This window comes from Paraburkholderia sp. HD33-4 (assembly GCF_021390635.1).
GTDB lineage: Bacteria > Pseudomonadota > Gammaproteobacteria > Burkholderiales > Burkholderiaceae > Paraburkholderia.
This window is the reverse complement of record NZ_JAJEJS010000002.1, coordinates 2225345-2456030: the sequence shown is the minus strand read 5'-3', so window position 1 is coordinate 2456030 and position 230686 is coordinate 2225345. Positions and strand designations below refer to the sequence as shown.

Here is a 230686-nt window from a genome sequence, read left to right as displayed (position 1 = left end):
CGTATTCCTGTGCACGCGCGCGGCGTTCGGCCTGATGAAGACGCAGAACCCGCGCGGTGGCCGCATCATCAACAACGGCTCGATCTCCGCGCATGCGCCGCGTCCGAACAGCGCCGCGTACACGGCGACCAAGCATGCGATTACCGGGCTCACGAAAGCGGTGTCGCTCGACGGCCGCAAATACGACATCGTCTGCGGACAGATCGACATCGGCAACGCCGGGACCGAGATGGCCGCACGCATGGCACGCGGCGTGCCGCAAGCGAACGGCGAGATCGCGGTCGAGCCGCTGATGGACGTGCAACACGTCGCCGACGCGGTGCTGCATATGGCGAGCCTGCCGCTGTCGGCGAACGTGCAGTTCATGACGATCATGGCCAGCAAGATGCCGTTCGTCGGGCGCGGTTGAGCGGCATGCCGCATCCGTGCGGCGAGGGGCGGGAGCAGGGCGCGCGCGTTCAACTTATACTGGGCGCTCCGCCGTCCTTCAACGCAAAAGCCCCGCGCCGTGCCCCGAGCCACACCGAGCGACGACCCGCCGCCGCAGCCGCCCGTGCGGCCCGATCTCGACGACTGCTGTCATAGCGGCTGCACGCAGTGTGTGTTCGATCTCTACGACGAAGCGCTCGAGCGCTACGAGATCGCGCTGGCTGCGTGGCAGACGCGGCAGACGCGGCAGGTGCTGAAAGCGCGGCCAGCCGCCTCGCAGGGCGCGAAGTCGAAGCCGCCAGCCGACGCGCGTCGCTCGACACCCTCGCGCGGCAAACCGGGCCCTCGCCGCTGATTCGCGCACGAATTCGCGCATGATCGTCCACCGTCCCCGTTATGACCGACCTTCAGCTCACACCGACCGAATCCCTCACCGACCCGCACACGCTAGACGATCTGCATCGTTTCGTGCAGCGTCACCCGCGCCTGTTCGTGCTGACCGGCGCGGGCATCAGCACCGACTCCGGCATCCCCGGCTATCGCGACGACAACGGCGCATGGAAGCGCTCGCCGCCGATCACGCTGCAGGAGTTTCTCGGCACGCTCGCGATGCGTCAGCGCTACTGGGCGCGCAGCATGGTCGGCTGGCCGCTCGTCGCGCGCGCGCAGCCGAATGCCGCGCATGTCGCGCTCGCGCGGCTCGAAGCGGCCGGCCACGTGCCGACGCTGGTTACGCAGAACGTCGACGGGTTGCATCAGCGCGCGGGCAGCCGCGACGTGATCGAGCTGCATGGTGGCATCGACGGCGTCGCTTGTCTCGACTGCGGCACGCAGCATTCGCGCGCGGCGATCCAGCGCACGCTCGAAGCCGACAACCCCGCGCTGCTCGACGTCACGGCCGAAGCCGCCGCCGATGGCGACGCGCATCTCGAGTGGCACGATCTCGGCGGCTTTCGCGTGCCGGCATGCTCGAACTGCGGCGGGATGCTGAAGCCGTCGGTGGTGTTCTTCGGCGAGAACGTGCCGAAGGCGCGGGTCGAAGCGGCCACGCATGCGCTCGATGCGGCCGACGCGGTGCTGGTGGCCGGCTCGTCGCTGATGGTCTATTCCGGCTACCGCTTCTGCGTGTGGGCGCAGCGCCAGGGCAAGCGGATCGCTGCGATCAACCTCGGCCGCACGCGCGCTGATCCGCTGCTGTCGCTGAAGGTGGCCGCGCCGTGCGGCGATACCTTGAGTGCGCTCGCCGGTCTGCTGGCTGGCGAGCGAGAATGAATACGTCAAGCGAATCATCACCAACGGTTGAGGAAACCTCCATGCTGACGACGATCGAACAGCTCGAAGCTCTGTACGCACGGCCAGGCGAGCGCGCGCTGCGCAAGGAGATCCAGTATGTCAACGACGACTACCGCGCGTTCATCGCCGCCGCGCCGTTCGCGGTGCTCGCGACGAGCGGCCCGGACGGTCTCGACTGCTCGCCGCGCGGCGACGCAGCGGGCTTCGTGCGCGTCGTCGACGAACGCACGCTCGCGCTGCCGGACCGCCCCGGCAACAATCGGCTCGACAGCCTGCGCAACGTCATCGTCGATCCGCGCATCGCGCTGCTGTTCGTGATCCCGGGTGTCGGCGAGACGTTGCGCGTGAACGGCCGCGGCCGCGTCTCGAATGACGCTGCGCTGCTGGACAGTTTCTGCGTCGACGGTAAACTGCCGCGCACCGTGCTGCTGATCGACGTCGACGCCGTGTACTTTCATTGCTCGAAGGCGCTCGTGCGCTCGCAGCTGTGGGACCCGGCGCGTCACGTCGAGCGCTCGCAACTGCCGAGCGCGGGCGAGATTCTGCAACGCATCATCGCCACGAACGATGGCGAGCAATTCGATGCCGCCGCCTATGATCGCGAGTTGCCCGAGCGCGTGCGCGCCACGCTGTACTAACGTAATACGCAAATGCAAGACGCAAGGCCGACCATGACCGACACCCGGCAACATTCACCCTCCGTCGAACGCAATCGCGAACCGATTCTCGCCGTGCTGCGCGATGCGCTGCCGGCGCGTGGCCGCGTGCTCGAAATCGCGAGCGGCACCGGTGAGCACGCGATCTGCTTCGCCGGCGCGCTGCCCGGTCTCGACTGGCAGCCGAGCGATGCCGACGAGGAAGCGCGCGCGTCGATTGCCGCGTGGACCGCGCACGCGGGGCTCGCGAACGTGCGCGCGCCGCTCGCGCTCGACGTGCATCAACCGGATTGGGGCGTCGACGCGCTCGACGCGCTCGTCTGTATCAACATGATCCACATCTCGCCGTGGAGCGCGGCGCAGGCGTTGTTCGACGGCGCCGGGCGGCGGCTCGTAGAGGGCGGCGTGCTCTATCTATATGGTCCTTACAGACGCGGCGGCGCGCATACGGCGCCGAGCAACGAAGCGTTCGATCAATGGTTGAAGAGTCGCGATCCCCAATGGGGCGTACGCGATATGGAAGCGGTCGTCGCGCTCGGCGACGCGGCGGGGCTTACGTGCGAGCGAGTGGTCGCGATGCCCGCGAACAACTTCAGTCTGGTGTTCGTGAAGCGGTCCGCGTAGCGGGTACATCGACGGGCCGCGCATTCGACCATGCCTTCCGCCAAACCTCAGTCCGATCCCAAACCGAGCCCGCCGCGCAAACCTCGACGCGCGCACAATACCCGTCGTTACGCGCAAACAGGAGCACGGCACGAGCATCTGGCGTGCTTGCGCGCCACCAAGCGGCAAGCGCGCATTTCTTTTATCCTTTCACCCTCGACGCCGCGCCGCCGTTTCGATGGCGCGGCGCCACGACATTTATTGGACTCTGGAGAATTCAAATGAGCAAACAGGCAATCGGCGTGGTGGGGCTGGCGGTCATGGGCCGCAATCTGGCGCTCAACATCGAGAGCCGCGGTCACGCGGTGTCGGTCTACAACCGTAGCCGCACGAAAACCGACGAACTCATCGCCGAATTTCCGGACCGCAAACTGGTGCCGGCATTCACGCTGGAAGAGTTCGTCGACTCGCTCGAAAAGCCGCGCCGCATTCTGATGATGGTCAAGGCCGGCGAGCCGACCGACGCGACCATTGCCTCGCTCAAGCCGCTGCTCGAAAAAGGCGACATCCTGATCGACGGCGGCAACACGCCTTTCACCGACACGATCCGCCGCAACCAGGAACTCGCGAAAGCGGGTCTGCACTTCATCGGCACCGGCGTGTCGGGCGGCGAGGAAGGCGCGCTGAAAGGGCCGTCTATCATGCCGGGCGGCCCGCGCGACGCGTACGACCTGGTCGCACCGATCCTCACCGAGATCGCCGCGAAGGCGCCGGACGGCGAACCGTGCGTCGCGTACATGGGACCGGACGGCGCGGGCCACTTCGTGAAGATGGTGCACAACGGCATCGAGTACGGCGACATGCAGCTGATCGCCGAAAGCTACGCGGTGTTGAAGCAGGTCGTCGGCTTGTCGAACGAGGAACTCGGCAAGGTCTACACCGAGTGGAACAAGGGCGAACTCGACAGCTATCTGATCGAAATCACCTCGAAGATCTTCGGCAAGAAGGACGACGAGACCGGCAAGGATCTCGTCGACGTGATTCTCGACCGTGCCGCGCAGAAGGGCACCGGCAAGTGGACCAGCCAGAACGCGCTCGACCTCGGCGCACCGCTGCCGCTGATCACCGAGGCGGTATTCGCGCGCGTGCTGTCGTCGCTGAAGACGCAGCGCGTCGCTGCGAGCAAGGTGCTCGAAGGTCCGCAGGCCAAGCCGCTCGAAGGCGCGAAGGAGGCGTTCATCGAATCGGTGCGCCGCGCGTTGTACTTCAGCAAGGTGATCTCGTACGCGCAGGGCTTCGCGCAGTTGCGCGCGGCGTCGGAAGAGTACAAGTGGGATCTCGACTACGGCACGATCGCGAAGATTTTCCGCGCGGGCTGCATCATCCGCGCACGCTTCCTGCAGAAGATCACCGACGCCTACTCGAAGGACAAGGCGCTCGCGAACCTGCTGCTCGACCCGTACTTCCGCGACATCGCGAAGAACTACCAGGCGGCGCTGCGCGAAGTCGTGGTGGCAGCGGTCAACGCGGGTGTGCCAGTGCCGGCGTTCGCGTCGGCGATCGCATATTTCGACGCCTATCGCTCGGAGCGTCTGCCCGCGAACCTCGTGCAGGCGCAACGCGACTTCTTCGGCGCGCATACGTTCGAACGTATCGACAAGCCGGGGAGCTTCCACGCGCATTGGGGCTGAGCGGTTGATTAAAAATCGGCCCGGCGCGCCATGGTGGTAGGGCGCGCCGGGCCGTTTCCGTTTGGATCAGTAATAAATCATCGAATTGTTACTGAATATAACGCGGGATAAGGTCGAGCTTAAAGGATGCTTAGCAATTGTTGCGAACGTAGCAATAGAGTTTCGCTAGTTTAAGGGTTTACCCTAGATCGTGACGCCTCTAAACTTGTTTTCAATCGCTGAGGGAACAGCAGCAAACCCCGAAGCGCACCACACAACAAGTCATTTGGAGGTTAATCATGAAGACCCTGATTTCCGCAGTTGCCATCGCCGCCGCCCTCGTCGTTCCGGTCGCTTCGTTCGCTCAAGCGAGCCAGCCGGTGACCCGCGCTCAGGTTCGCGCTGAACTGGTGCAACTCGAAAAGGCCGGTTACAACCCGAACACCAACGACTCGGACTACCCGGCCAGCATCCAGGCGGCGCAAGCACGCGTCGATGCGCAACGCGGCACGGCCGTCGCGGCCAACACCGCGGACACCAGCGGCTACGGCGCTCCGGCTGCCGGCACGACGCAAGCTGGTCACGCAGTCCTCCCGGCGAAGGCCGACCGTAACTCGGTGTACTTCGGCAACTAATTGCCGCTACGGATTACGCTGAAGTTCGATGTAGAAGGTTGCCGTAGAAGTGCGCAGGCGTAGTTGATAGTTCGTAGCAGGTAGTTGCAGTCAGCAGTGGACGCCGCATCGCGGAATTGCGCGGAACGCGGCGGGCAACAAAAAACGCCATCCAGTTCGATCGGATGGCGTTTTGTCGTGTGCGTCCCGCGGTGCGGCGGGATCGGTCAATGCAGCGTCCGCTGCCGCCGGCCGATATCGTCGAACAGCGCGCGGCTCGGCTCCAGCGCGAGCAACCACGATTCATCGTAGCCGCTCAGATTGTCGAGCGCCTCGCGCAGCCGCTCGATCGCCACCGCGGGCAGCTCGACGCTCGCCTCGACCCCGCTCGACAGCCTCGCGATGCTCGCCAGTTGCACCAGCGCATCGGCGGCCTCGGCGACATCGGCGGCGAAGATCAGATGCGTGTTCAGCAATTCGACGAGGCCCGTTGACGACGCCACATCGTCCACGTTGAGTTGCACGGCCAGAAAGGTGGCTTTGTTCATCCTCGATTCCTCCCAGAATCCCGACGTTGTCGTGAGCTGCTTCGCGCGGCTTGACTGAGTATAGGCGATGACCGATTGCCCGCAATGATTGGACGAATCCGCCCCGGCGGCATGTTCGAGCGGTCGCGCGGGCCATGCAACCTATAATAGGGCCAGCCGCGCAAGCGCCGTCGCCGTGGACAGACGACGCTGCCCGCGGGGTTTGCGCGCTTGCCAATCGCTCATCGACCATGAAGATCATCCGCAGCAGAAGCTTTACCGCGCCGCGTGCCTGGGGCGCGCTCGAGATCGCGAACATGAACGGCATCACCACGCGTCTGCACTGGACCGACCAGCCGTACAAGTGGCACGTCAACGATGGCGAGGAGGTGTTCGCCGTGCTCGACGGGCGCGTCGAGATGCGCTATCGCGAAGACGGCGAGGAACGTTCGACGGTGCTCGAAACCGGCGACGTGTTCTACGCGTCGGTCGGCACCGAGCACGTCGCGCATCCGCTCGGCGCGGCACGCGTGCTCGTCGTCGAAACGCAGGGCAGCGTCTGAAGAACACGGCAGTTTGACCGCGCGCGCCAGCACGGCACGCGCGTGGCGGTCGCGCATAATATTCGGACGGCGGCAGACGGCCGCGACCCTACGCAAACTTGACGGCACGGCAATTGCTACGGCGTCGATTGAATCGGATTGATTGAATCGGATTGAGACACACGTCGAGGAAAATCAGATGACACAACAATGGCAACCGACGGGGATGCGCCTCTTGATGGCGGCCGCGCTCGGCGTGATGATCGCCGGCTGCACGACGATGCCGTGGGAAAGCACGCCGTTCTACAGCAACGCGCCGTCGAGCACGACCAGCCTCGCGACGGTCCCCGTGCCCGCCGGCTACTATCGCGTGAATCCGGGCGATACGCTGTCCGGCATCGCTTCGGCGTATGGACGCAAACCGCAGGAACTTGCCGCATGGAACGGTTTGCCGATCAATGCGGCGGTCGCGCCCGGCCAGGTGCTGCGCGTGTCGCCGCCAATGACTTCGGGCAACGTGGTCACCCCGCCGGTTGCGGTGGGGCCGGGCGGGCCGAACCCTCCCGGCGCGACGGCGAACCTGCCGCCGGGCGCCGTGCCCGGCGCGCCGGCCGCCTCCGCCGGGCCGCAGCAGGGCGTGCTGCAATGGCCGTTGCGCGGGCCGATCCTGCGCGCGTTTGCGCCGGGTAAATCGAACGGCATCGTGATCGGCGGGCAACCCGGCGATCCGGTCAAGGCCGCGGCGACCGGCCGCGTGGTCTACGCGGGCACCGGCATCGAAGCCTACGGCCCGCTCATCATCATCAAGCACAACGACTCGCTGATCACCGCTTACGGCCAGAACAGCCAGCTGCTCGTCAAGGAAGGCGACGCGGTCGCGCAAGGGCAGACGATCGGCGAGGTCGGTGTGGATAGCCGAGGCGTCGCGTCGATCCAGTTCGAAGTGCGTCAGAACGGCCAGCCGGTCGATCCGCTTCAGTGGCTGCCGAAGCCCGGCGGCTGAGCGTCTGGTTGCGTCGGTTGACTGAAGGCCGGTCGGCTCGTCGCGGCCGGACCGGCGTCTCTCTCGGGGATGCGCCGATTTTCAGCGCCGTCTGAATTGAATACACTGTATGGCTCGTTTGCCGGCGCGTGCGCGGTCCTCCCGGAATGCACGCGCGACCGGCTGCCGTAGGCTGTCATTCATGGACGCACAGGGACACACAATGATCGATTTGCGCAGCGATACCGTTACCCGTCCGACTCCGCCGATGCTCGCGGCGATGTCGGCGGCCGAAGTCGGCGACGACGTCTGGGGCGACGACCCCACCGTACTGCGTCTGCAGGCCACGCTGGCCGAGCGCACCGGCAAGGAAGCGGGGCTGTTCTTCCCGAGCGGCACGCAAAGCAACCTCGCCGCGTTGATGGCGCACTGCGCACGCGGCGACGAATACATCGTCGGCCAGCTCGCGCACACCTACAAGTACGAGGGCGGCGGCGCGGCCGTGCTCGGCAGCATCCAGCCCCAGCCGCTCGAAAACGCCGCCGACGGTTCGATCCCGCTGGAGAAGATCGCCGCCGCGATCAAGCCGATCGACAACCACTTCGCGCGCACGCGGCTGCTTGCTCTGGAAAACACGATCGGCGGCAAGGTGCTGCCCGCGCAGTACGTCGTCGAAGCGACGCAGCTCGCGCGTGAGCGCGGCCTCGCAACCCACCTCGACGGCGCGCGCGTGTTCAACGCGGCGGTCGCTTCGGGCAAGCCGGTCGCTGCGCTCGCCGAGCCGTTCGATTCGGTGTCGATCTGCTTTTCGAAGGGACTCGGTGCGCCGGTCGGCTCGGTGCTGGTCGGCAGCCGCGCGCTGATCGACGGCGCGCATCGCTGGCGCAAGGTGCTCGGCGGCGGCATGCGCCAGGCTGGCGTGCTCGCCGCGGCGTGCCTGTATGCGCTCGATCACAACGTCGAGCGTCTCGCCGACGATCACGCGAACGCCGCGCATCTGGCGGCGGGACTGGAGACGATCGAGCAGGTGAAGGTGCAGTCGGTCGCGACGAACATGGTGTTCGCGCAGTTTCCGCAGCAGCACTGCGCGCCGCTCGAGGCGTGGCTCAAGGAGCGCGGCATCCTCACGCAGATGCTGTATGCGTCGCGCTTCGTCACGCACAAGGACGTGTCGCGCGACGATATCGACACGTTCATTGCCGCGGTGAAGGGGTATTTCGCGGCGCGTTGAGGGCGCCGCATTGGTCGTAAGCGAGACGGCTCGGGTGATTGCCGTCTCGACTTCCCGCATTGGCTTCTGCCCGCGCGCGCTCGCTCGAGCCGCGCCCCTTTCAGACTCGATCCCCGCCTCACGCGCCGTCCGGCGCACCTCTCACTTGAGCGCCGCCTTCGCCTGCACGCCCGCACGATGCGACGGCGCGAGCAGCCGCAAGCCGCTCGCGAGGCTTGCCGCGCCGGCGAAGAAGCCGCCGAGGCCGAGCGCGAGCGTCGGTCCGTGCTGGCGGCCGGCGATGCCGAAGCACAACGCGACCAGTGCCGCGCCGGTCGCCTGGCCGAGCAGCCGGGCGGTCGCGACGATGCCGCTGGCACCCCCACTGCGTTCCGGCGGCGCGCTCGCCATCAGTGCCTTCAGATTCGGCGACTGGAAAAAGCCGAAGCCCGCGCCGCAGATCGCCATGCGAATGCCGATGTCGAGCACGTGCGGATGGGCGGGCAGCATCGCCAGCGAGGCCATCCCCGCCGACAGCACCGCGAGACCGATCGCGCCGAGCAGGCCCGGCGGATAGCGGTCCGACAGGCCGCCCGCGAGTGGCGCGGCGAGCGCGACCACGACGGGCCACGGCGTCATCAGGAAGCCGGTTTCGACCTGGCTGCGCAGCAGCACGTCCTCGAAATAGAACGGCAGCGACACGAACGCGAGGCCTTGAGCAGCGAACGAGCAGACGGCCGTCACCGCCGACAGCGCGAACACCGGCCGCTTGAACAGATCGACGGGCAGCATCGGCGCGGGGTGGCCCGCCTCGCGGCGAATCAGCAGCAGCCCGAACACGACGGCGATCGCCGCGGCGCTGAGCACGATCTGCATCGATGCGCGCTGCGCCGCCTCGCCGAGCGCGAAGATCAGCGCGGCGAACGTGACCACGTTAAGCAGGGCCGCCACCAGATCGAGCTGATGCCGGCCCTGCGCGGTATGCGGCAGTGCGGGCATCGCGAAGCTCAACGCGAGCAAGCCGAGCGGCACGTTGACCGCGAACAGCCACGGCCACGTCGCGACCGACAGAATCAGCGACGCCACCGTCGGCCCGACCGCGAACGACACGCCGACGATCAGCGCATTGGTGCCGAGCCCGCGACCGAGCCGATGCGGCGGGTACAGATAGCGGATCAGCGCGGTGTTGACGCTCATGATCGCGCTGGCGCCGAGGCCCTGCACGATGCGCGCGGCGGCGAGCAGCGGCAGAGTCGGCGCCAGCGCGCAGCCGAGCGAGCTCAGCGTGAACAGCGCGATGCCACTGATATAGATGCGCCGATGCCCGACGATATCGCCGAGCGCGGCGAGCGGCAGCAGCGTCGCGACCATCGCCAGCTGATACGCGTTGATGATCCAGACCGACGCGGCCGGCGCCGCGTGCAGGTCGCCGGCGATCGCGGGCAGCGCGGTGTTGGCGATCGCGGTATCGAGCGTGGCGAGCGCGACGGCGAGCATGATCGCGGCCATCGCGCGGCGGTTGGCGGCCGACATCGGGCCGTCGGCGGGAAGGGTCGGCGCGCGGACGTCGACTGCGGGGCTGAGCTTATCGGACAAGGCGTGGCTCGTCGGGTTGGGCATGCCGGTGTCGGCCGCTTCCGGAAGAAGCGGGCGAGCGGGCGGCGGTTTCGTTGTGAGTGAGGCGCGCTGCCGGTCCACGGCGGCTGAACGTGGTGGCTTGTGCGGCGCAACGTTGCGATTGTTGCAGAGACGGCAAGATCGTGCAGGGAGGCGGGCAGGCGGGCAGGGTCCGGGCGGCGGCCCGAAGGCGAGGCGCTTGAACTTCGTGTAACGCAACTAACTGTCAAGCCCGCCCGGCGCCTCCGATTCAGCTCACGCCCGCGTCGAATCCATTGCGCATACGCTAAAACCGTCCAGCAGAACGCGCCGCCCGATTCGACCACAGGATGAAACAATCCGCGGCTTCATCCGCTCGTCACGCAGCGAAAAAATAATCGATGGGCGGCAAGCGAATACCCCGGGCGTATGCCTGCGCCAACCGGCTTTCGTCGATCGCGTCACGCCCGCCGATGCACACGCCGAGTGCCGCAACCACGCGGCTTTGCACCGTATCCGGGCGCGCGCAACTGCGCCATCGCGCGGCACCGGGCGAGCTCGCCGGGCACGCCCTATGCGTCACCTTCCGCTCGCGCGCCAGTGTGCGCGATCCTTAAAATGTCCTACTCTGTTTTTTTAAACCGTTCCGACAGGCACGCGCCTCCCGTCCGTCTCCCGTGCGGTTCGCGTCTGCCATGTCGAACTTCCCGGAGGCTTCGATGACGACCGTCGATCTGGAATTCGACCAGCTCCACAGTACCGTCGACGCGCTACGGCGCTCAATCTCGAATCGCATGATGTACGGCGTCGGCAAGGACGCCATCACCGCTCATCCACACGACTGGCTGCATGCGGCCGCGCTGGCCGTGCGCGACCGGCTCGTCGCGCGCTGGATGAAGACCACGCGCCTGCAATACGAGCAGGACGTGAAGCGGGTCTACTACCTGTCGATGGAGTTTCTGATCGGCAGAACCTTTACGAACGCGCTGCTCGCGCTCGGTATTCACGATCAGATGAAGGAGGCGCTCGCGAGCCTCGGCGTCGACATGGACGCGCTGATCGATATCGAACCCGACGCTGCGCTCGGCAACGGCGGTCTCGGCCGGCTCGCCGCGTGCTTTCTCGACTCGATGGCGACGCTCGGCATTCCGGGCTTCGGCTACGGCATCCGTTACCAGTACGGCATGTTCCGTCAGGAAATCGTCAACGGCGAGCAGGTCGAGGCGCCCGACTACTGGCTGCGCGCCGGCAATCCATGGGAATTTCCGCGGCCCGAGATCAAGTACATGGTGCATTTCGGCGGCCGCACCGTGCAGCGCGGCGACAAGACCGACTGGATCGACACCGAGCACGTCAACGCGACCGCGTACGACACCGTGATCCCCGGCTACGCAACCGACGCGACCAACACGCTGCGGCTATGGTCCGCGCGCGCGACCGAGGAACTCGACCTCGGCGCGTTCAATCGCGGCGACTACCGCAACGCGGTCGACACCAAGAACATGTCGGAGAACGTGTCGCGGCTGCTCTATCCGGACGACTCGACGCCGGCCGGCCGCGAGTTGCGGCTGCGCCAGGAGTACTTCTTCGTATCGGCGACGATGCAGGATCTGATCCGCCGCTATCAGCGCACGCACAGCACGTTCGGACGCTTCGCGGAGAAGGTCGCGGTGCATCTGAACGACACGCACCCGGTGCTCGCGATTCCCGAGCTGATGCGCCTGCTGGTCGACGTGCATAACCTGCCGTGGGACAAGGCGTGGAAACACGTGACGCAGATCTTCTCGTACACGAATCACACGCTGATGCCCGAGGCGCTCGAAACCTGGGATGTCGAAATGCTGGCGCGCCTGTTGCCGCGCCATCTCGAGATCATCTTCGAAATCAACGCGCAGTTTCTGAAGCACGTCAGCGAGCACTCCGGCCACGACGCCGAGATGATCCGCCGCATTTCGCTCGTCGACGAATACGGGCAGCGGCGCGTGCGCATGGCGTATCTGGCGATCGTCGCGAGTCACAAGGTGAACGGTGTGTCGAAGCTGCACTCGCAACTGATGACGCGCGACATCTTCTCCGACTTCGCGCGCATCTATCCGGACCGCTTCACCAACGTGACCAACGGCATCACGCCGCGCCGTTGGCTCGCGCAGGCGAGTCCGTCGATGTCGTCGCTGATCGATGCGCGCATCGGCAAGCATTGGCGCAGCAATCTGTTCGAGCTGGAGCAGCTGCGCAATCTGCGCAAGGACGACGAGTTCGTCGAAGCGTTCCGCGAGGCCAAACGACAGAGCAAGCTGCGGCTCGTGCACCGGCTCGCGCATCACACGAAGCTGCACTTCGATCCGGACGCGCTGTTCGATCTGCAGGTCAAGCGCATTCACGAATACAAGCGCCAGTTGTTGAACGTGTTGCACGTGATCGTGCGCTACAACGAGATTCGCGCCAATCCCGAGCGCGACTGGGTGCCGCGCGTCGTGCTGTTCGCGGGCAAGGCCGCGTCCGCGTACCGGATGGCCAAGACGATCATCAAGCTGATCGGCGACGTCAGCGAGAAAGTCAATCACGATCCGCTGATCGGCGATCGCCTGAAGGTGGTGTTCGTGCCGAACTACGGCGTCAGCGTCGCCGAGCTGATCATTCCGGCGGCCGATCTGTCGGAGCAGATCTCGATGGCCGGCACCGAGGCGTCGGGCACCGGCAACATGAAGCTCGCGCTCAACGGCGCATTGACGATCGGCACGATGGACGGCGCGAACATCGAGATCTGCGACGCGGTGGGGCGCGAGAACATCTTCATCTTCGGCCACACCGCCGACGAGGTCGACGACCTGCGCGCAAGCGGCTATCGGCCGCGGCATATTTACGAGGAGAACGAAACATTGCGCACCGCGCTCGATCAGATTCGCACGGGCTTCTTCTCGCCGGACGATCCGCTGCGCTTTTCGGATATCTTTCACACGCTGGTCGACTGGGGCGATCACTACATGGTGCTCGCCGATTTCGACGCGTTCGCGAAAGCGCAGAAAGAAGTGGATGCGCGTTTCGTCGACCGGCACGCGTGGGCCGAAAGCGCGATCGAGAACGTCGCGGGGATGGGGCAGTTCTCGTCGGATCGCACCATCGGCGAGTATGCGCGCAATATCTGGCGCGTGAGTCCGCTCAGTCTCGACTGAGCGCGAGATGACGCCGATGTAGTTGTTTCGTTTGGCGAAGTAACGGGAAAGCCGTGCGGGGCTGGTGCCGGCCAGTCGCGCATGGCTTCGTCATGTTTTGCGCGTCTGACGGCCTCACGCCTTCGGCGCAGCAGGCGCCGCCTTCGCCCGATGCACGGCCTCGCCGACGCGCTCGACGAACTCGCGATCCGTGCTCATCAGCGCCTCGCGCTCGCCGTCGGCCGTCTTGACCATCAGCCGATGGGTGATGTCCTGAGTTACCCAGGTGAGCCAGCCGACCACGATCAGCATCGCCCCGCATACGAGTCCCAATGCCGAATGCAGCACGCCGCCGACGATCGCGCCGATCAGCCCGGCCACCGAGATCACGAGCGGCACGGCCTTGTTCTTCTGCACGGTGACGACCTGCACGTCGACGATGTCGCGCAGCGGGAAGACCTGACCCGCGGACGAGAGGGCGTTGCGCGTGACGGACACGCCGCGATCGTTGAAAGGAGTTTCCATCGTTTCCATGCGAGGGTGGTGAAGCGCGCAGCGTAGCAGACTTCCTTTGCTTGCCTAAAGTTATGGATTTTTTCAACCGCTGGAAGGCCCGTGCCACAAGGGTTACCGGCGGGGTTAACGGCGCTAGTCAGGGTTGTGGACGAGACGTCGAACGCACAATCAGGCGGGTTATCGGCCATGCGGACGTTGGGGATGCGGTCACCGTCCGCGCCGTAGTAGCTTCGAATGTCAGCTGCCGATGCGAGTGAATGAGTACTCGCGACCCTGATCTGCTTTTCGACCCAGCGCAGGCGCAGCAGCAGCTCTCAAGAGCGGGACGGCCACACGCCAAAGGCGGGCGGCGCCGGTCATCCGGAGCGGCGCGGCCGGGACGCACGAGGCACCCGTCGGCACGTTCCGCATCTTCCCCCGGCCACACTGTTGCTGGATACTCACGCAACCAGCGCTAGTACTTGATGTCCCGTTTTTGCTGGCGACCTTCCTGCTTCGTGTGGCGCTTGTCTTGCCGGCACTGGGCGTTGCTCTTCTGGTTCGCAGCCCGGCAATCGACCTTGGTCGCGCGTGCTTGATGTTTGGCAGCTTGGTTTACGTTCCGGCCTTGTTGCCGCTGTTGCGACTGGGTGGTGGCCAAGGCAGCGCCCGATAGGGCCAAGAGTCCGGCTGCGGCCAGCATTGCGCCCGTCCGCCTCCAAAATCCGCTTCTTGATTCGACCATTTTCACGCTCCTTCGTGCTTGGGTGAGCTGGCGGTTAGTTGTTGCTGCGCTCCCCCTGCAAAGGGCCAACTTGTGGGCCGAGGAGGATGCAGAGGCGAGACCGATCAGTGCCGCAGCAATGGTGACAATCCATGTCGACGCTGTCGGACTCGTTCTGTGACTGGAAGGCAATTGGCTGAGAGTATTAAATCACGACCAGTCATAAGCGCCGCAATGAGGTGCAGCACTTGCCTTCTCGCATTCAGTTCAGGTGGTCGTCCGCATAATATCTGGTCCCCTTGGCTGTGAATTCAATCGTGCGACCTTTGACGGTGAGCTGATAGCGCCAGTCGGAGTTCGGCTGTTCGGCGCCCATATGACCACCTGACGGTTGGTTTGGTCGGACTACTTGTAGTAACCGACACCGCATCCCAGGCCGGCGACCGCGGTAACGAAGCTCGCCTTCGGCACCCACGTCTTGTCAGCGCCGGCCTTGGGAGACATGTAGCTGACCATATTGACCTGGCCCTCTTTTGCCGCGTCATAGAGCCTTGGGCCATACACGTCGCCCGTAGGGTCCTTAAATGCCCTCACATCCTTGCCGAGCAACCCCTTAACGTTGGGATTGCCGACCGCGACGAGGAGTCCGTCGCTGAGATTGAAGCAGAACGGATAGAGTTCGCCAACAAGGAAGCCGTTTTCGCCCTTGTTGATCTGGTCGAGCGTCGTGGCCTTATCGGTTTTGATGGCCGCAACTGTCTTTTCAAGCATGACCTTAGCGTCCGCCGCAGTACTTTGCGCGAATGCCGTAGTCGAGAACAAGACAGCCATGGCGCCTAGCGCGCGAATCGCTTTACAAAACATGGACCTTCCTCCCTGCTCTTCGATCAATTTGCAATTGTCATGCACCGTGTGCAGGCATCACAGCATCGTATCCATAGATATGTAATAAAGGACGTGGTCACATATACGTGTCAGTAGATGCGGCTGCATGGTGGCTCGTGCGTGTCACGGTATGACGCCGCAGCTTCGGATTGGGAAACAGATCGGCGACGGTGCCGAACGCCGTGCCGATCAGAATGCCGCCGCCCATCGACCTGCAAACCGCGCGAGATGACCAGCAACAGCATGCTGGTGGCGAACCCACACCATCGAGGAGGTGAATAAACAGCGGCAGTTGCTCGCTGGGCAGAGGTGTGTCGAATGCGTGCCTTATGGCGGTCCAAAGTGCACTTACTTGCGCGCGGCCTGATGCGCGCCCAATGCCGCGCCGAGTTCCTCGTCCGTCGCCGCGGGGAAAATGCTCATCGTCAGTAAATCGTCCCATTGGAGCGCCAGCGCCGACAGTCCGCGCGTATCTTCCGCCTCGACGACCGCAAAGCCATGCAACCCACCGATCGCATGCCAGCGCCCCAGCATTTTGACACCCTCAGGCGGTTGGCCGCCGGTTTTCATGAAACGCTCGATGGCGGAATTTTCTGCAGTCGGCAAGCCATTCCATTGCACGATGAATTTCATTGCGAGTCTCCAATATGAATTGACGGTGCCGGCCCGTGGTGCGCCGTCATCGCCGTTCGCGTTGTGCGACGCGCTTGCATGCCTCGCGCCGCCAACCCTTCTACGCCAGGATGCTGTCTGAATAGCGCGTGCTATTGGCGAACGGCAAAAAACCACTTGCCGTCCTAACCATCATAGGTGATCGCATGGTCGCTCACGTCGCCGCGTTCGGACGTTCACCAGGTCAATCGCACGATCGCCTGTGTAGCGATGACGAGCCGCCCGACATAAACACCGATCGCGTTCGACGACAAGCAAAACACATAGAGGTTCTGAGCTGATGGACCCATACGGGGATGTCCGCAACGGCATCACTTTTCGCGAATGGACGGGAACGACAGTTGATTGGCTTCAGCCGAGGTTGCCCGCGTTGAGCGAGCAGGCACGGGCGCTTTTGAACAACTTGGAGACACTTGCAGAAACTCGCCGACCGGCCGCAACGGGTCGTGAGTGTGAGTTCGCCGATCGAGGAAGCTCTCGTTCGGCTGCTCGGTGCCTCGACCGTCAGCAATCCGCCGTCTTATCGCTGACCTAGAACTCAGCCCGGCCCAATGTCGCGCGGCAGTGGCGCGACGCCATGCTCCGTTTGCATTGCGTCAAGGAAAATCATACTTTGCCTGGACGAATTGGCTAAGATGTCGCAGGTCGCGCGCGCTCCGGATGATTACAGGCCTTACCGCACCATGATGCGCCGCCGCGTCGCGCCGGGAAAACAGAGAACGTCGTCACGCTCCCGCTCGGAGGCCATCCATGACTATCGGCGTGTATGCCACGCTGGTCGCTACGTCGCTCGTGCTGCTGCTCGGCGAAAAGCTCGTGCAATGGATCGGCGTGCTGCGGACCTATTCGATTCCGGCGCCGGTGGCAGGCGGGCTCATCGTCGCGATCTGCGTGCTGATCGTGCGCGTCACCACACACGTGCAGGTCAGGTTCGATTCGACGGTGCAGGCGCCGCTGATGCTCGCGTTCTTCTCGACGATCGGTCTGAATGCGCATCTATCGAGTTTGAAAGCGGGTGGCCCGGCGTTGATCCGCTTTCTCGCGCTCGTCAGCGGGCTGCTGATCCTGCAGAACGTGCTGGGCCTTCTGCTCGCATTCGCGCTCGGCGTCGATCCGCTGCTCGGCATTCTCGGCGGCTCGGTCACGTTGTCGGGCGGACACGGCACCGGTGCCGCGTGGAGCCAGGTCTTCACCGAACGTCACGGGCTGGAATCGGCGACCGAGATCGCGATCGGCTGCGCGACGTTCGGGCTCGTGATAGGCGGCGTGCTCGGCGGTCCGATCGCACGGTTGCTGATGCGGCGCATCAGCGCCGACGAACTGCTGAGCGTCGGGCAGCGCGACGAAGAAACGCTGGTCTTCGAGGAGCCGAAGGCGGAGCAGGCCACCACTCCCGCCGCGATCATCACGACACTGGCGCTGATCTCGATCTGTCTTGCCGGCGGCGAAGTGTTCGCCGACTGGATCGCGGGCACCGCGTTCGAATTGCCGACTTTCGTCTGCACGCTGTTCATCGGCGTGATCCTGAACAACGTGCTCGCGCTCGTGCGTGTGCGGATCGACCAGCACGCGGTCGCACTCGTCGGCAACGTCGCGCTCGCGCTATTTCTCGCGATGGCGCTGATGCGCCTCGATCTATGGGAGCTTGCCGCGCTAGCGGTGCCGATCATCTCGATCCTCGCCGCGCAGACGCTGCTGATGGCGCTCTACGTGGTATTCATCACGTTCCCGGTGATGGGCCGCAACTACGACGCGGTCGTGTTGTCCGCGGCACAATGCGGACTCGGCATGGGCGCGACGCCCACCGCGATCGCGAACATGCAGGCGATCACGAACCGCTTCGGCCATTCCCATATCGCGTTCCTGATCGTGCCGCTGACGGGCGCGTTTTTCATGGACATCGTCAACGCGATCGTCATCAAACTGTTTCTCGCGCTGCCGTTTTTCCATTGAGCCGCGGCGGCATTCGCAGACCAACCCAGGCAAGCACATACCATGAGCGATCAACGCAGCAACAAGCCGGTCGGTTTCGCCAAAGGCCTGACCAACTACGGCGACCGCGAATTCAGCGTGTATCTGCGCCGCACCTTCGCGAGCTCGATGGGCTATAGCCGCGAGATGCTGGACCGGCCGATCGTCGGCATCGCGCATTCGGCGAGCGGCTTCAACAATTGCCACCGACATTTCCCCGAGATGATCGACGCGGTCAAGCGCGGGGTGCTGGCGGCCGGCGGCCTGCCGATCGAGTTTCCGACCATCTCGCTCGGCGAGACGTTCCTGACGCCGACGAGTCTGAAGTTCCGCAACCTGATGTCGATGGACGTCGAGGAAATGACGCGCGCGCAGCCGATGGATTCGGTCGTGCTGCTCGGCGGCTGCGACAAGACGGTGCCCGCGCAGCTGATGGGCGCGGCATCCGCGAATCTGCCCGCGGTGCAACTGGTCGCGGGGCCGATGTCGACGAGCCGGCATCGCGGCGAGCGGCTCGGCGCCTGCACCGATTGCCGGCGCTTCTGGGCCAAATTCCGCGCGACCGAAATCGACGCGCAGGAAATCGGCATCGTCGAACGACGACTCGCGTCGACCGCGGGCACCTGCGCGGTGATGGGCACCGCGAGCACGATGGCGATCATCGCCGAAACGCTCGGCATGATGCCCGCGAATAGCGCCGCGTGTCCCGCGGTCGATGCGGACCGCCTGCGCATCGCGGAAGAAACGGGACGCGTCGCCTTCGATCTGATCGCGAAGCCGATCCTGCCGAGCGAGATCATCACCGCGCAGTCGGTCGAGAACGCGCTGCGCGTGCTGCTCGCGATCGGCGGCTCGACGAACGCGATGATCCATCTGACCGCGATCGCGGGCCGTGTCGGCGTGAAGGTCGATCTGCAGCGGCTGAACGAACTGAGCGACAGCACGCCGGTGCTCGTCAACCTGAAGCCGACCGGCGATCACTACATGGAAGACCTGTACGCGGCGGGTGGCGTGCCGGCGATCCTGCGCGAGATCAAGCATCTGCTGCATCTCGATTGCCGCACGGTGACCGGCGAGACGCTCGGCGACCGGCTGCACGACGTGAGCTGGGTCGATCACACGGTGGTGCGGCCGTACGCGCAGCCGGTGCGCGAGAACGGCGGACTGGTCGCGCTGTTCGGCAACCTCGCGCCGCGCGGCGCGATCCTGAAGCGCTCGGCGGCCGATCCGAAGCTGTTCGAGAAGGAAGGGCGCGCGGTCGTGTTCGAATCGCTCGAAGACCTGGCGAACCGCGTCGACAGCGATGAACTCGACGTCAGCGCCGACGATTTCCTGGTGCTGCAAAACGCGGGTCCCACCAGCGACTCGGCGATGCCCGAAGCCGGTTATCTGCCGATTCCGGCCAAGCTCGCGCGCGCCGGCGTGAAGGACATGGTGCGGATGTCGGACGCGCGCATGAGCGGTACCGCGTACGGCACGATCGTGTTGCACATCACGCCCGATTCGGCGTCGGGCGGCCCGCTCGGGCTCGTGCGCAACGGCGATCGGATTCGCCTGAGCGTCGCGAATCGCTCGCTGGAATTGCTCGTGCCGGATGAAGAGCTGGATCGACGCCGCGCCGCGTTGCCGCCGCAAACGCGGGTGCCGGCGAAGCGCGGTTATGCGAAGCTGTACGAACAGGAAATTCTGCAAGCCGATGAGGGTTGCGATTTCCGGTTTCTCAAGTGAACGAGCGGCAATCAGCGAACCGGATCGACACAGTCATGAGCGATCAACCACACATCGCACCCGACAGTACCGCCGCGCGCGTCGCGTTATGGCGTGCGCTGCACGTGCAGGCCGACCCGCCGCCGCACGTGCTCGAAGACGAAGTCGGCTTGCAGTTGCTGGCACCCGCCGAAGACTGGCGCAGCCGCGGCGACATGGACCCGCGCTTCACGCGGCCGTTTCGCGCGTCGATCGTCGCGCGCGCACGCTTTATCGAGGATCTGGTCGTCGAGCAGGCGGGACGCGGGGTGGATCAATACGTGATCCTGGGCGCCGGTCTCGACAGCTTCGCGCAACGCCGGACCGACATCGCGTCGCGGCTCACCGTGTTCGAGGTCGATCCGCCGGGGCCGCAAACGTGGAAGCGTCAGCGGCTCGGCGAACTGGGTTTCGGCGTGCCGGACTGGCTGCGTTTCGTGCCGGTCGACTTCGAAGCGGGCGATAGCTGGCGGCAGCGTCTCGTCGCCGAAGGTTTCGACGAAAGCAGGCCGGCCGTCGTCGTGTCGACCGGCGTCAGCATGTATCTGACGAAGGAGGCGAACGCGGCGACGCTGCGCGAAGTGGCTGGGCTCGCGCGTGGCTCGACGTTCGCGATGACGTTCCTGTTGCCGCTGCAGATGGCGGATCCGGAGGTGCGCCCGGGGCTCGAAATGGCGGAGAAGGGCGCGCGTGCGAGCGGGACACCGTTCATCAGCTTCTTCATGCCGTGGCAGATGATCGAAATGGCGCGTGAAGCCGGATTCGACGAGGCGCGGCACGTGTCCGCGGCCGATCTGACGCAGCGCTACTTCGCGGGGCGCACGGATGGGCTGCATCCGCCGGGCAATGCGGAGGAATTGCTGGTGGCGAACACTTAGGGGCCGCCGCGGTGTGATTTGCGCCGACGACGCCAACCGAAGTTGCCAACCCGGCATGCGAGTCGTGAATCCGCGATCGCTTCCCTCACGCGGATATAATCGCGCTCGACCATGGCCTCCGAAGTCTACTCATGAAAAAGATCGCCGCCTTCGCACTCGTTGCCTGCGCACTCGCCGCCTGCTCGTCCCCGGAAAAGGAGACGCAGCGCGCCCAGCAGGACATCCTTCATAGCGAGCCGAACCTTCTCGCCGCGCAACGCAGCGCGGTGATCGATTGCTCGCCGGCGAATTGCGATGCCGCGTGGGCGGCGACGAAGCGCTATATCGAGCAGCACTCCGAGACTCACGTGATCCGCGCGGACGCGCTCGCGATCGAGACGGACGTGCCCGACGATTCGGGCAAAGCCGCTTTCTCAGCGACCCGCGCGAACAAGAGCACGGGCGGCGCGACGCTGTCGCTGTTCGCGCAGTGCCGCGGCATGTATGGGCCCGACAGCGCGAAGGGCGACGACTATGACGAGTGCGCCGAGAAAATCCTGAAGACTCAGAACGGCTACGTGCCGTATCTGCGCTCGCACGCATCGGCGCAATAGGCGGCAAGGCTACCTGAACCGGAGGGCACAGGCGGCACTCCCTCGGCGATCCGCCAAACCCTCGCCACGATGCGGCGGGAGACGCTATGCTGATGCGTCTTCGCCTCGCGGATCACTTTCATGCACGCTCCTGGCGCAACCGTACCGATCTCGCTCGTCAACGGGTTCCTTGGCAGCGTCAGGACGCGGCCGGATGTCGTCGACCGGCATCTGTCGGGCGCCAACATCCCGCGCGCGCTTCTGGACCACCCTGGAGCGCGCGTCACCGAGGAACAGTTCTCCACGCTGTACCGCTCGCTCGCGATCGAACTCGACGATGAGATGCCGGGCATTTTCTCGCGCCCGCTGCGCAGCGGCGCGCTCAAGTTTCTGTGCCTGAGCCTGCTGGATGCGCCGAATCTCGAAACCGCGATGCACCGCTTCGGCCAGTTCTTTCATCTGGTGTTTGACGACTTCCGCTTCGAGTCGCGCCGCAGCGAGCTCGTCGCGACTCTGGCGGTGCATCCGGGCAGCACTGGCGCGCAACCCGGCGTGCTGGGCCAGGAACTGATGCTGAAGCTCGCGCATGGGATCGCGTCCTGGTTGATCGGTCAGCGGATTGCGTTGTTGCAGGTGCAGTTCGCCTTTGCGCGTCCCCCTCACGCGCTCGAGTATCTCTATCTGTTTCCGGGACCGGCTAAGTTCGACTGCAGTCAGACCTCGATGCAGTTCAGCAGCAGCTATTTCGACCTGCCCATACGCCAGCGCAAGGCGAACCTGCGCAGGTTTCTCGCTCGCGCCCCTGAAGACTGGATCTTCGTTTCGTTCAACGAGCAGCTGTTCAGTCATCGCGTGCGGGAACATCTCGCCTCCCGGCTGCCCGATGTCCCGTCCATCGAAGAAGCGGCTGAAGGCCTGCACTGTTCGGTCAGAACGCTGTGCCGTCACCTGGCCGCCGAGGGCACGGCGTTTCAGGTGCTCAAGGACGAATTGCGCCGCGACATCGCGATCCAGCGCCTGACGCGCACCCACGAGCCCATCGCCATCATCGCGGGCGACGTCGGCTTCGGCGACCCCACCGCATTCCACAGAGCGTTCCGTCACTGGACCGGCAGCACCCCGGCGGCTTATCGCCGGGGTGGCTGATCTCGTCATATCAAAGCGTCGGCAACCTTCGCCGACGCAGTTCCCACGGGGCGCTTACTTCCTCCGACGTGGCCAGAGATGTCAATAGATCGTCCGGTTTGGACAACCGGGCAGGGCCTGTCCGACGCTACGATTCAGCCATACGTTACCCCGGCCGCATCGGTGCCAGACGGGTGACTTTCCCTACGGACTATCTGATCGGAAGAATGGTAATGAGCTACGTCGCGCCTCTCAAGGACATGTTGTTTGCAATCACGGAACTGGCCGGAATCGACCAACTGTCGGGCTTGCCCGGCTGTGAGGACGCGACCGCCGACACCGCTCGCGCGGTGCTCGAAGAGGCCGCGCGGCTGCACGAAGGCGTGCTCGCGCCGCTGAACTTCGAAGGTGACCGCAGCCCGAGCACGTGGAAGGATGGCGTGGTCACCGCAACGCCCGGTTTCAAGGACGCGTTTCGTCAATTCGCCGAAGGCGGCTGGCAGGGTTTGCAACATCCGTCTGAATACGGCGGCCAGGATTTGCCCAAGCTGCTGTCGACGCCCAGCATCGAAATGCTCAACGCCGCCAATCTGTCGCTGGGGCTGTGCCCGCTGCTGACCGACGGCGCGATCGAAGCGCTGCTGACGGCGGGTAGCGAAGAACTGAAGCAACGCTACGTACCGAAGATGATCTCCGGCGAGTGGACCGGCACGATGAATCTGACCGAGCCGCAAGCCGGCTCCGACCTGTCGCTCGTGCGCACCCGCGCCGAGCCGCAGGGCGACGGCTCGTACCGGATCTTCGGCACGAAGATTTTCATCACCTGGGGCGAGCACGACATGACGGACAACATCGTCCATCTGGTGCTCGCACGCACGCCGAACGCGCCCGAAGGCGTGAAAGGCATTTCGCTGTTCGTCGTGCCGAAGTTCCTCGTCAACGAAGACGGCTCGCTCGGCGAGCGCAACGACGTGCACTGCGTATCGATCGAACACAAGCTCGGCATCAAGGCGAGCCCGACCGCGGTGCTGCAGTTCGGCGATCACGGCGGCGCGATCGGGCAGCTCGTCGGCGAGGAGAACCGCGGCCTGGAGTACATGTTCATCATGATGAACGCCGCGCGCTTCGCGGTCGGGGTGCAGGGCGTGGCGATCTCGGATCGCGCGTACCAGCAGGCCGTCGCGTATGCGAAGGAGCGCGTGCAGAGCCGTCCCGTGGATGGCTCCGCGAAGCAGTCGGTCGCGATCATTCAGCATCCCGACGTGCGGCGCATGCTGTCGACGATGCGCGCGCTGACCGAAGGCGCACGCGCGCTGGCCTACGTGTCGGCGTCGCATTGCGACCTCGCGCATCACCATCCGGACGACATGACGCGTGCGACGCATCAGGCGATCTATGAATACCTGGTGCCGATCGTGAAGGGCTGGAGCACGGAGATGTCGCTGGAGGTGACGAGCCTCGGCGTGCAGGTGCATGGCGGCATGGGCTTCATCGAGGAAACCGGCGCCGCGCAGTACTACCGCGACGCGCGCATTCTGCCGATCTACGAAGGCACGACGGCGATCCAGGCCAACGACCTCGTCGGCCGCAAGACCATGCGTGACAACGGCGAAGTGGCCGTGATGCTGCTCGCGCAGATCGACGTGACGCTGGCCGCGCTGCAAGCGCACGACTCATATGGTTCGAGCGCGGCCTTTCAGGCGATGCACCGGCATCTGTCCGCCGGCCGCGACGCATTGCACAGCGCGGTGCGCTACGTGGTCGAGAACGTCAAGAGCGATCCGAACGCGGTGTTCGCCGGCAGTGTCTCGTACCTGATGCTCGCGGGCATCGTGCTGTCGGGTTGGCAAGTTGCCCGCTCGCTCCGGGTCGCGGCCGACAAGCGCGACGAAGATCCGGCCTTCCATGACGCGAAGATCGCGACCGCGCATACCTACGCGACGCAGGTGCTGCCGCGTGCAATCGCGCTCGAAGCGGCGATTCGCGGCGCTCGCAATGGCGAAGGCGCACTGGCGCTGCGCGAAGACCAGTTCTGATCGATCAACGGATGTGATGTGTCATTCAAAGCGGTAGGGCGTGGCCCTATCGGTGTGGGAAGGAGAGTGTCGTGAGAGTTCTTGTAGCAGTGAAGCGAGTGGTCGACTACAACGTGAAGGTCCGTGCGAAGTCGGACGGTACGGGCGTCGACATCGCGAACGTGAAAATGTCGATGAACCCGTTCGACGAGATCGCGGTTGAAGAAGCCGTTCGTCTGAAGGAAGCGGGCGTCGTGACCGAAGTGGTTGCCGTATCGGCCGGTGTGACGCAGGCGCAGGAAACGCTGCGCACCGCGCTCGCGATCGGCGCGGACCGCGCGATCCTGATCGAATCGAACGAAGACCTGCAGCCGCTGGCGGTTGCGAAGCTGCTCAAGGCACTCGTCGACAAGGAACAGCCGCAACTGGTGATCCTCGGCAAGCAGGCCATCGACGACGACTCCAACCAGACCGGCCAGATGCTCGCGGCGCTCGCGAATCTGCCGCAGGCGACGTTCGCCTCGAAGGTCGTGGTGGCCGACGGCAAGGCGACGGTGTCGCGTGAAGTGGACGGCGGCGCCGAAACGCTGTCGCTGACGCTGCCGGCCGTGGTTACGACCGACCTGCGCCTGAACGAGCCGCGCTACGTGACGCTGCCGAACATCATGAAGGCGAAGAAGAAACCGCTGGAAACGATCAAACCCGAAGATCTCGGCGTCGATGTCACGCCGCGTCTGAAGACGCTGAAAGTCGCCGAGCCGGCGAAGCGCTCCGCCGGTGTGAAGGTGCCGGACGTGAAGACGCTGGTCGAGAAGCTGAAGACCGAAGCCAAGGTGCTGTGAGGAGACCCAAGAAATGACGAACCTGATAATTGCAGAACACGACAATGCGTCGATCAAGGCCGCGACGCTGAACACGATCGCAGCGGCACAGAAGATCGGTGGTGATATTCACGTACTGGTCGCGGGTCACAACGCGCAGGGCGCGGCCGATGCCGCCGCGAAGATCGCTGGCGTCAGCAAGGTGCTGCTGGCCGACGCGCCGCAGCTCGAAGCGGGCCTCGCCGAAAACGTCGAAGCGACGGTGCTGACGCTTGTGCAAGATGCGGCGAAGAACTACACGCATATCCTCGCGCCGGCCACCGCCTACGGCAAGAACGTCGCGCCGCGTATCGCCGCGAAGCTCGACGTCGCGCAGATCAGCGACATCACCGCAGTGGCTAGCGCCGACACGTTCGAGCGTCCGATCTACGCGGGCAACGCGATCGCGACAGTTCAATCTCAAGATCCGATCAAGGTCATCACCGTGCGCTCGACGGGCTTCGACGCAGTTGCGGCCGAAGGCGGCAGCGCAGCGGTCGAGAAGATCGAAGCGGCAGCCGACGCAGGCTTCTCGCAGTTCGTGAGCCGCGAAGTGACGAAGCTCGATCGTCCGGAACTGACGAGCGCGAAGATCATCGTGTCGGGCGGCCGGGGTCTAGGCAACGGCGAGAACTACACGAAGGTTCTGGAGCCGCTCGCCGACAAGCTCGGCGCGGCGCTCGGCGCATCGCGCGCGGCGGTCGACGCGGGCTTCGTGCCGAACGACTATCAGGTCGGCCAGACCGGCAAGATCGTCGCGCCGCAACTGTACGTCGCGGTCGGTATCTCGGGGGCGATCCAGCACCTCGCCGGCATGAAGGACTCGAAAGTCATCATCGCGATCAACAAGGACGAAGAAGCGCCGATCTTCGGCGTGGCCGACTACGGCCTGGTCGGTGACCTGTTCACCGTCGTGCCGGAACTCGAGCAGGCGCTCGGCTGACCGCATCCAGCGGTTAGCGTCGGTCACCACGCGTAGTACGCGTCAGCAGAGGGCAAATGCCCGCCCAGCCAGCGGAATAATCATGAATGAGCTTAACGGATACGATTTCGAAGACCTGCGACCGGGCATGAGTGCCCAGTTCGCCAAGACCATCACAGAGGCGGACATTCTGCTGTTCGCGGGCGCGTCGGGAGACATCAACGCGGTTCACATCAACGAGGAGTTTGCACAAACGACCCCGTTCAAGGGGCGCATCGCTCACGGGATGCTGACCGCAAGCATCATCTCCGCGGCGATCGCGGGGCGGCTGCCTGGCCCGGGCACGATCTACCTCGGCCAGAACCTGCGCTTCAAGGCGCCGGTTCGACCCGGCGATACCGTGCAGGCCGAAGTGACCGTCAAGGAACTGATTCACGACAAGCGCCGCGTGGTGCTGTCCACCGTTTGCACGGTCGGCGGCAAGGTGGTGATCGAAGGCGACGCGACGGTGATGCCGACATCGTGCCGCGACCGTGCGGTCGCGGACGAGGCTTGCGCCGTCAGTCCCGCATGATAGCGAGCGCCGCCATGAGAATGCCATTCAGCATGCCACACGAGTTTTCCACGGGCTGGGTCAAGGCCGGCTTCGATTTCTGGCGTTTTTCGCCATTCAAGGATGAATTCGATTCGACGGTGTCCGACGTTGAAGTCTCGGACGTCGATTTCCGCGGACCATTCGCGCAAGGCTCGGTCACACACACGAGCACCCACTACCTGCAACAGCAGACGCAACTGTGGAGCGAAGCCGTCAGCGGATTATTCGGCGGGCGCACGCAGTTGAAGGCGGTCGCCGAACCCGAGCAGGGCGACCGGCGCTTTCACGCCGAAGACTGGTCCAGCAACGTCTGGTACAGCCTTCTGAAACAGAGCTATCTGATCAATGCCCGGGCGCTCGCGGAGTTCGTCGAGGCGAGCGCGCTCGACGAAAAGGGCAAGCACAAGCTGCGCTTTTTCATGCGCCAGTTCATCGACCTCGCCAGCCCCGCGAATTTCCTCGCGACCAATCCCGAGGTCCTTCGGGCGGCGATGGAGTCGGGCGGATCGAGCCTGCTCGCGGGCGCGACGCAGCTGCTCGACGATCTGGGCAGCGGCTCAATTTCGATCACCGATGAAAGCGCGTTCGAAGTGGGCCGCAGCGTCGCCACGTCCAGTGGCGCGGTGGTCTTTGAAAACGATCTGTTTCAGCTGATCCAGTACGAACCGCTGACGCCGAAGGTCGCCGCGCGGCCGCTCGTGATCGTTCCTCCGTGCATCAACAAGTTCTACATTCTGGATCTGCAGCCGGAGAATTCGTTCGTGCGCTTCGCGTGCGAGCAGGGGCTGACGGTGTTCGTCGTGTCCTGGCGCAACCCGCAGCAGGACATGGCGCAGACCACATGGGACGCCTACCTCGAGGACGGCGTGATGCAGGCGATCAGCGTCGCGCGTGCCATTAGCCGGGCCGACCAGGTCAATGCATTGGGCTGGTGCGTGGGCGGCACGATGCTTTCGTCGGCGCTCGCCGTCATGCGTGCGAACGGCGACGACTCCGTGGCGAGCCTGACGCTGTTGACGGCGCTGCTCGATTTCACCGACCCGGGCGATCTGGGCGTGTTCATCGACGAACAGGGTGTGGCGATGCGCGAGCATACGATCGGCCGCGGGGGGCTCTATCCCGGGCGCGAGCTCGGCTTCGTATTCCAGTCGCTGCGTGCCAACGACCTGATCTGGCCGTACGTCGTGAACAACTACCTGAAAGGCAAAACCCCGGCCGCGTTCGATCTGCTCTACTGGAACGCGGACACGACCAACCTGCCCGGCCCGATGTACAGCTTCTATCTGCGCAACATGTACCTCGAAAACAGCCTGTGCGTGCCGAACAAACTGACGTTCTGCGACACGCCGGTGGATCTCGGCAACATCGATGTCCCGAGCTATCTGATGGCGGCCGAGGAAGACCACATCGTGCCGTGGCGCTCCGCGTATCAGTCGACGCAATTACTGGGCGGTCAAACCGAGTTCGTGCTGGGGGCGAGCGGCCATATCGCGGGTGTGATCAATCCGGCGTCGAAGAACAAGCGCAGCTACCGGACCAATGCTACCTGCGATGCGAACGCCGACGAGTGGCTCGCAACGTCGGTCCAGCAGCGCGGCAGCTGGTGGAATCACTGGATCGAATGGGTCAAGCAGCATTCCGGCGAGCAGGTCGCGGCGCGCACGAAGCTCGGCAATAGAAAGTACAAGGCAATCGAGAGCGCACCGGGCCGGTATGTGAAGCTTCGCGCCGAATAAGCGGATGGGGATAGCGGTGCGTTGGCAACGGAGAGTGATGTTCAGTGCATCACCCTCCGTTTTTTTTCGTCTTTGCTTGCACCGTGCCATCACTTCGCATGGCTCGCGCGCCAGTCGCGCGGCGTCATGTGGAAGCGCGACACGAACCAGTTCGTGAACGATCCCTGTTGCGCGTAGCCGAGAAGTGCTGATACCCGCCCGATCGGGTAGGTGCGATTGCTCATGTAGCGCACGGCGAGTTCGCCGCGGACTTCCTCGACCTGATCCGAAAAGCTGGTGCCGGCCGAACTCAACTGCCGTTGCATGGTGCGCACGCTCAGATGCAAATAACGTGCAACCAGTTCGGCGTTCGCCTGCTCGAGCGGCAGCAGCAGGTAGATCGCCTTGCGCACTTCCAGCGCCGCCGATTCCGCGGCGCTCGCGTTCAGCGGAGAGGCGAGGCTCTCCGCATAGCGCACGAGTTCAGGATCGGCCAGCGGATTCGGGTAGTCGAGATCGGCGCTCGCGCAAACGAACCCATTGAAGTCGCTGCCGAATTGCAGCGGACAGCCGAAGAAGCGCCGATGAAACGTCAGGTCCGCGGGTGCGGGGTGCGTGAAATGGAGTTCGCGCGGTTTCCAGAACTTGCCGAGAAGAGCACTGGAGTGTCGCGCGAGCACAGCGAGCGCCAGTTCGATTGCCTGTCTTGTCGGCGTACCCGGCTCGACGACGAGCTCTTCCCGAATCGTGACCGTTTTGTCCGCGTCCTCGACGTATACCGCCAGCGCTTCATTAAGCAGATGGCGGTATTCGGCCGCGGCCAGCAGTACTTCGCGCAGCGTGCGTTTGTGCGCGAGCAGGACATTGACCACGCCGCTGCCGAAGGTCTGCCGCGTCTCCGCCATTTGGAGCGCGAGCGTGGGGCACGACGCCTTTTCGGCCGTCATTTCCAGCAGCCGGCAGCAGGCGGTGGCCGACACGCGATCGTCCGGATTCGCGAGCGCGCCGGCATCAATGCCGGCCTGTTTCGCGAGCTCGACCGGGTTCAGTCCAAGCCGTCGCGTCACTTCGAAATAGCCGCTCATGGCTACCGACGTCACCATCGTTTCCATCGTAGTTTCTCCGGACGATTCAAACGCTGAGCATTGTTTTTAGTCATTAAACGCTTGCTTCGCGCAATTATTGGTGTTAACGCGCAGTGGCGCGAATCGCTAAAAGGATGGCGTCCAATCATAAAAGTGTAGCGCGTGCTTGCCGTATCGTGTGTACATGTCGTTCGATGTGTTCCAGCAGAGTTTCATGCGATCTCGCGATAGCGGAACACAGTCACTTCACAACTGGATGGAGGCAATCAAATGCAATTTCTCGACGATTCGCTGCACCCTGAGAATCAGGACAAGGTAGTCATCACCACCGCACCGTACGGCCCGGAATGGATGCCCGAGGATTTCCCGGAAGACATCGCCGTGACGATGGAAGAGCAGATCCAGAAGGCCGTCGATTGCTACAACGCCGGCGCCACGGTGCTGCACCTGCACGTGCGTGAACTGGACGGCAAGGGCTCGAAGCGCCTGTCGAAGTTCAACGAACTGATCGCCGGCGTGCGTGCGGCAGTGCCCGACATGATCATTCAGGTCGGTGGCTCGATTTCGTTCGCACCGGAAGACGACGGTCAGGCCGCGAAGTGGCTGTCCGACGATACGCGCCATATGCTGGCCGATCTCGAACCGAAGCCTGATCAGGTGACGGTCGCGATCAACACCACGCAGATGAACATCATGGAGCTGCTCTATCCGGAATACCTGGAAGGCACCTCGCTGGCCAACCCCGCGTTCATGGCCGCCTATAGCGAAATGACGGTTCCGGCCGGTCCCGCCTGGGTCGAGGAGCACCTTCGCCGCCTGCAGGCATCGGGCATCCAGCCGCACTTCCAGCTGACCGGCATTCACGCGCTCGAAACGCTTGAGCGCCTCGTGCGCAAGGGCGTGTACAAGGGTCCGCTGAACCTGACGTGGATCGGCATCGGTGGCGGCTTCGACGGTCCGAACCCGTTCAACTTCTTCAACTTCGTGCATCGCGCGCCGGATGGCTGCACGCTGACCGCCGAGTCGCTGCTGAAGAACGTGCTGCCGTTCAACATGATGGCGATGTCGATGGGCCTGCATCCGCGCTGCGGCATCGAGGACACGATCATCGATCAGCACGGTAAGCGCTTCACGTCGGTGCAACAGATCGAACAGTGCGTGCGCGTCGCGCGCGAACTGGGCCGCGAAATTGCCACTGGCAAAGAAGCACGCGAGATCTATCGTATTGGTGTGCAGTACGAGACGGTCGAAGAGACGCTGGTCGCGAACGGCATGGCGCCGAACCGCCAGGCCGGCGTCAGGAACCTGCCGCTGCGCGCGGCGTGATCGCCAGAAGCCCTGGCCGACGCGTTGGCCGAGGCCGGGCTTCATGAGTAACGCTCCCGGTGCATAGCGGGAGCAGATAGCTGAATCCATAACAGGTCGCCGGCCCGAGCGGGCAAGGCGGCCGCCAGGGAGTCAGTCTGGAAGGAGACAAAACATGCTCGTTCAGCATGCAGCGCCCACGGCGGGCGAAGTTTCGGCAGCAAAGACGGATGTGCGCGCTTATGCGTGGGTGGTGTTTGCGTTGACGGTGGGATTGCTGCTTTCCGACTATATGTCGCGGCAGGTGTTGAATGCGGTGTTTCCGCCGCTCAAGGCCGCGTGGCATCTGTCGGACGCGCAGCTGGGTTCGCTCAGCAGCGTGGTCGCGCTGATGGTCGGTGTGCTGACGTTTCCGCTGTCGGTGCTGGCCGACCGCTGGGGCCGCGTGAAAAGCATCGTGCTGATGGCGGCGATGTGGAGTCTCGCGACGGTGGGCTGCGCGATCTCGGCGAACTATGGGCAGTTGCTGCTGGCGCGTGCCTTCGTCGGGATCGGCGAAGCGGCGTATGGCAGTGTCGGTATCGCAGTGGTTCTGAGCATCTTTCCGGTGCGGCTGCGCTCCACGCTGACCGGAACGTTCATGGCGGGCGGCGCGTTCGGCTCGGTGCTGGGCATGGCGCTCGGCGGTGCGGTGGCGGCTCACCTCGGCTGGCGTTCGGCATTCGGCGCAATGGCGGCGATGGGGATCGTGCTGGTCGTGATCTACCGCCTCGTCGTCAGCGAAAAGCGTCTGGCGCCGCTGCAGCCGGCGAGCGTGACGAAGCAGGCGCAATCGCGCGGCATGCGCATGAGTCTGCGCGAGCTGATGAAGGGTCTGTTTTCGACGAAGTCCGTGGTGTGCGCCTATGTGGGCAGCGGTCTGCATCTGATGGTTCCCGCCGCTGTGTGGGCGTGGATGCCGAGCTTCCTGAATCGCTACTACGGCATGCCGACCGGCAAGGCTGCGCTGTGCGCGGCGGTGTTCGTGCTGGTGACCGGGTTGGGCATGGTGGTGTGCGGAAACCTCGCCGACCGGCTCAGCAAGAACGTGCGGGAACGCAAGTGGAGCGCCGCGATTGCTTTCTGCCTCGCCAGTTTCGTTCTGCTCGGGATTGGCTTTCACATGCCGGCAGGGCCGTGGCAGCTGGTCGTGATCGGCGTCGGCATGTTCTTCTGCGCCGGTGCGAGCGGCCCGTCGGGTGCGATGGTGGCGAACCTCACGCCGCCGACGATTCATGCCTCGGCGTTTGCGACCCTGACGCTCGCGAACAACCTGCTGGGCCTCGCGCCGGCGGCTGTTCTGACGGGGATCATCGCCGATCGGATCGGTCTGTCGGGCGCGTTGCAACTGGTGCCGTTCGCACCGCTCGTCGCGGCCGCCGCATTCATGATCGGCAAGCGGAACTACTCGGGCGATCTGGATCGGCTGAACACGTTGCGCGAGCAGGCCGCACGCTGATATCGGATGGTGCCGCGCGGACGGCGCGGAGAACGGAACCTGTAACTGCGCCGCGGGCGCAATGAATTCTGCAAAGTGCAGAGCAAAGAATTGGAGAGTCAACATGGCAAAGGCAGTTCGCTTTCATGAAACCGGTGGTCCCGAGGTCCTGCGCTACGAGGACGTCGAAGTAGGCAACCCCGGTCCCGGTCAGGTTCGCCTGCGCCATCAGGCAGTCGGCCTCAATTTCGCCGATACCTACTTCCGCAGCGGCCTGTATCCGGTCCCGCTGCCCGCGGGGATGGGCGTGGAGGCCGCGGGCGTGGTCGAGGCGGTCGGCCCGGACGTGACCAATGTTGCGGTGGGCGATCGTGTGACCTACACGGGCTTCATCAACACGCTCGGCGCGTACAGCACCGAGCGCCTGATTCCGGCCGCGCCGCTGATCCGGCTGCCCGATGCGATCGACTGCGAAACGGCTGCCGGCATGACCATGCGCGGCCTGACCTCCGCGTATCTGATGCGCCGCATTCACGACTTCAAGGCGGGCGACACGATCCTTCTGCATGCCGCCGCCGGCGGTGTCGGCCTGATCGTTTCGCAATGGGCGAAGCTGCTGGGTCTGACCGTGATCGGCACGGTTTCGAGCGAGGCCAAGGGCGAGGTGGCCCGCGCGCACGGTTGCGACCACATCATCAACTACAGCCACGAAGACGTCGCGAAGCGCGTACGCGAACTGACCGATGGCGTCGGCGTGAACGTGGTGTTCGACAGCGTCGGTAAGGACACCTTCGAGGCCTCGCTCGATTCGCTGAAGCGCCGCGGTCTGCTGGTTTGCGTCGGCACGGCCTCCGGCCCGATTCCGCCGTTCAATCCGCAGCTGCTGGCAATGAAGGGTTCGCTCTACCTGACCCGTCCGGCTCTGGCTGACTACATCGCCGATCCGGCCGAGAAGAACGAGCTTGCCGGCGAAATCTTCGGGCACATCGCCTCGGGACGTATCAGGATCGAATTGAATCAGCGCTACGCGCTCGAGGATGCGGCGCAAGCCCATCGCGATCTGGAATCGCGCAAGACGACCGGTTCGTCGGTCTTCGTTATCTGAGGAGCCAGCCATGCAAATCGAACAACTGACGTACTCGATCGGCGCGGAACTGACCGGCGTGAATCTCGCCCACGCCATTCATGACGACGGCCTGTTCGCGGAGATCCGCTCGGCGCTCTTGAAGCACCGGGTGCTGTTCCTGCGCGATCAGGACATCTCGCGCGCCGAACACGTGGCGTTCGCGCGCCGCTTCGGCGAACTGGAAGACCATCCGGTCGCGGGCAGCGATCCGGAAAATCCGGGCCTCGTGCGTATCTACAAGACCCCGGATCAGCCCAACGATCGCTACGAAAACGCGTGGCACGCCGACGCCACGTGGCGCGAAGCGCCGCAGTTCGGTGCCGTGCTGCGGTGTGTGGAATGTCCGCCCGTCGGCGGCGACACGATGTGGGCGAACATGGTCCTCGCCTACGAGAATCTGCCGGCGTACGTGAAGGCCCAGATTGCGGACCTGCGCGCGCGCCACAGCATCGAGGCGAGCTTCGGTGCGGCGATGCCGATCGAAAAGCGTCTCGCGCTGAAGGCGCAGTTTCCGGACGCGGAGCACCCGGTCGTACGTACTCATCCGGAAACGGAAGAGAAGGTGTTGTTCGTGAGCGCTTTCACGAGCCACTTCACGAACTTTCATACCCCGGAGCGGGTGCGTTTCGGCCAGGATGCGAATCCGGGCGCGGGCGATCTGCTGCGCTATCTGATCAGCCAGGCGTACATCCCCGAGTACCAGGTGCGCTGGCGCTGGAAGAAGAACAGCATCGCGATCTGGGACAACCGCAGCACGCAGCACTACGCGGTGATGGACTACCCGCCGTGCCATCGCAAGATGGAACGCGCCGGGATCATCGGCGACAAGCCGTACTGAACCAGTAAGAAGCGTCCCATGAATTACGAATTGAAACCGACCATTCTGATGGTCCCGGGTCTGCGCGACCATGTCGCCGAGCATTGGCAGACCCTGTTGCAGCAACGGCTGCCGAAAGCGCTATCAGTGCCGCCGCTCGAGCACGACAAGCTGAGTTGCGCGGCACGGGTTGCGGCGCTCGATGAGGCACTCTCGAGGATCGACGGCCCGGTCATTCTGGTCGCGCATAGCGCGGGCGTCATGATCACCGTGCAGTGGGCGGCGCAGCACAAGCGCGAGATTCACGCCGCGCTGCTCGCGGCGCCCGCGGACCTCGAAACGCCGCTGCCGGCAGGCTATCCGCAGTTCGATACGCTGAAGGAAAACGGCTGGCTGCCGATTCCGCGCAAGCCGCTGCCGTTTCCGAGCATCGTCGGCGCGAGCCGCAACGATCCGCTCGCGCGCTTCGAGCGAGTGCAGGAAATGGCGCAGGACTGGGGCAGCCGCCTCGTCGACCTTGGCGAAGTTGGGCACCTCAACCCCGCTTCGGGCTTTGGCGAATGGCCGATGGCGGAGACGTTGATTCGCCGCCTGGTACTGATGTGACGCGGCCCGCGCTGGATCAGAAGGAGTCTGGGATGTCGCGTCAGATCGTGGTGGGTGTCGCCGGCGAACTCGCGCCGGGCCAGCGCAAGCTGGCCTTCATCGATGGCCGCAGCATCGTGCTGTTCAACATCGAAGGCACGCTTCACGCCATCGACAACAGCTGTCCGCACAACGGCGCCGCGCTTTCGGGCGGCCAGCTGGAAGGCTGCATGTTGCGCTGCCCGGCGCACGGTCTGCGGTTCGATGTGCGCACTGGCTGCATGGCGGGAACGGGCGGATTGAATGTGACGACCTTCCCGGTCGAAATAGTGGATTCAAAGGTAGTGGTGAGTCTCGACGAGCCGAACGCGACGCCCTCGCAGGCGCGAGTGGGCAGCGCGGCGACGTAAGGACACGTAGGGCCGGCGCGAGACGCCACGACCAATCAGGAGACGGAAAGATGCAAGGCTTGATGATGCAGCAGTCGCTGCTGGTTTCTGCGCTGCTCACGCACGCGGAGCGCCATCACGGCGAACAGGAAATCGTGTCGCGACGTGTGGAAGGAGACATCCATCGCTATTCGTATCGGCACCTCGCGCAGCGCGCGCGCCGCATGGCCAATGCGTTGGGCACGCTGGGCGTGAAGCCGGGCGAGCGTGTCGGCACGCTCGCGTGGAACGGCTACCGCCACATGGAGCTGTATTTCGCGGTGTCGGGCTCCGGGGCCGTGCTGCATACGCTGAATCCGCGGCTGCACGTGGACCAGCTCGCGTACATCATCGAGCATGCGGAAGACCGTGTCGTGTTCTTCGACCTGACGTTTCTGCCGCTGATCGAGAGCGTCGCGCCGCGGGTGAAGAGCCCGAAGGTATTCGTGGCGATGACCGATCGCGCGCACATGCCGCAAGCGAACGACTTTGGCGGCATGTTGATGTGCTACGAGGACCTGCTCGAGCTGCACGACGACGTTTTCGAATGGCCGCAACTCGACGAAAACAGCGCGTCGTCGCTGTGCTACACGTCGGGCACCACCGGCAATCCGAAGGGCGTGCTGTACAGCCATCGTTCGACCGTGCTGCACACCTACGCGGCGGCGCTGCCCGATTCGCTGAACTGTTCCGCGCGTGACGTGATCCTGCCGGTCGTGCCGATGTTCCATGTGAACGCATGGGGACTGCCTTACGTCGCCTGCATGGTCGGCGCGAAGCTGGTGTTTCCCGGCCCGGCGCTCGACGGCAAGTCGCTCTTCGAACTGATCGAAACGGAACACGTGACGCTGTCGGCCGGCGTGCCGACTGTCTGGCAGGGATTGCTCACGCATGTCGACGCACTGGGGGCGACCTTCTCGTCGATGCGGCGCACGGTGATCGGCGGCGCGCCGTGTCCGACCGCGATGACCGAGGCGTTCCAGAAGCGTCATCGGGTCGAGGTACTGCACGCGTGGGGCATGACCGAATTGAGCCCGATCGGCACGGTCTGCAGCTTCAAGCCGCATCAGCAGTCGCTGCCGATGGAGGATCAGTACAAGGTGCAGGCGAAGCAGGGACGCTCGCTGTTCGGCATCGACATGCGGATCGTCGGCTCCCAGGGTAACGAATTGCCGTGGGACGGCGAGAGCGCTGGCGATCTGCAGGTGCGCGGTCACTGGGTCACGCAGCAGTACTTCGGCGCCGATGTCGAGTCGCCGCTGTGCGACGGCTGGTTTCCGACCGGCGACATCGCGACGATCGACCGGCACGGCTTCATGCAGATCACCGATCGCAGCAAGGACGTGATCAAGTCCGGCGGCGAATGGATCAGCTCGGCGGCGATCGAAAACGTCGCGTATCTGCATCCGGAAGTTTCGACGGCCGTGTGTATCGCCGCACGGCATCCGAAGTGGGACGAACGGCCGCTGCTGCTGGTCGTGAAAAAGCCGGGCAGCGCGCTGGACAGCGACGAACTGCTGTCGTTCTTCGACGGACGGGTCGCGCGCTGGTGGACTCCCGATGCCGTGGTGTTCGTCGACACGGTTCCTATCGGCGCAACGGGCAAGGTGCTGAAGAACCAGTTACGCGATCAGTTCGGGAGCTACTACCTGCCCTGACGCACCGCTTTCGCAGCAACGCAGTTCGATTCGATTTACGCAACAAGGCGCCCGGGTAAGCCGGGCGTTCATAAAATCACCAACCATCTTGAAGCGACCGCAGCATGGGCTTTTGCGCCACCGCCGGTACGCGAAGGAGACACAATGAAATTGAAGTCAAGCAGCGCTATCGTGTTGGCAATCTTCGCCACGTTCGCCACGGCGGCTCATGCGCAATCGTCAGTGACGCTCTATGGGGTGCTCGATTCCGGTTTGCTGTATCAAAGCACCAATGCGGCAAATTTCTCGGGTACTGCGAAGAATCTGGGCAGCGTCTGGCAGCTCAAGGATGGCGGTATCTACTCCAGCATCTGGGGCATGAAGGGGACCGAGGACATCGGCGGCGGCTACAAGATCAACTTCAAGCTGCAAGGCTCGTTCACGTCGAACAACGGCAAGACGGGCCTGTCCGACACGCCGGGCGTGACCGCGGTCTTCAACCAGTTCGCGACCATCGGTGGATCGGGTCCGTTCGGTTCGATCGACGCGGGCCGGCAGATCATCCCGATGATCTATGCGATGTCGGACACCGATGTGCGCGGCGCGCAGTACTTCGGCAGTATCCTTACCGCGTGGCTGGGTCTGAATCAGGCGGCGGGCTGGCCGGGCACCAGCACTAACGCGCCGATCGGCGCGCTCTATGACAGCAATGCGATCGTCTATAACTCGCCGAAATTCTATGGCGCGTCACTGGCGCTCGAGTACGCGCCGGGTGGCGTGCCCGGGCAGTTCCAGGGCGGTTCGCGCGAGTCGGCCGTGCTCAAGTACTCGAACTACGGTCTGAACCTGGCTGGGGTCTACTACAGCGGCCACGACACCAATCCGTACCCGGGCAACTATCCGACGGCTCCGGCCGCCCCTGCAACGGGCCGCAACAACAACAACCTCTACTATGTCGGCGCGATGTACACGATCAGCGGATTCTCGATATCCGCCTCGTTCAGCTCGTCGAATGCGCAGAGCCTGCTGAACAAATCGACCTACAACTTCGAAATGATCTCGGGCGGCCTCGGCTACCAGTTCAATCCGTCCTTCAAGATCACGTCGGGCTATTACTATCTGAAGGATCGCAACAATTCGGCGAATCACTCGAGTGAAGTGGCCGTGGGCGCGGAATACAGCATCTCCAGGGCGACCAAGGCCTACGCGCAAGTCGGCTATGTCGACAACAAGGGGACCATGAATCAGACGATCATCTATGGCGCGCCTGTTGCGCCGGGCATGTCGACCACGGCAGCAATGGTCGGCATCCGTCACGCCTTCTGATTGCCTCACACATATCAAAACGGAGTATTCGATGAAAAACATTCAGGCACGCGCGTTGGTCATTGCCACTTTGATTCTTGCGGCGTCCGCCAGCGCATGGGCGCAGTCGGGCCAGACGGCCGGTGCAGCGTCGGGCGCGCCGGGCGCAACCGGGATGGAAGCTAGCACAGCCGCACCGGCCAACACGCGCAAGGCCAATCGCGCGTTGCGCCGGCAGGTGTATGCCGCGCTCGGCAAGCACAAGGAGATCGACGCCGGCAATATCGGCATTACCGCGAAAGGCGGCGCGGTGACGCTGAATGGCACGGTCAAGGAGGCTTCGCAGGTCGATCAGGTTGCGGAGATCGCGAAGAGTGTTCCCGGGGTGATCTCGGTGACCAACAAGCTGACCGTGGAGAAGCCGTTCGGCGGGATGTAAAAAGAGCTCACGCATCGGGGGATCAAGCGCGAGGAGCCCACTATAACAACGCACTACCTGTCGAACAGCGCCGTGTAACGGCGCTGCATCTCTTCAGGCGAGAGCGCTTCGATCTGCGCGCCGAGCTGCCATTCGTGGCCGAACGGATCGCGCACGGTCGCCGAGCGCTCGCCATAAAAATGATCGGTAAGCGGGTGGACCACGGTCGCACCCGCTTTGACCGCTTGCGCGAACAACTGGTCGACGTCGTCGCAGTCAATATTGAAGGGAGCGCCAGTTTAATCAATGAATTCAAATTGTTTTCGTGTCTTCGGCGCTGGATTTAATGTGCATTTCTGGAGTCCGGTGGAGCAATAAAATCAACAACGTGCAGGTGCGTTTTAGATCGGGGAAACGTGCTGTTGTGTTCCATACTCGACCGGGGATGAACCGTTTCAACTTTTGTCGCCGGACCGGAACGTAACGTGTTTCCCACCCGTGTGAGGACGAGCCGGTTGATTCCGGTATTGTCATCAACAGACTGCCGGATCGCCAGATCAGGATTTTGTCGCAATAACGAATACCACGTGAGGACGTTTGGATATGGTTTGGACTACTTACGCAGCCAACGAGTAAAACTGCTCGGCGGGAGTTTGCGCGATGCCACCGTCTTTCATCTGGCCTTTGATGATCATGTGCATCACCTCGATGCCACCCAGAATAATGCGTGCACAACGAAAACTCTTGAAGCCCAGCATCGGGCGGGTGCGACGCTTGATGGCGCGGTGGTCCTGCTCCACGACGTTGTTGAGGTACTTCTTCTGGCGGATCCTGATCGGCGCCTCACGTTCAGCGTTGAGCGCCTGTAGCGCCGCCAGATTTGATCCGCTTTTATCAATCGTCACCGTCTCCGGCTCGCCGTTCTGGGCAATCGCCTTTTCAAAGAAGCGCCGGGCCGCAGCCTTGTCACGATGGGCTGGCAGCAGGAAATCGATCGTGTTGCCTGTCTTGTCCACGGCGCGATACAGATATTTCCATTCGCCCCTGACCCGAATGTACGTTTCGTCCATACGCCAGCTCCTGCCGACTGCCCGCTTGCAGCGTCGGAACGCTTTCTCAAGCACCGGTAGCAGTTTGAGCGCGCAGCGATGCACGGTCGAATGGTCAACCGAAATTCCCCGCTCGGCCATCATCTGCTCGAGGTGGCGCAGACTCAGCGGATACGCAACGTACCAGCGCACGCACAGCAGGATTACATCAAGCGGATAGTGAAGACGCTTAAGCACCTTCGCCACAGCCGGATTCAGGTTCTGCTCCATCGATCAGATCGTTTGTTCTCGGGACTTCACCATAGCAGCTCCCTTATTGCGACAAAGCCCGGTCACGCCCTGCTCGCGGTTAGTTTCCTTTCAAGGCCTTCATCCGTTCTTCCGGTTGTGCCCGATTCAAGCCGCGGGCGTTGTCTTTTTTCGCCTTGCTATTTTGTTGTCGGACTTACCTTTTGCGTCTGGGCAACACGCATGCCGCGCTGAAAGTTTTTCCGGTGGCGACTCAAGCAAATCAACCATTCGGAAACGCAATCTTGTGAATCTCCTCCGGCGGATCGCCGATCGGCTGTTCGCCTTGCGGCAATGTGATGTTCTGGTACGTTGCGACGCCGGTGGCCGGCTGAAACGGCGTCGTGCCAATTAACACCGGCTGGCCTTTCGGGTTCACGACCTCGACAAAAAGAGATGTAGGTGCTTGATCCGCATTCTCGCTTGTCGTGGCGTCCTGCTTGCCGCCCGTTTGGGTCGTGGCCAGCGAACCCGCATAGCTGAGCAGGAAGTAACCCGTGCTGTCGGTATAGCTGAAGCCGTACGCGCTCTGGTAGGCGTTCTGTTGGTCTACGAGAAACACACAGTATCCCGAAAGCGGCTGCAACGCCGCGCTGAAAACACGGCCGTGCAGTGCCCAGCCGCCCGCAGCGACTTGTGGCGCTGGCGTCGTGATCTGCTGGTTGACGACGGCAATCCGCGCAATCGTGGTCTTCGCGGCGTCCACCGTCGTTTGCGCTGCGGCAGCCTGCGGCGAGCCGGCGCCGTACTGTTTCGTTGCGCTGGCTGCGGTCCTGGTCAATTGCGAAAGACGCGCCTGATGCACGAGGCCCAGCGTGGCGACGCGCTGCGCCACGGTGGTATCGGTCGCACCTAGCGCCGATGTCAGCGCGGCTGCCAGCTCGGTGCCCGCTATTGCGTTGGTAGCCGCCGCATCGGCTTTCGAGGTATTCGCCATGACGTGTTTTCCTCTGGTGTAGCGTGCCGGCTAGGCGCCTGCAGGGGTCAGTGTTTCGCCGCCCTGCCGCGCGCAGTCGAGCGGCACTATCACCACGTTGTTGGTGGACCTTAAATAGGCCGGGCTCGACGCATTGGCAAACAGGCAAAAAGTCGAAAGATTCTGGCAAGTGATGTTCACACCGCCCAGCGTGATTCCCGACGCGAACACAGATCCGATCGCCTCCTGGAACCGGTTGCCGCTCGCCTGGAGTGTGGCGCCGATCGCCAGCACGTCGACAGCGACGGACAGAGCCGTACCGTCCACCCAGCATTGATTGCCTTCGAAGTTGACGTGATCGAGGCTCGCGACCATGACGGAGGCGAAACCTTTTTGACCGCTCACGCGCGTCTCCAACTGGCAGATGTTGTTGGCGAACAGCACTGTCCCGTTCGAAGAAGTGGTGAAGGCCTTGTTACCGGTGCCCGGATCGGACGTCTTCCCCGCCGTATAGGCACCGGAAAAGCTGCCAAGCAGATTGACGAAGTCGATGAGTGTGCCGAGGTTCAGGATCTCGACCGTGGTCACGGCTGCGGAGCGCTCCAGCGTGACCGTGCCCCCCGAACTGAAGTGATTGTTCACGAACGAAAACGGACCGAACCCCAAGGCCGCGAGCGCGGTGGCGAGCGGCACGCGCACGACGTTATGCTCGACGCGCAGAGCGGGAAGCCCGGGTTCATAGACGGGCGTTGCCAGCACCGCACCCCCCTGCACGTTTCCAGCTGCGCCATGCGTGTCCGACGAAGTGGACTGCCACCACAGTTGCGAGGCGGTATTCGGAGCGGCGAACGCAGGGGGCGTGACCAGCAGTGCAATGATGCCGCCGCGCAGGATACTCGCACTCTCTTGTGTGCTGGCAGTGGAGAGCGACCAGTCGCGCGTCTCCAGCACCCGGTTTCGGCTAACGACGGCCGCCTGCGCGTTGAGAAGAAAAATACCGCACACTTCGGCGCCGGGCGTCTCGCCGAAGTCCGTCACGACGTTGTCACTCACGTCGAGATTCTGTACGTCGGGCACGCAGATGGCGCCGTAGCCGAAGGTCACGCGCGCGAACCTGCTGACCTCGATCGGACTCAGCAGCGTGCGGGAAATGAGGTTGGCGCTGATGGTGAGATTCTGGATGCTGATGACTTCAGCGGTTTCGGAAAGGTCGAAGAAGCCCACCGGGCCGATCCCGCAGAGGCCCATGTTGCGGATGGCATTGCGAGCGATCAGGATGTCGGCGAGCAGGCCGCCCGCTACCAGCGCCTGCTCGTTCGAGCCGGAACCGATTTTGCCCGGCAGGATCAGCGTGTGCGTTGTGCTGCACTTGTCGGGCACCGTAACGAACACGCTGGGCAGGTTGCCCGAGTCGTCTCCGTTAGCGTCGAGAATCGCAAAACTGCCGAGTGTGATGCCGTTGCCGCTGCCGCCGTCGATTTCGTTCTCGACCACAAGGACATCCTGCGACGGACCTCCTATTTGAATACCCCCGGGCGCCAGGGGCAGTTTCGACCCGATCGCGATTTCGGCGCTTTCCGGAGCTTGCGAGCCCTGCGTCTGCGTTGCGGGAGCAGCAAGATCGGTCACGACGCTCGCCGGAAGTTGTTCCTTCGCACCGGCCGAAATCGTCAGGCCGACCCAGTTATGCTCGATACGGATCTGCCCGCCGCTGACGCAGATCGCCGGGTATTGGCTCAGTACGTTCTCCATGGCGATGCGATTGCCGGCGATCCTCAGTAACTTCACGTCCACGCCGGCGATGGCAGGACAGGTCGACGCCACGATGACGATGTCTTCGATGGCGATGTCGGCGTTGCTGGAACTCGGGTCCCGGTCGCTCGATTTCTGGATGGCTTCGATTTGCACGTTCGGCGGAGGGGGCGTCTGAGCCGCTGCATGGTCCAGCAAGATGCCGACTTCTCCCGTGGCCGCTTCGACGACGAACGAACGCAACTGGACATGGTGCGACCCGACGACCGTAATGACCGCGGGCAGGCCGCTCGCGGCTGTCGGTGTCGATGCCGGTTGTGGAGCCGCCGGCGGCGATTGATCGAACGAGGGGGAGGCGAGCCGGGTTCGCCAGCCGCAGCCGCGGACGATCACGTCAGTGTTCTCGATCACGACGTGCTCGAAATAGCGGCCCGGAAGGATGCAGACTTCGCCGCCGTTCGCGTGCAGTGACGCGATCGCCGTGTTGATCGACGTGTATTTTCCGATGCTCTCGTTCCCGTCGCCGACGGTGCAGTTGCAGCAGCCGCAGTCGATTTCATTCGAAGGATTCCACGGTGTGCGGCAGTCGGGGGCGCTGTTGGGCAGCGACACCACCGAGAGCTTGGTGTAATGGTGATGGATGCCGCGTGGCCGCGCGGCGGCGAGTTTTTCGACCGACCCGTCGGCCGTGCGGGCAGCGAAGGTCCAGAAGTCGGCGACGTTGAAGCCGCCGGAGGCGGAACTCAGGCCGAAGGTGACGACGATACCGTTCTCGAGAATCAGCGTGGTGCCCCCTTCGGGTACAGGAATCGCTCCCGTGCCGGATGCGCCGAGGTCGCACCAGACGGTCACTCCGTCCTCCTGATAGACGGTGCCCGACTGGTCCCACCGGCGGATCCGGGTGTGGCTCTTCGTGACGGGCGTACCCTTGCCGAAGGCGCTCTTCGCGGAGAGCGTGGAGGTGAGCGTGATCGTCTTGCCAGCGATGTCGATGCTGTCGATCTGATACAGCTCACCTGGCTCACTGCCCAGCTCGAGGGCTTCATCGATGATCTCGATCCAGTTGCCGGGTGTGAACCCGAGCACCTGATCGCGGCCGAGACTCAACACCGTGAGTTGCGCCGCCGGAGCGCCGAGCGTGTTGGTGGCGGCGGCGATGAGCGTGACGCCGGTTTCGACGGAAGCATTCTCGCGGGACCATTTGAAGGTCGCGCCAGTCGACCCGCTGATCGTGCCTGTTGCGTTGGGTGCGCCGCCTTGATGGATCTCGACGCGGTAGAACTGGTTCTCGACTCCGGTGTAGCCGGTACTCGTCGTGAGGCAGCATGGACCGGCCGACGGATTGGGCACGACATCCGTGCTGAGCAAGCCCGCGGAACCCGGCGGATAAGGAATGTCCGAGTCGGGCGTGGCACAGCTCCAGTTCTTGCCGGTCGCGTCCATGAGCCGCACTTGCCAAACCGTTTGCAGACGTCCGCTAGTGTCCACGCCGATCGCCTTGTCGATCAGGTGCGGGTCCTGGAGCCAGGTGACCGGCCGCGTCCAGACGTCGAGGTAGGCGAGGAACGTAGTGCTCTTCGATAGCACGTCTGTCGGCGCATTCGGATAGTAGGGCTGCGCGGCATAGTCGATCGCATTCACGCTCGCGGACGGCGGCGGCTGCGGTGTGCCGGACATCTCGGCGAGGGCGGGGTCCCATTGCGCGGTCGCATGTGCTCCGTGATTCTCGGCGAGAAGCCCGTCGACATACATGCGCCCGAGACCGATGGAGATCGACGGCGTGCCGCCCGTCGACGTGACCGCAATCTGGAACGCGTAGGGCGTGGTCGCCGGGTAGACGGCGTGGCCCATGAGGTCGAGCGTGCCGGCCTGAATGCGGCGCGAGATCTCGGCGAGCCATTCGTTCCAGTCCGCATCCGTCTGCACCCGGCCCTGCTCCATCACGACCCCGGCGAAGTCCCTCCAGGGGTTGAAGGTGAACCGGCTATTGTCGAAGCTCACGGTAGGCTCCTGTCGTTCACGTCAAGTCTGGTAGATGAGCCCGGACTCCAGTCCGACCGGGAGGTATTCCTGCAATCTGATCCGGAGGTCACCCTCACGCTGTGGCGCGAGCAGAAAGTGAAAAGCGCCCATTTCGCCGCCGTCGGACGCGCCGCGGCGAATCGTGTCGTCGGTCGAGACCAGCAGCTTCATATAAGCGGGGTGGCCGTAACGCAGCGAGAAGAACAAGGGCTGCGGCGCGGCGAGCGCTGCTTCCACACACTTGAAGCGACGCGGGGTAATCGCGTGTACCGGTAAGAAGCTGAAGCGCACGCAACCCTCCTGCTTGCGATCGGCGATGAGTCCCGAGGCCCACGTGTCGCCCGCCGCAAGCGCCGCAAAAATAATGCTGTTGGAGACCAGCGTAAGCAGAACCGCATGCACCTTGCCGAACACCGTGCAGCCTTCGAGCGTCAAAGCGCCGCCACCCGCCTCGCCATCGGGCGCGGCATAGGCGACTCGTGTCTTGTCCGTGGCGTCGATCACGCTGTCGCAAAGGCTCACTGTGACGAGCGGTGCGGCGCGGATCGCGCCGACGATCGAGCGCTCCGCATTGATCACAACGCCGGCTGCCTCCCCGATCAACGCCGGCGCATTGCCGGAGACCGGTTCGCCGTCTGGCCCGACCGACCAGCCGGGCACGAGCGTGCAATCGAGCAGGCTCAGCGTGCCGAGAAGATTCGCGGTGCCGTCGGGGCGCAATGCCGGGACATGCACGAGCGCCGTCGGCGACGGACTGCCGGGCGACATGGCACTGCTCGCGGCCAGCATCAAACCGTCGAGGATGAGGGTGCTCGCCGCGTCGCCGCTAACGACGAACTCGCCGTCTAACAGCAGCGTGGGAGCGGACCCGTCCGCCGCGCGCAGTTCCAGCGTCGTGCCGGCGGGCAGATCGACGGTGAGCGGGCCCCCGGCTGGCTGTGCGCCACTGCCCGCGAACTCGATGGCGACCTGGCCGTTCTCGCCAAGTTCTTTCACTGCAAAGTTGAGCGCTGCCTGCAGGTTCAGGTAGCGCTTGGGGCTCGCGGTATCGGGGTAGGGGAAAATCCACGCGGGATCGGTGACCGTGAAGTCGGCGCTGCGCGCGTATTCCCCGCCGCCCATGTCGGCGTTAAAGCCACGATAGTAAGAGACGGTGAGTTGCGGCGGCTGCGGGTCGCCGGGAAGGCTCGGCAGCACGATTCGGCCGAGCTCGGGATCGATGAGCGCGGCGTACTGCGTGTCTGACGCGGACGGTAAGTTCGCCCAGCTTCCGCTGGTATCGGAGAGGTCGGCGACACGGATCTGGTAAGGGTTGAGAAGCTGGCCGTTTTTCACGAGCGCGAGGCTCTTGCCCGCGCCATAGTAAGCCGCGCCTACTCCCTTCTGGAGATCCTCGCAAAGGACCCGGCGAAGCAAACGGTCCGGGACATTGACGGGCCCCGCGGCGTCGGCGATCTGCTCGCCCTGCGATACCGCCCGATGGAAGAGCGGAGCGTCCATGCCGAGTGGATTGAAGCGGAAGCACGGCGGCGCGCCCGGCGTCATGGACAGGACGGCTGTCGCGGGGGCGTCCGTCACGCTGTAAGCGCCAAGCGACCAGAGGAAGATACCGATGTTCTGGATGTTGTAACGGCCGCGCCGCGAGGCGATCAGGTGTACGTCGACCTTATGCGCGGTCCGGTCGAAGCCGGTGTCGAGGTAGAGACTGCTTTGCCAGTGGCGCAGGTCGGGCGCATAGAAGTTCTCGCGCCGGATGTGCTTCATGTACTGCGTGTCGGCGAGCACGCGGAATAACTCCACTGCATGCGCGCCCCAGCCGGTCACATCGCGTGCGAGCTGCTCCATCACGAGCACTGTCCCCTTGCGGCGGCGCAGCGAGATGGTTTCGGCCACCTCGGAGCGTGGATTGTCGACCGCGGGCGCGACGCCCTTCACCGACTGGTAGCCGATCAGATCGCCGATATAAGGAATGACCCATACCGCGCAGGTCTCGATGAACTGGTCGTCATAAAGCTGGTCGAGGTCTTCGGCCATAGCCGCGATCTGTTCCGCGATGACCATCAGGAACGATTGCAGCGGACCACGCGAAGCCTTCGCCGTGAGTTCGTCGAACAGCGCTTGCTGATCGGCGGTGAGCGGCGCTGTCAGCGCCTGCAACGCGTTCAGTTCGGCGAGCTCGGTGGCGCTCAGCAGCGTTTCGCTGCCGGCGATCTGGGCGTCGCGCAGGCGGTAGACGGCAGGCAGCAACTGAAAGAGGTCGGGATTCATATCATCACCCCTAGCACGAGCTGCTTCGGGTCAGGGTCGAGAACGAGAATCTCGGCGGGCGTCGGCAATGTGCCCGGGCCCGCTACCGGAACGTAAGGGCAAATGCGCGTGCCGGAACCGGAGCACGGACGTGGCAACGGTGTCGTCAGCGCGCCTTTCATCCATGCGTTGTAGGCGGAGACGGAGTAGCCGGCGCTGCCGAGATCGCCGGCCGAACTGGTGGCGACCACCGCAACCTTGGTCACGTTGACCGCGACCACGCCGGGCACGTTCTGAATCAGCGCGGCGATCTCGTCTCCCGAAACGCCCTCGCCGAAACTGCGCGCTGCGAAGCTGTAGGTCTGCGTCAAGGTCTCGCGCACCGACGCCTGCACGGCGCCTGCGTCATGAGCGGGGTCGTAGGCGATGTCCGCGGACAGTCGGAAGGTGGTCTCGTAGAACGTCTGCGCGAAGATGGCGACGTTCGGATTGCCATAGCTCCTGAGCGACAGGACGAGATTCGCGAGCGTCGGATTGCCGGGCGGCAGCGCCGCCCCGTCCGCGCCGGCCACCGTGATGAAGACGCCCCGGTACGGTCCGCCCGCAATCCAGCTCGCGGACGCCTTGGCGATGCCCGCGAAGGTGGCGGCGTAGTTCTGGTAGTCGGTGATGGACACCACGCGGCCTAGCGTGAGCACCGAAAGCGGCGCGTTGCTGCGAATCCCGTCGACCGTCTGCGGGTCCTGGCCGCCGGTAGCGGGCATCGGATTGCTGACCCCGCCGACGCCGAGTGGCCGGTCGACCAGCGTCGTAATCGTGCCCGCTCCCACGTTGCCGGCAGACCCCAGACCCACGCGGTACGTCGCGAGGATATTGTTTTGTCCGGTGGGCAAGGTGGCACCTTCGGTCCCGTCGCCGAATTCGATCATCGCTGTGCCGCCCGCGAGGTTCAGCGTGCTGTACACCTGCGCTGCAGGAGGCTCGCCGTAAAGGCTCGGCACTCCGGTCCACGCGACGCCGCTCGCGGAGACGGTCAGCGTGCTCGCGCTGCCGTCCGGTGTCGGCGCCTGCACGTAGGTGAGGGGCGACTGCTTGAGCGTGAAGGTCTGGTTCGGCGTTGCAGCCGAGCCGCTGCCGAGCGCCTCGGCGACTGAGCGGCCCGCCGTGGCCGGACCCACGTTTGCGTTCACGCTCGTCGCCGTGCGGTCATAGCAGTTGAGCAAGGGTGTCTTCAAGGCGATGCGAGTGTGCGCGTAGGGCTGCGCAATCACGGAGACGCTGGCGACAAGGCCGACCTCCTGGACGACTGGGTCGCCTGTGCTTGCGGGCACCAGTGTGAAGTCGGTGAGCGCAGCGGTGACGGTGCCGCTCCTGCCGTTCGTGTCGGCAACGTACAGGTCGAGTGTGCCGCTCGCCTGGCTCCAGTCGGCGACCGTGCCGTCCGGCTGCAGAAAGTCCGGAGGCTGCAACAGCGTGATGATGTCCGCCTGCCCCAGCGAGACCTTCCCGGTCGCATCGTCCGGTACGAATTGGAGCCCTGTAACGCCCGCATTGACCGAGAGCTTCTGGCTCTTGCCGACGATCGCAACTGCGGCGACACCCGCGAGATCGGAGCGCACACCTTCCAGATCGACACTGTTGCCATAGAGCGGGTGGTCGAGCGGCCGCTCGGCCGCGGCGAGCGCCTCGCTTTGCGTGAGCACGGAGGTCTGGCGGGTCGCGGCATAGTAGTCGGAAAGCGCCTGATTCGTGTCCGTCGCGACGCGGGTGATCTTTGCGCTTGCGCCATAGTCGGAACGCGTAATCGACGTGACCGAGTCGAGGTGGTAGAGCATCACGGCCCCGGCCGGCGACCTCGATGTGTTGCCGTCCGGACGAACGAGCACCAGCCAGCCGCCGGGCGTCAGCTTGCCGTAGACAGCGTCGAGATCGACGAGGCTTTCGCTGGCGAGCGAGTTTCCGCTCCCGACGTCCTGACCGAAATTCCAGTCGAGCGGCGGCCCGACATTCAGGAGCTTGGCGAGATAGAGCGCCCATATCGACGAGTTCGCCAGCATCAGCGGATTGACTGCGTTGTAGCCATAGAGGGCGGCGCGCTGGCGCAGCGCATAAAACACCGGATTCTGCTGGGCAGGACCGCTGCCCGCACTCCCGAGTTGCTCGGACCATGTGACGAGCGTGCGCTGTCTGATGGTGTCCGGCTGCACCGAGCTCACTAGCCTTACATCCCAATGTTCGCTAGTGAAGGGCGGGTTGGCGCGCTCGTCACCGACGATCAGGATCGCATCTCCCGGCTGCAGTTGTGTCGAGACGCCCGCGAGGTAGGCGCTCGTCTCGCGGGCCTTCGGGATCCATGGCACCCCCGTCTGTACGGGCAACGCGTTCCAGTCGGCTTTGGCGATGATGTCGTTCGATGTTTCGAATGACTGCGGCGACTGGCCCTGCGCCGGAACACTCTGCACCTGCGTGCCGGCGGGAATCGTGATTGCTGCGGTCGCCGGATCGGTGGGCAGGCCGGTGGCGGCCTTGATCGTGAAGGCGAGGTAGGTTGCGGCGGACACCCCCGGCGACGGCTGGTAGCCGATGAGTCTCGCAAGCTGCGTGAGCGAATCGAGTTGCGTGGCCGTGCGCAGATAGCTTTCGTTCGCGAGCCGCTCCTGATAAAAGGTCAGGATGTCTAACATGACGGCGGCGGCGTCGATCAGGGCGATGCTGAAGTCGTCGGTGTCGCGCGTCTTCAGATAGGCGAGCGCGGGATAGTCGGAACTCGACAGACGCGCGAGCATGGACTCTCTGAACGTTGCCCAGGTGCCGGTCCGATAGGCGACTGACGATAACCCCGGGCGATTGGTCTCGCCTTGCGGCGTCTGTACGCTGATGCCGGCGCAACAGTCGCAGGTGCAGTCAGGTAGTCCGGTGCAGTTCATGCGCGCCTCACTTTCCGCCCTGCATGACGAGCGTGAGACGCCCGTGATCGGGAAGACTAGGGTCGTTCTCCATGCGGGCAACCTGGAACGGCCCGAGAGGAATCTCCCCTTGCCGCAGATACACGGACGTCTTCACGCCCTGCGGCTGGAACACGGTGGCGCTCACGCTCTGCACGCCCGCCACCGTGCGGGCCGCGGCATAGATCGGGCTCAGGTAGACCGTCTGACCCAGCACGAAGCGGCCGGGCGCAAAGAGCGGCGGTGCGCCGCAAGTCCGGGTGCCGCTCCCGAGGACCTGCAGCAGCGCCTTTTCGACGTCGCGCCGAAAGTAATCGGGCTCGACGCAGACCGTGAGTTCAATGTCGAGCGACACGTAGCCGGGTCCCTCGATCTGCAGATCCTGGCCTGCCAGCCGGTAGCGGTCGACGTAACGCATGAGGCTGCGGCGCAAAGGCGGGCGCAAGGTGCCCGCGCATGTCGGTTCGGCGGTGATGAAGACGGTGTACCAGCTGCCGGTCCAGCGCAGCGCCGCCGCGGCGTCTTCGATCTGCGGGCAGGTCTCGGTTACCGTGGCGTAGTCGGCCATCGTGATGGCCCGTTCCTGCGTCATGAAGGCCTGTGGCGCGCGGCGGCGAATCTGGTCGTTGGTCTCGGGGTCGATGCCACCGCTGGCAGGCAGCGGATTGGTGCAATGCAGGATGCGCGGGTCGGCGGCGCAATTGACGAGGCTGTCAGCACCGACGTTGCCGGCCGTTCCGTTGCCGATGCGGTAGACGGCTGTGAACGAGCTTGCGCTGATTGGGCGCATGCCGTTGGTGTCGTCGCCGAAGCGCAAGCAGGCCGTGCCGTCAGTGTCCACTTCGACGACAAAGCAGGTATCCGCCGGACCGTTCGCGAGGAGGTCCGGCTCGGCAGTCCACGACGACTGCACGCCGTTCAGGGCGCTGGTGAGGGTGATCGCCGGCACGCTCTCGTTGGCGTCGTACTGCATCAGGGCGCTCGCTGCGAGACCCGGATTGGGTTCCTGCTCGAAGCTGCGGACCGCAATCAGATCGGACGCCGCATCGAAGGTCGCCGCGACGTTGTCGAGCGAAACCCCATCGAACTGTTCCACGACGACCGGCACCTGCACGCCCACGCCACCCGAGGTCGGCTGAAAGACGAGGAGCAGATTGAAGGTGTCCGGCTGCGAGATATCGTCTTCGGCCAGCACGCCGAAAAGCGCTGGCCACGAGAGCGGATTGACGGGCTGGATGCTGAGAAAGGGCACACCGCCCGAATCCTTCAGGTCGATCGGCCCGCCTGGCGAAAGCTGTGTCAGCTTGAGCGGCAGCGGGGAAGGCGTAGCAGCAGGCGGGGTGTAGCCAGACGGGACTGTGATGAAGCGCGACAGCGAGTCGATCTGCGTGACGGCGTAGTTCGGCGTGGCCGGCGTGAGTGTCAGATTGGCGAATCGTTCGAGTACCACGGGGCCCGTCACTCCGTGGGCACCCCCAGACGGAGCGAAGACCACGCTCAGATCGAAATTGGCGGGATCTGTCGCGTTGCTCTGAGTCTGGATGCCAAAGTACTGCGGCCACGAGAGTGGGGCTTCGGCTTCGACCATCAGACAGATGAAGCCGTTGGCATCGACGAGACTGACAAAGCCGTTCGGCAGCAGGGGAATGGGAATCGGTGTTACCGGGCTGCCGGCGAGCGGCAAGGGCACCGCCCGGGTGACTGGACTGTCGGGGAGCTGCGGGCGGTAGCGCACGGGAAACGGCACGGGCGCAGCCGGATTGCAGCGGGCCGTGGCTGAGGGCGGATAAAACAGAGTAGGCTCGGGCACGCTCGGCAGCGCTACGCCCGGCATCGAGAGGCCCTGATCGGCCAGCACGACATTGCCGAGCACCGCGCTGACTCCGCTGAGCTGCTGTTCGCGGCCACTCGCGTCGAGAAAGACCGACGAGACGCAGACGGGAAACGGCAGTGCGTCTTCGGACGACCACCGGATCTCGGTGACCGGCGTCGGCCGTTGCAGCGACGAGGTGATCGGCGCCCCGCTGCCCAGTTCGAAGAGCGGATCGACGAGCGGCTGGCCCAGGGCGTTCTGGGTGGCGACCGACGTGAGCCGCACGGCGCAGCGGTGGCGAATGTCGGCGTCGGCTGCGGCGCCGGTTTGCGGTCCCATCAACTCCTGGAACACGAGCACGTCGCCGACCTGAAGGTTCGGATAACTGCCGAGGAGCGTGGCAGCCGTCGAGCTCTTCGGCAGACAGCAGTTGCTTTCACCCCAAGTATAAAACTGCATCTGGTTGTGCTCAGGGTAGAGGTTCGCGTCCTGCATCGGCTGGAACACGACGACACCCGCATCGAGCGCGGCCCGTTCATTGCCCGCGCCGGGCGCAAGCGATGACGGCATGCCCGGCGCGTACGTATAGAAGCGCGTCACCGCGTGATCGAGAAACACGGCAACGGCGACCGTCAGACAGATCCATGCGCGCGCGTTGCACCCATCGTGTACGCGGTAGTCGACGAGCAGTGCATGCCGGCGCAGCGAGATCCGACTTCGCGCGGTCAGCAGATAGGCCTCGGTCGTGACCGCATCTTGCCGGTAGCTCAACTGGTCGCCGACATAGGCGAGAAGTTCGGCGAGGACCACTCCGATGTCCGCCTCGGTCGCCGCCTGCCAGCCGGGCAGGAGTTGATTGAGGCGATCCAGCAGGATGGTGCGGAACGAGCCGTAATCCTTCGCGAGATAGTTGATCGGGGGCGGCGCCGGCAGCTCGGGCGGGCACGGCGCAGCGAGGGGTTTGCAATCGAAATCGGGACCGCACTCCACCTTGAATGAGAACGTGACGGCGGCGAGCTGCGGATCGAATCCGTCGAGTACCTCGGTCACCGGGAAGGCGTTTTCCGATGCGAGCGCCGCGTCGTTCACGAGCCGCAGGGTGTACGGCGAAAAGTCGCCGGCCGCACTTGTCCGAATCACGAGGATATTCGCAGGACTGGCAAGCGACGCGAAATAGTCGGCCTCCGCGTTCGTGGCGTTTGCCGGAGCAGGCACGGCCGGCGCGATCCAGGCCGCGGTGATGCCGGTCACGCTCTCGCCGCCCTCGATCAGCACGTTCGACGGCGTGAGGCCGAAGGGCGCCTTCTTCAGGCAATGTACGAGCAAGGTCTGTTGTCTCGGACTCCCGCCAAGGGCCAGCGCCTCGTGATCGATCACTTCCAGATAGTCGATCCCGTTGAGCGTGGGATTTCCGAGGACGGCAGCCTTGCGTCGTTCGTCGCAGCACGCGTAGATCATCCGTTACCTCCGTACACGAAGGTCTGCACCTGCGTGACGCCGGTAGAAAGCGGTGCATAGGTGACCGTGATGGTGAGCAGGGACTCCTCTGCCGAAGCAACGACCGACATCACCTTGATGTAGCCGGAGAGCCACTTTTGCAATGCGCCCTGTACGGCGAACTGGGTGGCGGCCGCCATTTCGATGCTGTTGGGCGCGAACGGGAGCTGCAGGAGGCCACTGCCGAAGTCGGGCAGGTTGACGCGCTCTCCCGGCGAGGTGAACAGCACCTGCTCGACCAGTTGACGCAGATAGTCGTCGCGCGGGTCCTGGGTGCGGCCCCGGCCATCGAACCGGAAAGGGAAGTTGACGTTCATGGCTCGCGTTCCGCCGTCATGTCGCCAGCACCAGGGTCTGCGCGGACACGGGAAGGAGCGGCGTACCCGTCGGCGTGCAGATCGATGTGCCGCTCATGATGGCGACCGGCTGGCCATTCGCGAACACCTGGGTGGCACCCACGATCCACTGCGCGGTGACGCACGGCCCGTTGCCCGTGGGCGGCACAAAGGCGCAGCCGGCCACGCTGTAGGGCGCGGCGATGGTCGCAACCGGCATTCCCGAGACGAACACCGAGGGGCTCAGCGCCGTAGGCATGGCCTGGCCTCCGTGCGCGCAGGTGATGACAGCGCCCATGTGAAGAATCGGTCCCGGCATGGCGACACCTCCGCGTTGGCTTTGGCCTCGAAGACAAACGTCGGGCTAGCTGCCCACCACCGTCAACGCGCTGACGTTGACAGCGACCGTGGGGCCGACGAGCGTAATGCTCGCGCCCTGCCCGTTGCTGATGTAGATGCCTGTTGCATTGACGACGATCATCGCGCCGCTCGCGTCCTTCAGAACGATGCCGCCGCTTGCCGGCGTCGTCGGACCGTCGCTCAGGATCACTGAGTTTTGTCCGGTCGTCTGCAGCACGATGTTCTGGCCGGGTGGGATGGCGGGCGGCGCCATCGCGAACACGGGTACGTCCGCGACGAGACCCCAGAAGCCGCCGGTCCAGATCGGATAATCCGGATTGCCCTGCTCGAACTCGATCCAGACCTGGGAGCCGATGGGCGGCACGAAGAAGCACCCGGCCTGGGAGCCTGCCGCAGGCACGCATGGCATGCACCAGCTCGACGGCGTTTCGCCGAGGACATCGGGCACTTGCGCCGTGACGCGGCCGATTTGCAGGGGATCGATATTCACCAGCACCGTGCCGCGATATTTGCCGTAGTAGCGTGCGGGCGCCGGGGAGGAACCTGAGGGTACCGAGCTCATGGATTCACCGTCTGGACTGTGGATACGAGGCCGTTGCGAGTCAGCGTGAAGTTCTGCTTGTACTCGCCGCGCTTGATGTGATGGGTGACGCTCTTGACGTAGTAGAGGCCATCGAAGGCCGGACCCGAACCGCGCACCCCGACGAGCTTGCGTGCGCTCAACACGCCGCCGTAGCGGGTGACGTCGAGGCTTCCTTCGCAGGTCACGGCCTCCGCGTTCCTGGCGGCCGCGGCGAGTCCCAGCATGATGGCCTGCGGCAACGGCAGCTTGGATGCATCTTCGCGAAAGGGTTTGAGGTCCGGCGGAATCAGGTTCGTGTACATCGGCGGAATCGCGCCGAGCGGCGGATTCAGCGGCGTGACAGGCGGCAGCGGGATCGGAATGCTCACGCCCGTTTCCTGGATATACGCATACATGAGCGGCAGCTTGTTCTTCTCCTGGTCGAACGTGAAGTGCAGGTTCTCGACGTTGGTATACGCGTCCATGTCGGCGCTGAGTGCGGGCTGCACCTCACCCACCTTGATCTGCGGACCCCAGTAGGCCGTGCTGGTGCCGACTGCCGGCCCCGGCTCGATATAGAACACATAGCCGACCTCTTCGGCCATCGAGCGCAGGTACTGCAGGTCGGTGCCTTGCTGGCCGGGAATCGCGTCGATCGGCAGCGAGATGTCGACCAGCACGCTCGGAATGATCAGCGGCAGCACACCGAAGAACGCATATTTGGCGAGCAGCAGCGCCACGCGGGCCTCGCGCGGACAGGCGGGGAACGGAAAGCCGCTCAGGTTGGACTGGTCCATGAGCGCCGTGAGGTCGCGCCCGGTGATCGTCAGCGTCGAGTTGGAGCCCTTGTCGCCGGGTGAAATCTGATTATTTGTCACCACACCGTCGATCAGCACGTTCGCCACGCCATTGACCGTCACCACGAGAATGCAGCGCATGAAGAGCAGCGGCGTGCCGCCTGTCAGCAGGAACAGGATCTGCAGGGGCGACTGCTTGTCGATGCTGAACACGAGTTGAAAGCCGCTCGGCCCGACGTCGTCCACCTTGACCTCGACCGACGCTAGCGAATCCAGCACGACGCGGGGCACCGTCGTCGGAACGACGGGCCCGATCATCAAGGAGAGCTGGACGCTCTTAAGCACCGAGGCCTCCCGGCACACCCTGTGGTGTCGTGATGGCGAGCACGCGACCGGGGCTCGCGACGAGCTCGTGCGGCGCGATGGCGCCGTTGGCGTCGCAGATCAGCCAGAACATCAACGGATCGCCGAGATACCTGGCGGCGATCAGATCGAGCCGGTCGTTCTGGTGCACCGTGTACTGGTTGATCGTCGCGAAGTTGGGCGCGCCGGGCTGCGGCACGATACGTCGCGCGAGATACGCGATCACCTTGCCATCGGGCGCGGTGTATTGCTGCACGCCGAATCCGTAGTAGCGGCTGTCAGCCGGGAAGGTGACCGGCGGCACCACGCCCAGTTGCACCATCGCAAAAAGGGGATAGCTCATGGCAGGCCTCCGAGTCCCAAAACCGTTAAAGCCGGCGACGCGGCCTGTGAGGCGAGCGACTCCTTGTTCGTCAGATAAGACATGAAGAGCCGTCCGCCCGGGTGCTCGAAGCCGAGATCGTCCACGTTCAGCACGCGCATGCCGAGGCTCACCTTGGCGCGAATCGGATTGAGCGCCGCGTCGAACGCTTCTTCGGTCACGGAGAACTCCGTGAGCCGCACCGGCACCACGCGGCTGCGGCTCCAGACGAACAGGGTCAAGGGTTGCTCCAGTGGGATGATCTCGAGCGTGCCCGCGTTGGCCATGCTGTCGTCGGCGAGCAGGGTTTCGACGCTCGGGTTGATCAGCATTTCGAGTTGTGCGAGTTGCGGATGCAGGCCGTATTGGACCGTCAGCGGAAACTGCGTGGGAAATTCGAGCAGATCGGTCGCATCGAGTTCGGCATCGAGCTTGATGGTCTCCACGACGGGCCCGCGCAAGCGCAGCGCATCGACCCGAATGCCGTCCGGCGAGCCTGGCGTCGACTGGATCTGCAGCGTGCGCGACAGCGAATCGGGGTTGTACTGCAAGGCGATCACGCTCTGGACCACGGAGGTGTCCGGGTCCAGGGTGACGATGCCGCCCTTCACGAGGCGCGGGGAGAGGGGGGAGGTGACAGCCATGGCGGGTATCCTTTTTTTGTTGATCCGCTCACGGATCGAGGTCGTGCGGGATCACCACGTGTTCCTGCGCGGGCGCAATCGTGGGCTGAGTCGCGGGCGGCGTTGCGGGCTTGCTCCATTGCTTGCCGTCGTGAACGAGCTCGTAGGCGTCACATTCGAGGCTCGTGCAAAGCTTCTGCTCGGCCTCGTACGCCTCGAGCTCTTTCGTCTCGGTCTCGCCGAGCCCGGACGCCTTCTTGTCCTTCAGTTCCTTGAAGCGGGCCGGCTCAACGGCATGCGTGCCGTATACAGCGTGAACGCGATAGAAGACCACCTTGCCCGCTTCGACCACCTCCTTGACCTTCGCCTCAATCTTCGCGTGGTGGTTCGCGTTGGCCTTCTTGTTGATCGGCGTCAGGTTGAAGCGTCTGCCTGGCCCGCCCAGGTTCTCGTTGAGCAGGTGGCCTTGGACGTAATTCCTACGCTTGACCAGAGGGCCGAGGCTTTTCCAAATGGGCGCGCTATCGCGCGGCGGCGTTCCCTTCGGGTGCTGCTTGCTGAGAATCGAGGCGGTTGCCTCTTTGCCGCCGCCGTCGGGCGTGAGATTCTCGTCGTACTTGATGACGGACGCAGGATCTATGTGCCTCTGCGAGAAACCAAGCTTGACGATCAGATCGGCAAGCTGGTTGAACTGGTCCTGCTTGACCTTGACGTTCTTCGTTTTCTCTTCTGGCGTGCTCGACCGGCTCAACGGCATTTCGAGATCCTTCGCGAGCTTCTGCGCTGTCTTCAGCAACGCCCCGTTCGTGCCGGGCGGTTGGGCCTTCAGGAACTCCGACCACGGTTTGCCCGGCGTACTGGCGATCATGATTCTGGGCGCATCTTCGGTGCCTTCCATGTAAATGGAGTGCTCCTCGTCGCCGACCAGCACATCCTTCCTTTGCTGCCACCACGCGAGTACCTTGCCGGCGGCCGCCTTGCCTTTCTCATAGAAGCCCTTGCCCTTGGCGACGACATACTCGACGATCTTGTCGAGGGCTTTGTCCACTCTGGTGCGCACCGAATCGATGATGGCGCGCACCTGCTTGCCGATGTCGCCGAGGCCGAACTGCTCGGCAAGGAACCCGATGATGGCGGTCATGCCGGAAGCCATCGCTTTTTCGACGAAACCCGCGGCATCGCTGAGCCGCCCGGCTGCAATATTGGAGAGGGACTTGACGATCGCATCCACGATGGCCTGCAACTGCTTCGCCTTTTCAATGAAGAAACTGATGGTTTTGTAGATGGCCTGGATAGCCTGGATGATCGCGCCGGCGGGATTGAAGAGCGCTGCGAGCTTGACGATCGCGATCGTGACGATCTTGCTGATGGCCCAGCTCTTGACCCCATCGAGCACAGTGTCGATGAGCTGGTCGGCTTTCTCGATGATCATTTTCCAGGCGGCCGCGAGACTCCTGGCCTGAGCCAGCTTCATCAGGAAGTCGAAAGTGCCCTCGAGAAAGTGCACCGCGTCCTCGCCGAGAACCGCAACCATCTTCAAGCGGAATTTGTCGTAGGTGAGATCCAGGATCTGCAGAATCAGCCCGATGATGTCGCCCAGCCCGAAGCTCTTGGGCAGCTTGATCCCCGCCTTGGCGACCGAGCCGAACAGGAGTTCCACCACGCTATGTTTGAGGTGATCGGCGATGTGCTCCTTGAAGCCGTCGAAACCTTGCTTGAGGGCCTCGATCAGGTTCTTAAGAAATCCTATCGGATCCTTGACGATGGTCCGGAATGCATCCCTTGCATTGCGCAGGGTTTCCAGTATTCCGGTGCCGTTGACCGCGGCAAGCGCAGCTTCCATGGCGAACTCGAGGACCTTGTCCGCGGCCTCGGAGGCGAAGGTTTTGACCTTGTCGAAGGCGGGCCTGAACATGTCGACGATACGCATGGCGGCAGCGCCCGGGCTTGCAAAGTCGCGCAGGTTGAGGGAGTGGAAAGCCGTCTCGATCAATCCCTTGAAGTAGTCCCAGTTCAGGCCGAGTTCGTCGAGCCTGTCCGTGACCCACTTGTAGGCCTTCTCCAGCGCGCCTGATTCCTCGATGCGTTTGAACGTGTCATCACCGCCTGGAACCAGGTTGAAGAGGGCGCCAAGCAGATTACCGGCGGTTCGCTCAACCGGCTTTTCAGTCAACGGATCCTTGCCGAGGATGACGGTGAACAGCCTGAATCCCGGAATCTTACGGATGAATCCCTTGATCTTGTCGATGGGATTCGAGAACCAGCTGTCGGACCCGGAATCGGCGTTTTCCTCGTCGGCATCGCGCTGAATCTGGCGCGGCGGGGGCGACGCGTGCAACGGGCGGCGCACGGGCTCATGGCTTTGCTGCACGACGTGCGCCAGTTCGTGCGCGAGGAGCCGGCGACCCTCGGTCGTTCCCGGCGCGTAACGTCCCGCCGCGAATACGACGTCGCTGCCGACCGTGTAGGCCTTCGCGCTCAAAGAGCGCGCTGACGCCGCGGCGCGTGCATCGGTGTGCAGCCGCACCCGCCCGAAATCAAAACCGATACGGCGTTCCATGAAGCGACGGGTGTCAGCGTCGAGCGGCCGGCCGGGACAGCGGAGCACGTCGTCGATGGCGGCTGGGTCGACGAGGATTTCGCCCGACGTCTCGGCCTTCCGCTGAAGCGGAAACTCTTCTCGCTTCTTTGCTGCCGGATCGGCCGGCGTTGCGCCGGATGGTACAGGCTTCAGTTCCAGCTTCTTGTCGAGCAGGGTGGGCGGCTTGACCTTCAGTGGCGATTCCGGCGCCGGCATGCGCAAGCCCGGTAGAACGGGGGCCGTGCGAGCGGCAGACTCAGCGGGACGCTTGCCGCCCAACCCCGCAATGGCGCCGAGCCGATGCAGGCTCCATGCGTCGAACATTGCCTGGTCGGCTGGCTGCGCGCCATGCGCAGCGGGGCCACCATGTAGCCCCGCGCGAAACTTTTCCTGATCGACGGCGATCCGGGCTGTCTCGGCCCGGTTCTTTTCGGAGTCGGTCTGATTCTTGTGCTTCACCGGCGCCTTGCCATGGAAGCTCAGCGTGAGGGTCGCAGAAGAGGGGTGATCGACCGGCCCCGCATACGTGATCTTCAGCGACAGTCCCGGATACAACTTGTCGAGCGGGACGCTCGGTATCTGCACGGGAAGCGGCTTGTGCGCGGCGGCAAGGGCGGCGACAGCGCCGAGCGCCGCTGTACCGGTCACGACGAATCCCGCGGGAATGCCGACGAAGTCGGCTGCGCCCTTCACGGCAGGGTCGCCTTCGATCATCTGCATGACACGCCGGGCCGCCGACGTTGCTAGAAACGCCTCGGCGAGCTTGCCGAGCATGTCGGCGGTCGACGGCGGCGATGCGGCAGGTTGGCCGGTTCCGCGGTCCGCAGGCGCTGCCTGCCGATGGATCGTGCCGAAGCCTGAGCTTGCAAGCGACCAGGCAGGGAGCCGGCCACCGCCCGCCACCGTGTCCGCCACGCGGTCCGCCTCGGCTTCTAGCGGATCCCCCGGCTTGCTGACGCGCAGACCGCCAGAACTCGCACTGGCTCTGGCAGGGCGCGCAGTGTCCGTATCGAGGGCGAACGTGGCGGAGTTCAAGATCGCACTCCCTTGCCGATCCCCCGCGCGATCCGAATGCCCAGCCTGCGCGCGCCGGCTACACCGGATTCCATCGTGATGGGACCGAGCCGCATCACCGGTGTGTGCCGCGTGGTCGCCGCAGTGATGCCAGTGGCCGGATCGGCAAGAACACGCGTGAGTTCACTGCGTATCGCGTTGATCAATGCGAGCCGTTCAGCGGCATTCATGCCGTGCAGCGTCATACGGTCGATCGTCACGGTGACGCGGCTCATACCCACCCCTTGGTTTCGAGTTCCGAGAGCGGCCGGTCAATCTTCGCGGCTTCCATCCGCGTGGCGCGCAGCACATGCGTCATCTCGACCGGCTCGCCGGTTTGCGCGGCCAGGAACGCTGCGTTCAACGCGATATTGCGGATATTGCCGCCCGCCATATTCAGCTTGGCGAGGCGAGTGGGCTGCAGATCTCTGGTTGGCGTGGCGGCGGGAAAAACCCGTGACCAGATCGCCTCTCTCTGGAGGGCATCGGGAAACGGGAAATCGATCATGAAGCGCAGACGCCGGGAAAACGCCTTGTCGAGAGAAGACCTGAAATTGGTGGTGAGGATGGCCAGTCCCTGGAAGCTCTCCATCCGCTGAAGCAGGTAGCCCACCTCGATGTTGGCATAGCGGTCGTGACTGTCCTTCACTTCGGAGCGTTTGCCGAACAGGGCGTCGGCTTCGTCAAAGAGAAGAATCACGCCGCCGGTCTCGGCGGCGTCGAACACGCGCTTCAGATTTTTTTCGGTCTCGCCGATGTACTTGCTCACGACCGACGAGAGATCGATCCGGTAGAGGTCGAGTCCCAGTTCGCTGGCGAGCACCTCTGCGGCAAGCGTCTTGCCGGTTCCGCTCGGACCCGAGAACAGCGCGCTCAGGCCAAGCCCGCGGCGGCCCTTGGCCGAGAACCCCCAGGTTTCATACACCTTCATCCTGTGGCGCGACTGCGCGGCCAGTTGGCGCAGCGTCTCTTTCTGCATCTCGGGCAGCACGAGATCGTCCCAGCCTACCTGGGGCGGGATGCGCTCGGCAAGATCCTCCAGACCCGGCCGGGAAACGGATCGGCAGGCATTCCAGAGCTTCGCGCCGAAGCGCTCGCCATTGGTGCCGTCGTCCTGCGCCCTCGCCGACGTGCTTATCGAGACGATGAACTCTGCGCTCAGCCGGAACTGCTCTGCAAGCTGGTCGAGAACGCCATCCACCTGGCCGGCGGCCGGGCCCAGCGCGACCTCCCAGATTTGCCGCTGGCTTGCCGGGTCAGGCTTGTTCACTTCGTAGCGTTCCACCGGACCGCTCAGGTGCACCGGCTCGCGGCTCGCGATGATCAGTGTGCTGGGCAACCGTTCGGCCAGTTGCCGCGCGGCCGTCCCGGGTATATCGCCATGCCATTGCAGCAGCAGGAAGGCGGGCAGCAGGATCGACTCGCGCATCCAGAGGTGAATGAACTGGTCCATGTCGGCACCCGCGGCCGGCGTATCTTCCAGCCGCAGTATGTACAGTTCGCGACCGGCCCGGCTGGCGAGAAGAGCGGCTATGCCCTCCTGGCCCGCCGCATCGTCTCCGCAAAGATGCAGTACCTGCGACGATGACGGTTCGTCGAACGGAGCACGGATCGCCTCGGTGGCGAGCAACCGGTGTTCGTCTGCTATGTGCTCAGGAAGAGGTTTGCGATGCAGGACGCGTTCAAGGCGTTCGTCGAGCAGGTTCACACCGGCGAGATAGTGCAGGACGCGCTCTTCGATATGCAGAGGCGCGCTCATCACGCCATGCCGGGACTCCATCTCGATCAGACGGAAGCGGCGCAACGGCCGCGAGGGGGCGAGCGCGCTCCAGTGCGGCTCCCTGAGCACGGCCATGGCAAGCGCGAACGTCACCGCGTGACGCTCGGGACGCCCGGTAGCCTCCGCGCACCATGCGGCAAGCGCCGAATCCATCTCGACGCCTGCGCACAGTAGCAGGATCTCGCGTTCGAACGGGCTCAAGTCGAAACGCTGGGCGAGCAAGTCAATGGCCGCGGGCGCCGTCATCGGCTCGTGGTCGGGCGTCTCGTCGTCCTGAGCCGCTGCGCTTTCCAGCCGTCGGCGCAGGGCGTCGAATTCCCGCACCAGGTAGGCCTGGTTTTGCTCTGCCCACTCGGCGCAGGAAGGCGTGCTCATATCGTCACCATCGGTCCGGAGAACATGGGTGGATGTGCGCTGTTCACCTGCACCGCGCTGGCCACACCGTCCACCACCAGCCGTCCGAGCAGAGGCGCGGCGGAAGGCAGGCTCGCTGGAAACTGGAAGTCGAGGCTTCCCGTGCTGACGGAAAAGGGCTCGGCCGGGGCGCTGACACTGAAGGGAGGATTCGCCGTGCCCGCGAGCGTGATGAGCGCGAGCGAGATACTTTGCCCCGGTATCGCGTTGGGACTGAATGTCACGGTGACGCGGAAACCCGCGGTATTGGCTTGCGTGGTTGCAGTCTGCGAGGGCAAGGTCGGCGCCAGCGCAAAGGGCAACGTATTGGTGGACTGCGTCACCAATCCCGCTGCGTCGGTGATCTGCGCGCTCAACTCATACACGCCGGCCGGCTGGGTCACGCCCGCGTCGGGTACGAACGAGATCGTCGTGTTGGTTACGCTCGCAGGGGACACCGGCACCGTGTATTGAATCCCATAGCGCGGATTGCTGAGCAGTACCTGGGTAGTTCCGCCAAGGAACTCGCCGGTGATGGTGACGAGATCATTCGACGCCGCAGCGGCCTGTCCGCCAGGCGGATTGATCTGCAGGATCAGAGCGGGCTGGACAGGCACAGCGCGAACCTTTCGATGCAGCACCGGCAACGAAGGGCTCGTCTGCTGTCGCGGTTCCATCAGCACGACCGACGCCTGGAACGGGTACGTCAGCCGGTAATCGGCCTTGAGCGCGGTCCACAACCACGCCATCTCCTCGCGCCCCAAGGTTGCAGGCGTGATCTTGATCATTTCAACCTGGTCGGCGAGCCCGGACGTACTGAGAAAGGGTGTGAGCGGGTTACCCGGATACGGCTCCGGCGGGCTGGACAGTTTTTTCAGCGCGTAGGTGATGTCGGCCCGCAGGAGTACCGGGTTTTCGTGCAGCATCATCAACGCATATCCCAGCAGGGCTTCGGACTTCCAGAAATCGGAGCCGTAGACCGTCAGCAGGTAGTGAAGATCCAGCGCGAGAGGCGGACTCGAAAGACGTGTTTTGCCGTCAGCGCTCATCGACGGCAGATCGACATTGCGCCAGGCGGCGTTGTGCGTCACCTGATGCAAAAACAGATTCACCTGGTTCTCAGCTTCGGCTTCTCCCGTTATCTTCGCTTGCACCTGATCGGGCGCAAGGCAGGACACGGTGACGGGATTCGTGAACGGAGAGTCCGGCCCTGAGTACACGTTGCCGAGGTAATACTGCAGCACAGCCGTTACTCCGGAGAGGGCGAGTCCGTTGCTCATCTGTTCCCTCCGTCGCGGCGCTTGAGGTACTCGTCCAGACTCATCGTGCGGCGCACGGGGGTGGCAGCCGGACGCGGCGCCATCGGCGGCGCGGCCATCACTTCGATACGTCCGATATGGATCTGGATGTCGCCGGTATCAGGCGTGGAAGGCCGCCGCAGCGCGGAGGGGCCGTCTCTCGCCGGCAGCTTCGCGGTCGGCGCCGCCGTCCTGCCCGCGGACTCCGCCATCATCGGCGCGGGGAACGGATCGAGCGCGGATGGGCGGGCCGATTGACGCACGTCTTCTGCGACCAGAGGTACGATGCGCGGCGGATCGGGTGCGCGAGTCTCGGAGAGGGCAGTGCGCGATCCACGCGCTTGCGATGGCGCGGGCTCCAGTGTTGGGGAGTGTTCGACGCTTGCATCGGCACGGGTGTCCGCGGGAACGCCTCGCGCAGTGCGTAAGTCCGGTTCGCCACGCGCGAATAGCGAATCGAAGGTCTCGTGCTCGATGAGCGGCGCGTAAGCTCCACGCTCCTGAAAGCGAAGCCGGATATCTTCGTCACGGCGCGCCGGAGCGGCAGAAGGATAGCCGGGCCGATCGGTAGTCGTTGCGACCGCTGCGAAGTCGTGCTCGTGCGCGGCAGCAGCGAGCGGTTCAAGGTGCGCACCGGCCGCAGCTTGCTCACTCTGTTTCGATCCGGAAAACAGTGATCCGACCAGCGGGTGCAGCGCGGGGGCGGGTCGCGTGACGCTGGCGGCGAGGCGCAGCAGATACCCTTTCATGCGTGCACCATCTGCAGGTAGAGCGCCCGCCGTACGGCGCTCAGGGAAAGAATCTCCGACTCGCTCCACCCGTAGGCCGAGGCGAGGGCGTGAACGTCCAGCAGCAGGCGTTTCGCCTGTGCTTCTATCTCGGCCCAGAGAAACTCGGCAAGATCGAGATTTTCCTGGAACGACTCCGCGCACGCCGGGCAAGTGAAGTCGAGCGTGATTTCGGCGAGTGGATCGGCAAGCGCCATCTGTTCGCCAACCTCATCAACATCCTCGCGCGTCCACGTGGGCGCATCCGACTGGCCAGCTTCGGCGCCAACCGAACCGTCCGCCCGGCATTGTTCGAGCAGACGGAGTGCGGCCTCGTGCGCATCGTGTTGCGACGCGAGCCGCGCGAGGTCGCGGCTCGTCGGCAAGCGAAACGCGCAGCCCTTCACGACGATCAGTTGGTCCTCTTCTGGGGCGCTGCCGTCCGCGACCGATCGCCCGTCGAATTCAAACTCGAGCTTTTCACCGCATTGCGTGCATGAGGTCCAGCCCCGCAGCGCCGCTCCGAAGCACGCACAGCGCAATTGGGCGAGCGCGCGATTGCGTCGGCCGAGAGGCCAGTCGGCTACGCTCTCATCCCACGTGTCAGGAAAGGCGGCCTGAATCGCGAGCAGGCCCTTGTCGATCGGGTGCAGGGTTCGGCCGCTCTCCCAGAGCGCGAGGAGATCGGTCTGGCTCAGGGTGTGCATCTCGCTTCTCAGGTGGAGACGGAACTCAAGGTCGGTTCCTGCGGCTCGGTGACGCCCGTATCGCGCTCCCACCCCTCGTTCTCGAGCTTTAGGTGCTCGATCGCGACAGCGTTGGCATTCGCGTCGAGGTCGGGAAGTGCCTGGTACTCGGAGACCCAGCAGCGATAGATCTTGTAGGCGATCACCAGTTGGCCGGCTTCGTTATAGAACTCCAGGTAGATGTCCTTGCGGAAGTTGGCCAGCGATACCTCGGAGCCGAGCCCCGCATTGAAATTCCAGACGAGGCCCGCCCAGTCATGAAAGTTCTTGTCCTGCGTCAGGCCTCGCTCGAGCGTGATCGCCTCGTACTTTTGCCGCCCGGGTGACTTGTGGGCGGTCGACGGGTCGCCGCCGGAGCGATGCTCGACCACCTCGGTGGAGCGTTTGAGACTGCTCACCTTGCTGATGCCCGCGACATATACGCCGTCCCATTTGAGGCGGAATATGAAGTTCTTGTACGGATCCAGCCTCTGCGGATTGGCGGGAAAGATTGCCATCGCTCACCTCGTTCTCAGGAGCCTTCGTCGACGATCTGCTGAATCTGGATTACGACGAACTCGGCCGGATACAGCGGGGCAAAGCCGACGAGGATGTTCACGACCCCCAGGGCCACGCTTGCCGGCGGATTGTTCTCGCCGTCGCACTTGACGAAGTACGCCTGCTGCGGCGTCGTTCCGGCAAATGCACCTTGCAGGAAGAGCCCCTGCATGAAGGTGCCGACATTGAGGCGCACCTGTCCCCAGAGCGTGTCGTCGTTGGGCTCGAAGACCACCCATTGCGTACCGTCGAACAGGCTGGATTCGAGGAACAGGGCCAGCCGCCGGATCGGGACGTACTTCCACTCCGAGCCTGCCTGGTCATTGCCTGCGAGTGTGCGCGCGCCCCACACCACGTCTCCGTAAACCTTGAAGTGGCGCAGGCAGTTGATCGCCTGTGGGTTGAGGTTGCCGTTCTCCGCGTCGGTCAGCGTGTACTGCAAGCCCGAATTGCCACTGAGGCCCGCGTTGATCCCGGCCGGCGCCTTCCAGACTCCGCGGGTGGCATCGGTGGCAGCGTAGATGCCGGCCACGAAGCCACATGGCGGAAACAGCGCGGGACGGTTTCCGGCCAGCGGGTCGGGAGCAAGAATCCATGGGAAGTAGTAAGCCGAATTGCTCGCGTAGGTGCCCGTGATGCCGCCCTGAAGAACGCCGCCCACACCCGTGCCGACCGGCCCCTGGACGCCGAGTGTGGCGGGCGTGATGAATTCCGGGGCATCGACGATGAACAGCGCGCGCTTCTTGTTGCAGTACGGCTGCAGCGCCGAGATCGTTGTCGCGTCGGTCTCGCCGGGAATGCACAGCAGATTGAAGATGTCGACCCTGTCGAGCAGATAGACGCCCCCGGTGGCAGGCTGCGTCAGCGCGATCTCGAAGTTCTGATCGCTCGCGGGCGTGAGCACCGCGCCGTCCGCACCACCGCTAAGCGCAACGGGCGCAGTGGCCCCGGGCGCCGCCGTCGGCACCACGGGCGAACCGGTCAGTGGATTGACGAAGGTGATGTAGCTGGAATCGTTATCGACCACCGTCACCACGTAGCGTGGATCTGACGGCAGCGCCGACAGGTTGACGAAGCTCTCGAGCGTTGCGATCTGTCCGTTCACACCGACTTGCTGCACGAGCAGATTGAACCGGTTGGTGGTGTTCGGTGGCGGCTGAAGCGTCACGCTCACGAGCAACGTGTTGCCCCAGGCACCGGGATTCTGGGCGAACAGGGTGAGTGGAGCGCCGGCGCTCGAAGCGGTCACCGTGCCGCCTGGCACCGGCGCGATGAGCGGGGCGGAAGACGTCCACAACGCCGCCGCGGTGACGTCCTGCGTGGTCGAATTCGAGAGCGTCGCCTTGGCTGTTAGCGCGAGCGGTTGCCCGACCGTCAGGGAAGTCGCCGTGCTGGGGGGCGTGACCGTGACCTTGATCGATTCAGGAACTGCCGCGATCACCGTGACGCTTACCCCGGGTGAACTTGAGGAGACGCCCTGCCACTCAGCCGAAATCGTTTGAGGCGCGCTGGTGAGCACGGCACCCGTTACGAGTCCGCCCGGCGAGCCGGTCACGTCGGAAGGCCAGCTCCACGTCACGCTTCCTGTGAGGTCGGCCGAACTGCCGTCGTCGTACGTTCCCGTCGCCTTCAATTGCTGCGACAACCCGATCGCGACCGTCACGGTTGGCGGCGAGAGGCTGATGGATTTGAGCGTCGCCGCTGTTACTGTGACCGTGGTGGAAACCGTTAGCGAGTGATCACCCGACGTCGCCGTCAGCGTCGCGGTGCCGACGGCGTGGGGGAGGACGTTACCTGTTGCATCGGTGGTAGCTACCTGCGTGTTGCTCGACACCCAGCTCCAGTTCCAGTCGGCTTGCAGGAGTTGCACGGGCGGAGGGTTCGGCAGCACGCTCGATTTAATACCCCACACCTGTAACTGTAACGGTGTCGTGTCGGTTGATTGCAGCGTCGGATTCGCCGGGTAGACCGCCGCCGATAGCACGGCCGGTGGTTCGACGGTGAGGGTCGCGTCTTTGGAGGTCGGTGCACCGGCGAGGGACCAGGGAATCTTCGCGGTGATGGTCGCGGTAGCGGCCGTCGCACCGGCCGTCAGGAGGCCGGGGGTCAGCGGGTTGTTGCTGAACGCTGCGGGATAAGGAGTGGCTGAGCTAAAGCTCCAGCCGACATTTCCGGTAATGTCCTGGACACCGTTCGTGTAGGTCGCGGTTGCCGATAACTGCAGCGTCTCGCCCACCGCGACCGAGGGGGACGCGGGGACGATGTTCAGTGCCGTGAGACTGGCAGCGGTCACTTCGATATCGAGCGATCCGGAAATCAGACCGGATGTGGCGGTCACAGTGGCTGTGCCGATGCCCGCTGTGCCGACGCCCGCGGCGGTCACCACGCCGTTCGCGACCTTGATGATGGTTTCGTCGCTCGTGCTCCATGCGAGCCCGGAAAGCGCGGGACTCGTGCCGCCATCCGAGTAGGTTGGGACTGCCACGAGAGTGACCGTCGCGCCAATCGGCATGGGCGGCATCACGGCGGGCGCCCCCACCGGCTGGACGGCGATACTCGTCAGAACCGCAGGCCCGATACCCAGCGTGATGCTGCCCGATACCGAGCCGAGCGACGCAGTGAAGGTCGCCGTCGGATAGCCGATGTCTGTCGAGAGGGCCGTGGCACACGGCGCGGGCGTGCCGCTGGCCGGCGTCAGCGTACCGTCCCAGACGAGTCGCACGATATAGCACTGAGAGCCGCCGTTGGCGAAGAACTGGGCCACTGCATAACCGAGGTTGCTGCGCGAATCGAGGCCGCCGAACTGCGCTACGTACTCCGGCCAACTCTGCACGAGCGTTGCCGAGTCTACAGGCCCCTGGTCCGCCCAGCCGACGAACGCAGCGATCGACGTGGCCACGCCGGTGATAGTGTGAAGGCCACTTGGAATCTCTTCTATATAGACGCCGGGGTAGGTTAGCGTGGACATGGATCCATCCTGTTTGAGCGAAGCCCGGAAATGCCGCCGCCGCTATCGGTGCACTCGTCCACGTTTCGATGGAGCAAGAGTTCACTGAGCGTCACTCACCAAAGCGGTGCGCAATAATCTTTGAAATCAATAGGATCACTATCTAAAAAGAAAAAGTATTTTTTTGCTTCCTTGTACTTGCACCTGCAACGTCGAATGGATACGCGCGCCGACTAGTGTCTGGCGTATCTTGTCTATGGCGTAGGAATAAACGGTATGTCCGATTACTCTGTCCGTCGGCGTTGCGTCGTGTGACTGATCACGATACGCGATTCACCGATTGAAGACCAATGCGGCATCCGGATTGGAAGCCAGGAATGGCGATATTCAATACGAGGGCATCGTTCTGTAACGCAAGCAGCCGTTGATATTTCCGCACGCTTGGCGCTTGATGTTCATGCTCGTATTGAGAAGTAACATAGGATAGCTGCTCTATAAAGTAAAGGCCGTTCCGGGGAAGATGCTGGGCGATTGCGGCAAGAGGCTAACGCTTCGGGCATTGAGCACGATGATGCCCAGATACGCGATACCCCCCCCTCGGCATGCAACGGTCTCGACACGCCCATCTATCTGCATGGCGATGATGTCGTCATGACATCGCAAAGTTGAATGCGTCTTTCTCCGGCTTCGCCGGTATGACTCAAATCAGGATCGGACGTTTAATTGCGCCGATTGAAGGCGTGCCCGAAGTAGTGAGCGTGCTACATGCGCTAATCATGAAGCAGGAAGAACTTGTCGATAATGTTAGATATCCTTGGTGTATGAAGTAGATAATTTAGTTGGTGTATCTGTGCAAACCATTCGATGGGATGCAATTAATAACCAGCCTAGAACATTCGTTTTTCTTCGTGTGCGTTACCCCGCGTGGCCGAGTGCGCCCGGTGGAGTTGAGAACGCTAATCAGCCGCCGCATCTACGCATGGCCTTACGCTTGCCCGGATTTTCGGCTGTCAAGGATTAGTGCTATGCGGACCAATCATTGATATTCCGAAGAAGCGGCCGCGATTAGAGATCTTGGTTGACGAGCCATGGCCTATTCTCAACAAAAGCGTTATTTGTACTGGTTGCGATAGTGCGCGGCGGACGAATGAGAGGAAGGCATGGCAAATCTTCAACTCGACACCGACGAGATTCTGCGGACTCTCGCTGATCTGCCGTGCCCGCCAGGATTGCCCCTGCTGGGAAACCTGTTTCAGATGGCACCGGCTAAATTTCACCTGACTCTGGAACGATGGGCGGTGCAATATGGTTCGCCATTCAGGGTTCAACTCGGCATGATCCCGATGACAGTCTGGACCCAGGCGGATCTATTTCAGACTGTCATGCGTGAACGTCCGCACCTGTATCGGCGTTTTGCGCCAATGGAATCCGTCATGACGGAATCTGGCGGAGATGGACTTTTTTCTGCCGAAGGCGCGGCATGGGAACCACAGCGGCGGCTCATCATGCGAGCGCTATCCGTGTCCAATATCAAAGCTTTTTATCAGACACTGTCGGCGATTACCGAACGTTTCCTCACGCGCCTGCAAACCGCTGCACGGGAGCATAGAACGCTGGAAATGTTCGATGAACTCACGCGCTACACCGTGGACGTGACAAGCACGCTCTCCTTCGACGAAGACCCTCATACACTCGAACAGGAGCGTGCCGTGGTCCAGGAGCAATTGGCCTGAATAGCGTCGCGTTCGAGACGCAGAGCGGCCACTCGCCGAGAGACCTGACCGACGGTTCGTCGGCCAATCCCCCCGTTCGCGCCTTCCCCATTGCAGTCCGCCCCTGGTAGAAAAATGCAGGTCGGATTTTTTGCTGCGAACCGTGGCTGTGACGGGAATATCGATGGTTTCACACCCACCGAGTTCATTCGTTCTATTCTTTTTGGAATCGGTTTGCTAATGGAAGAGAGTAAATCCAGTTTATTGCGAGCGGACTGGCCGCCCCTGCCCGCCGGATGTATCGGACGAAGACAGCAATGTCTCAACCCTGCTTAATTCGAGATCGATGAGAACGGCAATTCGCCGACGCCAGTTTGCGAACGTCTGCAAAGGAGTGTGCAGCCGCCCCACAACTGCCGATCCCTGCCGATGATGACCTGTGGAAGCACATTGTGCAGCACCAGCAGTGAGCGGATGCGATTCATGTGGGCGATGCGTTCCTGACTCAGCCGGGCCAGTTCGCGGTGCGTGCGGCGAGCGTCTTCCTGCTCGGGCGTGTAGTTGCAGGGATCTTCTGCCTTTCGGCGACTGGCGCGTACATTGAACCCCATGGCACTGAACGGCCTTCCGTCTTTTTACCGGTTCACCGCGCGAAGCAGGGGTGCGCCGGCAAGCCGGGCGATGGAGTGAATGGCCTGATCCTGAATCTGTGCAAGCGGCAGATCGTCGGCAAACCAGTCATTGGCGATACTGACCAGCACATCGGGCCTCCCGATGAGAAGACGCAGTGTGGCCAAAGAAGAAGGTCCTCAAAGCAGATCGATAGCGCTGTTCGCCGGCCGTCGAAGACAACGTATGGCTGCGCGAGGCTGCCACGCTCGGCACTGACGGGTGCGCCGGGTCGCCACAGCCCGCCTGGCACCGGTTGGCGACTGTCGAATCGCGCCAGCGTAGCGCCTGCGACCATGGCGCTGTCCGTGTAGCGAAGTTCCCGGTTCCCAGGGAGAAGGTCTGTCACGTTGCCGGTTATGGGGAGGTCGACACCGAGAACAATCGTGTGACTGCCGGAGGCCAGGTGGGCCAGATACGGGGTCCACCAGTATTGCGTCGATGGCCGCCACAAGCCGACGGTCTCTTCCGGAAGGATGACCACGTTCGCGCCCATGTCAAACGCCTTCCCTGCTTCATGCATGGCAGCCTGAGACCGGGCAAGGAGTGCGTTGTAGTCCGACTGGTCGAACTTGCCAAACTGCGTGTCAATGGCGACCCACGAAGGCGGGGGCACCGGTTTTCGTTGGCAGACCTGTGCAATGCCGACTGCCTCCGTGAGGGCGAGAAGAACGGTGACTGCGCGACAGGAAGTCACGACGGCGCTTGCGGCTGCGAGTGCGACGAGTCCGAGTATCAGCCCGGCCAGTTGCCAGCCAGGAAAGAGGGCGCCTGCGACATGGAGGGGGAGACCCAGCCGATGATGCCAAGTGGTGGCACCGTGGTGACGATCGCGGCCGCTGCGGCGCGCCACACATGGTGGCACTGCTCGCCGCGTGGTTTGAAAAGGATCCAGGGCAATGCGAGCAGAATTGCCTGTGCCATCCGGAACCCCAAGCCGAGCATATACGCGGTGGTATCGAACTTCTAATGGAAGGGCGTACACAGGCCGTTTCGACTTCTCACTGACAGCGGGTGTGGAGACGAGGCGACGTGTGGTAACTGCAGTGGCGCGTTCAAGATCATTGGCACCGGTGAAGGCGTGTCAGAAAATAATCGGATTGCCGTTGTACATGGTGACAAGGTGCTATGCCCTTGTGGAAAGAACCGCGTCATCGCTGGCGGCGATGCCGGTTGCCTCATGACGGGAGAAAGTGGGCAAGCCAGTGCGCCTGGTCATGCGGGACGGACTGGCGCTTTGGCAGCCCAGTCCGCAGCGGCACGGTATGACGAACAGTTCACTCTTCACGATGCAAACGGCCGCGTGTTGTGCGACACGTATTACACGGTTCGTCTGCCGTCTGGTTCGTTCGTCCACGGCGCAACTGACAGTTTGGGGCGCACAAAACGCTACACAACCGGAAGCTCACAGACCCTGCGCGTTTATATCGGGCACAGGGAGGCGTAAATGTCCGGTATTTACTACGCAGCGGTCGAAGGCGATCCGCTGACGAGTGGCGAAGGCGGTGAGGCGTACGCAAGCGGTAAGGTGGGTACCATCACTGACGAAAGCGGACGGCCGCGCCGCATGGTGTTCATCGGAGACTATGCCTATTGCGCGAAGTGTAAAAGCACTGGCTCTATCACATACGGCGCTGGTGTTGGCGACCACAGACGTATCGTTGACCTTATAAATGGCGGCCGACTTCAGGCGGTTGGCGGCGACATTGTTCTTTGTAAATGTCCCGACCACCCGCGCATCATAGCGATATATGGACGTCGCTGGATGATCCACGATCGAGGCGACGCCGATCGAATCGTCGCGCGGTCTGGTCGCATCTGCGATCAACGGCACGGGCAGTTCCACATTCGCGACGCGCGCTACGCGCTACCTATCCGGATCAATTCAAGCTTCTCGACGGCATGGGAAAGGCGCTGGCGCACACGCATTACACAGTTCGCATGCCCACGGGCGAATTGAGACACGGCGTAATCAATTCACGGAGACGCACTGAACAGTATTAAACAAAAGGCGCGCAATCCATACGCGTTTATCCTGGTCGAAAACTGGAGACATAATGCCTGAAGCACTCGCAGCAGCAATAACAAACGTAAATCCAAATTCGTGTATAGAGGCTGGCTGTGACCGACACGGCAAGCCGTGGAATATATCCGATGATGGACTTCGCTTTATGGCTGTATGCGAAAGCGGTGTTTTGAACGGCGCCTATATGGGCATGCCCGTTGTAGATGGAATGATTCTGAAAGTTTACGTTGATAGCAAGGGGTATCCTACAGTGGCGTTCGGTCATAAGGTGATGCCATCAGATCACTTGCATGTCGGTGATACGATTTCCGTAGAACGTGCGCGTGAGTTTACAAGAAAAAATTTTGCCGAATGTGAGTCTGCGATTAATCGTCGTGTGGGTGTGTCCCTACATCAATACGAATATGATGCCCTGGTAAGTATGGCATACAATGCGGGCCCAGGAGCGGGTATTGCAGAACTGGTCGATAAGGTCAACACAGGGGATTATTCCGTGTTGCCGGTTTATATTCGCACCTATCGCGCCCGTGGGATCGAATGGCGACGCGCCCTTGAAGCGCGGCTATTTGGAACAGGAAATTATGATGCTCGACATGGCAGGGGTATTGACATTGAATAAATATCGGAAGTGCCTTTTGCTAGTGATAGCGCTTTGTAGTTTTCAGTCGATATTTGCCGATGAAGTTATCAACGATTCGAATTGCATGCAATACCTGGGGCGCGGCGGATTTGGAGATTTTGAGTGTTATGAGCATCATGCGGAATCCCTTGAAATTGACAATAAGAAACTGGCGGATTCAATTAAATCAGCGCATGGTATCAAAAGCGCGAGTAAGGTTGAGCTTGGCCGGTACATGCGCGCACAAGATGAATCGGTAAAGGCTTGCGATCTAACCTCTAAACTGGCGTATGATTGGAATATTGAGGCGCCTCCTAAAACACATGTGGATATGTACGATGTCATGGGGGCGCGCTGTCACTATTCGATTCGGAAACAGCAGAATAATTTTCTGCATGATCTCTATTCAATAAAAACGGGCGAATGACGGCGCCACATTTGTTAGGAATGTAACAGTCGCTGCTTCAGCGGGGCATTTCGTTGGTGCGATAAGCGCGCCTGTCTCTGCACCTGACGCTTATGAGCGAACAGCAGGCCTTGGCGGTACGCGTCGGAGACTCCACCGACAACCCGCAAGCCGCCCCATATCCGGTAGAAGAGCATTTCTGTCCGGGTGATCGACTAACGAGCCAAGACGGCTGCTAGTTCCGTGGCGCCCAGTCCCACTCGGAAGTCGGGGTTGATGGAATGCTAAAGTCACGCTCGCTCGCAACGACGGCAATCACCACCAATCCCACCTTCCAGCCTATCTATGTTTGCATTTCCATGGATCGCGATCTTCCTCGCCGCACCGGCGACGTGGACCACCACGTTTCGCTGGCTCGGCCTCGGCTTGCTCGCGATCGGATACGGCACTGCGTTGGCGAGCGGGCAACTCAGTCCATTGGCAAGCGTCGCTATTGCGCTGCTTGGCGTGGCCGCGTACTCGGTGTCGCCGGATCGTCAACGCTACGTTCGATACGCTGGTCATCTGCTGTTCGTCGTGGTCGCGATTGCGCTCAGCATGCATTGGCTGCCAGGCTTTCACAACCCGCGCGTGATCGGCCCCGTGCGTTTCACGCCGGATGCCGTGCCCTTCACGATGTACCTCAATTTCGACAAGCCGCTGATCGGCTTCTGGCTGTTGCTTGCGTTGCAGTGGCTCCGGCCGCGGCACGCGCTGCGTACTTCGTTGCTCGCCGGTCTCGCTGGTTGGCTGATCACGGTTGCGGCTTGCATGGCCGTGGCGTTGTTGCTGGGACTCGTGGGATGGGCACCGAAGCGGCCCGCCGACAGTGCGTTGTGGTTGGCGAACAATCTGTTTCTCGTCACGCTGACCGAGGAAGCCTTGTTTCGCGGCTATCTGCAAGGCGGTCTCACGCGGCTCTTCGCGCGCTGGAAAAGGGCGGACATGTTTGCACTCTGCGTGGCGGCCGCGCTGTTCGGCCTCGCACATAGCGCGGGCGGCTGGCAGTGGATCGTGCTCGGAAGCGTGGCCGGCATCGGCTATGGACTCGCATATCGATTCGGCGGATTGTCCGCGGCTGTGCTTGCTCATTTCGGGCTGAACGTGTTCCACTTTTTCTTCTTCACGTATCCGATGCTGCAGCCTGCGGGCAAACTATGAAGCGACGCGCGAACGCGAACGAGCAGTATCGAGGTGCGTTCGATGTTTGATATCGCGTCATCGTTTTGAGCTCGCTCGTGGATCGGCCGTGCGCCAGCCATGAATTCGACGCGGGATTACAATGGGCAAATCGATACGGCATCCTATCCTCTCGGTTCAACCGCTTCGTTTCCCAGATTGCGAGGGCCTCACCCCAATGAACGCATCCGAACGTATCGACGAATTGATCGCAGGGGTCCCCGACTGGCGCGGCGCAATCTTTGCTCGCATCCGTCAATGCGTGCTCGCGGCGGACCCGCATATCGTGGAAGAGTTCAAGTGGATGGGTAGCCCGGTCTGGTCGTGCGACGGCATGATCGCGGTCGCCAACGCGCATAAAGGCAAGGTCAAGCTGACCTTCGCGCACGGGGCTGGCCTGGCCGACCCGCACGGTTTGTTCAACGCGGGCCTCGAAGGCAACGCGCGGCGCGCGATCGACTTTCTCGAGGGCGACAAGGTCGACGAGCGCGCACTGAAAGCGCTGGTGCGCGCCGCGATCGACTACAACCGCAGCCATCTGAAGAAGAACGCCCGCTCCGCGCAACCGAAAGCCAGCGGTAAAAAGGCAGCCGGCGAGGCGAATACCGGCGAGGCCTGAAGCCGGCACGGCACGGTCGGCTCGCCCGGATTGCCGCGTCAGCCGCGCCACGCCACCAGCCGCCGTCGATCGATACCAGAACTGATATCGATATCGCCCAAAATATAATTGGAAAGATATCAACCCGGTCCGTACACTTCACCATCCCTGCACGCTGAGCGGCAACCCTGCGCCGTAGCGCCGGGCGGGCCGCTTCAGTCAAATTGGCCGGTGAGGGTCCCGGCACATGCATCAAGGACCTAGCATGTCGGAAAAAAAGCGGAAATTGCGCTCGGCCGAGTGGTTCGGTACGGCTGACAAGAACGGCTTCATGTATCGAAGCTGGATGAAGAATCAGGGCATTCCCGATCACGAGTTCGACGGGCGTCCCGTGATTGGTATCTGCAACACGTGGTCCGAGCTGACGCCGTGCAACGCGCACTTTCGCAAGCTCGCCGAGCACGTGAAGCGCGGTGTCTACGAAGCGGGTGGCTTCCCGGTCGAGTTCCCGGTGTTTTCGAACGGCGAATCGAATCTGCGTCCAACCGCGATGCTCACGCGCAATCTCGCGGCGATGGACGTCGAGGAGGCGATCCGCGGCAATCCGATCGACGCGGTCGTGTTGCTGACCGGCTGCGACAAGACGACCCCCGCGCTGCTGATGGGCGCGGCGAGTTGCGACGTGCCGGCGATCGTCGTGACCGGCGGCCCGATGCTGAACGGCAAGCTCGACGGCAGGAACATCGGCTCGGGCACCGCGGTGTGGCAACTGCACGAATCGCTGAAGGCCGGCGAGATCGATCTGCATCAGTTTCTGTCGGCCGAGGCGGGCATGTCGCGCTCGGCGGGCACCTGCAACACGATGGGCACCGCGTCGACGATGGCCTGCATGGCCGAGGCGCTCGGCACGTCGCTGCCGCACAACGCGGCGATTCCCGCGGTCGACTCGCGCCGCTACGTGCTCGCGCACATGTCGGGCATCCGCATCGTCGAGATGGCGCTCGAAGACCTGAAGCTGTCGAAGATCCTCACACGCGAGGCGTTCACGAACGCGATCCGCGTCAATGCGGCGATCGGCGGTTCGACCAATGCGGTGATTCACCTGAAGGCGATCGCGGGGCGCATCGGTATCGATCTCGAACTCGACGACTGGGTGCGCATCGGCCGCGACACGCCGACGATCGTCGACCTGATGCCGTCGGGCCGTTTCCTGATGGAAGAGTTCTATTACGCGGGGGGCCTGCCCGCGGTGCTGCGCCGGCTCGGTGAGGCGAACCTGCTGCCGCATCCGGACGCGTTGACGGTCAACGGCAAGTCGCTATGGGACAACGTGAAAGATGCGCCCAACACCAACGACGAAGTGATCCGTCCGCTGGATAGGCCGCTCGTCGCCGATGGCGGCATCCGCGTGCTGCGCGGCAATCTCGCGCCGCGCGGCGCGGTGCTAAAGCCGTCGGCGGCGACACCCGAGTTGCTCAAGCATCGCGGACGCGCGGTCGTGTTCGAGAACTTCGAGCACTACAAGGCGCGCATCGTCGACGAAACGCTCGACGTCGATGCGGATTCGGTGCTGGTGATGAAGAACTGCGGGCCGAAGGGCTATCCGGGCATGGCCGAGGTCGGCAACATGGGCCTGCCGCCGAAGCTGCTGAAGCAGGGCGTGAAAGACATGGTGCGCATTTCCGATGCGCGCATGAGCGGCACCGCATACGGCACCGTGGTGCTGCACGTGACCCCGGAAGCGGCGGCCGGCGGCCCGCTCGCCGCGGTGCAGGACGGCGACTGGATCGAACTCGATTGCGACGCGGGCACGCTGCACCTCGATATCAGCGATGCGGAACTCGAGCGCCGGCTCGCGCAGCATGTGCCGCCCGAGCCGCCGGCAGGTGGCGGCTACCGGCGCCTGTATATCGATCACGTGCTGCAGGCCGATGAGGGTTGCGATCTCGACTTCCTCGTTGGGTGTCGAGGTTCCGCGGTGCCGCGGCATTCGCACTGACGCGCCGTTGCAACGGCAACGGCTCGGCCCATGACAATGCGGGCGATGCATTCGTGGATCGCCCGCATTTTTTTATCGCTTATGGTTAGCGTTCGTGTCTATCAGCCGAGGTTGTCGACCGCGTCGAGCACGAGGCCGAAGAACTCGTTCGCCGCGGCCGGATTCAGCCAGCGCACGACCACCGTCATGCGCCGCTCCGGTTCGACCCACGTGAACGAACTGCCTGCGCCGACGCCGAAATAGCTCGACTCCGGCACGTTCGGAAACACCTTGCGCCCGGTGTTGAGCCACACGAGGTAGCCATAGAACGGCGCGATCGCGCACGGCGTGCGCATGCGCGCGATCCATTCGGACGACAGCACGCGCCGGCCGTTCGCGACGCCGTCGTCGAGCAGCATCTGCGCGACCTTCAACTGGTCGTTCGCGCTGACCGACATGCCGCCGCCCCAGTGCGTGCCGCCCGGCACCGACTGCATGCGTCGCCCGTCGATCTCGATCCACGCGTCGTCGTAGCCGACCCATTGCCAGTTTTCGCTCGCACCCGTTGGTCGCATGATCGCTTCGCGGAACACCTCGGGCAGCGGCTGACGAAACAGATGCAGCAGCGCGAGCGAGAACTGGTTGATGCGGACGTCGTTGTATTCCCAGTAGCTGCCCGGCCGTTGCGGCGGACGCAGGTCGCCTTTCTTGCCATCGGGCGGCGCGGCGAAATTGACCGCGCGGTAGTGATCCGCCTGATCCGACAAACCGAAGTACGTGCCGCGCCATTCGCTCGTTTGCTGCAGCAGTTGCGCCCAGGTGATCGGCGCGTTGTGTTCGTCGTCGAAGCCGATGTTGGGCACACGCACGCGCACCGGTTCGTCCACGTCTGGCAACAGGCCGCGATCGTGCGCGACACCGGCGAGCAACGCGAGGTACATCTTCGCGACACTGAAGGTCAGATCGGCGCGATCCGGTTCGCCCCAGCTGGTCAGCAAGCGGCCGTCGACGGCGATCGCGCCGGACACTGGCCCGCGATCATGCACGGGCCCGAGCAGCCTGTTCCATGGCGGCGGGTCGTTCACGTGCACACCCCACGCGCCACCCACGTGGCGGTCCCAAAGCGATTCATGATCCACCGAGAACTGCACGGCTTGCTGCAAATGGTCTTGCATGGATAAGGTCCTGTCGTTTCAACGAAACTCGCGAGGCGCAGACTTAGCGTACGTGCAGTCGCACGCGTGCCCACATCACGGTGAAAAGGCTGAGCACGGCCGCGAGCATCAGATAGAGGCCGGGTGCGAGATTGTTGCCGGTCGCCGCGATCAGCGCGGCGACGGCGAGCGGCGTGAAGCCGCCGAACACGGTGGTGCCGATGTTGTAGCCGAGCGCCATGCCGGTGGTGCGCGTGCGGGTCGGGAACAGCTCGGACATCAAGGCCGGAATCGGCGCGAAGTACGTAGCCTTCAGCAACGCGACCCACGTGACCGCGGCCAGCAACGAGCCGAGCGACGGGTGCGCGTTCATCAGCATGAAGGCCGGATAGACGGTTGCGAAGAACAGCACGCCGGCGCCGAGCATGATGCGCACGCGCCCCACCTTGTCGGACAGATGACCGACGATCGGCGTGAGCACCATCATGATGAGGCCGGCCGCGAGCGTCGCGATGAATCCCGACGACGGCGCGAGGCCGAGTTGCCGCGCCGCGTAGGTCGGCATGTAGAGCAGCATGTAGTTGGCCGTGGTGGTCAGCACGAGTGCGCCGATCGACACGAGCACCGGTTCCTTTTGCGTCGCGAGCAGTTCGCGCACCGGCGCGGCGGATTTTTCCGCGCGCTCGAACTCCGGCGTTTCGTCGATACGACGGCGAATGTACAGCCCGACCGGACCGATCAGCATGCCGAACAGGAATGGAATGCGCCAGCCCCAGCCTTCGAGTTGCTCGGTCGTCAGCGTGCTCGTCAACACCGCGCCGAACAGCGACGCGAGCAGCGTGCTCGCGCCCTGGCTGGAAAACTGCCAGCTCGCCATGAAGCCTTTGCGCTCCGGCGCATGTTCGATCAGAAACGCGGTCGAGCTGCCGAACTCGCCGCCCGCCGAGAATCCCTGCAACAGTCGCGACGCGAATACGCCGATCGGCGCGAGCACGCCGATCGTCGCATACGACGGCATCAGCGCGATCATGCCGGTGCCGAGCGTCATCATCGCAATCGACAAAGTCAGCGATGCCTTGCGGCCTTTGCGGTCGCTGAACGAGCCGAGCGCGAGCGCGCCGATCGGTCGCGCGAGATACGACAGCGCGAAGGTGCCGAGCGTGAGCAGCAGCGACACGGTGCGGTCATGGACCGGAAAAAACGTGCGGGACAGCACGGCCGCGAAGTAGCCGTACACGACCAGATCGTAGAACTCCAGCGCGTTGCCGATCGAGGTCGCGAGAATCAGCCGCGATACGCTCGAGCGCGATACGTTCGAGCGCGAGGTGTGCGGCGCGAGCGCGTCGGCGGTGGTGACGGAGTCCATGCTCATGACGAAGTCCTCTGGCGGCGTGTGGGGGCGCGCCGGCAGCGTGGTGTGGGCGGCGCGGGCGCGGGATTCGAAGCCTGTGCCGCGATCTTGGGGTGGACGATATTTATAGACAATTACAATATTTGGCAGATATCGTTGCCGAAACGGCAAAGCGGAATGGCGATGACCCAAATCGATAACACCGCGCTGCGCTACTTTCTCGAGGTCGTGCGCAGCGGCTCGCTCAGCAAGGCATCGGGGAATCTGTATGTCGCAGTGTCGGCGCTGAGCCGGCAGATCGCGAAGCTGGAGGAGGAGGTCGGCGCGGCGCTGTTCGAGCGGCGGCCGCGCGGGATGGTGCTCAGCGACGCGGGGCGGCTGCTCGCCGATTACGCGCGGCGCAGCCTGCTCGACGCGGAGCGCGTGGCCGAAGAGATTCGCGGCCTGAGCAACGGCGGCCGCGCGACGATTCGCGTCGCGAGTTCGGAGGGTGTCGCGCCGCACTTTCTGCCGCAGGTATTCGCGCGTTTTCTGCGCTCGCATCCGGCCACGCATTTTCAGCTCGACGTATCGGCGCCGTCGGTCGCGACGCAGCGCGTGCGCGACGGCACCGCCGATGTCGCGGTGTGCTTCAGCATGGCGCCCGAACAGGACATCAACGTGCTGTATTCGCAGCGCGCGCCGATCTTCGCGCTGGTGCGGCGCGATCATCCGCTGGGAACACGCGATTCGGTGTCGCTTGCCGATCTGCTGCCGTGGCCGCTCGCGATCAACGGACCGGGCGTGACGATCCGCCAGCTATTCGATATCGCATGCAGTCTCGAAGGGCTCGTGTTCGATCCGGTGTTCGTCAGCAACTATCATGCGGCGCTGCACAGTTTCGTGCTGCAAACCGACGCGGTCACGATCACCGGTTTGCTGACCGTGCGCGGCAGACTCGAACCGGATGGCTTCGCCGTGATACCGATCAGCAATGCCGAGCTTCATCAGCGCACGTTGCAGGTGCAGACGATGGCGGGGCGCACGTTACCGCGAGTGATACAGGCGTTCGTCGAATTGCTGATGGGCGCGATCGAGAATCCGGCCTTGCTCGACTGATTTCGCGCCGCCAAAGAAAAAGCGCCCCGTAGGGCGCTTTCCTTCGATTCAACCAGGCAGGGAACACACGTGTTCCCCACCGCGAACCGTCTGCTTAGAACTTGTGACGCAGACCGACACGGAACGCCAGCTGGTTGTCGGCACCGACGCCCGACGTGCTGAAGTAGCTCGTGCTCGAACCGATCTGTGCCTGCAGATCCTGCGTGCCGTTACGGCCCGACGCGATCTGATAGATGCCCAGAACGTACACGTCCGTGCGCTTCGACAACGCGTAGTCGCCGCTCAGGTTCACCTGGTTCCAGTGACCGACGTTCGCGCCGCTCAGGTGCATGTACGTGTAGCCCGCGCCTGCCGTGATAGCCGGCGTGAATGCGTACTTCGCACCTGCTTCGTACGCGGCGTACGTGGTCGACTCACCCGAGATCGGGGCGAGGCGCGTGTTCGTGTACAGGGCCCACAGCGTTGCCGGACCGAAAGCGTAGCGGCCGCCGACGCCGACCGTGCGCAGATCCTGGATCTGGCCGTTGCCGACCGTCGGGAAGCTGACGTTAGCCAGCGAAGTCGAGAAGGCCGGCGATGCCTGGCCCGGGTAACGGATGTCCGTGTACGCCGCGCCGATACCGAACGGGCCGTTCGCGTAGTTCGCGCCGAAGCTGTAAGCGCGCGACGAACCTGCGACCGGGGCAGCGGCCGTGCCCGTAGCCGGCGTGCCGGCGAAACCGCCAGCCGTGTTCGAGAAGCCGTACATCGCGCCGAAGGTCAGGCCAGAAAAGTTCGCGCTGCTGAACTTGACCGAGTTGTTGATACGGCTCGACGTGAGCTGGTCGACGTCGTTGATGTGGTACGCGTAGTTACCCGCGACGGTCAGACCGCCGGTTGCGTAGTTGGAGCCGAGGTAATCGGTCGAGAACGAGTACTGGCGGCCGAACGTCAGCGAGCCGACGTTGTTCTGCGACAGACCAACGAAGGCCTGGCGGCCGAACATTGCGCCGCCCTGGCCGGCGGTGCCGTTCGCGCTGCTGAAGCCGTTTTCCAGCACGAACAGCGCTTTCAGGCCGTTACCGAGGTCTTCCGTGCCACGCAGGCCCCAACGGCTGCCGTTCGCGACGCCGTCGTCGTACTTGGTCAGGCTGCTGTGGCCGGTGGCCGTTTTCGAGTTGTTCACGTAGCTGATACCCGCGTCGATCAGGCCGTACAGCGTGACGCTGCTTTGTGCGTGAGCGGCGGAGGCGAAGACGGCAAACGTAGCGGCGGTCAGGATTTTCTTGTTCAAGGTACTTCTCCGGTTAGCGAATTAAGCGATCGCGACGCGCTGCTCTGCGGCAATGTCGCGCGATGGGCGGCAATTTAAGGGAACGCTGAGTAAGGTATGTGACACTGAAAATTTTTTTTCACGGTGTCGTGTCGGCGCGACACTTTGCGTGTGCACGGGGGCGGGGGTATCGGTGGCGGGCGGGTCGATCGACCCTGAAGCGAGGCGGGGCGCGCGGCAGCGGACCGCCCGCCGGGCGGCGGGCGATCCGTTATTTCAGCTGATGCGTGAAAATTTAGTTACATCGCCGGCTGCGACGGGACCGACGGTCGCAGCGGCTTGGGCGTCAGTTGCTCAGCAACGAGCCGCTGCGGAACGGTGTCGCGCCGGCGATGCGCGCGAATTCGAGGCCGGCCGTCGCGAAGCGCGTCAGATGCCGCGCGTACAGCACGCCTGCCACGGTGTTTTTGATCGTGACGACGCGGTCCGTCAACGGATCGACGATGTCGGCGATTTCCTGGCCCACGTCCACCCATTTGCCGACTTCGCAGCGATGGACGAGCACACCGCTGATCGGCGCGACGAGCGGTTCGGCGCCCGCGAGCGGCGTCGCCGCGAATTCGAGCGGCGGCAGCGGCGCCGGCTCGCCTTCGACCACGCCGCGCAAGGTCAGATACTCGATGATCGCATGCGCGTCCTGTTCCGCGAGTTCGTGCGACACGTCGCGCTGGCCGCGCAGCTCGATCGTGACCGAGATTCCGCCGTTCGGGATCGGGAAGCGCTCGCCGAAACGGCCGCGCAGATCCGACCAGCAGAAGCTGTGAATCTCGTCGAACGGATTGCCGACCGAGTTCAGCGCGAGCAGCGACGCCTTCGCGTCCAGGTAGCGCGCGAGCGGCTCGACTTCGGGCCACAAGTCCGGATTGGTGTACAGGTGCATCGCGGCTTCCCAGTCGCAATGCAGATCTAGCACGACGTCGGCGTCGTACGAGAGCTTTTGCAGCGCGAGGCGTTGCGAGCCGAGTTCGGTGGTGGGCTGCTGCGCGTCGAGCGCTTCGCGCATCGCCACGCGGATCGCGGCGCGGTTCGCGTCGATGTCGCCGGACAGGCGCGATTCGATGACCGGCTGCACGAGTTCCGCGAGGTCGTAGAAATTGCGGTTGAAGTTCTGCGCGCTGCCGGTTTCGAAGCGGCCGAGCATCTGGCCGAGCAGATGCTGGTTCAGGCCGATCGGATTCGGCACCGGCACGACCACGACTTCGCCGCGCAACTTGCCCGCGGCTTCGAGCGCGGCCAGCTTGCGGCGCAGCGACCACGACACCAGCATGCCGGGGAGTTCGTCCGCGTGCAGCGACGACTGAATATAGATTTTTTGTCCGCCGCCGGGGCCGTAGTGGAAACTCGTCAGTTCGCGGGCGGTGCCAAGCGACGGGGCAATCAGCGGATGGGTCTGGGTTTGCATGGTATTGGCTTCGCGGCCCGTTCCGGGCAGCCGCGCTAGTGGTTGATTGCAAAGGGGAAAGATGCGCGCGGGGTGCGCGCGAGGTCCGCGTGCGCGGACCGCGGCAACTTGTCTCCTGGTCGCCGCGTCTCGCACGATCTTAGCCGATATGCCGCACGATGTGGCTTCATGTGGCCGGATGTGGAGCCGCAAAAACAAAACGGGCTCCGCGTCGCGGAGCCCGTTTTGGGCAAGCTGCCGGCGCGCCGTGCGGCGCGCGTGGGCGATTTAGCTGCCGTACACGTCGAAGTCGAAGTACTTCTTCTCGATCTTCTTGTAGGTGCCGTCCTTGATCATGTCGGCGATCGCCTTGTCGACCTTCGCCTTCAGATCGGTGTCTTCCTTGCGCATGCCGATGCCGGCGCCGTTGCCGAGGATCTTCGGATCGACGAGATCCTTGCCGACGAACGCGAAGCCCTTGCCGCGCGGCGTCTGCAGGAAGCCCTGGTCAGCCTGCACCGCGTCTTGCAGCGCTGCGTCCAGACGGCCCGAGATCAGGTCGGCGTAGACCTGGTCCTGGTTCTGATACGGCACGACTTTCGCGCCAGCCGGTTCCCAGTAGGTCTTTGCGTAGGTTTCCTGGATCGTGCCCTGTTCGACGCCCACCGTCTTGCCCTTCAGCGATTCAGCGGTCGGCAGGATGCCCGAGCCCTGCTTCGCGACGAGGCGCGTCGGCGTGTTGAACAGCTTCGACGAGAAGGCGATCTGCTCGGCGCGTTGCGGCGTCATCGACATCGACGACAGCACGCCGTCGAACTTCTTCGCCTTCAGTGCCGGGATCATGCCGTCGAAGTCGTTTTCCACCCACACGCACTTCGCACCGACGCGCTTGCAGATTTCGTTGCCGAGGTCGATATCGAAGCCAACGAGCTTGCCATCCGAGCCTTTCGACTCGAACGGGGGATAGCTGGCATCAACGCCAAAACGGATCGTCGACCAATCTTTAGCGTGTGCGCCAATCGAGACGGTGGCAATCAGAGCAACCGTCAAAGCCGCTAGCAGTTTTTTCACTGTTTTTACTCCTCGGTGTAGTTCAATTACTCCCTCGACGGTTGTGCCGCCTCGGGACGCCCGGCGCGACTCGCAAACGGGCTTCTGGTCAGGATGCAAGCCGGAGTGGCCTGCAACGCGCGCCAAGCTTATCAGTTCAAAAATATTGGGAAGCTAGTAGAACACCGGATGGCGCAGGAGGAGACCCTCTAGAGCAGCGCTTGCGCCTAGGCCGGTGTGCCCGGATCGTACACCGTTGGTGCGCGTTGCTTAACGCGGGTGTAATGCGAGAGCGGTAATACGGTCGGCGGGCGAGCGTAATCGACCGGGATTTACGACGATTTTCTGGCGAGTTCACCGAAAACGGGTTTGAAACACGAGTTTGAAACGTAGACGAATCGTTAAAGTCCGCGGTTGAATTTGCCGTTAATTAACAGCGGCGTCGAGACCTTCTCCTTACACGTTATTACCAGCGCCCGATATTTTTTCGCCGCCGTTTCGAACCGCTGCAAAAACGAAGGCTTTGGCGCTATCATCAGTGCTCCCTGCGCTGGACGCCGAGCGCCCGCGCAGGCGGGGATCGCTCTGGGGCATGTCGTCGGACATGACGTCAAGATTCAAATGCCGCGCGTTTGCGCTCGCTCAAAAGGCCTTTCTGCTCAACGGTGTTATTCATGCACACGATGTTCACGGCGGATCAAACAGGCTGTTGTAAACAGACTTTTAAGCGACGAATCGCGAGCGTCGGCGCGAGTGCTCGCGCGGCATTATTGCGGCGCCGTTTTTTTGGCGGTTTTTTGTCGGGCGTTACATCGGGATTTTCATCGATTGGCACATCCGGATTTTGCCGCGACGGTTTGCCCGGGTTTTTACCTCGCGTCTCGCGCGTTCTCGTTCTGACAGGCGCATTGCTGTGCGCGGGCTTTGGCGCGGCGACGCCCGCCTCGGCCGCCGATAAAGTGCTGCACGTGCTGGCATGGCCCGGCTACGCGGACCCGGACGTCGTGAAGGCGTTCGAAACGCGCTATGGCGCGAAGGTCGAGGTCACGCTCGTCGATTCCGACGAAGCGCTGTGGGCGCAGATGCACACCAAGGGCTCTCCGCCGTTCGATGTGCTCGCCGCCAACACCGCCGAAATTCGCCGCTACAGGCAGGCGAACCTGCTCGCGCCGCTCGATCTCGCGAGCCTGCCGAATACGAAGAAGCAGTTGCCGCGTTTCCAGGCGCTCGGCTCGATCGACGGCCTGACGTCGGCGGGCAAGGTGTATGCGATTCCGTTCACCTATTCGTCGATGGGACTCATCTACGATCGCCAGCAGATTCCGGTGGCGCCGCATTCGATGCTCGAACTATGGAACCCGCGCTATCGCGGCAAGGTGCTCGACTTCAATAGCGCGCAGCACAACTTCTCGTTCACCGCGCTCGCGCTCGGTTACCCGCATCCGTTTCAACTCGACTCCGCGCAGATGCGCACGATCGCGCACAAGCTCGTCGATCTGCGCCGCAACCTGCTGACCTACTACACGCTGCCCGAGGAGGCGACCGCGTTCTTCATCCAGCACAAGGTCGCGCTGATGTTCGGCAACTACGGCACGCAGCAGGTGCAGTTGCTGCGCCGCGCGGGCGCCGATGTCGGCTATGTGATTCCGGACGAAGGCGCGCTCGCATGGCTCGATTGCTGGTCGATGACGCGCGCGGCGAGTGACCAGCCGCTCGCGCTCGCGTGGATCAACTACATGCTCGAGCCGAGCGTGAGCGCGTTGCTGACACAGCGCCAGGGGCTCGCGAATACGCTGAGCGAGCCGGCCGAAGGCAGTGCCAACGCACACATCGTCTGGATCAGTCCGGTCGAGGATATCGACCGCCGCGAGCAACTGTGGGCGCGCATCGTGTCGGGCGACCGTTCGGAGCGCTTCTGATGCTGCATCGCGGCCTGACCTTCAAGCTGTCCGTTCTGCTCGCGTGCATCGGCGTGCTGGCGTCGGGCGCGACCGGCTATTACGCGTATCGCGCGAATCGCACGATGCTGGTCAACGAAGCCGAGCACAGCCTGCAGACTTCGACGGAGCTGCTCGGCCAGCGCATCGCGGTATCGATCGACGACGTCGCGGCGGACGCGCTCGTGCTCGCCACGATGCCGTCGTCGGTGAGCGTCGCGCAGACCGACGACGGCCTCGGCCCGAACCTCGGCCGCGAGCGGCTCGCGCAGGTGTATTCGAGCTTCATGCTGCATCACCCGGAGTATCTGCAGGTGCGGCTGATCACCCGGCAGCATCACGGGCTCGAGCTGATCCGCTTCGATCGCGACGGCGACGGCCTCGTGCGCGTACAGGGTGGCGATCTGCAGGAAAAAGCTCAGTTCCCCTATGTATTCGAAACCCTCGCGTTCTCGCCGGGCCGCATCTACACGTCGCCGATTTCGGTCAATCACGAGTACGGCACGCATGCGGCGCAAGGCAAGCCGACGCTGCGCCTCGGCACGCCGATCGCGGATGAGCGCGGCACGGTGGTCGGCGTCGTCGTGATCGACATCGATCTGGCCGGCATGTTGCGGCGTTTGCAGAGCGATCTGCCGAGCGACTACCAGGTTTATCTGGCGAACGAGTGGGGCGATTTCCTGGTGCATCCCGACGCGACGAAAACCTTCGGCTTCGACCGCGGCCGACGCGTGCTGATGCAGGACAGCTTCCCGGTCACGAGGCCGCTGTTCGAGCAACGCCATAGCGAAGTGCTCGTCAACGGTCTCATGGGGTCCGGCGAGGCGGCCGGCCATGTGCTCGCGTTCGTGCGACGGCCGTTCGGCGATTCGGAGGGCAACCGCTTCATCGTGCTCGGTCTCGCAAAGCCGCTCGAGGACGTGTTGACCGGCGCCAATCAGCTCGGCTCGCGGATCATTCGCATGGTGCTGGTGTTCAGCGCATTGTCGGTGCTGCTGGCAATTCTGTTCGCGCGGGCGCTGACCAAGCCGCTGCATCTGCTCGCGCATGCGGCGACGCACCTGTTCGCCGAGCACGCGATGCACACCCTGCCGCTCAAGCGCACCGACGAAATCGGCGTGCTCGCGCGCTGCTTCGAGCGTTTGCGGCGCGAAATCCGCGCGCAGATGGATGCGCTGCACAGCAAGCAGAGTGAGCTCGTGCATCTGGCCTCGCACGACGTGCTGACCGGCTTGCCGAACCGCATGCTGTTCATGCAGAAGCTCGAAGGTGCGATCGACGAGGCGCGGTTCCGCGACGAAGGCCTCGCGGTGCTGTTCGTCGACCTCGACCGCTTCAAGCAGATCAACGATCAGTTCGGGCACTCCGTTGGCGACAAGGTGCTGGTCGCGGTCGCGTGCCGGCTGAAGGACGTGCTGTGTGCCGGTGACGTGGTCGCGCGGCTCGGCGGCGACGAATTCATCGTGCTGATCGAAGGGCAACGCGCGGCGGAGGTCACGCCCGCGATCGCCGAGCGCATCATGGATGCGCTGAACGAAACGCTGACCGTCGATGGCAACAGCATGACGGTAGGCGCAAGCATCGGCATCAGCGAGTTCCCGCACGACAGCGGCAACGCCGAGGAACTGCTGCTGAACGCCGATGCCGCGATGTATGCGGCGAAATCGGGCGGCCGTTGCGCGTATCTGCGCTATCGGGATCTGCTCGCGGCGCGGCTCGACGAACAGGCCGAGCAGGCGAGGCTTGCCCACGACCAACTCGTCCCGGCGCACGCCGCGCGCGATGCGACCGAGGGGCGCGAGGCCGAGCCCACCGCGTGACGCGCGGTTATCCGCGCCGCTGGGCGTTTTCTATTGCCACGCCGCGATTGCGCCGCGTGCGCCTTTTTGCCGCAACAGACGCAACGCGTCATCGAGCGTCGTTCGGAATGCCGCGTGATCTGCGAGCCTCGCATCGAACACTTCACGTACGCCGAGTAGCGCGTTCATCAGCGCCTGCGTGTCGCCTTGCGCGGACGCCGCCAGCGCCGTCAGCCGCGCCGCGAGCGGGTCGTTGATTTCGTAGCGCGTGCCGTCATCGGCGTGGCCGCGCAGGAACGTCATCCACGCGGCGACGGCGAGCGCGAGCCGCCGATACGGTTGGCCCGCCTCGATGCGCGCCGCGATGGTCGCGAGCAAACGCGGCGGCAGCTTCTGGCTGCCGTCCATCGCGATCTGCGCGCAACGGTGCTTGAGTGCCGGGTTCGCGTAACGCGCGAGTAAAGCGTCGCGATAGCCGGCAATGTCGAACGATGCGGGCATGGTCAGCGTCGGCGCGATCTCGTCGGTCATCATTGCGTGAATCAGATTGCGTAGTGCGGGCTCGGCGATCGCCGCGTCGATCGTGTCGAAGCCGCCGAGCATCGACAGGTACGCGAGCGTCGAATGCGTGCCGTTCAGCATGCGCAGCTTCGCGAGTTCGAACGGCATCACATCGTCGACGAGTTGCGCGCCGACCGCTTCCCACGCGGGACGGCCCTGCGTAAATCGATCTTCGATCACCCATTGCCTGAACGGCTCGCAAGGCACCGGGGCGGCGTCGCGGTAGCCGAGTTGTTCGGCCGCGGTGACGCGCTCGGCGTCGGTGGTGGCGGGGACGATGCGATCGACCATCGTCGACGGAAACGCGACTTGCGCGGCGATCCAGTCGGCGAGCCCGGCGTCGAGTTGCCGGGCGAACGAGCACACCACCTGGCGCAGCGCGGCGCCGTTGTGCGAAAGGTTGTCGCACGACAGCACCGTGAAGGGCTGCCCGTTGGCGGTGTCGCGCCGTGCGCGCAACGCCGCGGTGAGGATGCCCGGCACTGTGCGCGGCGCGAGTGGATCAGCGAGATCCCGCTCGATGGCGGCATCGTCGAGATCGACTTCGCCGGTCTTCGGATCCCGGCAGTAGCCCTTTTCGGTGACGGTCAGCGAGACGATCCGCACCAGCGGGTCCGCAAGCCGCGCGAACAGCGCGGTTGCGTCGGCGGGCATCGCCAGCACTTCGCGCAGCGCGCGGATCACCGTCACTCTGGCACCGTCGGGCCCGCGTTCGACGAGACCATACAGCCCCTGTTGCTCCATCAACGCGTCGCGTTTGCCGACGTCGCCCTGCAGCGTCACGCCGCAAATGCCCCAGTCGCCGCCGGCGGCCAGCATCGCTTCTTCCGTGTAGAGCGCCTGATGCGCGCGATGAAAATTGCCGATCCCCAGATGCACGATGCCGATGCGCGGCTCGCGCCATTGCGGCGACAGCAGATGCGCTTGCAGTGCAGGCAGCGCATCACGGGACAGGTAGTTTGGCGGCAACTCGAAGCTGACGGCAGTCATGGAAAGTGGTCCAGAAGGGGCGGGGAAACCCTGATTTGACGATTAACTATACTTGTATGGTAGCATCGTTCCACCAGCTTGAGACAGGCTGATGCAGTGATTTTTATGCCGTCATGTCAGGTTCGCCAGTCATCGCGGTTCCCCGTTTTCTGCCAGGAACAACTCATGAAAATCGTTCGCGCCGACGTCATCGTCACGTGCCCGGGCCGCAATTTCGTCACGCTGAAAATCGTCACCGACGAGGGCGTACACGGCATCGGCGATGCCACGCTGAACGGCCGCGAACTGGCGGTCGCGTCGTATCTGAAGGACCACGTGTGCCCGCTGCTGATCGGCCGCGATCCCGCGCGGATCGAGGACACCTGGCAATTCCTCTACAAAGGCGCGTACTGGCGGCGCGGCCCCGTCACGATGACGGCGATCGCCGCGGTCGACATGGCCTTGTGGGACATCCTCGGCAAGGTCACCGGCATGCCGCTTTACAAGCTGCTCGGCGGCGCGTCGCGCGAAGGCGTGATGGTGTACGGCCACGCAACGGGCCGCGATATTCCCGAAGCGCTCGACCGTTACGCCGAGCATGTCGAGGCCGGCTACCAGGCCATCCGCATTCAATGCGGCGTGCCCAACATGCGCTCCGTGTATGGCGTCGCCAAAGGCAACGGCATGTACGAGCCTGCCACCAAGGGCGCGGTTGAGGAGCAGAGCTGGTCGTCCGAAAAGTATCTGGATTTCGTGCCGAAACTGTTCGAGGCCGTGCGTGAGCGCTTCGGCTTCGACACGCATCTGCTGCACGACGTGCACCACCGTTTGACGCCGATCGAAGCCGCGCGGCTCGGCAAAGCGGTCGAGCCGTATCGGCTGTTCTGGATGGAAGACCCGACACCCGCCGAAAACCAGGCCGGTTTCAGGCTGATCCGCGAACATACCGTCACGCCGATTGCGGTCGGTGAGGTGTTCAACAGCATCTGGGACTGCAAGCAGCTGATCGAAGAACAGTTGATCGACTATATCCGCGCCACGCTCACGCACGCGGGCGGCATTACGCATCTGCGGCGGATCGCGGACTTCGCTTCGTTATACCAGGTGAGAACGGGCTGTCATGGTCCGTCGGATCTGTCGCCGGTCTGCATGGGTGCCGCGCTGCATTTCGATCTGTGGGTGCCGAACTTCGGCGTGCAGGAATACATGGGCTTTCCGGCCGAAGCGCTCGACGTCTTCCCGCATGCATGGAGTTTCGACAAGGGCATGATGCATCCGGGCGAAGCGCCTGGCCATGGTGTCGATATCGACGAAGCGGCGGCGGCGCGCTATCCGTACGACCCGGCTTATCTGCCGGTCGCGCGTCTCGAAGACGGCACGCTGTGGAACTGGTGAGCGTGCACACGCGCAACCTTCCCGCTCAGTAAAAACAGAATCACGGAGACAGCCTTGAACTCAACGCGCCCGCAAGGCAACCAGGGCAATGCGCCGGCCAGCACCGCGATGCTGCGCCGCGTGGCCTTCGCATCGACCATCGGCACCGCCGCGGAATACTACGACTTCTTCGTCTACGGCACGGCGGCCGTGCTGGTGTTCGGCCAGAAGTTCTTCCCCGCTTCCGACCCGCTGATCGGCACGCTCGCCGCTTTCGCAACCTATGCGGTCGGCTTTCTTGCGCGGCCGCTCGGCGGCGTCGTGTTCGGCCATTTCGGCGACCGGGTCGGCCGCAAGAAAGCGCTGATCGTGACCATCCTGATCGTCGGCCTCGGCACCTTCGCGATCGGGCTGCTGCCCGACTACCAGACCATCGGCGTCTGGGCGCCGGTTGCGCTGATCGTGATCCGCGTGCTGCAAGGTTTCGGTGTGGGCGGCGAACAGGCGGGCGCCGTGCTGCTCACCGCCGAATATGCGCCGCCCTTGCGGCGCGGTTTCTTTGCCAGTCTCGTGCAACTCGGCGCGCCCGCCGGCTTTCTGATTCCGTCAGGTCTGTTCGCGTTGCTGTCGGCGACGCTGACGAACGCGCAACTGCTCGACTGGGGCTGGCGCATTCCGTTTCTCGCGAGCGCGCTGCTGGTTGCGCTTGGCCTATATATCCGCCTGCGTACCGAGGAATCGCCGATCTTCGCGACGATCCAGCGCACCAAGGCGGTCGCGTCGCGGCCCGTCGTCGAGGTGCTCAGGCAGTTCGGCCCGACCATCGTGAAGGGCGTCGGCGCAAAGCTGATCGAGGCCTGCACATTCGCGATGTACACGATGATCGTGCTCGCGTACGGCAAAGCGCACGGCATTGCGCAGGCAATGTTGCTGCAAACGGTGATCGTCGCGGTAGCGCTCGAACTGGTGACCATTCCGCTCGCGGGCGCGTTGTCCGATCGCATCGGCCGGCGGGCGACGTTTATCGCCGGTGCGCTATGGCATGTGGCGCTCGCGGTGCCGTTTTTTCTCGCAGTCGATAGCGGCCAGCGCGGCGCGATGCAACTCGTGATGATCCTCGCGATCAGCGTCGGTCACAGTCTCTGCTATGCGCCGCAGGCCGCGTTGTTCCCGGAGCTGTTTCCGGCGCGGGTGCGTTGCAGCGGCATCGCGCTGATCTGGCAGATCGGCTCGCTGCTCGGCAGCGGCGTGCTCGGCCTCGTGGCCGTCAAGCTGATTCAGGTCACGCACGGCAACTCGCTCGCGCTGATCCTCTATGTGGTCGTGCTCGGTCTCGTGTCGGCCGTGTCGCTGTTCGCGTTGCCGGAGACCGCGCCGCGTCGGCGCGGCGGCGACCTTCACGACTGGGGCGGCGGCGCCAGCGCCACTGACACGGCCCATGACAAGGCAGCCGCCTTCGCATCGTCATCGCAGTCTTCTCCGCTTGCGCGCCGTTGAACGCGCACGCGACGCTAACTCCGGAGTCCATCATGCTCGCAGCCGTACTTCACGAACCGAAACTGATCCGCATCGACGAACTCGAGCCACCCGAACCCGGTCCGGGGCAGGTCCGGGTTCGGGTACGCGCGGGCGGTATTTGCGGCTCGGATCTGTCGTATTACTTCAAAGGCAAAAGCGGCGACTTCGCGGTGCGCGAGCCGTTCGTGCTCGGTCACGAAGTGGCCGGCGAAATCGACCTGCTCGGCGACGGCGTCGGCGCGGAGCAGGGGCTCGCGCGCGGGCAACGCGTCGCCGTCAACCCGGGTCTGGCGTGCGGCACGTGCCGCTTCTGCGCGACCGGGATGCCGAATCATTGCCTGAACATGCGCTTCATGGGCAGTGCGTCGACGTTTCCACACACTCAGGGCATGTTCCGCCAGTACATCGTCGTGGCCGCGCGGCAATGCGTGCCGGTGCAGGACGGCGTCGATTTCGCGCAGGCGTCGATGGCCGAGCCGCTCGCCGTCGCGTTGCATGCGGTGAAGCAGGCGGGCTCGCTGGTGGGCGCGCGCGTGCTGCTGGTGGGCTGCGGTCCGATCGGCTGCATTCTGCTCAGCGTGGCGCGGCGCGCGGGCGCGCATCGGCTGGTTGCGGTCGATCTGTCCGAGCGCGCGCTGGAAGTCGCGCGGCAACTCGGCGCGGATCAGACCGTGAATGCCGTCGATACCGCGACGATCGCTGCCTGGGCCGACAGGCGCGGCACGTTCGATGTCGTCATCGAAGCATCGGGCAGTCCCGCTGGGCTCGACACCGCGTTGCGTGCGGCGCGCGCGGGCGGCACCGTGATCCAGGTCGGCAATCTGCCCGCGGGGCAGTCGCCGGTCGCGGCGAATCTGGTGATGGCGAAAGAGTTGTGCTACCGGGGCTCGTTTCGCTTCACCGACGAATACGCGGTGGCCGCCGATGAAATCGCCGCCGGCAAGCTCGACCTGCGCCCGCTGATGACGCATGCGTTCGCGATGCACGACGCAAACCATGCGTTCGAAGTTGCGCTGGACCGCTCGCAGTCGATGAAGGTCCATCTGACGTTCGATTGACGAGCGTCATCCGCCAACGCAAACCAAACCCAAACCCGGAAGCAACGCCGAACGCCCACCAAGAGGCGTCCCGGAAGGAGACATCCGATGTTCAAGAGTCAACGCTGGTTCGTCGTCGCACTGCTGTTTCTGGCGGGCGTCATCAACTATCTGGATCGCGCGGCGCTGTCGATCGCCGCGCCGCTGATCCAGAAGGACCTCAATTTTTCGCACGCGCAGATGGGCGTCGTGTTCAGCAGTTTTTTCATCGGTTACGCGCTGTTCAATTTCGTCGGCGGTCTGGCGTCCGACAAGGTCGGCGCGAAACGCGTGTTCGGTACGGCGATGGGCGTATGGTCGGTGTTCTGCGGCGCGACCGCGCTCGCGAGCGGGATCGGTTCGCTGATCGTGCTGCGTGTGCTGTTCGGCATGGGCGAAGGGCCGTTCAGTTCGTCGACGAGCAAGATGGTCAATAACTGGTTTCCGCGCCGCGAGGTCGCGAGCGCGATCGGCGTGATCAGCTCGGGCACGCCGCTGGGCGGGGCGCTGGCGGGGCCCGTGGTCGGTTTCATGGCCGTGCAGTTCGGCTGGCGCTGGGCGTTCGTCGCGATCATGGGACTCGGGCTCGCGTGGCTCGTGCTGTGGTCGCTGACGACGACCGAGCATCCGCACGAGCAGAAGCGCATCACATCCGCCGAACTCGAATTGATCCGCGCCGGTCAGACGGGCGAGCCTGCGCTTGCGCATGCGGGTGAGCGCGAGGGTGGCAAGCCGGGACTCGGTCACTTCCTGCGCATGCCGATCATTCTCGCGACCGCGTTCGCGTTCTTCTCATACAACTACGTGCTGTTCTTTTTCCTGTCGTGGTTCCCGAGCTATCTGACCGAGGCGCATCACCTGAGCCTGCACGACATGAGCATCGCGACCGTGATTCCGTGGCTGCTCGGCAGCATCGGTCTCGCGGCCGGGGGCTTCATTTCGGACCTGATTCTGCGCATCACCGGCAAGCCGCTGTTGTCGCGCAAGCTCGTGCTCGGCACCTGCCTCGGCGCGGCCGCGGTCTGCGTTGCTCTGGCCGGGCGCGTCGCCAGCATGGAGGGCGCGGTCGCGCTGATGTCGGTGTCGATCTTTTTCCTGTACGCGACGGGTGCCGTCTATTGGGCCGTGATCCAGGACACCGTGCCGCGTGAACACGTCGGCGGCGTGGGCGGCTTCGTGCATCTGCTGGCGAACCTGGCCGGCGTGATCGGACCGGCGGTCACAGGCTTCATCGTCGAGGCGACACATGGCGCGTACGGCAGCGCGTTCGTGCTGGCGGGAGCGATTGCGGTGCTCGGCGCCGTGTGTTCGTTCGTATGGGTGCGTGAGCCGCGCGCGAGCACTTTGGCGGTCGAGCGCGCATGGTAGTATGGTGCGATGCTTGCGGTGCGATGGCGTGTCACTGATAACACGTATTGAACACGTATTACGCCGCGAACATCGCCCACTGAGTTTTCCGCTTTCGACTTGCCGCTATCCGTTGCTTTGCCAATGCCCACCAGCACACATCTCGCCGACGCTCCTTCTTCTTCCGCCGCCGTGTCGGGCGCGCCGCGCAAGCGTGGCCGCGCGGCCGCTCAGGGCGGCGCGCGTGCAGCGCTGCCCGACCTGACCGCAAATCTTTCCTTCGATTCTCACGAGCCGATCGGCAAACAGATTTTCCGTGCGTTGCGCGAGGCGATTTTCGTCGGCCAGATGGTGCCGGGCACGCCGCTGTCGGAGAAGGAAGTGTCGGACATGTTTCAGGTGTCGCGTCAGCCGGTGCGCGAAGCATTCATCAAGCTGGTCGAGGCGGGCGTGTTGCAGGTGCTGCCGCAGCGCGGCACCTTCGTGAAGCGGATTTCCCCGCGCCAGGTGCGCGAAGGACGCTTCATCCGTGAGGCGATCGAAACCGCGGTAGTGCGCAAGGCGGCGGTTTCGATTACCGACGACCAGTTGCAGGCGCTTGCCGACAACCTGCGCGAGCAGAAACTCGCGGCGAAAGCGAACGACACGGCCGCGTTTCTCGCGCTCGACGAAGCGTTCCACTACGCAATCGCGCAGACGATCGATTGCACGGCCGCCTGGGAAACGATCCAGGACATCAAGGCGCAAATGGACCGCGTGCGCTATCTGAGCCTGCCCGATGTGTCGCCGCTCGATCTGCTGATCCGCCAGCACGCGAAAATCCTGGCGGGACTGCGCGCGCACGACCCGAGCGCCGCCGAAGACGCGATGCGCCACCACCTGCGCGAAATCCTCGTGTCGCTCGGCCCGATCGCCGAGCGCAACCCCGCCTGGTTCGAGGCCGACGAGCCCGAGCGTGTGCCGTTGTCGACCTGAGACGCAGGCGCGCTCAAACGCCCACTCAACCCGCCCCCTCAAACGATCCGCACCCCGCCGCGAAAAGTTGCGCGCGGCACCGGCAGCTTGCCGAGCATCGTCACGCGCACGAGGTCCGCGCGCAGACCCGGCTCGATCGCGCCGCGGTCCGTGAGACCGGCGGTGCGCGCCGGTTCGGCCGAGACCGTTGCCATCGCACGCGGCAGCGACCAGCCGGCTTTTTCGACCAGATCGAACACTGCGCTCAGCAAGCTCGACGGCACGTAATCCGACGACAGGATGTCGAGCAGATCCGCGTGGGCGAGTTCGAGCGCCGACACATTGCCCGAATGCGAGCCGCCGCGCACGATGTTCGGCGCCCCCATGATCGTCGCGATGCCGTGCTCGCGCGCGGCTTGCGCGGCGATGCGAGTGGTCGGGAATTCGGCGAGCACGATGCCTTCGGCCTTTGCCTGTTCGACGTGCTCGATCAGCGTGTCGTCGTGGCTCGCGACCGGAATGCCGAGCCGCCCGCAACGCTCGACGATCTCGCGGCGGTGGGCATCCGCGTAACGCTCCTGTTCGATCGTGAGTTCGGCGAGCGCGGTCGTGACGCGCTCGTCGCTCATCTTGCCGTTGCGTTCCTGGTAGCGGCGCCACTGCTCGCGATCGTGCCATTGGCGCTGGCCCGGCGTATGGTCCATCACCGATGCGAGCCGCAGCAGCGGATGCGCGCACAGTGAATCGAATACCTCGAGCACGTCGGCGGTCGCGATCTCACAGCGCAGATGCAGAAAGTGCTCGGCGCGTAGCAGTTGACGCGTGGACAGCCGCAGCAGCGAATCGGCGCATTTCGTCTGCACGTCGCGGTTGCGCAGTCCAACATTCCAGCGCGAGCCGATTGCGAGCGCGTCGAACACCGTCGTGATGCCGGCGGCGGCGACCTGGGCGTCGTGGATCACGAAGGCCGCGTCGGTATTCCATTCGACGCCGGGACGCGGCACGAGGTGCTTTTCGAGGTTGTCCGTATGCAGTTCGATCAGACCGGGCAGCAGATAATCGCCGTCCCAGTCTTCGGCGTCGCGCGCCGAACTCGCGCCGCGCTCGACGTCGCGAATCACGCCGTCTTCGATGCGCACGGTGCCAATGAATTCTTCGTCTCGCGTTACGACGCGAGCGTTGCTGATCAACATCGACTTGCTCCGTAGTCAGTCGGGCTTTGTTTCAGTTTAGTGCCGCAGCGGCGGCCGCAGTTCCAGGCGGCGCGTCGCGACCTTGTTGCGGGTCTCTTCGTCGTGAAAGATACCTACGATCGCCGCGCCGCGCTCGCGCGCCTCGACGATCAGATCGGCCACCACGTCGCGGTTTTCCGCATCGAGCGACGCGGTCGGTTCGTCGAGCAGCAACAGCGGATGCTCGGCGATCAAACCGCGCGCGATGTTCACGCGCTGCTGCTCGCCGCCCGAAAACGTCGCGGGCGCGAGCGACCACAGACGCTCCGGCACGTTCAGCCGCGCGAGCAATTCAGCGGCGCGCTCGCTCGCTTCATGTTCGGTGACGCCGTGCAGCAGCAGCGGCTCGGCGACGAGCGCAAGCGTCGGCACGCGCGGAATCACGCGCAAGAACTGGCTGACATAGCCGACCACGCCACGGCGCAGACGCAGCACGTCGCGCGGTTCGGCACCGGTGATCGTGACGGGCCGGCCGTTGTCGCTGGTGTCGCGAATCGCGATCGAGCCGGTGCTCGCCAGATAGTTGCCATACAGACAGCGCAGCAGCGTGCTCTTGCCCGCGCCCGAAGGCCCGACCAGCACGACGCATTCGCCGCGCTCGAGCTCGAGCGACACGTCCGCGAGCGCGTCGATCCGCACGCCGCCCTGGCCGTGCAGCGTGAAAGTCTTGCCGATGCCGGTGGCGCGCAGCATCAGCGCCGCGTTGTCGGCGAAAGCGCGCTCGCCGTGGCGTGCCGCGCTACCTGCGTCGATTGCTACCTCAGTGGATTGCATCGTGAGCCTCAAACCGGCAGAACCGAGGAAACCAGCGTTTGCGTATAAGGGTGCTGCGGATCGTCGAGCACCTGATCGGTCAGGCCGGCTTCGACGACTTCGCCCCCCTGCATCACCATCAGCCGATGCGCGAGCAGACGCGCAACGCCGATGTCGTGCGTGACGATCAGCACCGACAGATGCAGCGTCGAGCTCAGCGTGCGCAGCAGGTCGAGCAGACGCGCCTGCACGGACACGTCGAGACCGGCGGTCGGTTCGTCCATGAACACCAGACGCGGACCGGTGACGAGATTGCGCGCAATCTGCAGACGCTGCTGCATGCCGCCCGAAAACGCGGCGGGGAATTCGTCGATGCGCGTCGCGTCGAGTTCGACGCGCTCCATCCATTGCGTGGCCGTGCGGCGAATCTCGCCGTAGTGGCGCGCGCCCACCGCCATCAACGGCTCGCCGATGTTCGCGCCGGCCGATACGCCGCTGCGCAGGCCGTCGCGCGGATTCTGCTGCACGAAGCCCCACTCGGTGCGCATCAGAAGACGGCGGCGCGGCTCGGACAGCACGCGCAGATCGAGCGAACCGCCATGCGACGCGGTGTAGTGCAGCGAGCCGCTGTCGGCCTCGGTCTTCAGCGCCAGCGTGTTGAGCAGCGTGGTCTTGCCCGAGCCCGATTCGCCGACGATGCACAGCACCTCGCCCGGATACAGATCGAAGCTCACGTTGCGACAACCATTGCGGCCGCCATACTGTCTGGTGAGCGCGCGTGCGCTCAGAAGCGGCGTCATGCTGATTCTCCTTCGCGCGTGGCATGGGGCAGCGCCGCTTGCGGCTCGATATCGCCATCGCCGCGCCGCTCGTGACAGTAGTCGCTATCGGAGCACACGAACATGCGGGTGCCCGCATCGTCGACGATCATCTCGTCGAGAAAGCTTTCCTTCGACCCGCACAGCGCGCACGCGTGCTGCCACTTCTGAACTTCGAAAGGATGATCGTCGAAGTCGAGGCTGCGCACGTGCGTATAAGGCGGAATCGCGTGAATGCGGCGCTCGCGGCCGGCGCCGAACAGTTGCAGCGCGGCGTTCATGTGCATTTTCGGATTGTCGAACTTCGGGATCGGCGACGGCGAGCTCAGATAGCGATGATTGACGATCACCGGATAGTCGTACGTGGTCGCGATGCTGCCGTGATGCACGATGTCCTCGTACAGCTTCACGCTGATCAGCCCGTAATCGGCGAGCGCGTGCAGCTTCTTGCATTCGGCGACGCGCGGTTCGAGCCGGTACAGCGGCTCGGGCATCGGCACCTGATAGACGAGGATCTGCCGCTCGGTCAACGGCGTTTCGGGAATCCGGTGGCGCGTCTGGATGATCGTCGCTTCGCTCGTGTGCCGCGTGGTCGCCACACCCGTGGTGCGCGCGAAGAAGCGGCGAATGTTGACGGCGTTGGTGGTCTCGTCGGAGCCCTGATCGATGACCTTCAGCGTGTCCGTCCTGCCGATGATCGCGGCCGTCACCTGGATGCCGCCGGTGCCCCAGCCGTACGGCAGAGGCATTTCGCGCGACGCGAACGGCACCTGGTAGCCCGGCACGGCGACTGCCTTCAGCAGCGCGCGGCGCAGCATGCGCTTGGTCTGCTCGTCGAGATACGCGAAGTTGTAGCCGTGCGCGGCGCTGTCGTATGAGGTGTTTGCAACCGCGGTGTCGGGCGCGTTCATGCTGCTTGCTCCTTGTCGGTGGCGTGGCTTGTCTCATCGTCGCTGCGATGCTGCGCGCGCAAACGCCGCACCAGTTCCAGTTCCGCCTGGAAGTCGACGTAATGCGGCAGCTTCAGGTGTTGCACGAAGCCCGACGCCTCGACGTTGTCGCTGTGCGACAGCATGAACTCGATGTCCTGCGTCGGCGACGCGAGCGTCTCGCCGAGTTCTTCGGCACGCAATGCGCGATCGACCAGCGCCATCGCCATCGTCTTGCGCTCCGAGTGGCCGAACGCGAGACCGTAGCCCTGCGTGAAGGTGGGCGGCACCGCGCCGCTGCCGGCGAACTGGTTGATCATCTGGCATTCGGTGATGTCGATATCGCCGATGTCGACCGCTTCGCCGAGTTCGTCGAGGTCCATTTCGACCGCGATCGTGCCGAAGCGGATCTCGCCCGCGAACGGATGCGAATGCGCATAGCCGCGCTGCGTCGCATAGCCCATCGCGAGCAGGAAGCCTTCGTCACCGCGGGCGAGGTTCTGCAGACGCGTCGCGCGGCTCGCCGGAAACGCGAGCGGTTCGCGCGACAGATCGCCGGGTTGCGCGCCATCGGGCGTCGGTCGCTCCTGCTCGATCAGGCCTTCCTTGTCGAGCAGGGACACGACGCGCGGCATCGATTCCGGCGCGGGCGCCTGCTGCGAAACCGCCGCGCTGTTTGCCGTCATGTTTTGCTGGGCGTCGTCACCATCGGCCAGCAACGCGAAATCAAGCAGACGCTGAGTGTAGTCATAGGTTGCGCCGAGCAGCTGGCCGCCGGGCAAATCCTTGAAGGTCGCGGAAATGCGCCGCTCGACCTGCATCGTTTCGGTATCGATTGCGCGCGTGTAGCCGAAGCGCGGCAACGTGGTGCGATACGCGCGCAGAAGGAAAATCGCCTCGACCAGATCGCCGGCCGCCTGCTTGATTGCGAGCGCGGCAAGCTCCTCGTCGTAGACCGAGCCTTCGGTCATCACGCGCGCGACCGCGAGCCGCAACTGCTCGCGAATCTGCGCGACGCTCAGTTCGGCGATCTGCGTATCGCCACGGCGCGCCTTGTCGAGCAGGCGCCACGACGCTTCGATCGCGCGTTCTCCACCTTTGACGGCAACGTACATCAGTTCACCTTCGCTTCAGTTGTGCGCGGCAGGCCGATCACGCGCGGGCCGCAAACCAGATAACAGTCGATGCCGCACGGAAATAACGGCGCAAGCATCGCGCGTTCCTGCCAGAACCGCGCAGGAAGACCGACCGGCGAAATCGTTTCGGTATCCAGAATGCCGGGCCCGCACAGCGTGACCGGTGCGCCGCCCGTCAGCCCTTCGACGCGGATCAGCAGCGTGGCCGATTGTTCGGGCGACTCGGCGTTGCCGGGCGCGAAGCTTTCGAGCGGCGGCAACGCGTTGGCATCGTGCAGATACACGAACGCGGCCTCGCCGGGCGCATCGACGAGCGGCGCGCCGGTGTGAAAACGCAACGCCGACGCGAGCGCGGTATCGGGCTGCGCGAGCCAGACCGGCGTCGCGTAGTCGCACAGCGTCAGCAGCGCGGCGAACGCAGCGGGTTCGACCGGTGTGTTGCGCAACCCGGGCAGCACGTCACGAATCACGCCGATCGTGCCGGGCCGCGACAACGCGTCGAGCAGCGTGCGGAACACGGCCTGGGTGTCGTGGACCGGGTCCGCGAAACCCGGCGTCAGCGTGGACAACGCAATCGGTGAATGATCCATCAGTCGCCTCGCACCATCGTGAAGAATTCGACGCGCGTCGCCGCGGCGTCCTGCTGCCGTTGTGCGCGCGTGGCCCGCTGTTGCGCCGCGAACGGCTCGATCAATTGACGATGCAGGCTGTCGTGGTGCTCGGGCATCTGCAACAACGCATCGGCAAGCGCGGCAAGTTCGGCACGACGGCGATCGCGTCCCAGATGGCAGGCGACGCCGACGGTGGCCTCGGCGTCGCCGCCGGCACGCAGGCGCAGCGTGGCGCGCGTGACCGTCGCTTCGCCGAGATTGAACGGATCGCCGCTGCCGCCGATGCGCCCGCGCACCATCGCGAGGCCGATTTCAGGAGCGCGCAGCCAGTCGTAGGCGGGGGCGGGGCGACCTTGCAGCGCGCGCTGCAGCGCGGCTTCGAGATCGGCGCGCGGGGTGCGGGCCAACACGGCCATCCAGGCACGCCGCGCCGCCGAAGACGCGGCCGGTAAGGGCAAGGACGGTGGATGGGGCGAAACGGAACTCGGGCTCATCGGATTTCCTGTCGATCCAGCGAGTGGACATTGGAGCATCTATTCATCTAAACGTCTAGACGTTTAAAGGCGTAGTTGTCTGGACTGTCGTGCGCAGCGGACGTTTCATATTTCCATCACGGCTCGCGCACTACAATGCACGTCATGGCGATCATTTGAACCGAAGGGAATGACAGCACCATGACATCGAACGACAGCGCGGCGCCGGCCACGATGCTGGAACGCGGCGCGGGCGTGGCGGTCTGGAGACAGATCGAACAGATTCTTGCCGCCGAAATCGCGGCGAGCGGATTCGGCGAAGAAGGGCGGCTGCCGAGCGAGGGTGAGCTGGCCAAGCGCTTCGACGTCAACCGTCACACGGTGCGTCGCGCGATGCTCGGCCTCGCCGCGCTCGGCCTCGTCAGCGTCGAGCAGGGGCGCGGCACGTTCGTGCAGCCCGGCGCGATCGATTATTCGATTGGCCGCCGTACGCGCTTCACCGAAAACCTGCGTCAGCAGCATCACTCGCCCGCGGGCAAGATGCTGTCGGCCGCGCGCGTGAAGGCCGAGCCGAGCGTCGCGAAGGCCTTGGGTCTGCGCGCGGGCGCGGCGGTCTATCGCATCGAATCGCTGAACGAGTCCGACGGCGTGCCGCTCACGTTCGCGCGCAGCTGGTATCCGGCCGTGCGCTTTCCGGATCTGCCGGAGGTGGTGCAACGGCTCGGCGGGACGACCAGGGCGCTGGCCGAATTCGGTGTGGACGACTATCTGCGCAAGTGGAGCCGCATCGGCAGCGTGCTGCCCGAGCCGGAAGTCGCGCGGCGGCTGAACATCAATCGTCAGCAGCCGGTGCTGTGGGTCGAGAACGTCGACGTCGATCTGCAAGGCACGCCGGTCAAATACGGCTTCACGCATTTCGCGGCCGACCGTGTGCAACTGCTCGTGGAGCACGACCTGTGAGCGGCCCCGCATGGAGTGCCGAAGCGCGCTATGCGCTCTACTACGCGCCCTCGTTCGAATCGGCGTGGTGGCAGGCCGGCTCGACGTGGCTCGGCCGCGATGCGCAGAGCGGCGAGCATTGCGCGCAGCCGCAGCCGGCGGGCCTGACGCGACCGCTCGCGGCATTGACCGAAGCGCCGCGCCGCTACGGCTGGCATGGCACGCTGGTTGCGCCGTTCCGGCTCGGCGCCGGGCTCACCGAGCACGATGTGCTCGTGGCGGCGCGAAGCTGGGCGCTCGCGCAGCAGTCGTTCGCGTTGCCGTTGGAAGCGGCCACGCTGGGTGACTTCGTCGCGTTGCGTCCCGCCGATGCGGATGGCGAGACGCGCGTTCGCGAACTCGCGTCGAACGCGCTGGAGGCGCTCGACGGGCTGCGCGCGCGACCGTCGGCGGCCGAGCTCGAGCGCCGGCTCGCCGCGCCGCTCAGCGAGCGTCAGCGTGCGTTGCTGCTGCAATGGGGCTATCCGTACGTGTTCGAGGAATTCCGTTTTCATATGACGTTGTCCAGTTCGCTCGCCGATGCCGACGAGCGCGCGACGCTGCTCGCATGGTGGCGTGAGCGCACGCCCGCGCTCGGGCCGCTCGCGGTCGATCAGGCGGCGTTGTTCGTCGAGCCGGCGCCGGGCGAGCCGTTCGTGCTGTGGCATTCGCTGCCGTTCAGCGACGGCGCGCAACCCAACGATCGCAAGGACCAGCAGCAAGACGAGGTGAGCAGCCAATGACTGCGCGATTGATCTATGTGATGGGGCCGTCGGGCGCGGGCAAGGACTCGCTGCTGCAATTCGCGCGCAAGCGGATGGAAGGCGAGCCGGTCGTGTTCGCGCATCGTTACATCACGCGGCCGAGCGGCAATGGCGAGGTGCATGTCGCACTGAGCGTCGAAGAGTTCGCCGCGCGCTCGGTGCTCGGCCTGTTCGCGCTCGAATGGTCGAGCCATTCGCTGCGTTATGGCATCGGCATCGAACTCGATGCGTGGCTCGCGCGTGGCTGTACGGTGGTCGTCAACGGCTCGCGGCAGTACCTGCAACATGCGCTCGCGCGCTATCCACGCGCTGAAGTGGTGCACGTGAGCGCCGCACCGCATATTCTCGAAGCGCGGCTCGGCGCAAGGGCGCGCGAATCGGCGGAGCAGGTCGCGGCGCGGCTCGCGCGGCGCGCACCGTTCGCGTTGCCGGCCGGCGTGCGCTGCACGACGATCGACAACTCCGGCACGCTCGAAGAAGCGGGGCACGCGTTGATCACGGTGCTCAAGGAGAAGGTGGGCGCGTAGCGCAAATACACGCACACGCACACGCGGCCTCTTATTGCACGGCCCCCATCCGCTCCCGCGTGACCTGCCGCAAGCACGCGACGAACTGCTCGACGGCCGGCGTCGGCAGCAGATCGCGTCGCGAGATGATGCTGATATCGTAGTTCGGCATCGCGTCTTCGATCTGGGCGACGCGAATGCCGAGCGGCGCGACCTTCTGCGCAAGCGACCGCGTGAAGCAACTGATCACGTCGGTCTGCGACACGAGCCCGAGCGTCACCGCAAACGACGACGGCGCGCGCAGCAGCCGCTTCGGCACCGGCAGGCCGTGCGCGCTGAACATCGCCATCATCACGCTGTGCGGGAAGTGATCGGCGCCGACCGTGACGATCCACTCGGCGTCGAGCAACTCGGACAAACGCGTGACGTTCGCGAGCGGATGGCCGGCGCGCATCGTGACGACGAACTGCGTCGAGTACAGCGGCACCTGCACCAGATCGCTATCCAATGCCTGAACATGATGGATCGCCGCGAGATCGAGCGTGCCGTTGCGCAGGCGCGCGAGCGCATCGGGCACCGTCACTTCCTCCAGGTGCAGACTCACCAGCGGCATCTTCTCGCGAAAGCTCGACACCGCCTGCGGCAGCACCGTCAGCGCGATCGACGGCATCGTGCCGACGCTGACCCTGCCGGCCAGTTCTCCCTTCACCTGCTCGACGGCCTCGACGGTGCGGCGCATGTCGCCGAGCAACTGCTCGGCGCGCGGCAGCAGCGCGAGCCCGCACGCGGTCAGCTCGATGCCGCGCACGCTGCGCACCATCAGTTCCGCGTTGAGCGCGCTTTCCAGCTCGCGAATCGTATGCGTGACGGCCGGCTGCGTGACGCCGAGCTCGCGCGCGGCGGCGCGCAGACTGCGGTGATGCGCGGCGGCGACGAAAGCCTGCAACTGCTGCAGCTTCATAAGGGTAATCCCGTATATAAGACCTGTTAATCAGGGTGAAAAAAATAGCATCTTATTCGAACGAAACGGCGTCGCTATAGTGCGAAGCTACCTACTGGAGCCATGCAAGCTATGAACGAGACCCCGCGTTTGACCGAAGTGTCCGATCTGGAACCCGCCGCCGCGAGTCTGCGCGAGATTCGCCATCACATTCACCACCATCCCGAACTCGCGTACGAGGAAGTGCGGACCTCGGCGCTCGTCGCCGAGCGGCTCGAACAGTGGGGCTGGCAGGTCACGCGCGGGGTCGGCAAGACCGGCGTGGTCGGCACGCTGAAAGTGGGCGACGGCAAGCGCAGCATCGGCATTCGCGCGGACATGGACGCGCTGCCGATCATCGAGCAGACCGGCCTGCCGTACGCGAGCGGCACGCACGGCAAGATGCACGCGTGCGGCCACGACGGCCACACCACGATCCTGCTCGGCGCCGCGCAACGGCTCGCGGCCACGCGCAATTTCTCGGGCACCGTGCATCTGTATTTCCAGCCGGCCGAGGAAAGCGGCATCGACAGCGGCGCGCTGAAGATGATCAACGACGGCCTGTTCGAGCGCTTCCCGTGCGACGCCGTGTTCGGCCTGCACAACCATCCGGGCGCGGAGCCGGGCGTGCTGCTGTTTCGCAAGGGACCGTTCATGTCGGCGGGCGACAAGGCGATCATTACGGTCGAGGGCGTCGGCGGCCATGCGGCGCGTCCGCATCTGACCGTCGATCCGGTCGTGGTCGCCGCGAGCATCGTGATGGCGTTGCAGACGATCGTCGCGCGCAACGTCGATCCGTCGCAGCCGGCCGTGGTGACGGTGGGCTCGATGCACGCGGGCACCGCGAACAACGTGATTTCAAGCAGCGCGAAACTCGAGCTGAGCGTGCGCTCGTTCAGCCCCGAGGTGCGAGCGTTGCTGAAGAAGCGCATTACGGAACTCGCCGAGTCGCAGGCCGCGAGCTATGGCGGCACGGCGACCGTCGAGTACATCGAGGGCTATCCGGTCGTCATCAATACGGATGCCGAAACGGACTTCGCGGTGCAGGTCGCGCGCGAGCTGGTCGGCGACGACAAGGTGGTCGAGCAGACCGACATCCTGATGGGCAGCGAGGACTTCGCGTTCATGCTGCAGAAGCGGCCGGGCACGTTCCTGCGCATCGGCAACGGCGTCGGCGAGGACGGCTGCATGGTGCACAACCCGCACTACGACTTCAACGACCGCAGCCTGCCGATCGGCGCGGCGTTCTGGGCGCGGCTGGTGGAGCGCTATCTGGCGCGGTGAGCGCGAGGCGCCAATGCCGTAGCGCGCAGCATGCGCGCGCGCCCGGCAGTTCATAACCACGAGCCACGAAACCGGCTGGCTATGTGGCGGCGTTCGTTAGCCGCGCCGCGCGACCATCTCCGAGACCGTCTGCGCGGCTTGCTGCAGCGGTTCCAGAAACGCCTTCACCATCTGCTTCGCTGAATTGCGCTGCGCGTTGCCGCTGATGTTCATCGCGGCGATCACGCGGCCCTGGCGATTGCGAATCGGCGCGGACAGCGAAATCAGACCGCCTTCGAGCTCCTGATCGACGATCGCCCACCCCTGGCGGCGCACCTGCTCGATCAGCTTCTTCAACTCTTCCTTGTCGGTGACGGTGCGCGGTGTGTGCGCATAGAGCGGCGACGAGTTCAGCGTCGCGTCGAGCGTCTCGTCGTCGAGCGAGGCGAGCAGCACGCGGCCCATCGACGTGCAGTACGCGGGCAGGCGGCTGCCGATCGACAGATTGATCGTCATGATCTTGTGAGTCGGCACGCGCAGCACGTAGACGATCTCGGTGCGATCGAGCACGGCAGCCGAGCAGCTTTCGTGCACCTGCGCCGACAGGCCCTCCATCACCGGTTCGGCGAGATTCCAGAACGGCATCGAGGTCAGGTACGCGAAGCCGAGGTCGAGAATCTTCGGCGTCAGACGAAACAGGCGTCCCTCGGCTTCCACGTAGCCCAGCGTTTGCAGCGTCAGCAGGATCCGGCGCGCGCCGGCGCGCGTGAGGCCGGTCGCCGCGGCGACGTCGGTGAGCGTCTGTTCGGGGCGCGTCGCGTCGAACGCGCGAATGACCGCGAGGCCGCGCGCGAACGACTGCACGTACGAGTCGCCCGGTTTCTCCGGGGCCGGTTCGGCGTTGGCGGGCGCGACGGAAGACGGCGGCAGGGCTTTGCTCATGGACCTTGATCGTGGTTTCGGAAGAGTGCGCGCGAAGGACCCGCGACGCGCGTTCGTTTCGATACGGCGCCGCGTTTCGCGCTGCGGCGCAAAGGCGAGACGATAGCTTAAGCCTTCTGTTTCGCCAAATGACGCCGATTCGTGCAAAAAACCCAGGGTTTGCGTGGATGCGATTCGCTCTGCAAATTTGTATGATGACCAGATAACATGACTAGTTCATGTGATCTGATCCAATCGATTCAACCGATTCAACCGAGCCGCCATGTTCGACAAGATTCCCGCACGTGCGATGAGCGACACGGTCGCGCAGCAACTGCTGAAGCAGATCGACAAAGGCACCTTCGCGCGCGGCGCCAAGCTGCCGACCGAGGCCGTACTCGCGCAACAGTTCGGCGTGAGCCGCACGGTGATTCGCGAGGCGTTGTCGCGGCTGAAGAACGAGGGCGTGGTCGAGCCGCGTCAGGGCAGTGGCGTGTTCGTCGCCGGGCACGGTGCGATTCGCCCGCTGCGGATCGACTACGCGGAAGCCGTGGAGCCAGGCTCGGTCGTGCAGATCCTCGCGCTGCGCCGCGCGATCGAGGCGGAGGTCGCGTCGGAGGCCGCGATGCGCCGCAGCGATGCCGACATGGCCGCGATCGACAGCGCCCTCGCTCGCATCGAGCGGGCGGTCGCGGACGGCGAGGACGGTGTCGCCGAAGACGTCGCGTTTCATCGCGCGATCGCGGTGGCGACGGGCAATCCGTATTTTCTGAAGACGCTGGCGTTCCTCAATCAGTATCTCGAAGCGGGCACGGTCGTCACGCGCCGCAACGAAGCGCTGCGCGAGGACTTCTCGCGGCAGGTGCGCGAGGAGCACGCGGCGATCGCCGCGGCGATTCGCGCCGGCGATCCGATGGCGGCGCGCAATGCCGCGCAGACGCATCTGTACAACGCGGCGCGGCGGCTTGCCGAGGCAGGCATCGTTTGACGCGCTGAAAGCGCGCGCTGATTCCGACGCGCGCGAGCGCACGAATGAAGCACCAATCAATAGAGGTCACGCATGTCGAGAAATGTCGGTGTCATCGGTTTGGGGGCCATGGGGCTCGGCGTTGCGCGCTCGCTGTTGCGCGCGGGCTTCAGGGTCCACGCTTGCGACTTGCGGCGCGACGTGCTGCAGGCGTTCGTCGATGAAGGCGGCGTCGGCTGCGCGACGCCCGCGGAGCTTGGCGCGCAGTGCGAGGTCGTGATCACGCTGGTCGTGAATGCCGCGCAAACCGAGGCCGTGCTGTTCGGTGAGCACGGCGCTGTCGCGGCGATGAAGCCGGGCGGCGTCGTGATCGCGAGTGCGACGGTCGCGCCGGAGTTTGCGATCGATCTCGGCAGGCGCGTCGAGGCGGCCGGTCTGCAGATGCTCGATGCGCCGGTGTCGGGCGGCGCGGCGCGCGCGGCGTCGGGGGAAATGACGATGATGACGTCCGGTCCCGCGGCTGCATACGCGGCGTGCGAGGACGTGCTCGCCGCGATCGCCGGCAACGTGTATCGGCTCGGCGCCGCGCATGGCGCGGGCTCGAAGGTGAAGATCATCAACCAGCTACTGGCCGGCGTGCATATCGCGGCGGCCGCCGAGGCCATGGCGCTCGGCTTGCGCGAAGGCGTGGACCCTGACGCGCTGTATGACGTGATCACGCACAGCGCGGGCAATTCGTGGATGTTCGAGAACCGTGTGCCGCATATTCTCGCGGGCGACTACACGCCGCTGTCGGCGGTCGATATCTTCGTGAAGGACCTGGGCATCGTGCTCGATACCGCGCGCCGCACGAAGTTTCCGCTGCCGCTGTCGGCGGCGGCGCATCAGATGTTCATGATGGCGTCGACGGCGGGCCACGGTGGCGAAGACGACTCGGCCGTCGTGAAGATTTTCCCCGGCATCGCCTTGCCGGCGAAGCAATAAGCGAGGGACAGTGCTCATGACGGCTCAAACGAAACCCGCGCTGCTCGGCTGCATCGCCGATGATTTCACCGGCGCCACCGATCTCGCCAACATGCTGGTGCGCGGCGGCATGCGCACGGTGCAGACGATCGGCGTGCCAACCTCCAGCGAAGCGCTCCATGCCGACGCGCTCGTCGTCGCGCTGAAGTCGCGCACGATCCCCGCCGCCGACGCGGTCGCGCAATCGCTGGCCGCGCTCGCCTGGCTGCGCGCGCAAGGGTGCCGGCAATTCTTCTTCAAGTACTGCTCGACTTTCGATTCAACCGATGCGGGCAACATCGGCCCGGTGACCGATGCGTTGCTGAACGCGCTATCCGCCGAATTCGCCGGGCGCGCGTCGTTCACGATCGCATGTCCCGCGTTTCCCGAGAACGGCCGCACGATTTTTCGCGGCCATCTGTTCGTCGGCGATGCGCTGCTCAACGAGTCGGGCATGGAAAACCATCCGCTGACGCCGATGCGCGACGCGAACCTCATGCGGGCGCTGCGACGGCAAACGCAATCGAAGGTCGGGCTCGTGCGTTACGACCAGGTTGCTCAAGGCGATGCGACCGTGCGCGCCGCATTCGACGCGCTGCGCGCCGACGGCGTGCGCATCGCGATTGCCGATGCGGTGTCCGACGCCGATCTGCATACGCTCGGCGCGGCCTGCGCTGAGCTCGCGCTGATCACCGGCGGCTCCGGCGTCGCGCTCGGCTTGCCGGCCAATTTCCGGCGCGCGGGTCTGCTCGGCGAGACGACCCATGCCGCGCAACTGCCGCGCGTGGAAGGTTTGTCGGCGGTGCTCGCGGGCAGTGCGTCGAAAGCGACCAACGCGCAGGTCGCCGCATGGTGCGCGACGCGGCCCGCGTTCCGCATCGATCCGCTCGCGGCGGCGCGCGGCGCGGACGTCGTCGGCGAGGCGCTCGCATTCGCGCAACAGCGCTTCGTGCACGCGGAGCCGGTGCTGATCTATGCGACTGCATCGCCCGATGAAGTGCAGGCCGTGCAGCGCGAACTCGGCGTCAACGAGGCGGGGCATCTGGTGGAAAAGACGTTGGCGTCGATTGCGCGCGGCCTGCGCGAGCTCGGCGTGCGCAAGTTCGTCGTCGCGGGCGGCGAGACCTCGGGCGCGGTCGTGCAGGCGCTCGACGTGCGCATGCTGCGCATCGGCGCGCAAATCGACCCGGGCGTGCCGGCCACCGCGACGACCGGTGCCGAGCCGCTCGCGCTTGCGCTGAAGTCCGGCAATTTCGGCACGACCGACTTCTTCGACAAGGCGCTGCGCCATCTCGACGGAACCGCGCAATGAGCGACGCACCGGCAGTTCATACATCCACCGAAGCGCGCGTGCGCGAGGAAATCTGCGCGGTCGGCGCGAGTCTGTACAAGCGCGGCTATACGGTCGGCAGCGCCGGCAACATCAGCGCGCGGCTCGACGACGGCTGGCTGATCACGCCGACCGACGCGTGCCTCGGCCGCCTCGATCCCGCCGACATCGCGAAGGTCGACGCAAACGGCCACGCTGTGTCGGGCGGCAAGCCGTCGAAAACGCTCGCGCTGCATCGCGGTATCTATGCGCGCAACGGCGCGGCGCGCGGCATCGTCCATACCCATTCGACCCATCTGGTCGCATTGACGCTCGCGGGCGTGTGGAGCGAAGCGGACGTGCTGCCGCCGATCACGCCGTACTACGTGATGAAAGTGGGCCACGTACCGCTGATTCGCTACCAACGCCCGGGCGATCCGCAAGTGGCCGCGCAGATCGCCGAGCTGGCCGATCGCGTGCGTGCGGTGCTGCTCGAACGTCTGGGGCCGGTGGTGTGGGAGCGCTCGGTCGCGCACGCTTCGTATGCGCTCGAAGAACTCGAGGAGACCGCGCGCCTGTGGCTGATGACGAATCCGCGGCCCGCGCCGCTCGACGCCGCAGCACTCGAAGAACTCCGTGCCGCGTTCGGCGCGCGCTGGTAGCGGCGCGAACGACCGATGAACGCCGCGCACCGTATCGCACTGTCCTAAAGGAGCTGCCGCCATGCCTCGCTTCGCCGCCAATCTGTCGATGATGTACAACGAGCACGCGTTCCTCGACCGTTTCGCCGCCGCCGCCCGCGACGGTTTCGACGCGGTCGAATTCCTGTTTCCCTACGAGTTTCGAGCGGGCGAGTTGAAGGCGCGGCTCGACGCGCACGGCCTCACGCAGGCGCTGTTCAATGCGCCGCCCGGCGACTGGAGCGGCGGCGAGCGCGGCCTCGCGTCGTTGCCGGGCCGCGAGGACGAGTTCCGCCGCAGCGTCGACACCGCGCTCGAGTACGTGCGCGTGCTCGGCAATCGCAAGCTGCATGTGATGGCGGGATTGATCGCCGGCGATCCGGCAGGCGAAACGCAGCGCAAAACACAACGCGACGTGTACCTGAAGAACCTTGCCTATGCCGCGCAAGCCGCGCAAGCGGAACAGATCACGGTCGTCATCGAGCCGATCAATACGCGCGACATGCCCGGCTATTTCCTCAATCGACAGGACGACGCGCAAGCGATCTGCGCCGAAGTCGGCGCGCCGAATCTGAAGGTGCAGTTCGATTGCTATCACTGCCAGATCGTCGAGGGCGATCTCGCGATGAAGCTCAAACGCGACATGGCGGGCATCGGTCACATCCAGGTCGCGGGCGTACCGGAGCGGCACGAGCCCGACATCGGCGAGCTGAACTATCCCTACCTGTTCGATCTGATCGATGCGCTTGGCTACGACGGCTACATCGGCTGCGAATACCGGCCGCGCGCGGGGACCTCGGCAGGGCTTGGCTGGCTGAAGCCTTATCTCGATGCGGCGCGCTGACTCTTTCCGACCACCACTGACGGACACGTAACCATGAAAGTACTGATCACCGGCGGCGCCGGTTTTCTCGGCCAGCGTCTCGCGCGCGAACTGCTCGCGCGTGGCGCGCTGAAAGATGCGCACGGCGCATCGCAAGCGATTACCGGGCTGGTGCTGCTCGACGTCGTGCGCGCGCACGATTTCGGCGATCCGCGCGTGCGCACCGAAGTCGGCGATATCGCGGAGCGCAGCGTGCTCGAACGCGTGATCGACGCTCAAACGTCGGCCATCTTTCATCTCGCCGCGATCGTCAGCGGCCAGGCCGAGGCGGACTTCGATCTCGGCATGCGCATCAATCTCGATGCGTCGCGGCTGCTGCTCGACATTTGCCGCCAGCGCGGCCATCAACCGCGCGTCTTGTTCACCAGTTCGGTGGCGGTCTACGGTGGTGATCTGCCCGCGGTCGTGCAGGACGACACCGCGCTGAATCCGCAGTCCTCGTACGGCGCGCAGAAGGCGATCGCGGAGTTGCTGCTCAACGATTATTCGCGGCGCGGTTTCGTCGACGGTCGCGTGCTGCGGCTGCCGACCATCAGCGTGCGCCCGGGGCGGCCGAATGCGGCGGCGTCGTCGTTCGCGAGCGGCATCATCCGCGAGCCGCTCAATGGCGAGGAGGCCGTCTGTCCGGTCGCCGGCTCGACGCGGCTGTGGCTGCTGTCGCCGCGCAAGGCGATCGACAGCCTGATCGCCGGTCTCGAGATCGATGGCGCCGCGCTCGGCAAGCAGCGCGTGGTGAATCTGCCCGGCTTGTCGGTCAGCGTCGACGAAATGATCGCGGCACTGCGCGAGGTCGCGGGCGATGCGGTCGCGAGCCGCATCGTGCGGCAGCCCGACGAGCGCATCGAGAAGATCGTCGGCAGTTGGCCCGGCGCGTGGGATACGTCGCGCGCCGAACGGCTTGGGCTCGCGGCCGAGCGCAGTTTCGCGGACGTGATCCGCGGCTACATCGCCGATGAAGGAATCGAAGTTCGCTGAAGATCATCCCCTCCGCGTATTCCCTGGTGTCGCCTGGCACGGCTGCGGCCGTGCTTGACACACTTTCGCGCCCACGCCTATTATCGAGTCTGTTTTGTTCGATATATGACCTTGTGTTCGTATATAGAACATAAGGCCGGGCAAAAGGAAAACGCAACTGCCGCTACAGCCGTAGCGGTCGTCAATCCCAAGCCCATCGTTCACGATCCTGCGCTAAGCTGCTCCGACGTGTCGGCCGCCGCGCCGCCGCCGTTTTGCGGCTGCCCATTCGCGGCCGTTGGCCCCCGGGCCGATGCACCGGCGCATCGAACCGGCGTCATCGGCGCAAAGCAGGCCGCGGCTCAGCGCACGCAGCATCTCAACTGGAGACATCCCATGACCGAAGCATTCCTGTGCGACGCGATTCGCACCCCCATTGGCCGCTATGCGGGTTCGCTGTCGTCGGTGCGCGCCGACGACCTGGGCGCGGTGCCGCTCAAGGCGCTGATGGAGCGCAACAAGAACGTCGACTGGACCGCGATCGACGACGTGATCTACGGTAACGCGAACCAGGCCGGTGAAGACAACCGCAACGTCGCGCGCATGTCGCTGCTGCTCGCGGGTCTGCCGAAGGACGTGCCGGGCTCGACGGTCAACCGTCTGTGCGGCTCGGGCATGGATGCGGTCGGCATTGCCGCGCGCGCGATCAAATCGGGCGAGGCCGCGCTGATGATCGCCGGCGGCGTCGAAAGCATGAGCCGCGCGCCCTTCGTGATGCCCAAGGCGACCAGCGCGTTTTCGCGTCAGAACGAGGTCTACGACACGACGATCGGCTGGCGTTTCGTGAACCCGCTGATGAAGAAGCTGTACGGCGTCGACTCGATGCCGGAAACCGGCGAAAACGTCGCCACCGACTACAACATCAGCCGCGCCGACCAGGACGCATTCGCGCTGCGCAGCCAGCAGAAGGCGGCGCGCGCGCAACGCGACGGCACGCTCGCGCAGGAAATCGTCGGCGTGACGATCGCGCAGAAGAAGGGCGATCCGATCACGGTCACGCAGGACGAGCATCCGCGTGAGACGAGCCTTGAAACGCTCGCGAAGCTGAAGGGCGTGGTGCGTCCGGACGGCACGGTCACGGCCGGTAACGCATCGGGCGTGAACGACGGCGCGGCCGCGTTGCTGCTCGCCAATGAAGAAACCGCGAAGCGCTTCGGCCTCACGCCGCGCGCTCGCGTGCTCGGCGTGGCCACCGCCGGCGTCGACCCGCGCGTGATGGGCATCGGCCCGGCGCCCGCGACGCAGAAGCTGCTCGCCCGTCTCGGCATGAAGATCGACCAGTTCGACGTGATCGAGCTGAACGAAGCGTTCGCGTCGCAAGGCATCGCGGTGCTGCGCGCGCTCGGCGTCGCCGATGACGATCCTCGCGTGAACCCGAACGGCGGCGCGATCGCGCTCGGCCACCCGCTCGGCATGAGCGGCGCGCGTCTGGTGACGACCGCGACGTATCAGCTGCAGCGCACCCAGGGTCGCTTCGCGCTGTGCACGATGTGTATCGGCGTCGGCCAGGGTATCGCGATCGCGATCGAGCGCGTGTGATACGTGAGCTGGTTTAGCGCGAGGTTCGGTCCTCGCGCTGTGCGGCTTTCCGCGCAAGCTGGATAGTAAAAGGCAGAAGGGCCGGCGTGTCGTCGAGACACGCCGGCCCTTTGTTTTGAGTGCACCCGCTTGCAGCCGCTTGCGCCGGGTGCAGGCGTTATCACGCCGCTTCGACCGTCAGATGCATGACCTCATGCACCGGCGCGAGCCGCGCGCGGATCGTCTCCACCGTGACGTCGCCATGCGTGCGCACACTGACGATCGCCGCTCGCGCCTGCGGGCCGATCTGCCAGACGTGCAGGTCGGCGATCTCGGCGTCCCCATGCGAATCCAGGATTTCGCGGATTTCGTCGGCAACGTGTTCGTCGGTTTTGTCGAGCAGCACGCCGGCCGTGTCGCGCATCAACGTCCATGCCCAGCGCGCGATGACGATCGATCCGACGATGCCCATCAGCGGGTCCAGCCAGATCCACCCGAGATAGCGGCCGGCCAGCAGGGCCACGATCGCCAGCACCGAGGTCAGCGCATCGGCGAGCACGTGCACGTAAGCGGAGCGCAGGTTGTTGTCGGACCCATGCGCATGGCCGTGATGATGGTGATGATGGTCGTGGTCATGATGCCCATGGTGCGCATGGCCGCCCGACAACAGCAACGCGCTGACGATGTTCACGACCAGCCCGATCGCCGCAATCACCGCAGCCTGCCCGAACGCCACGCCGGTGGGGTGAATGAGTCGGATCGCCGATTCGATGCCGATGCCAAGCGACACCAGCGCGAGAATCAATGCCGAAGCGAAGCCGGCAAGCTCGCCTACTTTTCCGGTTCCGAAACTGAAAGCACGGTTTGCCGTGTTGCGTCTCGCGAACGCATACGCGAGCGCTGCAATTCCAAGCGCGCCGGCATGCGTCGCCATGTGGAAGCCATCGGCGAGCAGCGCCATCGAGCCGGTCATGTAACCGGCCGCGATCTCGCCGATCATCATGGCCACCGTGAGTGCGACGACGGAGCGGGTCCGGCGCGCGTTTTCGTCGTGCGAGCTGCCGAGAAACGAGTGCTCGTGCTTGCGGATGAGATTGTCAGTCATACGAAACCTATTTCGAATAGCGGCGGATTGCCTCGATCAATGCATCTACTCCCTTCTTGCGCTGGCTGGCCGTCAGGTCGGGATGCGCGACATGTTCGCGCGCGTGCGCCTCGACGATTTCGTCGAGCAGGCCGTTCATCGCGCCGCGTGTCGCGGCCACCAGATGCAGGACTTTTTCGCAGTCGGCGTCCGACTCCAATGAACGCTCGATAGCCTGAACCTGACCCGCGATGCGGCGAACGCGTTTCAGTAAGTCGTCTTTGTGTTCGCTCAGATGTGACATACGTATACCCCCTATGGGTATGCATGATAGCACGGCAACGAGATATTGCTCTTCGCGGCGCTCGGCGGCCAGGCCGATGCGCACGCCGGCCAACCGTTCGCGTCATACTGTTCGAGGTGGTTGTCCAAAGACGCGGAGGTCAATGGATTGGGCACGAATGCTACGCAGCACGAGGCGATTGCGTGGCGAGCATGATCGAGCGTCGAACCGTATTTCAACCTTGCTCAAGGAGAACGCGGATGAAAACAGCGACGATAGGCGCCGCACTGGTCATCGCGGCGGTGGCCACAGCCCAGCCGGTGCGCGCGCAGGACGATATGGCGAGCACGGCGCAAGCGGTGCTCAGCGCGGCGCAGCCGGTGCACATGACGGCGGAGATCGTCGGCATCGATGCGGGCAACCGCGCGCTGACGCTGAAGGGTTCGGGCGGCAACGTCGCGATCGTGCTCGTCAGTCAGCAGGTCGCCAGCTTCGATCAGCTGAAGATCGGCGATCACGTCGACGTGCTCTACAAGAACGCGTTGCTCACGAAGGCCGAGAAGGTCAGCGGCGCGGGCAAGGGGATTCGCGAGCGGGTCGACAAGCAGAGCTATACGCCCGCTTCGGGCGGCTACGAGTCGACGCGACAGACTGAAGTGCTCGCGACCGTGCTGAAGATCGATCGCAAGCAGCGCCTCGTGACGTTGCGCGGCGCGTATCAGACGCAGACTTTCGAAGCCGCGCCCGACGTAGATCTGAGCGACGTAAGGGTCGGCGATACCTTGCATGCCGTGTTCGTCTCGGCCGCCGCGGTGCAGGTGACGCCAGTGGGGCAGTGAGCGGCCGCGCCCGCAGCCGATTCCCGTGCCGCAGATGTTTCGCAAACTATGTCGAAATATGTCGCGGGTTGCGCCGAATGGCCGCAAAGCCTTGCCTGGCGGGCCCGCGTCGCGGTGAAACAGCGCGACATATCTTCCGTGATGATTTCCGATGGGTGTCCTTCTATAGTCCGTTCGTCGCCACGCGGCAGTGACGCAAGTGGCCCGAATCCAGCAAGGACATACCGTGAAAAATCGCACACTCGCAGGTTCCGACAAGATCCACGCCAGCATCGCGCGAAGCGCGCTGCGCAAGGCGGTGTTCGGCGCGGCCGCCGCCGTGCTCGCGCTCGGCAGCGCATCGGCGTTCGCATGGTCGGGTCACGGCACCGCGTACACGTCACGCGGCACCTATAACGGCGCGCACTACGGCTCGTGCGGCGGCGGCAGCTGCTCGCATGCGGGCAGCGTGGCCGGCCCCTACGGCGGCTTCGCGAGCAACACCGGCACGGTCACGCGCACGGCACCCGGCCAGTTCTCGAACTCGGGCACCGCGACGGGCCGCTACGGCAACACGGTGCAGCACTCGGGCGACACCAGTTGCGCGGGCGGGTCCTGCTCGCATACCGGCACGCTGACCGGCTCCGACGGCAAAACGGCGACGACGTCGGGCGACGTGACGCGCACCGCGCCGGGCCAGTATTCGTCGTCGGGCTCGATCACGGGGTCGAACGGCAACACGGTCAATCATTCGGCGTCGACGAATTGCGCGGGTTCGACCTGCGCGCGCTCGGGCACGGTGACGGGGCCGGACAACAACAGCGTCTATCACTCGGGCACCGCGACGCGGGTCGCGCCCGGCGTCGTGACGACGTCGACCAGCGTGACCGGCACGCAGGGCCATACGGTGACGTCGAGCGGCACGGTGGTCACAGGCGGTGTGGTGGTTGCGGGCGGGACCACGACGACGACCGGCACGACCGTGGTCGTCGCGGCGCCGCCTCCGCCGGCGGTCGTCGTGCCGCCGCCGGTCGTCTACGTGCCGCCGAAGCCCGTCGTGGTGGTACCGCCTCCGGCCTATGTTCCGCCGCCCCCGGTGGTGTACGTGCCGCCGCCGGCCGTCTACGTCGCGCCGCATCCCGTGTATGTCGCGCCGCGTCCCGTGTATGTCGCGCCGCGGGCTGCCGTCTGGGTGCCGGGCCATTGGGTCGGGCGCGTGTGGGTGCCGGCGCATTGGGCCTGACGATGAGCGCGGCGATGCGAATCAGAGCCTGCGTCGAATCGTGGCGGTCACGTCGCGCTGCGCGGTACGACGCAATGTGCGGAATCGCAGGCGCGTGCCCACCGTCTGTCGAGGCGGCACGTCGCTCGCGAGCGGAAGGGTCTGCGTGGCGCGCGCTCTGCAAAACCGCCACGCTAGCGACGCTCGTCGTGGCGACGTTGCTCGCGATCGACGCAGTCATCGACGCCAGCGACGCGAGCCTTGCCCTGAGCGCGAACCCCGCCGCCGGCGCGGCTAGCGACTGTTCCGCGCGCTACGCCGCGCTGCTCGATCTGGCCGAACTGGCGCGACGGGACGGAAAATCGTCCGAGGTGGTCGTGCGTGGATTGAGCGAGCGCAACGGCGCGATGATCGGCTGCCTGCACGCAGGCCTGAGCAGACCTGCACCGCAATTACATTGAACGCGGCCGGGTCAGATCGCATTCCAGAAAAATCGCGCCGGGAATCGGATTGAACACGTAGGCGTCGATCGGCTCGAAACCCAGCGATGCGTAGAGGCCGAGGGCCGCTTGCATCGTCGGCAGCGTGTCGAGACGCATGCGCCGATAGCCTGCTTCTTTCGCCGTCGCGCAGATCCGCGTGGCGAGTTGCCGCCCTACGTGCAGACCGCGTCCCACCGGACGCACATACAGGCGTTTCATTTCGCAGGTCGAGTCGTCGATCGGACGCATCGCGACGCAGCCGACGATACCGCCAGGATCGTCGGTATCGTCGCTCGCGAGCAGCACGCGGCCGCGCGGTGCCGCGAATTTGCCCGGCAGGCCGGCGAGTTCGTCGTCGAATTGCTGGAAACCGAGATCGATGCCGAGACTCTCCGCGTACTCGCGGAAGATGGTCCGTACGATCTCGATCTGCTCGGGGAAGCGGGCAGTATGCAGATGGATCATGCGATGGATCGGCTCACTGAACACGCAGCGGAAACCGGATCTCGAACGTGGTCCCCACGCCCTCGCGCGACGCAATCCCGATCTGCCCGCCGAGCACGCGGCATAGCTCCCTGACGATCGCGAGCCCGAGCCCTGTGCCTGGAATCTCCTCGCCGGCCGCCCGCTCGAACTCGTCGAACACGCGTTCCACGTCGGCGGCCGCAATGCCGACGCCGGTGTCGGACACGCGAATCGTCCAGTGTTCGGCGCCATGCGTCGCGAACTGGAATTCGACTTGCCCCGACTTCGTGTACTTGATCGCGTTGGTCAACAGATTGACCGCGATCTGCTTGAGCTTCAGCCGATTCGACGTGACGACCGGCAGCGCCGCGTCGAACGCGCTGCGCAACGAGAGTCCCTTCGCGTCGATCGACGGCTGCGTCGACGCGACGAGTTCGTCGAACAGTTCGCGCAAATCGACGTCTTCGAGCACGAGCGGCGCCGAGTCGCCAAGCACGACCGAGTACTCGACCATCTGGTCGACCAGTTGCTTCATGTCGGCGGCCTGACGGTTCGCGAGCGTCAACGCGGTATCCGCTTTCGACGGCGCTCGCTCGATCAGTTGCAGCGCGACGGAAAACGCGTTCAGAAAATTGCGCAGATCGTGCGCGACGCTGCGCGTGATCTGCATTCGCGATTCGTACAGATCGCCGACCAGCCGTTGTTTGAGCGTCAACTCGTGATTCGCGTGTTCGAGCCGTCCCGTGTATTCGTGGATCGTGCGATCGCGTTCGCCGACCACTTCCTTGATCGACGCATACGTGACCACGCTGAATGCTTCGGCGATCAGGCGTCGCGCGCGGCTCTCGTGACGGCGCGAGCATGTCCTGTCGCGCTCGACGAATTCTTCGAGCCCTGCGACAAGCACCTGCTGAAACAGGTCCAGTTCGCGCACCAGCTCTTCGATCCGGTAGCCCTGCTGCCAACGGACATTGCCGTGCTTCTTCGCGTCGCGCTCGATCGACGTTTCGACGCGCTCCAGATCTTCCGCATCGAGCGCCACGCAGAGCTCTTCGAGAATCTCCGGCAGATGGTCGACCAGTTGCTGGTAGGTGAGCTTGTCCGCTTCGACGAGATCGGCGTCGATAGAGACGGCATGCATCCATTGCCGCGTCAGGCGGCCCCGTTCCGCGCGGATGAAGTTGGCGAAATTGCGCAGCGGGCTCACACGTCTGTCGGTCATGATGGATACCGGAATGGAGTTTCTACAACATACAAACGCGCGAACGGTTCCGAATGCCTGGATTGAGGTGGCACCGCGGCCAGTTTCACCGCTGAGCGGCCAGACGGCCCGATGCGCGCTGGCAACCCGCGTCATTATCCGCGCAATTGCCGGTTGTGGAACACGTCTTGCGGAGTTCTCATCAGACAAAGAAACATATTTTCGTCCGCGAACCATGACGTACTCGATATTGCTGGTGGACGACGAACCGGAAATTTTGGCCGCATGGCGGCTGATTCTGGAAAGCGAAGGGTATCAGGTGAGTTGCGCGAGCAACGGCGCCGAAGCACTCGCGTGTGTCGTCGCCCACGTTCCCGACCTGATTATCACTGACTGGATGATGCCGATCATGGACGGCGCGGAGTTGTGCCGCCGTTTGAGATTGATGCCGCTATCCGTCAACGTACCGATTCTGGTCCATACCGCGGTGCCGCCGTCGGATCACGACGCGCACTGCTGGAACGCGTGTGTGCGGAAGCCGATCGGCGCGGATCTCTTTCTGACCACGATTGCGAAACTATGCTCGCCACGGTGCTGATACGGCACGAGCCGCCGCGACCTCCGTCGTGATTGCATCAATTGCATCCCACGTCCTTATTCAGGAGACCTTCCGAGTCGGCTTTCAGGAAGTCGACGAACGCGCGCAGCGGCGCGGGCACATGACGATGGCCCGGATAATAAAGGAAGGGCCCTGAAAAGCGCTGCCACCACGGTTCGAGAATCGCTTCGAGCGCGCCGTTGATCAGATACGGGCGCAGCATGTCTTCGAACAGGTGAATGATGCCGAGGCCCGCGACCGCACCGCTCACCGCAAGGTCGATCGCGGCGCCGGGCCGCACCAGCAGCGGTCCGGTCGGATTCAATTGCAGCAGCTCACCGTCGCGCTCGAAGTACCAGGTCGGCATCGCGCCGCTCGCGAATTGCCCGCGCAGGCAGGCATGCGCGAGCAGTTCGCTGGGATGTGCGGGACGGCCGTGCGCGTCGAGATAAGTGGGCGACGCGGCGGTCGCGAAGCGCTGCACGCGCGCGCCGATCGGCACCGCGATCATGTCCTGCTCGAGGCGTTCGTCGTAGCGAATGCCCGCGTCGCAACCGATCGACAGCACATCGACGAAACCATCCTCGACCACCACTTCCACGCGAATGTCCGGGTACTGCTTCAGAAAGCGTGCGAGTACGTCGGGCAAGACGATGCGCGCGACGCTCGACGGCACGTTGAGCTTCAGCGTGCCGGTCGGTTTGTCGCGAAAGCCGTTGAGCACGTCGAGCGCCGCTTCCATTTCGCCGAACAGCGGCGTCAGCTTCTCGATCAGGCGCAAGCCGGCCTCGGTCGGCGCGACGCTGCGCGTGGTGCGGTTCAGCAGACGTAGCCCGAGTTTCGTTTCGAGGCGCCGCACCGCGACGCTCAGACTCGACGCCGATACGCCGCTCGCGCGCGCCGCGTCCCGAAAGCCGCCTGCGCGGGCGACCGAGACGAAGGCGGCCAGATCATTGAGTTCCATGACGATTGATTGTGCAGAATTTTGAACAACCCGTACACGTTAGACCGGTTTATTCAACAACGCAAACCGGCGATACTGCCGCTCATCACTTCACAAGGAGATCGTGATGCCGAACTTCAGCTCCATCGACACTTTCGCGCTAGCCGGCCGCCCGGTGCGGCGCATGGGCTATGGCGCGATGCAGCTGGCCGGCCCCGGCGTGTTCGGGCCGCCGAAAGACCGCGACGCGGCGCTCGCGGTGCTGCGCGAGGCGATCGAGTCAGGCGTCGACCACATCGATACCAGTGATTTTTACGGGCCGCACGTCACCAACCAGCTGATTCGCGAGGCGCTGCACCCGTATCCGCGCGATCTGACGATCGTCACGAAGGTCGGCGCGGTGCGCGACGGCGCCGGCGCGTGGCTGCCGGCGCAGGAGCCCGCCGACCTCGAGCGCGCGGTGCACGACAATCTGCGCAACCTCGGGCTCGACGCGCTCGACGTGGTCAACATGCGCGTGATGGGCAACGTGCACGAGCCGAGCGAGGCTTCGATCGAAAAGCAGGTCACGGCGCTCGCCGAGTTGCAGCAGCGCGGGCTCGTGCGTCATGTCGGCCTGAGCAACGTGACGGCCGCGCAGATTGCCGAGGCGCAGCGCATCACGAAGGTCGTTTGCGTGCAGAACCACTACAACCTCGTGCATCGCGACGACGATGCGTTGATCGGCGCGCTCGCGGAGCAGGGCATTGCCTACGTGCCGTTTTTTCCGCTGGGTGGGTTCACGCCGATTCAATCGTCGGAGTTGTCGGAGCTTGCGCGCAAACTCGACGCGACACCGATGCAGGTGGCGCTCGCGTGGCTATTGCATCGGGCACCTAATATTCTGCTGATTCCGGGAACCTATTCGGTTGCGCATCTGCGTGAAAACCTGCAGTCGGCGCAGTTGAAGCTGAGCGACGAGGTGCTCGATCAACTGGATGCGATCGGCGCTGAAAAGGGCTGAGGTTCGGCTTTGCAGCATGTGCTGCCTGCAACGGGCGACGGCCGACTTTGGGGCATGCTCGTCGCCGTCGCGGAAACCGCGGTAGGACGCGGCGTGGATCCGTCACCCGAAGACATCGCGGCGTCGCTCAAACCGACTCAGCAATAAACTCCCGCAACCACTGATGCGCAGGATCGCGATGCACGCGCTCGTGCCACAGCATCGCCATCTCGTAGCCCGGCACCTCGACAGGCGGTTCGACCATCCGCAGCGCTTCGGAGCCGCGCACGAGACGCGCGGGCAGCATCCCCACCAGATCCGTGCTCGCGAGCACCGATTGCATGAACAGAAAGTGCGGCACCGACAGCACGACCTTGCGCGCGAGCCCCACCTTCGCGAGCGCCTCGTCGGTGACGCCGAAAAAGCCACCGCCATCGGGCGACACGATCACATGTTCGAGCTTGCAGAACTGCGCGAGGGTGGGCCGGCGCTTCAGCTTCGGATGACCGGCGCGGCCGACCAGCACGTACCGCTCGGCAAACAGCAGGCGACGGCGCAAGCCCTCGGGCGCGCCGTCGCTCGTATGAAAGCCGATATCGATGTCGCCCTGTTCGGCCTGACGCGCGAGCCGCGGCGGCGCCGCCTCGACGATCGCGAGACGCGTGCCGGGCGCTGCCGCGCGCAAGCCCGCGAGCATCGGCAGGATGATCGTCGACTCCGCGTAGTCCGAAGCGGCGATGCACCAGGTTTGCGTCGCCGCGGCCGGATCGAACGGGCTGGTTGGCGCGACCGCGCGCTGCAGTGCGTCGAGCGCTTCGCGCAACGGCTCGCGCAGTTCCTGAGCTTTCGCGGTGGGCCGCATGCCGCGCGGTCCGGGCAATAGCAGCGGATCGCCGAATACATCGCGCAGTTTCGCCAGATGCACGCTGACCGACGGCTGCGAAAAGTTCAGCCGTTCGGCGGCGCGAGTTACGTTGTGCTCTTCGAGCAGCACGTCGAGCGTGACCAGCAGGTTCAGGTCGAGTCTTCTGAGATTAACCACGGCAATACCTGACATATTAGGAATTCATTTCCAATATACCTCGGCAATGCCTATCGTGACTGCTTTCAGCCACGAAGGTCCCATCATGAACGTTCTCATCATCTATGCGCATCCCGAACCGAAATCGTTGAACGGTTCGCTGAAGGACTTTACGGTGCGCCATCTCGAACGCGCCGGCCATACGGTGCAGGTATCCGATCTGTACGCGATGAACTGGAAAGCGCCGCTCGATGCGAACGACACCAGCGAGCGCCAAAGCGGCGAACGCTTCTTCGCGTCGCTCGAATCGAAGCATGCGTTCGAGAACGGCCTGCAGAGCGAGGACATCGCGCGCGAGCAGGACAAGCTGAAATGGGCCGATGCGGTGATCCTGCAGTTTCCGCTGTGGTGGTTCTCGATGCCGGCGATCATGAAGGGCTGGGTGGAGCGCGTCTATGCCTACGGTCTCGCGTATGGCATTGGCGAGCACTCCGATGCGCGCTGGGGCGAGCGTTACGGCGAGGGCCGTTTCGCGGGCAAGCGGGCGATGCTGGTCGTTACGACGGGCGGCTGGGAGTCGCACTACAGCGCACGCGGCATCAACGGTCCGATCGACGACGTGCTGTTCCCGATTCAGCACGGCGTGCTGTATTACCCCGGCTTCGAGGTATTGCCGCCGTTCGTCGTCTATCGCACGAGCCGCGTCGACGAGGCGAAGTATGCGGAGGTCAGCGAGGCGCTCGGGCGACGGCTCGACGCCCTGTGGACCACCACACCGATCGCATTCCGGGCGCAGAACGGCGGTTCGTACGCGATTCCGGCGCTCACATTGCGGGACGATCTGGCGCCCGGGCAGGTTGGTTTCGCCGCGCACGTCGACGATACGGGTGTCGCGACGGCAACCGAAGCGGATGAAGCGGCTGAAGCCTGACTGGATCGTATGCTTCGCTGAAATTTGGTTGTAAGTCGCCGTTGCTAGAGTCGTCGACGGACATAAGGCGAGGCACGCCGGAGCAGCTTTATTCGGATGCCTGACGAAGGTAAGCAGCCGGAAGCTGGCGGAAACAAGCGCAAGGGCGACTCACCATGAATGCAGTCCGTACGTTCTGGCTCATTTTGATGCTGATCGGATCGCCGGCGTGGGCGTTCCAGTCGCGCGTCGTCACGATCCCGAGCGCGGCGATGCATCGTACGTTCGACGCAACCGTCGTACTGCCCGATCAGTACGCGCGCGGCAACCAGGCTGCGCGCTTTCCGGTCGTCTATGTGCTGCACGGCTCGGGCGGCGATTACACGGACTGGACCGCGAATTCGCATATCGGCAAGCTGGCCGACCGCTATCACGTGATCCTCGTGATGCCTGACGGCGGTCACGAAAGCTGGTACATCGATAGCCCCGTCGATCCGCGCAGCCGCTATGAAACCTATGTGGGCACCGAGGTGGTGGCCTTCATCGACAGCCATTTCCGCACGATCGCGACGAAGCAGGCGCGCGCGATCACGGGCTTGAGCATGGGCGGATTCGGCGCGCTACGCATTGCGCTCGACCGGCCCGACGCGTTCGGCGCGGCGGGCAGCATCAGCGGTGCGGTGGACCCTCGTGGCAGCGAGGACGAGCCCGGCATCGAACGGGTGTTCGGCGACCCGTCGCAACATGCGGACTTCTGGAATAGCGAAGCGATCGTCGCCAGTGCGGAGGATTTCGGCCGCGACCATATCGCGTTGACGATCGATTGCGGCGTGAACGACTCGCTCGTGCAGTCGAACCGTCTGCTGCACGAGCGGCTCGTCGAACTCGGCGTGCCGCACGATTACGCCGAGCGGCCCGGCGGTCATACATGGAAGTACTGGTCGAACGCGGTCAAATATCAGGTGCTGTTCTTTGCCGGCGCGTTCAGGCAGGCGGCGCGCGAAATGCGTGAAGCGCGCGCCGCGGCCGCGCCCGCGGCCTGACCGGCGGACCGCGGACCGCGGTCCGCCTCAATCGATCCCGTGGAACACCGCGTCGTCCGGGCCGAGATAGACGGGGGGGCGCCACGCGGCATCGCGCATCGAATGCTGGACCAGTTTGTCGACGCCGAGCAGCACCGCGAAAATCGCCATCCGCACCGGAATGCCGTTGTCCGTTTGCCGGAAAATCGCGAGCCGCGAATCGTGATTGAGGTCGGTACTCAGATCGTTCGCGCCGGGGCGGCTGTCGCGCGGCAACGGGTGCATGATCAGCGTGTCGGCGCCGCACACGCTATCGACGAGCGCCTGGTTGATCTGGAAATCGGGCGTGTAGCCTTCGAACGACTCGTCGGCAAAGCGCTCCTTCTGGATGCGCGTCGCATACACGACGTCGGCGCCGCGCAGGCCGTTGTGCAGGTCGTGTGTCTGTTCGATCACGTGACCATTGCGCGAAATCTGCTCGATGATATAACCCGGCATTTCGAGCGTCGGCGGCGCAATCAGCGTGAACTTGATGCCGCGATACAGCGCCAGCAGCTTCACGAGCGAATGCACGGTACGTCCGTACTTGAGGTCGCCGACCAGCGCGATGTGCGCGCCGTCGACGATCTTGCCCAGGCGCGAGAACTCACGCTGGATCGTATAGAGATCGAGCAGCGCTTGGCTCGGATGCTCGCCGGGACCGTCGCCGCCGTTGATCACCGGCACGTTGGTCGCGCGCGCGAATTCGGCCACCGAGCCTTGCTCCGGATGGCGGATCACCAGTGCGTCGACGTAGCCGCTCATCACACGGCTCGTGTCGTAGATCGATTCGCCCTTCGCCATCGAAGAAAACGTGAAGCCGGTCGTGTCGCACACCGAGCCGCCGAGCCGGCAGAACGCCGCGCCGAAGCTCACGCGGGTACGTGTGCTCGCCTCGAAGAACAGATTGCCGAGCACCGCGCCTTCGAGTACGCGCGAGATTTTGCGGCGCCGGGCGATCGGCTGCATGATGTCGGCGACGCGAAAGAGCGCCTCGACCGAATCGCGCGAGAACTGATCGACCGACAGCAACTGCGGCTTGCCCTCGAACAGTATCTGGCTCGCGAGCGATTGCGAGTCTACGCTTTGCGTATATCCCTCTCCCGGCTCGGTGTTCGCGACGATCTCCGACACGAAGCGCTCGACGATTTCCGGCATCGCCCGCGATTCCTGCGAGTCGTCCGGCAGCAGCCACGTGTCGAGCGCCCGGCGCGACACGCCGATGCGGTTAGCGAACGTATCGCGCGTCATGTTCAGGCGACGCATCGCATCGCGTAGGAAGGCTTGTTGCGGAACGCTCATAAGGGCACCTGTCGCAAGAGTGGAGTCGGCGGAAGTGAGACAGCAAAACGCGTTGATGTACGCGGTGCGTATATTAGTTTCCCGCGCGTAGAAGTCAAGCGTTTTTCTCCGCGAGCGAGTTGGCCAGGCGTCGAAGGCTGTCCGCGCCGTGGGTTTCGCGGTTACACTGCGGTCCATGCACTCCGGCCCCACGTTCCCGCTCCGTTCGTCGACCTTCGCCCGCGCCGCTTTGGCGAGCGCGGCGGTCGCACGCGCGAACGGCGCTTCGCGCAATGTGGGCGCCAAAGCCAAAAAACAGCCGCTCATCTGACCGGAGCACGCTGTTCCGTCGTCAGATGTGCGACGGAACGACCGGTCGACCGCCCGCCTGCGGCTTTCCCCCTTGTTCTCCCTCGCACCGCTGACCCGGAATCGATACGGTCGTCATCGAGGTAGAAAACATGTCTGATTTCTCGGGTATCTGGATTCCGCTGATCACGCCGTTCGCCGACGGCGCCGTCGATCACGCCGCGCTGCGCGCGCTGGTGCGCCGCTATGCGGACGCCGGCGTGGCCGGGCTCGTCGCGCTCGGCACGACCGGCGAGCCCGCCACGCTCGACGCCGCCGAACAGGACGCCGTGCTGGCAACGATTCTCGACGCCGCGCGAGGCAACGCCGACGCCACCACCAACGCCAACTCCAACGCTCAGCGGCGTGCATTGCCGGTACTGGTCGGCGTGTCGGGCAATCACACGGCGAGCATGCGCGCGCGGATCGAGCAGCTGAATCAGTTGCCGATTGCCGGCGTGTTGATCGCCGCGCCGTATTACACGCGGCCCGCGCAGGCCGGCATCGTCGAGCATTTCAGCGCGCTCGCCGACGCGAGCGCGCATCCGGTCGTGCTCTACGACATTCCGCAGCGCACCGGCGTGCGGCTCGAACTCGACACGCTGCTGACGCTCGCCGCGCATCCGCGAATTCAGGCGATCAAGGATTGCGCCGGTTCGCTCGACACGACGCTCGCGCTGATTCGCGACGGCCGTCTGCAGGTGCTCGCGGGCAACGACCTCGAGGTCTTCACAACGGTGTGCGCGGGCGGAAGTGGGGCGATCGCGGCGTCGGCGCATTGGCGGCCCGAGCGTTTCGTCGAGCTGTATCGCGCGCTGACGGAAGGGCGGCTCGACGAAGGACGGCGTATTTTTCACGCGCTCGTGCCGCAGATCCAGCTCGCGTTCGCGGAACCGAACCCGGCGCCGGTGAAGGCCTTGCTCGCGGCGCGAGGGTGGGTGCGCAACGAACTGCGTCTGCCGATGACGCGCGCGAGCGAGGCGTTGACCGAACGGCTCGCGGCGTTAGGGGAGATGCGGTAGGCGATCCGCGCGTGGCGTGTCGGAGCGGAGCGTGAATCGGAGCGTGAATCGGAGCATGAAGCGGAGCGAACCGGAGCCAATCGAGGCGACGCGGGTGGCGATCAGATCGGCCCCATCAGCTTCGGCGCATCGGCGGGCGCGCTTCCCGCTTCGCTCACACGGCCATCATTTTGCCGCGCAGCAGTTCGCCGAAGTCGGTGGCGTTGACCGGCTTGCCGAGCAGGAAGCCCTGCATTTCGTCGCACCTCATCGAGCGCAGCTTGTCGAGCTGCGATTGGGTTTCGACGCCCTCGGCAACCACGTCCATTTCGAGCGAGTGCGCGAGCGCGATGATCGCCGAGACGATCGCGCTGCCCGCCGCGCCGTTCGCGTCGAGACCGTTGGTGAAGAAGCGGTCGATCTTCAACTGCTTCACCTGGAAGCGTTGCAGATACGCGAGGCTCGAATAACCGGTGCCGAAGTCGTCGATCGAGATGTCGAAGCCGCTCGCCTGAAACGCGCGGATCACTTCGACGGTGCGTGCGGCGTCCTGCATCGCGACGCTCTCGGTGATCTCGAACATGATCTGCTCGCACGCGACGCCCTCGGTCCTGACGATCTCGAGGATCGTCTCGACGAGGTCGGGCTGCAGCAACTGACGCGGCGACAGGTTGATCGCCACCTTTATCGCCGGAAGGCCCTGTTTCATCCAGCCGCGAATGCGCCGGCAGGTTTCGCGCACGACCCAGTAGCCGATCTGCACGATCTGCCCGGAGCGCTCGGCGACCGGAATGAATTCGGTCGGCGTCAGCGCGCCCAGCTCCGGATCGTGCAGGCGGATCAGCGCCTCGGCGCCCGCGAGCGCATCGCCGCCGCGCTGAAACTTCGGCTGGAACAGCAGCGAGAAGCGCTCGTTCGTGAAGGCGTCGTGCAGCACTTGCTGGATCTTCAGCGTGCGCGTGGCGGCCTCGTTCATGCTGCGCTCGAAGAAGCGGTAGGTGCCGCGACCCGCGCGCTTCGCCTCGTACATCGCGGCGTCCGCGTGCTGGAGCAGCGTCTCGACGCTGTCGCCATCGCGCGGATAGAGCGCAATGCCGATGCTCGGCATCACCTGCAGCGGTTGCTCGTCGCTCCAGGTGCCCTGGCGCATCCGGTCGAGCACGCCGTCGGCGAGCGCGGCCGCATCGTCGCCGCACGTAAGCTGCTCCGCGAGCACGACGAACTCGTCGCCGCCGAGCCGCGCGACGGTGTCGCTCGAACGCACGCATTGCTGCAGGCGTTGCGCGAATGCGGACAGCACCGCATCGCCGGCCGAGTGGCCGAGCGAATCGTTGATCGTCTTGAAGCCATCCAGATCCATAAACAGCACCGCGAACGACGTGCGCTGGCGGCGCGCGCCGCTAATCGCGTGTTCGATCCGCTCGGTCAGCGTCGCGCGGTTCGGCAGTCCCGTCAGCACGTCGAGCGTCGCGAGCCGCACGATCTGGCCATTCAGCTTCGACACCGCGCCGAGCAGGAAGGTGGTGCGCACGTCGAAGCGCGACAGCATCAGCGTGACGATCAGCACCGCGAACGTGACCAGGATCAGCGAGGTCGCGAGCCAATGCGCGTCGATGTCGTTGGCCGCGCCGCAGATCGCGCCGGGCGCGAAGTCGGCGGCGGCCATGCCCGTGTAGTGCATGCCGCTGATCGCAACGCCCATCACCAGCGCCGCGGCGAGACGTTTGCGCGCGATATGGCGCTCGTGTTCGTTGCTGAGCGCGCGCGCCATCCACAGCGCGGCGCTCGACGCGCCAATCGCGATCGCGATCGAGGCAGCGAACCACACCGGCTGGTAGTGGATCGCGGGCGCCATGCGCAGCGCCGCCATCCCGGTGTAATGCATGCCGGCGATACCGATCCCCATCACCACGCCGCCCGTCAGCAGCCGGCCCGGCGTCAGGCGCTGCTGGGTCGTCAGGAAGAGCGCCAGATACGAAGCGCCGATCGCGAGGGCCAGCGAACAGGCGGTCGTCGCGAGGTCGTAGCCGAGCGGGATCGGCAGCGAGAACGCCAGCATCGCGACGAAGTGCATCGACCAGATGCCGACGCCGAGCGCGAGCGCGCCGCCGAGCCGCCATGCTTGCCGCCGGCGTGCCGAGGCGAGCAGGAAAATGCGGCCCGTCAGATCGAGCGCGGTGTACGACGCGAGCGTCGCCACCGCGAACGAAATGGCCACGAGCCAGAAATTGTAAGAACTCTGCATGTTGGGTCCGCCGGGAGGAATGCGGCTGGACATGTTATCGGCACTTTTCCAACTTTGTTTAACTAATTTGCGAATAGCTAACAGGGGCCAAAGCAGGTTCGCGGTCGGGGCGGATCTCGCGCTCGAAGTCGTGTCGGGATGCGGGCCGCGCTATGCAGCGGAGCGCGGATCCAACCGCGGATCCAAGCGCGGATCGGACGGCGGATCGTCGTTCTGACCGCTCAGCGCGAAGCCTTCGTCGAGCCAGCCGGCGACGCCGCCGGCCATCAGCTTGACGGGCCGGCCAAGCTGGGCGAGCCGAAGTGCGCCACGCGCCGCGCCGTTGCAGTGCGGGCCCGCGCAGTAGGTGACGAACAGCGTGTCCGGCGCATAAGCCGCGAGCTTCGACGCGACGATCTTGCCGTGCGGCAGATTCAGCGCGCCTGGCACGTGGCCCTGCGCGAACAGCGCGGGACTGCGCACGTCGAGCAGCACGAAGCAGGGCGCGCCGCTTGCGAGTGCGGCGTGGACGTCGGCGCAGTCGGTTTCGAAGCGCAGCGATGTGTGGAAATGCGCGAGCGCGGCGGCGCTGTCGGCGGCGGGGATCGCGGTGACGGCGTTCGGGGCGGCGGTGATGGGGTGGTCGTGAGTCATGGCGATGAAGGGGGAGTTGATCGGATGGTCCGGTGTGCGAGTGTCAGACGTTTCAGGCACGGTCGATTGTGGCGGGCGGCGGGTCGCCCGGTAAGTGGCGTGATCGTCAATCTCCGGTAACATCGCGCCATGCACAATCATCTCGTCGTCGCGCTGGCCTACGACCGGCTCTGTACCTTCGAATTCGGCTGCGTGACCGAACTGTTCGCGCTCGAGCGTCCCGAACTCGGCGTGCCGTGGTATCGCTTCGCGGTCTGCGCGGCCGAGCCCGGTCCGATCCGCGCGGCGGGCGGCATCACGCTGGCCGCGCCGTACACGCTGCGGTTGCTCGCGAGCGCCGACACGATCGTGATTCCGGGTTGGCGCGATGCCGACGAAGTGCCGCCGGCCGCGCTGCTGCGCAAGCTTCGCGCGGCCTACGAGCGCGGCGCGCGGCTCTGCTCGATCTGCTCGGGCGTGTTCGTGCTGGCGGCGGCCGGCGTGCTCGACGGCAAGACCGTGACGACCCACTGGCGCTATGCGGACAAGTTGCAGCAGCGCTATCCGCAACTGCGCGTGCAGCCCGATGCGCTGTATGTCGATGAAGGGCAGGTGATCACGTCGGCGGGATCGGCGGCCGGGCTCGACATGCTGCTGCATCTGGTGCGGCGCGATCATGGCAGCGCGGTCGCGAATCGCGTCGCGCAACGGCTCGTGGTGCCGCCGCATCGAGAGGGTGGCCAGGCTCAGTTCGTGCCGCGTCCTATGCCGCACGACGAAAGCGGACGTATCGCGAAGCTGATGGACTGGGTGCGCAGCCATGCGGCTGAGCCGCATACGCTGCGCTCGCTCGCCGGGCGCGCGGCGATGAGCCCGCGCACGCTGCAACGGCAGTTCCACGACGCGACCGGCATGGCGCCTTATGAATGGCTCGTCAGGGAGCGCGTCGCGCTTGCGCGTGAGTTGCTCGAAGCGGCGACGCCGCTACCGATGGCGCGTGTCGCCGAGTTGGCGGGGTTCGGGTCGGAGGAGTCGTTGCGGCGGCATTTTCGTCGGATCGCGTTGACGAGTCCGGGGGCGTATCGGCGCAGGTTTGGCGAGCAGAGGTGAGGGGGCGAGGCGCTGGTCACTTCGCTGCATGCGGGTTGAACCTGCATTGAATTCGCGGCACGCGCCGAGGTCACAGCAGCAGGCATGAAGCTCACGACGAGCCTGCTCATTGAACGGAACCCGCTATGTCCGATATCGCAAAGATCATCAACAGTTTCAACGCCGGACGCGACCCCGAACGGCTCGCGATGAAATACCAGGCCATGCGCGGCTCGCCGTTCGTGTTTCTGCGCGGCACCTGTCATCTGTTCTATCAGCGTCTGCCGCGCGCGAAGGTGCTCGACGACGCGCCGCACGTGTGGATTTGCGGTGACATGCACCTGGAGAATTTCGGCAGCTACAAGGGCGACAATCGCCTCGTCTATTTCGACAACAACGACTTCGACGAAGCCTGTCTGGCGCCGGTTCCCTACGAGCTCGTGCGTCTGTTGACGAGCGTGCTGGTCGGCGCAGGCGACCTGAAGCTGAGCCGCGCTGAAGCGCTCGCGCTATGCCACACAGCGCTCGATGCCTACGGCGCTGCGCTCGCGTTCGGCAAGTCGCGCTGGATCGAAGCGGAGACCGCGAACGGCATGGTCCGCGATCTGTTCGTCGCGCTCGCGAGCCGCACGCGTGCCGCGCATCTCGACAGGCGCACCGTGCTCAAGGGCAAGACGCGCATGCTCAAGGTCGACGGCAAGAAAGCGCTGCCCGTCAGCGACGAACGGCGCGCGGCGGTCGTGCAGTTCATGCAGCAGTTCGCGGCGGCGGAGCCGAATCCCGAGTTCTACCGCACGCTCGATGTCGCGCGGCGCATCGCGGGGACGGGCAGCCTCGGTGTCGATCGTTACGTGATTCTGGTCGAGGGCAAGGGCTCGCCCGATGGCAACTACCTGATCGATCTGAAAGAGTCGCTGCCATCGTCGGTGAGTGCGCACGTAACGGCAACGCAGCCGAAGTGGCAGACCGAGGCGCAGCGTGTCGTCGAAGTGCAGAGGCGCAATCAGGCCGTCTCGCAGGCCTTTTTGCACGCGGTCGAATTCAACCGGCGCTCCTATGTGCTGCGGAGTTTGCAGCCGTCGGAAGATCGGGTTGCGCTTGCCGACTGGGACGGCAAGCTGCCGCGCCTCGAGGCAGTGATCAACAGCATGGCCGAGTTGAGCGCGTGGGCGCATCTGCGCAGCGGAGGGCGGCAGAAGTCGGCGATCGCGGATGATCTGATCGCGTTTGGCAGTCGGCGCGATTGGCACCTGCCGTTGATCGATCTTGCGACCCAGTGCGACGCCCAGGTCGCAACGGATTGGAAGGCCTATTGCGAGGCTTACGATCGGGGGGCCTTCGAGGCGAGCGGCGCGGGCAAGTGAAGCGTCGCCATTACCTCGGCTCGATCCAGAGCCCTGGAAACTCTACGTTTACCGACCGCAACGCGGCCCGATATCGAGGCGAGTTCGCGTCGTGTTCGACGAGTTGATCGCCAGACTTCCGTTGGCGACATCGCGTGAATAGTTTGTGCGTGCTTCTCGACGCGCGCGAGCCGTATGCTCCGCGCGCCGAAAGTCGTGTGGTCTTATATATGGCCCAGCATCTTCCACCAAAGCGGCCCAACCACCAGCCACGCGACCATGTAAAACAGGCTCATCAAGAAGCCCGCCTTCCACCATTCGCCCTGGGTCACATAGCCGGCACCGAACATCACCGGACCTGAGCCGATGCCATATTGCGTCAGGCATCCGTTCACGTTGCTCAGAATCCCGAGGGCGACCGCGGCCACGAAGGGCGGGATGCCGGCGGCGACCATCAGTGCCATCGAAAGTGGAAACAGCGCGCTGATATGCGCGGTGGCGCTGGCGAAAAAGTAGTGAATGTAGACGTAGATCGCCGCCACCAGCATATAGACGGCCAGCCTCGGAAAGCCCGCGAGGTGCTGGCCGAATTCCTTGCCGAACCAGCTCACCATACCGTATTCGTTGAGCTTGGAGGCCAGCATGATGAGCAGGCCGATCCAGATCATCGTGTCCCACGCGGATTTCTCGTTCAGCGCGTCCTGCCACGTCAGCACGCCGCTGATGAACAGCAGCGAAACGCCGATCGCCGCCGCGAGCGTTGCGCCGACGCCGAGATCGTCGCCGAACACCCACAGCACCAGCAGCCCGACGAAGATGCACGCCATGATGATTTCTTTGACCGAGATCGGGCCCATCGTTGCAAGCTCTCGTTGCGCGAGGTCGGTCGCGTCGGGCGTGCGTCTGACCTGCGGCGGGGCGATCCAAAGCATGAAGATCGGAATGACGGCGAGACACAGCAGACCGGGGACGGACGCCGCCAACGCCCAGTCGAGCCAGCTGATCGAGACGCCCTGGTCCGCGGCGAGCTTCACCGCCAGCGGATTGCCCGCCATCGCCGTGATGAACATGCCCGCCGTGATGATGTTCGCGTGGAAAGCGCACAGAATCAGATAGCGTCCCACCTTCGCGCGGGATTGCGGGTCGTCGGCGTGACTGCCCAGCACTTCGGAAATGGCTCGCGTGATCGGCAGCATCACGCCGCCCGCGCGCGCGGTGATGCTCGGCATCGCGGGAGAGATCACGAGTTCGGTCAACACGAGACCGTAGCCGAGCCCGGTCGTGCGCTTTCCCAACAATCGCATGAACAGAAGCGCGATCCTGCGGCCAAGGCCGGTCTTGATCACGCCGCGTGAAATGAAAAACGCGAGCATCACGAGCCAGACGAGGTCGGTGCCGGTGGATTTGGTGACGTCGGCAAACGACAGCACGCCGACGAGCACGCCGATGGTCGAGCCGATGATGGCCACCACCGACATCGGCAGCGGGGCGGTCATGATGCCGGCAATGGTCGCGACGAACACGGCGAACATGTGCCAGGCCTTCGGCTGCAGGCCGGCGGGCGCGGGCAGGAACCACAGCACGACGCCGACCGCGATCGGCACCAGATATTTCCAGACGCCGGCCGGCAGTCCGACCGAGGGCTTCGGCGTGGTGGGCGGGGAGCTGGGGGGTTGTGAAGCCTTCGCGGGTGTGGGAGCCATGATGGACCTCGTGCCGGCGTTGCTGGGTAGTTTCGGAGTGCGTTGGAAAGCGTCAGCGCTCGTGGAGCACGCTTTGCGTCGCCTCCTTGACGATGCGCGCGCTGCCCAGCAGGGCCTCACGCTCGACAGGGTCGAGTTCCGGATAGGCGATCAAGCGCGCACCTTCGCCATTGACGACCATGGGCAGCGACACGCACACGTCCGGTATGCCTTCCACTTCGGGCTGAACGATGCCAACCGTGAGGATCAGATCGGTGTCGTGCACGATGGCCTCGCAGATCCTGCCTATCGCGCTGGCGATGCCGTAATGGGTGGCGCCTTTGCCTTCCTTGATGAGCTTGGCCGCCTCATGAACGGAGCGCAGGATCAGATCCCTGCTGGCGGGGCCCAGCTCCTTGCCGTTCCTTGTCAGGAAGGTTTCGAGAGGCATGCCGCAGACCGTCGCGGCCGACCATTGGATCACCGCCGATTCGCCGTGCTCGCCGAGCACGTAGGCGTGAATCGCGGAGGCCACCACGCCGAGGCGCTCGGACAGCAGGGAGCGCAGCCGGCCGGTGTCGAGCGAGGTGCCGGTGCTGATGACGCGCTCGCGCTCGCAACGCAGTTGGTCGTACACGGTGCCGGTCAGCACGTCGCACGGGTTGGTCGCGATCAGATAGATGGCGTCGGGCGCGAGCGGCGCAATGCGCGCGACGATTCCGGCCGCGATGTCCGCATTGGTTCTGGCAAGATGCAGGCGAGTCTCGCCGGGTTTGACGCCGGCGCCGGCCGTGATCACGACGATGTCGGCGTCACGCGCGTCTTCGTAGTCCCCCGCGCGAAAACGGCTGTGCCCCCAGAATGCCGCCGCGTGGGCGAGATCCAGAACCTGTCCTTCGGCGCGCACCCGCGCGACGTCGATGATGACGACTTTCGCGCTCGGAATGGCCAACGCCACGAACAGGGCTGCCGATCCTCCGACCAGCCCCGCACCGACGATAACGATCTTGGCCTGCCGCATCGCATACCTCGTCCAGTTCGGCCTTCAGCCCTCGGAATCATGGTCGCACGCGGACGTTTCGCTTCAATCGGACCTTGGTCCTACATGGCCGCGGCGCGTTTTCACGCGGTCCGCTCGACCCATTGACTGCGCCAATCCGGCGCCTCGAACGGATCGGCAAAATACTGGGTCTCGTGGATGACCTTGCCTTCCCGGAACTTCATCACGCTGACCGTGTAAGCGATGCGCTCCTGATAGTCGATCGTGTACTCGGTGACCCACAGATTGCCCTCGCCTTGCATTCGCCTGATTGCAAAGCCCGATGGCTTGCCGGGATGATGACCTCGCAGGGCCTGCAAATTGGCTCGTCCGTGGATGCGCTCGCCCGACTGGGGGTAGTCGCAGATCGCATCGTCGGCGTAGATCGCGTGTTCGGCGTCGAGATCGCCGTCCGCCGACGCTCGCCAGTGTGCGTTCAAGACTTCACGTATCGATTGTTCATTCATGGAGCGCCTCCAGAACCGAGTGTTGCATTCGACCAGCCGCGCGTGGTCGTCGCGTTGAATTTCTCGCCGCTAGTGGCGTAGTCTGCGCCATGGAATCCCTGGTCCGATACTTGCTCTAAGTACTCCCCCAGAGGTAAAAAAATGTCCGGTCGAAGACGCGACGCGCGCAGATTTGACGTCCTTCCGGCGACCCGGAAGCGATCCGCGACACGAGGCGAGGAGGGCCGGGATGGACGTGACGATGGCAAGCGAGAACGACGAAAGCCCGATGGCACGGCTCGTCAGCGAGTTCGACTGGTCTTCCACCGAACTGGGGTCGCCGTCGAACTGGCCCGCGAGCCTGAGCATGATCGTACGCTTCGTGCTCGCGAACCGGATTCCGATGCTGTTGTGGTGGGGACCCGACTACATCCAGATTTACAACGATGCTTACGCGCCTATCCTTGGCGCCAAGCATCCGCGGCAGTCTCTCGGGCGGCCATTCAGGGAGTGCTGGAATGAAGTGTTCGACGTGTTGGGACCGCTCGTCGACGTGCCGTTCAACGGCGGACCGGCCACCTACATGGACGACATCGAACTGGTGGTTCATCGTCATGGCTTTGCCGAGGAGAGTCATTTCACGATCGCGTACAGCCCGGTACCGGACGATAGCGCGCCGCGCGGTATTGGCGGTGTCCTCGGAACCGTCATCGAGATTACCCAGAAGGTTTTCAGCGAGCGCCGGCTCAAGATTCTGAGCGACCTCGGCTCGCATGCGACCGAGGCGAAAACCGCCGTCGAGGCATGCCGGCATGCCGCGGACATTCTCGGGGGACACGCGAAGGACATCTCGTATGCGCTGTTCTATTTGTGCGACGACGCAGCAGGCGTGATGCGGCTCGCTGGCACGAGCGGCCTCGCGCAAAACGCTGAGCCGCCAGCGGAAATCAGCATCGATTCACCGGCGGACGAATTTGGCGCACGGCTGGTAGAAGCCATTCACACCGGCAAAGTCCAGTTGCACGACGATTTGACCGGCATGGCGACCCCGGTCCTGGACAGACCCGCCGACAGCAGCCCGGATCGGCTGGCCATCGTATCGATGAAGTCGAACGTCGCCACTGGCTGCGCGGGCGTCCTCGTGGTACGCATCGGCGCTTACATCCGCCCCGATGCGCCGTTCCTCAGCTTCGTCGAGCTCGTCGCGAGCCAGGTCGCCTCCGCGGTGACCAGCGCCAACGCCTATGAGGAAGAGCGTCGGCGGGCCGAGGCGCTGGCCCAGATCGACCGGGCGAAAACGGCCTTCTTCTCCAACGTCAGCCATGAATTCCGTACCCCGCTGACGCTGATGCTGGGACCGTTGGCCGATGCGTTGGCATCGGACAGCGTCCCCGCGCAGGTTCTGACGCAACTCGACGTTGCCGAGCGCAATGCGCAGCGGCTGCTGAAACTGGTCAACTCATTGCTCGACTTCGCCCGTATCGAGGCGGGACGCGCCGAAGCTTCCTACGCACCTGTCGATCTGGCCGCGCTCACGCGAGACCTGGCGAGTTCCTTCCGCTCGGCGATGGAGCGCGCCGGCCTGTCGTTCGAGGTCGAGTGCGACACGCTCGACGAGCCGGTCTACGTCGATCGAACGATGTGGGAGAAGGTCGTGCTGAACCTGATCTCCAATGCGTTCAAATTCACTTTCGAGGGCAAGGTGCGCGTCACGCTCAGGCAAAACGATGGCCACGCCGTTCTCGAAGTCATCGACACTGGCGTGGGCGTGCCGCCGCAGGAATTGCCGAAGCTGTTCGATCGTTTCCACCGCGTCGAGGGCGCGCGTTCGCGCACGGAAGAAGGCTCGGGCATCGGCCTCGCGCTCGTGCGGGAGAGCGTGCGGCTGCACGGTGGGACGATCGAAGTTGAAAGCAAACTGGACGTCGGCAGCACCTTCCGCGTTTCGCTTTCTTTGGGCACCGCGCACATCCCGTCGCAGCACTTGCGGGCAAGCGGCGCGATGCCGTCGGCCCTGAATCCAACCCGGGCTTACGTCGACGAAGCCTTGCGTTGGCTACCCGACGAGGAGGCAACGCGGGGCGTTCCGGTACGGACCGATACGTCGGCTGAACAGGCGCAAGGTGTCGACGGCCGCTTTGCCCGCACTTACGGGGCGCGAATCCTGCTCGCCGACGACAACGCCGACATGCGCACCTACCTGCGCAATCTGCTCGAGCCGTACTACGCGGTGGATGTCGTTCGCAATGGTCGGGATGCGCTGTCACGCGCGGCCGAAGTGCGGCCTGACCTGATACTGACCGACGTGATGATGCCGCAGCTGGACGGCTTCCAACTGATCGCGCGGCTGCGTGACGATGCCGGCTTGCGCGATATTCCCGTCATCATGATCTCCGCGCGCGCCGGGGAGGAATCGCGAATCGAGGGACTCGCGGCCGGCGCGGACGACTACATCGTCAAGCCGTTCCATGCGCGCGAACTGCTGACTCGCGTCGGTTCGCTGCTCGAGCTCACGCATTTGCGGCGCGAAGGCGAGGCGCGCTTTCGTGCCTATGTGCAGGCAACCAGCGACGCGGTGTATCGCATGAGTCCCGACTGGCGCGATATGCGCCTGCTGCAGGGGCGCAACTTCATTGCCGACGAAGCGGGTCCCAACCGGATGTGGCTGGACAAATACATCCGTCCCGAGGACCAGCCGCGTGTGCTCGCGGCGATCGAACAGGCGGTCCGCAGCCGGTCTCCGTTCGAACTCGAACATCCTGTGATCCGGGTCGATGGCTCCCTCGGCTGGACGTCTTCGCGGGCGGTCCCGTTGTTCGACGAGCACGGCAACATCGTCGAATGGTTCGGCGCGGCGACGGACATCACCGAACGGCGTGAGTCGCAGGAAGCGCTGCAACGGCAGCGGCTCGCGCTCGAGGAAGCGGACCGGCAGAAGAACGAGTTCCTCGCGATGCTCGCGCACGAGTTGCGCAATCCGCTCGCGCCGCTGCGTAGCTCCGCCGAACTGCTGCAGCGTGTGCTCGTCGAGCCGACCAGGACGCGCCGGGCCGCGGACATCGTCGAGCGTCAGGTCACCCAGCTCACCCGGCTCGTCGACGATCTGCTCGACATCTCCCGCATCACGCAGGGCAAGATCGAACTGCGGCGGACGCCGCAGCGGCTCGACCATCTGATCAGCAACTCGATCGAGAGCGCGGAGTTGCTGGTGCGCGAGAAGGGGCACTCGATCGTGATCCTCCCTGGGCCCGGCACCTTGACCGTGATGGGCGATCCGCAGCGCCTCGTGCAATGCCTTGGCAACGTGCTCGCCAATGCCGCGAAGTACACGCCGCCGTCGGGCGAGATCCGCGTGAGAACGCGCCGCGAAGGCAACGAGGCGGTGGTGACGATTAGCGATAACGGCATTGGCATCCCGGCTGAGACGTTGCCCAAGGTGTTCGATCTGTTTGCGCAAGGCGAGCGGATGCTCGACCGCTCGCAAGGCGGCCTCGGCATCGGTCTCGCGATCGTCAAGCGGCTGGTCGAGATGCACGGCGGTTCGGTCGCTGTCCATAGCGACGGAGCTGACAAGGGCGCCTCGTTTGAAATCAGGCTGCCGCTTGCGAAGGCCGGCACGGCGTTCGGCGCGCCCGAAAAGCAGGGGCCGGTTCCAGCACGTCGCATCCTCGTCGTCGACGACAATCGCGACGCCGCCGACGTGCTGACCACGCTGCTGCAAGACGATGGTCACGACGTGGAGGCCGCGTATTCGAGCCGGGACGCGCTTTCGCTGCTGCAACGCTTTCAGCCGGACGTGATTCTGCTCGATATCGGTCTGCCGGAAATCGACGGATTCGAACTGGCGCGGCGTATCCGCGAGGAGGCTGGCCTGCAGCACGTGCGTCTGATCGCGCTGACGGGCTATGGTCAGGAAGAGATCAAGGCGCGCGCCCACTCAGTCGGGTTTGCCGCGCACCTGCTGAAGCCGGTGGAATTTGCCCGCCTGCAGACGTTGCTCGCTGACTAGCCCACCCATTCGGACTGCCGGCCGGTGCGCGGCCGAAATCCACATTTTCGAAAGCGGCTTTAATGTCTGAAATCGTCAAATCTTTGGCCGGAAAGTATCACGCACGCGTCGCTCGTTCGCGTACGCTTCAGGCATCGGAAACCCCATGGAGACGATGCAATGGCCTTGCAAATCGACGACCTGCCGGCAGCCATCCGTCAAGCGAAGCGCGAACTGCGCGAGATGCTGCCGAACTACCGCGAAGTATTCGCCGAGGTCGACGCGGCGATGACGCAGGAGGCGGAGCGCATCGCGACGCTGCGTGACCGGGGCGAGCCGGTCATTCCGGAAATCCAGTTCGCCGACATCGTGGCGAACCGCGTCACCGACGAGCAGATCGCGCTCATCAAAACTCGCGGCGCCTGTGTGATCCGCAAAGTGTTCGACCGGTCGCTGGCCGAGCAGTGGGATCAGGACATCGCCGACTACGTCGAGCGCAACGACCTCGACGCAAAGCTGCTGAATCGCGCGGAAGACAAGTACTTCGGTCAGCTCGCGTCGAGCAAGCCGCAAATCTACGGCGTGTACTGGTCGAAACCGCAGGTGCTCGCGCGTCAGTCGAGCGCGCTTACGCAGGCCCGCGTGTTCCTGAACCGGCTGTGGCGCACCGAAAGCGAAGGGCGCGTGCATTTCGACCCGAACCATGTGCCGGTGTATGCGGACCGCCTGCGTCGTCGGCCGCCCGGATCGGAATCGCTCGGCTTGTCGGCGCATTGCGATGGCGGTTCGGTGGAGCGCTGGATCGAGTCGAACTTCCGCAAGGTCTATCGCCACGTGTTCTCGGGCCACTGGCGCGACTACGATCCGTTCGATGCAGCGTGGCGAACCGACGTCGAGGAGATCGCTTCGCCGGCGGTCTGCTCGATGTTCCGTACGTTTCAAGGCTGGACCGCGCTGACCCCGCAGGGTCCCGGCGACGGCACGCTGCAATTGGTGCCGATGGCGAACTCGATGGTCTATATCCTGTTGCGCGCGCTTCAGGATGATGTCGCTGAAGACGATCTCTGCGGAGCGATGCCGGGTCGCGCGCTGTCGATCAAGTCCGAGTATCACGCGCCGCTGTTTCACGCGCTGTCGTCGATTCCGCTGATGCAGGCGGGCGACACGGTGTTCTGGCATAGCGACGTCATTCACGCGGTCGAGGACGCGCATCGCGGCAACGGCTATAGCAACGTGATGTATATCGCTTCGCTGCCGGCCTGCGCGAAAAACGATGCGTACCTGAAGCGGCAACTGCCGAGCTTTCTGGAAGGTAAAAGCCCGCCGGATTTTCCGGCCGATCATTTCGAAGTCGATTTCGCCGGCCGCGCGACGGCGGACGATCTCACCGAGCTTGGTCGTTCGCAAATGGGCTTCGATTTGTGAGCGGGAAGGGTGTGGCCGCCTCTGGAGCGGGAGCAGAACTTGCTGCTGCTCCAGCATGACGACGACCCAAGGAGGACCGGCCATGGCCACCACACCGAACAAGGATGAAAACCCGATCCGGCCGGATCAGTCCGACGTCGTGCAGACGGATCTGCCCGACGTCGGTCCGTCGCAGGACCCGGATGAGCGGCCGCTCGATCCCGACATCGACCCCGCTCGCGAAGACCATAAGCCATAGACGAGCGCATACGCCCGATAAATAAAATAGAAGTGAAATGCGGGCGTTTCCGATAACCGCGCCATTTGCCCTCATGGCAGAATTGCCGCGCGATTCTGGCTTTGCGGCGAGCGCCGCGCACAGCGAATTCGCGGAGACGGAGGTTCGCCTGGGTTGCGTTCTGACGCACCCCGCTAGCAATCAGAGACAGAAAATACGGTGAGGCAATTCCATGTCGACCAATAAAAACACGCCACACGTTGCCGCCGGGTCATCTCCCGCATCATCTTTGTCGCTCCCTCTCAAGTGGACCTTGCGGCGCTGGAACCTGCGCGTGCAGTGGACGATTGCCGCGCTCAGCGCGATCGGCGCCGTCGCGGCGGCCGGCTGTTTCGGCATCTATGGCGCCGCATTGGGCCTGGCGCAATTCCTCGTGATCGTCTCGTTGCCGGGGCGTGACGAACTGGCGGCGCTCGGCGAGCAGGGGCGCCTGCTCGCGTACCAGTTGTCGCAAATGGTGGCGCGCATCCGCAGCGAAGCCGAGTTGATCGCGATGGGCGGAGCCCAGGCCACCCAGCATGCGACCTCGTTATCGCAGCGTACCGAGTCGCAGGCCGCCAGCCTCGAACAGACCCGTGCGTCGCTCGGAGCCTTGCTGGAAGCCGTGCGCTACAACACCGATCAGACGCATCAGGCCGATCAGCGCTCCACGCGCGCGCATGCCGATGCGGTCGCGGGGCAGGCGGCGGTGCGCGCATCGGTGGAGAGCATCGAGCGCATCGAGCAGCGTTCGCGCGAGATGGGGGAGATACTCGGTGTGATCGACGGCATCGCCTTCCAGACCAATATCCTTGCGCTCAACGCCGCGGTCGAGGCGGCCCGGGCCGGCGAATACGGTCGCGGTTTCGCCGTGGTCGCCGCCGAAGTGCGCGCCTTGGCGCAGCGCAGCGCGCAAGCGGCCGGCGAGGTCAAGAAACTGATTCAGCATTCCCGCAACGAGGTGACCGACGGGGTGCAGGCCATCGAAGGCAGCAGGAATCTGCTGGCGCGTGCGGTCGATGCGGTCAGCGAGGTGGCCGCGTTGCTGCGCGATGTCGCCCGCTCGAGCAACGAGCAGACGGCGGGATTGCAGGAGATCGCTCAGGCGGTCGAGGTGCTGGACGGCATCACGCAGCGCAACGGTCAGATGGTCGGCGGGTCGGTGGAAACGGCGAGCCTGATGCAGGCCCGCGCCGATCGGCTCAGCGACGGCGTCAAATATATCCGGCTGCGACAAGGCTGTGCCGAGGAAGCGCGAGCCATGGCCGAGCGTGCGGCTCGACTGGTCGACACCGAGGGAGCCGAGAACGCGGTGCGCCGGTTCCACGACCCGAAGGGCGGCTTCTACGATCGCGACCTGTACATCGTGGTTGCGGACCGCGACGACTATTTCCGTGCGTTCGGCTCCGATCCGGGCAAGGCGGGCAAACTGCGTCAAGACGCGCTGCCGGGCGACGACCAGACCGCGATCCGGGAAGCCAGTTGGCGCGCGGTCGATCAAGGCGGTGGCTGGATCGAATTCAACGGACGGCACCCCGTCACGAAGCAACCGGTGGAAAAAATAGGCTACATTGCGCCCGCTTTGGGCGGCCGCTGGGCGGTTCAGTGCAGCGTGAATCGTGGCGATGGGCTGATGCCGAAGCGCAGCGATTGAGCGCGAAGTCGGCCGCTCGAAGCCGGGTGTTGGTCGGCACGGCACGCAACAAAGCGGATTGGCCAGCTGGCGGGCTAGTCTTTGTCCTCGTCGTCGAAATTGTCCTGGTGCCCGTTGTGTGATTCCATTTCCTTCTCCGAAACGAATTTGGAATTACCGTCTTTGTCGACGCGAATTTTCTTGTCGTCATCCTTAATTTCGTTATTGTTTTTGTCCTTCACCTTTTTATCGATGTCGACCACATCGGTGGTCGAGGTGTCGGACGCCACGCCGTAAGAAATTTCGATCGAGCCGACGACTTGCTGTTGGGTCTTATCCGAATACTCCGTGCCCGTGGCAAGCGTACCGGAGTCGCCCGGCACGACGGATGGTGGGTACGTGTAGGGGGGAATCACATCGACCGTTCCGTCACTGTTGATCGCACCGACTTCGGCAAAGGTCGCTGGATTGGTGAGGACCTGTTTCGTCTCCGTGATCGCCATGGACGTGCCGTTCTCAACCACGGTCTCGGTGAAGGTTTCGGCGGTTGCAAGGACCGCTGCACCGTTGAACATTGCTGCCGTGGGCGCGGAGTCGACGAGCGTTCCCGAACCGGTAATGGGAACGTTGTCCATCGTGCCGCCAACGGAGAACGCGGTCGATGTGCCGTTCTCCACCTCGGCAGCGACGGCTGCCTGGAGCGGCACCGAAACCGGTTGTTGGGACGTCGTGCTGGATGGGCTGACGCTGCCTCCACAGCCTCCGAGCAGCATAGCCGGGACAACCAATATCAGGGTCCCAAGGCGGAATTTGGGCCGCAATGTCGAGGTAATAGTGCTCGCCGTCATTGAATATTCCATGGCGCACCCCGCGATATTTCGCAGACGAAACGATGCTGCACATTCACCCTATACGGCCGCGCATCTTCGTACAATTGGACCTTGGTCCCATAGGCGTCGCTGCATGAACTGCGCGCTGATGCGCTCCGCATCACCCTCGCACGGATGCCAGAAACCCTCTCCAGACAAACCCGGATTGCTGCGCCGATTTCCCCGCTGCTATCGTTCGCTGGACAGTGTGGAAGCGCTTCCACTTAAGCGTTCACAGTAAGTTCGAACGCGAGCGCCTCGAGTTCCACCACACCCGATTCAACGACCTCAAGGCAGGAGAGAATCCGTGGAAAACGACGCACCCGCAGTCATCGACGGGGCCCAACAAAACGCTCACGGCAACCCGCATACCGATCCGTTCACACCCGCCGCCGATTCGTCGCTGTGGCGCCAGGACTTTCTGCTCGGTGCGGCTACCGCGTCGTATCAGATCGAAGGCGCGATCAACGAAGACGGCCGCCTGCCGTCGATCTGGGACACCTTCTCGGCCACCCCGGGCAAAGTGTTGGCCGGCGACACCGGCGCCGTCGCGTGCGATCACTATCATCGCTGGGAACAGGACATCGACCTGCTCGCGGGCCTCGGCCTCGAAGCGTATCGGCTGTCGACCGCGTGGCCGCGCGTGATGGACGAAAACGGCGCGCCGAACCGCAAGGGGCTCGACTTCTACAAGCGCCTGCTGGAACGGCTCAAAGAGAAGAACATCACCACTTTCGTCACGCTGTATCACTGGGATCTGCCTCAGCATCTGGAGGATCGCGGCGGCTGGCTCAATCGCGAAACCGCGTACCGGTTCGCCGATTACGCGGATCTGATGAGCCGCGAACTGCACGGTCTCGTCGACGCGTGGGCGACGCTCAACGAGCCGTGGTGTTCCGCGTTCCTCGGCTACGGCAACGGCCATCATGCGCCGGGGCTCTCGAAGCTGCGTTACGCCACCCAGGCGATGCATCATCTGCTGCTCGCGCATGGCCTCGCGATTCCGGCGCTGCGCGCGAACGACCCGCGCTCGCACAAGGGCATCGTCGCGAACGTCGGGCGCGGCACGCCGAACAGCAACAGCGCCGCCGACCGGCGCGCGGCGGAACTGTTCGAAGTACAGCACAATGCTTGGATCCTCGATCCGCTGTTCAAGGGCGAGTATCCGCGAGACCTGTTCGAACTGTGGCCGCAAACCGAGCCGCTCGTGCTCGAAGGCGACCTGCAGACGATCAATACGCCGCTCGATTTCCTCGGCATCAACTATTATTTCCGCACCAACGTGGCGAGCGACGGCGGGCACGGTTTCAAGGACGTTCCGCTCGCAGGCGTCGAGCGTACGCAGATGGGATGGGAGGTTTACCCTGACGGTCTCCGCGATCTGTTGATCGGTTTCAAGGATACCTACGCGAATCTGCCGCCGATCTACATCACCGAGAACGGCATGGCATCGAACGACGAGGTGATCGACGGCCGCGTCGACGACGCGCAGCGCATCTCGTTCCTGAAGCGCCATCTCGCCGCGGTCGATCAGGCGATCAAGGCGGGCGTCGACGTGCGCGGCTACTTCCTGTGGTCGCTGATGGACAACTTCGAATGGGCTTTCGGCTATGAGCGGCGCTTCGGCATCGTGCACGTCGACTACCAAACGCAGAAGCGCACGATCAAGCACAGCGCGGAGCTGGTGTCGAAATTCCTCGAAGATCGCAATGCGCAGGCGCAATAAACACAATCACAACGACGTTGCAACGATGTAAAACCGGGTGGAGCTGGTTGGTATTTCGATTGACACACGGGCACTAAGCCTGGAGGAGACGGAATGAACAGCAACAGAATGGTCTTGCGAGGCGTAGTTGCGGCACTGGCGCTGTATGGCGTCGTCGCGCACGCGGAGCCGCTCAAGGCTAACGTAATTCACTGGTGGACCTCTGGCGGCGAATCGGCCGCGATTCGGCAGTTCGCGGTCGCGTACGACAAGGCCGGCGGCCAATGGGTCGACAACGCGGTCGCGGGCGGCGACCAGGCGCGCGCCACCGCGATCAACCGCATCGTCGGTGGTGATCCACCCACCGCCGCCCAGTTCAATACGTCGAAGCAGTTTCACGATTTGATCGATCAGGGACTCCTGAACAACGTCGACGACGTCGCCGCGAAAGAAAACTGGAACGGCATTTTCCCGCAGTCAATTCTCGACAGCATCCGCGTGAAGGGCCATTTCTACGCGGCGCCGGTCGACATCCACATGCCGGCGTGGTTCTTCTACTCGAAACCGGTGTTCCAGAAAGCGGGCATCACGAGCGAGCCGAAAAGCTACGACGAGTTCGTCGCCGATCTCGGCAAGCTGAAGAGCGCGGGCGTGATTCCGCTCGCGTTCGGCGGCCAGCCGTGGCAGGAGAAGATCACGTTCGACGCGGTGCTCGCGGATGTGGGCGGCCCGGACCTGTATATGAAGGTCTATCGCGATCACGATCAGAACGCGGTGAACTCCGAAGCGTTCAAGAAGGTGCTCGTGTCGTTCAAGAAGCTGCACGATTACGTCGACCCGGGCTCGCCCGGCCGCAACTGGAACGACGCGACCGCGCTCGTCACCTCGGGCAAGGCCGGCGTGCAGATCATGGGCGACTGGGCGAAGGGCGAGTTCGTCGCGGCCAATCAAACGGCGGGCAAGGACTTCGGCTGCTTCCCGGGCTTCGGTGCGCATTCGCCGTATCTGGTCGCGGGCGACGTGTTCGTGTTCCCGAAGACCGACAACGCGTCGGCGATCAAGGCTCAGAATCTGCTCGCCACGGTGATGACCTCGCCGTCCGCGCAGGTCGCGTTCAGCGCGAAGAAGGGCTCGATTCCGATCCGTGGTGACGTCGACGAAAGCAGCCTCGACATCTGCGCCAAGGAGGGGATCGCGATCATGAAGGACAAGTCGCGCCAGTTGCCGAATCCGGAAATGCTGCTGTCGCCCGATACGCAGGGTGCGCTGACTGACGTCGTGACGAACTTCTGGAACAAGAACGAGTCCGTCGACGACGCGCAGAAAGCGTTCGCCAGCGCGTTGAAGGGATAGGCCTCGCCATGCACGCGCTCAAGCTGCCAGCCGAGGGTTCGAAACCACACGGCAAGTCGCAACCCAAGCCGCGACATAAACCGCTGAACCGGCGGTTTTCGATCGCGGTCTGGCTGGCCTTGCTGCCGATGCTCCTGACCGTCGTGTTCACTTACCTGGGCACGATGGTCTGGACCGCGCGCGTGTCGCTCAGCAATTCGCACACGTTTCCTTCCAACGACTTCGTGGGCTTCGCGCAGTACGTGCGGCTGTTCCACAACGATCGCTGGCTCGAGTCGCTGCAGAACATCGTGATCTATGGCGCGTGCTTCATCATCGCGTGCATGGTGATCGGCTTGCTGCTGGCGATCTTCATCGATCAGCGGGTGGTCGCGGAAGGCGCGTTGCGCACGGTGTTTCTGTATCCGTACGCGATGTCGTTCGTCGCGACCGGGCTCGTGTGGCAATGGATTCTGAATCCGTCGTTCGGTGCGCAGCAGGTGCTGCGCAACCTCGGCTTCCCGCATGCGCGCTTCGACTGGATCGTCGATCAGGACTGGGTCATCTACACGATCGTGATCGCGACCGTGTGGCAGGCTTCGGGCCTCGTGATGGCGCTGTTGCTCGCGGGCCTGCGCGGCGTCGACGAAGAGTTGTGGAAAGCCGCGCGTATCGACGGCATTCCGCGCTGGCGCGTGTACGCGAGCATCGTGGTGCCGATGCTCGGACCGTCGATCTCGACCGCGTTCGTGCTGCTGTTCGTGATGGTCGTGAAGCTGTACGACGCGGTCGTCGCGATGACCCAGGGCGGCCCCGGCACCGCGAGCGAAGTGCCGGCCAAATTCATCATGGACTATCTGTTCGGGCGCGCGAACATCGGCCTTGCGTCGGCTGCGTCGATCGTGCTGCTCGCGACGGTGCTCGCGGTTCTCGCGCCGTTCTTTTATGCACGCAGCCGCGCGGCGCTGCGCGGGGAGAGAGGATGAACACGCTCGATTCCACGCTCAAAGGCGGCCTGCCACAGCGCGCACGCACGCGGCCTCGCCGCGCGGCGTTCTCGCCGGCGCGTCTGGGCATCTACGCGTTTCTGCTCACCGCGGCGGTGTTCTTTCTGCTGCCGCTCTACGTGATGCTGGTCACGTCGGTCAAGCCGATGAGCGAGATTCGCCTCGGCAATCTGCTTGGGCTTCCGATGCATTTCACGCTCGACGCGTGGAGCGTCGCCTGGCAGTCAGCTTGCACCGGGCTCGATTGCAACGGTATTCGCGTCGGCTTCTGGAACTCGGTGCGCATCGTCGCGCCGAGCACGGTGCTGTCGATCATGGTCGGCGCGATCAACGGCTACGCGCTGTCGTTCTGGCGGCCGCGCGGCGCGGGTCTGCTGTTCGGCGTGCTGCTGGTCGGCGCGTTCATTCCGGTGCAGGTGATGATCTATCCGCTCGTGCGCGTGCTCGCGAGCGTGCATCTGTTCAGCTCGCTGCCCGGCATCGTGCTGATTCATACGATGTTCGGCATGCCGGTGATGACGCTGCTGTTCCGCAACTACTACGCGTCGATTCCGCAGGAGCTGTTCAAGGCCGCGCGCATCGACGGCGGCAGCTTCTGGCGCATCTTCTTCCAGCTGATGCTGCCGATGTCGACGCCAATCATCGTCGTCGCGCTGATCATGCAGGTCACGAACATCTGGAACGACTACATTCTGGGCCTCGTATTCGCGGGTACGAAGAATCTGCCGATGACGGTGCAACTGAACAACATCATCAACACGACGACCGGCGAGCGGCTCTACAACGTCAACATGGCGGCGACCATTCTGACCTCGATGGTGCCGCTCGCGGTCTACTTCATATCGGGCCGCTGGTTCGTGCGCGGCATTGCGTCGGGCGCCGTCAAGGGGTAAGGCATGACAGACATGGCTAATACGATCGATGCGGCCAGCGTGCCGGGTGCAAGGGCGGATGCTGCTTCCGACGCCGCGGCGCTCGCGCATCCCGCCAATGTGGCGGTCCGCAATCTGACGATTCAGCTCGGCTCGAACACGGTGATCGAGAACCTCGATCTCGACGTGCTCGCCGGCGAGTTCGTCGTGCTGCTCGGGCCGTCGGGTTGCGGCAAATCCACGCTGCTGCACAGCATCGCCGGATTGATCGACGTCAGCGACGGCAGCATCGAGATCGCGGGCGAAGACATGACGTGGGCCGATCCGAAGGATCGCCGCATCGCGCTGGTGTTCCAGTCGTACGCGCTGTATCCGACCATGAGCGTCGAGCGCAATCTGTCGTTCGCGCTGCGCATCAACGGCACGCCGAAGGCGGAAATCGCGCGGCGCGTCGCGCGCGCCTCGGAAATGCTGCAACTGGGGCCGCTGCTCAAACGCAAGCCGTCGCAGTTGTCGGGCGGACAGCGGCAGCGCGTCGCGATCGGCCGCGCGATCGTGCGCGAAGCCGACGTGTTCCTGTTCGACGAGCCGCTGTCGAACCTCGACGCGAAGCTGCGCACCGAGCTGCGCCGTGAATTGAAGCAGCTGCATCACAACCTCGGCGCGACGATGATCTACGTGACGCACGACCAGGTCGAGGCGATGACGCTCGCGACCCGCATGGCCGTGATGCGCGGTGGTGTGATCCAGCAGTTCGGCACGCCGGCCGAGGTCTATGCGCGGCCGAACAACCTGTTCGTCGCAACGTTCCTCGGCTCGCCGGCGATGAATCTGCTGAAGGGCACGCTCGAAACGCGCGACGGCGCGCTCCACTTCTGCTCCGGGCATGCGCGAATCGACGTGTCGGCGTACGAGTTCAGGCAGGCGCCGGCGCACGGTGTGCCCTGCGTGCTCGGCGTGCGCGCCGAAGACGTGCATATCACGGAAGGCGCCAGCGAGCGCGCAAAAGTTTCGCTGATGGAGCCGATGGGCAACCACCGCGTGATCTGGCTCGACTATCATGGCGAACAGATAGCGTCGATCGATCAGACAAAAGCGCCGATTGCGGAGGATGACACCGTGGCGTTCTCGTTCGACGCCGCGCATGTCTCGCTATTCGACGAAGCGAGCGGCGCGCGCTTATAACGCCGCGGCGCGTGTCACGCAAAGCGGCTCGTCGAGACAGGCTTGATGGAGAACCGCGTGGCAACACTCAAGGACGTCGCGGAACTGGCCGGCGTGGGCATGTCGACCGCCTCACGAGCCATTTCCGGCAAGGGACCGATTTCCGCCGATGCCGCGGCGCGCGTAAAGGCGGCGATCGAGGCGCTGAAGTTTCGCCCGTCGTCGATCGGCCGGGCGATGGCGACGCAGCAACTCGGCATCATCGGCATCTTCGTGCCGACCTTCTTTGGTTCCTACTACGGCACGATTCTGAAGCAGACCGACACCGAGCTGCGCGCGGTGGGGCGGCACGTCGTGGTCGCGACCGGTTGCGGCGAGGTGTCGCCGCGCGAGCAGGCGATCGAGGCGGTGCGCTTTCTGATCGGCCGCGATTGCGATGGCGTGGTCGTGATCAGCCACGATCTGCACGACGAAGACCTGATCATGCTGCATGGCATGCATCCGAAGATGGTGTTCCTGAATCGCGCGTTCGAGCAGTTGCCGGACGCGTCGTTCAGCGCGGACCATCGGCGCGGCGGCGAACTCGCGGCACGCACGCTGCTCGATCACGGGCATCGCGACATCGCGGTGATTTCCGGGCCCGCTACCGCGTCGGACAACGTGATGCGGATCGACGGCTTTTTCGCCGAACTCGCGCGAGCCGGCATTGCGCGCGACGACGTCACGCTGATCGAATCCGACTTCTCGCACGAAGGCGGCTATGCGGCCGCGCAGAAGCTGCTCGATACGCAGCGGCGCGTCACCGGCCTGTTCTGCGCGAACGACACGATGGCGGTCAGCGTGCTTGCGCGCTTTCACCAGGCGGGCATTTCGGTGCCGAACGACATTTCCGTGATCGGCTACGACGACGACTACTCGGCCGCGTACGCGGCGCCCGGGCTCACGTCGGTGCATATTCCGACAGCGGAGCTGACGCAAAACGCGGTGCGCTGGCTCATCAACCAGTGTTACGCCACCACGTGGGAGATCTTCCGCGAGTTTCCCGTCAGCGTGACGATGCGCGAATCGGTCGGGCCAGCGCCGATGCAGAAGAAAAATGCGCGCGGCGCCAAGGGCTAGAAGCGTTTGCCTAATCGTAGCGGTGTGATGCCTGGCGCGCGGACGCGCGCCATGGCAGTTGCGCTACGCCCGCCGTGCGCAGATCTGTGACCGAAATAGGGGCGTAGCTACCGGCCATGCGCGGCGGGGCTTTCGTCAAAATCATGGCGGCATTTGCATGCGTTTATTCACGCGCGGCGTCGTGCGATTATTCGCGTTTTTACTGACGCATGTGACGGTCTTTTTAAGGTCGACGTAATCCGTCGCAATAGTGCTTTGCGGTTTTCCCTCATTAAACTTACTTCAAATTTCTCTAAACTTCCTGGTAACAAGTTGTTACGGGGTGAGTGTGATGTTGGCCATCTTTCTGATCGCCTGTCCGATCTGTATCGCTGCGCTGTTCGGTTTTGCGCGCCATGTGGATCCGCAGACAGGGCAGTTCAAACGTTAGTTTCTCTCGGGCGTTTTTGCCGCCGCTACGCGCCGTGGAGATTTTCGCTTGGCGATTAGCAGCAAGTTAGTTTGTCGGCAGATTGAAATGAGCAACCGTTTGCTTTCTTTCTATTTGCTTTCTCTATTTCGTTTTCGTCAATAGCCCGTTCTCCCTTTCGTCAAGACTTGCCTTGGCATGCCGGTTCGCGGCACGATGCGCGATTAGCTTCGTTTTGGGTCGGCATCGCATATGCAAGATTCTCTGCAGAAAATGGCGGCACGTGCCAGCGTGCTGAAGGGCATTCTTCCTTTGAGCCGGTTGGCGGCGGCGCGCGATGCGCTGGCCGGTGTGCAGCTTGCGTCGATGGATATTCCGCAGGTGCTCGGCTATGCGCGCATTGCCGGCATGCCGGCCGTCACCGGGCTCTACACGGTATTTCTGCCGCTCGTCGCGTTCGCATTTTTCGGTGCGTCGCGGCATCTGGTCGTCGCCGCCGATTCGGCTACCGCGACGATCTTCGCGAGCCGTCTGGCGACGATGGCGCCCGCGTCGAGCGCCGAATACGCGTCGCTCGCGGCGATGGTCGCGCTGCTGACGGCCGCGCTGCTGCTCGTCGCGCGCATCTTCAAGCTCGGCTTTCTCGCCGATTTCCTGTCGCGCACGGTGCTGGTCGGCTTTCTCGCCGGGGTCGGCGTGCAGGTCGGCATCGCGATGCTCGGCGACATGCTCGGCGTGCCCGGACACGCGGCGAGCAGTGTCAGACAACTGCTGCTCGTCGTGAGCCAGGCCGCGCAGATCAATCGGCCGACGCTGGCGATCTCGCTGCTCGTGGTGACCGCGATTCTCGTCTGCAAGCGCTTCTGGCCGCGCTTGCCGGTGTCGTTGATCGCGGTCGTCGGGGGCATTGCCGCGAGCGATCTGTACGGATTCGCCGCGCACGGCATCTCGATCCTCGGACCGGTGGAGGGCGGCTTGCCGCCGCTGGCGATTCCGTCGGTGACGTGGCAGCAGATGCTCGATCTCGTGCCGGTCGCCGCGTCGTGCTTCGTGATGATCGTCGCGCAAAGCGCCGCCGCGAGCCGGGTGTTCGCCGAGCGCTATCACGAGCCGGTCGATACCAACGCGGACCTGCTCGGCATCGCGGCCGCCAACGCGGCGGCGGCGTTTTCCGGCGCGTTCGTCGTCAACGGCAGCCCGACGCAGACCGCGATGGCCGATCGCGCCGGCACGCGCAGCCAGTTTGCGCAGCTCGTATTCGCGGCGGTGGTGGTGGTCGTGCTGCTGTTTTTCAGCCGCTATCTGCAGTATCTGCCGCACTGCATTCTCGCGAGCATCGTGTTTACGATCGCGGTCGGGCTGATCAATGTGCAGTCTCTGTGGTCGATTCGCGGCGAAAGTCCCGGCGAATTCGCGCTGGCGTTGTTCACGGCGGCGGCGGTCGTGCTGATCGGCGTCGAGCACGGCATTCTGGTCGCGGTTGCGCTATCGCTGCTGCGTCACGTGCGACACAGCTACCGCCCGCACACGATGCTGCTCGCGCCCAATGGCGACGGCATGTGGGTGCCGGTGCCGGCGGTGCCCGGCATCGAGACCGCGCCGGGCTTGATCGTCTATCGCTTCGGCGCCGATCTGTTCTATGCGAACGATCATTTTTTCGTCGATGATACGCGCCGCCTGATCGAGCACGCACCGAACGCGGTGCGCTGGTTCGTCGTCGATGCCAGCGCGATTACGGATGTCGATTATTCGGCGGCGCGCTCGGTGGGCGAGTTGTGCTCGGCGCTCAAGCGCAATGGAATCGAGGTGATCTTTGCACGGGTGAATCGCTATCTGCGCTCGGATATGGATCGGCATGGCATCACGCCGATCGTCGAGGAGCGCTGTATTTTCGGCACGCTGCACGAGGCGCTGAGCATGGCCGGTGTGGAGAAGCCGCATGAGCAGGTGAAGGGGGCGCCGTAACGGGCGCGTCGCGCGGCGTCGGGGCGCCATGTGTGTCGCGCGCTCGCGCGCCTGCCCACCCGGACAGCTGTTCAAATGGCCGATCTGGCCGGGCGACGGATCTTGGTACCGCGGTTGCGTCGAATGGCGGCCGCTTCAGTTTTGAATGACTGTTGCCGATATCCAGAGCGGATGGTGTTGGTCCGATGCCGATAATCTTGAACTTTGCCTGGCGCTTCCTTCAAGAGAGCGGGTATTAGCGAGGACACTCTATTGCCATCTCATGCAATATTCTGTCTAATGAATTCAAAATAAAACGTCCAATTCATTGGCTCGCTGAGCCAGTCGACGGGGGTTCACTTCATGTACTCTCTGCTGCCGCTCAAGGCCCAGGTGCGCCGTCACGCGCGTACGCTCGCCGGGTATTTTCCCGCTCCATTTACACGCGACGCATCAAGCGGTGTGGACATCCTCGGCGTCATGACCCCCAGGCTGCTGAACGGGAACACGCTGCTGAACCTCAATTACGGCGAAGTGGACCGCTTCACCGACAACACCCGTGCGACGGGCACGTTATTCGTCGCGATAGGCGACGACTTCGTGCGCGTCGCCACTTCGGTCAAAAGGCAAACCGGCGAGCGGGCCGTGGGCACGGTGCTCGACCGCTCGCACCCCGGCTATCGGATGCTGCGCAACGGGCAGCCCTACACCGGTTACGCCACGCTATTCGGCAAGCAATACATGACACGCTACGAGCCGATCCGCGACGGTTCTGGCGAGGTAGTCGGCGCGCTGTACGTCGGCCTCGATGTCAGTGAAGTGTGGAACCTGTCGATCGGAGCCCGGCTCGCGCTGCTGACCCTGGCCGCGAATACCGTACTCCTGCTGGGCTATGGTCGGCTGCTGCAGGCAGCGACCACCCCCGACCGATCGAGCCCGGTGGCGGCGTTGCCCACTCTGCAGCAAAGCTGGGCGATGGGCTTCGGGCTACTCGGCGCGCTACTGGTCAGCGCGCTGGTCTACGTGACGACCCGGCGCGGTCTCGGCATGCAGTTGCTCGAAGCGAAGGCAGCCGCGGAAAAAATGGCGGCCGGCGACCTGACCGCCCAGGTGCATGTTAGCCGGCGCGATGAACTGGGCCAATTGATGCAGGCGATGAACGGCATCAGTGTCGGTTTGGCCTCGGTAGTCGGCAACGTGCGACGTGCCTCCGACATGATCGCGACGGGGGCGCGCGAAATCGCGGCCGGCAACGCGGAGCTTTCCTCCCGCACCGAGGCGCAGGCTGGCTCGCTCGAGCAAACCGCATCGACGATGGAGCAATTGACGGCGATGGTCCGCGCCAATGCCGAACGCGCTGCACACGCCAACCAGCACATCGCGTCGGCCTCCGATCTCGCGGTCAAAGGCGGCAATGTGGTGGGCCATGTGGTCACCACCATGTCGTTGATCCGCGGCAGTTCGCACAAGATCGTCGACATCATCAGCATGATCGACTCGATCGCCTTTCAGACCAACATCCTGGCTTTGAACGCGGCCGTCGAGGCGGCACGCGCCGGCGACCAGGGCCGCGGCTTTGCGGTAGTCGCCGCCGAAGTGCGCAATCTGGCCCAACGCAGCGCCATGGCCGCCAAGGAAATCAAGGCGCTGATCGACGACTCGGTTGGCAACGTCAATGCGGGCGGCGAACTGGTCGACCAGGCCGGTCGGGGGATGACCGAAATCGTCACGGCGGTCGATAGCGTGGTCAGCCTGATGGGTGAGATTACCCATGCGAGCAACGAGCAAAGTACCGGCATCGGCGAAGTCAACCGCGCGATCGGGCAGATGGATGAAAGGCTTCAGCAAAACGTTGCCCTCGTCGAGCAGGTGGCGGCCGCAGCCGCCAGCATGCAGGAACAGGCGAGCACGCTGGAAGATGCCGTGCAGGTATTTCGGCTGGTAGGTGACCGGTCTTCCCACACTTTCCTGCACTAGAATGAGTTATTGCCGACGTCGTGGACCGAATCTGGTCTGCACGACGTGCGGAATTCTCGTTGGAGGAATGCCATGCCGACTTACCGGTACAAGTGCGAGAAGTGCGGTGAGATGTTCGAACATGCCGAGCATCTTGCTGAACATGAAAACGCTCATCCGGCTTGTCCGAAGTGCGGAAGCGAGAAGGTTCAGCACATACCCACGCCATTTGTGCCGAAAACGTCCAGAAAGAGCTGAAATCTGTCCGACCGTGCGAAGGTAAAATCGGGCGCAGGAAGTGTGATGCGCCCGCATCGTTCTTGGCGAGGTCCTGCGGTGTGCGACGTGTCGGTAACGAACGTTTGCAACGCGGCATGCGACTTCTGCGGGTTCTCTCGCGAGAAGAATCTGGCGGGGCCGCGTCGCTATCTCGATCCGGATGAGTTCGCGCGCGCACTGCCGAGGTCTGCGCATCGATTACGGTGAGCCGTCTGGTCCGTTACGAATTGCTTCCTGAGACGCTCAACCGGCTGGGGTTCGATGCCGTCGTTTTTTCCTATCCATGGCGCGAGTCGTTTGGATCTACCTCACTCGTTTACGACGAAAACTCGAAACGCCGAACGCATAAGCGATGCCCGGCCTCGTCGCGAGAAAACCGTCAATTGAGCGATTCCATTGCCTAACATCAAGTTACGCGCGCCCTGAGGAACGCCCCGCGGCTCGCGAACGGCTTCATTGTCGCGCAGCCCTTTTCCCGCGCGACTCTTCCACAAGGAGATCACGATGAAATCAGACGACAAGGGTGACGTGCGCGCTTTCGTGCAGACGGCCGAGCAGGGTGGCGAGCATGTCTGGGTGATCACGCTGGTCGACTTCGGGGCTCGCGAAGTCAAACGCTCGCTCGTTTCGGACGAGACGTATGCGACCTCCGCCGCTGCCCGGGATGCCGGGGAGGCCCACTTAAAGGCGCTGGCGCAAGACCGCTAGGTCCGCTGCCTTGTTTTCGCGCGCGGACGTACTAGTGTTGGACTATAAGCAAACGGGCGGCAAAGGGGGCGGAAGAGGACACAGTTCATGGCCAGTACGCAAGGAACCACCGGATCGCCGTTTGCGGTGTCCGCCGAAGCGGGCAGCTATCGCGTCAAGCGCCCGCAAAACGCGAGCGAAGTGATCGACCTGGTGAAGGAGCGCGACATCCAGATCGTCGATCTGAAATTCACCGATCTGCCCGGACTCTGGCAGCATTTCTCGATCACGCTTCCCGAAGTTCATGACGACCTGTTCGGCGACGGCATCGGTTTCGATGGTTCATCGATCCGTGGCTTTCAGGAGATCCACGAGTCCGACATGCTGCTGCGGCCCGACCCGGCAACGGCGTTCGTCGACCCGGCTTGTGGCACGCCGACGCTGTCGATCATCTGCGACGTGGTCGATCCCGTGCTGCGGCAGCCGTATTCGCGTGATCCGCGCTACGTGGCCAAAAAGGCGGAGAACTATCTGCGCCAGACGGGCATCGCGACGACGTGTTATTTCGGACCTGAGCTCGAGTTCTTCATCTTCGACTCGATTCGCTATGGCCAGGATCAGCATTGCGGCTATTACTACGTCGAGTCGGGCGAGGGCGACTGGACCACCGGTCGCGACGAGGGCGCATACGGGGGCGGCAACCTCGGCTACAAGCAGCGCTATAAGGAGGGCTATTTCCCGACGCCCCCTCATGACACGCTGCAGGAGATCCGCTCGGAAATCGCGCTGACGCTTCAGCAGGCGGGCGTACAGATCGAAGTGCATCACCACGAAGTCGCGACCGCGGGACAGAACGAGATCGACATGCGCTTCGCGACGCTGACCCGCATGGCCGACAACGTGATGATCTACAAGTACATCTGCAAGAACGTCGCGCGTCGGCACGGCAAGGTTGCGACCTTCATGCCGAAACCGCTGTTCGCCGACAACGCGAGTGGCATGCATTGTCACCAGAGCCTGTGGAAAGACGAACAGAACCTCTTTTACGACGCGGGCGGCTGGGCGCTGACTTCGGACATGTGCCGCTGGTACATCGGCGGATTGCTGCAGCACGCGCCCGCGTTGATGGCCTTCTGCGCGCCGACCACGAACTCCTACAAACGCCTGGTGCCGGGGTATGAGGCACCCGTCAATCTGGCGATGTCGCAACGCAACCGTTCGGCCGCCGCGCGCATCCCGATGTATTCGGATTCGCCGAACGCGCGGCGCGTCGAATTCCGCTGTCCGGACCCGTCGGCCAACGCATATCTTGCTTTCGCCGCGATGCTGATGGCCGGCCTCGACGGCATTGAAAATAAGACCGATCCCGGCGAGCCGCTCGACCGCAATATCTACGACCTGCCGCCCGAAGAAGCCCGCAATATCCGGCAGGTGCCGGGCTCTCTCGAAGCAGCGCTCGCCGCGCTCGAAACCGATAACACGTTTTTGCGCAAAGGCGATGTCTTTACCGACGACGTGATCCAGACGTGGATCGATTACAAGCGCAGTCGCGAGATCGACACCATCAAATTGCGTCCGCATCCATGGGAGTTTTATCTGTACTTCGATATCTAGAGCGTGTCAGGAATTTTGAAGTACGGGCAAGGCGTGAACAAGCATGAGCATGGAGAAGACCGTTCGGTGCACACACGGTGACCTCACCGGCGAATTCCATCATCGCCAACAAGCCAGTGCCCTTTTCTTGCATTCCGCAACAAGATCGCGAAGAACAACCGCGGTGGAGTCCGTGCGTCGCGACTCGCCAAATCCGCAGTCGATCTTCAGCGACCTCCGGGCCCCTACTTCAATTGTTTAACCTGTCGAGCAAACGGTGGCCGCAGCAAAGTCGCTGGAGGGGCAGGCCGTCGTGCTGAAAGAAGCGATTTCGGTATTGCGTCTCGAGGCTGGGCGTTAGCCTGACTTCCCCTCCGACAGGTACTGCGCATATTCAATACGCAGTACCTGCTTCACACAAGTTCTTTATAATCGCACGATTCACGAGTTGAAGAAAACAACGAGAAATGCGGGCGTACCGCCAGCACTTTCAATACAAGCACGATCATGCAAATCAAGTCATTGACGTCCCCATTGATTCAGGGTGTCGGTAGCTCGGCAATCAGCCGATGGATCTCTGTGGCAGGCGCGGTACTGATCGCCGCACTCTATGTCAAAGTCTATTTTGCGAATCCAGCGTTGCCGACTACGACCATCGATGGCTGGTGGACCTGGTGGGACCAATCGAATTACCTGAAATCGGCGACGGCTTTATTGCATCGGGATTTTTCTGTAGGGCTTTACGTCTACCCGCTCGGATATAGCGCAATCGGCGCGTTATTCGTTGGGATCACGCCAGTTCATCCATTTTTTGTGCCGAACCTGCTTGCGCTACTGGGCTGCTATTTTGCTTTTATCGGTTTCGCACGCTGCGTGGGCGCCCATCCGGTCCTGGCAGTGTTGCTGTTTTTGGGCGCGAGCGTTTGCGATCCCGAATTGTTTCAGCATTGGGTCGTTCCATGGACGACCATCCCGGTCGCCGCGCTCATCTGGATCAGTTTGTGGCTGACCGGCCATTATGTATTGCAGCCCGAACGGACGCCCGCGAAGCGGCGCTATTTCGTGGTCGGTCTGCTCGCGGCCAGCGTGATGGCGATCCATCCCGTCGACGTGCTGGTGCCGGGGATTGCCCTGCTTGCGATGCTGCTATGCGACTGGATTGAGAAGCGCCCTGTTGTCCACCACCTGGTTTCAGCGATATACGGAGGGCTATGCATTGTCGTTCCCTACGTGCTCGTTTATCTGCGGATTTATCATTTTCATACCACGGACTATTTCGAACAATCGGCAAAGATCGGTTTTGTGTTCTGGAATTTTCCATGGAAATCGTATGTGGTCTTTTTCGATCCGTATCCATGGTTTGCGGAAGGCCGCGGCATCCTGCAGCGTGCGCCGTGGATTGCGTTAGCTCTTCCCGCGTTATTGCTGCTGTTGGCGCGCCAGATTCATCGGGCGTCCCGGCGTGAGGCGGTGATCTGGCTGCTCGCCGCGGCCACGGTGGTCTACACCTGCCTGTATGTCGCATACGTCGATCTTTTGCCCAGTGGGATCTGGCGATATGGCAATATCCATTACTTCACCTGGGTGATGCCTGCGTATGCACTGCTAGGATTCTTATTTATCCAGCGCCTGTTTCAGCAGCGACGTGCCATTCCTGTGGCAGCGCTGATTGCTGCGCTCGTCATGCTTTCCATCAGGCTGGAGCCTCGCGAAGTGTCGGCCGATAGTCCGGCGTTGATGATCGATTCGAAGTTCGACTGCGGCGGATGGGCGAACACCTACATGGGGAAATTCACGGTTGCCGATACCAACGGGCAACTGCAGAGCGTCTATGGCGTGCGGGCATTGCCGATGCCGGAGGGCGTCCGCTTCATTGCGATACGGCGTCCGCTGGTGGGGCATATTGCGTTCGTCACGGGCTGCGGCGATGCGGGGACTGGCGTTGCTGCACACCAAATGCACTGGAATGCGCACGTCACGCTCGGGCGGCCCGCGTGGCTTCCGCCGTTTCACGACACGATCAATCCGCATTTTTCCGGTTAGTGCGTGTTAGAAGAACGACGCAATTGGTCGCGCTCTCTCGAAGCAGGAGCGGCGCAAGCGCTTTCATGATTGGCTCGACGAGCCGATCATGAATTGGAAGATCAGTAGAGCGGAGCGGATTTGCGTAGTTCTCGAAACGCGGTAGCGTGAGACGTCGCAGTGCCTGGCATTCATTCCTTGCTGCTGACAATCGGACTTTGGTCCGATACGGCACGAGGACCGACAGCGGCCTCAAACTTCACAGCAGGCGCCCAGCCGAGGCTCGCATTCGCGACATTGAAATTGGGCCTGGCAAGTTGTGCGAGACTGAAGAACACCCACTCGCTGAACACGGCGACGAGCGTCACCGCGATAAGCCCGATCGCAGCGCCCGGAATGGGCTCCAGCATCAGCCCGACGATCACGCCCGCGAATATCGCGAAGTAATACCACGCGTGTTGCGCGAGACCGGGGGGCGCGGGAATCAGTCCGATCACGATCGCCACGATCAGAGGAGCGACGGCCTTCCAGAAAGTTTTCATGCCATGCCCGTTCTCGTAACCGTCCTTGTGCTAAGGTTTATATGACCTTTTTTGCGCGTTCGCCAGTGAAGAGTTCACGACGCGCCAGGAGAGTGCGAGGCCATGGTTCGCGTGAGTATCGAAGGGCGCGAGATTCAGGCGCCGGGCAATTGCTCGATTCTGCAGGCCATCGGGCATGCGGGGCAGACCCTTGTCGAGGGTGTCGGCTGCATGTCGCAGGGTGTGTGCGGCTCCTGCCGTGTGATGGTGCGACGCAGCGGCGAGCAGGAAGTCAAAACCGCGCTCGCCTGCGAGACCCTCGTCGAAGACGGCATGCAGGTCGCGTTCCTCGGTTACTTCACCGAGTCGGTACGCCACTTCTATCGCATCGAAGATATCGGCGACAGTTGGCAGGCGCTCAGCAAGATCGCCGAAATCTTCCCCGAAGCCTCGCATTGCCGTCATTGCAGTGGTTGCGATCGCGCCTGTCCGAAGGGGCTGGACGTGCAGCGCGGCGTGAACCTGGCGGTGGAGGGCAATCTGAGCGCATCGAGCCAGGTGTTCGACGAATGCGTGATGTGCAACCTGTGCACACTCGCATGCCCCGAGCATATCCGGCCCAACCATCTGGGTGTGTTCGTGCGCCGCATGATCGCATCGCTTTCGCTGCGTCCGTCCAATCTGATGCGGCGGCTGCAGCAGATCGACAGCGGTGAAATGACGATCGACTTCGATGCGCCGGGCGCGCAACCGCCGCGCTGAGCGGAGCGGATCATCGTGTCCGTCGGCATACCCTACGAGAACGCGCGACAGCGCTACCAACCCGGGATGGCGGCCTCGTTGCGCGCCGACGACGTCCCGGTCGACGAACTGCTGAAGGCCTATCACCCCGATCATGGGCCGCATGCGCGGGTCGCGCTGAGTGTCGGGGTCAATAGCGGAGAGCCCTGTCAGCCCGATCTCGCGCGCCATTTGCAGGCCAACGCGCTGATCGATGATGTCGATATTGCCGGCGCGCAGCTGATGACGACCGATGTGCTGGTGATCGGCGGCGGTGGTGGAGGTTGTGCAGCGGCGCTCACGGCGGCGAAGCAGGGCGCGCGCGTGATCCTCGCCACCAAGCTGCGCCTCGGCGACAGCAACACCGTGATGGCCGAAGGCGGCATCCAGGCGGCCATCGGCGAGGACGACAGCCCGCAACTGCACTTCGAGGACACGCTTCGCGCCGGACATTTCTGCGGCGAACCCGAGCTCGTGGCCCAGATGGTGATGGACGGCCCCGATGTGATTCGCTGGCTGATCCAGCTCGGCATGATGTTCGATCTGGAAGAGGACCAGCCGCTGGGCGGCAACCTGATGCGCAAGAAGCCCGGAGGCGCGTCGGCGGCGCGCATTCTGTCGTATCGGGACTATACCGGCCTCGAAATGATGCGCGTGTTGCGCGAGGCGGTGGACCTCGACCCGGGCATCGAGTTGTGGAACCGCTGCCCTCTGGTCGAGCTGCTGTCCGACGAGCGCGGCGGCTGCGCCGGAGCGGTGATCTACAACCTCGAATGGCGTACTTTCGTGCTGGTGCGCGCGCGCGCCGTGATACTCGCCACCGGCGGCGCCGGGCGACTGCACCTGAATTCGTTTCCAACCTCGAACCACTACGGCGCCACCGCCGACGGCCTGGTGCTCGCCTATCGGATCGGCGCGCGGCTGCGCGAGCTCGACTCGTTCCAGTACCATCCGACCGGCATCGCCTATCCGCATCATCTGGCGGGCGGCCTGATTTCCGAGGCGGCGCGCTCGGCGGGGGCGAGACTCCTGAACGGCGAAGGGGAACGTTTCGTCGACGAGCTCAAGCCGCGCGACGTGGTCGCATCGGCGATCCTGCGCGAGTGCGCGCTGGGTCGCGGCATCGAGCGCGACGGCCAGGCCGGCGTGTTCCTCGATACGCCGACACTCGAAATCGAGCATCCCGGGATACTCGCGAAGCGCCTCGTCACGCTTCGCCATCTCGCGCGCAAGTGCGGCATCGATGCGGCGCAGGAGCCCTTCCTCGTTTATCCCACGCTCCACTATCAGAACGGCGGCGTCGCCATCGACAAAGACGGCGCCACGAACGTCCCCGGGCTTTTCTGTGTCGGCGAGGTGACGGGCGGCATCCACGGCCGCAACCGCTTGATGGGAAACGCGCTGCTCGACATTCTGAGCATGGGGCGCCGTGCCGGCGCGAAGGCGGCGCAATCGACGGAGTGGGTGATGGCGAACCGCGCCGGGATCGGTCACGTGCATGCGTGGCAGAGGGAGCTGACGCTGGCGGGACTGCCGCTTCACGTGAAGGCGCCGCAGCTCTTTCCCGCCTATGCCCATTTCGATCTGCGAGTCGATGCGGGATTGCGCGCGAGCGCGCGCGGCCGTGTGATCGGCGGCATCCGGTGAGGCGAACCACGGAGCACGCGATGCAAACGCTGAATCAGTGCTTGATGAGGGACGATTTCCGTGTCGGCGCCGACCTCGATGCGTGGTTCGCGCGCGGCGGCGGCGAGGGACTCGCCAAAGCGCTCGAAGATCCGGCGGCAATCATCGCCGCGATCGCCCAGGCCGATTTGCGTGGAATGGGAGGCGCAGGCTTCCCCGCACATCGAAAGTGGGCGCCGGTCGCGGCCGCCCCTGACGGCGACAAGTACGTCATCTGCAACGGCAACGAAGACGAGCCGGGCACCTTCAAGGACCGCTTTCTGCTCGAACACACCCCGCATCAGGTGATCGAGGGCGCGCTGATTGCCGCGGTGGCGACGCGGGCCAACCATGTCGTTCTGTACGTGAATCCGCATCAAACGGGGTCGCTCGCCGTGACTCGCGAGGCGGTCAGGCAATGGTCGGGGCACGCGCAATTCGCCGCCGTCGAACGTTGGATCGGCGCACCTGTATCGCTTGGCGTCGTGCCGAGTTCGGGGTTGTACATCGGCGGCGAGGAGACGGCGGTGATCGCCAGCGTCGAAGGCGGCTTTCCGTTTCCGCGGCGCAAGCCGCCATTCCCGGCCGAGCAGGGCGCGCACGGCGCCCCGACCATCGTCAACAACGTCGAGACGCTCGCGCATGTGCCCGGGATCCTGCGCCACGGCGCGCAGTGGTATCGCGACCTCGGAGTGGGGAACGCGGCCGGCACCAAGCTCTATTCGCTTTCGGGCGATGTACTGCATCCCGGTCTGTATGAACTGCCGATGGGCACGAGCCTCGAGACGCTGGTGTTTCAGCACGGCGGCGGCATGCTGCAGGGCAAGGAGTTCAAGGCGGTCTTCACGGGCGGCCCATCCAACACCTTGCTGACGAAGCGCGACCTCGACGTTGCACTGGACTTCGACTCGGTGCGTCAACGCCGTTCGCGTCTGGGGACGGGCGCGATGATCGTGGTGTCGGAAGGCACGAGCATCGTGCGCAAGGTCGCGGATTACGTGAACTTCTTCGCGCAGGGTTCTTGCGGCCAGTGCCCGCCGTGCAAGGGCGGAACGTTTCAGATGATGCGGCTTCTGAACCGGCTCGATACGGGCCGCGGTGTGCGTGCCGATCTGGAGGCACTGGAGAACCTGTGCCGCGTTCTTCCCGGCAGTGGGCGCTGCGGTTTGATCGACGGCGCGGTGACGGTGGTGGAGAGTTCCATCGACCAGTTCCGCGCGGAATATGAAGCGCTGTTGATGGCTTGAGGGGTTGTCGTTTTTTGGACGAACGGCGTGATGCCTGAAAAAAGGAACTAAAGAGGACGCGCTAGCGGCGGCCAAAAAATAGTCGGGGTCTCGCTTCGGGCAGGTCGCTCACTCATCCGCGAAAAAATGGCCGATGAAGAAACACCCGGCCGCAAGCGCGGCACCGAGCACAGCGACCGTATAAGCCAGCCTTGAGCCATGCCACAAGCTATCGAACCATTGATGCAACTGCGCCATCAGCACTGCCGCGTTGCCGCCGATTTGCTGTAGCTCGATCTGGTAGCGCGGATCGACCATGCCGTACATTGCGACCGCGCTATCGGGCGGCGGCGCGCTGATGTAGATGAGCACCGCGGCGATCAGGCTGACGACCAGGATCGCCGCGCCGGTGCAATAGAGCCGCTTTTGCAGCGGCGAGCGTTGGGTGGAGGAAGATGCGTCGTGGTCGTTGCCGTTCATCGATTCGTGGTTGGGTGCGCTAGCAGCCGTCGTTGATGGAACTGAGCCGCCAGTATCGCAGAGCGCGGTCTGGAAGCGCCCAATCCACCTTAACTCTTCGACGTCAGCAACTTGATCCCCGCAACTCCGAACATCACCGCAAGCGAGCCATCGAGCCAGCGCCGGATCGCCGAATAGATGCGCCGCGCGGACGCCGTCGAAAACAGCATCGCGTAGCTGCTGAACACCGTCGCGCCGATCACCATGCAGCCCAGCACGACCGGCATCACGTGCGCGGCGCCATGTACCGGCGACATCGCGAGCGACACGATCGACAGCCACACGAGTACCGCTTTCGGATTCGTCAGATGCAGCAAAAGGCCGCGCAGATAGAGCCGCCCGAGCGGTTCGTCGACGCGCGCCGCGCTCGCGACCGGCTTGCCGGCGCTCAACGCCGAGCGCGCGGACTTGAAGCCGAGCCATAGCAGATACAGTCCGCCCGCGATCCGGATCGCGACGAGGCATTCGGAGTAGGTGGCGAGCACCGCCGACAACCCGAGCGACGCGAGCAACGCCCATGAAAACGAGCCCGACACCACGCCGAGTGCGAACACCAGCGCCGCGCGCCGGCCCGCGCTCATCGCGAGCGACATTATCGCGAGATTGCTCGGTCCAGGGCTCGCGGTGCCGACGAAATAGGCGCTGTAGGCGATCAGGACATCGGCGGTGAGCAGAGGGCTGGCGATCATGGCGGGCAGAGGTAAGGGCGGGGCACGAGTTTGGCAATGCGACGCAATGCGTCACACCAGCCGATTGAATGAAGCGACGATTCTGCGCGCCGTCACGCGCAACTCACAGATACAGTTGCGCGTCCGTAGGGCAGCACACTCGCTTCGAACGCGAATGGAACCCCAATCGAACTCGCATAGAACGCGCATAGAACGCGCCGCGCAACGCGCTCAACTCTCCGCCGCGCCCGCAATACACTCCGCCAACGCATCGGCGACCAGCGGCCGGCTGTGCCGCGGCCGCAGCACGAGCCCGATCTCACGCTCGAAGGTCGCATCGCCGAGTTCGAGTGCCACGACGCTCGCCGGCCATTTGCCGAGCCCGGCCGTATTGGGAATCAGCGCGACACCCATGCCGCGCGCGACCAGTTGCACGATCGCCTGCAATTCGTCCAGCTCGACCGCGTCGCGCACGCCAAGGCGCGCGCGACGCAGAAAACGGTCGACGAGCCGCCCGCCGAACGACGTGCGGTCGTAGCGGATGAACGGCTCGCTGCGCAGCAGTTCGCGCCACGAGCGCCCGCCGCGCGCGAGCTTTTTCGGTGCGAGCAGCACGAACGGTTCGGCGACCAGCGTGCGCCATTCGAGCTCCGACGGCAGCGCGAACGGCGGCTTGATGATGACGGCCAGATCGAGTTCTCCCGAGTCGACCTGACCGAGCAGCCCCAGCGACACGCCCGGCACCACGCGAATCCGCCAGCCGGGACGGTCGTCGCGAAAGCGCGCGAGCGCGTCGGCAAGCAGCGATACCTGCGCGGACGCGATCGCGCCGACCCGTAGCATGCCGCTTTCGGCGGCGCCGCCGCTGCGCTCCGAGAGCCGCGCGTAGAGCGTCATCATTTCCTCGGCGAGCGCGAGCGTTTCGCGGCCCGCCGCGTTGAGCGTCGCCGAGCGGCCGGTGCGGTCGAACAACTGGAAGCCGAGTTCCTGCTCGAGCCGCTGCATCTGCGCGCTGACGGCCGATTGCGTGAGCCCGATGCGCGCGCCCGCGCCGGAAAACGTGCCGTACTGGCTGACGGCGATGAAGGTTTTCAACTCGCTGAGCATGATCGATCAATCGATTTTGGTGATGGTCAGATCAAATATATATCGTTTCTCAGCATTTTTATTCATGGTTAAACTTTGCTTGTTCTGAGCCGATTGCCAGTCGTGCCGATCGTGCCGATCGTGCCAGTCGCAATCCATCCCCACACCCACCCAGCGAGTCTTACCACCATGAGCGTTGCCGAAACCGCTTTGCCGCCGTTCCATCTGGCGTTTCCTGTTCATAGCCTCGCCGCCGCGCGCGAGTTCTACGGCGAATTGCTCGGCTGTCCGGAAGGGCGCAGTTCGGACGCGTGGGTCGATTTCAATTTCTACGGTCATCAGATCGTCGCGCATCTGGCGCCGGACGAAATCGGTCACCGTCATACCAGCGCGGTAGATGGCGACGCGGTGCCGGTGCGCCACTTCGGCGCGGTGCTGTCGATGGAGCAATGGCAGGCCGTCGCGGACAAACTGCAGAAGGCCGGCATCGAATTCATCATCGAGCCGCACGTGCGCTTCAAGGGCGAGGTCGGCGAGCAGGCCACGATGTTCTTCCTCGATCCGTCGGGCAATGCGCTCGAATTCAAGGCGTTCGCCGATATGTCGTCGCTGTTCGCCAAATAAGCGTCACGGGCGTGATGCCAGAACACGGATAGCTGCAAATGAGAAGGCCGGTCGACCATTCAGGTTGACCGGCCTTTTTCGTTGAAGGGGAAGGGCCGCGCGGAGCAAAATCGTCCCGCTTTGCGAATCAATCTGAAAGCATGTTTCATAATATTTCGAACGAAAATCATGCCGCGTATCAGCAAACGTTCCATTAACTGCGCGTAAATTTATTCGACAAACGTTTGCTTGACGCCTAATTCGCCTTAAATTCGGCGAGCGTGCTTCACCTTTAAAAATAGCGCATTTGCTTTCAATAAGCTTCCTGACAATTCCGCCATTTTCGCGCCATGCAGGTGTTGGTGCTACCGATCTAGCATAAGCGAGATTCAATCCCCCCCTCCACCCGCATTCTCTCTGGCCCGTTTCAATGTGGATCGTCAACGTAGCGCTTAAGCGGCCATACACGTTCATCGTGATGGCGATTCTGATCGTGCTGGCGACGCCCTTCGTGCTGTTCACCACGCCCGTCGACGTGTTGCCGGAAATCAACATTCCGGTCGTCAGCATCATCTGGACGTACACCGGGTTGTCGGCCGAGGACATGGCCAACCGCATCACGTCGGTCAACGAGCGCAGTCTGACCACGACGGTCAACGACATCGAACATATCGAATCGCAGTCGCTCCCCGGCATCGCGATCCTGAAGGTGTTTCTGCAGCCGAACGCGAACATCCAGACGGCGATCGCGCAGACGGTGGCCGTCGAGCAGGCGCAATTGAAGCAGATGCCGCCGGGCGCCACCGCGCCGCTGGTGATCAGCTACTCGGCCTCGAGTATTCCGGTGATCCAGCTCGGCCTGTCGAGTCCGAAGCTCTCTGAGCAGGATCTCAACGACACGGCGCTGAACTTCCTGCGTCCGCAACTTGTGACGATCCCGGGCGCGGCCGTGCCGTATCCGTATGGCGGCAAATCGCGACTGATCTCGGTCGACCTCGATACGCGCGCGATGCTGGCCAAGGGCCTGACGCCGACTGACGTGGTCAACGCGTTCAACGCGCAAAACCTGATTCTGCCTACCGGCACAGCCAAGATCGGGCCGAAGGAATACACGATCGACATGAACGGTTCGCCGCCGACGTTGGAGGGCCTCAACGACATTCCGGTGCGCACCGTCAACGGCGCGACGACCTATCTGCGTGAAGTCGCGCATGTGCGCGACGGCTACTCGCCGCAGACCAACATCGTGCGGCAGAACGGTCATCGTGGCGTGCTGATGTCGGTGCTGAAGAACGGCAACGCGTCGACGCTGTCGATCGTCGATACGTTAAAGGGTATCTTGCCGGCCGCCCGCTCGGCGCTGCCGCCGGATTTGCAGATCACCGCGCTGTTCGACCAGTCGGTGTTCGTGAAGGCGGCGGTGCAGGGCGTGGTGCGCGAGGCGCTGGTCGCCGCCGCGCTGACCGCCGCGATGATCCTGCTGTTCCTCGGCAACTGGCGCAGCACCTGCATCATCGCGATCTCGATTCCGCTGTCCATCCTGTCGTCGCTGATCGTGCTGCACGCGCTCGGGCAGACCATCAACATCATGACGTTGGGCGGACTCGCGCTCGCGGTCGGCATCCTGGTGGACGACGCGACGGTGACGATCGAGAACATCGAGCGGCACCTGCACATGGGCACGAATCTGCACGATGCGATTCTCGACGGCGCCGGCGAAATCGCGGTGCCGGCGCTCGTGTCGACGCTGTGTATCTGTATCGTGTTCGTGCCGATGTTCTTCCTGACCGGCGTCGCGCGCTATCTGTTCGTGCCGCTTGCGGAAGCGGTGGTGTTCGCGATGCTCGCGTCGTACATCCTGTCGCGTACCCTCGTGCCGACGCTCGCGATGCTGCTGATGGGCCACGCGCACAAGCCGAAGGCGGGCACGAAGCCGAATCTGTTCATGCGTCTGTATCACCGCTTCGACGCCGGCTTCGAGCGCATGCGCGCGGCCTACATCATGATCCTGAGCAGCCTGCTCGTGCGTCGCAAGATGTTCGGCACGCTGTTCCTCGGTTTCTGCGTGCTGTCGATGGGTCTGTTCTTCACGCTCGGCGAAGACTTCTTCCCGAGCGTCGACGCGGGCGACATCCGTCTGCACATGCGCGCGCCGACCGGCACGCGGATCGAGGAAACCGCGCGGCTGGCCGACGAGGTCGAGAAGGTGATCCGCGAAGTCGTGCCGCCGAAGGAGTTGGGCACGATTCTCGACAACCTCGGCCTGCCGTATAGCGGCATCAACCTGTCGTATAGCAATGCGGGCACGATGGGCACGCTCGACGGCGAGATCCAGATTGCGCTGAACGAAGGACACAAGCCGTCGCAGCTCTACATGGACAAGCTGCGCGCGATCCTGCCGCAGCGTTTCCCGGGCGTCGAGTTCTTCTTTCAGCCGGCCGACATCGTCACGCAGATCCTGAACTTCGGCCTGCCTGCGGCGGTGGACGTGCAGATTGCGGGCGCGAATCAGCAGGGCAACCTCGAAGTCGCGCGCAAGCTGCTCAAGCAGGTGCGGCTGATTCCCGGCACCGTCGACACGCATATCCAGCAGAAGCTCGACGAACCGGTGCTCGATCTGCATATGGACCGTACCCGCCTGCAACAACTGAACCTGACCGCGAACGACGTCGCGCAGAACGTGCTCGTATCGCTGTCGGGCAGCTCGCAGACGTCGCCGGGCTTCTGGATCAACAACCGCAACGGCGTCGAATACAAGGTGCAGGTGCAGACGCCGCAGTACCAGGTGTCGTCGATCGACGAACTGTTGCGCACCCCGGTGTCGGCGACGATGAACGGGCCGACGCAACTGCTCGGCAACCTCGTGCAGGTGTCGCCGCAGAGCCAGTTCGCGTTAGTCACGCACTACAACATCCGGCCGGTGATCGATCTGTATGTGAGCGTTGAAAAGCGCGATCTCGGCGGCGTGGCGAATCAGGTCGACAAGATCGTGAACCAGGTGCGCGCGTCGCTGCCGCGCGGCAGCACGATCACCGTGCGCGGCCAGGTACAGACGATGCGCAGCTCGTTCTTTGGGCTCGGCATCGGCGTCGCGATGGCGATCGTGCTCGTGTATCTGCTGATCGTCGTGAACTTCCAGTCGTGGATCGATCCGCTGATCATCGTCAGCGCGTTGCCGGCGGCGCTCGCGGGCATCGTGTGGATGCTGTTCCTGACTGGCACCCATCTAAGCGTGCCGGCGCTGACCGGCGCGATCATGACGATGGGCGTCGCGACCGCGAACAGTATTCTGATGGTCTCGTTCGCACGCCAGCGGCTCTCGGCCGGCGCGCCCCCGCTCACGGCCGCGCTCGAAGCGGGCGCGAGCCGGATCCGGCCGGTGCTGATGACCGCGTTCGCGATGATCATCGGCATGATTCCGATGGCGCTCGGTCTCGGCGAAGGCGCCGAGCAGAATGCGCCGCTTGGCCGCGCGGTGATCGGGGGCCTGCTGTTCGCGACCGTATCGACGCTGTTTTTCGTGCCGCTCGTGTTCGCCGGGATTCATTCGTGGCTCGCGCGCCGTCGTAAGAACGGCGGTGGAGACGACGACGGCGGTGGCGGCGACGATGGCGGCAACGGCGGTGGGAACCACGGCCATAGCGGCAGCCCCGCACCGGAACACAGCAGTGCGGCGACGCCCGCGTAAAAGTTAAACGATGGTTGACTGAGATGACAGAAAAAACTCATGCATCGCTAGCGATCCCCACGCGGGAAACCGAAGAGGGAGAGCACCTGCTGCCGCCGCGCAATCGCGAATGGAAGCGCGCGAAGATCGCGGTCGTGATCGTGCTCGTGCTGCTCGTGATAGGCACGCTGCGCACCGTGATCGCGAACGTGCTGCAAAACCGCGAGGTCACGGCGACCGCGCAACAGAACGCAAAGCAGTACGTGAACGTCGTCACGCCGACGCAGAGCGAAGGCAGCGGCAACACGCTGCTGCCGGGCACGTTGCGCGGCTACGTCGAGTCGCCGATCTATGCGCGCGCGACCGGCTATCTGCTGCACTGGTACGCCGATATCGGCACGCACGTGAAACAGGGGCAACTACTGGCCGAACTCGATACGCCGGAAATCGACCAGGAACTCGCGCAGGCTCTCGCGCAACGCCAGCAGATCAATTCGAGCCTCGCGCTCGCGAAGAGCTCGCTCGATCGCTGGCAGCAGTTGCGCCAGCGCGATGCAGTGTCGCAACAGGAGCTCGACGAACGGCAAAGCACCTATACGCAGGACATCGCGAACCTCGCGGCCGCCGATGCGAACGTCAAGCGTCTGCAGCAGCTCGAATCGTTCAAGCGGATCGTCGCACCGTTTACCGGCGTGGTCACGCAGCGCAACGTCGATGTCGGCGATCTGATCGACGCGGGCAGCGGGACGAGCCGGGCCCTGTTCGCGCTCGCGCAGTCGGATCCGCTTCGCGTCTACGTGCAGCTGCCGCAGGCCTATGCGCAGAACGTGGCGGTCGGGCAGAAGGTCGTGGTCACCCAGGCCGAACTGCCGGGCCAGCAGTTCAACGGCACGATCACGCACATGTCCGGCGCGATCGACGTGCCGACGCGTTCGTTGCAGATCGAAGTGACGCTGCCGAATCCCGACGACAAGCTGCGCCCCGGCGCCTACGTGCAGGTCGCGTTGCCGGCCGCAGCGCATGCGCGCCTGACGGTGCCCGGCAATGCGCTGCTGTTTCGCGCGGAGGGGCCGCGCCTCGCGGTCGTCGATGCGAAGGGCAACGTGAGCCTGCGCAAGGTCGTGATCGCGGTGGACCTCGGTCAGCAGCTCGAAATCGAAAGCGGAATCGAGCCGACCGATCGCATCATCATCAACCCGAGCGATTCGATTGCCGATGGCGATCACGTACAGGTGCAGCCGCAGAAGAGCGACAAGGGGGCGTCGTGAGGTTCACTGGTTCATACCGGTCGCGTACGCGTGGCACCGTCTTCACCGCGCTGAGCGCGTGCGCCGGAGCGGCGTTGCTCGCCGCCTGCACGGTCGGCCCCGACTATCAGCGGCCGCAGGCCGAGGTGCCGCCCGAGTGGCACACCGATTCGTTCTGGCGCGTCGCCGCGCCGTCGCATGCGCCGATTGCGCCGGACTGGTGGACGGGTTTCGCCGACCCGACGCTCGCGACGCTCGAAACCCAGGCGCTCGCGCAGAACCAGACGCTCGCCGCGGCGAGCGCGCACTACGAGCAGGCGAAGGCGACGCTCGCGAACGCCAGCGCGCAGCGCGTGCCGGAAGTTGATTTCAATGCGCAGGCCTCGCGCTTTCGCATCTCGCACGACCGGCCGCTGACGAACTATGCGACGCCGACCCAATCGACTGTGCAGAACAACATCCAGCTCGGGCCGACGATCAACTACGACACCGATCTGTTCGGCCGCATCCGTCGTCAGGTCGAGGGCGCGCAGGCATCGGCCGAGCAGTCGGCGGACGATCTCGCGAACGCGCGTCTCGTGCTGACGACTGACCTCGCCACCGACTACTTCTCGCTGCGTGAGCTGGACAACGAGATCGACGTGCTGAACCAGTCGGTGAAGCTGCAGCAGAAAGCGCTCGATTACGTGAACACCGAGCACGATCTCGGTTCGGTCTCGGGCCTCGACGTGCTGCAGCAGAAATCGCAGCTCGACTCGACGCGCGTGCAGGCGCAACTGCTGCTGAATCAGCGCGCGCAGTTCGAGCATGCGATCGCCGCGCTGGTCGGCGTACCGGCCCCGCAGTTCGCGATCGAGCCGAAGGTGCTCGACATCAAGCCGCCGACGGTGCCGCTCGGTGTACCCAGCGACGTGCTGCAACGGCGGCCCGACGTGGCGTCGGCGGAACGCGCGATGGCGGCCGCCAACGCGCAGATCGGCGTGGCCAAGGCGGCGTTCTTCCCGAGCCTCACGCTGACGCCGGGCATCGGCTGGGAAAGCACCGAGTTCGCCAATCTGCTTACCGCGCCGACGCTGATGTGGACGCTCGGTGCGACGGTCGGTCAGGTGATCTTCGACGGCGGGCGGCGCGCGGCCAACGTCAAGTACGCGAGCGAGGGCTACAAGGCGACCGAGGCGAATTATCGGCAAACGGTGCTGAGCGCGTTCCAGCAGGTGCAGGACGGCATCACCGGACTGTCGGTGCTCGATGGCGCGGCGAAGCAGTCGCGTGAGGCGGTCGAGGATGCGCAGCGGCTGCTGTCGCTCGCAAACGATCGCTATTCGGGCGGCCTCGTCGCGTATCTGAACGTGATCGATGCGCAGGAATCGCTGCTGACCAGCGAGCGCACGGATGTGCAGATTCACGGTCAGCAGCTGACGTTGTCGGTGGCGCTCGTGAAGGCGCTCGGCGGCGGTTGGGATGGCGGCGCGCAAGGCGGCGCGATGGCCGCGAACGAAGCGAACGCGACCGATGCCGCAGTGAACGTTGCCAGTGCCACAGCGAACGTCGCCAGCGCTACGGCGATGCCGCAGCAGGCGCAAACGGGCGGCGCGCAGAAGGAGACGCTGGCGCCTGCACGTTGAATCGCCACGGTCGGGCTTCCATGCCGATGCATTGGGATCGGCGCGAAGACTCAGGGGCGTTCGTATAATGGAACGTTGAAGCCACAAGTGGCATGGGACCGAAGTAAGCGCCAAAGCGCTAACTCCGGTCGACCGCCGCAAGCGGCATGGGGCAGGAGTAAGCGCTAAAGCGCTAACTCCTGCCGACAGGGGACGCGGATGAAATTGCTGATTGTTGAAGACGAGCACAAGGTGGTGGACTACCTGCGCTCCGGCTTGACAGAGCAGGGCTGGGTCGTCGACGTCGCACTCGACGGCGAGGAAGGGATGCATCTGGCCACCGAGTTCGATTACGACGTGATCGTCCTCGACGTGATGCTGCCCAAGCGCGATGGCTTCAGCGTGCTGAAGGCGCTGCGCATGCGCAAGTCGACGCCGGTCATCATGCTGACCGCGCGCGATCACGTGAACGACCGCGTGCGCGGCCTGCGCGAAGGCGCCGACGACTACCTGACCAAACCGTTCTCGTTCCTCGAACTGGTCGAGCGTCTGCATGCGCTCGCGCGCCGCACGCGTTCGCAGGAGTCCACGTTGATTTCTGTCGGCGATCTGTTCGTCGATCTGATCGGCCGCCGCGCAACGCGCGACGGCGTGCGCCTCGACCTGACCGCGAAAGAGTTTCAACTGTTGAGCGTGCTGGCGCGCCGTCAGGGCGACATCCTGTCGAAGACCGCGATTACCGAGCTCGTATGGGACGTCAATTTCGACAGCCATACGAACGTCGTCGAAACCGCGATCAAGCGGCTGCGCGCGAAGCTCGACGGCCCGTTTCCGTCGAAACTGCTGCACACGGTGCGCGGCATGGGCTACGTGCTCGAGGTGCGTGAAGAGGCAGAGACATCATGAACCGCTCGATTGCCCGCCGGCTTGCGTCGATGTTCGCGCTGGTCGCGCTGTTCGTCTTTACGCTCGTCGGCTCCGGGCTCTTTCTGGTGCTGCGCACGCAGCTCGAACATCATCTGCGCGAGTCGCTCGACGATCGCACGCAGATCGCGCGCATCATCGTCTATCACGCGGTGACCCCCGAAAAATGGCGGATTTGCCGCGAAAAACTCACCGACATGACGCCGCACGACAGCAGCACCGTGTACTCGGTGACGAGCGCGGATCCGAGCTATCACTTCGGCACGCCGGTGCAGGGCACGGTCACGAAGAGCTGGTCGGGCGGCTACGCGCGCATCGCGCCGGCGGGCGGCGGCCCCGACATGCTGACCTCGACGGTGACCTTGCCCGCCAATGCCGCTCGGCCGCCGGTGCAGTTGCAGGTCGCGTCGAGCTATTCACCGAACCTGCGCACGATGCGCGTGTTCGGCTCGGCACTCGCGGCGCTGTCCGCGCTCGGCAGTCTCGCGGTGCTGCTGCTCAGCTACTCTGTCACGCGCATCGGTCTCGCACCGCTCACGCGTCTGACGCGCGACGCCTCGGCGGTCAGTCCGAACAACCGCTCGCAGCGGCTCAATACCGCGTCGCTGCCGCTCGAACTGAACGACCTCGCGAACTCGTTCAACGGCGCGCTCGAACGGCTCGACGGCGCCTACGGCCGCCTCGAATCGTTCAACGCGGACGTCGCGCATGAATTGCGCACACCGGTGACGATCCTGATCGGCCAGACCGAGGTCGCGCTCACGCGCAACCGCTCGGTCGACGACCTGCGCCACACGCTGCAATCGAACCTCGAAGAATTCGAGCGGATGCGCACGATCATCAACGACATGCTGTTCCTCGCGCGCGCCGATCAGGGCGAACGCGCGACGGGGCTCGTCGAGGTGTCGCTCGCGGCGGAAGTCGCGCATACGCTGGAGTTTCTGGAGATTCCGCTCGAAGAGGCGCGCGTGCATGCGAAGTTGCACGGCGATGCGTTCGCGCGCGTGAACCGCTCGCTATTCGGCCGCGCGTGCACGAACCTGCTGATGAACGCGATCCAGCATTGCGAGCCGGGCGCGTCGATCAGCGTGACGATCGCGCGCGGCGAAGGTCCGCTGCGCAACCAGGTGCGCGTCGTCGTGGCGAATCCGGGCGAGCAGATCGCGCCGGACGTGCTCGAACATCTGTTCGACCGTTTCTATCGCGCGGAAGTCTCGCGCACCAATAGCCGCGAAAACCACGGGCTCGGGCTCGCGATCGTGAAGGCGATCGCCGAGATGCATCGCGGCACCGTGTCCGCGCACAGCGCGAACGGCGTCAATACGTTCTCGTTTTCGGTGGCGGCATCGGCGCTGTCCACCTCGGGCGACGTGCCGGCCATGCGCGCGAACGTGAATGCGACTACGACTACGACTGCGGCTGGCATCGCTGGCGACACCGCCTAGTCGTCGCTCGCGAAAGGCAAGTCGGCCTGAACCGGCAGGCGCGGCTTCAGCGCCTGTTCGCTGGCCGAGCTCAGCGCGCTGATGCGCACGCCCAACAGCCGCAGCTTGCGGTTCAACTGCACGCGTCGCAAACATTCGGTCGCCGCACGGCGGATCTCGGTCGCGTCGGCGGTCGGTTCGTCGAGTGTCAGGTCGCGCGTGACGGTGCGGAAATCGTCGTAACGCAGCTTGATGCCGATCGTGCGGCCCACGTAGCCCTTGCGCACGAGATCGTCGGCGACCCGCACGCACAGTCCCGTGAACGCGCTCGATAACGCCGGCCGATCGTGACGAGGATGCAGATCGCGCTCGAACGTAGTCTCGCGGCTGATCGACTTCGGCTCCGATTCGACCACCACCGGCCGCTCGTCGTGACCCTGCGCGATCTCCGTCAGCCACGCGGAATAGCTGCGCCCGAAGTTGTCCTGCAACAGCCCGGCGTCGGCGGCGGCCAGATCGCCGACCGTCGCGAGGCCGAGCGCGGTCAGCTTTTCCGCGGCCTTCGGACCGATGCCGTTGACCTTGCGCACCGGCAGCGGCCACACGCGCAGCGGTATGTCCGCCGGTGTGAGGATCGTCAGGCCGTCGGGCTTGTCGAGCTCGGAGCCGATCTTCGCGAGCAGCTTGTTCGGCGCGACGCAGATCGAGCAGGTGAGACCGGTGGCCTGATGGACGGCCTCCTTGATGCGCCGGCCGATGTCAGCCGCCTCGCCGGGCACCTCGGTCAGGTCGATATAGATCTCGTCGATGCCGCGATCCTCGATTCGCTCCGTGAACGTCCTGACCGCCGCTTTGAAGAGGCGCGAATAGTGACGGTAGGAATCGAAGTCGGTCGGCAGCAGGATCGCGTCGGGCGCGAGCGCGGCGGCCTTCATCATGCCCATCGCCGAGAATACGCCGAGCGCGCGCGCTTCATAGGTCGAGGTGGTCACGACGCCGCGGCCCGCGTAATCGCGCAGCTTCGCGAAGCGCTTGCTGCCGTCCTCGAGCACCTGCGGCGCGCTGTTGCGGCCGCCGCCGATCACCACAGCGCTGCCGCGCAGCTCCGGATAGCGCAGCAGTTCGACGGACGCATAAAACGCGTCCATGTCGAGGTGCGCGATGCGGCGAGGTGGCGAATTCATGAGGTTGAAACGGACGGTGGCAATAAGCGAGGGCTAGGACGGCGCGCATGGCGTTGGCGCCGGTCCGTAATGGTACCTTGCCGCGCCCGCAGCCGGTCGCCCGCAGCCGGTCGCCCGCCGCCGGTCGCCAGCAATCGCCCGCGGGTCCTGCAACGCGATGTTGAAAAAGCGGGTTCAGAAACTATTCTTCTCTCTAACGTCCGACGATTGCGTGCCCGGCCCACGGTGGGCGGCCGCTCCAGGCGGGTTTCGCCGCGACCGTTCACCCGGGGCTCGACAGATGATCAAGCGAATGTCGCTGATTTCGGCGTATATCGCACTTGGCTGCGCTGCCACGGTGTTGCCGGTCCTGATCAGCGTCTATGTCGCGAACGAAGACGTCGCACGCCGCGAGCAGGCAAATTTGCGGGACTACGCGGCGAAAGCGGTGATGCGCACGGACCTCGTCACATATCAGGCCTTTGCGGCGATCGCGGACCTGCAGGCCGAGCACTCCGACGTGTGTTCGCCCGAATACCTGCAACGGGCTGCCCGCGTGGTTTTCAACTATCGCTACGTTCGGGATGCGGGCGCGATAGGCGACGGGCGCTATCTTTGCTCGCCGCTGTTCGGCGACGTTCGCTCGCAGAATGTGCCGTTGCAGCCGCCGCGTTGGCGTAGCAATGACGGCTACCTGATCTGGTTCGAGCAAAAGAATCCGCTCAGCGACGTGCGCGAGGACATCCAGGTTGCGCGCAACGGCGAATATGTGTCAGTCGATCCGCAGTCATTCGTCGATGTCATCGATCCCGCCGGACGGCCGATCGCCACGATCAACACCGAGCTGAACCTGATCGTCGCGCTGTCGACGGGCGCGGACGCCGACGAGATGCTCAATGCCTGGAAGCGGGCGGGGCGTGTCGATAGTAGTGACTGGATCTACGCGGTGGCACATTCGTCGTCGCGCCCCCTTGGCGTCGTCGTCAAGGGCCGGCGCACCAGCTTGCTGAAAGACTGGCCCGGCCTGCTGGCGATGTGGCTTTCGATGGGCGTCGCCTTGGGCGCCGCATTCGGCTGGTTCTCATTCAAACGGATCTCGCGGCGGGTGTCGTTCCAGGCCACGCTCGAATGGGCGATCTCGCATAAAAAGATCGATGTCGTGTATCAGCCGATCGTCAGTCTCACGACCAACGAATGCGTCGGCGTCGAAGCGCTGGCCAGGTGGCAGCTCAACGGACGCGACATCTCGCCGAATATCTTCGTTGCGGTGGCCGAGCAGCATGGCCTGATCCAGCCGCTGACCGACCTCGTGCTGGATAAAGCGGTCCACGACCTTAAGGGGCTGTTGCGCTCGCGGCCGTCGTTCTACGTCTCGGTCAACGTCAGCGGCGAGGATCTGCGCACGCCGCGTTTTCTGAATCTCGTCACCGCAAAACTTGCCGGAACCGGCATCCGTCCCGCCCAGATCAGGATCGAAGCAACAGAGCGCAGCTTCCTGAACGCCGACGTCACCCGGCATACGATAGCGGCCTTCAGAAGCGCGGGCCACCCGGTCTATATCGACGATTTCGGCACCGGCTATTCGAGCCTCGCCTATTTGCAAACCTTCAATATCGACGTGCTGAAAATCGACAAATCGTTCGTCGACACGATCGCGCAGGACGCGGCGTCGAGCATCGTCGCGCCCCATATCATCGACATGGCGCACGAACTGGGCGTGAAAATCGTCGCGGAAGGGATCGAGCGCACGGAGCAGGTCGAATATCTGGTGCGCCGCGGCGTTCAGTACGGGCAGGGCTGGCTGTTCGCCAAGGCCATGCGCCGCGAGGAACTGATTACGTGGATCGAGGCGCGTCAGCCGTCGCTCGTGCCGGAGCAGCCCGTGATCTAGCCGCGCGTCGCCCGGCGGCGCCGGGCGCGCGGTGAGGCCGTTACTGCTTGATGCCTTCGGCCTGGATATTCAGCGTGGTCTTCATGTTGAAGCCGTACGCCTTGCCGAAGTCGATGCCGAAATCGTCGCGATTGAACGTCGCGGTCGATTCGGTGCCGCACACTTCACGCTTGAGCACCGGATGCTGGATGCACTTGAACGATTCGATCTTCAGGTTCACCGGCTTGGTGATGCCGTGCATGGTCAGCGTGCCGATCACTTCGACCGGCTTGTCGCCGTCGAACTTGATCTGCGTGCCCTTGTAGACCGCGGTCGGGAACTTCGCGGTGTCGAAGAACTTGTCGCCGACCAGTTCCTCGTTGAGCTTGTCGTTGCCGATGCCGACCGAGCTCAGGTCGATCGTCGCGTCGACGGTGCCGGTCTTCGCCGCGCGGTCAAGCGTCACCGTGCCGCTGGCTTTCTTGAACTTGCCGCGCCAGATCGACAGGCCGCCGAAGTGATCGGCCTCGAAGCTCGGCGACGTGTGGGTCGGATCGAGCATGTAGGTTTCAGTGGCGGCCATCGCGTTGAACGACAATGCGGCGGTGAGCGCGCCGGCGGCGAGCAGGAAGGATTTCTTCAAGGTGGACTCCAGAGGTCGAAAGGTAAGGCGGTGCTGCGGCGTCGAGCGTTATTTCTTCGCCGCGACCAGATGAAATTTGATGACGACTTCGTCGGCGACGACCGACGTGTCTTTCCATTCGCCGGTGCCGACGTCGAATTGCGTGCGCTTGATCGGCAGCGCGCCGTCGAAGGTTTGGGTGGCGCCCTGGCTCGCGATCACGACCGGCACGACGACCGTTTGCGACTTGCCCTTGATGGTCAGCTTGCCGGTCACCTTGTACTGGTTGCCGCCGGCCGGCGCGATCGAGCTCGATACGAAGGTAGCGGACGGGAAGGCGCCGCTGTCGAACCATTCCTTGCCTTGCGCCTGCTTGTTGTAGTCGTCGGCGCCGAGGTCATAGCTCGCGGTGTCGATCGATACGTTCGCACTGCCCGCGGCCGGCTTGGCCGGATCGAAATTCAGCTGCGCGGAGAACTTTTTGAACTTGCCGTCGACGGGCACGTTCATCTGTTTGGTCGTCGCGATGACGCTGCTTTTCGCGAGGTCGACGTCGGCGTGCGCGAGGTTCGCGCCGAACAGCGCAAGCGCCGCGAAAGAGGCGAGCGTCGCGCGATGAGCGGAGAGATAAAAGGGTGTTTTCATGATGGTACGCATCCTATCCGAGCCACGCGGTCTGATTGCACACCGCGAAGAATTTGATTGCCAACCAGTCATAGCCAATCGGCGGGATTACCGTCTTGACGCCGTCATATCGCTATGCGCGGGACCTCAGAAACGGCACCATGCGCGCGAGCAAGCCGTCGCGATCGACGAACTGATGCTTGAGCGCCGCCAGCACGTGCATCAGCACGAGCGCGAGCAGCGTGTAATCGAGCAGCACGTGCACAGTGCGCAGCGTGGCCTTCAGCGCCTGATCGGGACCGATGATCGTCGGCAGCGGCACGATGCCCAGATACACGACCTGAATGCCGGCCGCCGAGCTGTAGAAGTAGCCGGACAACGGAATCGCGAGCATCAGCAGATACAGCAGACCGTGCACCAGATGCGCGGCGGCCCTCTGCCATGCGGGCGTCGCGGCATCGAGCGCGGGCGCGCGGTGCGTCGCGCGCCACAGCACGCGCAGCAGCGCGAGCGCGAACACGGTCACGCCGATCCATTTGTGCCACGAGAAGTATTTGAGCTTGGTCGGCGTGAAACCGGGGATATCGGTCATGATCCAGCCGATGTAGAAGCCGCCGATCATCAGCGCGGCGATCAGCCAGTGCAGCGCGATGGCGGCGCCGTGGTAGCGCGTGGGAGCGGAAGCCTGAATTTGCATCGTGTTCGATCCGTTGCTCGCGAGAAGCCGCGTGAGAATGCGGATAGTAGGGATGCCAATTCAAACTGAAAAGGGGGCGAGCGGGAACAGATTGTTTCCTCGTTGGCGTTAATTGTGTTGAAAGACTTGCGCGCTGAAAGGCGCGAGCATGAAGGCACGCGCCCTGCTATGGAGGGCGCGCCGTGGTACCGCTGTGGTAACTTGTTGCCCCGAACAACAAAGGTTGCGCGCGCTTTGCGCAGCCACCAACACCACCCATTTTCCGGGCTTAAGCCGTGAATCCTGTCTTTCTTTCATGGGGCATTGCCGCGCTCGCCACCGCCGGCGTGATCACGCGGCCGTTCAAATGGCCCGAAGCCGTGTGGGCCGTCGCCGGCGCGTTGCTGCTCGTCGCGCTCGGCCTGTTGCCCTTGCATCTGGCGATCGAAGCGATCGGCAAGGGCACCGACGTCTATCTGTTCCTGTTCGGCATGATGCTGCTCTCCGAAGTCGGCCGCCGCGAAGGGCTGTTCGACTGGGTCGCGGTGCTCGCGGTCAATCATGCCCGTAGTTCGCCGCGCAAGCTGTTCGTGCTCGTTTATGTGTTCGGCGTCGTGATCACCGCGTTTCTTTCCAACGACGCCACCGCCGTCGTCCTGACACCCGCCGTGTTCGCCGCGGCGAAGAAAGCGAAGACGCCGCCGCTGCCGCTGCTGTTTGTCTGCGCGTTCGTCGCCAATGCGGCGAGCTTCGTGCTGCCGATTTCAAATCCGGCCAACATCGTGCTGTACGGTAATCACACGCCGCCGTTGGGACCGTGGATGCTGCGCTTCACGCTGCCATCGGTGCTGTCGATCGCCGCGACCTTCGTGATGCTGCGCTGGACCCAGCGCGACGCGCTGGCCGGTGTCTGCGAGGCGAATCTGGAGGCGGTCGAGCTGACCGCGAGCGGGCGCGTCGCGCTCGCGGGCATCGCGGTGACGGCCGGCGCGCTGCTGACGGTTTCCGCGTACGACATCCAGCTCGGCCTGCCGACCGCGATCCTCGGCACGCTGACCGCGCTCGTCGTGCTGATCAAGGAGCGCAGATCGCCGCTGCCGATGATCCGCGAAATCTCGTGGAACGTGTTGCCGCTCGTCGCCGGGCTGTTCGTGCTGGTCGAGATGCTCGATCACACCGGCGTGATCACCGCGTTCGCGGGCGCCCTGCGGCGCGCGACCGAACACAAAGAAATCGAAGCGGCCGGCTGGGCCGGCGCGAGCATCGCGTTCCTCAGCAATCTGATCAATAACCTGCCGGCCGGCTTGATCGCGAGCTCGACCGTGATGCAGGCGCATAGCCCGGAGCGCGTGGTCGACGCGTTCCTGATCGGCGTCGACCTCGGGCCTAATCTGTCGATCACCGGCTCGCTCGCGACGATCCTGTGGCTCAACGCGATTCGCCGTGAAGGCGAAGACGTCGGCTTCATGAAGTTCCTGAAGGTCGGCGCGCTGGTGATGGTGCCCGCGCTAGTGCTGGCGCTTGGGGCGCGGATTCTAACCGGCTGAACGGACCTGCGAAACACGTCCGCCATCAAACGGACCCTTGAGCCGTCCGTCATCGACGCGGGCCGGTGCGGAGCCGACTCGCGTCGCGTCGGCGAGCTGGTCCAGTCGCGCGCCGATCGAGCGCAGCCTCGCTTCGAGGTGGGCGACGCGCTGGCGTTGCGCGGGCACCATCGACGAACGGTTCAACGCGAGCAGCCGGCGATGCCAGTACGACAGCGGAAAACGGTCGCGCGCTGAAAGTGCGTTGAAAACGACTTCGAGATGGGCAATTTCTTTGTCGATATCTTGGTAACTCATCACAAAGGTCCGGGAAAAGGAACGCTGGAGATAGACGCGCGCGAACGTATAAGCGTCAGCAAGCTTCGTTCCATCCCGCCTATAGGTAGTCAAGATCAGCCGTGACGGCACAAAACGCCACATCGAACCCGCGCCGGACGCTGTGCGCGATGGCAAGAAGCGGCAAACTCAATGCAAGCTTTACGCGCAGCGCCCGGCGCGCCGCAGCGGCGCTGCACCTTTCAACGGGACAACGGGAATTCACCAGGCGTGCGTACCAGGCGCTTGTCCTATGCTGAGTCAACGGCGTGGCGAGCCTCGAGGCGGTCGAAGCCGCTCGACCCGACAGCCCGCAGTGCGCGGTCAATGCGGCGCGCTCGCGAGCGGTTGCGCATAGCTGACCGTCGGCGCGGGCATCACCGCATAGTTGGGCGCGGGCGGCACCACCACGGCAGCAGCGGCCGTCGTGCCGGGCAGCGGGTTGGCCGGCGCCGCGACGATGGTCGCGGCCGCCACTGGAACGGCGACAGGCGGTGCCGATACGTACACGGGATCGATCGGCATCGGGTAGTAGACCGGTCGCGGTGGTGGCGCATAGACCACGGCGGCGGGCAGATACACGACGACTCTGGCGTAGGCGGCGGAAGAGCAGGCAAGACCGATGGCGGTGAAAGTCGAGGCGCAGGCGAGACGGATAGTCATTTGGGACTCCTGATACGTGGAAAGCCGATGGACGGCAGACGGAACGATACGCAGCAGGCCCGAGCAACGGAATCGCAAACTCATTTCATTCGATGTCACGCAGCAGCGGCACTCGGGGCCGTGACATGACTCGACATGATTCTTGAATTGCGATCGCGCGGCGTCTGAACAAGAATTCGGCCTGTCATCGAAACGGATCGCGGCACCCAGCCAGGCGACGGTCGATGTTCCAACCGAAGGAGTCAGTCATGAAGAAGTTGCTCGCCACCGTGTTGCTGTGCTGCGCATCCACCGTCACGTTCGCTCAGGCCGCCGCGCCGCAAGGTATCAGCCCACAGCGGATGGCGCAGATGGAGCAGCAGCTGCAAACGCGCTTTTCGAACGCGAACACCACGCACGACGGCAAACTGACCCGCGACCAGGCGGCGGCCGGCATGCCGATGCTCGCGCGTCATTTCGACGAGATCGACACGCAGAAGGCCGGCTACATCACACTGTCGCAGATCGAAGCATTCATGCAGGAACGCGGGGCCGCACGCTGAGCGGCGTGGATATCGAGGAGCTTGCGGATGGAACGCCCCGCCAGGATCATCGTGCTCGACGACGAAGCCGAGTTGCGCAACATGCTGCTGCGCTTTCTGCGCGGTCACGGCTTCGACGTGCGCGCGGCCGAGGACGGCAAGCGTCTGAATCGCTACCTGGAGCGCGAGCCGTTCGATCTGCTGATACTCGATCTGATGATCGGCGAAGAGGACGGCCTCGAGATCTGTGCGAAGCTGCGCGCGCAAGGGCAGACCTTGCCGATCCTGATGCTGACCGCGAAGGGCGATCCGCTCGATCGCGTGACCGGCCTCGAAACCGGCGCCGACGACTACCTCGCGAAACCGTTCCTGCCGCGCGAACTGGTGGCGCGAATCAATGCGCTGCTGCGCCGCCAGAAAATGGCCGCGGGCGACGTCACCGTGACGTCCCAGTGCGTGCGTTTCGGCGACTTCACGCTCGACGTCGGCAAGCAGGAGCTGTCGCGCGCGGGCGTGCCGCTCGAGATTCATTCCGCGCAGATGCTGCTGCTGGTCGCGCTCGCGTCGTCGCCGAATCGCGCGGTGAGCCGCGACAACCTGCTCGCGCGTGCGCGGGGGCGTGACCATGACGCGCTCGATCGCAGCATCGACGTGCAGGTGCTGCGCCTGAGACAAATCGTCGAGGACGATCCGTCGAAGCCGCGTTTCATCCGCACCGTCTGGGGCGTCGGCTATATGCTCGTCGCCGATGTCGAATCATGATGCGCGCGCTGCTGCCGCGTACGCTGCTCGCGCGCAATATCGCGCTGTTGATCGCGCTCGTGATGCTGAGCCAGATCTGCTCGATCATCGTGCTGCTGCATTACGTGCAGCGGCCGCGCGTCGAGCGCGCGGCGGCCGTGTTCGCGACCTACGTGACGACGCTCGACAACCTGCTCGCGGCCACTCCGCCCGCCTCGCGCGCGGCACTGACCGCGCGTCTCGACGCGCGCGAGCAGTTGCCGCCCGAAGCGACCGACACACCGCCGCACGATCTGTTGCGCGCGTATCGCACCTATCAGCGCGGCGTGTTTATCGACAGCCTGCAAAAGCACCTGCCCGCTGATATGCCCGTGCGGTGGCAGAGCGAGGGCGCGCAGCGGCTGTGGATCCGCATGCATGCGCCGGCCGCCGGCTCCGTCGCCGGCTCCGACGGCGCGGCGGGTTCCGTGGCGAACGCGCCGTACTGGATCGCGCTGCCGATTCCCGAGGACGCGCAGGGCAGCGGCCTCGAAGCGGCGATCTTCCTGTCGCTGGGTCTCGGCGTGCTCGCCGCGCTCGCCGGCTACGCGATCCAGTTGCATCTGAACGAACCCTTGCATGAGCTCACGCAAGCGGCCCGCCGTGTCAGCGCCGGCGACCTGCCCGCGCCGCTGCCGACCGACGGCCCCGCCGAAATCGCCGCCGTGGGCAGCGCTTTCAATCAGATGACGCGCGCGTTACAGGACGCCGAGGCGACGCGTGCGTTGATGCTCGCGGGCATATCGCACGACATCCGCACGCCGTTGACGAAGCTGCGTCTGTCGATGGCGATGGCGATGCCGGAAGGGGCCGACAGCAGCTTCGTGATCGCCGCCGAATCGTATCTGGATCAGATCGAGACGATCCTGCAGCAGTTCATGGATTACGCGGGCAGCGGCGAGCGCGAGGAAGCGCAGCCCGGCGATCTGAACGCGCTGATCGAACGGCTCGCGGGCGACTTCGCCGGGCTCGGGCACGAGTTCGAGTTGTCACTGGGCAATTTGCCGGCCGTTCGATATCGGCCGATCAGCATGATGCGGCTGCTGATGAACCTGATGCAGAACGCGATCGTCTACGGCGGCAGCGGGCTTGCGGTGCGCACGTGGGCGACGCAGGACGCGGTGACGGTCGCGGTCGGCGATCGCGGCAAAGGTTTGACGGCGGAGGAATTGGAAAAGCTGAAGGCGCCGTTCCAGCGCGGCCGCAATGCGCGTGCGCACAGCGGCGGCACGGGGCTGGGGCTGTCCATCGTCGAGCGGATCGCGCGGCTGCATGGCGGCGGCCTGCAGTTTCATGCGCGCGAAGGCGGTGGCCTCGAAGTGTGGGTCGTCTTGCCGGTCAAGGCGGATTGACGGGTTGAGGGCACGGCGCTCTTGCCGCTCACTCCCGATCGAGCCACGCGTCGAGACCGACGCGAAACGCGACGCCCGCGATCACCGGCACCGTCAGCATCAGGATGATGCCGAAGTTCGGGATCTCGTCGCCGTACATGATCGGGTTGTACAGCACGACGCCCGACACGATCGCGAACATCGCGACGCCGATGGCGACCATCAGGAGATTGCGCACTGACAGGGACAGCGTCTTGCGCTTGGGCTTGACCGCCGTGTCGTGAGCGCCGGGTGCTTCGTCGTGTTGGGCAGGCATGATGGTTCTCGTGGCAAGAAGGGCGCGGTGGGTACCGCGCCCGGCATCATACCCGCACGCGTGCGGCTGATGCAGATCGGGGCCGCGCCGTGTTGGCACTCATCCCTACCAACAATATATGCCATTCCAGGCCGCGATTTCAGGCCTCGGCTTTAGGCTGCGCCGCAGGCGCCGAATTCGCGCAAGATGCCGGTGCAGGCGCGCAACCGCTCAGGCCGAGCTCGTCGAGAATCGCGCTCATCAAACCCGTGCGCCGCCATTGCAGCCACCTGATGTAGCACGTCTGCGACGGCGGAAACGTGCCGGGCAGCCGATGCCATTTCTCGTCGCGCGTGACGACCCACAGGATCGCGTCCAGGATCTCGCGCGGCGGACGCGCGGGCCGGCCCAAACGTTTCTTCGGGTCCTGCTTGAACAGATGACTGATGCGCGCCCAGGCGTCATCCGAAAGAGGTAGATCTAGCATGCCGCCAACGCCTAACTGACCGGTTCATCTCGATCTTACGGTTTGGGCGGTTCCTACTAATTCCGGATTTACGCGTGGTTTGGCCCGCTGAACGGCGGATTGCTTCGCGCCCGATGATGCTAGCGTAGCCTGCGGCGTTCAGCGGTGCATCGCTGATCCCTACGCTTACACCTGTCCGTCGAGCCGCAACCCGGCGGGCCTTGCGCGCGCGGTCGACGGCAACACCAGCACGCCGACGATGCCGATCACCACGCTCGCCTGGACGTAGTAGATCGGTGCGAGATTGCTGCCCGTCACATGCACGAGCCAGGTGTTCACGAACGGCGCGAGGCCGCCGAAAATCAGCACTGCGAGGTTGTAGGTGACGGCCGCGCCGGTCGAGCGGACGCTGACGGGGAACACTTCGGTCAGCACGATCGGCGTCGGGCCCCAGAAGAAGCTCATGAAGCACGACACGCCGATCTGCACCGCGAGCAACGAACCGAACGTCGGCACGTTGACGAGTTGCCGGAACAGCACGTACGAAGCGATGCCGTACGCGACGATCGCGGGCAGCAGCACGGCCTTGCGGCCGAAGCGGTCCGACAGATAGCCGGCGAGCGGGCAAAACACGAGGATGATCGCGGTGCCGATGAAGGTGCTCAGGTTCACGTCGGCGGCCGACATGCCGAGTTGCTTCTTCGCGAAGATCGGCAGGAAGAACACGAACACGTAGGCCGACACGGTACCGACCACCGACATGCCGATGCTGCCGAGCACGGCGCGCGGATAGTCGCGGAACACCGTGCGCAGCGGCGTATTCACAGGCTTGATCTTGCCGCGCCGCACTTCGCTCGCGTAGGCGAGGAATTCCGGCGATTCGTCGACGCTCGAGCGGATCAGCCAGCCGACCGGGCCGATCAGGATGCCGAGCAGGAACGGCAGACGCCAGCCCCACGACTCGAGATCGTGCGGCGCGAGATTGACGGTCAGCGTATAGGCGACCAGTGCGCCGAGCGCAAATGCGAGCGCCTGCGAGCACATCTGGAAACTGCCGTAAAAGCCACGGCGATTCGCGGGCGCGAACTCGACCAGCATCGTGGTCGCGCCGCTGAATTCGCCGCCGACCGAGAAGCCCTGGATCAGCCGCGCCAGCACCATCAGGATCGGCGCCGCGATGCCGATGGCCGCATAGGTCGGCAACAGACCGATCATGCCGGTGCCGATCGACATCAGCACGATCGTCATCGACAGCGCTTTCTTGCGGCCCACCCGGTCACCGTACAAACCGAGCAGCACGCCGCCGAGCGGGCGGACCGCGAAGCCGACGCCGAACGTCGCCAGCGTGAGCAGCATCGAGGCGAAGTCGTTGCCGCTCGGGAAAAACAGCTTCGCGATCATCACGGCGAAGAGACCATAGATGGCGAAGTCGAACCATTCGAATGCATTGCCGAGTACCGAAGCAATCACAACTTTTCGCACCATCGCCGGCGAGGGCGTCGGTTTTCCGTTCATTGCTGTTCCCCTCTGATCGATTGCCTGAATGTGGATTAGCCGAGCCGCTGCCGCACGATTTCGATGAACACGGCCGCGCCGGTCGGCGCGGTGTCGTCGTCGAAGTCGAATTCCGGGTGATGGCAGGTGAGGCCGTCGTGGCCAAGGAAGAAGTACGAACCGGGGCGTTGCTGCAGCATGAACGCGAAGTCTTCCGAGGCCATCAGCGGGGCGACGTCGACGATCACGTTGTCCGCGCCGAGCACGCGCTCGGCGGCACGCCGCACGGTGTCGGTTTCGGCGGGCGTGTTGAGTGTCGGCGGTGAGGTCTGCAGATGCTCGAAGCGCACTTCGCAGCCGTACATCGTGGCCGCGCCTTCGCAGATCGCGCGCAGTCGCGCGAGCGTGGTTTGCTGGGCATTGAGCGACAGCGTGCGCACCGTGCCTTCGAGTACCGCGGTGTCGGGGATCACGTTGATCGCGGTGCCCGACAGGAACTTGCAGACGCTGACCACGGCGGTGTCGAGCGGATCGACGTTGCGGCTCACGATGCTCTGGATCGACTGCACGAGCGTCGTGCCGACGATCAGCGGATCGATCGACTTGTGCGGCATGGCCGCGTGGCTGCCGATGCCCGTGACCGTGATCCGGAACAGATCGCAGGCCGACAGGATCGCGCCGCTGCGCACACCAACCTTGCCGGCGGGCAACTGGTTGTTGTTATGCAGTGCGTAAATCTCGTCGCAGTGAAAGCGCTCGAAAAGGCCGTCGCTGATCATCGCCGAGCCGCCGCGCAGCGTTTCCTCGGCCGGCTGGAAGATCAGATGCACGGTGCCGCGAAAGTCGCGATGCGCGGCGAGGTGTTTCGCGACGCCGAGCAGGATCGCGGTATGACCGTCGTGGCCGCAGCCGTGGAACACGTTGTCGTGCGTCGAGCGGTGCGCGTGCGTGCCTTTTTCGCTCATCGGCAGTGCGTCCATGTCGGCGCGCAGACCGATCGACGGCCCGTCGCCGCGCGTGCCGCGAATCGTGCCGACTACGCCCGTGCCGCCGATGCCGGTCTGCACGTCGATCGCCCAGCCGACGAGCAGCTTCGCGACCAGTCCGGCCGTGCGATGCTCGTCGAAGCCGAGTTCGGGATGCTGGTGAATGTCCCTGCGCCATGCGCGCATCTGTTCGCCGAGCGCGTTCAACTCGATGTCCCTCTGCATTGCGCCAATCCCCTCTGTGATGAATGAGTGCGTGGTCCGCCCGCGCAACCCTCACACGGCCAGTTCGTGTCGAAGAATAATTCATTAGTTGAAATTTGCAACTAATGCTTTTCCCTGATGACCGGTCAGTGCGGATGGTCTGGGCTATCATCTTCGGTGAGCCGCCGGCGCGGCGTCAGGCCCGTGGATGCTGGCGTGAGCCCATCACGCGAGCATGCGAGGCAATGCGCGCCGGCTCAGCGGGCTTCAATTAAGCAAAGCCTTCAGACAGGACGCGAAGAGATGCGAGCAGGAACGCCAGTGGCGAGACAAAGGGGAAACGCGAAGGACCGCGCGAAGAAGGTAGCGAACGGTGCGGCGGGGGACGCGGGTCGGGCGGTGGTGCGCGACGACGCGCTGGAGGAAGCCCGGGACCAGGCGCAAGACAGTGCGCAGAACGCTGCTCAGACGGCGGTGAGCGACAGCGCCGTTTCCCGCGATACCCAGTGGAATTATTTTCTGACTTTCAAGCTCGACCTCGTCAAGAGCGAAATGATCAGCCGGGCCAACGCGTCGTACCGAAGCGCGGTGGGACTCGACGTGCGTTCGCTGCGCGTGCTGCGGGTCATTTGCCACTCGGAGGGGATTACCGCGACCGAGCTGAAGGAGCAGACGCTGATCGAAAAGACGCTGCTGTCGAAGCTCGTCGCGGACCTGATCGAGCGCAAACTGGTGCGGCGCACGATCCATCCCGACGACGCGCGTCACTTCCAACTGTGGGCCACCGCGGCCGGCAAGCGGCTGCGCTCGACCGCCGACGAACTCGGTCAGTCGATGGAAACGGAAATGCTGTCGATGCTTTCGGCGCAGGAGCGCAGCGAATTGAACCGGATCGTCGACAAACTCGTCGACGTGTTTCGGCGGACGGGGCGGGGGTAGGGGGCGGGGGTACGGGATTGCGCGGCGCACGAAACCGCGGGTCGAAAACGAGCGCCACTCGCTTTACTACACCCGCAGCCCCCGGCTCTTCAACCGATAAACCAGCTGCGGCCGCGTAATCCCCAGCGTGCGCGCAGCCGCTGAAAGATTGCCCTGCGCGCGCAGCACCGCGCTTTTCAGCAACGCGGTTTCGATATCGTCGAGCGAGGTCGGGTCGATGTCGCCGCTCGCGCCCATCAGTAGATCGTTCACTTTTCTGACCACGCGCTCCACTTCGCCGTTGGCGCCAGCCTGCTGATCGAGCAGCGACCCCGACGGCGTCAGCGAGCCGTTGGTGCCGAGGCCGAACATCTGCGCGTCGATGGTTTCGCCGCTGGTGAACAGATGGCCGATGTCGATTGCTCCGCCGTCCGGCGCGAGAATCACGCCGCGCTCGACGAGGTTCTCCATCTCGCGGATATTGCCGGGCCAGCCATAGTTCAGCAGCGCATCGAGCGCACGGCCGGTGAAGCCGGTCACATCGCGCGCGTGGCGTTCGCGGTATTTATGCAGCATGTGATTGAGCAGCACCGGTAAATCCTCGCGCCGCTCGCGCAGCGATGGCACGCGAATCGGAAACACGTTGAGCCGGAAATACAGATCCTCCCTGAAGCGTCCGGCGCGAATCTCGTCCTTCAGATCGAGATTCGTCGCGGCGATTACGCGAACATTGACGCGGCGCGTCTGCGTATCGCCGATCCGTTCGATCTCGCCCTCCTGCAGCGCGCGCAGCAGCTTGCCCTGCGCGGTCAGGCTCAGAATGCCGATCTCGTCGAGAAACAGCGTGCCGCCGTCGGCACGCTCGAAGCGGCCCGGGCGGCTGTGCGTCGCATCGGTGAAGCCGCCGCGCTCGACGCCGAACAACTCCGACTCGACCAGCGCCTCCGGGATCGCCGCGCAATTGACCGCGACGAACGGACCACCGCTGCATGCGCTGATCCGATGCAGCGTACGCGCGCACACTTCCTTGCCGACGCCGCTTTCGCCGAGAAACAGCACGGTCGCGCGCGTGTTCGCGACGCGCCGGATCATATGGCAGACCGCATTGAAGCCGGGCGACGCACCGACCATGTTGTCGTCGCCGAAGGCGGTCGGGGTGGGCGCACGGGTGTTGCCGAGCACGGCGAGGGCGGCGTCGGCTTCGACGTCACGTTTGACCGCCGCCGCCGACAGCCCTTGCGTAAACGACTGCGCCTGCATGAAGCGCAGATCGTCGGCGGCTTCGTCGCCCCATTCCTCGACCGGCTTGCCGACGATCCGGCATTGCGACTGCCCGAGCGCGCGGCACTCGACTTCGCGATAGACGATCGGCCGTCCCATGAACACGCTCGTATAGCCCGACGCATAGCCGATCTGCGTCCAGCACACCGGCTCGGCGCCGATCCCGTAGATGCGGATATGCTCCTCGTCTTCCGCGCAGTTCTTCCAGATGAATTCGCCGTAGTACTGGCCTTTCTCGACGTCGAGCTCGAGCCGCACCGGCTCGACCACGGTCATGCCTTCGAGCATATGCAGTTGCGGCCCGACCGCGAACATCTCGGTGATCGAACTATCGGGGCGCGTCTTGCGCGCAAGCTCGGCGTCGCGCGCACCCGAGTTGTAGCCCATGCGCGTGAGCAGGCCGCGCGCCGCATCGATGCCGAGACTGTCGATCAGCTCGCGGCGCATCACGCCGACCGAGCCCGTATGCATCAGCAGCATGCGTTGATCGCCGAGCCAGATGCGCCCGTCGCCGGGCGAGAAGTGCAGCCTCGACATCAGGTCCGCGATGTCCGGATAGCGCAGGCTGTCCACGCAGTCGCCCTTGGGCGAGACCATCGACATGCGCGGGTTCGCCGCAGGCTTGCTTTGGGTGGCCATCGGAATTCGTCTCCAGCTACTTGTCGGTGTTTTCTCCGGCGGATGCCGGCCGTCAGTATGCAATGCCGCGCGCGCTGCTGCATCGCGAATCGCGCGCGGAGCGTCTTCGGGTGTTCCCTGATGACGATTTGATCGGCTGCGCCACGCGTGCAACCGCCCGGTTTCGATCATTTGATCTAGCGCAAGCCTGCGCGCGTTTCGCCGCGCATGCGTCGCTCCAATTTCCGTTTGGCGTTTGGGCATTGATTCACAAGGAATTGTGCGCCTTTCGCCGCGTGGCGCGCGCTCTGTTCTGGTTCGTTGGCATAGCGGTTGCATTAATAGGCGCGCTGCCGCCGAGTTCAACCAAAGCGTGCAGTGACGGATAACGCAAAACCATCTGGAGACAGTGATGCCCTCGCATTCACCCCACGCCGAACCGGTCTCGCGAAGCTTCGACGTCACGCGGCGCTATGTGCGCGTGCGCGAGCGTCGCGACGACGGTTTCGTCGAGTTCGATTTTTCGATCGGCGATCCGGGCCTGAGCGTCGAGCTCGTGATGAGCGCTCGGGACTATGCGTCCTTTTGCGCCAGTCATCGCGTGTGTCAATTGAGCGACGACGAAGCCGCGGCGCTCGATCTCGAACAGCTGAAGTGGCGCTACGGCGAGCCGGGTGTCACTGAATGAAGCGCGCATGACCATCGAAGCCCTCGCATAAGACACAAAGGAGACACCCCATGCAGATCGACATCAAGACGTCCTCGGTCGAGCAGATCCGCCAGACCTTCTCGCATGTCGCGAGAAGGCTCGGCGCGGACAAGCCGGCGTCGCGCTATCAGGAAGCGACGCTGGAGCTGCAGCCCGAAGACAACTTTCATTACCGGCCGCTGTGGCAACCCGGCTTCGCGCTCTACGACAAGGGTCGCACGGCGATCCGCATGAACGACTGGTACGCGTTCAAGGACCCGCGCCAGTACTACTACGGCGCGTACACGATCGCCCGCGCAAGGCAGCAGGACGCGATGGAGAAGAACTTCGAGTTCGTCACGCGGCGGCGTCTGCTCGCCGATCTGCCGGACGACGCGAGAGCGCGTATCGCCGCGCTGATGGTGCCGCTGCGCCACCTCGAATGGGCGGCCAATACCAACAACTGCTTCGTGACCGGCTACGGCTGGGGCACCGCGATCACGCAGGCGACGATGTTTCACGCAATGGACCGGCTCGGTATCGCGCAGTACCTGTCGCGTATCGGTCTGCTGCTCGATGGCAATTCGGGCGCGTCGCTGGTCGTTGGCAAGACGCAATGGCTCGAAGATCCGATGTGGCAGGGCCTGCGCCGCGTGGTCGAAGACATGATGGTCGTGCAGGACTGGTTCGAAACTTTCGTCGCACAGAACGTCGTGCTCGATGGCTTGCTGTATCCGCTCGTGTATCGGCATATCGACCAGCGTTTGTCGCACGACTACGGCGCGGCGCTCGGCATGTTGAACGAGTTCGCGAGCAGCTGGTACGACGAAACGGGTCGCTGGGTCGATGCGACGTTGAAGACCGCGACGGCGGAGTCGGCGGACAACGCCGTGTTGCTCGGCCGGTGGATCGCGAAGTGGCGCTCGCGCGTGCTCGACGCGCTGTGTCCGCTTGCCGTCGAGGCGCTTGGCGCGGACGAGGCCGAAGCGGCGTTCCGCGATATCACGCAGGCGTTCGATGCGCGCATCCAGAAGCAAGGCGTGCCGCTCGCGGCGGAACCGGCGGAACAGGCAGAACAACAGGCACAGGAGGCCCACCATGGCTGATTCGGTATTCATCGCGTTTCAGGCCAACGACGACTCGCGCCCGATCATCGAAGCGATCGAAGCGGACAACCCACATGCCGTCGTCAACGCGTTTCCGGCGATGGTCAAGATCGACGCGGTCGGGCGGCTCGTGATCCGGCGCGAGTCGATCGAGGAGCGCATTGGCCGCGACTTCGATCTGCGCGAGCTGCAACTCAATCTGATTTCGCTCGGCGGCAACATCGACGAGACCGACGACGAATTCATTCTCGAATGGAAGGCCTGAGCGGCCGCGAACAATTGCATGGGAGACGCACGATGAGCACCACGAACACGACGCCGAAGAAGCTGAGCATCAAGGAAAACTACGCGATGCTGACGCGCGGCCTCGGCTGGGAGACGACCTATCAGCCGATGGACGAGGTCTTTCCGTACGACCGCTTCGAAGGCATCAAGGTCCACGACTGGGACAAATGGGAAGACCCGTTCCGTCTGACGATGGACGCTTACTGGAAATATCAGGGAGAGAAGGAACGCAAGCTGTACGCGATCATCGACGCGTTCCAGCAGAACAATGGCCAGTTCAACGTGACCGACCCGCGCTATATCAACGCGCTGAAGCTGTTCCTGACCGGTGTGAGCCCGCTCGAATATGCGGCGCACCGCGGCTTCGCGCTGGCCGGACGTAACTTTCGCGGCGCCGGCGCACGCATCGCGTGTCAGATGCAGGCGATCGACGAACTGCGCCACGCGCAGACGCAGGTTCATACGATCAGCCACTACAACAAGTTCTTCAACGGCTTTCACGACTTCAAGCACATGCACGACCGGGTCTGGTATCTGTCGGTGCCGAAGTCGTACTTCGAAGACGCGATGAGCGCTGGCCCGTTCGAGTTCGTCACGGCGATCTCGTTCTCGTTCGAGTACGTGCTGACCAATCTGCTGTTCATGCCGTTCATGTCGGGCGCGGCATTCAACGGCGACATGGCGACGGTGACGTTCGGCTTCTCCGCGCAGTCCGACGAATCGCGCCATATGACGCTCGGTCTGGAAGTCGTGAAGTTCCTGCTCGAACAGGACCCGGGCAACGTGCCGATCATCCAGAAGTGGATCGACAAATGGTTCTGGCGCGGTTACCGGCTGCTGACGCTCGTCGCGATGATGATGGACTACATGCTGCCCAAGCGGATCATGTCGTGGCAGGAAGCGTGGGAAACCTACTTCGAGAAGAACGGCGGCGCGCTGTTTCATGACCTCGAACGCTACGGCATTCGCATGCCGAAGTACCACGAGGTCGCCTCGAAGGAGAAGGACCGCATTTCGCATGAGGCGTGGGGCATCTTCTACAACTACACGCACGCGGCGGCGATGCACACGTGGATTCCGTCGGATGACGAAATGGACTGGCTCGCCGACAAGTATCCGGCGACGTTCGACAGGCTGTATCGTCCGCGTTTCGAGTACTGGCGCGAGCAGCAGAAAGAGGGCAAGCGCTTCTACAACAACACGCTGCCGATGCTGTGCCAGATCTGTCAGATCCCGATGGCTTTCACCGAGCCAGACGATCCGACCAAAACCTGCTACCGGGAAAGCGATTATCTCGGCAACAAGTATCACTTCTGCTCGGACGGCTGCAAGGACATCTTCGACAACGAGCCAGAGAAATACGTGCAGGCCTGGTTGCCCGTGCATCAGATCTATCAGGGCAACTGCTTCGAGAAAGACGCGGACCCGTCCGCCGCCGATTTCGATCCGCTCGCCGAAGTGCTGCGTTATTACCACATCAACGTGGGCGCGGACGGCCATGAATTCGAGGATTCGCCCGACCGGAAGAACTGGCTGCGCTGGACCGGCAAGCCGAGTCACGGCGGCGAAGGGACCACGGAAGGAACCACCGAAGGGACTACGGAAAGCGCCGAAGCCTCAGCGCAAAGCACGCCTGCCGCGCAAGCCGCGTGACGCTCGTCCACGCCAATCGAACCCGAAGGAGACACACCATGTCAGTTATCGCGCTCAAGGAAGGCTACACGGGCGAAGTGAAGGACCGGGAGGAGAACTTCCACGGCAACCGGCTGCTGTTCATCGGCTGGGAAGATCATTTGATGTTCTGTGCGCCGCATTGCATTCCGGTGCCGCCGTCGATGACGTTCGCGACGCTCGCGAACGAAGTGCTTCCCGGTATCTATTCAGCGCATCCCGATTGGGAAGAGGTGAAGCTCGACGACATCGAGTGGTTCCGCTCGAACGAGCGCTTTACGCCCGCGTTCGATCGGACGCTCGAAGAAAACGGCTTGCGTCACAAGGCGCTGATCCGTTTTCGCACGCCGGGCTTGACCGGCATTCGCGGCTCGTGCAGCTAGGCCGCGCGCGCACCTGATCAGAGGAAAAAGGAGACGCTGACATGAGCTACCAGCTAACCATCGAGCCGATCGGCCACACGATCGAGATCGGCGACGATCAGACCATTCTCGACGCGTGCCTGCGCGCCGGCGTGTGGTTGCCGCACGCGTGCTGCCACGGTTTGTGCGCGACCTGCAAGGTGCAGGTGGTCGACGGCGAGATCGAGCACGGCAACGCGTCGCCGTTCGCGTTGATGGATTTCGAGCGCGACGAGCGCAAGTGCCTCGCCTGCTGCGCGACCGCGCAATCGGATCTGACGATCGAAGCCGATATCGACGAGGACGTCGACGCGCGCCACTTCCCGGTGCGTGACTTCACGGGACGCGTGAAGGACAGCATCGATCTGACGCCGACGATCAAGGGCATCTTCGTCGAACTGGACGGCGACGGCATCGAGTTTCAGGCGGGGCAATATGTGAACGTGCGGATTCCAGGCGAAGACATGCCGCGCGCGTTCTCGCTTGCCGGCAAGCCGGGTTCGTCGACGCTGATCGAGCTGAACGTAAGGCGCGTGCCGGGCGGCAAAGGCACCGGCTACCTGCACGAAGTGCTGAAACCGGGCGACGCGCTGCGTTTCAGCGGGCCGTTCGGCAGATTCTTCGTGCGGGCGTCGGACCCGCAGCCGGTGATCCTGATCGCGGGCGGCTCCGGGTTGTCGAGCCCGCGCTCGATGCTGCTCGATCTGCTCGAACAGCGCGACACCCGGCCGATCACGCTGGTGTACGGCGCGCGCGATCGCGCGGAGCTGTACTACCACGACGAGTTCGCCGATCTCGCCGGGCGGTACGCGAATTTCACCTATGTGCCGGCGCTGTCGAACGAGGCCGAGGGGAGTGCCTGGGAGGGTTTTCGAGGTTTCGTCCACGAGGCCGCGAAGGCGCATTTCGGCGGTGATTTTCGTGGCCACAAGGCCTATCTGTGCGGACCGCCGGTGATGATCGAAGCGTCGATCCGCGCGCTGATGCAAGGGCAGCTGTTCGAGCGCGACATCTACACGGAGAAATTCCTCAGCAATGCGGACGGTGCCGAAGCGCTTGCGAAAAGCCCGTTGTTCAGGTCGATCTGACGCACCATGGCGACACGTCGGCTACGGCGGCTCATGCTCGGGCGTTGGAACAGGACGCCGCTTCGGTGTGGTCGAGCCATTGCGCTAGCTCGTGTCGCAACTGCACAAGATCGAGCGGCTTGCCCAGCAGCCGCGCGCCCGGAATCGCCGCGCCGATCTCCGCGCTGTGACCGTAACCCGACAGCAGCAGCACGCGTATCTCCGGCTGCACTTGCCGCACCGCGCGCGCGAGTTCGTCGCCGGACATGCCGGGCAGTGTGAGGTCGGTCAACAGCACGTCGAAGTGCTGCGTGTTCGCGAGCGGCAGCGCGGCTTCCGCGCTCGCGACCGCGGTGCAGGCGAGGCCGAGCGCGCCGAGCAGTTCGCCGAGCGCCTCGCGCGATTCGGTGTCGTCCTCGACGAACAGCACGCGCGCGCTTTCTGCGGTCGCGCGCGAGCGGCTCTGCTTGTGCGGCTTTTTCTTCGGTTCTTTTTTCAACTCATTGCGCGGGGCCTTCGTGGCGCCGTACGTGTTGGCGCTTTCGTAGGCGACGGGCGGCACGCAGGCGGCGATACGCGCTTCACGCATCTCGGCCGACTGGTCCGCGCGTGCGGCGCCCGCGCGTAGAACGTTACGCACCAGACGGGCAAGATCGTCGCGCCGGTAGGGCTTCGACAGCAGCGTGATACCCGCGTCGAGCTTGCCGTGGTGGACGATCTCGTCGCGCGTATAGCCCGATGTGAACAGCGTTGGTAGCGGCGGCATGCGCGCGGCCGCGCGCTGCGCGAGTTCGACGCTCTTCAGTTTGCCGGGCATCACGACGTCGGTGAACAGCAGATCGATCGGCACGTCGCTGTCGATGAACTCGAGCGCCGCGTCGCCGTTCGACGCGGTCAGCACCTTGTAGCCAAGCTGGGCGAGCATTTCGACCGCGGTCAGGCGCACGTCGGCATCGTCCTCGACGACGAGTATCGTTTCGCCGCCGCCGACCGACGCCGCGGTGCCGTCGAGGGCTTCCGGCGTCTCCGCCTCGCAGCAGCGCGGAAAAAACAGCGACACCTCCGTGCCGTGTCCCACTTCGCTTTCTATCGTCACATGCCCGCCGCTTTGCCGGGCGAAGCCGAACACCATCGAGAGGCCGAGGCCGGTGCCGTGGCCGTCGGGCTTGGTCGTGAAGAACGGCTCGAACACGTGTTGCAGCACTTCGGGCGCCATCCCCGAGCCGGTGTCGGCCACCGAGAACTCCACGTATTCGCCCGGTGACAGCTCCGGCTTGCCGCGGCAGAACGCGGCGTCGAGCGTGCGGTTGGTCGCGCGCACGGTGAGCACGCCGTCGGCGCGCATCGCGTCGCGTGCATTGATCGCGAGATTGAGCAGCGCGTTTTCGAGCTGATTGCGGTCGACCTGCACGTTCCACAGATCGTCGCTGAGCACGGTGTCGATCCGCACCGTTTCGCCGAGCGCGCGGTGCAGCATCTCGCTCATGCCGGTCAGCAGGCGGCGCGGATTCAGCACGGTCGGCGACAGCGGCTGACGCCGCGCGAACGCGAGCAGATGCGCGGCGAGCTTCGCGCCGCGTTTGACCGCATCGGTTGCGGCGGATAGACGCCGCTGCGTGACCGGGTCGTCGTCGGCGTCGGCCGCGAGCATCTGCAGATTGCCGTTGATCACCTGCAGCACGTTGTTGAAGTCGTGCGCGACGCCGCCCGTGAGGCTGCCGATCGCTTCCATCTTCTGCGCCTGGCGCAGCTGCTCCTCGGCGAGCGCGCGCGCCGCGATCGAATCGGCGACGCGTTGCTCGAGTGTTTCGGTCAACTGAAGAAGCTGCTGTTCGGCGATCTTGCGTTCGTGAATGTCGATCAGCACGCCCGGAAAACGCGTCGGCTCGCCGTGTTCGTCGAACTGACAGCGTCCGTTCGCCTGTACCCACATATAGCTGCCGTCAGGCCGCTGGATTCGGTACTCGGCGCGAAACGGCTCGCCGCTGCGGATCGCTTCGGCGGTAAGACGGTCGTTGAGCGCCTGGTCATCGGGGTGGATCATCTGCGTCGCGGCATCGCGTGCGACGCCTTTCGACGCTTTGTCGCGTGCAAACAGGAAGGTGCGCGCGAAGCGTTCGTCGCCCGTGACTTCGCCCGTGCGCACGTCGAGCACCCAGGTGCCGAGCACCGCGCCGGTGTTCAGTGCGAGCTGCAGGCGTTCGTTGGTCACGTGCAGTTCGGTTTCGGCTTGCTGGCGCAGGCGCTCGGTCAGCACGCGTCCAGTGGTCTCGACGACCATCGCGAGCACGCCGGCCGGCGCGCCGCTGTCGCCCGCGACCGGGCTGTAGTAAAGATCCATCCACACGTCTTCGGGTTTGCCGTCACGCAACAGCACGAGTTCCTTGTCGCGATACGACAGCGTGCCGCCGGCGAGGCAGGTGACCATCACGTGATGGTTGAAGTCGGCGACTTCGGGCCAGCCGTCTTCGACCGGACGGCCGAGCAGATACGGATGCCGGCCGCCCGCGAAGACCGCATACGCGTCGTTGTAGATCATGTAGCCGGGCTCGTCCCACAACAGCACGAGCGGCATCGGCGACGCGAGCATCATCAGGACCGTCGAGGTCAGGCTGCGCTGCCAGTTTTCGATTGCGCCGAGGCTGGTCGCGCGCCAATCGAATTCGCTGATGCGTCGCGCCATCTCGCCGCGCCAGCCGGCGCAGCCGTGTTCTTGTGCCGGAAAAGGCATGCAGCGCTCCACGGGCAATCACGTCGAAAATGGTGGGCTCTTGATCGAAGCTTCGAGGGTTTCGCGCAACCTCGCGAGCTGCAATTATTGTATGGCACAACGCAGTGCCGTTGACTCATCGCAGACGCTATTCGGGTTTTGCCGGGCATGCAGCAATGTCCGAAAACGTACTGATTCGGCACGTCCACTCGATGTGCGGGCAACATTTACCTCGGGGTGAATTGTCGCGCGGCAAAAGCGGAAGAAGTGCCCGCAATTTCCGCGTGGATCGATATCCTCGTGTAAGGGGGAGTCGTGCGGACTGTCAGGCGCGAATCGTGCTGAGCTCGCCGATTCCTGCACGAGCTTCGAACCTCAACAGGACTCACCGACAATGGCGAACAAAAACATCACACGATATCCAAGGCCGGCTATCTCGGGCATTGCCGGCGCTATGCAATGGAGTGCGAACGAAAGTGAGGAACGAAAGTGAGGAGCGGATGAGCCTGAGGCTTGCGGCTTCTCAGGCGCAAGCGTCGGGCTCACCCGTGGAGCGCATCCGTCAGTTGGACAACGACAGATACTGCGACGTCAGCGGCACCGGCGGGAACGGCTGCAAGCCGGTCTGCTTGTTGAAGCTGTAGCGCACGTACACGGCCGCGAGCCACTCGCGATATTCGTAGGCATTGCCAAACGATGCGGTCGCCCCGACCGCGAGTTGCGGCGCGAGCTGATATTCGCCGACGCCGCTGATCGAATACGACACGCCCGTCTTGCTCTGGCCCGGGTATATCTGATTGCTCTGCACGCCTGTCGGGGCGTTGTTGCTGCTCGCGAACGCCGCCGCGTCGCTTTGCCGGGTGGGATCGGTCGGGAAGTAGTTCGATGGATCCTCGCGGTAATGCTGCACACCGATCGAGCCCTTCACGTCATACGTGAAGAGGCCTGCGCGGCCCGAATATTCGACCGGCAGATTCAGGATCACGTACTGCTGCGGACTGAAGTAGCCGCCCTGGCCGTACGTGAAGTACGACAGATTGCGGTTGTAGCCCATGATCGTCGTGTTCACGCCGACCGTCAGCGTCTGGTCGGCGTCTTTCAGCAGACGCGTGTACACGCCGCCGCCGCCCTTGACCGCGTTGTTGCTCGGCACGTTGGTGCCCATGTAGTGCTGATACGACGCGTTCGCGTATACGCCGCTCGTGCCGTCGTCCCACGACAGGCTGGCGAGAGCCCCGTTCGACGTGACGCCGCCCCATTCGAGGCCGGAGGCCGCATCGCGCGCACCCGCGTACGACAACAGGCTGTCCGTCACCGCGCGCCGCGCGACCGCGATCGAGTACGAGACCTTGTCGGTGATGCCGCCGTTGTACTGCGCGCCGCCGACGATGTTGGTCTCGCGGAAGCCGATCGGCGTCACGCCGATATCGCCGCTGATGCTGCGGCTGTCGTAGCCGACGGACAGGCCCACGCCGCTCGCGGTCTGGCTGCCGTAGGCGTTGTTGCCGGCCACGACGTTGGATGCTGACGGCAGGGTCGACATCCCCGCGCCGAAGCGCGCGAGCGTCGTCGGGCTGTTCGAGGCGGTGCCGGCGTCGAGCGTGACCGGGGTCGCGGTGACGACCACATGACCGTTGCCCGCCTTGATGCGCCCCTGGATCGGCGCCTCGATGTCGGTCAGCGACGACAGGCCGTCCTCGCCGACGCGATTGCGGAAGATCAGGCCACCCGACACGGTGCTCGACTGCTCGCGATTGATCTGCGCAAGCTCTTCGGCGACGCCGAGGGTTTGCGCGTTCGCGACGTTCGACCGCGGGTTGTTCTGCGCGCCGCTGCCGGGCGGGTAGTACTGCTGCGCGTAGCCGGCCGGCGGCTGCGGAATGTAGGGTTGCTGCGCGTAGTAGCCCTGGTTCGGGTAAGGCTGCTGCTGATAGGGCTGCTGCGGCGGGTACGGCTGATACGGCTGCGCGTAGCCCTGCTGCTGCGGATACGGCAGCGGCTGTTGCGCGTAGACCGGCGCCGGTTGGCTCGTTTTCGCCGTGCTCTTCTTTGCGCTCTTCTTCGTGCTGGTGCGTGTCGATCCGTACGGCAGCGGCGTCGACGCGGCGTTGGCCTGCGCCTCGCGCGCGGCCGGCGACATCGGCCACGGTGTGGCCGCATAGCCGTCCTGCGCGCCATAGGGCTGCTGCGCGTACGCCGGTTGCCCGTATGCCGGCTGCCCGTACGCCGGCTGCTGCGGATACGCCTGCTGCTGCGGGTAAGGCTGCTGCTGCTGCGGATACGCTTGCTGCTGCGCATAAGGCTGCGGCTGCGCGTAGCCCGCGTTGTACTGCTGCTGCGGCATCGGTTGCGTGGGCGCCTGGCCTTGCCCCGGATAAGGCTGCAACGGCGCGCCCGATTGGCTCGATCCGTAGGATTCCTGCCCGTAGCCGCCGACCTCGGCGGCGGAGCGGGGCGCTCCATAGGGTGCGGCGACGGGCGCGGGCTGCGCGGCGGGCGGGTTATAAGGCGTCGCGGCGGGCGCCACATAAGGCGCGACATACGGCGCGGGCTGAGGGGGCGGCGGATAGTTCGGCACGGTCTGCGTCGGCGAGGAGGACTGCGTATTCAGGAAAGGCGCGGCACTGTCGGTGTCGTCCGAAGGGACGATCGCGGTTTTGCCTTCGAATGGATTGGTGCCCGGCAGTGGCGTCGCGCCGATCTGGCTCATCGCCGCTTCCCAGCCGCGCGGCACGTTGCCGCCGGCGTTGCGGGGCGCGTTCGCCATCAGCGGCGTATTGGCCGCGACGAGCGAGCGTTGCAGATAGGTTGCCGCGAGCGACAGCTTGCCTTGGGCGCGATACATGCGGCCCACGGTCGCGAGCACGCCCGGGTCGTTGGGCGCAAGGGCGAGCGCCTGGTTCGCAAGCGTTTCGGCGTAGCTGAACTGCTTCGCGCCGGCCGCGGCCGAGATCGCCGCCTGCAGCAGGTTCAGGTCGTCGGGGCGGCGCTGCAGCGCGACGCGGAAGCTCGTGAGCGCGTTGCGGTCGTCGCCCGCGCTCGCATACATGCGGCCGAGCGCGGCCTGCAGGTCGGGGTTGTCGGGCATCGCGGCGAGCCACGGCGCGATCACCTCGTAGGCGCTGGCGAGGTCGCCGCGCTGGCGCACCGCATCGGCCTGGCGGATCACGATGCCGAGATTCAGGTTGTTGAAGTCGGTGCGCTGCTGCGGCGTCAGCTGCATGCTTTGCAACTGGCGCATCACGGTGCCGAGCTCGGCCTGCTGGTTGGCCGCGGACAGAATGCCCGCATATTGCAGCAGCAGATCGGTGTTGCCGGGCGCCGCGCTCATCGCGCCGCGCACGAGGCTGAGCGCGCGGGTCGGATCGCCGGCCTGCTGGTACGCGGCAGCGATCACGCCGATCAGCTCGGGGTTGTTGCCGGCCACCGGCTCGGCCGCGCGCAAGGTCGCGATGGCCTGCTGCGTCTGGCCGTTCTTCGCCATGCGCGTCGCGAGATCGGCCTGCTGATGCACCCACAGCCGATGCTGCAACGTCGTCATCGCGTCGGTGCGCTGCGCGGGCGCAATGCGGTCGAGCTGCGCGAGACCGGTCGACCAGTCCTGGGTTTCCGCCGACAGCAGCGCGCTCGCGTACAGCGCATCGGTCATGTCGGGATGAGTGGCGAGCAGACCGTCCATCATGCTGCGCGCATTCGCGACCGCACCCTGGCGCACGTAGATGCGCGCGAGGTCGAGCCGCAGCCACGGATCGTCGGGCTTGTTGAGCAGCGCGTCTTCGAACAGGCTGCGCGCGGTGCCGAGATCGCCGCGCGCTTCGGCCGCGCGCGCCTGCGCCGCCTGCGCGTCGCCGCGCAAACGGTCGATCCCGCCGACCTTCGCCTGTTGCTCCGCATTCAGCTGATTGGCGAACTGCAGCGCTTCGTCGGCGCGGCCCTGCGCGGCGAGCGCGCCGACGAGGCCGCGAATCGCGTCGGGGTTGTCGGCCTGACGGCGCAGCGCCATCCGGTACGCCTGCTCGGCACCGGCCGGGTCGCCGGTTTGCAGCAGCATTTCGCCGAGCTGCACCTGCGCGGTCACGTCGGACGGATTCAGCGCGATCGCCCGCTCGAACAGCGCCTTCGCCTTCGCGAACTCGCCGTTGCTGCGCGCGCCGATCGCCTCGCTCGTGTAGGTCCAGTAGGTCGCGCTGTCGAGCGCGCTCTTCCAGCGCGCGGGATTGGGTCCGCGCGAGGCGCGCTCGAGATAGTTGCGCGCGTCGGCGAATTGCTCCTGCTTCAGTGCGGCGATGCCCATGCCGCCGAGCGCGTCGGTATCGTTAGGACTGTTCGCGAGCACCGACGAGAACTTCGCGCGCGCGCTCACGATGTCGTCGCGGTCGAGCGCGGCGAAGCCCTCGGCGATCACGCGGCCGCGCGCGTCGGCGGCGGCGTTTTCCTGCGCGCGGGCGCGCGCCGCGCTGTCCTGCTGCACCATCGAGTCGAAGCGCGCCTTCACGGCGGCGTCTTCACCAGCGGTCTGGAAGTACGACTCGTACAGCGCGGCGTCGGAGGGCCGCGCGTCGAGCCACAGCAGCGCCTGGCGCCAGCTCTTTTTCGCCGCCGCGCCGACCGTGGAATCGCCCGCGAGCTTCTGCAGCCGTGCGATCCCGTCGCGCCGCGTGACGTCGCGATAGGTCAGATGCTGCGCGTACGCGAGTGCGAAGCGCGGATCGTTCGGGTTGTCGTGCGCGAGCTGTTCGAGGCCACGGCGCGCTTCGTCCCAGCCTTGCGGCGTCGCCGACAGCGCCTGGTAATACTCGAGCTGCAACTGGGGCGTGGCGGGTTTGCCGGCCAGCGCGCGCTGATACTCCTGCACCGCGCTCGCGCTCTGGCCGGCTTGCGCGAGCCGGCGCGCGTCGTTGATCGTCTGGTCGCGCGGGCTCGATTCGCCGAGGCGGCGGCCGAGCTCATCGAGATTCGGATAATTCGGCGCGACCGCCTTCAGCCGCGCGAGGTATTGTTGCGCGCCGGCGCCGTCCTTGCGGTCGGCGAGCACCATGCCCATGCCGAAGAGGGCGTCGGGTTGCTTCGGATCGATGCTGAGCACCTTCTGCCACGCTTGCTCGGCGAGGTCGCCGCGCTGATGCGACTGCCAGTACTTGCCCTGATCGATCAGCACGGTCAGCGGATCCTTGGTCGTCTGCCCGAGCGCATCGGGTGCGGCCGCGGCCGCGCAGAAGACCGCGCCGACGGACAGCGCGATGCGCAGCGACACGGCGAGAGCGTTCAATCGCATGCGGTCCTCCAGGCAGGCACGAGACCACCCGCTTCATCGAAGCGGTAGCGGCCGTCGATGAAGCCCGTGCCGAACAGACCCAGCACACGATCGTAGTACACCGGTTCGCGGCCCGGCACGCTCGCGTCGAGCGCGGCGAGCCGGGTGCGCGCGAGGCCGAGGCCGTGCTCGTCGCCCAGTGCCTTGAAGTACGGCGCGAGCGCGCCCCAGTAGCTGAGCGGGCCTTCGCCGCTCGACGCGCCGGTGGTCGACGACACCTTCTCCGGCGGGAAGCCGTTCTGCTCGACCTTCGCGCGCATGCCGCCGAGCGCGCCGAGCCAGGGCCTGGCGAGCGGATCGGCGGGCGACGTGAGGCCGGCCCACAGATAGACGCGGATCGCATCGTAGCTGCCGACGTCGCCGTTCTTCGGATCGACGACGAAGCGGCCGTTCTGCCACGCCGCCCAGTCGGGCGCGAAGCCTTGCGGCGAGACCGTTTTGACGAACTGGAACGTGTTGTCGGCGAGCCTGGCCCACGGGCCGTCCGGCACCTCGTGCGCGAGCCCGCGCAGCACCGGCAGCGGCAGATAGCTCGGATTCAGACGCGTGACGTTGCCGTTCCGGAAGCCTTGCGCACCCGGCAGCAGCATCGGCCCGAGGCCGGCCAGGTTCGCGACTTCGTCGTGCGCGATGCGCTCGGCGAGTGCCTGGCCGAGCTGCGTGTAGGCGGGGTTGTGCCACAGGCGGCCGGCCTGCAGCAGATCGTAGGCGATCCACAGGTCGGAATCCGATGCCGAATTCGGATCGAGCACGCCGTACGTGCCGTCCGGCTTCCTGCCCCATTGCCACGCAGGCAGGCGCAGGTTCTGCGCGTCGAACTGGTTGCCCGCGAGATTTGCGCGGGTCCAGCCGAGCAGCTTGTCGAAGGTCGCGCGGTCGTTGGCGACCAGCGCGAAAAAGAGCGCGTAGGACTGGCCTTCCGAGGTGGTCTGCTGGGCCGGCGTCGAGTAGTCGATCACGCGGCCGTCGGCCTGCACGAAGCGTTGCACGAAGCTGCGCCACGCGCTCCAGTCGCCGCAGGCCGCGCCGTTCTGAGCGGCCTGAGCGGTGCCGCTCAAGCCCGCAAGACTCGCCGACGCCGCCATGCCGATACCGAGCGCCAGCGCAAAAGAAGTTCTTCTGTTGATCCGAAACCGCATACGAGTCATATCCGTTCCATCATTCCTTCAGTCGACGCGCGGCGATCGCGCGCAGCGTCCGGTAGCACAGGCCTGCGATGATCAGCGCGGCAAGCACGCCGCCGAGCAGCAGCAGCAGCGGATGCGACGACAGCGCCCAGCGCAGATACTCCTGCGGCGACAGACGGCCGACATAGTACGCGGTGCCGTTCGACGTAATGGTCACGTCGCGGCCGTGGATCACGGCCATCGCGCCTTGAATCTTCGGCAGCACGTCGGCGTCGAGCAGCGCGGCGGACAGATCGGCTTCCGACGGGCCGGCCGCGCTGATCAGCGCAACCGCGCTTCGACCTCTTTGCAGCGGCGACTCGAAGCCTGTCAGCAGTGCCGCGCCGTTCGAGCTGACCATCGTCAGATCGGCGCGCGCGGGCGGGCGCTCGACGCCGCGCTCGCCGTGCCACCAGTCCTGCAGCTTGAACACGAGATCGGTGAGCTGGAACGTGTGCGCGGCGCCGTCGCTGGAGAACGGCATCGACTTCGACCAGCGCTGCAGGAGCGGCTGCTTGCCGGGCGCGCCGAACAGCAGCAGGTCTTTGTCGGCGAAGCGATCGACGTCGGCCGCATGGGTGACCGTCACACCGGCGACCGGGTAGCCGGTCGATTCGCCCATCCGGCCCATCGTCAGCAGATACAGGCTGTAGTCGCTCGCGGTGGCGTCGTCGGGCAGCACGACGGCGGTCTCGGAGAGATCCGCCATCCGCGTGAACGGGAAGCCGCTATTGGCGAACGCGGCCAGATCGGGCAGCGCCATGTAGTGCGGGAACGACGACAGGTCGATCGTCGAGTTCGGATCGATTGCGCCGACCACGTTCTGCAGCAGGCGGCCCGCGCATTCGCCGGTGTTCGGGATGTCGTAGTAGAAGTGCAGGCGCAGTTGCGTGCGCGGCGTCATCAGCAGCGGCGGGATGCGGATGTTGCGGCGCGCGTCGGCGGTGCCGTCGGGCATGATCAGGTTGAAGTAGCGGCTCAGCTCGAACACCGACGAAGAGCGTGACGGAATCGGCAGCGCTTGCACGAAGCCGTTGTTCACGCTGATGTTCAGCGACGAGCGGTCGCGCGCCGGCCGCACCGTGTAGCGGTAGCGCAGATCGATCGGTGCGCCGCGCGTGTGCCACATGAACAGATCGGGAGGCACGCGCATATTGATGCGCACCGCGTCGGCGTCGTAACCGAACACGGTCAGGTCTTTCGGATCGGCGAGCTCGCCGAAGCGCACCGCGCGGTCGGTCGGCAGCCAGTTCGGCGCGTCGTACGGCACGCGCGGCGTGAGCTCGTTCAGCGACGTGATCGTCGCACTCGCGCCGGACAGCGTGCTATGGCCGATCCCCAGCGACTTCGCGGCGGTCTTCAGCTCGGCCTCGTCGCGGCCGAGCACGAGCAGCAGCTTGCCGCGCGCGCTCGGGTCGCGCTCGACCACCTCTATGGTCGGCCCGGTGATCTCGGGAATCGTCACCCCGGCCGGATGCTGGTCGCTGGTTGCGAACACGACCGCGTTGCCTGACAGTGGCGCGCTGTCGAGCTGGGTGGGAAACACCGCGCCGCGATAGCCGGCGAGCGAGCCGAACCAGGACGCGACGATGCCGGCTGCTTCGAGCGTGCCGTTGCCGGGTTTTTGCGCGAGCACGAACGGCAGTTCGAGGCGGCGCACGTCGCGGCGGTCGAAGAACGGCTGCGGCAGCGCGGCCAGCTCCGGCTTCGTCGCGAGCGACGAGTAGGTCAGGTCGAGCGAGCTCGCATTGCTGATCGTCGCCCACAGCGACGAGTTCGCGGGATCTTCGCAGGCCGTCGTGTAATGGCCGATCAGCTGCAGGTTCAGGTGGTTGAAGTCGGTGATGAAGCGCGGATCGATCGTGATGTCGCGCGCGACCAGCATGCCGGCCTGTTCGTGCGGCAACGGCAGCGTCGCCGCGACCTCGCCGTTGACCAGCACCTTGAGCTGCGACAGGTTCGCCAGTAGCGCGGGCGAGTAGCTGTAGATCAGGTGCAGCGTCGCGCCGGTCACGACCTCGTCGCCGCGCACCGAGAACGCGATGCCGTTCTGGCCGTCGACACCGCGCAATTGCAGCGGATCGAGCGCGCCGAAGTCGGCGAACGTCAGCGTCTGACGGCGGCCTCCGGGCACCAGCATGCCCGGCTCGGCGGTGGTCGGCGTGCGCATGCCGAGCGCCTTCACCGACGATGCCGCGAGCGCGGGCGTCGGCGTGGCGAGCTGGCCTTGGGCGATCGCGTTCGGATCGAACGGCACCGCCGCGCTCGGCGCCGGCACGTTGCCGACACCGGTCGCGACTTGCGCGGTTTGCGGCGCGCCGGCGCTCGCCGCCGGGCCCGACGCCGGTTTGGCCGCAGCGGTGGCTGTCGGCGTGGCTGCCGGGGTGGCCGCTTCAGCGAGCGGCATCAACGACGCCAGCGCGGTCTGCAGCGCGAGCCAGCAGGCAACGCCGCGCATGACTCGCCGCGAGCGTCGCGAGTATCGTGAGCCGTGACGGGCAATCGGGCTCGATTGGGGTCCAGTGCTGTTGCGCCCGTGAGCCGGGCGTTCGATATTGTCCTTCGCCATCCTGTTGCCCATAGATCAGTCTTTCGTTTTTAGCTTCTCGACGTCCGCAGGACGGCTTTTGATCGAACCGCGCAAGTCGTCGTACAGATGCTCGAACAGACCCGCGATACCGCGCACGCCCACCTTCAGCACGTGCGACAGACCGCGCAGCGGCGTGTCCGTCTGGCGACCCTCGGCCCAGCCGGTCCACGCATCCGCGCGGGCGAAGGTGGTCTTCACGAACTCGTACTCCTGTTCGCGCGACATCGACGAAAAGCGCAGGCCCACGCGGCCCGGCTCGCTGAAGCTGACCGTGGCGGGGAAGGCGTACTCCTCGTCGCCGCGGAACAGCGACACGCTCACGCGCTCCTGCATCGGCACTTCGATGCTCTTGGGCAGCGCGACGCCGACGCCGCCTTCCGAGTAGTCGATCGTTTCGCACGCGAGCGTGCGGCCGGTGGAGAACTTCAGCATCACCGGCATGTTCATCGCGACGCGCGGCACCGCGCGGATCTGGCGGCGCTCGCTGGCGGCGGCCACGCTCGCGCCGAGGATCAGCATGTTGTAGCCGGTCCACGCGAGATTGAGCAGCGTGGTCTCGACGATGCTGCGCACGTGCCAGTTCATATAGATGTGCACGAGACCCGCGAGGAAGCCGAGCAGGTTCAGCAGCAGCAGGAACAGATACGGCCGCGAGATCGACCAGTCGAAGTAGCTCTTCTCGATCACGCCGCCCTTGGCCGTCACGTTGAACTTGCCGAGCTTCGGGTTGATCAGCGCGAGCAGCGTCGGCGCGGTGATGTACGACGCGAGCACCGACTCGTACACCTCCGCCCAGAACGAATGGCGGAACAGCCGCTGCATCCGCGAGTTCGTGATGCTCGCATGCATCATGTGCGGCAGCGCGTAGATCGCGATCGTGCTGGCCGCCGCTTCGATCACATGCGCGCCGAAGAATAGATACGACAGCGGCGCGGTCAGGAACACGAGACGCGGCACGCCGTAGAAGAAGTGCATCATCGCGTTGAGATAACAGAGCCGCTGGCCGATCTTCAGCCCTTTGCCGGTGAGCGGATTGTCGATGCGGAAGATCTGCGTCATGCCGCGCGCCCAGCGGATGCGCTGGCCGATGTGGCCCGACAGGCTTTCGGTCGCGAGGCCGGCGGCCTGCGGAATCGCCAGATACGCGGTGGTGTAGCCGAGGCGGTGCAGCTTCAGCGCGGTGTGCGCGTCCTCGGTGACGGTCTCCACCGCGATGCCGCCGATCTCTTCGACCATGCTCCGGCGCAAGAGCGCGCACGAGCCGCAGAAGAACGTCGCGTTCCACAGATCGTTGCCGTCCTGCACGAGGCCGTAGAACAGCTCGCCTTCGTTCGGCACCTTGCGGAAGGTGCCGAGGTTGCGCTCGAACGGGTCGGCGGAGAAGAAGTGGTGCGGGGTCTGCAGCATCGACAGCAGCTTGTCGCGCAGGAACCAGCCGAGGCCGATCTGCAGGAACGAGCGGGTCGGGATGTGATCGCAGTCGAAGATCGCGAGGTACTCGCCGTTCGTGATCTTCAGCGCCTCGTTGATGTTGCCGGCCTTCGCGTGACGGTTGTGCGTGCGGATCGTCCAGTTCACGCCGACCTCTTCGCAGAACGCCTTGAACTCGGGGCGGCGGCCGTCGTCGAGCACGTGGATCGACATCTTGTCGGCCGGGTAGTCTAGCGCGAGGGCCGCGTAGACGGTCGGCTTCACGACGCTGAGCGGCTCGTTGTAGGTCGGGATGAACACGTCGACGGTCGGCCATTCGTCGCGATTGGCGGGCAGCGGCATCGGCTTGCGCTTGAGCGGCCACGCGGTCTGGAAGTAGCCGAGCATCAGCACGAGCGTCGAGTAGAGTTCGGCGGATACGAGCAGCAGACCCCAGGCGGCGTCGAGCGGATGCTCCCAGTACGTGGTTTCGGTCAGGCGCCAGTACATGTAGCGGCCCGACGCGACGATCGACAGCATGATCATCACCATCGTCGCGTAGCGGCCGGGCAGACGGCGAAACAGCAGCGCGAGCACGAAACAGAGCGTCGCGAAGGTCAGCTGCTGATAGAACTCGAGCGGCACCGTGAACACGAAGTACAGCATGTACAGCGCGAGCAGCGTGACGAGCCCGGTGACGATGCGGCTGTTCCAGAAGCTCGCCTCGATGAAGCGTCCGAATCGCGACGGCTCACCGCCCTCGGGTTCGCGTGAGGAGGCGGGGCTGCTCATGCGACGTTCCTCGGCTGGGCGGCGATCCCGTCGAGCGCCGCCATGAGCCACGCGCCGCACGCGCGGAAATCGGCGGCGGCCTGGCTCAGTGGATCGTAGTGGATCAGCGTGGTGTCGCAGGCGAGCGCTTCGCTGACGCCTTCGTCGAGATGGATCACGCCGGGGAACACCTTGCCGGCGAGCATCTGGCGCAGCACCTTCAGCACGTCCTTGGTCAGCTGGCGCGACTGGTCGATCTGGTTGACCACGTAGCCGACGCCGCCGAAGTCCGCGCGCGGCGTGGCGTAGGTTTCGATCAGCCGCTCCATCAGCGGGATCGCCGCGTACGACGCGGCGTCGGCGAGCACGATGTTCAGTGCGAAGGTGGCCGCGCTCAGCGCGGTTCGCACGTAGGCAGACGTGCCGGGCGGCGTGTCGACGATCACGATGTCGGACGGATCGAGCCGCAGGTTCTGCAGCGACTGCGCGAGCCATTGCGGATGCTGGTCGATATGCGCCTCGAAGCGGCGGCGGTCGTCCTCCAGCAGCGCGCCGTACGGCAGCACGGTCACGCCGTCGATGCCGTCGAACATCACCGTTTGCCACGGATTGCCGGAGAGTGTCGCGCGTGACAGGCCGTCGATGCTGTCGAGCGGCACGCCGAAGTGCAGACGCAGGGCGTTTTGTGGATCGAGATCGAGCGCGATCACGCGCCGGCCGCTGCTGGCGAGCACGGATGCGAGATTGGCGGCGAGGGTGGTTTTGCCGACCCCCCCTTTGGCGGACACCACGGCAATGACTTTCATGAGCGGCGCGGACCGTTGGTGAGCCACGAGGCGACGCCGCCGCGCACGGAGCCGCCGGGTGCCGGCGTGCCCTGGGCGGGCGTGCCGCGCAGACGGTCGAAGACCGAGTTCAGCGGCGCGGACTGGGCCGCGGGCGCTTGCGACGGCGCGGACGGAGTCTGCGCGGCAAACAGCTTGCCGAGGATCGACGCTGGTTGCGCCGGTCCTGCGGGCTGGGCTGTATAGGTGGGTTGCGTCGCCTGTCGCGATTGCAGCGACGGTGCCGGTGCAGCGCTCGCGCTGCCATAAGCGGGAGCGACGGCGCGGGCCCAGACAGGCGCGACGGGTGTGGCGGGCGTGGCGGGTGTGGCGGGCGTGGCACGGGCGACCGGCGGCAACGGCTGCGGGGTCGGAGCGCGGAACTGGAACGCGGACGCGAAGTTCGCGGGCGGCACGGCAGGCGGGGGCGGCGGGGCTATCGGTGGGGCGGGTGCAGCGCTGACGCTCGGTGCGACCCATGCGGGCGCGGTCGGTGGAAGCGAAGCTTGCGCCGGTGCCGGTGCGGCGATCGGCGGGACCGGCGCCGAGGCGGCGGCTGACGCAACCGGAACGCCTGGCACAACCGGAACCCCCGACGCGGCCGGAACCCCCGGCGCGGCAGCGATGCCCGACGCCGCGATGCCCGACGCCGCGATGCCCGCCGCCGCTCGCGCGGCCGCCTCGTCGAGCTCGTCGGCCGTCCCGAAGCGCGATGCGCCACTCGGCGCCGCCGGCTGGGCGGCAGCCACCGGGACCGGCGGAATGTCACGCCGGTGCGGGCGCGTGAACAGCGGCGCCTTCGCGCGCGTCACCGATGCCATGTCCTTCGGTGTCGTGTCCTCGTGGCCGGCGGCCCGCGGCGCTACGCTCATCGGCGGCTGCGGTTTCGCGTCGCGCAGCTGACCGATTGCCGGAATCGCCGGTTGCGTCAGATCGAGCGTCACGAGCAGCGGCCAACGAGTGCGCGCGGTGCGCGCGTCGTTTTCGCGGCCGATTTCCTGGTACGCGTTGGCGTCGCCGCCAAATTGCTCGAACAGTTTTTCGATGTCGCTCGATGAACTCATGATGCCGTCGTCTCTTACATACCGTGCATTGCCCCGAACCGACTCCTCGGGGTGCTGTTTATTTGAACTGCCTTCCCTGATTCCACGCGTCGGCTGTATCGACGTCGCATACTTATTGCAGTACGACCGCGCTATCTTGAAATTGGCATGTCGTTCGCGCGTTATGCATCTCGAGTCGTGCCGCTGATTCGCACGCTCGTTCGTACCTCTGCGTGTAAAGCCGCCGGTGCTCAGGCGGGATGACGGCCGAGGCGGAATTCGAGCGAGCTGTCCTCGCCGAACCCGCTCGTCTGCACGACCGACAAACCCTGCGCGCCCAGCGCGCTCAACCACGTCTGATAGACGCCTTCGAGAAACGCCGGCGTCCAGGCGAGCGCCGCTTCGCCGAAGGCCGGCAGCGGCGCGCAATAGTGAACGATGCGCAATGACTCCGCCTCATCGGCGAGCGCGACGTAACCCCAATCCATCTGATGCCAGTAATAATTCAACGCCTGCTCTAGCTCGGCCGTCGATGCGCAGGCGGGCAGCGGATGCGCGAGCGCGAAACGGCTGCCGACGCGATGCATCAGTTGACGCAACTCGTCGCGTCCGATTTGCGCTTCGAACTCGCTCGCCAGAGCGCCGAGCATGCCGCGCCATTGCGGCGAGATTTGGCGTTCAAGCAGATAGTTGAGGATTGGGACCATGTTTTCCGGAAGTGGTCGCTGCTCGTTGCACATTCGCGAACGTGACAGCCATTGAGCATGAAGTCGGTAGGCAATCGCGCGCCGCGCGTCGTTTACGTCATTTCTACCGGGTTGTCTAGGGTGCCCGGCACACATCGTGAGAAGTCTACTTAAGACACTCGCTTTTAGCCACTTTCCATTGCTCAGCTTATACGTTAATTGACGCGCATTCGAGACACCTGAATTCCGTAATTTTTGCTGCTTCAAGGCAATTGAAACGTTTGCCTTCTCCGTTGCGAGAAAAAGCTTGCGCGGCAATAGGTGTATTAGCCGACAATCCGGCATGCTTCGAGCTTTAGTTTTTTAATCATGCATTCGGCGGGTGTGAATCGTGCAAAGAGTCGCGCGGCGTGTTTGTCACAACTTCCTTGCAGAATCTTGAACGGCGCGGGGCGGGGGCGCCCGGCGGCGGATCGGTGCGCGTGGGTGTGCGTGGGTGTGCGTGGGTGTGCGTATTAATCGCGCAAATTGAATTGCGAAATTGCGGCAAGCACTAACGAAAGTCATCGCCATTGGCGGCATTTGCCGCGAAATCGCGAGGCGCGGCTGGACCGATACAACACGAAGAAGCAAACGATGCACAGCGCGGCTTGCGCGGCGTCGTTCGATTCAAAGAAATTGCAATGCTCAATCCACTCACTATTCTGCTGGTCACGATTCTGGCGGACGCGATGGCGATGGCCGTGCTGCTGTCGCTGATGCGCGCGAAGATTCCGGGCGTCCGCTACTGGATCGCCGCCAACGCGCTCGCGGTCGTCGCGCTTCTGGGCGCCGCACTACAGGGACATGCGTCGCCCTGGCTGACGCTCGTCGTGGCCAACGTGCTGTTCGCGCTCGCGCTGCTGCTCCTGCTCGAAGGCTGCCTGCGTTTCCTCGGCCGCCGCGCGCGGCCGTGGCCCGCTTATGTGGGGCTGCTGTTCGTGCTGGTCGGGATGGTCTACTGGACCTTCGTCGTACCGAACTTCAATGCGCGCGTCGCGCTGGTGTCCGCCTATCACGCGAGCGTCTATGGAGCGCTCGGTGTTCTGATGCTGGCCGGACGCCCCGCCAACCGGCCGCGCTACAGCTTCTACTTTCTCGCGACCGCGTCGCTGCTGCTGTCCCTGGGCCACACGACCCGCGGCGTCATGTACGGCTTCCATCTGCTCGAGCAGACGAGCCTGATGCAGGTGTCGATGCCCAACATCGTGTTTCTCGCGCTCGGCATTCTCGCGCCGCCGTTCCTGTCGATCGGCGTCGTGATGCTCGCGCACGACCGGCTCGCCGAGCGCCTCGAGCGGCTCGCGAACGTCGATGATCTGACGGGCGCGCTGTCGCGTCGCGCGTTCCTCGAAATCGGCGGCGCGCTGCTGAACGCGTCGTTGCGCACGGGCTTGCCGGTCGCGATCGCGATCGTCGACATCGATTCGTTCAAGGCCGTCAACGATACGCACGGCCATGCGGCTGGCGACCAGGTGCTCGCGCACTTCGCGACGTTCGTCGCGCGCGAGTTGCGGATCGGCGACGTGTTCGGGCGATTGGGCGGCGAGGAGTTTGGCGTGCTATGTCCGGCGACCTCGGCCGCCGAGGCGGTCGTGCTGCTCGACCGGCTACGGGCGCGCCTTGCGGCCACCATGCCGGGCGAGCGGCCGCGCGGGCTGGGCTACACGTTCAGCGTCGGCGTCGATCAGCGGCGGGGCGGCGAATCGCTCGCGCAGATGATGGCACGCGCCGACAGGGCGTTATACGCGGCGAAAGCGGCGGGGCGCGATCGGGTGGTGGCGGCGTAGCGCAGAGCGTCGCAACGGGCATGAACCGGCGGTTCGCCGAAGTGCCGAACTATCGAACCGTATAGTGGGACGGCAGTGCACCTTGCAAGCACGCAGTCGCGAAATTTATACGTTGTCTGACGTTAGCCATAAATGTTTATCGAACGTTTGCCGATAACCATTGGCGGAGTGACCGGAAACCCAGCCTGATCAGCCCTTTATGTCTGCCATCCCAACGCAGCACCTGCCTCAGCCGAACCTGCGTGAGCGCTTTCACCGACGCTCGCTCGACCATCAGCGGCCGCTTTCCCTCGTGACGTTAGGCTTCACGGTGGTCGCGTTCCTGTGCATGGTTGCGGCGCGCGAACTGGTCGGCGCACCGGCCGGGCCGCTCGCGTACCGGCTGCTGTGTGCGCTCGCGCTCGCGCTGCTGGTGCTGGCGATCCCGCGCGCGAACTCGACGGCGCTGTTCGGCGCGATCGGCATCGCGTACGAGCTGGTGCTGATCGCCGGGCTCGCGCTGAATGCGAACGGACTCGCGCATCCGTTGGCGTGGCTGATGCCCGCGTTCGTCGTGATACCGATCTGCGCGGCGCCGCTGTGGCTCACGCCCGTCCATTTCTTCACCGGCAGCGCGCTGTTCTACGCGGCGGCCATCGCGCTGCTGCGCGGCAAGGCTCATGCGCCCGAGGTCGACGCGGCCGTGTGGACGTGGGTCATCGCGATCGGCGCGCCGACGGCGGTGGTGTTCCATTTCGGCTTCTACCGTTTCCGGCGCAATCACTTTCTGCTCGAGAGCCAGCTCGCGCAACTCGCCGCGACCGATCCGCTGACCGGCCTGCAAAACCGACGCTCGTTCGTCAAGCACGCGGAGGAACGCCTGGAAACGCTGGCGCCGGGCGCACGGATCAGCGCGATCTTTCTCGACATCGACAGCTTCAAGTCGCTCAACGACCGCTTCGGCCATGCGGTCGGCGACCATGCGCTGTTCGAGGTCGCGCAGGTGCTGAAGGACTCGGTCGCGCTTTACCCGAGCGTGAGCCGCATCGGCGGCGAGGAGTTCGCGTTGCTGATCGACGACGACCTCACCGGGGCGCTGCAACTCGCGGAGCGGCTGCGCCTCGACATCGCCGCGATCGAACGGCCCGACGGCCATCTGACCGCGAGCTTCGGCGTCGCCGAGCACCGGCACGGCGAAAGCTTCATGGTGCTGCTCGATCGCGCGGACGAAGCGCTGCTGCGCGCGAAGCAGACGGGCCGCAACCGCGTCTGCGCGGAGCGCGCGCTGCCGTTCGACGCGCTGCAGTCACCGTTCGACGACGTATTCGCGCCGCGCGGCGACAGCACCGACCCGAGCGCGCGCGCGGCGCGTTACCGCTGGGAAGACTTCTATCTGATCTCGCATTTCCAGCCGCTCTACAGCCTGTCGCATCAGAAGCAGGTCGGCTTCGAGGCGCTGCTGCGCGGTGAGCATGACGACGGCACGCTGGTGCCGCCGGTCGTGATGTTCGCGCCGAAGCCGTCGAGCGACGAAGGTGCGCTCGACCGCGCGAGCCACGCGGTGCATCTCGGCAACGCGCGTCGCGCGCTGCCGGGCGACGCGTGGCTGTTCCTGAACATCCTGCCGGCCACCTTCGTTGCCGACGGCTATGCCGACCAGTTGACGAAGATCGTGCGCGCCGCGGGGCTCGAACCCGAGCGCGTGATTCTCGAGATTCTCGAATCGCACGGCGGCAGCGTCGACGACATGTCGCGCGCGGCGGCGGGCTATCGCCAGCACGGCTTCCTGATCGCAGTCGACGACTTCGGCGCGGGCCAGTCGAATCTCGACCGCCTGCTGCGGATCCGGCCGGACATCGTCAAGCTCGACGGCGAGCTGATTCGCGCGACCACGCACCGCACGCAGCAGCCGATCCTGCCGAAGCTCGTGTCGCTGCTGCACCAGGCGGGGATGCTGGTGGTCGTCGAAGGCGTCGAGACGGCCGACGAGCTGATCCTCGCGGTCGAGTCGAATGTCGATTTCGCGCAGGGCTATCTGCTCGGGCGACCTGCTGTCGAGATCGCGCCACCCGAGTCGGTGCACCGCCAGATCGACGATGCGTTCGACGTGATCGCGCAGGGGCGTGCGCATCAACATGCGTTGTTCGAATCCGAAATGGAACCGTACCGGCTCGAACTGCGGTGCGCGGCCGACGGGCTGCGCGCCGGCGTCGCGATGGACGACGCGTTCGCGATGCTCGCCACCTTCGAGCGTTGCATCAGCTGCTTCATTCTCGACGATACCGGGCGCCAGATCGGTCACGAGGTGCGCGGGCCCGCATGGTCCGAGGACGCCGCGTCGCTGCAGCCGGTCGCGAATCCGCGCGATGCGCGCTGGGATCATCGGCCGTACTTCCGCAACGCGGTGCTGTTGCCCGGCGAGGCGATCACCAGTAATCCTTACCTGTCGCTCGCGAGCGGGCGGCCGTGCATCGCGGTGACACTGGCCGTGCAGCTGGCGAGCGGGCGCTGTGTGATGGGCGTCGAGCTGGATTGGTCGGCGCGCGGCTTGCCCTGGCCGGCGGGGGAGTAGGGGGAAAGTAGAAGGCCGCGAACGCGGGTAAGTGGGGCGTCTCGCGGCTGTTGTTTTGGTTTTCGGTTTGACGTAGGCCGCCAGAGTAAGTGTAACGGTGAACGCTGAAAATCAACGACTTACGTGCAGTCGCGCCAAGGTGTCCGGGCGGGCGCGTCAGAGGTCGTGCGACTGGCCTACGTTCGCGCCAAAGTTACCGCATTTCGCCGGATGCGATTGGCCGTAGCCGACCCCGTCTCGGCCGTTCCGAGTACCGTTCGGTGAGCGACCGCTTCCGGAACTGCAACCGCCATCGCCGCCCTCGCCGTGGCGACTGCGCCATCGGCCAGCGCACCTCCTTTCGCGCCAGCCCCGGCATGTCTGTCGCCTGAGCGCATCCGGTCTTCAATTTCAGCGTTGCCCTGATTCTTCGTCCCACGCTGTCGTGGATCGAGCCTCCGCTTCGCAGCTGGCTCCGCTGCGCGGCACGCTTCAAATCACCAGCTTCGAGGCCGCTTCGGCAAACGTCGTCGCGCGCAGCAGGTCGGCCCGCGCGAAGCGCACCAGCGCAAAGGCGCGGATACGTGGCGGGCTTGTGGGGATGCGGGCAACTTCGAACTCGATGAGCACGCCATCACCCGCGCCTTCGTCGACGACCACGTTCATCCGGTCGAGCCGCAATTGCCTGCTCTCGACGCTCACATGCGAGGCCGGATCCGCGAGCACATCGCACACCACCTTCAGCTCCCGTTCCAGTGCGTCGGTCGCCAGTCCAAGGCCCGCGAGTTCGCGGTCGTTCTCGTCAATTCGCGCCTGCAGGCTGGCGCGGTCGCCGGTCTCAGCCGGCACGCCGCCGCCCCACACCGAATCCATGCCCAGTCCGCCGCGTTCGAGCAGCTGAAGGCGGACCTTGAGCAAGGCCCGTTCTTGCACAAGCGATTCACGGCGGGAAGCATCGGCCTCGACCTGCGCGAGCGCCGCCAGCGCCAGCTGATCGATGACGCGCAGCACGAGTTCATCGCGCAGCTCCTCTTCTGTACTCGCGCACAGGCCGACCTGATGATCGCCGAAGCTGACCGTGGTGATCGGGACGTCCGTGCGCACGATTCCGGCTTCCTCTCGTGCTCCTAGCACGCGGCGCTCGGAAAGCGCCATGCCGAGCACCGCAAAAGCCTCGTCCGCGCCGGGATGCTCGTCGAAAAACGCCCGCAGCACGTGCGAGCCGCTGAAAGCGCGGGCAATGTCGTCGGGCGCCGCAAAGAACGCGTGAATTTGACGATCGGCAGACCACGCAGCGGCGCTCACCTCACGCGCGCCGGGCAAGTCGTCGACCATGCGGCCGACATAATCGAGCGCGGCCTTCGCGGCCTTCGAAAGACGCGCCTCGTATTGAGTCGCGAGACGCAATTGCGGACTCAGCTCAACGACGCGTTCCACTACGTCGCGAGTTTGCCGCTGGTCCGACTCCTCGGTCGCGCTGCCGCGCTGCAACAGCCAGCTGAAGATGCCCATTTTGCGGTCTCCCTTGTTGACCACTCAGTTTTCGCACCCCGATGGCATGACCTGCACGACGGCAGTGCGATTCTTCCAGAAAGGCTTGTGTACGCGCGGCTGCTCATAAGAAACGCGCGAGGGCGATGTCCATGACTCAATCGCCGATTGGTGCGCTTCGAGCGCCGCCTTCATTGCCCCATCTCATTTTAGTGCTGCACGACCCGGTTCGCCCCGTAACTGCTCATCGTCACTGGAGGCTCGGCAAGGCGCGCCATGCATTCGACGGGATACAACGCGGGCGACAGCCACGCGAGCAACGGCTTGGGTTCCTAAATGCTCCAGCACTCCAGCAACAGTTCATAGGCGCGCTGATTGAAGTCCGAGACCACGTCGCCCGCCTCGAACTGCTTCTCGTGTTCCGCGAAAGCGCACTGCTTTTGCCATGCTTTTGCTCCTCTCCAATTCTTCTCAGTGCGCGAATCCGCTTTGTGCGGTTGTCACTGCTGGGCGACGATGCGCGTGCGCGCAAATTCATCGAACCAGGCGAGGCTCTCAGGGTTGGCCATCGTGTCGGGGTTCGCCACCTTGGCAAGGGATTGGCCGAGCAGCAGCTTCTTGACAGGCAGCTCCATCTTTTTGCCCGATAGAGTTCGCGGAATCGCCGCCACCTCGAAGACCTCGTTTGGCACGTGCCGCGCGGAAAGCGCATTCCGGATGCGCTCGCGGATCCGGCCGACCAGTTCCGCCGTCAGTTCGGCATCAGGCCGGAGCACCACGAAAAGCGGCATGTACGATTCACGTCCCAGATATTCGAGGTCGACTACGAGGCTGTCGAGCACCTCAGGCAGTTCCTCGACCGCCCGGTAGAGTTCGCTGGTGCCCATGCGGATGCCGTGCCGGTTGATCGTCGCATCCGAGCGGCCGTAGATGATCGCACCGCCACGAGGCGTGATGCGCACCCAGTCGCCGTGGCGCCAGATGCCGGGCCATGTATCGAAATAACTTTCCCGGTACCGCTGGTTGTCACTATCGTTCCAGAAAAAAAGCGGCATTGATGGCATCGGCGCTGTGCACACGAGTTCGCCGACTTCATCGATCAGGACCTTGCCCGCGTCGTCGAACGCCTCGACACGCGCTCCGAGACAGCGGCACTGCATCTCTCCCAGATACACGGGCAGGATGGGCACACCAGCGACGAAACATCCGGCGAAATCGGTACCGCCCGATATGGCGTTGATCCACACTTCGCCCACGCGATCGAGGATCCAGCGGTAGCCTTCCGGCGAAAGCGGCGAGCCTGTGGAACCGACCGCCCGCAGGGCCGACAGGTTCGTAGTCGCCCGTGGCTCGATGCCAGCCTTCTGGCAGGACTGGAAGTATGCGGCGCCCGCACCGAAGAAGTTGACCTCCGTTTCGCCGACAAATCGCCAGAGCGCGTTCATGTCCGGGTAACCGGGGTTGCCGTCGAACAGACAGAGCGTTGCGCCTGCCAGCAGGCCCGCCACCTGCAGATTCCACATGATCCATCCGGTGCTGGCAAACCAGTGGAAACGGTCACCCGGATGCAAGTCCAGGTGCAGCGTAGTGAGCTTCACATGCTCGAGCACGATGCCGCCCTGCGAGTGCACGATAGGCTTGGGCAGGCCCGTCGTGCCCGACGAATAGACGATCCACAGCGGATGATCGAACGGCACGTGCTCGACGTCGAGCGGCGTGTCGGCGGCAATGGCGTCGGTCCATGCAAGCCCGCCCGGGAGCCCGGCGACGCTGGCTTGCGGGTCCAGATCCGGAACGAGAACGACATGCTTGACGGTGGGCAATTCGCCCAGCAGCATCCGGACCAATTCGATGCGATCGTGGGCCTTTCCACCATATCGATAGCCGTCGACGGCAATCATGACCTTCGGTTCGATCTGACGGAAACGATCGAGCACCGCCAGTTGACCCATGTCTGGTGAACAGACCGACCAGATTGCACCAAGGCTGGCGACAGCCAGAAATGCGACGACCGTTTCCGGTATGTTGGGCATAAAGGCGGCAACCCGGTCTCCGCGCTCCACGCCCATGCGACGCAGGGAGGCGGCGAGCGCGGCCACCTGCCGGCGAAGCTCGGCCCAGCCCATTGCGCTCTGCTCGCCCGCTTCGTTGCGGAAAACGATAGCGGGTCTCCTGTCCGTCGCATGACGGAACACCTGCTCGACGTAGTTCATGCGGACACCGGGAAACCAGCTCGCACCCGGCATCGCGGCATGGATCAGCGCCTGCCCACGCGGTTGCGTCGAGCGGATGCCGGCCCAGTCCCACAGCGCGCACCAGAAGTCATCGACGTGGTCGACGGACCATTGCCAAAGCGCGTCATAGTCGTCAAACGCCAACCCGCGTTCGGTGTTCAGCCACCGCATGAAGTGCGTGACTCGCGCCGATTTGGCGAATTGCGAGGCCGGAGACCAGGCCGGCGTGAGGCTATCAATGCTGACATTCATGGTGGTGCGGGTCTCGTTCGAAAATCGGGTTCACTCTCGCTGCCGGTGCGCGCCGCAGGCGACGCGTCGACCAGCCCTGAGTCGCGAGGCGTTTCATGTAGCAAGGCTACGTCATGCTGCACGCAGCGGGACGTTCTTCTCACCTGGCCGACGGTTCGGCGCCATGCCGAGCTTGGCGAGCGTTTCATCGACGGACCTGTACTGCACGCCAATCTTGTAGATCTCGCGGGCCTGCCTGCCGTTGGCGACCTCGCGGCCCAGTTCGCGCGCTATTCGCACGCATTGCTGGACCTGCTGAACCGAAGTCATGCGCTTGCCGTGCTGGTCGATGATCGTATCCTCGATGCCACAGCGCGGATGGAAGCCCATCGCCATCGACATCATGTTGATCGGCAATACGTTTTTCAGCAGCGACTCGGAAGTGATGCAGACGCCGTCCGCGGCGCGCCGCACGAGCTCCATGAAGTTGTACGGGCTCGGACCGTCGACGCCCCCGCCAATGCCGATCCACGTCAGGTTGACCGGCCCCTTGTATACGCCGCGGCGGATCAGGCGCTCCAGGGTCTCGTAGGAGTGCATGCCTGCCAGCTGAAAGTGCGGCTGGATGTTGGCGGCCTGCAGTCGGCGCAGGTGCTCTTCGAGCCACGTGGGACCTGCCGGCACCGTCATCTCACGGTACGCCTGCTGATACCCCGGATGAGCGAGCGAGGTGCCCTCCAGATACTCCGGATAGAGCAGTTCCATGATGTTCATCTGCGTGGTGTTGATCGCCACGGTCACCTGGTCGGGCTTGGGCGTCAATTCGGCGAGCATGTGGCGCGTGTCGTCCGAGAGCCACTTCGCGGCCTGGCCCTCGTTCTCTGGAGCGAACGAGATCGAGCCGCCCACCTGGATGATCATCTCGGGCACCGCCGCGCGCACGCCGGCGATCAGCTCATTGAACTTTGACAGGCGCTTGGAGCCTTTGCCATCCAGCTCGCGAACATGCAGGTGCAGCACACTGGCGCCCGCGTCGTAGCAGTCGACGGCCTTCTGTACCTGCTCTTCCATCGTCACCGGAATGTCGTCCGGAAAGTCGGCCGGCATCCATTCCGGCCCGTAGGGTGCGACGGTGATGACAACCTTGTCCTGATTCTCGGGGTGCAGGGAATCGTCGAGAAATTGCATGGCTTGCTCCTGATAAGGGGGATCGCCGCAGGCATCCCGTCTGGACGCGGGTGAGACGCTGTGCGGTGCTGGACAGGAATATAGGCTGCTGCCAGAATCGGATTTCTCTTTTGAGGCCATTTTTTTAGCAATTCAGGCCAACCGGCATAAACCACCAGATCGTTCGATCACCCTCGATTCAGACGAAGCAGGCAGGAAAACCAATGGAAACTTTTGCGCGCGCCGGCGCGTTGAGCGGCTATTTCCAGGTGGCGCGACGCCATGGTTTCAATCCGCAAGCGCTGTTGCGACAGGTGGGGCTCGATGCCGCGACGCTGGCCAATCCCGAACAGCGCATTCCCGTCTCGGCGGGATGCCAGCTGCTCGAAGCGAGCGCGCGCGAGACAAAATGTCCGACGTTCGGTCTGCAAATGGCCGAGTTGCGGCAGGACTTCGATTTCGGTGTCGTCGGCATGCTACTCGCGCACAAGCGGACACTACGAGAGGTGCTGCTCGCCTCCATTCAGTATCGGCATCTGCTGAATGAGGCATTGGGGCTCCACATTGAAACTGCCGCCGGCAAGGTGATCATTCGCGAGGAGGTGGTTTCTGAGCTGGACGTTCCGACACGCCAGGCGACCGAGCTTGCGGTCGGCTTGCTCGCCCGGACCTGCAACGCGCTGCTGGGTCAAGGTTGGAAGCCTGTCAGTGTTCATTTCGCCCACGCGGCACCGCCCGATGTTCGTCCGTACAGACGTTTTTTCGGTTGCCCGGTGTCGTTCAACAGCGACTTCAACGGAATTGTCTGTGCCGCCTCCGATCTCGACCAGCCGAACCCGAACGCGGACCCGGAACTGGTGAAATATGCGGAAAGCCTCGCAAGGCCGCTCGACGCGAGCAGACCGGAATCGATGACGGACGAGGTGCGCAAGGCGATCTATCTGCTCTTGCCGCTTGAACAGGCGAGCGTCGATCAGGTGGCCAGCCATCTGCATCTGAGCGCGCGCACCCTGCGCCGACGGCTGGAGACCGCAGGCACCAGCTTCTCGGATCTTCTCGAAGAGGTGCGTCACAATCTGGCAATCCGATATCTGAACAACTCGCGCTATCCGATCGGCGGGGTGGCGACATTGCTTGGCTATGCCCGGCAAGCGTCCTTTACGCGCTGGTTCACGTCCGGCTTCGGCATGACGCCTCGCGCGTGGCGAACCAGACAGATCGAGGGAGTCGCTCATACAGCAAAGTCAGCAGCGATCGAGACGCCTCTTCAGTAACTACACGCCGATGGGTCATGCGTAGCGATCTTCTCCACTATGCAGGAACGGTTTCTCCCTGCTCGTCCATGTGCGGTCATTGGTTCCAAGGCATGGAAGGACAGTCAAACGGCGGCTCGGCACCGTAAAGCTGACCGTCACCTACCTATCGCCCTCGTCGCATCCCTTCGCGCGGACTGTGTATCCAACTCGCGTGAATGGGCGCGTTGCGACATTGCGTCCAGCAGGGCGTCAGCCCCTAACTGACGCAAATGCCCGGCACTGCAACCTTCTGGAAGAGGTGTGGCGAAGCGATCGCCGAGGAGGGATAGGCGGCCAGGCTCGCCTTGAACTCCGGGTGAGAGAACGCCGCTCGAAAATGGGCGGTGGATTCCCAAACAGCGTAGTTCATGTATGTCGGATTTTCTCCGAGTGCGCGATGGAGCTGCGTCGAGATGAAGCCGGGTTGCTGCTTCATAAACGCCGCGTCGTCCTGCCAGACCTTGAGAAAGATCGGCTCGTCGGCCGGATCCAGTGTGAAGACATTCACAAGCACGACGGGAGCCGCGTCAGTGGCAAGTTGACGTTCGATTGGGAAGGACGGGTCAAGGGGTCGTAACTGCAGCATGGCGCACTCCTCGGTTTGGAAGCATGATGTCAACCTGACATGATCGATTTATAGTAAATTGACATGATATTGTCAATTACGATTTATGGTGACATATGCACAAGACAGCGAGAACGCCTGCCGGCGAATGCTTGACGGACGTCATTCTTGATTTCTTCCGCCTCAACAGCGGACTTCTCACCGCGGGGGATCGCCTGGTTGCGGGACTTGGGCTCACGAGCGCACGCTGGCAGATCCTTGGCGCCATCAGCGAAGCAGAACGGTCGCAGCCGGTGGCTTGGCTCGCTCGGGACTTAGGGGCCAATCGTCAGAATGTCCAACGGATAGTGAACGACCTGGCAGAGGATGGCTTGGTTCGTTTCGAGGCGAACCCTCACCATCGCCGCGCACAGCTTGTCGTTCTGACAGACAAGGGAAGGCAGGCCTTTGATGCTGCCATGAGTCTTCAGGCCCCATGGGTCAACCGCCTCTCTGATGGATTGGCCGTCGACGAGATTAAGGCCGCACATCGCGTCATCCTGAGATTGCAAACGAACCTGGACGACATAATCGCAGCCGACGATCTGGATTGATCGATTGATCGCCCGTTCTCCGTTTCCTCGTCGTTGGCCGCGATACCCAATGCAGGGTGTGCAATGTTTTACCAGCACGCGGCCGTTCTCCGGTGCCATCTGCCGCCCACCAAACGCGCGCGTCCCGGCTGGCAATCCGCTACTAGATCGCGCAATCGGAAGACCGGTTGACCTCTGAAACGGCCATTGATCAAGCGGTGAATCGGGAGACGGCTTCGCGTCGCGAGTACCCATTCGCTTGTGCTGGCAGCCCGTGTGATCGATGGGTTGACGGGTGCGCGTAAGCCGTCTGCAAGTTCGAGGCACAGACCCTGCTGACATTGTCTTCCGCTTATCAACTGCGCACTCGGAACGGAAAAACTATGGCGAAGAACGACAAGTCATTCAAAGCCCCGTCAGAACCGCGCGATCGCCAAGCTGTGCTGACGGAGCAACGTCGCCTGAAAATGGCGCGGTCGCCGCACGCGTATGTGCGCGGCAACACCGAACAGTTCTACGAATGGGCGATCGAAACCAACGGCGATTCGTTGCCGCACGGTCCCGCCATCTGGATCTGCGGAGATTGCCACACGGGCAATCTCGGTCCCGTGGCCAACGCGAAAGGCGAAGTCGAGATACAGATTCGCGATCTCGATCAGACGGTGATCGGCAATCCCGTTCACGACCTCGTGCGCCTCGGTCTGTCGCTCGCGACGGCGGCGCGCGGCTCGTCGTTATCCGGGCTACACGTCGTTCGCATGATGGAAGCGCTGGCGGCAGGCTATGAATCCGCCTTTGTGCACGGCGCTAAGGTGTCTGATCGACTCGCTCGTCCCGAACCCGTGCGCGTCGTGATGAAAGAAGCCGTGCGCCGTTCGTGGCAACACTTGGCGCGCGAACGCATCGACGACCTGAAGCCTACGATTCCACTCGGCAAACGCTTCTGGCCGCTCACGAAGCGGGAGTGCAAGGAGATTGATGCGCTCTTTCACGACGAGGCGATTGCCAGCCTGCCTACGTCACTGAAAGGCCGACGCGACGCGGGCGACGTCGAGGTGCTCGACGCAGCGTACTGGGTCAAGGGATGCAGTTCGCTGGGACGTTTGCGCTACGCGGTGTTGCTCGATGTCGATGGTGGCGTGGTCGAAGGGGACGATCTGTGTCTGATGGACATCAAGGAAGGCGTGAAGGCGGCCGCACCGCGCTATGAAAACGCGACGATGCCGCGTGACAACGCGCAACGTGTGGTGGAAGGCGCACGGCACCTTTCGCCGTTTCTGGGCGAGCGCATGCGCGCCGCGCGGTTACTGGATCGCGCCGTGGTGATTCGCGAACTGCTGCCGCAGGATCTGAAGCTGGAGATCGATCAGCTCGACAAGGACGATTCGATGAAGGTATCGCACTATCTTGCCGCCGTGGTCGGACGGGCGCACGCGCGGCAGATGGACAAGGCGACGTGCAAAAGCTGGCTTGGTGAATTGCGGTGCAACCGTTCGAAGACCATCGATGCCCCGCTCTGGCTCTGGAACAGCATCGTGGAACTCGTGAGCAGCCACGAGGCTGGCTATCTTGAGCATTGCCGGCGCTACGCGACAGGGCGTTAGGTCACGTCAATGCGCGCTTGCCGCAGTCGCCGCCGGGTAGAGCGTTTCGACCGCGCTTGAAGGTGGCGCGCGAGAACGGCCCGAGATGCGCGCCGAGCAAGGTTCCGGCATTTGCCTCAATACCCGCCTTTGACCTGCGCCGCCGTCGCTGCCGTGTTCTTGTACGACGCGGCGAGATCCGCGGCCGCGCGGCTCAGCAAGCCGGTATCCGTGCCGACCGCGACGAAGCTCGCGCCCGCCGCCAGATAGTCGGCCGCTAGCGCAGGATCAGGGGCGAGCACGCCCGCCGCCTTGCCCGCACCGCGCACGGTATCGATGCCGCGGCGAATCGCGTCGCGCACGCGCGCGTCGCCCGGTTTGCCGAGCAATCCCATCGACGCGCTCAGATCGGACGGCCCGAAGAACACGCCATCGACGCCATCCACGCGCGCGATCTCCGCGAGATTGTCGAGGCTCTGCACGGTCTCGGCCTGCACGATCACGCACAGTTCGTCGGCGGCGGTGGTCAGATAGTCGGGCACGCGATTCCAGCGCGAGGCACGCGCGAGCGCGCTGCCGACGCCGCGAATGCCCTGCGGCGGATAGCGCGTGGCCGCGACCGCGTCGAGCGCTTGCGCGGCCGTGTCGATCATCGGCAGCAGCAGCGTTTGCGCGCCAATGTCGAGCAACTGCTTGATCAGCGCAGCGTCGCTCTTCACCGGCCGCACGACCGGATGCGACGCATATGCGGCGACCGCCTGCAATTGCGACAGCGTGCTGCGCACGTCGTTCGGCGCGTGCTCGTTGTCGATCAGCAGCCAGTCGAAACTGGCGGTGGCGAGCAACTCGGTCACGTAGGCGTCGGCGAGCGCGGCCCACAGGCCGAATTGCGGTTTGCCTTCGGCAAGCGCGCGTTTGAAGGGGTTGGTCGGCACGGACATAGCGATGCTCTCAGATGAAATTCAAACCGATGCCGCCGAGCGGGCCATAGTCGACGTGGAACGTGTCGCCCGCGCGTGCCGGAATCGGGCTCGTGAACGAGCCGCTCAGGATCACATCGCCGGTGTTCAATGATTCGTCATACGGAGCAATTTTGTTCGCGAGCCACGCGACGCCGGTGGCCGGATGGTTGAGCACCGCCGCCGCGAGCCCGCTTTCCTCGACCGCGCCGTTCTTGTACAGCAGCGCGCCGACCCAGCGCAGGTCGACCTCGAGCGGACGCACGG

Annotated in this window: 199 protein-coding genes and 2 pseudogenes (2 of these 201 cut by a window edge); 108 read left to right on the top strand and 93 right to left on the bottom strand. The window is 64.3% G+C overall.

Translation table 11 applies throughout. From position 1 onward, the window contains the following. The 7 genes from L0U84_RS31050 to L0U84_RS31020 form a co-directional block, all read left to right on the top strand. A protein-coding gene (locus L0U84_RS31050; RefSeq protein WP_233855887.1) for an SDR family oxidoreductase crosses the window boundary here: on the top strand, positions 1-409 show its 3' portion. The gene continues 356 nt to the left of window position 1, outside the view; only the last 409 of its 765 coding nucleotides appear in the window; its start codon lies off the left edge, out of view; its stop codon occupies positions 407-409. Between the two features lie 99 nt (positions 410-508). After that, entirely contained in the window at positions 509-784 is a 276-nt protein-coding gene (locus L0U84_RS31045) for an oxidoreductase-like domain-containing protein (protein WP_233855886.1), read from the top strand. A gap of 41 nt (positions 785-825) precedes the next feature. Continuing rightward, positions 826-1701: an NAD-dependent protein deacetylase gene (locus tag L0U84_RS31040; protein WP_233855885.1), complete on the top strand. Its 876-nt coding sequence runs from the start codon at positions 826-828 to the stop codon at positions 1699-1701. A gap of 41 nt (positions 1702-1742) precedes the next feature. After that, positions 1743-2360 carry a pyridoxamine 5'-phosphate oxidase family protein gene (locus L0U84_RS31035; RefSeq protein WP_233855884.1) on the top strand — a complete coding sequence of 206 codons (618 nt, stop codon included), beginning with the start codon at positions 1743-1745 and terminating at the stop codon, positions 2358-2360. Between the two features lie 33 nt (positions 2361-2393). Further along, on the top strand, positions 2394-3002 hold the full coding sequence (locus tag L0U84_RS31030; protein WP_233856895.1) for a DUF938 domain-containing protein: 609 nt from the start codon (positions 2394-2396) through the stop codon (positions 3000-3002). Between the two features lie 260 nt (positions 3003-3262). Continuing rightward, a complete protein-coding gene (gndA, locus tag L0U84_RS31025; RefSeq protein WP_233855883.1) occupies positions 3263-4672 on the top strand; it encodes an NADP-dependent phosphogluconate dehydrogenase in 1410 nt (469 codons plus the stop codon). Positions 4673-4950: 278 nt separating this feature from the next. After that, positions 4951-5286 carry a DUF4148 domain-containing protein gene (locus tag L0U84_RS31020; RefSeq protein WP_233855882.1) on the top strand — a complete coding sequence of 112 codons (336 nt, stop codon included), beginning with the start codon at positions 4951-4953 and terminating at the stop codon, positions 5284-5286. Positions 5287-5492: 206 nt separating this feature from the next. Here the strand turns inward: L0U84_RS31020 and L0U84_RS31015 are convergent, their stop codons facing one another. Beyond that, a complete protein-coding gene (locus L0U84_RS31015) occupies positions 5493-5813 on the bottom strand; it encodes a hypothetical protein (protein WP_233855881.1) in 321 nt (106 codons plus the stop codon). A gap of 230 nt (positions 5814-6043) precedes the next feature. On the opposite strand from L0U84_RS31015, the gene L0U84_RS31010 reads away from it, so the two are divergent. The 3 genes from L0U84_RS31010 (at position 6044) to ltaE (ending at position 8547) form a co-directional block, all read left to right on the top strand. Next, positions 6044-6355, top strand: coding sequence for a cupin domain-containing protein (locus L0U84_RS31010; RefSeq protein WP_233855880.1), 312 nt, complete (start codon positions 6044-6046; stop codon positions 6353-6355). A gap of 178 nt (positions 6356-6533) precedes the next feature. After that, entirely contained in the window at positions 6534-7337 is an 804-nt protein-coding gene (locus tag L0U84_RS31005; RefSeq protein WP_233855879.1) for a peptidoglycan DD-metalloendopeptidase family protein, read from the top strand. Between the two features lie 202 nt (positions 7338-7539). Continuing rightward, positions 7540-8547 carry a low-specificity L-threonine aldolase gene (gene ltaE / locus L0U84_RS31000; protein WP_233855878.1) on the top strand — a complete coding sequence of 336 codons (1008 nt, stop codon included), beginning with the start codon at positions 7540-7542 and terminating at the stop codon, positions 8545-8547. A gap of 141 nt (positions 8548-8688) precedes the next feature. Here the strand turns inward: ltaE and L0U84_RS30995 are convergent, their stop codons facing one another. Further along, entirely contained in the window at positions 8689-10059 is a 1371-nt protein-coding gene (locus tag L0U84_RS30995) for an MFS transporter (protein ID WP_233856893.1), read from the bottom strand. Positions 10060-10841: 782 nt separating this feature from the next. On the opposite strand from L0U84_RS30995, the gene L0U84_RS30990 reads away from it, so the two are divergent. After that, positions 10842-13295 carry a glycogen/starch/alpha-glucan phosphorylase gene (locus L0U84_RS30990; protein ID WP_233855877.1) on the top strand — a complete coding sequence of 818 codons (2454 nt, stop codon included), beginning with the start codon at positions 10842-10844 and terminating at the stop codon, positions 13293-13295. Positions 13296-13409: 114 nt separating this feature from the next. Here L0U84_RS30990 and L0U84_RS30985 read toward each other — a convergent pair whose 3' ends face one another. The 5 genes from L0U84_RS30985 to L0U84_RS30970 form a co-directional block, all read right to left on the bottom strand. Further along, positions 13410-13799: a DUF6232 family protein gene (locus L0U84_RS30985; protein WP_233855876.1), complete on the bottom strand. Its 390-nt coding sequence runs from the start codon at positions 13797-13799 to the stop codon at positions 13410-13412. Between the two features lie 445 nt (positions 13800-14244). After that, positions 14245-14514, bottom strand: coding sequence for a hypothetical protein (locus tag L0U84_RS30980; RefSeq protein ID WP_233855875.1), 270 nt, complete (start codon positions 14512-14514; stop codon positions 14245-14247). Positions 14515-14898: 384 nt separating this feature from the next. Continuing rightward, positions 14899-15357, bottom strand: coding sequence for a cache domain-containing protein (locus L0U84_RS30975; protein ID WP_233855874.1), 459 nt, complete (start codon positions 15355-15357; stop codon positions 14899-14901). A 97-nt stretch (positions 15358-15454) separates the two neighbouring features. After that, on the bottom strand, positions 15455-15586 hold the full coding sequence (locus L0U84_RS43880) for a hypothetical protein (protein WP_267939972.1): 132 nt from the start codon (positions 15584-15586) through the stop codon (positions 15455-15457). 140 nt (positions 15587-15726) lie between these two features. Then, positions 15727-16011 carry a DUF3303 domain-containing protein gene (locus L0U84_RS30970; RefSeq protein WP_233855873.1) on the bottom strand — a complete coding sequence of 95 codons (285 nt, stop codon included), beginning with the start codon at positions 16009-16011 and terminating at the stop codon, positions 15727-15729. Between the two features lie 789 nt (positions 16012-16800). Between L0U84_RS30970 and gltS the strand changes: the two genes are divergently transcribed. The 10 genes from gltS (at position 16801) to phaC (ending at position 28470) form a co-directional block, all read left to right on the top strand. Then, on the top strand, positions 16801-18003 hold the full coding sequence (gene gltS, locus L0U84_RS30965; protein WP_233855872.1) for a sodium/glutamate symporter: 1203 nt from the start codon (positions 16801-16803) through the stop codon (positions 18001-18003). A 42-nt stretch (positions 18004-18045) separates the two neighbouring features. Further along, a complete protein-coding gene (locus L0U84_RS30960; RefSeq protein ID WP_233855871.1) occupies positions 18046-19749 on the top strand; it encodes a dihydroxy-acid dehydratase in 1704 nt (567 codons plus the stop codon). A gap of 35 nt (positions 19750-19784) precedes the next feature. Further along, positions 19785-20645 (top strand): class I SAM-dependent methyltransferase, encoded by an 861-nt coding sequence (locus L0U84_RS30955; protein ID WP_233855870.1) that lies wholly within the window; start codon positions 19785-19787, stop codon positions 20643-20645. Positions 20646-20776: 131 nt separating this feature from the next. Further along, positions 20777-21238, top strand: a complete 462-nt coding sequence (locus L0U84_RS30950) for a hypothetical protein (RefSeq protein ID WP_233855869.1) — start codon at positions 20777-20779, stop codon at positions 21236-21238. A gap of 120 nt (positions 21239-21358) precedes the next feature. Continuing rightward, positions 21359-22363 (top strand): AraC family transcriptional regulator, encoded by a 1005-nt coding sequence (locus L0U84_RS30945; RefSeq protein ID WP_233855868.1) that lies wholly within the window; start codon positions 21359-21361, stop codon positions 22361-22363. A gap of 212 nt (positions 22364-22575) precedes the next feature. Beyond that, positions 22576-24378: an acyl-CoA dehydrogenase gene (locus L0U84_RS30940; RefSeq protein ID WP_233855867.1), complete on the top strand. Its 1803-nt coding sequence runs from the start codon at positions 22576-22578 to the stop codon at positions 24376-24378. Positions 24379-24449: 71 nt separating this feature from the next. Then, complete coding sequence (locus L0U84_RS30935) at positions 24450-25199, top strand: electron transfer flavoprotein subunit beta/FixA family protein (protein WP_233855866.1); 750 nt, start codon at positions 24450-24452, stop codon at positions 25197-25199. Between the two features lie 13 nt (positions 25200-25212). Continuing rightward, positions 25213-26160: an electron transfer flavoprotein subunit alpha/FixB family protein gene (locus L0U84_RS30930; protein WP_233855865.1), complete on the top strand. Its 948-nt coding sequence runs from the start codon at positions 25213-25215 to the stop codon at positions 26158-26160. A gap of 82 nt (positions 26161-26242) precedes the next feature. Further along, positions 26243-26713 (top strand): MaoC family dehydratase, encoded by a 471-nt coding sequence (locus tag L0U84_RS30925; RefSeq protein WP_233855864.1) that lies wholly within the window; start codon positions 26243-26245, stop codon positions 26711-26713. Between the two features lie 14 nt (positions 26714-26727). Beyond that, positions 26728-28470, top strand: a complete 1743-nt coding sequence (gene phaC, locus L0U84_RS30920) for a class I poly(R)-hydroxyalkanoic acid synthase (protein ID WP_233855863.1) — start codon at positions 26728-26730, stop codon at positions 28468-28470. A gap of 89 nt (positions 28471-28559) precedes the next feature. Here the strand turns inward: phaC and L0U84_RS30915 are convergent, their stop codons facing one another. Beyond that, positions 28560-29561 (bottom strand): AraC family transcriptional regulator, encoded by a 1002-nt coding sequence (locus L0U84_RS30915; protein ID WP_233855862.1) that lies wholly within the window; start codon positions 29559-29561, stop codon positions 28560-28562. Positions 29562-29804: 243 nt separating this feature from the next. Between L0U84_RS30915 and L0U84_RS30910 the strand changes: the two genes are divergently transcribed. From L0U84_RS30910 to L0U84_RS30870, 9 genes are all read left to right on the top strand, one after another. Then, complete coding sequence (locus L0U84_RS30910) at positions 29805-30860, top strand: 3-keto-5-aminohexanoate cleavage protein (RefSeq protein ID WP_233855861.1); 1056 nt, start codon at positions 29805-29807, stop codon at positions 30858-30860. Positions 30861-31014: 154 nt separating this feature from the next. Continuing rightward, positions 31015-32337: an MFS transporter gene (locus L0U84_RS30905; protein WP_233855860.1), complete on the top strand. Its 1323-nt coding sequence runs from the start codon at positions 31015-31017 to the stop codon at positions 32335-32337. A gap of 103 nt (positions 32338-32440) precedes the next feature. Then, complete coding sequence (locus L0U84_RS30900) at positions 32441-33421, top strand: quinone oxidoreductase family protein (protein ID WP_233855859.1); 981 nt, start codon at positions 32441-32443, stop codon at positions 33419-33421. A 10-nt stretch (positions 33422-33431) separates the two neighbouring features. Beyond that, the gene (locus L0U84_RS30895; RefSeq protein WP_233855858.1) at positions 33432-34280 is read left to right on the top strand and encodes a TauD/TfdA dioxygenase family protein; all 849 of its coding nucleotides are present in this window, start codon (positions 33432-33434) and stop codon (positions 34278-34280) included. A gap of 18 nt (positions 34281-34298) precedes the next feature. Beyond that, positions 34299-34865: an RBBP9/YdeN family alpha/beta hydrolase gene (locus tag L0U84_RS30890; RefSeq protein ID WP_233855857.1), complete on the top strand. Its 567-nt coding sequence runs from the start codon at positions 34299-34301 to the stop codon at positions 34863-34865. Positions 34866-34897: 32 nt separating this feature from the next. Next, entirely contained in the window at positions 34898-35254 is a 357-nt protein-coding gene (locus tag L0U84_RS30885; protein ID WP_233855856.1) for a Rieske (2Fe-2S) protein, read from the top strand. 50 nt (positions 35255-35304) lie between these two features. Beyond that, positions 35305-36930: a 3-(methylthio)propionyl-CoA ligase gene (locus tag L0U84_RS30880; protein WP_233855855.1), complete on the top strand. Its 1626-nt coding sequence runs from the start codon at positions 35305-35307 to the stop codon at positions 36928-36930. 144 nt (positions 36931-37074) lie between these two features. Next, positions 37075-38235, top strand: a complete 1161-nt coding sequence (locus L0U84_RS30875) for a porin (protein ID WP_233855854.1) — start codon at positions 37075-37077, stop codon at positions 38233-38235. 31 nt (positions 38236-38266) lie between these two features. Further along, positions 38267-38653 carry a BON domain-containing protein gene (locus tag L0U84_RS30870; RefSeq protein WP_233855853.1) on the top strand — a complete coding sequence of 129 codons (387 nt, stop codon included), beginning with the start codon at positions 38267-38269 and terminating at the stop codon, positions 38651-38653. Between the two features lie 53 nt (positions 38654-38706). Here L0U84_RS30870 and L0U84_RS30865 read toward each other — a convergent pair whose 3' ends face one another. The 22 genes and pseudogenes from L0U84_RS30865 to L0U84_RS30765 form a co-directional block, all read right to left on the bottom strand. Continuing rightward, positions 38707-38913, bottom strand: a complete 207-nt coding sequence (locus tag L0U84_RS30865; protein WP_442794090.1) for a VOC family protein — start codon at positions 38911-38913, stop codon at positions 38707-38709. Between the two features lie 336 nt (positions 38914-39249). Then, a complete protein-coding gene (locus L0U84_RS30860) occupies positions 39250-39951 on the bottom strand; it encodes an IS6 family transposase (protein WP_233855852.1) in 702 nt (233 codons plus the stop codon). 241 nt (positions 39952-40192) lie between these two features. Next, positions 40193-40906, bottom strand: a complete 714-nt coding sequence (locus L0U84_RS30855; RefSeq protein WP_233855851.1) for a hypothetical protein — start codon at positions 40904-40906, stop codon at positions 40193-40195. A 30-nt stretch (positions 40907-40936) separates the two neighbouring features. Continuing rightward, complete coding sequence (locus tag L0U84_RS30850; protein ID WP_233855850.1) at positions 40937-44080, bottom strand: DUF6519 domain-containing protein; 3144 nt, start codon at positions 44078-44080, stop codon at positions 40937-40939. Beyond that, positions 44081-44638: pseudogene (locus L0U84_RS44270) on the bottom strand (DUF6519 domain-containing protein); the annotation flags it as partial. A 21-nt stretch (positions 44639-44659) separates the two neighbouring features. Then, positions 44660-46927, bottom strand: coding sequence for a YmfQ family protein (locus L0U84_RS30845; RefSeq protein WP_233855849.1), 2268 nt, complete (start codon positions 46925-46927; stop codon positions 44660-44662). Then, positions 46924-49692, bottom strand: coding sequence for a putative baseplate assembly protein (locus L0U84_RS30840; protein ID WP_233855848.1), 2769 nt, complete (start codon positions 49690-49692; stop codon positions 46924-46926). Before L0U84_RS30840 ends, L0U84_RS30845 begins: the two co-directional genes overlap by 4 nt. A 148-nt stretch (positions 49693-49840) precedes the next feature. Next, entirely contained in the window at positions 49841-53122 is a 3282-nt protein-coding gene (locus L0U84_RS30835; protein WP_233855847.1) for a putative baseplate assembly protein, read from the bottom strand. Beyond that, positions 53119-53478, bottom strand: coding sequence for a GPW/gp25 family protein (locus tag L0U84_RS30830; protein ID WP_233855846.1), 360 nt, complete (start codon positions 53476-53478; stop codon positions 53119-53121). Before L0U84_RS30830 ends, L0U84_RS30835 begins: the two co-directional genes overlap by 4 nt. Before the next feature lie 16 nt (positions 53479-53494). Beyond that, a complete protein-coding gene (locus tag L0U84_RS30825; protein ID WP_233855845.1) occupies positions 53495-53815 on the bottom strand; it encodes a DUF4280 domain-containing protein in 321 nt (106 codons plus the stop codon). Positions 53816-53860: 45 nt separating this feature from the next. Beyond that, positions 53861-54418 carry a phage baseplate assembly protein V gene (locus tag L0U84_RS30820; protein ID WP_233855844.1) on the bottom strand — a complete coding sequence of 186 codons (558 nt, stop codon included), beginning with the start codon at positions 54416-54418 and terminating at the stop codon, positions 53861-53863. Continuing rightward, positions 54415-55560 carry a hypothetical protein gene (locus L0U84_RS30815; protein WP_233855843.1) on the bottom strand — a complete coding sequence of 382 codons (1146 nt, stop codon included), beginning with the start codon at positions 55558-55560 and terminating at the stop codon, positions 54415-54417. Before L0U84_RS30815 ends, L0U84_RS30820 begins: the two co-directional genes overlap by 4 nt. After that, a complete protein-coding gene (locus tag L0U84_RS30810) occupies positions 55553-55921 on the bottom strand; it encodes a LysM domain-containing protein (protein WP_233855842.1) in 369 nt (122 codons plus the stop codon). Before L0U84_RS30810 ends, L0U84_RS30815 begins: the two co-directional genes overlap by 8 nt. Beyond that, complete coding sequence (locus L0U84_RS30805) at positions 55918-56583, bottom strand: hypothetical protein (RefSeq protein ID WP_233855841.1); 666 nt, start codon at positions 56581-56583, stop codon at positions 55918-55920. Before L0U84_RS30805 ends, L0U84_RS30810 begins: the two co-directional genes overlap by 4 nt. 28 nt (positions 56584-56611) lie before the next feature. After that, positions 56612-60178, bottom strand: a complete 3567-nt coding sequence (locus L0U84_RS30800; RefSeq protein WP_233855840.1) for an eCIS core domain-containing protein — start codon at positions 60176-60178, stop codon at positions 56612-56614. After that, on the bottom strand, positions 60175-60432 hold the full coding sequence (locus L0U84_RS30795; RefSeq protein ID WP_233855839.1) for a hypothetical protein: 258 nt from the start codon (positions 60430-60432) through the stop codon (positions 60175-60177). The genes L0U84_RS30800 and L0U84_RS30795 overlap by 4 nt, the downstream gene beginning before the upstream one ends. Continuing rightward, complete coding sequence (locus L0U84_RS30790) at positions 60429-62351, bottom strand: ATP-binding protein (protein ID WP_233855838.1); 1923 nt, start codon at positions 62349-62351, stop codon at positions 60429-60431. Before L0U84_RS30790 ends, L0U84_RS30795 begins: the two co-directional genes overlap by 4 nt. Next, positions 62348-63649 (bottom strand): DUF4255 domain-containing protein, encoded by a 1302-nt coding sequence (locus L0U84_RS30785; RefSeq protein ID WP_233855837.1) that lies wholly within the window; start codon positions 63647-63649, stop codon positions 62348-62350. Before L0U84_RS30785 ends, L0U84_RS30790 begins: the two co-directional genes overlap by 4 nt. Then, positions 63646-64416 (bottom strand): hypothetical protein, encoded by a 771-nt coding sequence (locus L0U84_RS30780; RefSeq protein ID WP_233855836.1) that lies wholly within the window; start codon positions 64414-64416, stop codon positions 63646-63648. Before L0U84_RS30780 ends, L0U84_RS30785 begins: the two co-directional genes overlap by 4 nt. Further along, positions 64413-65141, bottom strand: a complete 729-nt coding sequence (locus L0U84_RS30775) for a hypothetical protein (protein ID WP_233855835.1) — start codon at positions 65139-65141, stop codon at positions 64413-64415. The genes L0U84_RS30780 and L0U84_RS30775 overlap by 4 nt, the downstream gene beginning before the upstream one ends. A gap of 8 nt (positions 65142-65149) precedes the next feature. Further along, a complete protein-coding gene (locus tag L0U84_RS30770) occupies positions 65150-65677 on the bottom strand; it encodes a phage tail protein (RefSeq protein ID WP_233855834.1) in 528 nt (175 codons plus the stop codon). 14 nt (positions 65678-65691) lie between these two features. Continuing rightward, positions 65692-68685: an Ig-like domain-containing protein gene (locus L0U84_RS30765; RefSeq protein WP_233855833.1), complete on the bottom strand. Its 2994-nt coding sequence runs from the start codon at positions 68683-68685 to the stop codon at positions 65692-65694. A 1139-nt stretch (positions 68686-69824) separates the two neighbouring features. Here L0U84_RS30765 and L0U84_RS30760 point away from each other — a divergent pair. After that, positions 69825-70397, top strand: a complete 573-nt coding sequence (locus L0U84_RS30760; RefSeq protein WP_233855832.1) for a cytochrome P450 — start codon at positions 69825-69827, stop codon at positions 70395-70397. 386 nt (positions 70398-70783) lie between these two features. On the opposite strand, the pseudogene L0U84_RS44265 reads toward L0U84_RS30760, so the two are convergent. The 4 genes and pseudogenes from L0U84_RS44265 to L0U84_RS30740 all read right to left on the bottom strand — a co-directional run. Continuing rightward, positions 70784-70933: pseudogene (locus L0U84_RS44265) on the bottom strand (IS110 family transposase); the annotation flags it as partial. Between the two features lie 78 nt (positions 70934-71011). Then, positions 71012-71173, bottom strand: a complete 162-nt coding sequence (locus L0U84_RS30750; RefSeq protein WP_233855830.1) for a hypothetical protein — start codon at positions 71171-71173, stop codon at positions 71012-71014. 607 nt (positions 71174-71780) lie between these two features. Continuing rightward, the gene (locus L0U84_RS30745) at positions 71781-71969 is read right to left on the bottom strand and encodes a hypothetical protein (RefSeq protein WP_233855829.1); all 189 of its coding nucleotides are present in this window, start codon (positions 71967-71969) and stop codon (positions 71781-71783) included. A 481-nt stretch (positions 71970-72450) separates the two neighbouring features. After that, positions 72451-72879: a hypothetical protein gene (locus tag L0U84_RS30740; protein WP_233855828.1), complete on the bottom strand. Its 429-nt coding sequence runs from the start codon at positions 72877-72879 to the stop codon at positions 72451-72453. Between the two features lie 223 nt (positions 72880-73102). On the opposite strand from L0U84_RS30740, the gene L0U84_RS30735 reads away from it, so the two are divergent. The 5 genes from L0U84_RS30735 (at position 73103) to L0U84_RS30715 (ending at position 77911) form a co-directional block, all read left to right on the top strand. Next, on the top strand, positions 73103-73690 hold the full coding sequence (locus L0U84_RS30735; RefSeq protein WP_233855827.1) for a lysozyme: 588 nt from the start codon (positions 73103-73105) through the stop codon (positions 73688-73690). Next, positions 73656-74117: a hypothetical protein gene (locus L0U84_RS30730; protein ID WP_233855826.1), complete on the top strand. Its 462-nt coding sequence runs from the start codon at positions 73656-73658 to the stop codon at positions 74115-74117. The genes L0U84_RS30735 and L0U84_RS30730 overlap by 35 nt, the downstream gene beginning before the upstream one ends. 324 nt (positions 74118-74441) lie before the next feature. Next, positions 74442-75296 (top strand): CPBP family intramembrane glutamic endopeptidase, encoded by an 855-nt coding sequence (locus tag L0U84_RS30725; RefSeq protein ID WP_233855825.1) that lies wholly within the window; start codon positions 74442-74444, stop codon positions 75294-75296. Positions 75297-75492: 196 nt separating this feature from the next. Then, the gene (locus L0U84_RS30720) at positions 75493-75933 is read left to right on the top strand and encodes a DUF1801 domain-containing protein (protein ID WP_233855824.1); all 441 of its coding nucleotides are present in this window, start codon (positions 75493-75495) and stop codon (positions 75931-75933) included. A gap of 244 nt (positions 75934-76177) precedes the next feature. After that, positions 76178-77911 (top strand): IlvD/Edd family dehydratase, encoded by a 1734-nt coding sequence (locus L0U84_RS30715; RefSeq protein WP_233855823.1) that lies wholly within the window; start codon positions 76178-76180, stop codon positions 77909-77911. Positions 77912-78012: 101 nt separating this feature from the next. On the opposite strand, the gene L0U84_RS30710 is transcribed toward L0U84_RS30715, so the two are convergent. Together L0U84_RS30710 and L0U84_RS30705 are read right to left on the bottom strand one after the other, a co-directional pair. Next, the gene (locus tag L0U84_RS30710; RefSeq protein ID WP_233855822.1) at positions 78013-79065 is read right to left on the bottom strand and encodes a serine hydrolase domain-containing protein; all 1053 of its coding nucleotides are present in this window, start codon (positions 79063-79065) and stop codon (positions 78013-78015) included. 43 nt (positions 79066-79108) lie between these two features. Beyond that, on the bottom strand, positions 79109-80416 hold the full coding sequence (locus tag L0U84_RS30705; protein ID WP_233855821.1) for an MFS transporter: 1308 nt from the start codon (positions 80414-80416) through the stop codon (positions 79109-79111). Positions 80417-80587: 171 nt separating this feature from the next. On the opposite strand from L0U84_RS30705, the gene L0U84_RS30700 reads away from it, so the two are divergent. After that, positions 80588-81493, top strand: a complete 906-nt coding sequence (locus L0U84_RS30700; RefSeq protein ID WP_233856891.1) for a LysR substrate-binding domain-containing protein — start codon at positions 80588-80590, stop codon at positions 81491-81493. Between the two features lie 94 nt (positions 81494-81587). Here the strand turns inward: L0U84_RS30700 and L0U84_RS30695 are convergent, their stop codons facing one another. The 3 genes from L0U84_RS30695 to L0U84_RS30685 form a co-directional block, all read right to left on the bottom strand. Then, positions 81588-82766 carry a porin gene (locus tag L0U84_RS30695; protein WP_233855820.1) on the bottom strand — a complete coding sequence of 393 codons (1179 nt, stop codon included), beginning with the start codon at positions 82764-82766 and terminating at the stop codon, positions 81588-81590. 325 nt (positions 82767-83091) lie between these two features. After that, positions 83092-84207 (bottom strand): succinylglutamate desuccinylase/aspartoacylase family protein, encoded by a 1116-nt coding sequence (locus L0U84_RS30690; RefSeq protein WP_233855819.1) that lies wholly within the window; start codon positions 84205-84207, stop codon positions 83092-83094. A gap of 267 nt (positions 84208-84474) precedes the next feature. Next, complete coding sequence (locus L0U84_RS30685) at positions 84475-85257, bottom strand: ABC transporter substrate-binding protein (RefSeq protein ID WP_233855818.1); 783 nt, start codon at positions 85255-85257, stop codon at positions 84475-84477. Positions 85258-85910: 653 nt separating this feature from the next. Between L0U84_RS30685 and L0U84_RS30680 the strand changes: the two genes are divergently transcribed. Then, positions 85911-87155, top strand: a complete 1245-nt coding sequence (locus L0U84_RS30680; protein ID WP_233855817.1) for an ABC transporter substrate-binding protein — start codon at positions 85911-85913, stop codon at positions 87153-87155. Beyond that, positions 87155-88993 carry a diguanylate cyclase domain-containing protein gene (locus tag L0U84_RS30675; protein ID WP_233855816.1) on the top strand — a complete coding sequence of 613 codons (1839 nt, stop codon included), beginning with the start codon at positions 87155-87157 and terminating at the stop codon, positions 88991-88993. Before L0U84_RS30680 ends, L0U84_RS30675 begins: the two co-directional genes overlap by 1 nt. Positions 88994-89023: 30 nt before the next feature. Here L0U84_RS30675 and L0U84_RS30670 read toward each other — a convergent pair whose 3' ends face one another. Beyond that, the gene (locus L0U84_RS30670) at positions 89024-90523 is read right to left on the bottom strand and encodes a mannitol dehydrogenase family protein (RefSeq protein ID WP_233855815.1); all 1500 of its coding nucleotides are present in this window, start codon (positions 90521-90523) and stop codon (positions 89024-89026) included. A 165-nt stretch (positions 90524-90688) separates the two neighbouring features. Here L0U84_RS30670 and manD point away from each other — a divergent pair, with 165 nt between their 5' ends. The 5 genes from manD to L0U84_RS30645 all read left to right on the top strand — a co-directional run bounded on the left by manD (position 90689) and on the right by L0U84_RS30645 (position 96792). After that, complete coding sequence (manD, locus tag L0U84_RS30665; RefSeq protein WP_233855814.1) at positions 90689-91897, top strand: D-mannonate dehydratase ManD; 1209 nt, start codon at positions 90689-90691, stop codon at positions 91895-91897. 54 nt (positions 91898-91951) lie between these two features. Then, positions 91952-93373, top strand: a complete 1422-nt coding sequence (locus L0U84_RS30660; RefSeq protein ID WP_233855813.1) for an MFS transporter — start codon at positions 91952-91954, stop codon at positions 93371-93373. A gap of 32 nt (positions 93374-93405) precedes the next feature. Next, entirely contained in the window at positions 93406-94452 is a 1047-nt protein-coding gene (locus L0U84_RS30655) for an L-idonate 5-dehydrogenase (RefSeq protein WP_233855812.1), read from the top strand. A gap of 87 nt (positions 94453-94539) precedes the next feature. Beyond that, positions 94540-95838, top strand: a complete 1299-nt coding sequence (locus L0U84_RS30650) for an MFS transporter (RefSeq protein WP_233855811.1) — start codon at positions 94540-94542, stop codon at positions 95836-95838. 123 nt (positions 95839-95961) lie between these two features. Then, positions 95962-96792, top strand: coding sequence for a GntR family transcriptional regulator (locus tag L0U84_RS30645; RefSeq protein WP_233855810.1), 831 nt, complete (start codon positions 95962-95964; stop codon positions 96790-96792). A 38-nt stretch (positions 96793-96830) separates the two neighbouring features. On the opposite strand, the gene L0U84_RS30640 is transcribed toward L0U84_RS30645, so the two are convergent. From L0U84_RS30640 to phnG, 7 genes are read right to left on the bottom strand one after another with little or no spacing between them, the layout of a single operon-like run. Then, the gene (locus L0U84_RS30640) at positions 96831-97964 is read right to left on the bottom strand and encodes an alpha-D-ribose 1-methylphosphonate 5-triphosphate diphosphatase (RefSeq protein ID WP_233855809.1); all 1134 of its coding nucleotides are present in this window, start codon (positions 97962-97964) and stop codon (positions 96831-96833) included. Between the two features lie 36 nt (positions 97965-98000). After that, on the bottom strand, positions 98001-98777 hold the full coding sequence (gene phnL, locus L0U84_RS30635; protein ID WP_233855808.1) for a phosphonate C-P lyase system protein PhnL: 777 nt from the start codon (positions 98775-98777) through the stop codon (positions 98001-98003). An 8-nt stretch (positions 98778-98785) separates the two neighbouring features. After that, positions 98786-99556: a phosphonate C-P lyase system protein PhnK gene (gene phnK / locus L0U84_RS30630; RefSeq protein ID WP_233855807.1), complete on the bottom strand. Its 771-nt coding sequence runs from the start codon at positions 99554-99556 to the stop codon at positions 98786-98788. Continuing rightward, complete coding sequence (locus tag L0U84_RS30625; protein WP_233855806.1) at positions 99553-100485, bottom strand: alpha-D-ribose 1-methylphosphonate 5-phosphate C-P-lyase PhnJ; 933 nt, start codon at positions 100483-100485, stop codon at positions 99553-99555. Before L0U84_RS30625 ends, phnK begins: the two co-directional genes overlap by 4 nt. Next, entirely contained in the window at positions 100482-101618 is a 1137-nt protein-coding gene (locus L0U84_RS30620; protein WP_233855805.1) for a carbon-phosphorus lyase complex subunit PhnI, read from the bottom strand. The genes L0U84_RS30625 and L0U84_RS30620 overlap by 4 nt, the downstream gene beginning before the upstream one ends. After that, on the bottom strand, positions 101618-102229 hold the full coding sequence (gene phnH, locus L0U84_RS30615; protein ID WP_233855804.1) for a phosphonate C-P lyase system protein PhnH: 612 nt from the start codon (positions 102227-102229) through the stop codon (positions 101618-101620). The genes L0U84_RS30620 and phnH overlap by 1 nt, the downstream gene beginning before the upstream one ends. Beyond that, complete coding sequence (gene phnG / locus L0U84_RS30610) at positions 102229-102744, bottom strand: phosphonate C-P lyase system protein PhnG (protein ID WP_233855803.1); 516 nt, start codon at positions 102742-102744, stop codon at positions 102229-102231. Before phnG ends, phnH begins: the two co-directional genes overlap by 1 nt. A 180-nt stretch (positions 102745-102924) precedes the next feature. Here phnG and phnF point away from each other — a divergent pair, with 180 nt between their 5' ends. The 3 genes from phnF to phnN are packed head-to-tail and all read left to right on the top strand — an operon-like array spanning position 102925 to position 104992. Next, the gene (gene phnF / locus L0U84_RS30605; protein ID WP_233855802.1) at positions 102925-103683 is read left to right on the top strand and encodes a phosphonate metabolism transcriptional regulator PhnF; all 759 of its coding nucleotides are present in this window, start codon (positions 102925-102927) and stop codon (positions 103681-103683) included. Next, positions 103680-104444 (top strand): DUF1045 domain-containing protein, encoded by a 765-nt coding sequence (locus L0U84_RS30600; RefSeq protein WP_233855801.1) that lies wholly within the window; start codon positions 103680-103682, stop codon positions 104442-104444. The genes phnF and L0U84_RS30600 overlap by 4 nt, the downstream gene beginning before the upstream one ends. Continuing rightward, positions 104441-104992 carry a phosphonate metabolism protein/1,5-bisphosphokinase (PRPP-forming) PhnN gene (gene phnN / locus L0U84_RS30595; RefSeq protein WP_233855800.1) on the top strand — a complete coding sequence of 184 codons (552 nt, stop codon included), beginning with the start codon at positions 104441-104443 and terminating at the stop codon, positions 104990-104992. The genes L0U84_RS30600 and phnN overlap by 4 nt, the downstream gene beginning before the upstream one ends. 31 nt (positions 104993-105023) lie before the next feature. On the opposite strand, the gene L0U84_RS30590 is transcribed toward phnN, so the two are convergent. Beyond that, on the bottom strand, positions 105024-105932 hold the full coding sequence (locus L0U84_RS30590; RefSeq protein WP_233855799.1) for a LysR family transcriptional regulator: 909 nt from the start codon (positions 105930-105932) through the stop codon (positions 105024-105026). A 111-nt stretch (positions 105933-106043) separates the two neighbouring features. Here L0U84_RS30590 and L0U84_RS30585 point away from each other — a divergent pair, with 111 nt between their 5' ends. Further along, complete coding sequence (locus tag L0U84_RS30585; protein WP_233855798.1) at positions 106044-107234, top strand: M20 aminoacylase family protein; 1191 nt, start codon at positions 106044-106046, stop codon at positions 107232-107234. A gap of 96 nt (positions 107235-107330) precedes the next feature. On the opposite strand, the gene L0U84_RS30580 is transcribed toward L0U84_RS30585, so the two are convergent. Further along, positions 107331-108155, bottom strand: coding sequence for an IclR family transcriptional regulator (locus L0U84_RS30580; protein WP_233855797.1), 825 nt, complete (start codon positions 108153-108155; stop codon positions 107331-107333). Positions 108156-108417: 262 nt separating this feature from the next. Between L0U84_RS30580 and L0U84_RS30575 the strand changes: the two genes are divergently transcribed. The 7 genes from L0U84_RS30575 to pcaF all read left to right on the top strand — a co-directional run bounded on the left by L0U84_RS30575 (position 108418) and on the right by pcaF (position 115528). Next, positions 108418-109122, top strand: a complete 705-nt coding sequence (locus tag L0U84_RS30575; RefSeq protein WP_233855796.1) for a FadR/GntR family transcriptional regulator — start codon at positions 108418-108420, stop codon at positions 109120-109122. A gap of 72 nt (positions 109123-109194) precedes the next feature. Next, positions 109195-110085: an L-threonate dehydrogenase gene (ltnD, locus tag L0U84_RS30570; protein WP_233855795.1), complete on the top strand. Its 891-nt coding sequence runs from the start codon at positions 109195-109197 to the stop codon at positions 110083-110085. Between the two features lie 16 nt (positions 110086-110101). Next, positions 110102-111415 carry a 3-oxo-tetronate kinase gene (gene otnK / locus L0U84_RS30565; RefSeq protein ID WP_233855794.1) on the top strand — a complete coding sequence of 438 codons (1314 nt, stop codon included), beginning with the start codon at positions 110102-110104 and terminating at the stop codon, positions 111413-111415. Next, positions 111412-112074: a 3-oxo-tetronate 4-phosphate decarboxylase gene (otnC, locus tag L0U84_RS30560; protein ID WP_233855793.1), complete on the top strand. Its 663-nt coding sequence runs from the start codon at positions 111412-111414 to the stop codon at positions 112072-112074. The genes otnK and otnC overlap by 4 nt, the downstream gene beginning before the upstream one ends. A gap of 61 nt (positions 112075-112135) precedes the next feature. Next, on the top strand, positions 112136-112936 hold the full coding sequence (gene otnI, locus L0U84_RS30555; protein WP_233855792.1) for a 2-oxo-tetronate isomerase: 801 nt from the start codon (positions 112136-112138) through the stop codon (positions 112934-112936). A 33-nt stretch (positions 112937-112969) separates the two neighbouring features. Further along, on the top strand, positions 112970-113950 hold the full coding sequence (denD, locus tag L0U84_RS30550; protein WP_233855791.1) for a D-erythronate dehydrogenase: 981 nt from the start codon (positions 112970-112972) through the stop codon (positions 113948-113950). Between the two features lie 375 nt (positions 113951-114325). After that, on the top strand, positions 114326-115528 hold the full coding sequence (pcaF, locus tag L0U84_RS30545; RefSeq protein WP_233855790.1) for a 3-oxoadipyl-CoA thiolase: 1203 nt from the start codon (positions 114326-114328) through the stop codon (positions 115526-115528). A gap of 160 nt (positions 115529-115688) precedes the next feature. Here the strand turns inward: pcaF and dmeF are convergent, their stop codons facing one another. Continuing rightward, on the bottom strand, positions 115689-116612 hold the full coding sequence (gene dmeF, locus L0U84_RS30540; protein ID WP_233855789.1) for a CDF family Co(II)/Ni(II) efflux transporter DmeF: 924 nt from the start codon (positions 116610-116612) through the stop codon (positions 115689-115691). A 7-nt stretch (positions 116613-116619) separates the two neighbouring features. Next, positions 116620-116979, bottom strand: coding sequence for a metal/formaldehyde-sensitive transcriptional repressor (locus L0U84_RS30535; RefSeq protein WP_442794089.1), 360 nt, complete (start codon positions 116977-116979; stop codon positions 116620-116622). A 155-nt stretch (positions 116980-117134) separates the two neighbouring features. Between L0U84_RS30535 and L0U84_RS30530 the strand changes: the two genes are divergently transcribed. The 3 genes from L0U84_RS30530 to L0U84_RS30520 all read left to right on the top strand — a co-directional run bounded on the left by L0U84_RS30530 (position 117135) and on the right by L0U84_RS30520 (position 119375). Continuing rightward, the gene (locus L0U84_RS30530) at positions 117135-117713 is read left to right on the top strand and encodes a copper-binding protein (protein WP_233855788.1); all 579 of its coding nucleotides are present in this window, start codon (positions 117135-117137) and stop codon (positions 117711-117713) included. A 226-nt stretch (positions 117714-117939) separates the two neighbouring features. Continuing rightward, complete coding sequence (locus tag L0U84_RS30525; RefSeq protein WP_442794061.1) at positions 117940-118935, top strand: hypothetical protein; 996 nt, start codon at positions 117940-117942, stop codon at positions 118933-118935. 188 nt (positions 118936-119123) lie between these two features. Then, a complete protein-coding gene (locus L0U84_RS30520; RefSeq protein WP_233855787.1) occupies positions 119124-119375 on the top strand; it encodes a hypothetical protein in 252 nt (83 codons plus the stop codon). On the opposite strand, the gene L0U84_RS30515 is transcribed toward L0U84_RS30520, so the two are convergent. Both L0U84_RS30515 and L0U84_RS30510 read right to left on the bottom strand, forming a co-directional pair. After that, positions 119367-119861 carry a GNAT family N-acetyltransferase gene (locus tag L0U84_RS30515; protein ID WP_233855786.1) on the bottom strand — a complete coding sequence of 165 codons (495 nt, stop codon included), beginning with the start codon at positions 119859-119861 and terminating at the stop codon, positions 119367-119369. The two genes, L0U84_RS30520 and L0U84_RS30515, sit on opposite strands and share 9 nt — an antisense overlap. Before the next feature lie 13 nt (positions 119862-119874). After that, on the bottom strand, positions 119875-121083 hold the full coding sequence (locus tag L0U84_RS30510; RefSeq protein ID WP_233855785.1) for a sensor histidine kinase: 1209 nt from the start codon (positions 121081-121083) through the stop codon (positions 119875-119877). Between the two features lie 13 nt (positions 121084-121096). Between L0U84_RS30510 and L0U84_RS30505 the strand changes: the two genes are divergently transcribed. Continuing rightward, complete coding sequence (locus L0U84_RS30505) at positions 121097-121660, top strand: response regulator (protein WP_233855784.1); 564 nt, start codon at positions 121097-121099, stop codon at positions 121658-121660. A 37-nt stretch (positions 121661-121697) separates the two neighbouring features. On the opposite strand, the gene L0U84_RS30500 is transcribed toward L0U84_RS30505, so the two are convergent. Further along, a complete protein-coding gene (locus L0U84_RS30500; protein WP_233855783.1) occupies positions 121698-122624 on the bottom strand; it encodes a LysR family transcriptional regulator in 927 nt (308 codons plus the stop codon). Positions 122625-122730: 106 nt separating this feature from the next. Here L0U84_RS30500 and L0U84_RS30495 point away from each other — a divergent pair, with 106 nt between their 5' ends. Next, complete coding sequence (locus L0U84_RS30495) at positions 122731-123606, top strand: aldo/keto reductase family oxidoreductase (RefSeq protein WP_233855782.1); 876 nt, start codon at positions 122731-122733, stop codon at positions 123604-123606. A 127-nt stretch (positions 123607-123733) separates the two neighbouring features. Here the strand turns inward: L0U84_RS30495 and L0U84_RS30490 are convergent, their stop codons facing one another. After that, a complete protein-coding gene (locus tag L0U84_RS30490; RefSeq protein ID WP_233855781.1) occupies positions 123734-124642 on the bottom strand; it encodes a LysR family transcriptional regulator in 909 nt (302 codons plus the stop codon). A gap of 70 nt (positions 124643-124712) precedes the next feature. Here L0U84_RS30490 and L0U84_RS30485 point away from each other — a divergent pair, with 70 nt between their 5' ends. After that, positions 124713-125537, top strand: coding sequence for an NAD(P)H-dependent oxidoreductase (locus tag L0U84_RS30485; protein ID WP_233855780.1), 825 nt, complete (start codon positions 124713-124715; stop codon positions 125535-125537). A gap of 155 nt (positions 125538-125692) precedes the next feature. Continuing rightward, positions 125693-126559 carry an alpha/beta hydrolase gene (locus L0U84_RS30480; RefSeq protein ID WP_233855779.1) on the top strand — a complete coding sequence of 289 codons (867 nt, stop codon included), beginning with the start codon at positions 125693-125695 and terminating at the stop codon, positions 126557-126559. A gap of 27 nt (positions 126560-126586) precedes the next feature. On the opposite strand, the gene L0U84_RS30475 is transcribed toward L0U84_RS30480, so the two are convergent. After that, entirely contained in the window at positions 126587-127879 is a 1293-nt protein-coding gene (locus tag L0U84_RS30475; protein WP_233855778.1) for an aspartate carbamoyltransferase, read from the bottom strand. Between the two features lie 440 nt (positions 127880-128319). Here L0U84_RS30475 and dapA point away from each other — a divergent pair, with 440 nt between their 5' ends. Continuing rightward, positions 128320-129228 carry a 4-hydroxy-tetrahydrodipicolinate synthase gene (dapA, locus tag L0U84_RS30470; protein ID WP_233855777.1) on the top strand — a complete coding sequence of 303 codons (909 nt, stop codon included), beginning with the start codon at positions 128320-128322 and terminating at the stop codon, positions 129226-129228. 154 nt (positions 129229-129382) lie between these two features. Here the strand turns inward: dapA and L0U84_RS30465 are convergent, their stop codons facing one another. Together L0U84_RS30465 and L0U84_RS30460 are read right to left on the bottom strand one after the other, a co-directional pair. After that, the gene (locus tag L0U84_RS30465) at positions 129383-131452 is read right to left on the bottom strand and encodes a putative bifunctional diguanylate cyclase/phosphodiesterase (RefSeq protein WP_233855776.1); all 2070 of its coding nucleotides are present in this window, start codon (positions 131450-131452) and stop codon (positions 129383-129385) included. 150 nt (positions 131453-131602) lie between these two features. Beyond that, positions 131603-132085: a rhodanese-like domain-containing protein gene (locus tag L0U84_RS30460; protein ID WP_233856885.1), complete on the bottom strand. Its 483-nt coding sequence runs from the start codon at positions 132083-132085 to the stop codon at positions 131603-131605. A 129-nt stretch (positions 132086-132214) separates the two neighbouring features. On the opposite strand from L0U84_RS30460, the gene ftrA reads away from it, so the two are divergent. Beyond that, positions 132215-133174: a transcriptional regulator FtrA gene (ftrA, locus tag L0U84_RS30455; protein ID WP_233855775.1), complete on the top strand. Its 960-nt coding sequence runs from the start codon at positions 132215-132217 to the stop codon at positions 133172-133174. 125 nt (positions 133175-133299) lie between these two features. Continuing rightward, positions 133300-134517 carry a DUF2252 domain-containing protein gene (locus L0U84_RS30450; protein WP_233855774.1) on the top strand — a complete coding sequence of 406 codons (1218 nt, stop codon included), beginning with the start codon at positions 133300-133302 and terminating at the stop codon, positions 134515-134517. 203 nt (positions 134518-134720) lie between these two features. On the opposite strand, the gene L0U84_RS30445 is transcribed toward L0U84_RS30450, so the two are convergent. The 3 genes from L0U84_RS30445 to L0U84_RS30435 form a co-directional block, all read right to left on the bottom strand. Further along, on the bottom strand, positions 134721-136199 hold the full coding sequence (locus L0U84_RS30445; RefSeq protein ID WP_233855773.1) for a DASS family sodium-coupled anion symporter: 1479 nt from the start codon (positions 136197-136199) through the stop codon (positions 134721-134723). A gap of 52 nt (positions 136200-136251) precedes the next feature. Next, positions 136252-137199 carry a lactate/malate family dehydrogenase gene (locus L0U84_RS30440; protein ID WP_233855772.1) on the bottom strand — a complete coding sequence of 316 codons (948 nt, stop codon included), beginning with the start codon at positions 137197-137199 and terminating at the stop codon, positions 136252-136254. A 101-nt stretch (positions 137200-137300) separates the two neighbouring features. Beyond that, positions 137301-137684 (bottom strand): nuclear transport factor 2 family protein, encoded by a 384-nt coding sequence (locus tag L0U84_RS30435; protein ID WP_233855771.1) that lies wholly within the window; start codon positions 137682-137684, stop codon positions 137301-137303. 229 nt (positions 137685-137913) lie between these two features. On the opposite strand from L0U84_RS30435, the gene L0U84_RS30430 reads away from it, so the two are divergent. From L0U84_RS30430 to L0U84_RS30420, 3 genes are all read left to right on the top strand, one after another. After that, positions 137914-141672, top strand: a complete 3759-nt coding sequence (locus L0U84_RS30430; protein WP_233855770.1) for an ATP-binding protein — start codon at positions 137914-137916, stop codon at positions 141670-141672. A 159-nt stretch (positions 141673-141831) separates the two neighbouring features. Further along, positions 141832-143076 (top strand): DUF1479 domain-containing protein, encoded by a 1245-nt coding sequence (locus L0U84_RS30425; RefSeq protein ID WP_233855769.1) that lies wholly within the window; start codon positions 141832-141834, stop codon positions 143074-143076. Between the two features lie 82 nt (positions 143077-143158). After that, complete coding sequence (locus L0U84_RS30420; protein ID WP_233855768.1) at positions 143159-143314, top strand: hypothetical protein; 156 nt, start codon at positions 143159-143161, stop codon at positions 143312-143314. A gap of 180 nt (positions 143315-143494) precedes the next feature. On the opposite strand, the gene L0U84_RS30415 is transcribed toward L0U84_RS30420, so the two are convergent. Continuing rightward, positions 143495-143692, bottom strand: a complete 198-nt coding sequence (locus L0U84_RS30415) for a hypothetical protein (protein WP_233855767.1) — start codon at positions 143690-143692, stop codon at positions 143495-143497. 13 nt (positions 143693-143705) lie between these two features. On the opposite strand from L0U84_RS30415, the gene L0U84_RS30410 reads away from it, so the two are divergent. Beyond that, positions 143706-144986 (top strand): methyl-accepting chemotaxis protein, encoded by a 1281-nt coding sequence (locus tag L0U84_RS30410; protein WP_233855766.1) that lies wholly within the window; start codon positions 143706-143708, stop codon positions 144984-144986. 74 nt (positions 144987-145060) lie between these two features. Here the strand turns inward: L0U84_RS30410 and L0U84_RS30405 are convergent, their stop codons facing one another. Then, positions 145061-145825, bottom strand: a complete 765-nt coding sequence (locus L0U84_RS30405) for a hypothetical protein (RefSeq protein WP_233855765.1) — start codon at positions 145823-145825, stop codon at positions 145061-145063. A 316-nt stretch (positions 145826-146141) separates the two neighbouring features. Between L0U84_RS30405 and L0U84_RS30400 the strand changes: the two genes are divergently transcribed. The 12 genes from L0U84_RS30400 (at position 146142) to L0U84_RS30345 (ending at position 161944) form a co-directional block, all read left to right on the top strand. Continuing rightward, positions 146142-147560 carry a GH1 family beta-glucosidase gene (locus L0U84_RS30400; RefSeq protein WP_442794060.1) on the top strand — a complete coding sequence of 473 codons (1419 nt, stop codon included), beginning with the start codon at positions 146142-146144 and terminating at the stop codon, positions 147558-147560. Positions 147561-147653: 93 nt separating this feature from the next. Next, positions 147654-148892 (top strand): ABC transporter substrate-binding protein, encoded by a 1239-nt coding sequence (locus L0U84_RS30395; protein ID WP_233855764.1) that lies wholly within the window; start codon positions 147654-147656, stop codon positions 148890-148892. An 8-nt stretch (positions 148893-148900) separates the two neighbouring features. After that, entirely contained in the window at positions 148901-149857 is a 957-nt protein-coding gene (locus L0U84_RS30390) for a carbohydrate ABC transporter permease (protein WP_233855763.1), read from the top strand. Beyond that, the gene (locus L0U84_RS30385; protein WP_233855762.1) at positions 149854-150771 is read left to right on the top strand and encodes a carbohydrate ABC transporter permease; all 918 of its coding nucleotides are present in this window, start codon (positions 149854-149856) and stop codon (positions 150769-150771) included. Before L0U84_RS30390 ends, L0U84_RS30385 begins: the two co-directional genes overlap by 4 nt. 3 nt (positions 150772-150774) lie before the next feature. Continuing rightward, positions 150775-151935: an ABC transporter ATP-binding protein gene (locus L0U84_RS30380; RefSeq protein WP_233855761.1), complete on the top strand. Its 1161-nt coding sequence runs from the start codon at positions 150775-150777 to the stop codon at positions 151933-151935. Between the two features lie 45 nt (positions 151936-151980). Beyond that, a complete protein-coding gene (locus L0U84_RS30375) occupies positions 151981-153033 on the top strand; it encodes a LacI family DNA-binding transcriptional regulator (protein WP_233855760.1) in 1053 nt (350 codons plus the stop codon). Between the two features lie 661 nt (positions 153034-153694). Next, on the top strand, positions 153695-155407 hold the full coding sequence (locus L0U84_RS30370; RefSeq protein ID WP_233855759.1) for a SulP family inorganic anion transporter: 1713 nt from the start codon (positions 153695-153697) through the stop codon (positions 155405-155407). Positions 155408-155749: 342 nt separating this feature from the next. Further along, positions 155750-157363: a methyl-accepting chemotaxis protein gene (locus L0U84_RS30365; protein WP_233855758.1), complete on the top strand. Its 1614-nt coding sequence runs from the start codon at positions 155750-155752 to the stop codon at positions 157361-157363. A 72-nt stretch (positions 157364-157435) separates the two neighbouring features. After that, entirely contained in the window at positions 157436-157600 is a 165-nt protein-coding gene (locus L0U84_RS30360) for an FmdB family zinc ribbon protein (protein WP_233855757.1), read from the top strand. Between the two features lie 525 nt (positions 157601-158125). Beyond that, a complete protein-coding gene (locus tag L0U84_RS30355) occupies positions 158126-158329 on the top strand; it encodes a hypothetical protein (protein ID WP_129957634.1) in 204 nt (67 codons plus the stop codon). An 87-nt stretch (positions 158330-158416) separates the two neighbouring features. Beyond that, the gene (glnA, locus tag L0U84_RS30350) at positions 158417-159922 is read left to right on the top strand and encodes a type I glutamate--ammonia ligase (RefSeq protein WP_233855756.1); all 1506 of its coding nucleotides are present in this window, start codon (positions 158417-158419) and stop codon (positions 159920-159922) included. Between the two features lie 486 nt (positions 159923-160408). Then, the gene (locus L0U84_RS30345) at positions 160409-161944 is read left to right on the top strand and encodes a hypothetical protein (RefSeq protein WP_233855755.1); all 1536 of its coding nucleotides are present in this window, start codon (positions 160409-160411) and stop codon (positions 161942-161944) included. Between the two features lie 170 nt (positions 161945-162114). On the opposite strand, the gene L0U84_RS30340 is transcribed toward L0U84_RS30345, so the two are convergent. Further along, the gene (locus L0U84_RS30340; protein WP_233855754.1) at positions 162115-162465 is read right to left on the bottom strand and encodes an anion permease; all 351 of its coding nucleotides are present in this window, start codon (positions 162463-162465) and stop codon (positions 162115-162117) included. 102 nt (positions 162466-162567) lie between these two features. On the opposite strand from L0U84_RS30340, the gene L0U84_RS30335 reads away from it, so the two are divergent. Genes L0U84_RS30335 through L0U84_RS30325 form a run of 3 tightly spaced genes read left to right on the top strand, consistent with a single transcriptional unit; the run spans position 162568 to position 166136 of the window. After that, positions 162568-163206, top strand: coding sequence for a 4Fe-4S dicluster domain-containing protein (locus L0U84_RS30335; RefSeq protein WP_233855753.1), 639 nt, complete (start codon positions 162568-162570; stop codon positions 163204-163206). Between the two features lie 15 nt (positions 163207-163221). Then, positions 163222-164871, top strand: coding sequence for an FAD-binding protein (locus L0U84_RS30330; RefSeq protein WP_233855752.1), 1650 nt, complete (start codon positions 163222-163224; stop codon positions 164869-164871). A gap of 20 nt (positions 164872-164891) precedes the next feature. Next, a complete protein-coding gene (locus tag L0U84_RS30325) occupies positions 164892-166136 on the top strand; it encodes a complex I 51 kDa subunit family protein (RefSeq protein ID WP_233855751.1) in 1245 nt (414 codons plus the stop codon). 108 nt (positions 166137-166244) lie between these two features. Here L0U84_RS30325 and L0U84_RS30320 read toward each other — a convergent pair whose 3' ends face one another. The 3 genes from L0U84_RS30320 to L0U84_RS30310 form a co-directional block, all read right to left on the bottom strand. Continuing rightward, the gene (locus tag L0U84_RS30320; protein ID WP_233855750.1) at positions 166245-166595 is read right to left on the bottom strand and encodes a hypothetical protein; all 351 of its coding nucleotides are present in this window, start codon (positions 166593-166595) and stop codon (positions 166245-166247) included. Positions 166596-166684: 89 nt separating this feature from the next. Next, on the bottom strand, positions 166685-167323 hold the full coding sequence (locus L0U84_RS30315; protein ID WP_233855749.1) for a LysE family translocator: 639 nt from the start codon (positions 167321-167323) through the stop codon (positions 166685-166687). A gap of 210 nt (positions 167324-167533) precedes the next feature. Then, the gene (locus tag L0U84_RS30310; protein WP_233855748.1) at positions 167534-168409 is read right to left on the bottom strand and encodes a LysR family transcriptional regulator; all 876 of its coding nucleotides are present in this window, start codon (positions 168407-168409) and stop codon (positions 167534-167536) included. 168 nt (positions 168410-168577) lie between these two features. Between L0U84_RS30310 and L0U84_RS30305 the strand changes: the two genes are divergently transcribed. Beyond that, complete coding sequence (locus L0U84_RS30305) at positions 168578-169012, top strand: VOC family protein (RefSeq protein ID WP_233855747.1); 435 nt, start codon at positions 168578-168580, stop codon at positions 169010-169012. Between the two features lie 3 nt (positions 169013-169015). Here the strand turns inward: L0U84_RS30305 and L0U84_RS30300 are convergent, their stop codons facing one another. Next, positions 169016-169384 (bottom strand): hypothetical protein, encoded by a 369-nt coding sequence (locus L0U84_RS30300; protein WP_233855746.1) that lies wholly within the window; start codon positions 169382-169384, stop codon positions 169016-169018. A 37-nt stretch (positions 169385-169421) separates the two neighbouring features. On the opposite strand from L0U84_RS30300, the gene L0U84_RS30295 reads away from it, so the two are divergent. The 5 genes from L0U84_RS30295 to L0U84_RS30275 all read left to right on the top strand — a co-directional run bounded on the left by L0U84_RS30295 (position 169422) and on the right by L0U84_RS30275 (position 177878). Further along, entirely contained in the window at positions 169422-172679 is a 3258-nt protein-coding gene (locus L0U84_RS30295; RefSeq protein ID WP_233855745.1) for an efflux RND transporter permease subunit, read from the top strand. A 23-nt stretch (positions 172680-172702) separates the two neighbouring features. Beyond that, positions 172703-173926: an efflux RND transporter periplasmic adaptor subunit gene (locus L0U84_RS30290; RefSeq protein WP_233855744.1), complete on the top strand. Its 1224-nt coding sequence runs from the start codon at positions 172703-172705 to the stop codon at positions 173924-173926. Between the two features lie 50 nt (positions 173927-173976). Further along, entirely contained in the window at positions 173977-175530 is a 1554-nt protein-coding gene (locus L0U84_RS30285) for an efflux transporter outer membrane subunit (RefSeq protein ID WP_233856881.1), read from the top strand. Between the two features lie 198 nt (positions 175531-175728). Next, a complete protein-coding gene (locus tag L0U84_RS30280) occupies positions 175729-176415 on the top strand; it encodes a heavy metal response regulator transcription factor (protein ID WP_018424874.1) in 687 nt (228 codons plus the stop codon). After that, positions 176412-177878 (top strand): heavy metal sensor histidine kinase, encoded by a 1467-nt coding sequence (locus L0U84_RS30275; protein ID WP_233855743.1) that lies wholly within the window; start codon positions 176412-176414, stop codon positions 177876-177878. Before L0U84_RS30280 ends, L0U84_RS30275 begins: the two co-directional genes overlap by 4 nt. Here L0U84_RS30275 and dinB read toward each other — a convergent pair. After that, positions 177875-179041, bottom strand: a complete 1167-nt coding sequence (gene dinB / locus L0U84_RS30270; protein ID WP_233855742.1) for a DNA polymerase IV — start codon at positions 179039-179041, stop codon at positions 177875-177877. The genes L0U84_RS30275 and dinB overlap by 4 nt on opposite strands. 280 nt (positions 179042-179321) lie before the next feature. Here dinB and L0U84_RS30265 point away from each other — a divergent pair, with 280 nt between their 5' ends. Further along, positions 179322-180911 (top strand): EAL domain-containing protein, encoded by a 1590-nt coding sequence (locus tag L0U84_RS30265; RefSeq protein ID WP_233855741.1) that lies wholly within the window; start codon positions 179322-179324, stop codon positions 180909-180911. 40 nt (positions 180912-180951) lie between these two features. Here L0U84_RS30265 and L0U84_RS30260 read toward each other — a convergent pair whose 3' ends face one another. The 3 genes from L0U84_RS30260 to L0U84_RS30250 form a co-directional block, all read right to left on the bottom strand. Next, positions 180952-181533, bottom strand: a complete 582-nt coding sequence (locus L0U84_RS30260) for a YceI family protein (RefSeq protein WP_233855740.1) — start codon at positions 181531-181533, stop codon at positions 180952-180954. Positions 181534-181581: 48 nt separating this feature from the next. Continuing rightward, positions 181582-182157 (bottom strand): YceI family protein, encoded by a 576-nt coding sequence (locus L0U84_RS30255; RefSeq protein ID WP_233855739.1) that lies wholly within the window; start codon positions 182155-182157, stop codon positions 181582-181584. A gap of 112 nt (positions 182158-182269) precedes the next feature. Beyond that, the gene (locus L0U84_RS30250) at positions 182270-182833 is read right to left on the bottom strand and encodes a cytochrome b (RefSeq protein WP_233855738.1); all 564 of its coding nucleotides are present in this window, start codon (positions 182831-182833) and stop codon (positions 182270-182272) included. Between the two features lie 275 nt (positions 182834-183108). Here L0U84_RS30250 and L0U84_RS30245 point away from each other — a divergent pair, with 275 nt between their 5' ends. Continuing rightward, complete coding sequence (locus tag L0U84_RS30245; protein WP_233855737.1) at positions 183109-184359, top strand: arsenic transporter; 1251 nt, start codon at positions 183109-183111, stop codon at positions 184357-184359. On the opposite strand, the gene L0U84_RS30240 is transcribed toward L0U84_RS30245, so the two are convergent. Further along, complete coding sequence (locus L0U84_RS30240) at positions 184348-184779, bottom strand: hypothetical protein (protein WP_442794059.1); 432 nt, start codon at positions 184777-184779, stop codon at positions 184348-184350. The genes L0U84_RS30245 and L0U84_RS30240 overlap by 12 nt on opposite strands. A 219-nt stretch (positions 184780-184998) precedes the next feature. Next, positions 184999-185337: a hypothetical protein gene (locus L0U84_RS30235; RefSeq protein WP_233855736.1), complete on the bottom strand. Its 339-nt coding sequence runs from the start codon at positions 185335-185337 to the stop codon at positions 184999-185001. A gap of 248 nt (positions 185338-185585) precedes the next feature. On the opposite strand from L0U84_RS30235, the gene L0U84_RS30230 reads away from it, so the two are divergent. The 3 genes from L0U84_RS30230 to L0U84_RS30220 are packed head-to-tail and all read left to right on the top strand — an operon-like array spanning position 185586 to position 187990. Next, positions 185586-185879 carry an EF-hand domain-containing protein gene (locus L0U84_RS30230; protein WP_233855735.1) on the top strand — a complete coding sequence of 98 codons (294 nt, stop codon included), beginning with the start codon at positions 185586-185588 and terminating at the stop codon, positions 185877-185879. A gap of 27 nt (positions 185880-185906) precedes the next feature. Continuing rightward, positions 185907-186620: a response regulator gene (locus L0U84_RS30225; RefSeq protein WP_233855734.1), complete on the top strand. Its 714-nt coding sequence runs from the start codon at positions 185907-185909 to the stop codon at positions 186618-186620. Beyond that, entirely contained in the window at positions 186617-187990 is a 1374-nt protein-coding gene (locus L0U84_RS30220; RefSeq protein WP_233855733.1) for an ATP-binding protein, read from the top strand. Before L0U84_RS30225 ends, L0U84_RS30220 begins: the two co-directional genes overlap by 4 nt. 28 nt (positions 187991-188018) lie before the next feature. On the opposite strand, the gene L0U84_RS30215 is transcribed toward L0U84_RS30220, so the two are convergent. From L0U84_RS30215 to L0U84_RS30200, 4 genes are all read right to left on the bottom strand, one after another. Next, positions 188019-188285 (bottom strand): hypothetical protein, encoded by a 267-nt coding sequence (locus L0U84_RS30215; RefSeq protein WP_233855732.1) that lies wholly within the window; start codon positions 188283-188285, stop codon positions 188019-188021. Between the two features lie 139 nt (positions 188286-188424). Further along, a complete protein-coding gene (locus L0U84_RS30210) occupies positions 188425-188751 on the bottom strand; it encodes a transposase (RefSeq protein ID WP_233855731.1) in 327 nt (108 codons plus the stop codon). A gap of 165 nt (positions 188752-188916) precedes the next feature. Next, on the bottom strand, positions 188917-190245 hold the full coding sequence (locus L0U84_RS30205) for an MFS transporter (RefSeq protein WP_233855730.1): 1329 nt from the start codon (positions 190243-190245) through the stop codon (positions 188917-188919). Positions 190246-190280: 35 nt separating this feature from the next. Continuing rightward, positions 190281-191435 (bottom strand): M20 aminoacylase family protein, encoded by a 1155-nt coding sequence (locus L0U84_RS30200; protein ID WP_233855729.1) that lies wholly within the window; start codon positions 191433-191435, stop codon positions 190281-190283. 300 nt (positions 191436-191735) lie between these two features. Between L0U84_RS30200 and L0U84_RS44075 the strand changes: the two genes are divergently transcribed. Continuing rightward, entirely contained in the window at positions 191736-192353 is a 618-nt protein-coding gene (locus L0U84_RS44075; protein ID WP_233855728.1) for a MarR family winged helix-turn-helix transcriptional regulator, read from the top strand. Positions 192354-192419: 66 nt separating this feature from the next. Here the strand turns inward: L0U84_RS44075 and L0U84_RS30190 are convergent, their stop codons facing one another. Further along, entirely contained in the window at positions 192420-194252 is a 1833-nt protein-coding gene (locus L0U84_RS30190) for a sigma-54-dependent Fis family transcriptional regulator (protein WP_233855727.1), read from the bottom strand. A 20-nt stretch (positions 194253-194272) separates the two neighbouring features. Here L0U84_RS30190 and L0U84_RS30185 point away from each other — a divergent pair, with 20 nt between their 5' ends. Genes L0U84_RS30185 through L0U84_RS30155 form a run of 7 tightly spaced genes read left to right on the top strand, consistent with a single transcriptional unit; the run spans position 194273 to position 199470 of the window. Further along, a complete protein-coding gene (locus tag L0U84_RS30185; RefSeq protein ID WP_233855726.1) occupies positions 194273-194620 on the top strand; it encodes a hypothetical protein in 348 nt (115 codons plus the stop codon). A gap of 23 nt (positions 194621-194643) precedes the next feature. Further along, positions 194644-194919 carry a phenol hydroxylase subunit gene (locus L0U84_RS30180; RefSeq protein ID WP_233855725.1) on the top strand — a complete coding sequence of 92 codons (276 nt, stop codon included), beginning with the start codon at positions 194644-194646 and terminating at the stop codon, positions 194917-194919. A gap of 50 nt (positions 194920-194969) precedes the next feature. Beyond that, complete coding sequence (locus tag L0U84_RS30175) at positions 194970-196025, top strand: aromatic/alkene monooxygenase hydroxylase subunit beta (protein ID WP_233855724.1); 1056 nt, start codon at positions 194970-194972, stop codon at positions 196023-196025. Beyond that, positions 196018-196290 carry an MmoB/DmpM family protein gene (locus L0U84_RS30170; RefSeq protein ID WP_129957605.1) on the top strand — a complete coding sequence of 91 codons (273 nt, stop codon included), beginning with the start codon at positions 196018-196020 and terminating at the stop codon, positions 196288-196290. Before L0U84_RS30175 ends, L0U84_RS30170 begins: the two co-directional genes overlap by 8 nt. Positions 196291-196322: 32 nt before the next feature. Further along, positions 196323-197963: an aromatic/alkene/methane monooxygenase hydroxylase/oxygenase subunit alpha gene (locus L0U84_RS30165; RefSeq protein WP_233855723.1), complete on the top strand. Its 1641-nt coding sequence runs from the start codon at positions 196323-196325 to the stop codon at positions 197961-197963. Between the two features lie 38 nt (positions 197964-198001). After that, positions 198002-198364 (top strand): phenol hydroxylase subunit P4, encoded by a 363-nt coding sequence (locus tag L0U84_RS30160; protein ID WP_233855722.1) that lies wholly within the window; start codon positions 198002-198004, stop codon positions 198362-198364. Between the two features lie 41 nt (positions 198365-198405). Next, positions 198406-199470: an NADH:ubiquinone reductase (Na(+)-transporting) subunit F gene (locus tag L0U84_RS30155; RefSeq protein ID WP_233855721.1), complete on the top strand. Its 1065-nt coding sequence runs from the start codon at positions 198406-198408 to the stop codon at positions 199468-199470. Positions 199471-199501: 31 nt separating this feature from the next. Here L0U84_RS30155 and L0U84_RS30150 read toward each other — a convergent pair whose 3' ends face one another. From L0U84_RS30150 to bcsD, 8 genes are all read right to left on the bottom strand, one after another. Further along, positions 199502-202180: a hybrid sensor histidine kinase/response regulator gene (locus tag L0U84_RS30150; RefSeq protein WP_233855720.1), complete on the bottom strand. Its 2679-nt coding sequence runs from the start codon at positions 202178-202180 to the stop codon at positions 199502-199504. 541 nt (positions 202181-202721) lie between these two features. Next, the gene (locus tag L0U84_RS30145; RefSeq protein WP_233855719.1) at positions 202722-207434 is read right to left on the bottom strand and encodes a cellulose synthase subunit BcsC-related outer membrane protein; all 4713 of its coding nucleotides are present in this window, start codon (positions 207432-207434) and stop codon (positions 202722-202724) included. Then, a complete protein-coding gene (bcsZ, locus tag L0U84_RS30140) occupies positions 207425-208612 on the bottom strand; it encodes a cellulose synthase complex periplasmic endoglucanase BcsZ (RefSeq protein WP_233855718.1) in 1188 nt (395 codons plus the stop codon). Before bcsZ ends, L0U84_RS30145 begins: the two co-directional genes overlap by 10 nt. A 19-nt stretch (positions 208613-208631) precedes the next feature. Continuing rightward, on the bottom strand, positions 208632-211220 hold the full coding sequence (gene bcsB / locus L0U84_RS30135; RefSeq protein ID WP_233855717.1) for a cellulose biosynthesis cyclic di-GMP-binding regulatory protein BcsB: 2589 nt from the start codon (positions 211218-211220) through the stop codon (positions 208632-208634). Between the two features lie 3 nt (positions 211221-211223). Beyond that, entirely contained in the window at positions 211224-213431 is a 2208-nt protein-coding gene (gene bcsA / locus L0U84_RS30130) for a UDP-forming cellulose synthase catalytic subunit (RefSeq protein WP_233855716.1), read from the bottom strand. Then, positions 213428-214216 (bottom strand): cellulose biosynthesis protein BcsQ, encoded by a 789-nt coding sequence (gene bcsQ, locus L0U84_RS30125; RefSeq protein ID WP_233855715.1) that lies wholly within the window; start codon positions 214214-214216, stop codon positions 213428-213430. The genes bcsA and bcsQ overlap by 4 nt, the downstream gene beginning before the upstream one ends. Continuing rightward, positions 214213-215298, bottom strand: coding sequence for a cellulose biosynthesis protein BcsP (bcsP, locus tag L0U84_RS30120; RefSeq protein WP_233855714.1), 1086 nt, complete (start codon positions 215296-215298; stop codon positions 214213-214215). The genes bcsQ and bcsP overlap by 4 nt, the downstream gene beginning before the upstream one ends. Positions 215299-215528: 230 nt before the next feature. Beyond that, positions 215529-215984, bottom strand: coding sequence for a cellulose biosynthesis protein BcsD (gene bcsD / locus L0U84_RS30115; RefSeq protein WP_233855713.1), 456 nt, complete (start codon positions 215982-215984; stop codon positions 215529-215531). A gap of 662 nt (positions 215985-216646) precedes the next feature. Between bcsD and L0U84_RS30110 the strand changes: the two genes are divergently transcribed. Together L0U84_RS30110 and L0U84_RS30105 are read left to right on the top strand one after the other, a co-directional pair. Further along, complete coding sequence (locus L0U84_RS30110) at positions 216647-217792, top strand: GGDEF domain-containing protein (protein WP_233855712.1); 1146 nt, start codon at positions 216647-216649, stop codon at positions 217790-217792. Positions 217793-217991: 199 nt separating this feature from the next. Then, positions 217992-220343 carry a bifunctional diguanylate cyclase/phosphodiesterase gene (locus L0U84_RS30105; RefSeq protein ID WP_233855711.1) on the top strand — a complete coding sequence of 784 codons (2352 nt, stop codon included), beginning with the start codon at positions 217992-217994 and terminating at the stop codon, positions 220341-220343. A 471-nt stretch (positions 220344-220814) separates the two neighbouring features. Here the strand turns inward: L0U84_RS30105 and L0U84_RS30100 are convergent, their stop codons facing one another. The 3 genes from L0U84_RS30100 to L0U84_RS30090 form a co-directional block, all read right to left on the bottom strand. Beyond that, entirely contained in the window at positions 220815-221813 is a 999-nt protein-coding gene (locus L0U84_RS30100) for a hypothetical protein (RefSeq protein ID WP_233855710.1), read from the bottom strand. 500 nt (positions 221814-222313) lie between these two features. Continuing rightward, the gene (locus tag L0U84_RS30095) at positions 222314-224299 is read right to left on the bottom strand and encodes an acetoacetate--CoA ligase (RefSeq protein ID WP_233855709.1); all 1986 of its coding nucleotides are present in this window, start codon (positions 224297-224299) and stop codon (positions 222314-222316) included. A gap of 111 nt (positions 224300-224410) precedes the next feature. After that, complete coding sequence (locus L0U84_RS30090; protein WP_233856876.1) at positions 224411-225466, bottom strand: 3-keto-5-aminohexanoate cleavage protein; 1056 nt, start codon at positions 225464-225466, stop codon at positions 224411-224413. A gap of 203 nt (positions 225467-225669) precedes the next feature. On the opposite strand from L0U84_RS30090, the gene L0U84_RS30085 reads away from it, so the two are divergent. Beyond that, a complete protein-coding gene (locus L0U84_RS30085; RefSeq protein ID WP_233855708.1) occupies positions 225670-226719 on the top strand; it encodes an AraC family transcriptional regulator in 1050 nt (349 codons plus the stop codon). 238 nt (positions 226720-226957) lie between these two features. Here the strand turns inward: L0U84_RS30085 and L0U84_RS30080 are convergent, their stop codons facing one another. After that, a complete protein-coding gene (locus L0U84_RS30080) occupies positions 226958-227326 on the bottom strand; it encodes an antibiotic biosynthesis monooxygenase family protein (RefSeq protein WP_233855707.1) in 369 nt (122 codons plus the stop codon). 131 nt (positions 227327-227457) lie between these two features. Here L0U84_RS30080 and L0U84_RS30075 point away from each other — a divergent pair, with 131 nt between their 5' ends. Beyond that, the gene (locus L0U84_RS30075; protein ID WP_442794058.1) at positions 227458-227898 is read left to right on the top strand and encodes a MarR family winged helix-turn-helix transcriptional regulator; all 441 of its coding nucleotides are present in this window, start codon (positions 227458-227460) and stop codon (positions 227896-227898) included. A 362-nt stretch (positions 227899-228260) separates the two neighbouring features. Then, complete coding sequence (locus L0U84_RS30070) at positions 228261-229481, top strand: DUF2252 domain-containing protein (RefSeq protein ID WP_233855705.1); 1221 nt, start codon at positions 228261-228263, stop codon at positions 229479-229481. A 116-nt stretch (positions 229482-229597) separates the two neighbouring features. On the opposite strand, the gene hpaI is transcribed toward L0U84_RS30070, so the two are convergent. Together hpaI and hpaH are read right to left on the bottom strand one after the other, a co-directional pair. After that, the gene (hpaI, locus tag L0U84_RS30065) at positions 229598-230401 is read right to left on the bottom strand and encodes a 4-hydroxy-2-oxoheptanedioate aldolase (protein ID WP_233855704.1); all 804 of its coding nucleotides are present in this window, start codon (positions 230399-230401) and stop codon (positions 229598-229600) included. Positions 230402-230411: 10 nt separating this feature from the next. Beyond that, a protein-coding gene (gene hpaH / locus L0U84_RS30060; RefSeq protein WP_233855703.1) for a 2-oxo-hept-4-ene-1,7-dioate hydratase crosses the window boundary here: on the bottom strand, positions 230412-230686 show its 3' portion. 529 nt of this gene lie beyond the right edge of the window; 275 of the gene's 804 nt are visible here — the last part of the coding sequence; the start codon falls outside the window, past its right edge; its stop codon occupies positions 230412-230414.

What these genes read in the sequence shown, in the direction of transcription:
- L0U84_RS31040 (WP_233855885.1), top strand. Translation starts at nt 826, where the DNA reads ATGACCGACCTTCAGCTCACACCGACCGAATCCCTCACCGACCCGCAC.
- L0U84_RS31035 (WP_233855884.1), top strand. Translation starts at nt 1,743, where the DNA reads ATGCTGACGACGATCGAACAGCTCGAAGCTCTGTACGCACGGCCAGGC.
- L0U84_RS31030 (WP_233856895.1), top strand. Translation starts at nt 2,394, where the DNA reads ATGACCGACACCCGGCAACATTCACCCTCCGTCGAACGCAATCGCGAA.
- gndA (WP_233855883.1), top strand. Translation starts at nt 3,263, where the DNA reads ATGAGCAAACAGGCAATCGGCGTGGTGGGGCTGGCGGTCATGGGCCGC.
- L0U84_RS31020 (WP_233855882.1), top strand. Translation starts at nt 4,951, where the DNA reads ATGAAGACCCTGATTTCCGCAGTTGCCATCGCCGCCGCCCTCGTCGTT.
- L0U84_RS31015 (WP_233855881.1), bottom strand. Translation starts at nt 5,813, where the DNA reads ATGAACAAAGCCACCTTTCTGGCCGTGCAACTCAACGTGGACGATGTG.
- L0U84_RS31010 (WP_233855880.1), top strand. Translation starts at nt 6,044, where the DNA reads ATGAAGATCATCCGCAGCAGAAGCTTTACCGCGCCGCGTGCCTGGGGC.
- L0U84_RS31005 (WP_233855879.1), top strand. Translation starts at nt 6,534, where the DNA reads ATGACACAACAATGGCAACCGACGGGGATGCGCCTCTTGATGGCGGCC.
- ltaE (WP_233855878.1), top strand. Translation starts at nt 7,540, where the DNA reads ATGATCGATTTGCGCAGCGATACCGTTACCCGTCCGACTCCGCCGATG.
- L0U84_RS30995 (WP_233856893.1), bottom strand. Translation starts at nt 10,059, where the DNA reads ATGTCGGCCGCCAACCGCCGCGCGATGGCCGCGATCATGCTCGCCGTC.
- L0U84_RS30990 (WP_233855877.1), top strand. Translation starts at nt 10,842, where the DNA reads ATGACGACCGTCGATCTGGAATTCGACCAGCTCCACAGTACCGTCGAC.
- L0U84_RS30985 (WP_233855876.1), bottom strand. Translation starts at nt 13,799, where the DNA reads ATGGAAACTCCTTTCAACGATCGCGGCGTGTCCGTCACGCGCAACGCC.
- L0U84_RS30980 (WP_233855875.1), bottom strand. Translation starts at nt 14,514, where the DNA reads ATGGTCGAATCAAGAAGCGGATTTTGGAGGCGGACGGGCGCAATGCTG.
- L0U84_RS30975 (WP_233855874.1), bottom strand. Translation starts at nt 15,357, where the DNA reads ATGTTTTGTAAAGCGATTCGCGCGCTAGGCGCCATGGCTGTCTTGTTC.
- L0U84_RS43880 (WP_267939972.1), bottom strand. Translation starts at nt 15,586, where the DNA reads ATGGGCGGCGGCATTCTGATCGGCACGGCGTTCGGCACCGTCGCCGAT.
- L0U84_RS30970 (WP_233855873.1), bottom strand. Translation starts at nt 16,011, where the DNA reads ATGAAATTCATCGTGCAATGGAATGGCTTGCCGACTGCAGAAAATTCC.
- gltS (WP_233855872.1), top strand. Translation starts at nt 16,801, where the DNA reads ATGACTATCGGCGTGTATGCCACGCTGGTCGCTACGTCGCTCGTGCTG.
- L0U84_RS30960 (WP_233855871.1), top strand. Translation starts at nt 18,046, where the DNA reads ATGAGCGATCAACGCAGCAACAAGCCGGTCGGTTTCGCCAAAGGCCTG.
- L0U84_RS30955 (WP_233855870.1), top strand. Translation starts at nt 19,785, where the DNA reads ATGAGCGATCAACCACACATCGCACCCGACAGTACCGCCGCGCGCGTC.
- L0U84_RS30950 (WP_233855869.1), top strand. Translation starts at nt 20,777, where the DNA reads ATGAAAAAGATCGCCGCCTTCGCACTCGTTGCCTGCGCACTCGCCGCC.
- L0U84_RS30945 (WP_233855868.1), top strand. Translation starts at nt 21,359, where the DNA reads ATGCACGCTCCTGGCGCAACCGTACCGATCTCGCTCGTCAACGGGTTC.
- L0U84_RS30940 (WP_233855867.1), top strand. Translation starts at nt 22,576, where the DNA reads ATGAGCTACGTCGCGCCTCTCAAGGACATGTTGTTTGCAATCACGGAA.
- L0U84_RS30930 (WP_233855865.1), top strand. Translation starts at nt 25,213, where the DNA reads ATGACGAACCTGATAATTGCAGAACACGACAATGCGTCGATCAAGGCC.
- L0U84_RS30925 (WP_233855864.1), top strand. Translation starts at nt 26,243, where the DNA reads ATGAATGAGCTTAACGGATACGATTTCGAAGACCTGCGACCGGGCATG.
- phaC (WP_233855863.1), top strand. Translation starts at nt 26,728, where the DNA reads ATGAGAATGCCATTCAGCATGCCACACGAGTTTTCCACGGGCTGGGTC.
- L0U84_RS30915 (WP_233855862.1), bottom strand. Translation starts at nt 29,561, where the DNA reads ATGGAAACGATGGTGACGTCGGTAGCCATGAGCGGCTATTTCGAAGTG.
- L0U84_RS30910 (WP_233855861.1), top strand. Translation starts at nt 29,805, where the DNA reads ATGCAATTTCTCGACGATTCGCTGCACCCTGAGAATCAGGACAAGGTA.
- L0U84_RS30905 (WP_233855860.1), top strand. Translation starts at nt 31,015, where the DNA reads ATGCTCGTTCAGCATGCAGCGCCCACGGCGGGCGAAGTTTCGGCAGCA.
- L0U84_RS30900 (WP_233855859.1), top strand. Translation starts at nt 32,441, where the DNA reads ATGGCAAAGGCAGTTCGCTTTCATGAAACCGGTGGTCCCGAGGTCCTG.
- L0U84_RS30895 (WP_233855858.1), top strand. Translation starts at nt 33,432, where the DNA reads ATGCAAATCGAACAACTGACGTACTCGATCGGCGCGGAACTGACCGGC.
- L0U84_RS30890 (WP_233855857.1), top strand. Translation starts at nt 34,299, where the DNA reads ATGAATTACGAATTGAAACCGACCATTCTGATGGTCCCGGGTCTGCGC.
- L0U84_RS30885 (WP_233855856.1), top strand. Translation starts at nt 34,898, where the DNA reads ATGTCGCGTCAGATCGTGGTGGGTGTCGCCGGCGAACTCGCGCCGGGC.
- L0U84_RS30880 (WP_233855855.1), top strand. Translation starts at nt 35,305, where the DNA reads ATGCAAGGCTTGATGATGCAGCAGTCGCTGCTGGTTTCTGCGCTGCTC.
- L0U84_RS30875 (WP_233855854.1), top strand. Translation starts at nt 37,075, where the DNA reads ATGAAATTGAAGTCAAGCAGCGCTATCGTGTTGGCAATCTTCGCCACG.
- L0U84_RS30870 (WP_233855853.1), top strand. Translation starts at nt 38,267, where the DNA reads ATGAAAAACATTCAGGCACGCGCGTTGGTCATTGCCACTTTGATTCTT.
- L0U84_RS30860 (WP_233855852.1), bottom strand. Translation starts at nt 39,951, where the DNA reads ATGGAGCAGAACCTGAATCCGGCTGTGGCGAAGGTGCTTAAGCGTCTT.
- L0U84_RS30855 (WP_233855851.1), bottom strand. Translation starts at nt 40,906, where the DNA reads ATGGCGAATACCTCGAAAGCCGATGCGGCGGCTACCAACGCAATAGCG.
- L0U84_RS30850 (WP_233855850.1), bottom strand. Translation starts at nt 44,080, where the DNA reads ATGGACGCGACCGGCAAGAACTGGAGCTGTGCCACGCCCGACTCGGAC.
- L0U84_RS30845 (WP_233855849.1), bottom strand. Translation starts at nt 46,927, where the DNA reads ATGAATCCCGACCTCTTTCAGTTGCTGCCTGCCGTCTACCGCCTGCGC.
- L0U84_RS30840 (WP_233855848.1), bottom strand. Translation starts at nt 49,692, where the DNA reads ATGCTCGCGCGTCTGTCGAGTTCCGACTATCCCGCGCTCGCCTATCTG.
- L0U84_RS30835 (WP_233855847.1), bottom strand. Translation starts at nt 53,122, where the DNA reads ATGATCTACGCGTGCTGCGACGAACGACGCAAGGCTGCCGTCCTCGGA.
- L0U84_RS30830 (WP_233855846.1), bottom strand. Translation starts at nt 53,478, where the DNA reads ATGAACGTCAACTTCCCTTTCCGGTTCGATGGCCGGGGCCGCACCCAG.
- L0U84_RS30825 (WP_233855845.1), bottom strand. Translation starts at nt 53,815, where the DNA reads ATGCCGGGACCGATTCTTCACATGGGCGCTGTCATCACCTGCGCGCAC.
- L0U84_RS30820 (WP_233855844.1), bottom strand. Translation starts at nt 54,418, where the DNA reads ATGAGCTCGGTACCCTCAGGTTCCTCCCCGGCGCCCGCACGCTACTAC.
- L0U84_RS30810 (WP_233855842.1), bottom strand. Translation starts at nt 55,921, where the DNA reads ATGAGCTATCCCCTTTTTGCGATGGTGCAACTGGGCGTGGTGCCGCCG.
- L0U84_RS30805 (WP_233855841.1), bottom strand. Translation starts at nt 56,583, where the DNA reads ATGGCTGTCACCTCCCCCCTCTCCCCGCGCCTCGTGAAGGGCGGCATC.
- L0U84_RS30795 (WP_233855839.1), bottom strand. Translation starts at nt 60,432, where the DNA reads ATGAGCCGCGTCACCGTGACGATCGACCGTATGACGCTGCACGGCATG.
- L0U84_RS30790 (WP_233855838.1), bottom strand. Translation starts at nt 62,351, where the DNA reads ATGAGCACGCCTTCCTGCGCCGAGTGGGCAGAGCAAAACCAGGCCTAC.
- L0U84_RS30785 (WP_233855837.1), bottom strand. Translation starts at nt 63,649, where the DNA reads ATGAGCAACGGACTCGCCCTCTCCGGAGTAACGGCTGTGCTGCAGTAT.
- L0U84_RS30780 (WP_233855836.1), bottom strand. Translation starts at nt 64,416, where the DNA reads ATGAAAGGGTATCTGCTGCGCCTCGCCGCCAGCGTCACGCGACCCGCC.
- L0U84_RS30775 (WP_233855835.1), bottom strand. Translation starts at nt 65,141, where the DNA reads ATGCACACCCTGAGCCAGACCGATCTCCTCGCGCTCTGGGAGAGCGGC.
- L0U84_RS30770 (WP_233855834.1), bottom strand. Translation starts at nt 65,677, where the DNA reads ATGGCAATCTTTCCCGCCAATCCGCAGAGGCTGGATCCGTACAAGAAC.
- L0U84_RS30765 (WP_233855833.1), bottom strand. Translation starts at nt 68,685, where the DNA reads ATGTCCACGCTAACCTACCCCGGCGTCTATATAGAAGAGATTCCAAGT.
- L0U84_RS30760 (WP_233855832.1), top strand. Translation starts at nt 69,825, where the DNA reads ATGGCAAATCTTCAACTCGACACCGACGAGATTCTGCGGACTCTCGCT.
- L0U84_RS30745 (WP_233855829.1), bottom strand. Translation starts at nt 71,969, where the DNA reads ATGGCACAGGCAATTCTGCTCGCATTGCCCTGGATCCTTTTCAAACCA.
- L0U84_RS30735 (WP_233855827.1), top strand. Translation starts at nt 73,103, where the DNA reads ATGCCTGAAGCACTCGCAGCAGCAATAACAAACGTAAATCCAAATTCG.
- L0U84_RS30730 (WP_233855826.1), top strand. Translation starts at nt 73,656, where the DNA reads ATGCTCGACATGGCAGGGGTATTGACATTGAATAAATATCGGAAGTGC.
- L0U84_RS30725 (WP_233855825.1), top strand. Translation starts at nt 74,442, where the DNA reads ATGTTTGCATTTCCATGGATCGCGATCTTCCTCGCCGCACCGGCGACG.
- L0U84_RS30720 (WP_233855824.1), top strand. Translation starts at nt 75,493, where the DNA reads ATGAACGCATCCGAACGTATCGACGAATTGATCGCAGGGGTCCCCGAC.
- L0U84_RS30715 (WP_233855823.1), top strand. Translation starts at nt 76,178, where the DNA reads ATGTCGGAAAAAAAGCGGAAATTGCGCTCGGCCGAGTGGTTCGGTACG.
- L0U84_RS30710 (WP_233855822.1), bottom strand. Translation starts at nt 79,065, where the DNA reads ATGCAAGACCATTTGCAGCAAGCCGTGCAGTTCTCGGTGGATCATGAA.
- L0U84_RS30705 (WP_233855821.1), bottom strand. Translation starts at nt 80,416, where the DNA reads ATGAGCATGGACTCCGTCACCACCGCCGACGCGCTCGCGCCGCACACC.
- L0U84_RS30690 (WP_233855819.1), bottom strand. Translation starts at nt 84,207, where the DNA reads ATGCAAACCCAGACCCATCCGCTGATTGCCCCGTCGCTTGGCACCGCC.
- L0U84_RS30680 (WP_233855817.1), top strand. Translation starts at nt 85,911, where the DNA reads ATGCACACGATGTTCACGGCGGATCAAACAGGCTGTTGTAAACAGACT.
- L0U84_RS30675 (WP_233855816.1), top strand. Translation starts at nt 87,155, where the DNA reads ATGCTGCATCGCGGCCTGACCTTCAAGCTGTCCGTTCTGCTCGCGTGC.
- L0U84_RS30670 (WP_233855815.1), bottom strand. Translation starts at nt 90,523, where the DNA reads ATGACTGCCGTCAGCTTCGAGTTGCCGCCAAACTACCTGTCCCGTGAT.
- manD (WP_233855814.1), top strand. Translation starts at nt 90,689, where the DNA reads ATGAAAATCGTTCGCGCCGACGTCATCGTCACGTGCCCGGGCCGCAAT.
- L0U84_RS30655 (WP_233855812.1), top strand. Translation starts at nt 93,406, where the DNA reads ATGCTCGCAGCCGTACTTCACGAACCGAAACTGATCCGCATCGACGAA.
- L0U84_RS30650 (WP_233855811.1), top strand. Translation starts at nt 94,540, where the DNA reads ATGTTCAAGAGTCAACGCTGGTTCGTCGTCGCACTGCTGTTTCTGGCG.
- L0U84_RS30645 (WP_233855810.1), top strand. Translation starts at nt 95,962, where the DNA reads ATGCCCACCAGCACACATCTCGCCGACGCTCCTTCTTCTTCCGCCGCC.
- L0U84_RS30640 (WP_233855809.1), bottom strand. Translation starts at nt 97,964, where the DNA reads ATGTTGATCAGCAACGCTCGCGTCGTAACGCGAGACGAAGAATTCATT.
- phnL (WP_233855808.1), bottom strand. Translation starts at nt 98,777, where the DNA reads ATGCAATCCACTGAGGTAGCAATCGACGCAGGTAGCGCGGCACGCCAC.
- phnK (WP_233855807.1), bottom strand. Translation starts at nt 99,556, where the DNA reads ATGACGCCGCTTCTGAGCGCACGCGCGCTCACCAGACAGTATGGCGGC.
- L0U84_RS30625 (WP_233855806.1), bottom strand. Translation starts at nt 100,485, where the DNA reads ATGAACGCGCCCGACACCGCGGTTGCAAACACCTCATACGACAGCGCC.
- L0U84_RS30620 (WP_233855805.1), bottom strand. Translation starts at nt 101,618, where the DNA reads ATGTACGTTGCCGTCAAAGGTGGAGAACGCGCGATCGAAGCGTCGTGG.
- phnH (WP_233855804.1), bottom strand. Translation starts at nt 102,229, where the DNA reads ATGGATCATTCACCGATTGCGTTGTCCACGCTGACGCCGGGTTTCGCG.
- phnG (WP_233855803.1), bottom strand. Translation starts at nt 102,744, where the DNA reads ATGAGCCCGAGTTCCGTTTCGCCCCATCCACCGTCCTTGCCCTTACCG.
- phnF (WP_233855802.1), top strand. Translation starts at nt 102,925, where the DNA reads ATGACATCGAACGACAGCGCGGCGCCGGCCACGATGCTGGAACGCGGC.
- phnN (WP_233855800.1), top strand. Translation starts at nt 104,441, where the DNA reads ATGACTGCGCGATTGATCTATGTGATGGGGCCGTCGGGCGCGGGCAAG.
- L0U84_RS30590 (WP_233855799.1), bottom strand. Translation starts at nt 105,932, where the DNA reads ATGAAGCTGCAGCAGTTGCAGGCTTTCGTCGCCGCCGCGCATCACCGC.
- L0U84_RS30585 (WP_233855798.1), top strand. Translation starts at nt 106,044, where the DNA reads ATGAACGAGACCCCGCGTTTGACCGAAGTGTCCGATCTGGAACCCGCC.
- L0U84_RS30580 (WP_233855797.1), bottom strand. Translation starts at nt 108,155, where the DNA reads ATGAGCAAAGCCCTGCCGCCGTCTTCCGTCGCGCCCGCCAACGCCGAA.
- L0U84_RS30575 (WP_233855796.1), top strand. Translation starts at nt 108,418, where the DNA reads ATGTTCGACAAGATTCCCGCACGTGCGATGAGCGACACGGTCGCGCAG.
- ltnD (WP_233855795.1), top strand. Translation starts at nt 109,195, where the DNA reads ATGTCGAGAAATGTCGGTGTCATCGGTTTGGGGGCCATGGGGCTCGGC.
- otnK (WP_233855794.1), top strand. Translation starts at nt 110,102, where the DNA reads ATGACGGCTCAAACGAAACCCGCGCTGCTCGGCTGCATCGCCGATGAT.
- otnC (WP_233855793.1), top strand. Translation starts at nt 111,412, where the DNA reads ATGAGCGACGCACCGGCAGTTCATACATCCACCGAAGCGCGCGTGCGC.
- otnI (WP_233855792.1), top strand. Translation starts at nt 112,136, where the DNA reads ATGCCTCGCTTCGCCGCCAATCTGTCGATGATGTACAACGAGCACGCG.
- denD (WP_233855791.1), top strand. Translation starts at nt 112,970, where the DNA reads ATGAAAGTACTGATCACCGGCGGCGCCGGTTTTCTCGGCCAGCGTCTC.
- pcaF (WP_233855790.1), top strand. Translation starts at nt 114,326, where the DNA reads ATGACCGAAGCATTCCTGTGCGACGCGATTCGCACCCCCATTGGCCGC.
- dmeF (WP_233855789.1), bottom strand. Translation starts at nt 116,612, where the DNA reads ATGACTGACAATCTCATCCGCAAGCACGAGCACTCGTTTCTCGGCAGC.
- L0U84_RS30530 (WP_233855788.1), top strand. Translation starts at nt 117,135, where the DNA reads ATGAAAACAGCGACGATAGGCGCCGCACTGGTCATCGCGGCGGTGGCC.
- L0U84_RS30515 (WP_233855786.1), bottom strand. Translation starts at nt 119,861, where the DNA reads ATGATCCATCTGCATACTGCCCGCTTCCCCGAGCAGATCGAGATCGTA.
- L0U84_RS30510 (WP_233855785.1), bottom strand. Translation starts at nt 121,083, where the DNA reads ATGACCGACAGACGTGTGAGCCCGCTGCGCAATTTCGCCAACTTCATC.
- L0U84_RS30505 (WP_233855784.1), top strand. Translation starts at nt 121,097, where the DNA reads ATGGAGTTTCTACAACATACAAACGCGCGAACGGTTCCGAATGCCTGG.
- L0U84_RS30500 (WP_233855783.1), bottom strand. Translation starts at nt 122,624, where the DNA reads ATGGAACTCAATGATCTGGCCGCCTTCGTCTCGGTCGCCCGCGCAGGC.
- L0U84_RS30495 (WP_233855782.1), top strand. Translation starts at nt 122,731, where the DNA reads ATGCCGAACTTCAGCTCCATCGACACTTTCGCGCTAGCCGGCCGCCCG.
- L0U84_RS30490 (WP_233855781.1), bottom strand. Translation starts at nt 124,642, where the DNA reads ATGTCAGGTATTGCCGTGGTTAATCTCAGAAGACTCGACCTGAACCTG.
- L0U84_RS30485 (WP_233855780.1), top strand. Translation starts at nt 124,713, where the DNA reads ATGAACGTTCTCATCATCTATGCGCATCCCGAACCGAAATCGTTGAAC.
- L0U84_RS30480 (WP_233855779.1), top strand. Translation starts at nt 125,693, where the DNA reads ATGAATGCAGTCCGTACGTTCTGGCTCATTTTGATGCTGATCGGATCG.
- L0U84_RS30475 (WP_233855778.1), bottom strand. Translation starts at nt 127,879, where the DNA reads ATGAGCGTTCCGCAACAAGCCTTCCTACGCGATGCGATGCGTCGCCTG.
- dapA (WP_233855777.1), top strand. Translation starts at nt 128,320, where the DNA reads ATGTCTGATTTCTCGGGTATCTGGATTCCGCTGATCACGCCGTTCGCC.
- L0U84_RS30465 (WP_233855776.1), bottom strand. Translation starts at nt 131,452, where the DNA reads ATGCAGAGTTCTTACAATTTCTGGCTCGTGGCCATTTCGTTCGCGGTG.
- L0U84_RS30460 (WP_233856885.1), bottom strand. Translation starts at nt 132,085, where the DNA reads ATGACTCACGACCACCCCATCACCGCCGCCCCGAACGCCGTCACCGCG.
- ftrA (WP_233855775.1), top strand. Translation starts at nt 132,215, where the DNA reads ATGCACAATCATCTCGTCGTCGCGCTGGCCTACGACCGGCTCTGTACC.
- L0U84_RS30450 (WP_233855774.1), top strand. Translation starts at nt 133,300, where the DNA reads ATGTCCGATATCGCAAAGATCATCAACAGTTTCAACGCCGGACGCGAC.
- L0U84_RS30445 (WP_233855773.1), bottom strand. Translation starts at nt 136,199, where the DNA reads ATGGCTCCCACACCCGCGAAGGCTTCACAACCCCCCAGCTCCCCGCCC.
- L0U84_RS30440 (WP_233855772.1), bottom strand. Translation starts at nt 137,199, where the DNA reads ATGCGGCAGGCCAAGATCGTTATCGTCGGTGCGGGGCTGGTCGGAGGA.
- L0U84_RS30435 (WP_233855771.1), bottom strand. Translation starts at nt 137,684, where the DNA reads ATGAATGAACAATCGATACGTGAAGTCTTGAACGCACACTGGCGAGCG.
- L0U84_RS30430 (WP_233855770.1), top strand. Translation starts at nt 137,914, where the DNA reads ATGGACGTGACGATGGCAAGCGAGAACGACGAAAGCCCGATGGCACGG.
- L0U84_RS30425 (WP_233855769.1), top strand. Translation starts at nt 141,832, where the DNA reads ATGGCCTTGCAAATCGACGACCTGCCGGCAGCCATCCGTCAAGCGAAG.
- L0U84_RS30420 (WP_233855768.1), top strand. Translation starts at nt 143,159, where the DNA reads ATGGCCACCACACCGAACAAGGATGAAAACCCGATCCGGCCGGATCAG.
- L0U84_RS30415 (WP_233855767.1), bottom strand. Translation starts at nt 143,692, where the DNA reads ATGCCGAAACAGCCGGCCGCCGCGACGGCGCCGATCGCGCTGAGCGCG.
- L0U84_RS30405 (WP_233855765.1), bottom strand. Translation starts at nt 145,825, where the DNA reads ATGGAATATTCAATGACGGCGAGCACTATTACCTCGACATTGCGGCCC.
- L0U84_RS30395 (WP_233855764.1), top strand. Translation starts at nt 147,654, where the DNA reads ATGAACAGCAACAGAATGGTCTTGCGAGGCGTAGTTGCGGCACTGGCG.
- L0U84_RS30390 (WP_233855763.1), top strand. Translation starts at nt 148,901, where the DNA reads ATGCACGCGCTCAAGCTGCCAGCCGAGGGTTCGAAACCACACGGCAAG.
- L0U84_RS30385 (WP_233855762.1), top strand. Translation starts at nt 149,854, where the DNA reads ATGAACACGCTCGATTCCACGCTCAAAGGCGGCCTGCCACAGCGCGCA.
- L0U84_RS30380 (WP_233855761.1), top strand. Translation starts at nt 150,775, where the DNA reads ATGACAGACATGGCTAATACGATCGATGCGGCCAGCGTGCCGGGTGCA.
- L0U84_RS30375 (WP_233855760.1), top strand. Translation starts at nt 151,981, where the DNA reads ATGGAGAACCGCGTGGCAACACTCAAGGACGTCGCGGAACTGGCCGGC.
- L0U84_RS30370 (WP_233855759.1), top strand. Translation starts at nt 153,695, where the DNA reads ATGCAAGATTCTCTGCAGAAAATGGCGGCACGTGCCAGCGTGCTGAAG.
- L0U84_RS30365 (WP_233855758.1), top strand. Translation starts at nt 155,750, where the DNA reads ATGTACTCTCTGCTGCCGCTCAAGGCCCAGGTGCGCCGTCACGCGCGT.
- L0U84_RS30360 (WP_233855757.1), top strand. Translation starts at nt 157,436, where the DNA reads ATGCCGACTTACCGGTACAAGTGCGAGAAGTGCGGTGAGATGTTCGAA.
- L0U84_RS30355 (WP_129957634.1), top strand. Translation starts at nt 158,126, where the DNA reads ATGAAATCAGACGACAAGGGTGACGTGCGCGCTTTCGTGCAGACGGCC.
- glnA (WP_233855756.1), top strand. Translation starts at nt 158,417, where the DNA reads ATGGCCAGTACGCAAGGAACCACCGGATCGCCGTTTGCGGTGTCCGCC.
- L0U84_RS30345 (WP_233855755.1), top strand. Translation starts at nt 160,409, where the DNA reads ATGCAAATCAAGTCATTGACGTCCCCATTGATTCAGGGTGTCGGTAGC.
- L0U84_RS30340 (WP_233855754.1), bottom strand. Translation starts at nt 162,465, where the DNA reads ATGAAAACTTTCTGGAAGGCCGTCGCTCCTCTGATCGTGGCGATCGTG.
- L0U84_RS30335 (WP_233855753.1), top strand. Translation starts at nt 162,568, where the DNA reads ATGGTTCGCGTGAGTATCGAAGGGCGCGAGATTCAGGCGCCGGGCAAT.
- L0U84_RS30325 (WP_233855751.1), top strand. Translation starts at nt 164,892, where the DNA reads ATGCAAACGCTGAATCAGTGCTTGATGAGGGACGATTTCCGTGTCGGC.
- L0U84_RS30320 (WP_233855750.1), bottom strand. Translation starts at nt 166,595, where the DNA reads ATGAACGGCAACGACCACGACGCATCTTCCTCCACCCAACGCTCGCCG.
- L0U84_RS30315 (WP_233855749.1), bottom strand. Translation starts at nt 167,323, where the DNA reads ATGATCGCCAGCCCTCTGCTCACCGCCGATGTCCTGATCGCCTACAGC.
- L0U84_RS30310 (WP_233855748.1), bottom strand. Translation starts at nt 168,409, where the DNA reads ATGCTCAGCGAGTTGAAAACCTTCATCGCCGTCAGCCAGTACGGCACG.
- L0U84_RS30305 (WP_233855747.1), top strand. Translation starts at nt 168,578, where the DNA reads ATGAGCGTTGCCGAAACCGCTTTGCCGCCGTTCCATCTGGCGTTTCCT.
- L0U84_RS30295 (WP_233855745.1), top strand. Translation starts at nt 169,422, where the DNA reads ATGTGGATCGTCAACGTAGCGCTTAAGCGGCCATACACGTTCATCGTG.
- L0U84_RS30290 (WP_233855744.1), top strand. Translation starts at nt 172,703, where the DNA reads ATGACAGAAAAAACTCATGCATCGCTAGCGATCCCCACGCGGGAAACC.
- L0U84_RS30280 (WP_018424874.1), top strand. Translation starts at nt 175,729, where the DNA reads ATGAAATTGCTGATTGTTGAAGACGAGCACAAGGTGGTGGACTACCTG.
- L0U84_RS30275 (WP_233855743.1), top strand. Translation starts at nt 176,412, where the DNA reads ATGAACCGCTCGATTGCCCGCCGGCTTGCGTCGATGTTCGCGCTGGTC.
- dinB (WP_233855742.1), bottom strand. Translation starts at nt 179,041, where the DNA reads ATGAATTCGCCACCTCGCCGCATCGCGCACCTCGACATGGACGCGTTT.
- L0U84_RS30265 (WP_233855741.1), top strand. Translation starts at nt 179,322, where the DNA reads ATGATCAAGCGAATGTCGCTGATTTCGGCGTATATCGCACTTGGCTGC.
- L0U84_RS30255 (WP_233855739.1), bottom strand. Translation starts at nt 182,157, where the DNA reads ATGAAAACACCCTTTTATCTCTCCGCTCATCGCGCGACGCTCGCCTCT.
- L0U84_RS30250 (WP_233855738.1), bottom strand. Translation starts at nt 182,833, where the DNA reads ATGCAAATTCAGGCTTCCGCTCCCACGCGCTACCACGGCGCCGCCATC.
- L0U84_RS30240 (WP_442794059.1), bottom strand. Translation starts at nt 184,779, where the DNA reads ATGTGGCGTTTTGTGCCGTCACGGCTGATCTTGACTACCTATAGGCGG.
- L0U84_RS30235 (WP_233855736.1), bottom strand. Translation starts at nt 185,337, where the DNA reads ATGACTATCCGTCTCGCCTGCGCCTCGACTTTCACCGCCATCGGTCTT.
- L0U84_RS30230 (WP_233855735.1), top strand. Translation starts at nt 185,586, where the DNA reads ATGAAGAAGTTGCTCGCCACCGTGTTGCTGTGCTGCGCATCCACCGTC.
- L0U84_RS30225 (WP_233855734.1), top strand. Translation starts at nt 185,907, where the DNA reads ATGGAACGCCCCGCCAGGATCATCGTGCTCGACGACGAAGCCGAGTTG.
- L0U84_RS30220 (WP_233855733.1), top strand. Translation starts at nt 186,617, where the DNA reads ATGATGCGCGCGCTGCTGCCGCGTACGCTGCTCGCGCGCAATATCGCG.
- L0U84_RS30215 (WP_233855732.1), bottom strand. Translation starts at nt 188,285, where the DNA reads ATGCCTGCCCAACACGACGAAGCACCCGGCGCTCACGACACGGCGGTC.
- L0U84_RS30210 (WP_233855731.1), bottom strand. Translation starts at nt 188,751, where the DNA reads ATGCTAGATCTACCTCTTTCGGATGACGCCTGGGCGCGCATCAGTCAT.
- L0U84_RS30205 (WP_233855730.1), bottom strand. Translation starts at nt 190,245, where the DNA reads ATGAACGGAAAACCGACGCCCTCGCCGGCGATGGTGCGAAAAGTTGTG.
- L0U84_RS30200 (WP_233855729.1), bottom strand. Translation starts at nt 191,435, where the DNA reads ATGCAGAGGGACATCGAGTTGAACGCGCTCGGCGAACAGATGCGCGCA.
- L0U84_RS30190 (WP_233855727.1), bottom strand. Translation starts at nt 194,252, where the DNA reads ATGGCCACCCAAAGCAAGCCTGCGGCGAACCCGCGCATGTCGATGGTC.
- L0U84_RS30180 (WP_233855725.1), top strand. Translation starts at nt 194,644, where the DNA reads ATGCCCTCGCATTCACCCCACGCCGAACCGGTCTCGCGAAGCTTCGAC.
- L0U84_RS30175 (WP_233855724.1), top strand. Translation starts at nt 194,970, where the DNA reads ATGCAGATCGACATCAAGACGTCCTCGGTCGAGCAGATCCGCCAGACC.
- L0U84_RS30170 (WP_129957605.1), top strand. Translation starts at nt 196,018, where the DNA reads ATGGCTGATTCGGTATTCATCGCGTTTCAGGCCAACGACGACTCGCGC.
- L0U84_RS30165 (WP_233855723.1), top strand. Translation starts at nt 196,323, where the DNA reads ATGAGCACCACGAACACGACGCCGAAGAAGCTGAGCATCAAGGAAAAC.
- L0U84_RS30160 (WP_233855722.1), top strand. Translation starts at nt 198,002, where the DNA reads ATGTCAGTTATCGCGCTCAAGGAAGGCTACACGGGCGAAGTGAAGGAC.
- L0U84_RS30155 (WP_233855721.1), top strand. Translation starts at nt 198,406, where the DNA reads ATGAGCTACCAGCTAACCATCGAGCCGATCGGCCACACGATCGAGATC.
- L0U84_RS30150 (WP_233855720.1), bottom strand. Translation starts at nt 202,180, where the DNA reads ATGCCTTTTCCGGCACAAGAACACGGCTGCGCCGGCTGGCGCGGCGAG.
- L0U84_RS30145 (WP_233855719.1), bottom strand. Translation starts at nt 207,434, where the DNA reads ATGCGATTGAACGCTCTCGCCGTGTCGCTGCGCATCGCGCTGTCCGTC.
- bcsZ (WP_233855718.1), bottom strand. Translation starts at nt 208,612, where the DNA reads ATGCGGTTTCGGATCAACAGAAGAACTTCTTTTGCGCTGGCGCTCGGT.
- bcsB (WP_233855717.1), bottom strand. Translation starts at nt 211,220, where the DNA reads ATGGGCAACAGGATGGCGAAGGACAATATCGAACGCCCGGCTCACGGG.
- bcsA (WP_233855716.1), bottom strand. Translation starts at nt 213,431, where the DNA reads ATGAGCAGCCCCGCCTCCTCACGCGAACCCGAGGGCGGTGAGCCGTCG.
- bcsQ (WP_233855715.1), bottom strand. Translation starts at nt 214,216, where the DNA reads ATGAAAGTCATTGCCGTGGTGTCCGCCAAAGGGGGGGTCGGCAAAACC.
- bcsP (WP_233855714.1), bottom strand. Translation starts at nt 215,298, where the DNA reads ATGAGTTCATCGAGCGACATCGAAAAACTGTTCGAGCAATTTGGCGGC.
- bcsD (WP_233855713.1), bottom strand. Translation starts at nt 215,984, where the DNA reads ATGGTCCCAATCCTCAACTATCTGCTTGAACGCCAAATCTCGCCGCAA.
- L0U84_RS30110 (WP_233855712.1), top strand. Translation starts at nt 216,647, where the DNA reads ATGCTCAATCCACTCACTATTCTGCTGGTCACGATTCTGGCGGACGCG.
- L0U84_RS30105 (WP_233855711.1), top strand. Translation starts at nt 217,992, where the DNA reads ATGTCTGCCATCCCAACGCAGCACCTGCCTCAGCCGAACCTGCGTGAG.
- L0U84_RS30095 (WP_233855709.1), bottom strand. Translation starts at nt 224,299, where the DNA reads ATGAATGTCAGCATTGATAGCCTCACGCCGGCCTGGTCTCCGGCCTCG.
- L0U84_RS30090 (WP_233856876.1), bottom strand. Translation starts at nt 225,466, where the DNA reads ATGCAATTTCTCGACGATTCCCTGCACCCCGAGAATCAGGACAAGGTT.
- L0U84_RS30085 (WP_233855708.1), top strand. Translation starts at nt 225,670, where the DNA reads ATGGAAACTTTTGCGCGCGCCGGCGCGTTGAGCGGCTATTTCCAGGTG.
- L0U84_RS30080 (WP_233855707.1), bottom strand. Translation starts at nt 227,326, where the DNA reads ATGCTGCAGTTACGACCCCTTGACCCGTCCTTCCCAATCGAACGTCAA.
- L0U84_RS30070 (WP_233855705.1), top strand. Translation starts at nt 228,261, where the DNA reads ATGGCGAAGAACGACAAGTCATTCAAAGCCCCGTCAGAACCGCGCGAT.
- hpaI (WP_233855704.1), bottom strand. Translation starts at nt 230,401, where the DNA reads ATGTCCGTGCCGACCAACCCCTTCAAACGCGCGCTTGCCGAAGGCAAA.